Raw genomic sequence first — 230,686 nt, 5'->3', positions numbered from 1 at the left:
TTTACGTGAAAATCGATTAATCTTAATCTTTTTTCACGTAAAAAACGATGTTTTTTCAAATTTCCGCGATAAACCGATTACCTTCTGCGGATTCTCGGGATTTCCTTCTGGATGAGGAGTTTCTCGATCGGGGCAAATTCTTCGTGCGGCTTGATGGCTTCCTTGTAGAGCACGTCGGCGAGCGTCGGGTTGTGCGCGAGGAAAGCAATCAGAATCGCGTTGCGCAAGAAGAATTCATCCATCGCAGCGACTTCGTACTTCTCGTAGAAATTCGCAACATATTCCGCAGCGAGCCTGTAATCCTTGGCACGGGCAGCTTCCATGATATTGAACTCATCCACGAACGATTCCGGAAGCACGTTTGCATTCACGAGATTGCGAACCTTGACATAAACCTTGTTCGTGTCACGAGCTTCCATCGGGATGCCTCGCATCCATTCCACATATTCTTCGCGGAACTTTTTCCAATCCGGAGAGGTTTCGTCCACCTTGAATTTTGGACGCACGAGGCTATCCACTGCCGTCGCTGAATCGACAGAATTTTCCGAAACTGCCGCAACTTTTGCAGAAGAAACAGCCGCGGAATCCGAGCCCTTTTCAGAATCATCCGCATTGGGTTCGAGCATTGCCGAAATACCATCGAAAACTTTCTTGCGCTTTTTCACTTCTTTAATATACGCCAAGAGCGCACGTTCGCGGTACTTGTCCGTACCCGCCTTGAGCATGGACTGAACCTTTATCGGACGACGCAACGCATAATCTGCCGAGTCCAAATATTCCGGCCAGCAAATTTCGCAGCTGTCAAACACCTGCACAATGCGCGCGTTCGAATGCACGAAGCGAGCTTCTTCAGCCTTGTTGTCGACAATCGGGATAAACGTGCTGTTCGGTTCTACGCCATCCAAAAGCGATGTAATCATCTTCGACGTAAAGAGGAAATTCTGTTCGCCAAAGAAATCCGGTTCGCGGTGGATGCGCTTGAATTCCTTCACGAGCGTCGGATCTGTGCTGAAGCGGCCAATCGCGCGTTGCATCACCGGTTCGTCACTAGCGACAATGATAATGTCCGGCTCCTCAGGAGCCTTGTACAAACTCACGTACGGGAACGTCACGTCGAGCGCCTTCAAGATGTTGAGGAACAGCAAGTCGTTAAATTCGTATGTTTGAATCCACTGCACCCAAAGTCCGCCCGGTTTCATATAGCGGCGCATCTTGGTATAAAATTCATGGCTGAACAAGCTTGCGACACCGCTCACCCACGGGTTACTCGGCACACTAATCATCAAGTCGTACTTGCGACGGTTCGTGAGAAAGAACGTCTGCGCGTCATCAATGAAAATGTGGATGCGCGGGTCATCATAACCGCGAGCGTTCCACGGATAAAATCCGCGAGCGAGGTTCATCATTTCTTCTTCGATTTCCACGCAGTCAAAATCGCGCACCAGCGGATCCGCCAACAAGTAATGTGCGCCCATGCCACTGCCAAATCCAACCATGGCAGCATCGTACGGTTTGTCCTTCATCGCCATCGGCATAAACGCGGTCGCCGCTTGCGTGAGTTCGTCGCCTTCAATCGGGCGTTCACGATTCTTGCTCATGCTCGCATCAGCCTTGCCGTTCGTCTTCACGTAATAATGCACGTCGGATTCGTGAAAGCTGATCGTCGCCGTTTTGCCATCGCGCACCACAATCTTTTCATCCGGATGCAAATTCTTGTAAGCGCGGAAGGCGCCCGACGTAATCATGTGCGGATCAAAATTCACAAAGAACGAAGGCAAAATCATCACCGCAGTCATCACGTAAAAAAGCACGCTATAGCGGAACTTTTTGCGATAAATGACGAGCAAGATAAAGCCAATCATAAAGTCAAGCACAGCCGCGAGCACAAGCGAACCCTTGAGCTGCATCAACGGCAACAGCAAAAGCCCACCGCCTGCCGAACCAAGAATCGATCCTACCGTATTCCAGCCGTAGACCTTCCCTATCGGGGCTTCGCTCTTAAACGCACGAGTGAGAATCAACGTAATCAGCGGGAGCGTCATGCCCGCAAAGAAGCTCGTCGGCACCATCCACAAAATCGAAAGCGCATACTTGAAAATGCTCCAGCAAACGTAACCGTCGTTCGTCGTATTGAAGATCTGGTTCGCAATATTCATGCCTTCCCAGAACGGCTTGTAAAAATACAGAGTGCAAAGCGCAAAGAATCCCATGAAAATCTGCGCAAGCGAAAGCACCACGAGCGAGTCCTTCTTCAACAGCTTTCCGCTCACGGCACTGCCAATGGCAAGTCCTAAAATGAACGCCGAAAGCATTTGGTCAAAGCTATGGCTCGAAGAACCCATCAACAGCGAGAGCAAACGAATCCAAACAATTTCATAGACAAACGAAGTAAGTCCCGTAATCCCCGCAATCCAGAACCACATGTTTTTCGGAGGCATGGCGAGCTTGTGTTCCGCCACATAATCTTCGTTGAGCGGTTCCGCGCGCATTTCGCGAACACTCGCCGCATCCCCGTCAGCAGTCGCCAGCGCCCCAGCCCCTTCTTCTTCAAGTTCTTCCTCGTACGTCGAAGGCGTCGTATAGCCGATAAAGCAGAACACCGCAGCAAGCAAGAAGTTGATTGAAGCCGCGACACAAAGCGTGATGTGGTTTCCGAGTTCCGGAATCAAGATGTAGCTTGTGAACAAAATACCAATTGCACTACCGAGGCTATTCGTAAAGTAAAGCATCGGAAGCGAGACTTCGGCACCGCTCTTGCGCATAAGACCCGCCGCGATGAATGGGAACGTCATGCCCACCGCAATCGCAATCGGGAGCGTTGACCCCGTCGCCAAAACGACCTTCAGAATTTCCGCTCCGCGCGAACTCAACCCCGCCACAAAATTCGAATCGTAAAAGTAATCCGTAATCCAGATGTACATCGGGTGGTAAATCAGCCCGCCAATGCCAATCGCAAGCTCCACCGCCGCATACCCGAGCAGCGGTCGCTTCACGCGCTCCACAAGCTTACCCGCGACAAAACTACCGATCGCAAGCCCGCCCATGTAAATGCAGAGCGTAAGCACCTGACCATAGCTCGAATGTCCGAGGAAAAGTTTAAGGTACCTGGCCCACGACCCCTCGTAAATGAGACCCGCAAAACCAGAGAGAGCAAAAAGCGCGTAAATAACGATATTCATGAGTGCAAATCTATACTAATTAAGTAGTTATAACTTCGCTTGCACCTCATTTCCCTGTAATTTTTTGGAGATGTACGCTTTTCTACTTGAAATCATCAATCATACAGCGAACGGAAAGTTTATACGATTTAGCATATTCGCCATATTCCATATTATCCGACATATTTCTCAAGCCGACAAATTTGACAAGCGTCCCATCTTTTTCTGTAGCACTCCAAAAAAATGTCGCAAAACCAGGTTCTACATAATCACCCCCTTCTGCATCATAATAACCCGCAGGGAGAGCAGAGAATCCGGCATCGTTATTGGCGTTTTTCCAACTAGTATCTTCGGCCTTCAAGTAAAAGCCCGCATAGGCGGCATTTCCTAGATTCGCTTCAAGAGTTTCCCAATCACTTAATTCAGGCAACCGGCTACCTTCAGGGCATGCAATATTAGCATCACGCCATGGATAAAGGCGACCGAATTTTTCACAATTTTCAGAATCGTCTTGATTGCAAACAGAATTTTCTGTATTTATTTTCAGATTTTCAGCAAACCAACATTGAGTTTTGATACGAACCGTAGCATACGACGTTCCGCTTTTGGAATCTTCAAAATTCGTTCCGCATTTGAAAGCCGAAGTTTGCGAACTTGAGGATATCTCAGTCTTCATATCCGAAGATTCAGGATTCACGCTACTCGATGACACAACTTCCACCGACGAGCTATTCACGCTGACATCGGCATTTTGCACCTGATCAACATCAACGGAGCTACAACCAGATAAAGCTAGGAAGGAAATAGCAGAAAATAAGAAGATCTTTTTCATAAAGCATTCCTATTGGTAAATGGCAACATTTCCATATTCATCCATTTTCAATCGTACAACTTCAATACCAGCATCGTCTGCCTCTCTCTTAATCACTTCGAATCGATTATCTGGGCATTTCCAACCAACAATGATACGGCTGATATATTTACGATCAATGTGATACAAATAGCAATTTCCGTCAGTCTCACACTGAGTCAGAAGCTCCGATACACGATATTCATGTTCTTCTTCCCAATCTTTTAGTTTTGTACGGAATATTTCGGATAAATCTGATGGTTTTGTAGAAATTTGACCTCTTTGTTCTTTATACTCAACAGGATCAATCTGATGCAAAACACCCGTTTCATCACCATTAAAACACTGATGAAGATTTTTAAATTCAACCGCAAATCCCCTAGCTTCATCCGCATAATGAGCCCACATCGGAAAATGACTCAGCCTATCTGTCACGCAAAAAATTCCAACTTTATCTAAAATATCTTTATGGATCTGTTTAAATTTGTCTTCTAACCCTTTAAACAATTCTTTATTTTGGCCTAAAAGAATTCCGAGCATAGGATTACTTCCGCACTTATTTTTCGCAAATGACATAAATAAATCTTTCATTTGGCCAAAATTTTTTTCGGGGAAAAGCTTATTCATTAAATTAAACTGCTTTTCTAGGTTTTCAAAAACTTCTGGAGAACTCGTAGAACCAAAAAAATTCATCACAGATTTACTGAATTCATCAAAATTTGCATACGCATATTCTTCCGAAGAATCATTTAAGTCAGGAATTTTTGAGAATTTAATATATCCCTTACATACACCAGTAATTGTAAGATTTTTCTGGTCGTGCTTCAAAAATTTGTAATTCGTATGTTCCGTTTCTTGGTTCAAGCATTCAGGTAAAATCATCTTTTATTCCTTTGTTTAATTTTTACTTTTTTTGATTAGAGCGCCTCTAAGTTCGTCTAATCTTGAAGACAACGAATAGAATATCCATAGAGTTTAGAATCTTTGCCTAGGCCAATTTCCCGACCATTAGAGATTGAGGAGTATGCCGGTGCCAAACTATCATAGACGCTCAAAAATAATCTATACGCGCCATCCCACAATGCATTGTACTCACACTCTGTAGAGCTCCAGAAGAATGCGTTCCTCCCCGCATAATTGAAGTTATCGCCTGCAGGTAACGCCGAAAACGAGTAAACATCCCAACCATTAGAAACCCAACCAACACCAACATAAGGCCAACCATTTGCAGACTTGAGTGCATTGCTGACAATCGTGAGTGCATCGAGGACATTTGCAATTTTCCCTCCAACCGAACTAATTAAAGCATCCCATTCTGCTTTAGTCGGCAGATGCCAACCACTCGGACATACACCTTGAATATTTCCAGATGGTAATGAACATTTTTCCTTTGGGGAACAATCACTTTCTGACTTACCAACCGCAGCACCCCATGTGTAAAGACGACCATACTTGGTACAATTGCTATCCTGATTGTCGGAACAGACACTTGATTCCACTTTATAGTTCAGATTTTCAGCCATCCACGTTTGACTACCAATTTTCACAGTACGATAATGTTGTCCATCGCGATTGTCCACAAGTTCTCCCTGAATGCTCCAAACCCATTCACCATTCGAACATGTAATCACAACACCATCAAAATTCTGAGAAGACAACTTACCAATTTTGCCCTCATTATCTACAGTGCACAAGCCCAATTTTTCCGTCGTCCAGAAATTATGAATATATTTTTCAAAATCAGGCACAGTTGTTGAAAGTCCCCACCCTTCAACATTGCTACGATAATCAGCAAGTTTCCTTTGGAATTCATTTTCAAACGCCCAATCCGCAATTTCTGCCTTTTTCTCAGCATCATCCCACTTACCATCCTCAAAATCAGAACTTAATTCTGCCAAGAGTTCCGTAAGTTCAGCTTCGCTGCGGTTGCCCTGCAATAGAATCGAAATACCGAGCAAAGCCGCATCAGCCTCAGTCTTGCCAAATACATCTAAGTCTTCAGAGTAACCAAAATCAGAAACATCGAAATGGAACGCATTGAATATTTCCTTTTCAGCTTGTTTTTTAACTTTCTTAATATCAAGTGTTCCACCGCCTTCGCGCAACAATTGAGCAACTCGGTCATATTCCAAGTGTGTCAACAAGTTCACATTTACCGTATTACGAGCATAAAGGTCCGTCACCGCATTCAAGGTTATCGGAGAGGCAGAACGTTCACCGGTCACTTCGTTACGATAATAGCCATTTACTGACAGACGCACAAAACTTGACTGAAGCGAAACATTGCTCATGTTGAAACGACCATCATCCTGAGAAATCGTTCCACTAAAAGAACGCCCCGTCTGTAACAACGATTTGCTTCCATCAAGTTCATAAGCAGTCACCGTAGAGCCCTTTACAAAAGGACCTTTTTGTGACACACCGCTAATAGATTTGTCCTCGATTTTATGTTCTTCAGCATCAATCTTTGCAGAAGAACTATTGCCGCTATCACCGCCACAGGCAATGAAAAACAAAGCAAGGATAAGCGAAGTTAAAAGGGATATTTTATTCATAAGGTTATCCTCTGATTATCCCTTCGACAAGCTCAGGGATTTTAAATTGAAATAGTGTAAGAATCCTATTGCATTCAGCTTTAGAATGACACACAAGAAGGACTGCGCCCAGCAGTCTTGTTTGTAAAAATTTACATGGGGGGGGGGGGGGGTAAACGAATTAGAAACCCGTCCGCAAACAGCTACGGGGCACTCGGAAGATATGTGCATAAAGGTTTCCATACTTGTAATATATATATAATATTTTACACAAGTAGAAAAAAACAAGCCATCCAAAGTCCAAATTGGTATGTGCATTTTTGCACTCACCACAAAACACGGAAAAAAAGTGGTTGTCTCAAAATTTGCGACAACCGCGATTGGGTAATAGGTTAGATGATAGGATAAAACTTATTGGCACAATCAAAACAACTCGAATAAACTAACCAAATTGTAAAATTTCCTTAGGCCCCTTGCCAACTTTGGCACATATGCTACATTTCTGCTGCGGTTCCTAATAGTGTAGGCTCCGAAAGGCATTTGATGATTATCAAATGTTTTTCTTTTTTCAAAGGAGTCTCTATGTCTAAAAAGAAACCCGTTCCGTCAAAGAGTAATGCGAACCTAAACGCCGACTTTATAACGGATTTGAGAAACATCGTTTCTACGGCACGGAACATGAGCTTTCGCGCAGCAAATCTGATGCAGGTTGCCTGTAATTGAAGAGTAATGCGAACCTAAACGCCGACTTTATAACGGATTTGAGAAACATCGTTTCTACGGCACGGAACATGAGCTTTCGCGCAGCAAATCTGATGCAGGTTGCCTGTAATTGGTTGCTAGGCTGGCGAATTGTGGAACAGGAACAGCAGGGAAAGGCGAGAGCTGATTATGGGAAGCGTATCATTGAGGAGGCTTCCAAAGTTTTGACCGAAAATTTCGGTAACGGTTTTTCCGAGACTCAACTTAGAAATTTCAGAAAATTTTATCAAATGTTCGGTTTTCTGCAAATTCAGCAGGCATTGCCTGCTGAATTCAAAAATGAGATTCTCAAGATTCAGCAGACATTGTCTGCTAAATCAATACAATCGCCAAAGCGACAGTCTGATGCGCTTATTCAACAACAAGTAGAACAACCGTTGTTACCTCAATTATCATGGAGTCATTACGAATGCCTTATGCGTGTTGCCGACCTCGAAGCTCGAACGTGGTATATGCAAGAAGCCTCTTCGCAACAATGGGATTATCGCACCTTAAAGCGGAATATTGCATCTCAATATTACTATCGGTTAATGCAGACGCCCAAGGCCCAAAAGGCAGCCGTTGTCAAGGAAATGAAAAACCTGACAGCCAATTATCAGAAGGATCGCTCGGAATTTATCAAAAATCCTTTAATTGCAGAGTTTCTTGGAGTAAATCAGGAAGCCGCGGTGACTGAGTCGACATTGGAAAATGCAATTTTGAATCACTTACAAAAATTCCTGATGGAAATGGGGAAAGGCTATGCTTTTGTCGGTCGTCAGCAACATATCCATACAGAAGATGATGACTATTATATCGACTTGGTGTTTTATAATTATATGCTGAAATGTTTTGTCTTGATAGACTTGAAAACAAGAAAAATATCGTACGAAGATGTAGGGCAAATGGACATGTATCTCAAGCTCTACGACACCTACAAAAAGACCGAAGGAGACAACCCGACAATTGGCATAATTCTCTGCTCCGACACTAACGCCGATGTTGCTCGTTTTTCAACTCTTGCGACAAACAAACGTATGTATGCGGCCAAATACTTGACTTACATTCCATCTAAGGAAATTCTAGCTCGCGAAATTGAAATGCAAAAGGAGCTGTTTATTGAACAGCATGAAAAAACTAAAAAAGGAAGGATTTGATCTCTATGGAATCCACACCAGCCCCAATTATTCCTGCCATTTCACTAGGAATATGTAATTTAGGGTATTATGGGTTCATGGCTCGTGACAGCACGCCGAGCATTTTTCTATTTTTATGCATAAAAACAAATATACGCATAAATTTAAATTTTAAACACGGAAATCAAAATGACTCTTCGCGAAGCGTTTGAATCAAAGATGATGCTGCTCGATGGCGGCATGGGCTCCGTTATCCAGACTTACGGGATCAAGGGCGCCAACAACGACATGCTCTCCATCGAAAAGCCCGAGATAATTCTCGACATCCAGCGTCGTTACGTGGATGCAGGCGTGGATTGCCTCACCACGAACACGTTCTCGAGCCAGCGCGTGAGCCAACACGAATACCACCAGGAACATCGCATCGCCGAGATGAACCGCGCTTCCGTGAAAATCGCGAAGCAGGCCGCCGAAGAAGGCTTCAAGAAGTATGGCCGCAAGGTCTATATTCTGGGCGACGTCGGCCCGACGAGCAAGATGCTCTCCATGAGCGAAGACGTGAACGACCCGGCAAGCCGCGCCATCACATTTGACGAACTCGAAGATGCGTATTTGGAACAAATTTCCGTGCTCATGGAAGAAGGCGTTGACGCCATTCTCATCGAAACGATTTTCGACACGTTGAACGCAAAGGCAGCACTCAGCGCTTACAGCAAGGCAAACGATGCGCGCATTGAAGCCGCAAAAGCAGCAGGCACTCCCGAAGCAGATATCAAGTCGATCGAAGTCATGCTCTCGATGACCGTGAGCGACGCTTCCGGGCGTACACTTTCCGGCCAGACCGTTGAAGCTTTCGCCGTGAGCGTGATGCACATGCACCCGCTTTCCATTGGCCTTAACTGCGGTCTCGGCGCTGATGGCATGGTGCCGTATCTCCGCCGCATGGGCGCTATCGCTCCGTGCTACCTCAGCTGCCACCCGAACGCAGGTCTTCCGAACCAGTTCGGCGGTTATGACGACACGCCCGAAGATATGGTGCGCCTGATGCGCGTTTATCTGGACGACAAGCTCGTGAACATGATTGGCGGTTGCTGCGGTACGACTCCAGAACATATCGCCGCGATGCGCAAAATGCTGGACGAACTCCCGGCCGATTACAAGCGCCGTGAACCCGCGCCCAAATACGTCACTTGCCCGCGCCTCCGCCTTGCGGGGCTCGAACCGTTGTTCAGAGAACAGGTTCGCCCGAGCAACGGCGCCGACAGTTGCAATGCCGATGATTTCGTGAAGGTCGGCGAACGTTGCAACGTCGCGGGCTCCAAGAAGTTCCTGCGTCTCATCAACGAGAAGAATTACGAAGAAGCGCTCGACATCGCCCGCAAGCAGGTCGATGACGGCGCCGACGTCATTGACGTCAACATGGACGACGGTCTCCTCGATGCCACCGCCGAAATGCGCACATTCTTGAACTTGATTGCATCCGACCCTGCTGTAAGCCGCGTGCCTATCATGGTCGATAGCTCCCGCTTCGAAGTTATCGAAGAAGGCCTCAAGTGCATTCAGGGCAAGAGCATCGTGAACTCCATCTCGCTCAAGATGGGCGAAAAGGCGTTTATCGAACACGCACTCACCGTGAAGCGCCTCGGTGCCGCCGTGATTGTGATGCTCTTCGACGAAGAAGGCCAGGCCACAAACTACGAACGCCGCGTACAAATTGCGTCCCGTGCTTACGATATCATGGTGAAGCAGCTTCACTTTGATCCATCCGATATCATTTACGACCCGAACGTTTTGACAGTCGCAACCGGCATGGCAGAACACAATGCCTACGCCATTGACTTTATCCGCGCTGTCCGCTGGATTATGGACAACCTCCCCGGCGTCCGCATCTCGGGCGGTCTTTCGAACCTCTCGTTCGCATTCCGTGGCAACAACTACTTGCGCGAAGCGATGCACACCACGTTCTTGCATTACGCCATCCCGAACGGCATGGGCATGGCGATCATGAACCCGAGTGCAATTATCAAGTACAAGACAATTCCGCTTGAACTCCGCATGGCCATTACTGAAGTCATCTTCAACACGGAACCGGAAGCAAGCGAAGAACTCATCGAAATTGCAAGCCGCATGACGGCCGCCCAAGCCAAGGCAAAGGAAACTGGCGCCAAGTACGACCCGAAAGCAATTTTCGCCGTAAGCACAGGCGCAAGCACATCTTCTGACGAAGGCAACGCAGCTGCTGACGCCAAGCCCACCACGCCCGAAGAACGTTTGCAAGAAGCTCTCCTCAAGGGAACTTCTACAACATTGCAGCCCGACTTGATGGAACTCATCAACCGCGGCGATAGCCCGGTCGGCATCATTTCTGGCCCGCTGATGGACGGCATGAACGAAGTCGGCCGTCGTTTCGGTGAAGGCAAGATGTTCCTCCCGCAAGTCGTGAAAACCGCACGTACGATGAAAAAAGCTGTGGAAATTTTGCAGCCTTACATCGAAGCCGGCAAAGACGCAAACGCCTCGAGCCGCGGTAAAATCGTCATCGCGACCGTCAAGGGCGACGTGCATGATATCGGCAAGAACATTGTCTCCGTGATTATGGCCTGTAACGGCTACGACATGGTGGACCTCGGCGTGATGGTTCCCGAAGACGTGATTGTCAAGGCTGCGATTGAGAACAAAGCAGATATCTTGAGCCTTTCCGGTCTTATTACGCCGTCTCTTGAAGAAATGTGTACGGTCGCAAAGGCCATGCAGGCCGCAGGTCAGCGCATCCCGATTATCGTCGGTGGTGCCACCACCTCGCCTACGCATACCGCCGTGAAAATCGCTCCGTGCTATGACGGTCCTGTTTTCCACGTGCGCGACGCCGCCAGCAATCCGGGCCTCGCCCAGAAATTGCTCGACCCCGCCACCCGCGAACAAACGATTCAAGAAAACCGCGAAGAGCAGCAGCGCATCCGCGACAAGCAAAACGGCATCAAGACCGAAGCCGCAAACGCCATGGCCGCAGCCGCCTCCACGCCGGAAGAACGCCGCTTCCAGTACGACTGGAGCAAATACCAGCCGGTACAGCCGCCGTTCATGGGCGAAAGCAAGCTTCCGCCGATTCCTATCGAAAAGATTATCCCGCTCATCAGCTGGGAATACTTCTTCTTCACTTGGAAAATCAAGCCGGACGAAGAAGAAGCCAAGAAGCTCAAGGCCGATGCTGAAGCGCTCATCAAGTCGCTCACAAAGCCCGAATACGCCCTCCGCGCCGTTCAAGCATTCTACCCTGCTGCCGGTACTGAAAAGTCCGTCATCTTCAACACGGGCCGCACAGGCACAGACGAAGACTTCGTTGAAGTTTCGACCGCACGTCAGCAGAATCCCGAAGGTACTTGCCTTTCCCTCTGCGACTACGTCGCTCCGGCAAACGCCAATACCGCAAGCGTTTTCGCCTCTCCCGCAGGCAAGGACGTTTTCCGCGACATCGTCGGTGCATTCGCAGTGACCATGAGCGACACGTTCGTCAAGCGCTTGGAAAAGCTCAAAGCAGAACAGGGCGGCAGCGATTACGACGTTCTCCTCATGCAGACTGTCGCCGACCGCCTCGCCGAAGCAGGCGCTGAATACTTGAGCCAAGAACTCGAACGCACAAGCGGCTGGAAGGGCATCCGCCCGGCCGTCGGCTACCCCGTGCTCCCGAATATCAAGGAAATCTTCAACGTCGCGAAGCTCATCGACTTCAAGAGCGTAGGCATCAGCCTCACCGAAAACGGCGCCATGTACCCGCAAGCCTCCGTGAGCGGCCTCTATATCAGCCACCCCGAAATCGATTACTTCCAGGTAAAGTTATAATGCAAATCAGAACCGCAACCACTTTTGGCTGATGTTCGGAGAACTTATCCAAAAGCTCATTGACGATTCCAAGGCACAAGGCCGCAAAGGCGTTGTTTTAACTTGTAAAGACAAGCTCGAAATGCGCCTTACGTTTTAGCTTCAACCTTCCACGGCGTTAGCCCAACGACATTATCGACTGGGAGCGCAAATGCAATCCCCTGCCCCATTGTATTGAGGCCCGCTTTTTCATATAGCGAATGGAGCACCGCATCCTTCACGTTCAGCGGCACAAGAATCATCACGACTTCCTTTTCGGGCTGAATCGCGATATGGAAAAATGCTTCAGCTTCTTTATTTGCCGTACCACGGGCGTTCAAGACCGTGCCACCACGGGCACCCGCCTCTTTAGCGGCTTCCATCACAGTATCGGAGAATCCGTTATTCACAATGCAGATAATTAATTCATGTGTATTCGGTTTCATAATTACCCTCTCCCTACCTGAGATCGGTTGTCGCTCAAAAAGTTAAATACCGACTTGCCAATGACGCTTGACATCGGAATCGTGTAAGCAATGCCCTTGCCGTTCACAATCGTCCTGAATTTTTCTTCCAGACATTCCAAGACGGCAGGCACATGGTCTTCGCCAATGATGCTGATAATCACCGCGCGTTCAGAGTCCGCAAGCCCAAGCGCCGCCATGATTTCGCGCGGAGCAGTGCCGTGGCCGTAAAACACGAACTGCATATTCGCACCAAACGACTGGATGTAATCCATGTAGAAGTCCGCCTTTGAACGGTTCACCGTCGTCACCAGAATCTTGAGACGATTCATCGAGACTTTGGAATGAACCTTTTGAGGCACCGCCCGTTTCAAAACATTCTTTACTGTTTCAACCATCGTAGCCTCTACACAAAGTCAATAATCTGTTCGTCATCGGCATCCTGCAAGCGACGCATCATAATTCTGTTACGCCAAAGCCTTGCCACAATCGCCTTGAAACCAAGCACCTGGATTGTAATGAGCGGAGTCATCGCAACCATTGCCACAATGCCAAACGCATAATTCAAAATTGAATCGCCGCCATCGTGAATCACGGAGCAAGCGCCAATCGCCAAAGGCAGAATAAAGCTCGAAGTCAGAGGACCGCTCGCTACACCACCGGAGTCAAATGCAATCGCCGTATAAAGTTTCGGCACAAAGAACGAAAGCCCCAGCGAAATAAAGTAACCCGGCAAGAGGTAATAAATAATCGGGAACCCGATAATAATGCGAAGCATCGAAAGGCCAATCGAAATACCCACGCCCACCGAGAGCGCAATCAGCATCGAGCGCTTGGTCACAAGGCCACCGGTCACTTCCTCAACCTGCTTGTTGAGCACATGCACTGCCGGTTCTGCAAGCACCACCACCATGCCAATGATAAAGCCAGCCGCCACAAGCGCATGCGGGCGTTTCGCAAGTTCACACCCAATTTCAAAACCAATCGGCAAGAACCCGACAGTCACCGCCGTCAAGAAAATCACAAGCCCGAAAAACGTGTAAAGGATTCCGACGCCTACTTGCACAAGTTTCACCATCGGGAGCTTGAGCACCGTCCACTGCAACGCGCAGAAAAACACGACAATCAGCCCAAGCGCCACAAGCACTTCACGGGCAATCACCATCACCGCAGGCAAAAAGTTGTCGCCAAGGCTCGCATCCACCGAGTATGCCGCCGTCGAAAGTTCATACGTCAAGTCGCCCTTCGAAAATACGACCAAGCCCATCAAGGCCAAAATCGGGCCGACTGAGCAAAGCGCAATCAGGCCAAAGCTATTTTCCGAGGCATTCTTACCGCCAATCGCACCCGCAACGCCAACGCCAAGCGCCATGATGAACGGCACCGTAATCGGTCCCGTCGTCACGCCACCCGAGTCAAATGCGAGCGGCACAAACGCATTCCGCCCGACGGACACCATGAGCATCCCGAGCATAAACAGCACCATGTAAAAGAAAATGATAATCAACGAAAGGTCTTTCTTGAATACGATCTTCAGAATCGCAAGCAGCAAAAAAATCCCGACACCCACGCCAATCGTCGAAATCAAAAGAATCGGCCGCACGGCATTTTTCACCTGTTCCGCAAGCACGGACAAATCCGGTTCTGCAACCGTAATGAGAACCCCCATCACAAAGCACACCGAAACAAGCAACAAAAGTCTGCGTGACTTGGTTAAGCCCGACCCCACATACGCCCCCATCGGCGTCATCGCAAGGTCTGCCCCCAGATTAAAAAGCCCTATTCCAATAATCAAAAAAATGGCGCTAACCGTAAAAACAATTTGCTCTTTCAGCGAAAAAGTCACAAGCGGGGTATGCGACACCACCAGCACAATAAGCGTAATGGGCAAAACGGAGGCAAAAGCCTCTTTCAATTTTTCAAAAAGAATTTTTTGCATCGCTATAAAATATATTTTATTTCTTACTCTTCTTGTCATGCCCGCCTCCGAGCGGGCACCTCCTTTTAAAAAAATTTCAGCATCCATGCAACCGCCCGTAAACCCCACGCATCAAAATTAACGAAATGGACGAAAAAGTCATCATAAAGAAGATTCAACAAGGAAGTCGTGAAGCCCTTGGCGTGCTGTGGAAGTCCCATAGCACGAACGTTCTGAACCTTGCGTTCAGAATGCTCAAGAATCGCGACGAGGCTGAAGACGTCTTGATGGACATTTTCGTCTCAGTTCCAGGGAAAATCCAAAAGTTCCGCGGCGATAGCGCTCTCAACACCTGGCTGTACCGCCTCACCGTCAACGAGTGTTTGATGAGGCTCAGGTCCAAGAAGCGCCACGCCGAACTCGAAGAAGAACATATCGAGATCGTGACGGATTCCGCTCTCGGGAGCAAGCACGAGGAACAAAAGGATTACGACCCGGAACTGCTTGAAATTGGACTGTCAAAGCTCTCCGCCGAAACGCGAAGCATGCTCTGGCTCAAGGACGCCGAAGATCTTGGCATCAAGGACTTATCCGAGATCTACAACATGCCCGAAGGCACCATCAAGGCAAGGCTTAGCCGAGCAAGAACAGTCGTCAAGAACTTTTTACAGGAGAACCTGAACTATGCATGATAAAATCGATTTTTCAAGACTCGAAAGAATCGAACCCAGGAAAGGCTCTTGGGAAACCGTCTGCGCTAGACTCGATTCTTCTGAAAAAAGAAAGATTTTGAACTTCATCCAGACACGCACCAAGTACGTGCTTGCCGCAAGTTTTACCATCATTGCATTTTTCACGACATTCATGACGTTTACGATTAACTCCATGGATTCTGAAGATGTCCTCATCAAGAACGTCGCCTCTGACGAACTCGTTTCTTGGTACGGGAATCTCGGCGAAAAGAGCGATGACGAGCTCGAAAATTTGGATACCTACAACTCCATCAGCTATTTATTACAGGAGACTAAATAATGAACGCTTCCACCAAGACATTCTTCGCAAGCATCATCATCCTTGCTTGCTCTCTCGGATTTGCCATTGGCGCCTTCTGCTTTGCAGACCGCGGCTTCGGCGCATCTTGCTGCTCCAAGCAGTCCACATGCACGCCCTCGCATAATCAATGCGCCTGCGGTTGCGAAAATCATGACTGTGCCAAGAACGACTGTTCTTGCAACTGCTGCAAGCGCGGCGGAATGCATCATGGCAAGCACCACGGCGAATTCCATGGCGAACGCTTCCACGGCAAGGACTTTCGCGATGGCCGCCCTGAAGGTCCGCGCGAACACTTCAAGGAAGGCAAGCATTTCGACAAGAAGTTCGACTTCAAGAAAGGCCCGGGCCCGGAATTCATGGATTCCATTCTTCAAGTCACGCACGAACAAAGAGCCGCCCTCGACCAGCAGCGCATCGTAATGGACTCTACATTCAAAGCCCTCCGCAAGCAAAAGATGGACGCCGAAAAGGCTTTGCACGAAGCGCTCGACAGCAATGATGAAAAGCAAATCATCGCAGCCAAGGCAGGCATCATCAAGGCTCAGGAAGCATTGCTCGACCACAGAATCAACGGCGTAAGGAATTTCAACAAGATCCTCACCAAGGAACAGCTCGAAAAATTCAAGAGCTTCCATAAGGATCACCGCAACAATCACTAGAATTTAATTTTCATGATTCCTTAATAAACAAGCCTCCGGTCACCCGACCGGAGACTTTCTGTTTTTACAAACGATTCATAATCAATTGCATTTGTCTTTTCACGTCATTCTGAGGGGCCTGCCCCGAAGATACGAGAGCAAGGCGAATGAAGCAGGTTGCTTGCAAACCTATTTGACGCTTTGCGTCACATCTTGAACTCAGAAATAGTCAAATAAATTTGACTGCTTCATTCGTTTTTCGATGTTTTCTGAACCGAAGCCTCGGACGCAAAGCGTCAAACTAAAAAATGACTGGATCCTTCACTTCGTTCAGGATGACGAAAGAACACCATCTACATCTTCCCACATGTTTTCATCGCGGGTAGCATCCAGATGTTGTTCCGCAGTCTCGGCAATTTTTTCATTGTGGCCGCGAAGTGCTGCAAACGGGCTGAAAATCTTTGCACGATTCGCCACAGACATTCTCGGGTGTTTCATCAAGAAATTCCAGTCATTCCGCGGATACGGCAAGTCGATGATGTCTTTGTAATCGTCAATCATGCCTTATGCCCTCCAATTTGCTGGTTGCGCTCTCGCGTTGTTGCGCCCTCTTGCATATCCATTCCCTTGAAAATGGCGTTCTTGCCAAAGCGCTTTTTGATGGCGATTTGCGCCTGCATCATCTTCTTTTCACGTTCAATCTTTTTCACGTCCGTGAAGAGATCGTAACTCTCTTGCGTTGCTTCCAAAACATTATTCGCCGTGAGGTTCAAGCGCTTCACCGTAAGTGACGGATTCATGATGCGGTCCGCAAGTTTCATTACCGCTTCTGCAATTGTCGATGCCGACGAAGTGTAGTTCAAGAGCGGAGCCGTCCCATGTGCTGGTTTCGGGATTTCACGCCCATAATTATCGATAACCGTTTCGCCGTGATAAATTCCCTTGTCCACATTTTCGCGGTCATAACCCACATGGAGCGTAAGGCCGTTCGTAACCAGGCCTTTCTCGACAAGGTCGAGTGCGAGCGTATCTACCATTTCGCGGATGACGATTTTAGCCTTGGCACAGTCGTATGCACAACTTAAAACTTGCCCACCACCAATGCTATGCGTCTTGGATTTGTACTGCTTGATTTCGGCGATGCCACACGGTTCATAGCCCCACGCATGGTCAATCAGAATTTCAGCATTCACGCCAAACATCTTGTAAAGCGCATCGGGATGCTTGACGCTTGCACGCGCAAGGTCGCCCATCGTAAAAATGCCACGCCCGTTATTCAAGTAGCAATGTGCAAGGCGCTCCGCAATGCCGCGCCCCAATTGCCAAAAACTCGTAATCGGCCGATGGCCCCAAAGTTCCTTGCGATACGTCATCTCGTCGAGTTCAGCAATGCGAACGCCATCCGCATCAGGAGCCACGTGCTTTGCCATCACGTCCATTGCAATTTTGCAAAGGTAAAGGTTCGTCCCGATGCCCGCCGTTGCCGTGATGCCCGTCGTTTCAAGTACATCGCGGATCATGTCTTTTGCAAGTTCCCGCGCCGACTTCTTGTACATCGAGAGGTAATGCGTCAAGTCGATAAAGCATTCGTCAATAGAATAAACATGAATATCGTCTGCGCTCACGTATTTCAGATAAACGTTAAAAACACGGGTAGAATATTCCACGTACTTTGCCATTTGCGGAGGAGCTACAATATACTCAACATCCTTGCCCGTTTGGCGTTTGACTTCGCGCACCTTCTGGATAACTTCAAACAAACGTGCACGCCCAGGAATCCCATAAGCTTTGAGACTTGGGCTCACTGCAAGGCAAATCGTCTTTTCGGTACGGCTCGCATCCGCCACCACAAGATTCGTCGTGAGCGGATCAAGTCCGCGGAGCACGCACTCCACAGACGCAAAAAACGACTTTAAGTCGATAGCAACATAAGTACGTGTTTCGCGCGGCAATCTCATACGTCAAATATAGAAATTACTGCACAAAAAATCACTCTATCGATATTTCAATTCCGGATGAGCTTCGTAGTAGCCGTTCTTGAAGGCATACATGCGTTCATCGGCGAGGCGCATGGCCTTGCGAATATCCTTCTTGCCATAGCACACGCCAATCGAGAAGCGGACATTTTCCGTCTTGCCCGACAAGAAGTGCACACGGGCCACACGGTCCTGCACTTCATCTTCACTAATCTCGTTCACGAGAATCATGAATTCATCACCGCCAGCACGGTACACCACACCATCTTGGAATACGCTCTGCAAAATTGAAGCAGCGGCACACAACATCTTATCGCCCGCAGCATGACCTTGTTCGTCATTAACGCGCTTTAAGCCGTTCAAGTCCGCAAAAAGCACACCCTGCGGCACAGGTTCGTTTCCAGCAACAATTCGGTCCACGCGGTTGTTCATCTCGTTACGGTTTCTAACACTCGTAAGCGTATCAATCGTGCTAAGGACTTTTAATTTATCCAAGAGCAGATAGTTCGAAATTTCAGAAGCGAGGAAGAACGTTGTGAGTTCAAGCGTTTCCTTAATCTTCAAAACGTTTTCGACATTGAAGTTCAATGCCCACATGTAACCGAGAAGTTCACCGCCATGGCGAAGCGGATATAACACAACAGTCTTTATCCCAGCCTGGTCCAGAGACGCCTTCCAAACCGGATTTTGCTCCTGCAGCTTTTCCATGTCGTGTTCATCTTTTATAATAATGCAGGTGCTACCGGCAAGCGTATCTGGCCATGTTTGGGCAATCTCATAAAAACCCTGGATGTAACGAGACATCGGATACAGGCCCGAACCTTCGCGGAGAAATTCTGCAAAAGTCGTGCAGTCATGTTTTTCGTCATCCGTCAGCAAGACACAGCAATGGTCCGATCCACAAATAGCACCGATATCTTCAACGACTTCCTGAAACGCCTGTCTAATATTTTGCGACCCGCGCAACTTAATGCATGCCTTGAGAACATCGGCAGCGGTATCTGCAGAAAGGTCCGCCATCGCCGAAGAATCCGCCTTAGGCGCTACATCGTAGCAATAAATGCAATAACCGATATTTTCCTGGTCCGAATCCAACGGCATCAGGAACATGTTAAGCCAAAGACCCATCATGTAAAGGTCCACGTATGCATGGAGAGGCTTGCCATCGCGAATGCAACGGAAGCAATGATCTTCGAAATTCGGGTTCTTGGGGAAGCAGGCTTCGTAAGGGCAGCCGGGCTCAAACGGGTGGTTCAGCGCCGCCATGTCGTCACAGTGCGCCTTGTTGCCCGCAACGACACGGATATTCCCATACGTTCCGTCTGGGAAAAATTCGACGGAAACAACGCAGGCCTTCGCTCTATAGTGCGACAACAGAACATCAAAATTCATACTTCAACTCCCCACGATTTTTTAGGCAGGTCTTATTAATATATATCTTTTTAAATAGAATATACAGCCTCATCGGGGGGTAAAAGCCCCAAAAAAACGCAATTTTGGTCACAATTTCGGTATTTTTAAACTCTGACGATTCGATGTCCCAGATTTTTCCACAGGTTGCGAATGTACTCGTCGCCAAAGCGCAATCGCTGCGGCAAAGTCGGGGTGAGGTCATAGAGCATTTGCACATACGCATCTTTCTGGCCTGCGAAATCGAGGATTTCAACGGTATAGACGCTCGGCACATCCGGGTTGCACGAATGACGAATTGAAACAACAGTCCCCTTGACATTCAAGTCATAGCCATTCGTAGAAATTCCAAGTTCCACTTGCTCGCCTAAATAAAGCACATCCACTTCATCGGTAAAGACATCCACCGAATGCTCAGTAAGCCTGGTCGTCACGCCATCAACATCCATCCCATCGCATTTGTGAAGCGTAACAAGTTCAGCGGCAAAAACCTTCACATTTTCACCATCGGAATCGCGGCCAAAGCCAAGGAACAAGCACATCGTGAGGTAATACGAATTGCGCACAAGCCAGAACAGCACCGCCAAAATTCCGATGTATTTAAACGCCACCATCATGTAAGTCATGCGAACAATTCCCGCAAACGTAAGCACCAAAAGAACAACAAACGGCACAAGGCTTCGCTTGTCAACAACTCTACGGAAACTTGCCTTTTCTTTTTTCGTCACCTTAAACTTGGAAAGCGTTATGCCAAACACCTCCTTCACGACAGGCATCAAAAGGAACGGCATCACAGAAGTCTCGTAAATACCGCTCCACTGCGCCGAAATTTTGCCTTGGCTCGTGACACGGAGCGCCAGAATTTGCAAGATGTGCATCGGCAACCAGAATAGAGCAAGGTCCACAAGCGTACACTTGAAAATCGGAATGCAGAACACAGCAAACATCAACGGCGAAATCAGGTAAATCAAGTTCTTGAGTGGCGAGAACCAGTAAAGCACAGAGTTCAAGTAGCTCATCTTTTGCGACACATCCAATTTGCGGTTGCGCAAGAACTTGAGCTGCTTTGCAGTGGCAATCACGCCGCGCCCCCAGCGGGTGCGCTGCTGCACATGGTCCTGGAACGTCGATGGCGCAACGCCCGACGCAAGCGGTTCAGAAAGTCCAAGGCTCACATAACCCGCCGATTCAATCAGCATGCCCGTCGCAAAGTCTTCCGTAATAGACTTTGTATAGAATCCACCAATATCTTCGAGCGCCTTGCGAGATATAACCGTATTCGAGCCGCCGTAAATTACGCTGTTCGTCGAAGTTTTTGCAGCCTCAATCACATCATAGAAATAATCCTGTTCATTTGGCACAACGCGTTCGGCATAAAGATTGTGCTGAAACACGTCAGGCGTATAAAAGCTTTGCGGCGTCTGGATAAAACCTAACGAACGGCGGCGTTCTTCTGGCAATCTCGCATTGATGCGATCGGCATCGACAAAGTACGGGATCGTCTTGAGCAAGAACTTACGCTGCGGAACCATGTCGGCATCGAACGTCACTACATACGGCGAACGCGTCCGAGCAAGAGCTGCATTCAAGTTCCCTGCTTTCGCGCCCTCGTTATTCGGGCGATCAAAATAAATCACGCCGAGTTCTTCGGCAAGCGCGCGCATTTCTGGGCGACGGTTGTCATCACACAGGCAAATATGAACTTTGGACTTGTCCGGATATTCCATGTACTTGCAGCCGATAATCGTCTTGCGCAAAAGTTCCACAGGCTCGTTGTACGTCGAAATGAAAATATCGACATCCGGGAATTCTTCATCCGCAATTTTCGGGAGCGGATGATCGCGCAACTTGAGCAAACCACCGTAATGGACAAATGATTCAAAAAAGCCGAGAACCTCTACAACGAGCAGGAGAAAACTCCCCACCACAGCTATCCAGCCATAAGCATACGGAATCGAGCACGTTACACGCCAACAAAGATAAACGAGCGTGCAAAGCGAACTAAACAAGAGAAACATATCGCCAAGAATCACCTTGAGCGGACTCTTATTAAACTTTTTCGCAGCTTCGTCCGTACTGTACTTCAGCAAATCATCGTAAGAGCGTATTACTTTGTTTTTAGAACGTTTTCTATACTTTTCCACAGCAAGACACAGAATGAGGAAAATAAACAGAGGCCCCGCAAACATAAGCCATACTTTGTGAGGCTTAGAACGCGCAAGAATCTTGAAATTTTCAATCGTACTATATTCAAGCGTAATCTTATCAATCGGCGTCCCTTGGAACAGCGCCTTTGCAAAACGTCCCGAAATTGTCAAATCACCATCCGTCAAATATTCCACAGCACGGGAATCATCACGGATCATCGAGGATTCTTCTTCTTTATTCGAAAGATTCCAAATGGTATAGCTTATATGCAAGGAGTCAATCAAGCTATACCAAATCCTTACATTTTCAAAATCAATTTTTCCATCACCCGATTCTTCGCAAAGACCACTTTCCGTAATAAATATCGGCGTTCCTTGTTTCACGACATTACGAAGTTTTGCACGAAAGACATAAGTATGCGAAGTTGCATAAAAATGGAACGAATACATCACGTTTTCAAACGGAACCGGATCCTCTGCCGGGTACTGGATTTCACGAGCATAGTTTGGCGTACCAATGACAATCAAGGCATCGGGTTTGTGCCTGCGAATCACCGGGATAACGACATGCGCATATTCCTTGATATCCTCCCAAGTGCAGTCGCCATTGGGCTCATTGCAAATTTCAAAAATCACGTTCGGGACGTTTGCATATTCCCTAGCCATTTCGTTAAAGAAAGAAATCGCCTCGGCAAGATACACATTAGGATTCTGATCTTCTAGAACATGCCAGTCCACCAAGACGTACATATCGTTTGCAATGGCATATTCAATACCCTTGCGCAAAATTTCCAAATTCTTTTTGCGATTGCCCTCTACATAATCCTTGGAATACATGGCAAGGCGAATAAGGTTCGTATTCCACTCTGTGCTGAGCTGTTTGAACAATCCGTTGTTCACGAACTGCGGAAACCATGTGAGACCGTGGGTGCTTGCGCCCTTGAGAACGACGACATTCCCATGCTCGTCGTGAAGCTCCGTACCCACGACATGAAGTTTACCGTTCGTCGATGGACGCGCAACAGGAGTCGCCACCGCAAATGAGACAAACGACAGAACCAAAAGAGAAATAAAGATAACCTTCCGCATAATCATAATATTAAGATATCAAAATTATAAGCGTAATGCAATAAAATTTCAAAGGGAAGGCGATCGCCCAAAGCCGGGATGCACTGCACAAAAAAACACCCCGCATTTGCAGGGTGCACTGTACCTATTATGAATACCGTTAATTACTTGCCGTGGCGGAGGCGCTTGCCAATTGCGCGGAGAATATCCTTAACTTGCTTTTTGCTAACACCAGGAGCAGACTTTGCGAGACCCGTTGCATTGTGGAAATCTTCGAGAACTTCGTCGCAAGCATCTGTGTTAATATCCTGATCATAAAAATCGAAGTTGAAGAATTCAGTTGTTTCTCCACTTTCATAATCTTTCTGATAATCTTTAAACGCTCTTTCGCAATCCGTTTCAACATTAGCATAACGGAAATCATGCTTGACATTGCAAACCTTGCCTGCATAAGAAAGCGTATATTCAACGCCCATTGACCTATGGGATTTGTACTCCATCTCAAGACCTTGAATGCTGAGCACTTTGCAGCTCATATTGATTTCAGACTTTTCTACACCGGCAATCAGAGCAAGCGTTTCTTGCATTTCGCCAAAATTCTCAAAAAGGCAATCCGTATTAACGAACACGACATCATCGTAATACGAATCATCAAGAATGACGCCTCTAATGAGTTTCTGATTAAGTGTTGACGTCATGTAGTACGAGCCACTTGGGAACGGCTCTCCATAAGCGGCCACAAAAGCATAAGTATTCTTGCCAGCACCATCGCCCAAATCCATTTCAGCGGAATTATTACCAGCATCCTTCAATGAACCGGTTTTAGTCACCTTTTCCCAGACGTATTCATTAGCCCTGTCCGTGCAAGTACCTTTAGTGATTTCCAAGGTACCGTCAGCAGCATAGTTATACGTGCCCAATTCGGAGATTATATAGTCGGTCGGATAATTCTGGGGCAGCGGCTGTACATCTGGAGCAGTTACGCTATCACCTGATGACGACTGACAGCCAACCAAAGCAAGGGCGGCCAAAGGAAGAACGGTCAAAACCTTTTTCATAAGATCCTCTTTATTAAATTGTCTTCACTAATGTACAATTTTTTTAAGCATTACACAAGAAAAACATGTACAAAGTGAAGATTTATTTAATTGAGTTGTAAAATCGCTAATAAAGGTTGTTTAAAAAAGGAGATGCCCGCGCAAGGCGGGCATGACATGTTTGCGGCGGACATGACAAGATGATGCAAAGTTGGTTGGATTAATCTACCAGTCCTTAGCCGGACGGACTTGGCCGCGGACGGGTTTCCAGGGCTTGCGTTCGCCGTTCTGTTCGTCAAAGTCCTTGAGGAGCTGGGCAGCTTCTTCAGGAGTCATTTCACCAGGTTGAAGCGGCTGCTGTTCCGGTTCACCGCCGTTACTGTCGCTGGAATTGCCCTCGGACTGTTCTGGCTGTTGCGGTTGCTCTCCGGCACCACCATTGCTGTCGGAACTATCGCCACCCTGGCTGCTGCTAGACTGACCGTTCTGACCTTGATTCTGTTGATCCTGATTCTGGTCATTCTGGGCGCTAGAAGAACTCTGGTCGCCATTCTGGTTCTGATTTTGCTGATCCTGGTTCTGCTGATCTTTATTCTGGTCTTGGTTTTGCTTGTCCTGATTCTGATCCTGGTTTTGATCCTGATTATTCTGGTCTTGATTCTGGTCGTTTTTAGGATCGTTCTTCTTATTTTCGTTCTTTTGCTCGTCCTTCGCTTCGTGAATGCGGTCGAGGAGCATCTGTAATTTCTGATCGTTCGGGTAGTATTGCAAGCCTTCGTTGCAAGTAATTTCTGCAGTGGGCAAGCGGTTTTCAATGTACTGGAACGCCGCATCGCCATAGTAGGCAGACGCCGACTTCGGAGCCGCGAAAGCAACCACCGCAAAAAGCAATACAAAGCCCAACGCTACAACGTAACTGGATCCTTCGCTACGCTCAGGATGACGCATTGGAGCATCAGGATGACGAGAGAGAGAATCGCAATTCCTAATTCCGATTTCCGAATTCCGAATTAAAAACATTAGATCACCTCCAGGTCGTTGTCGGTGTTGCTGGCGTCAATCTTAGTCTTGGGCTTGCGACCGGCCTTGATTTCGATGACGTCGTCAATGCGCTGCACGTGGCCGCTCAACTGGCTTGCGGTCTCGTCTTCGGCAATCAGGTTCTCGAGCATCTGCTTGCCTTCGGCATACTTGCCATCCTTGCAAAGCTGGAGTGCACGAGCCAAGACCTGCTTTGCATTATCACTCAGCGGAGGTTGTTTCTGGTCGTTCTGATTCTGGTTTTGATCCTTGTTTTCTTTTTGCTTGTCGAGTTCTTCCTTGAGCTTACGCTGGACGATTTCGACGTTCTTCTTCGCGTTTTCAAAATCGTTATCGAGGTCAATTGCCTTTTTCAGATAAGCGACCGATTCACGCCAAGCCGCAATGCGGGCACTCGGTTCTTGAGCCTTTTCGCCCACGCGGAAATGCGTATTCGCCAAATTGTACGCCGCCTTTGCCGCCATATTCTTATCCGGCATGCGCACAGCACTTTCGAGTTCCTTCTTGGCTTCTTCAAAATTGCCGAGCTTGTACTGGCACGTTCCAATATTGTAGAACAAAAGCGGATTTGCAGGCTCCGCTTCGCGGGCCTTCATGTACTTTTCAAGCGCACCGGCATAATCGCCAGCGGCAAATAGCTTATTGCCATCGTTAATCGGCCGGGCAAACGTCGCCACAGCCATAAGCATCGTCAAAGAACAAATCTTAAATACAGTAGAAATTCGCATATTCACACTTCTTATTCTTTTTCGAACACCAATATATCAAATTTCGACTTCTCAGAGTAATTTTGCGGGGTATGCTACAATATATTTTCCAAAATTACGGACCGAAAAGCCACGCTGTTCAAACCAAGAAAGTCTAGAATCCTTGTTTTCCATAAGATAAACCGCTTGCGTATCGGCATTATCCAAATTAAATGTGAAAACATAGCGGTCAAATTCGTGCACATAGAGGAATGCGCTCGGGAAATTCGTGTAGCGAACCGTCGAAAGGTAAGAATTCAAGTCCACCTTGCCATAAAAAAGCACTCGCGGGTAGCTCACGTTCGGGTCCACATAAATTTTACCGCCCGATTTCGACTGCGACTGTGCAAATTCCATAGCATCGCCAATGCCTTCGCAGAACGGATTTGCAATCTGGTCCTTATATACCGTAAAATATTCACGTTCAAAATTGGCAAAGCTCAAGAGGTACGCCACCAGCGGAACGTAAATCAACTTCGGGTGGATATAGCTAAACGCGAGAATAATCCCTTGCGCCGCCATAATTATAATCGGGATAAAAATCAAGTTCACGCGATTGACATTGACGCTGATTAAAATTCCAATCGTAAAAGCGGCGAGCAGCCAGGCAAGCATAAAGAACGGGAGCCCAAGCTTGCGCGACTTTACATCACGCACCGTCTGCCAAATGTTTTCGACAAGGCCGACAAAGAAAAACGCAAGCGTCACCGGGTAGAAAAGCCCAAAATTGCGAATGCAATTCCACGGGAGCCCATCAGACTGACGCTTCAAAATATTCCAGAGGTTCATGAAATTTTCGGGAATCTCCTGGAACGAAATTTCACTCGCCCTGAAATAAACAAGCTTCGGAATGCTGATAAACGGCAAGCGGATTTCATTGATAACGCCCTTGTTCACGAGCATAAAGAGCATAAGCGGGAGCGCAAGTGCAGCAAGTACGCCAAGCGAAATCCAAGTGTAACGATTATTGTGGATAGACTTTGTCCAAAGAGCATAAAGTACGTTCAACAAGATGATGAACGGGACAGCCACCCAGATGGTCGCATATGCATAAAGCGAGAGTCCGTAAAATGCAGCCGAGGCAATCAAGAACTTCGGCTTTTCAAGACCTTTTACAAAGAAGAAAAGTCCGAACAGCACAAATCCCGGCGCCAAGTTCGATTCAAGAGCCCAGCGCGAAAGCATCACATGCCACGGAGAAATCGCAAGCAGAAGCGTTGCACCCAAGGCAATGCGTTCACTAGAGAATCGGCGCACCAAGAAATAAACCGCCGCAAGCGACAAAAGCCCCACCAGAAGCATCGGCAAGCGGATTACCCAGACATGCATCCCGAAGAGCGCTACAAACGGAATCATCAAATACGATTCGAGAGCGTTCATGCCGGAACCCCAGGCAGTCAAGTAAACCGGCAAGCGGTAGCCGTAAGAATCTGCAGCGTGGTGCAAAAGCGTGTAGGCGTTATATCCAGCAAAAGCTTCGTCCTGGTTGATATCGCCCGGCACAGAGCCGAACATGTAGACACGAGCAAACGTCCCCAACAGCATAATTACCGCAAAGACAAATTGCGCAGCCGTTCGCGATTTCAGCCAAGCAAAAACCTTGTCCATTACTTCCTCTTGGTCACGATGACGTTCAGCCAGTCGGCATGGTCGTAAGCGTTGTCGCCATCGGCATCTGCCTTGAGGATAATCGTCTGCTGACCACCGATATAGACTTTACCGACTTGCGGCTTTTTGTTGCCAAAAACGACATCGCTTTTCCAAAGTGTTTCTTCGGGAGTCGCCACGATAAAGCGCACAGAACCACCGCCACCCGTTTCATCATCAATGCCCACGACAAATTCAAGCGAATCAGCATCGGCAGGCATTTTGAAAAAGATTTCAGAAGCGGCATGCGTACCAATACCATTCTTATACTGCTGTCCACGAACCGTAAGCGTTGCTCCATCGACCGCACGGTTTACACGAGGTCTACCGTATTGTTGCGTGTAATGATCGATCGCCAAATCCGTGAGATAGAACTGGTTCGACTGGAGTTCTACATTCACCGGCATGAGCCCGATAATTTCGGTGATGAGCATCGGGAAAAGGAACAAGGCAAGCACCACATACGGCGTAAAGCGCGGGAACGGGATACGTGCAAGTTTTTCAATCAGCGCAGGGAACGCACGCGGGGCAAAGTTGTTCACAACGCCTGCAATGAAGATGAGGAGCGCAAGTCCAGAAACCGGAACCCATAAGTCGGCACCCTTGAAGCCATTCACCATTGAAATGTTCATGGCGCAAATGGCCGTCACCAGAAGCGACCAAATCCAGGCCTTCTTCGTTTCAAGCACCATCCACACGCAAGCAAACGGAACGGCGTAAATCAAATAACGTTCATGCATGCCCGGCAATACAAGGAAGAACGCAAAAGCTTCCCAAGTCGCAAGTTCAAACGTGCGGCGGAGTGTTTTGGCAAAGAGAGCGCACTTCAAAATGTAAGCAGAGATAATCACGAACAGAATCTTACCAAGCCAAGACGGAGAAAGCAAGAATCCAATGCCATCCGGCGAAAGCCCGAAAAGCGGATTCACGTCACGGCTCGTATTGCCCACAAAGAACATCCAGGTGTTCGCAGCATTGTAAGTCGAGAACGGGTACTGTTCCGTCGTGTTGAGGTAAGCATGAGTGAGGAGTCCCGAGAGGTTCCCTGCAACCATGAACGGCAAGAATACAAGCACAATTGCAACCGCCATGAGCGGGAGCCCGCGCCAGGACTGCTTATAGCGACGGAGGAAGATGCCACCGAAAATTGGCAAAAGCAAAATCATCTGGAACTTCGCCAAAAGCGCAAGCGCAAAGAACATCGAAGCGTACTTGATTTTTCCAGGGAAGTTAATGCAGTAAAGTGCAGCAATGCCAAAGATGCAGGGGAACAAATCGACCTGCCCCCAAATCGGACCATCGAGCAAAAGCGCCGGGTTCAAGGCCACAAACGCAAGCACAAAATGAGCAGAATACTTCGGCAACTTGAAGCGCGCCACCAGGCGGCTTGCAAAATCGACAAGCGCCACATGGCCAAAGTAAACCGGCCACAAGCAGAAGAACTTGAGGAGCGTCCCCTTTTCTATCGGGATATTCGCAAGATTATGGACTTGCGCCACAATCCAAAGCCAAAAAACATAAAGCGGAGGATAGTTGCCATTAAAACGTTCAAATCCATTATTCGCCAATTGCTTGACCCAATCCGCCCAATAATTTTGATCTCCACCAAATGCAGCAGCATTTGTACAGAACAAGTTTGCAAGCAGGCAGATGACGCCCCAAATCAAAAAATACTGGATAGACTTATCGTTTTTCACCAGAAGCTCCAAAATGTTTAAAATGAATATTCACGGAATTCGCTTTCCGATAAACAAAACCAAAACCCTTCCAGAAATATTCCAAAAGCACCGACGCAAAGTACGTCATTACAATAAGCACGAGCAGCGACGGGATTGCATATCGCGGATATGCGACAATCATCGCCGGGACACCAAAGTAATAACAGAAGAACGGGTGGATAAGCCACATAAATGTACTCTGGCGTCCGAGATACCAAAATCCTTTTTTCAAGAGCCTGACATGGCTCAAGAAGTCCATAGCAACAACGGTTAAAACCGGGATGAAGAACACATCAAAAATATCGCCAATTTCATTTTGACGCATGACGATAATCATGCACCAGATGGCAATATCGGCCAGAGGGTTCAAAAGTCCATGCTGCTTGGCAGAATTGTGCAAACGGTCAAAGAGCCCATTACGTGCGACGATTGCACCCATCCAGAAACAAGCCGCATACGGCGCAATCTGGCAGAAAAAGCGGAGGTACATGTGGCTATTTCCGAGAACGCCAAGCGAAGGCACCGATTTAAGTCCAGGAAAAACATGCGCAAACAAAAGCGACACAATAACGATAATGAACAAATTGATTCTTGCCGAATAGCGGTCAATAACGGCCCTGACAAGCGGGAATGTCACCAAGGCGAATGCGTAACTTATGAGGAACCACCATTCCCTGTTATATGTCGATGCAAACCCAAGGAAGTTCGAAACTAATTCCCTTAACGAGAAAATTTCAAAGCGCGAATAAATAAAAGGATCAGCGCAATACGGGACCTGTGCAGAAAAGAACAGGAAACCAATCGGAACGAAAACAAGAAAGACTTTCCAGTACGCAAAATAAAGTTTTTTAAGGCGCCCAACGATATCGTAGGGTTTTCCGTAGGAGCTCTTATAGACTCCATAACCGCCAAAGAAGAAAAACATCGGGACGCATATTTTGCCAAAGATTCCCAAATAAATAGTCAATGGCATATTGAACATCGTAAAAATGCCAACAACGCCCCCACCCGGAATACGGTTCGGGAAAAACCAAAGATGATGCAGGAGCATGCAGACAATTGCAATCCCCTTCATCACTTTTGTATCATCGGGCGTCAGAAAATTATCAATCTCGTTCGAGCCTTTTTGCATATTCCATCTTTATTGTGAATTGATTCGAAAATTATAGAAATCTTTTCACAGGTTCTGCGCAAGGCTCGCCGTTTCAGCATGAATTTAGCTGTAGCAATAAAGCGCTTTGACGAGCTTTATCATATCTTCATGGTCGCTTGCGGCCATCATCTCGCGAATGCTATGCATGCTGAGCATGGGCTCGCCGATATCGACCGTCGGGATTCCTAGATTTGCAGAGACCGTCGGGCCTACCGTTGAACCACATGGCATGTCGTTTCGCATGATGAAAACTTGAAGTGGAATTTCGGCCTTTTCGCAAAGCAATCGAAGTTGAGCGGAACTCATCAAGTCACTTGCATAGCGCTTTTGTGAGTTTGTCTTAAGTACAATACCTTTTCCCAACAGAGGAGCGTGATTCAGTTCGTGCTTTTCCGTGTGGTTCGGATGCTCGGCATGGGCCATGTCGATAGAGAGGGCGATACTAGACGAGAGACGAGAGGCGAGAGACGAGAGAGGCGCTTGGGCCCTATCGTGCTCGCGCACTCCAGGGTGACAGTCATTTTGGAGCGAAGCGATAGAATCCAAGACACTCTTTAAAAAGTTACCGGCAGCTCCTTCACGCGTGTTGGAACCGACTTCTTCGTTATTGAAGAAGCAAGCCACAAGGCAATCGCTTTCAGCCGACTTCGCAGACACCATCGCTTCGGCAATGGCGTGGCAGCTGCTCAAGTTATCGAGCCTGCCCGAATAAATCCATTCATCATTAAAGCCGCCGCGATTTGCAGACTGGGCATCAAAAAGCTGTACGTCAAAATCAATCAGGCGCGATCCTTCCGGGAGTTCCTTTTCAAGCGATGCTACAAACAAGTTCTTGCGTTTTTCAGAAGAGTTACTTTCCGGAGCGCCCGCCCACAGCGCATTGAAATCAATCTGCGGATTGACCTTGAGACCATCCTGATTCACGCCACGGTTCAGGTGGACCGCCAACTGCGGAATCCTGAAAAGTTTTTCGCCACGGAACAGTTTCGTCTTGAGAGTCGAGCTACCGGCATCCACGTAAGCAAGCATCCCTGCATACCCAAGGTCACGATCGAGCCAGCTCGTGTAAAGCGGAGAACCGTAGACCTCCGTATGGAGCGTGCATACGCCTGCATTTACGACATCCGGATTCGGGGAAATCTTGAGCGTCGGGAAGTCCGTATGCGCAAGAGCGATCTTGAACCTCGACTCGTCACTCCACTTTTGGGGTGTACGGAACGCAATGATCGAAGCTTCGCGGCACACGAAATAGGCTTTTGCAGGCTCAAGATTGGCACCTAGCTCAATTTCAGTAAAGGAATTTGCCTTGAAAAAAGACTTCAAAGCGTCTACAGTATGGTAAGGCGTCACTGCGGTATTCAAAAATTCAAAAAAATCCATATTTCCTCGAAAAAAATCAATTAAATTCAATTTGACAATATAATCTATTTATATTTCACGAAAGCAATGGCATTTCAAAAGATAAAACAGGTTAACTGGATGGAAATGTCCGGCCTTTTGGTCGGCGTTGTTAGCACTGTTGCCATCATGATTTTTTCGTTGGTACTTTACCACTTCCTTTTTGACAAGGACAATGGTAAAATCAAAGAGAACTACAACCTTTACAGTACATTTGAAAAGGCGCTCGGTCTCACATCGGGTACTCGCGTACAGATTAACGGTGTTAACGTCGGGCAGATATCCAAGACGGAAATCAACAAAGACGGTATCGGTGTAGTCATTGAATTTGCCATCCGCAAAGAATACAAGGACTTGATTACCGACAGCGCCGAAGTTTACGCCATCCGCGACCAGAACCTCATCTCGGCCCGCGTCATCAACATCGATATCAAAAACAGAGGACGCATTCTAGAAAATGGGGACACCTTAAAAGCAGGCTCAGCCAAAGATATCGAAACCGTTATTGAAACGGCTAATGAACTTTTGGGCCGTGTAAACCACCTTATCGACGCCGCCGATGAACTTGTGGCAATGGCTCTTGACACAGGCACGACCATGGGTGCATTATTTGGTTCCCGCGCCCTTTATGACAACTTAAACCGTCAGCTTTATCGACTTGACGAAATTACATTCCTCGGCAAGAACGTGTTAAAAAAGACCTCCTTCTTGCTAGACACGATGAAAACAGACGTGCCGAAACTTGTAAGCCGTGCAAACGAAGTCACCAACAACGTAGGCAATTTGCTCGAAGATTTCAAGCCGCTACCGGGTCAGGTCACGTCGCTTTTGAACTCCATGGATTCTACCGTTGGCCGCGTGGATAACCTCGTCACCGATTTCGGTACTGTAACGACCGGCCTACAAGATTTCATGAATACGACGGAAAACACCTTGCAGAGTGCCGACGACCTGATGAACGGCATGTCCAAGATGTGGCTCCTAAAAGGCAATGTCCCCACGCATGATTCCGTACCCTTTGTCGTGGAGACGCTATGGTAACGAAGGCTTTGAAGATTGCCCTTTGTGTAGCGCTTAGCGGAACCGCCGTATTCGCCTCGGAATCCGGAAAGCTTGCCGCACGTGCGCAAAAGTCCTTTAAGGCAGGGAACTTTTCTAAAGGCTACTCACAGCTCGATCGAGCCCTTGTCGCAAGCCGCAAAGAAGCCGACCTCAATGCAGAAAGCCGAATCCTTATTGCAATGGGCCAAGTCCGCACCATGAGTCTCGATTTCGACATGGCGGATTCCTTGTTCAGTCACGTATCTAACAATGTCGGCAAAACGACAAGAACAATGCTCATCAAGGCGAAAATCGGACTAAAGAATGCTACCGAAAAATTCTCCGAAGCCGTATCGCTTTGCGAAGGCATTAACAAAGACGACCTAGATGGTATTGCAGACGAACTGCAAGGCGCATTTTATTCGGAATGTGCCATAGCCTATGCAGGCAGCCATCGAGACGAGAAGGCAAAGGAAGCCCTCAAGATGGTCGACAAACGTCTTGATGACGATACGGGAATTTATTACTGGACTGAAGGCCGCCTAGCTGATTTGCTGAACCAGGGCGACGCCAACGAGATCTACCTCAAGGCAGAAAAAGAATCCGTCAAGGCAAACATGCCATATACGACGGCAAACATTCTCTACCACCGCGCTAAATATTTAAGCAAGTCCAACCCATCCAAATCCAGAGAACTCCTCGACCGCTGCAAAACAGCATTCGAGCTGATGGGACTCCCCAAGAATTCCGCACGCTGCGCGGAATAATTCACGTCATCCACAAAACTGGTAATTCATGAACTCGTCATCCAGAAACCCGTAAGGGTTGATGGATCCAGAGGCATTTTTACGAGACTTAACTGGGCCCTTCGCTTTGCTCAGGGTGACGTAGATGCTGTAGAATCCGCAACACTTACTTTAGCCGTATCGGCGGCAGTAGAATCTGCAACGGGTTCTTCGACCTTTTTCATGGCAAGGAGGCGGTTGTAAACGACAACCGGCGGGATGCGGCCTTCGGTCATGCCATCGACAAGGAACTTGACTTTCTGATAATTGTCGTCCTTATTGTAGTCGCTAATCAAGCCCTTGTAACCGAAGAGCTTGAGGATTTTCACATAAAAGCTTGCACGGAACTTCTTGAAACGCGGTTGCATCACGTCATTCAGGATGGTTTCAAGCGCAGTCTCGGTCTGCATGGAGTCGAGTTCAAAGCTGCGGTAAATCGTGCGGATGTGATCGGGAATCGTTGTATCCGGGCTATCGAAATACTTGCGCATCACGTTCGCGGCTTCGGTCCTGTTGGGGTACGGGCCACGAGCGAGGCGGAGTGCAAAGTAAAGCGAAAGGCGCCAGTTTTCAGGATAAACGCGAGTCGCACGGCGGAGTACCGAGAAGTCCGAAGTATCGGGAGCATCTACGGGTGTCACGCCACCGACAAAATAATACGGCGTGAAGAATAGTGAATCCAGGCTCGTCGAGAGTTCGGCGACATGACCGAGATACGCATATTCCTTGCCGGTGAGGTAGCTTTCACCGAGTTCGGTGAGGCCCTTGATCCAGAAGAGCCCCGCTACCGAGGCGTCATGCCCTGCAGCTACATAGCGAACAGACGAAGCCTTCGGCAAGAAAGATTCGTCAAAGTTCGTGCCAGGCAACGGCTTTGCGTAATGGAACGCAACCACGATCACCGCAACGGCAACTATGAAGCTAAGGATATAACGCATATTCATTTCATCACGTCATTCTGAGCGAAGTGCGAAGCACGTAGTCGAAGAATCCATCAAGTAAAGCCCTGGATCCTTCCCCTATCGCTACGCTCCAGGGTCAGGATGACGTCTTAGAAGAACTAAACCAAGCATGCCTCTGCGAGTTTTTCGAGTGCATCGACGCAATCGTTCGCATAGTTTGCCGGCGTATCGTTACGCTGCCATGCAAAGTTGAGTCCACTGCTCGAGTTGAGCACATGGAACTTGCGCTTGCCGCCACCGTTTGCGATAGCGTTGAGCACGGTCTTTGCATCGCCGCCCTGACCGCCCGGCACGCCCGGAATGGACACGCCCGGAATGAGGAACGGGATTTCGTGTTTGTGAGCAACGGTGTAAGCCGTAATCTTCTCAAGTTCTTCCGGGTGGGTTGCACCGACAACGGCACCAAGGTATCCCTTGTCAGCATCCCATTCCATAATCTTGTCCGCTACGGAATAGAACGCTTCGGCAACGTCGCGCGGATCGTCACTGCGAGTAACAGGCAAATCCTGGAAGTCGTGAGCGCCCTTGTTGCTTGTGCGGAGGAGCACGTAGGCACCGTTTTCGCTATCTTCGCGAATGAACGGACCGACGGAATCGGCACCCATCCACGGAGAGACGGTCACGGCGTCTGCACGGTAAACATCGTAAGCGGCGTTGGCGTAGGCGGCACTGGACTTGCCAATGTCACCGCGCTTTGCATCCAAGATAACCGGGATGCCAGCACTTCTGTAATCGGCAATGAGCTGCTGCAAAACGAGCATCGACTGCACGCTCACGCATTCGTAATAAGCGCTGTTCGGCTTTACGACAGCCGGCTGCACGTTACGCTTGAGGCAGCATTCCAAGATGTCGGAATAGAAGCGCTTGATGCGGTCTTCGGGAGTGCCTTCGAGCGGAATGAGCTTGAGCACAGGGTCCATGCCCATGCACACCGGGTTACCGCACTTCGCAATACGCTGTTCAAGGCGATCGTAAAAGCACGTCATTACTTCAATTCCTCCTGAATCTGGGCGGCTTCGTAAGAGAGAATGCCATGTGCGACAGCCACATTCAGAGATTCAAGTTCACTGCTCATCGGGATCTTCACCGTTTCGTCGGCGAGTTCGATGAAGTACGGGTTCGTGCCGGCACCTTCGTTACCCACGAGGAAAGCCATCTTGCGGAGCTTGTGAGCCGGGATTTCGCGGAGGGACTGCTTAGCATGCAAATCCGTTGCGATGATGGTATAGCCCTTGCTACGGAGGAAGTTGATCTGGTCCACGAGATCCACGTCGAATTCAAACGGAACGCGGAGGAACGTACCCGAGGAACCACGAACGACCTTCGGGTTGAACGGGCTCACTGTACCACGACCGAGAATCATGCCCGAAGAATTGAAACCAAGGCTCGTGCGGAAAAGCGTGCCGAGGTTACCCGGATCCTGCACGGCGTCCACAAGCGTAAGCACGCTGCGGCTTGTTTCGTAGACCGGCTTCTTGCTTGCGATGTTGCAGTAAGCAATGATGCCCTGCGTCGTCATCGTCGAAGAGAGGCGCTTCATCTGGTCTTCGGTAAGAGTGTGGAGCGTAATTTCGGCTTCGTTAATAGCTTCGATGAGTTCTTCGTTTTCAAAGCCTTCGACAACGTAAACAGAAATCACGAGTTCGCGGTGGTGCTTCACGAGTTCTTCAACAACGTGAACGCCTTCGCCAAGGAACTTGCCTTCGCGTTCGCGACCCTTTTCGGTCGTGCAGGCGATGAGGCGTTTGAACCAAGGCGGTGTAGCCACGGAATCTTCAACGGCTTCAATCTGGGCGGCACGTGCTTCGAGTGCGGCTTCGTCCAAGTTTTCGTCAACGGCTTCCTTCTGTTCCGGGCGCTGGCGGTAGACCGGGGCGTTCATAGCGCCGCGCGGTCCGCGGTTAAACGGCTTGTCGCCAAAGCGGCGCGGACGGCGGTCACGGTCAAAGCGGCCACCACCACGGCGTTCTTCACGGTTGAACGGACGGCCTTCGCGGTTTTCATCGCGGTTGTCGCGGTCGAAACGGCGTTCACCACGATCAAAGCGGCGTTCGCCGCGGTCACGGTCAAAACGACGATCGCCACGATCCCCACGGAACGAGGGCTTGTCGCCAAAGGAACCGCGGTCATCGTCACGACGAGGGCGGCGTTCAGGAGCTTCGCTGACTCCAAATTTACGGTCAAGCGTGATTCTTACGGTACGCTTCGGTTTGTTTTCTTCTTCACTCATAGTTTTTCCATCAACTGTTTGGCGACGGATTCCCCGTCAATTTCTAAGATCTTGTAGAGAGCCTTGATTTCTCCCTGTTCAACGAATCTGTCCGGAAGACCAAACCGGTACAGTTTCTTGTCCGTATAGCCGAGATCGGACAAAAGTTCCGCAATGGCTGAACCATAGCCACCCACCTTCGTATTGTCTTCGAGCGTCACAATGACATTGTGGCTGTCAAACAGCGAACGGTAGCATTCCTGGTCGAGCGGCTTAATAAAACGGGCATCCACAAGCGTCGGGTTGTATCCGTTTTCACGAAGCACGGCGGCTGTTTTCTTGAGTTCATTTGTCATGAAGCCGGCGCCCAGAAGGAGTATGCCGGAGCCCTTCTCAAGAATCTTGGGGCTTTTATAGTCGAACGGTCCTTCCGAGGGGACAAGCTCTGCAGCAAGTGCAGTGCCTCTTGGGTAGCGGATAGCCACGACACCTTCCATATCGATGGCGGCAGTCAACATGTCGCGCAGTTCATTTTCGTTGGAAGGTGCCAAAATGGTCATTCCGGGAACAGTCCGCAAGAACGACAAGTCAAAGGCGCCATGATGCGTCGGACCGTCTGCACCGACAAGGCCGGCACGGTCGAGCACAAGCACCACATGCAAGTTCTGGAGTGCAATATCGTGGATAATCTGGTCGTAAGCGCGCTGCATGAACGACGAGTAAATCGCGACCACAGGCACAACGCCATCGCAAGCCATGCCCGCCGCAAACGTCACGGCATGCTCTTCGGCAATGCCCACGTCAATCACGCGGTCCGGGAGTTCCTTTGCGACGATATCCATGCCGCAGCCCGTAGGCATTGCAGCCGTGATGCCCATGATGCGCTTGTCCTTGCGGGCAAGCTGCAAAAGCGTATTGCCAAACACGCTCGTGAGAGACGGGTTCGGATTGCCCGGAGCAAGTGGAAGCCCGCTTTCAGGGTCAAATGCACCGCAACCGTGATACTTCGTCGGATTCTTTTCGGCAGCGTCAAAACCGCGGCCCTTTTCGGTCAGCACATGCACAAGGCACGGGCCCTGCTGCTGCTTGACGCGTTCAAGAATCATCACGAGTTCATCGATGTCGTGACCATCAATCGGACCAAAGTAGCGGATGCCGAGGTCTTCAAAGAAGCGACCTGGCTTCACGGCGTTCTTCGCCGCATTCTCGACCTGCAAGAAAAGGTCACGGAAGCGGGAACCCAGAATGCCCGGCAAACGGTTCATCAGGCGATCCAGGTCGGTACGCATCTTGTTGTAAACCGGGTCCGAAATCACGCGGTTCAGGTACTTGCTAAAACCGCCGATGTTCGGTGCGATACTCATCTTGTTATCGTTCAAGATGATGGTCATGTTCTGCTTGGAGGCGCCAACGTTATTGATAGCCTCGTAAGCCATACCGCCCGTCATGGAGCCATCTCCAATGACAGCAACCACGTTGTTGTTGCGGTTGAAATGGTCGCGCGCAACGGCAAAGCCGAGAGCCGCAGAAATAGACGTCGTGGCGTGGCCCGCCCCGAAGCAGTCGTAAACGCTTTCGTTCCTCTTGAGGAAGCCGGAAATGCCTCCCTGCTGGCGCAAGGTATCGAATCGGTCATAGCGGCCGGTCAATAGCTTGTGCACGTACGCCTGGTGCCCCACGTCCCACACGATCTTATCGTCGGGTGCGTTGAACACGTAGTGCAGCGCAAGAGTCAGTTCAACAACGCCAAGGCTCGATGCCAAGTGACCACCATGCTTAGCCACTTGACCAATGATGGTCTCGCGGATCTGCGTAGCAAGGTGGTTCAGTTCCTCGACGGAACAGTGCTTCAAGTCCTGAGGCGACTTAACGTCTTTCAGTTCCATTTATTTCACTCGCGTGATGATGTATGCCGCTATAGAACGGAGGATGGAGGTATCGCATGTGAGGCCATCCAAAGCCTTGATGGATTCCTCGTAAAGTTCCCTAGCACGTTCCCTAGACTTTTCCAGTCCAACGATGGACGGGTAAGTAGCCTTGCCCTTTTCGATGTCAGAGCCGGCGTCCTTGCCAAGTTCTTCGGTCGTAGAGACAATGTCCAGAATGTCATCCACAATCTGGAAGGCAAGCCCGATGGAGCGGCCATAGTTGCGGATGATTTCCATATCCTTTTCGCTTGCGTCTGCAAGCATTGCACCCACGAGGAGAGCAGCTTCGATGAGGGCTGCCGTCTTGTGGTAGTGAATGTAATCGACAATTTCGAGATCGACAGTTTTGCCTTCGCATTCGATGTCGGTCATTTCGCCACCGATCATGCCGTACGTGCCAAGCAAGTGAGCAAGGAGCTCGATAGCCTTTGCGTTACCGGTCTTGCCCATCATCTCGAAGGCGTGGATGCAGAGGGCGTCACCTGCCATCACGGCAGTAGCTTCGCCAAACTTCTTGTGGCTTGTGAGCTTTCCACGGCGGTAGTCGTCGTTATCGACACACGGAAGGTCATCGTGGATAAGGCTGAACGTGTGGAGCATTTCGAGAGCGCTCGTTGCAAGCCAAATCTTTTCTCCCTTGCCACCAAACATGTCGAACGTGGCCTTAGCAAGTCCCGGACGCAAGCGCTTACCGCCTGCGAACATGGAATAGCGCATAGCCTCGTGCAAACGGCACGGACGGTCCTTTACTGGGGGGAGATGTTCATCAAACTTCGCCTCGGCATCTTTGGCGATGCGGGCGAGATATTCCTGAGCAATTTTTGCTTCTGATTCAATAGACTGCATGTGCACAAAGATACTTAATTCGAGGCGCACTTAAAAGGTCTAATTTTTAGAAAAGAGCGCCATAGAGCACTATATCGTCCAGATAGAATTCTGTTCCATTTCTTACGAAGAAATGCAGCTGGCGGACATCGTCCTTGAGCGTATTCCATGCGATATAGCAGTTGCTTACATCCTGGGCGGTATAGCACAGGTCATCGTATTTCACGACATAGCGCGTCCATTTCTGCGAATTCAGGTCCTTCCATTCCGAGGCGGCCTTGAGCGAGAGCCCAGCGACTTCGGATTCACGGGTCCAGTTTTCAAGAGACACGCGAATCTGGCCCGAGCCCTTGGCATAGAACGAAATAGAATCTAGCGTGGAGAGGTTCCAGCCTTCGTCGCGGAGGAACATGCCGGTCAAAACCCAAGCGTAAATATTATTCGTTCCCACCAGGTTGTACTTTCCGTGGAACACCTTGGACTTGCGCTCGTTATCCGTATCGAACGACTTGGACAGAATCTTGGAGCCAACAGAATCCGTGCTAAAATACCAGTTTCCGGTATCCTTCACGTTTTCGAAGTCCTGCATCACGACATACGGGTAGTCGAAATCAGCAGAGCCCTTGGAAGGCGCAATGCGCTTTGTTACATACAAGCTATCTTTAGTAGTGACAACATAGAGATCAAGCGAATCGTTCGTCGGGAGCGTCGGGAGTGTAAACGTTCCTTCTTCGTTCGTCTTCGTCAAGACATCGAGGCCATAGACACCCACCCACGCATACTTTTCGCCGGCATGGAGCGTCACACGGCTCATGTAGTTCGCCGTTTCCTGGAGCTTAATCGTATCAAGCGCTGCAATCTGCTTTGCCGAAAGCACCTTGGAATAAGCGGCGCCCGACTGCATCACCGTGAGGCGGTAATCGCCAGACTTCAAGGAGTCAATGACAAATAGACCATCCTTGTCGGCATAAGCATCTGCTTCGGCAATAACATTACTCACGTGCAAAGAATCGACACGCGCGTCAGCCTTGCGGATTGCAAGCGATGCATACGGAACAACCTTGCCGTCTGCCACTGCCACAAACTTAACCTTCCCGGCATACGGGTCCGGCTTTTCGGGCTGGAGGTCAACCATTTCCGTTTCGTTCGGCGAGAGCTTTACAGCCAAGTCATCATAGACCGTGTTGTCGTCACCGCGCAAGAAGTACACCTGCAACGAGTCGTTCGACGGCAACTGCGAGAGCATAAAGCGGCCGGTCGAATCCGAACGCACGAGCACGTCCATGCCACGCACGCCCACCCAGACAAAGTCGCAATCTTCAGGCATGTCGGCCAAGCCGCCAAGTGCGGCCGTCGGTTCAAGACTTACATCGCCCAAGGTCGTATCGCCCGAGTAAAGTCCAGTGTAGGCAGAACCGCCATACACAATCGTCAAGCGGTACTTGCCTTCCGGAGCCTCGAACGAGAAGTTACCGAGGGAATCCGCGTAGAAGTCCGCGTTCACAATTTCATTGGTCGCACTATCGGCCGTAGAAGTGTGATCGACACTCCTGACCGCCACACGTGCATAAGACGCCACAGCGCCATTGCCCAAGTAGGCAATGCCGTTCGTCGTTTCGCTGCCGGGGCCTCCTGCGACCTTATCCGAGCAGCTCCAGAGCATAAGAGCTGAAAGTATGCAGGCTAGTCTTTTCATTTTGACTTCTCCTGCAATTTCTTAGTAAATGCGAGCGGGAACAGCTGAACGTTCAGCTGGAACACCGTATCGTCACCCGTGCCATCCTGCGAAAGGCGCAGCAAGTCCGAGCGGAACTCCTTGATCTTTTCACGAATGAGCTGGATATCGTTCATGTTGAACGTCATCGTCACCGTGCTGATATCGCGCAGAGGAGGCGCATGCCGTTCCAGCGATTCACCCGCGAGGCGAATCGTCTCCTTCTGGAATGTCCGAACCGCTTCGGATCTCCAGTTACCACCTGTACTCACAAATGTATCATTCACTTTCCAGTACCCGTCCTTACCCTCAGAAATCATGTTCAGGTCGTGCAGGAGCTTGATGGCATCCTTCGCCTGCTCCACCGTGATAGCCGGCGTGCAGCATTCGGCAAGACCTTCATAATCATCTTTAAAATTACAAATACCGATTACAGAACGGATAGCGTTGTAGTACCAATGGCGGTAAAATTCAAGTTCTTTTTTGGCAAGGCGCTTTAAAGGAATGCCCTTCAGCGCCTGCATCTTCTCATAATGGTTCAGTGCTTCCTGGTCGCTTTTCGCACGGCCGAAGTACACAAGTTCCGACCAGTAGGCAGTTTCCTTTTCGTCAAGCTCGAAGAACTCTGCCATCGGCTTGATGAAGTTTACAGCGAGGTGGATCTTGCCCTGCGAAATACGGAGGAGGTTGCCGGGGTCTGCGCCGAGCTTCATTGCCATGTATCGCCAGGATATGACGGTCTTACGCTTCTTGAAATCTTCAAAAGCATCCCTAATCCATTCGCGATAATCGGTATATTCAAAAATCGGTTTCACAGAAATTCCTCACGGCGAGCTGCCGACACTAGACAATGCGGGCGGTTTGAACCACTATAAAGATATCTATATATGGTTCAATAGGTTAGGGTACGCCGTTATCGTTCGTTGTGGAATTTTACAACAGACGCCGAACCGCCAGAGCAAGTCGACTGCCAGGAGCACTCCAACAAATCGCTAAAACGAGTGTCGCCACAGCGGCCTTCAAACACGAGAGCGCCCTTTTCATCTAGCTGGTAAAAGACTTCGTAAGAGATTTCGACAAGCTTGGACTTAAGCACCACCGGATCGCCCATCACCTTCGATGTGATTTCAATCACACATTTGTCTTTGAACTCCACCGCTTCCGCAGCTTCGTCAATGGCATTCCAATGGAGCTGGATTTGCTTAAAGTCGTCCACTTCCGGATGCTTGGAGCACGAAACGAGCCACAAGACCGAAACTGCGAGAATAAGCCAAACGCGAGCCATCGGGAACCCTTAGTGGTTACGTCTGAACGTTGCGACCGTTACGCGGTTGCGGCCATTTTCCTTAGAAGAGTAGAGAGCCTTGTCCGCACGGGCAATGAGAGACTTCGGATCTTCGCCAGGCACCATCTCGGTCACGCCGAAGGAGCAAGTCACCTGCTGCTGCGTGATAAGCGTCGAAGCTTCAATTGCCTTGCGCAACTTCTCGGCGAGGAACGCGGCATTCTGGATGCTCGTGTCTTCACTCAAGATTACAAATTCTTCGCCGCCCCAGCGCACGAGCGAGTCCGTATTGCGGATCATGCTCTGCACGAGCTTTGCGAGATTCACGAGAACTTCGTCACCGACAAGATGTCCGTAAGTGTCGTTCACGTTCTTGAAATGGTCAATGTCGAAAATCATGAACGAGACCGGAGAACCCGTGCGGTTGAGCTTTTCCTGTTCGCGGAGGAGCACACCGCTGAAGCCAGCGCGGTTGAGACAGCCCGTGAGCGGGTCTTCCTTGCTGGACTTTTCGTATTCACTCTTTTCGATTTCGAGAGCTATGAGGTTCTTCTTGAGTTCTTCTTGCTTCTTCTTGTTCAGAGCGCGTTCACGACTGTAGTCAAAGAATCTGATGATTAAGATGATAAGGAAGGTGACAAACCAGAGAGCGACAAGCGTCGTCACGAGGTCCACCTGCGAAATCTTCTTGCCCTTGAAGCGAAGTCCCTTGATTTCCCAACCGCCATAACCGAGCGGAGCGTTCGTACCAGTCTGGATTTCAATAAGCGGGATGTTCGAAAGGTCTACGCGAGCCTTGTGGACGTTGATTTCGTTCTGGGAAACCCACCAGCCTGCCACGCGGAATTCCTGCGGGACAAACACGGCCGGGTACGGTTCCTTGGTCGGAGTAAATTCGATTTCGTTGAACTTGAGGGAAGTTTCGTCGTTCTTGCGGTAGAGGGCGCTATCGTAACCGCGCATGTAAAGACGGACGGACCCCTCGTTACGCGGCTTGAGCCACACGAAGATGCTGTCGTAGTTGGAAAGGTCGCGGCCCATGGTCTTGCCATCGCCGAGATAGACCTTGATGCCCACATACGGGTAAGCATAGCCTTCACGGAGTTCATACTCGATGAGGACCGAGCTGTCGGTGCGCGTCATGGAAATAGCAGAAGTACCGCCATCCACGGAGTCGGCACTTGCGACCACGTACGGATATTCACCGAGATTGATGTCCATGATGTCGTCTAAGAAATGCCTATACGCAAACATGGCAACGGCAGTAATCACCAGAAGCACAATAATCAGGAAATTCATCCTGAAAAGGGCATAAACTTTTCTCATAACTTTTGAAGACATAATCACATATCCATTTTTGGCATCAGTGCTTTCTAAATATATAAAAAAGGGTTTTTCCCGTGCCTAAATTATCTTGAAAGCCACCGTCCAAGCCGAGCTATTATGGGTCTCAAGGTATTCGCGAGCTCTTCCTGGGAATGGGTGTCAGGGTGACCATGCAAGCCGACATTCGACGTGAGGACGTGTTTATATTCCAAATCCTTGTGACCGGCAGCAATTTGAGCGTCGTAAATTGACTTTATGGTCGGGGCAAGGTCATCATTGGGCCATACTTTCGTGGAAACGAGCAGGAATTTTACGCCGGGGTGAGCCTTACGGAGCTTATCAAGCAATTTAGCGTACGCTTTCTTGAATTTTCCTTTATCTGCATACGGCGGATTGCCCTGAAAATCGTTAATTCCTTCAAAAATCACGATGACTTGCGGGTGGAACTTTTCCAAATCCCAGCGTTCCGGCTTCGGATACGAGGTCACGGAGCCCATGACCGTGTAATCATAGAGGCGTTCGTACGTCCATTCGGGGACCATGTTGTCGTAGTTGCGCACAAGACCGCGTCCGCTGTAGGCATTTACCTGGTAGTCGGCATTGAAACCGCTCGCAAGGAGGTAGGCGTAACTCTTGGAGGCGTTCGTCTTGTCAAACTCGGGAGCGTCCTCGGCGGAGGAGCCTTCGCAGCCATAGCCCGCAGTAAAGGAATCACCGATGAACTCGATGCGGCGACTGGACGGTTTGGGGGCTTCGCCAAATTCGCCATCGACGGAAATGCCGTAGAACTTGATTTCGGGAACGCCGCTTTCGCTAATCTTGATAAAGCGATACTTATGGAAGGAGCCGTCGTCCTCAACCTTGATGGAGCGTTCTTCCTTGGAATCGACTTCGAACTGTTCAATCTGCTTGCCGTCGCGGTCTAGGCGCCAGCGGGAATGGCCTTCGACCGTAAACGTAATTTTTGAGGCCTTGGCGTTGAACGTGATGGATGCGGCAGGCGCACTCGCGCGGCTTACGCCGTTATCATGGGCCCAGCGGCCATTGAACAGAAGGTTTTCCATAGAAGAGGATGCTCCAAAAGAGTACGCGGCAAGCGCACCCAGGAAAAGGAATATGCGGACGAAATTCATTGAAGGAATGATAGAATTTTTTAGTTACTAGCAACGTCATTCTGAGCGGTGTAAACCGCGAAGAATCCAGTCAAGTCAGACGGACTTAGAATTCAGTAAAAAGGCGATGCCGGCACAAGGCCGGCATGACAACTAAGAAAACGGAGATGGCAATACTAGCACTTACCCTTGGGGGGCGGAGGCCTTCTTGCTCAAGACCTTGATTTCTTGAATAAACGAAAGGTCAAGCGAGAACTTTTCTTCCTTGCCGCGTTCCTGGATTTCGACCATCGACGGGGATTTCGCGAGGTGGAGCGCATGCACGTAGAACATCTTTTCTTCAAGCTTTGCGTTTCGCTTGGTCTTGTCCATGATCTTCGCGGCAAGCGGAGTGCCCACGGTCTTTGCGTAACGGAGTACCTTCACGAGGTCGAACGTGCTCAGCTTCTGATAAACGCTACCGTACTTGGTAGAATCCATCGTCGCCTGGGCAGATGCTTCGTCAGCTTCGTCGCGCAATTCGTAGTCAATCTTCTTTGCTTCGGGCCATGCAATCGAGAATTCAGCCTTCCATTCTTCTTGAGCGGCAGGCGTGCGGTTTTCGGTTGATTCGCCAGCATACGGGAAGAAGCCATAGTTCTCGAGAATTTCGAAAGCACGTGATTCCAGTTCCGGATTCAAAATGAAGCCGTAACCCGGGATGTATTCCTCGGTGCATTCCATGAACTGCGGGAAGCGGGAAAGTTCGCTAAGGACTTCCTTGCTTTCGACCTTGAGGAGTCGGGCAGTACGCACCTTCGCGCCGTAGAACGAGGCGTTCCATTCGGCAAGTGTCGAGGAGACGTTCTCAGGCGGCTTGAGCCAGTTGCGGAGATTTTCGACTTCGGATTCCGGGAAACCGCTCTTGAGGCCAGCGACGTACGTTTCTTTTTCGAGCGTGAAGCAGAGGAACGTTTCGTCGTTCTTGACTTTCGCCAAGCATGCGAGGGAATAGAGCACACGCGGAGCCATGCCGGTCGAGACGACCAAGTCAAAGTTCGGGAGCGCGGTGAGATTTGCTTCAGGAATCGAAGCGATAGAAGTTTCGAGCCAGTCCTTGCCGGACTTGCTCACGACAACTGCGGTCACCTTGCCTTGAGCCATGCGGAAATCAACAAGGCCCAAAATCCAGAGTTCGCAAAGCGGACGCGGCAGGAATTCCCACGGCAAGACCTTGTTCTTTTCTTGCAAGCGGTAGGACGGATCCATCACCCAGAAGAGCTGTGCAGCATCAGCAGCGGAGAGACCTTCGCCAATGCTAGTAAGCAAGCGAGCACAAAGGTCGCGGTCGCCGTGGAAGCGTTCCTTGATCCACCAGGAAATCACATCTTGATGGAGACGGAAACCGTTCTTGTGGATAAAGTCAATAGCGGATGCGGACGGGAGCAAGAAGGTGTTTTCGCGTTCGAGCCAGCCGTTCTGCACGAGGAAACTGAAGATGAGCGAGATTTCCTGTTCGCAGGCCTTTTCAGAAGCGTGGCGGGAAGCGGTAAACACTTCGGCACAGATCTGGCGGCCACGGCGGTGGAGCGTTCCGTTCGTGTTGATGCGGAGCTGTTTCTTCTTTGCGTTCGCGAGCACGACGCAAACATGCCAGTCCAAAAGGTTCTGGTAAGAAATCAGCGGAGACGTTGTGTCGATTTCGCCTTCGGGCTTGATGTCAAAGCAACCGATAAAATCGCTAAAGCCCATGTAAATCGGAGTGCCACCCACAAAGGAGCGGTAAAGCACGTATTCACGGCACATCGTAAGGAGGAACGTCTGAAGTTCGCGGTTCTTGCTCACAGGAACCGTCAGTCGAAGTTCATTAAACGCAAGACCTCTGGAGCCGCTATTATAAATCAAGTTCAGGCAGCGACGCTGCCACAATTCCATCTTAGAAACGAGTCCCGCAACGCGTTCCTTGTCGGAATAGTAAGAGAGCGTTTCGGACTGGATGAGAGCATTGTTTAAAAGGCCCTTTTTGCCGAACGCCTTCGCGTGGGCGTTACGAAGCAAGGGCTTGGACATTCCATCAAAAAAAGCACTTAAATCAAACATTATGCACCTTAAAGCAGGGTGCCAAATATAATAAAAATCACGCGGTTAGTTAAGGGGCTACTCACGTGAACAGGTGTGAGAAATGCCCGCCGGTGGCGGGCATGACTAAGTCCGGGGTGACAACGCAAGATTTACTTCACGAAGCGTTCGATGTCGGAGACGGAGCCTGCGATGCGCTGCTTGAAGTTCCAAATGCGGGAGAAGGTCTTGCCGTAGCGTTCGAGGATAACACGGTTATCCAAGATAAGGACCTTGCCGGAATCGGAATCGGAACGCAAGAGGCGACCCATGCCCTGACGGAGTTCGATGTAGGCTTCCGGGATAAAGTAATCCTTAAAGAAGTTCTTGTTGGCAGCCTTCATCTCGTTCGTGAGGCCGGCAACAAGCGGATCGCTCGGGTTCGGGAACGGGAGCTTCGTAATGACGAGCAATTTGAGCGCATCACCCGGGAAGTCCACGCCTTCCCAGAGACTCTGGCAGCCGAGCAAGCAAGCGCCGCGTTCCTTGCGGAACATCGCGACAAGGCCATCGAGCGAGCCATCGACATGCTGGCAGAGCAAGAGCTTGTTGCGTTCGGCAAATGCCGGGGCAAGCACAGCCTGAGCCTTCATCATCGTTGCGACACTCGTGAAGAGCACCATCGTGTTTTCTTCGACATTCGGGAGCACCTTCAAAAGCGTTTCGTTCAAGGCATCACCAAATTCCGGAGCCGAAGGCTTCGGGAGGAACTTTGCGACCATCACGGAGCGGCGTTCGTTCACGTCGGACTGTTCCGTATAGACGCGCACAAACGGCTGTTTGCCCAAGCGCAAATTGTCCATGCCCATCTTCTGCAAGAAGTACGTGAGGTCGGCCTGCACAGAAAGCGTTGCCGATGTAAACGTTGCAGACTTGATCCACGGATAGAATTTTTCTCTCCAGACATTACCGGAATGGAGCGGGAGCGCATGCAGCTTGATGGTATGCGGGTTGAACGGTTCTTCCATGTAGAAGACCCAGTCATTGCGGCCCGCCTTTGTAACAAATTCAAAGTCCGAAATGAAGTGGCTGATTTCAGTCATGCGGCTATCGAGATCGCTCACGATCCCATTGAGACCGTCCATGTTCGCTGTGGCAGCAACGAGCTTTTCGGCAAAGCCACGTGCATTATTGTACTGTTCGAGGAACGTTGCCGGGTCCGCTTCGTATTCGGCGAGGATGCTATTCGTGTACGTAAAGCCGCTGCGGCCATTCTTCTGCTTGGCAAGCTTCTTGCCGATTTTCATGAAGAAGCGGTGCAGAGCCTTTTCGGCCTCGCCCAGAGCTTCGGAAAGCTTGTCGCAGAGTTCGTGAAGTTCCGGCTGTTCTGCCGGGATACGGCTTGCAATTTCTGCAATGAGGCCATCGCCACCCGCCTTAGAAGGCTCAAGCGTCTTCGCAATGTTTCTGAATCCGAAGAACGAGATGGAGCGGCCAAACACCTGATTGCTGATTTCGGGCAAGCGGTGTGCTTCGTCAAACACGATGTGTTCGTAAGATGGGAGCAAAGCAAAGTCAAGCTGCAAATCCGAAAGGAAGAGCGAATGATTCACAAGCACCATGTTTGCATTCATGGCCTTGCGCTTTGCAATGAGCGCCGGGCAGTTTTCGTGATGCGAGTGATTTTCGCCGCTGCAGCAAGAGGCGCTGCACGAGAGCTTGGACCAAAGCACACGATTGCGGCTCTGGCTAAAGGAATTGCATTCGTTGATGTCGCCCGTTTCGGTCGTGAGGACCCACGGAATGAGCGCCATAAAGGAATCGCGTTCTTCGGCGGAGAGGAGCGTCTGCGGGTGCATCAGCAGTTCTTCGAACTTGCGGAGGCAAAGGTAGTTGTCACGGCCCTTCAAAATCGCCGGGCGGAGTTCGCCATTGTAAATCTTTGCAATCTGCGGGATGGCTTCGGTCCAGAGCTGTTCCTGCAAGGTGCGCGTTGCCGTACTGATGAGCACGCGTTCGCCCGTGATAGCCTTGTTCGCTGCAGTAATGAGGTAAGACAGAGTCTTTCCGGAACCGGTCGGAGCTTCGAGCACGCAGAGGCCGCCCTTGTACATGTTGCGTTCCATGACCGAGGCAAAATCCTGCTGGTTGTGGCGCGGCTTGTAATCATCGACGACAAACGAGATGAATCCGCCTTCCTTGAAGAACTCGCTTACGCGCGGAGCCTTGGACTTGGGCAAAGCTTCCAAAGCAGGAGCGGCAGGCAACTTGTACTTCGGAGGAGAAAGCTTTTCGACTTTCGAAGTGAAAAGCGTTTCGTAGTCGGAACCCTTGGCCACCATAGAAAGGGCGTCGTAAATCCACGGGTCCATCGTAGAAATCTTTTCGAGAGCCTTCACGAACAAGCGTCCGCATGCGTCGGCATCGGGCAAGGCACGGTGAGCGCGGCTACGTTCAATGTTCAATTCCTGCACGAGCGTATCGAGGCGATGGTTCGGCACATCCTGATATGCAATGCGAGAAAGCGTGAGCGAATCCCAGAACACGTGGGAATCGTAAGAAATCCCAACCTTCGTAAACGTCTGCTTCAGGAACTTGGAATCGAAAACGGCATTGTGCGCCACAATCGGGAGGTCACCGACGAAAGAGCAAATCTGGCCTGCAATCGTCGCAAAATCCGAGGCGCCTTCCAAATCGGCCTTGCTGATTCCAGTAAGCGTTTCGATAAAGGGGCGAAGTTCTGCAGAATATGGCTTTACCAGAAAATCAAGATTTTCCTTCGGCTCGCCATTTTCAAAGCGAACAAGCGCGACCTCGATTATTTCGTCTTTTTCGAAATCGAGACCTGTCGTTTCCAAGTCAAGCGCTACAAATGCAGGAATCTTTACCATCTTAATCCATCCTTTATGGCAATGCCGGAAGGTTCGGCATCAGTTGTTCTAAATCGTTTGCACCACTCTGAATCTTTAACGTATCAAGCGGAGCACGCCATGCAGAACCGTATTTGAAAGGCTGCAAGGACCCGCCATTTGGCAAATCCGAACCCTTTTCTGCATAATAATAGTCAATAATATAACCGCCCTCAACGAGATCGTTAAAGGCAAACACCCCATGAGCGGAGCACTTTGCAAATTCATACTTTCCAGTTTCTACAGACTTGAGGCGGACTATAGCGCCATCTTTTGCGCCAGGAATTTTGCCTACCATCGAAGCGAGTTTCAACTTGGAAACAGTCTCGAATGTGAGTTTATTTTGATACTTTATCTCAATGACCGTATCGCGGACGCCATTGCTGTCGGCTTTTGCCAAAGTGGTATCTTGATAGCCACGCAACAGGTTAAACTTGGAATCAGTCGGCCAAGGTTCGCTGCGTTCGACAACATAGCGAATCGGATCAATCTGCTTCACGGTAACCTGAGCCGTATCCTTGTTTTCGACGATAAAGAACAAATCCTCCAAGGAATCAAGTACCGGTTTATTGTAAATCACGACAAGCGAATCATCCGGGAAAGCATTTTTCGCCTTGCCCATAACCTTGACCGTCTGGATGGACGGAGGGAGCGTATCGCCTTCCATTTCCTTCCATTCGATTTCGGCATAGTTACGAGCCGTATCCAAAGCGCGGTTCAAAGAATCTCGACCGTTACGGCAAAGGAACTTGTACAAAACCTCATCTTTCGGCTTCGGGTCAAAGTAGAAACGTGGAACACTCGACGTTCCAAGATACACAAGTCGCGGATAAAGCGTATCGCCATTAGAAGAAGACAAATAGCAATTGGAGGTATCTGCAAAAGCGGAGTCAAAATACACATGGCGCGTAAAGCTTGCTTCAAGAATATTGGCATTCGGCTGCGAAAGCGTTCCCATTTCCAAAAGCGATGTATCCTGGTCGGCAAGAGCAATCCAGAGCGTGTCATTGGTCGATTCCGTGAGTGTCAAGTCCGAAATCCAGACGCCCGCCATTTCCGATGACGGCTCAATTTTGTGGTTGCCGTTTCCGTCCACAAAAGCAATCACGCGGTAAAGCCCCGCCTTGAGGCCTGTAAATGTGAAACTGCCTATGCTATCTGCAGCCGTGAGATAAAGCGGCTCTTCTTTCGTAAGCATCGGCAAGGAATCCAGAACCTTCGTAACCGTATCGCGGTACTTTTCGAGATAGCGTTTGGATTCACGTTCAGGGCCCATCAAGTAAAGTCCAACACTCGGATAAGCCTTTTTGCGGACAAGAGAATCCGGGACCATCACACGTCCGCTAAGCGTAAGCGAATCAATCGTAGCACCAGTCGAGAACACGACCTGGAACGGTTTCGCCAAAGCGTTTCCGCGCAAGTCCTTGATGCCACCTGCAAATGTCACGGTATAAGTCGTACCCGTATCGAGTTCTGCACGCGAATAGACCTCAAGAGTCTTGCCATGGACTTCGTAACGCAACTTCTTTTCAATCGGAGGCGAAATCGTGATAGCGCCACGCGGAACAGAAGCGTTGATCCACTCGTCAAATTCCAGTTTCACATAAAGTTCATTCGGGTGGTTCGCCGTCTTTGGCGCAGGCAAAACCCCGGCCACACGCGGCGGGAGCTTGTCTTCGGGCCCGCCTGTCGGAGCCACTTGCGTTGCGCAAGCGGCAATCATCAGGCACGACGCCAAGAAATATGCCACACTCGAAATCTTCATTTGCTTCTTTATTTGATCAAGTCAATAATCTTGCCTATGCGTGTGAAACGGATACGGAACGGGATGCGCCACCAAGTCAGCGGATTGCCAAGCGCAAACTTTCCATCATCATTTTCAAAGGAGAAGTAGATGACAAAAGCCTTGGCGCGGATGTTGCGGAGCGAAACCACGCCCCAGTAGCGGCTATCGGCGGAATTATCGCGGTTATCGCCCATCATGAAGAACTGCGGGTACTTCACGACATAGCGGTCAATCTTTTCGGAACCGATATAAAGATTGCGCTGGATTTCGAAATGATTCTTTTCGACAACTTCAGCAGAATCGGTAGAATCCTGAGCAGGAGATGCCACATTCAGGCGATTCACGTTCCCTTCAAGGTCCTGGAGAATCGAGCCTTCAAAAGACACATAGCTGACCGGGCGCGTAAAGCCGCTATTCAGCTGAGGATCATGCGGGTCAAGCATCGGCAAGAAACCGATCTTTGCAAGTTCCCTAAAGTAGCTGAACGGCATTGCACCAGACAACGTATCGCCAAGAGTCAGGCGCTGCTGAATCACAGTCTGGTTTCTCGAAAGCATGGCGTTGAGCAAAAGGCCGCGATCGTTTTCGACCGGGAATCTAAAGTCGTTGAAAACGTAATTGTTGTTTTCGCGACCATCGCGCAAAAGCGACAGAGACAAGTACACAGAAGAATCCGGATTTTCCTGAGCCACGAGCGAACGCAACCACCAGAGCTTCACCATCGGGAGCGAATCGACATAGAGCGTATCGCCAACAGAAGGCACCACGAACTCTTCGACTTCATCGCGCGGCGACTGGGTGCGGACACTGGCCGTCCACTTTCCGAATGCCGGGAGAGAATCCTGACGCTTGCCGTTCAAGAAAAGCTTACCGCCATGAATAGCGACCGTATCGCCGCTCACCGCGACGCAGCGCTTGATGTAATCTTTGGGGCCATCGGCATAATGCACAATATGCGGCTGATCCTTTTCAGGAGAATGGTCCCAATAATAGTTGCCAAGCATAAGCGCATTGAACAAGTGCGTGTAGCGCTTGGGATTGTTATCAGGATATTCCGGTTCGCCCGGATAGCGGAAGATGACGACATCGCCATGCTTCGGTTCGGCGTATCCCGGGAACTTCTGGTTCGAGAACGGAATCGGGGAACCGTAAGTAAACTTAAGACCCAGCAAGAAGTCGCCCGTCTTGAGGGAATCTTCCATGGAGCCACTCGGAATCTGGAACGCCTGAATGACGTACTGGATAACGATCAGCGCAAGGAGAACCGGGACAACAATTTCACGCGTAAAAGATTTCAAGAATTTCTTTGCTGATTTTTTCTGAGGTGTCTGTTCCATCAAAACTCCAAATTACAGACTCTTAACGGTCTTAACAAAATTACGGCTCACGGCAATCTGCGTACGGTTCTTATCGCGAAGCACGATACAAAGGTGCCCGCTATCCGTCTTACGGATTTCGGAGATGTAGTCTATCGCCACCAGGTGTGCACGGTGGACTCGGACAAATTGACGCGGATCGAGTCGCTTTTCAAGTTCCACAAGCGTCTGGTCAATCACGTACTGCGATGTGGTCGTATAAGCGGTCGTGTACTTTTCTTCGCTCTGGAAGCGGATGACTTCGTCCATGTTTATGAGCAGAATGCGGTCTGACTGTTTCACCTGCAAACGCTGCATGTAAAGACCGGTTGCACTCATCAGTTCCTTGAACTTGTCCCAGGAGAAATCGGCAGGAACGCCCTGCCCACTTTCAAGAGGCATGCGCTTGCGGAGTTTCGCCATCGTTCCCTGCAAACGTTCAGGGTCAATCGGCTTCAAGAGGTAATCGACGACATTTTCTTCGTAAGCGCGCAAAGCAAAGTTATCGTAAGCCGTCGTGAAAACAATAAGCGGAATATCGTCTTCGTTGAGCGTTTTCAGAACTTCGAACGCATCCATGTCGGGCATCTGGATGTCGAGGAAAACGACCTCGGGATCAAGCTCGTGGATTTTATCAATCGTCTGCGCACCCGAAGAGGCTTCGCCCAGAATTTCAATTTCACCCGAATACGCTTCGAGCAAGGATCGCATACGCACACGGGCCAGCGGTTCATCATCGGCAATTAACGCAGTAAACATATTTCCTCGCTCTCACTTAATCTTTTTATAGAATCGAACAAGCACCGCTTTCATGCCATCGGCATCACGATAAACATCGCCCATTTTCATAAAGGCAAGGTTTCCGACCCTATCGCGCTTGAACGCCCACTGGATAGAATTATCCGAAAGGCTCACCTTTACAATGCTATCGGCAAAGACGAACGTTCCGCGAAGCGTATCGACCTGCACAGAATCTTTCAATGTCTTTTGAACGATCTGGGCCGTGCCATCCTTGAACAAATCCATATCGACACCGCGCTGGTTACAATCATCACACGGCATACGGCCAGAATAAAAGCCAAAAACATCCGCAGGGATCTCTACGGGCGGCAAATCAGGAAGCGGTTCCTTCTTTTCTTCGGAACAGCCCACAAAAAGACCACAAAGCATTGCGGCTAGCGCATAGGCATACTTCATGCGCAATAATCTAAAAAATTTCAAACAAGACGAAAGGAACGAAGCCTTAAAAACCGGTAGAATAGACCAGTCTAAAGCCAAGAGTAGCCTTGGAATCAGCCGGGTCCAGCTTTTCGCGTACCTTCGGAGCAAGTTCGGTTACCTTGTCTGACCAGCCGCCACCGCGAACAATGCGATATTCGCCCGTTTTGGGACCCGTATAGTTATCGCTTTGTTTTTTAGGATAAGCGTCGTACCAGTCATTGACCCATTCAGCGACATTCCCGGCAACATCATAAAGGCCATAGCTATTGGGAGTTTTTTTCGACACTTCGTCAGGTCCGGAAGTTTGTCCATAATAAGCGTATTTAGACGCCTTGTCTTCACCCCAATAGTAAGTCGATGTCGTGCCGCCGCGGGCTGCAATTTCCCATTCATTTTCAGTCGGGAGCCTGATAGATGAAGCAGAATAATCGATCGTCAAATCGACCAAGGCAGAATCCTTGGTAATCGACTTGTAAACATAGGCTGTATCAAGCCCGGCCTGCTTAGAAAACGCATTACAGAAAAGGGCCGCACGGAACCAGCTTACATTGGACACGGCACGTTTTTCGCCCTCTTCAGACTGCGCCGGCAGCCCGTTCATAACAAATTCATAGACTTCTTGAGTCACTTCGGTCGTTGCAATCGTAAATGCATTTACGCCAAAGGAATTTACGCCACGCGTAATCGAAGACTTGGGGATTTTCACCCAGTCGAACATGCCAAAAACGGTAGGATCGATACGCGAAGAATCCGCACTTGCAGACGATTTGGAATCCGTACTTGCGGGCTTTTTTTCATCTATCGGGAAAATCTGTTCGCCCTCGACGGGATCGCCGCTTGCCGTACATGCATTGAGCATCAAAACAGCAAACGGCAACAGCCACAAACAAAGTTTACGATTCATGGTTTCGCCTCCTATTCGCGGTCTACTCTACCGCTAGCGGACAACACCGACGCGGTAAAGTTTCTGTTTTGTCTTTCCACTCTGGAATTTGACCTTCAGACGAGCGGTATAGACATCACTGCCGAGATTGCGCAAGTCGAGATTCGCCTGGTTCATGCCGGCAACACCATCCGGAATGTCCGTCTTGAACACGCACAGTCCTGTGATATCGTAAATTTCAAGCTTTATCGACTGCGGCTTTGCGCCAAGATCCATCCGCGCCTTCGCATTGCCACCGCGGACCGGGTTCGGATAAATAAAGAAATCATTGATTTCGTCTTTTGACTTTTTCGCATCGACATCGCCAAGCTTGGAAGCGTCAAAGAATCCCGTGCGTTCATTGCCGCCTGCAGGAATCGACCATGCAGCGGCATCACGTTCAGCACCATTGGCAGCCTTGTCCAGACGGAATGCAGAAACGCTGTTCCTATGGAACGCATAAAGTTCCGGGCCCTTGGAATCCTTGACCGCATCCGTTACGAAGATGCTCATCGGAACAATCTGCGAGAGAGAATCGATCATTTCAAAACTGCCTGCCGCAATCGGGAAGCGTTCAGAAATACGTTTACCCTTTCCGGTATAGGCATAGACAAGACCGTCATTCGAAGGCACCAGAATGTCGGGAATCTTATCGCCAGTCACATCGACAACGAGCGGATCGCTATGGAAACCGTAAATCGGGGCCCCACGGTTAATCGTCACCGGGAAGCCATCGACCGGAATGCCAAAACGGTCAAGCGCATAGACCAGGTTATCGCCAAGGAACACAATTTCAGGATAGCCGTCGCCATTGATATCGCCAAGCGCCATGCCGGACTTTTCGTCCTTGAGGCCACTTGTTCCACGAGAACCGCGCTTGTAATCACGGACCCATTCTGCCGACAGCTTGCCTTCGCCAAGCTTGACACTTGCTACAGTACCGCGAGAACCCAACATGACAGCCTCGACAGTTCCGTCGCGATCCAAGTCTGTACAAGCCACACGGAACGATTCATTCCTAACAGCGGAAACTTGCGCATAGCCCTTCTGCTTGCTGAAGCTCGGCTTTGCACCGGCATTGTTTTCGAGAGCAAACTTGCGCATAAAGATCTTACCTTCTTCACCGACAACGACGCCAAAGAATTCATCCTTGCCAACTTTGCAAAGCGCCATATCTTGCGGGTGCAAAAGATCTCCAGACGAGGTAAACGAACGAGTCATTTTATCCGTCAAGTTCACGGTCCAGAATCCGGAATCCGAAGCAAAGAACAGGTGAGAATTTGCAACAATCGGCCCAGCCGTAGCAGACTCCAGTTCCATCACGTCTTGCATCGGGACGCCCGCATTCAGGGATGTGCGGACCAACTTGTCCTTGTGCAGCGAGTAGACGCGATCGCCGTCGCTAGCAAGCCCGACAAGTGCACCGAAGCTCTGGCCCAAACGATACAGCGGAACCTTCTCATACAACTTTTTCTGGGAAAGGTACTTTTGCGAGATTACCGTATCCGCCATGAAAAGCGTATCGCCAAGGGCGTTCATCGCCTGAAGCGTACCATCTTCAGAGGCAAACACAATCGCCTTGCCCGTCTCGTCATCTTCGTAATTGACAAATACCGCACCGCGCACAGCAGTTTCAAGGCCTGCGTTTTTCGGGAACTTCGAATTTTCGATGCTGCCGTCATCAATGCTAATCGTCACGCGAATGACCGGAGATGCAAAGTTGACAACGCTATCGCCCATGAATGCATTTGCAGTCTTTTCGATACGAGCGTTTTTCGGAACCTCTACAGAAATCTTGATTCCAGTGTAACCGCCCTGCGTTGTCGCCGTATTGGCATAGCCTGTCGGAGAAATGGTCGTCACGGTATCCGTAGGTTTCTTGGACTTTGTATAACGAGCATGCGGAAGCAGGTCCGCACCGCTACCGAAGTCCTGGGTATCTTCGCCAAGGGCGTTCTTGAATGTTTTACCAATGCTCAAGACTCCATCGGATTCCACAAGCGAAAGCCCAAACTGGTGATCGCGAACGAGCTCGCCTCCCCACTGGTTTGCAGAGCCGTATTTTACGGATTCGCGCAAGTACCAGTCATTGACCTTCCAGACCGCAATACCACTTGCCGGGAGAGCTGCATCAAAGCTGTTCACGCCAAGCACAAGGCCGCTAGCCTTGTCCGGATTACGCTTGCACTTGCCCTTGGTGCAAATGCTGTCTTCAAAGACCGTATAAAGGCTATCGGCAAGGACCTTGCGGATTTCAGTCGTATCTTCATTTTGCTTAGCTTCGCCGAGATAGACTTCCACCTTGCCGTCCTTGTTCCATGAACGCTGACGGTTTTCGATAAGGAGATATTCGCTTGCGCTGAGAGGCACTTTCACGATTTCTGTACCGAGACCGCTACCCGCCGCCGCAATATCGACCGTCACCGGATGGCCCGCCGTCGGACGGACTTCCTTGACCTTCGACCAGCCCATATAGGAACGTTCCCATGCCGCAGGCAGTACCGGGAAGAACCCATTGCCCGCATTGTAGCCTGCAAAATCCATCATGTCGAAATAGCCAAGACGAGAATATCCCTTGACATCATCGAACGTATTGGGCATTCCAAGTTCACGGCCAATCTGGTTTACGACAATGCCGTTAATGCCCCAGTTGAGTCCATCCTGCGATGCCGTTTCACTCACGACCATGACAGATGTCACCGTGTCAATCGCAGCGCCCTTCAAGATAAGGCCATTTTTCAAGGAGTCCTCGGCAATGTACACTTCCGGAAGGGAATCGTTCTGCAAATAAGTCCAATATTCACGAGAAACGTAAATATCCAAAAAGTCACCCGGAGTATTTGCGCCCTTTGTCCCCATGCTACCCCCATCCGTCAGGCGGCTTGCACCTGCGTGGGCAATCATGAACACGCGCTTTGTATTCGAATTTTTGGGAAGCGGGTCGGCAAATGGGGAACCATCCTTAGACTTGTGCGCGGCCATGATGGCATCATACACAAAACGGATATAGTCATGGCTACGGGCTTCATCGTACTCGGCAGTCTTTTCGCCTTTCATCTTCTGGGTACGATTGTAGTCGATCATCGGCTTGTCGATTTCAAAAACAGTAGGCCAGACGGTCGCCTTGATATAAACATTGCCGCCACTGGCAGCCTGGTAATAGGCGTTCGCATATGCCAGATGCTTTTCCCAATAATGCACGCTCTTTCGGTTTTCCGAAGGGTCCAGATTATACGTCGCCGTATCGGAATCAAATCGCCCCGTACCGGTCGTCAGCGAATTGTTCGGCGATTCCTTCTGGAACTGCACTCGCAGCACATAAACATCGAGCGTATCCACGGCATGTGCCAAAGAGAACACGCCTAAAAACAATGCAAAAATCTTAGCATTTAACTTCATGATTATAATTTACTAAAAAAAGAACTTAGAACTTAGAGCTTAGAGCTTAGAACCTTCATTCTGAACGACGGAAGCCGCAAAGATCCCTATGATGTCGGGAAAAACGACGATATTACTCGCCGATACGCTGGTAAGTTCTCGGGATGTTAAGGCGCCAGGTGCCAGAACCAAAGGACTTGCCACGAGATACTCGCTTTACGCGGAGTTCGAGGAAGCGTTCCGATTCACGGACAAAGGAAATTTTCGAGGGTGTTTTTATGCCCGTGAATTCCTTATATTCTTCGATGTTTAACGTTTCGGTTTTACCGTCACGGCCAAGCGTTTCGAGCCAAAGGATTTCCCCATCCTTTTCAGCGTAGGTATAGTGGCGCGTCAGAACATCGCGGGCTTCGTGAATTTTTACAACGGAGGAATCCGAAATCACGGAATCGCGCACGGAAATTTCTTCAAGACCTTCGGGAATCACGCGACCTTCAAAGAGCCCCGCCACCTGGTGGATATGCACTAGCGGAAGCGACGGATCATTCAAGAGACCAACCATATAGCCAGCACCCTTTACGTACATTTTTTCGGTCGGGAATACCATCTGCCAACCTTCAGGCAACCACAAGAGCGAGGCGACACCTATGCCAAGCGACCCTGTGAGTTCCATGCGGTAGCGCTTGCCGGGCACAGAAAAGAGTACGGCATCCAAATCTTGCGACTTTCCATCTGGAGAATAAATGGTCAACGAGAAAATGGCCTTGAGACTATCGGCAGGGGTTTCGACATTCTGAACAATCGGAGATGTTGCCGGTTTTCCACCGGTACAGCCCACCAGAAAAAAAGCAAGACACAGGAGTAAAAAGAGTCCCCGCAAAAAGGCGCCAAATCTTGCCAAGGTCATAAGAACCTACTTCTTTTTGCCAAAGAACTTCAAGGCGGCAGGGTGCTTCGGGTTCAGCTTCAAAAGCTTCTTGTAGGACTTGCGAGCATCCTTTTTCAATCCGAGAGCTTCCTGAATGGCGCCCATATGTTCCCAGAACACGTCATCACGGCTCATCTTGCTATGGTCAATCAGCTGCATAGCCTGATAAGCTTCGTCATAGCGGCCCATGCGGTACAGGCCCCAAGCCTTAGAATCAAGGTAAGCGTCCCTCGATTCGCCATCTTTTTCCATGGCAAGCGCATCGAGCACAAGCTTATAGCCCTTTTCAACTTCGGCTGGCGTACGGTTCAGTTCGATGAGCGAGTAGCCATAATAATTCAAAGTCGAAGCCATCTCATGCGGCGAGAATTCAGGCATTTTCAAAAGGACTTCAAAATGGCGGAAAGATTCATCGTAGCGCTTGAGGCGTTCCAGGTTCATGGCTATCGAAAGGCGCACACGGCTATACGAAGAATCCTTTGCAAAGAACTTGTCGAGCATAGCCTGAGCTCTGGTACGGTTATCAATAGCCTTGGCCTTCTTGACAGAATCAGCTCTCGGATTTTTTTCAAGGTCCAAGGCTTCGCCGATGAGCGCTCTCGAATAAATGTCGAGAACTTGCAAATACTTGATTTGCGCCTCGTTTTTCAGTTGCACCAGATTTGCAGAATCGACAACACCAGGGAGCGGTTTCCACGATTCCCAGAATTTCATGAGGGAATCAAGCAAGGGGAACGCCTTGTCGTACTTGTCGGCAAGTGCATACACAGAGGCAAGCAGCATTCTCGTATCGCCGTTCGAGACGGAATCGGACTTTTCGGCGTACTTGATAGCCTGTGCATAGTTTTGTTCGCTTGCAAAAATATTCACGAGCCCGAGGAAAGCGCGGTTAGCATATTTCGGCTGGCCCTGCAACTTGTCGACAGAAGCGAGCAAGTGGACCTTGGCGCTGTCACGCATATCGACGTCGTATTCGTACTGACCGATAAAGCAAAGTACTGCAGGTGTCTTGACGCCGTCTTCGAAATACTTCTTTCGGGCAAATGCATAGGCGCTGTCGCCCGTCATAGACGGGAGCACCATAATCGTCATTTCTTCGTCTTCGGGCTTGGCGCTCGTAAGCGTATCCACAATGGCGGCGGCTTCCTTAAAGCGCTTCATCGCCATAAGGCCGCGGACCTTTTGCAAAAGCATCTGCTTATCGCCGGTCGCCTCATGAGCCTTGCCAAAAAGTTCAACAACAGCGGAATCACGGCCAAGATCCAGGAGGAGCGAAAGCTGGCGCTGGAACAATGTAGAGATGTAATTGACCTTCGGCAAAAGAAGATCATAAATGCGGACAAGCTCATTTTCATCGCGGACGGCTTCAAGGAACAGGCTATAATCGTAAAGCAAGGCCATGTCCTGATAATGCGAAGAATCAAGCCCCATCACAAAGTACTTGCGGCAAGAATCGGCTTCGCCCGTTTTCACGTAGAGTCGAGCAAGTAAGGCATACTGAGCAGCAGTGCGTTTGCCCTTAAGCTGGGAGGCCTTTTTAGCTTCGACAAGAGCCAAAGAATCTTCACCGGCAGCGACCAAGCGTTCTGCCACGCCAAAGCCTAAATAGCGGCTTGTCGGGTCTGCCTTATAAGCCTGTTTCCAGAAGAAATCTGCCTCACGCTGGTTGCCACGCATTTCCATGCTTTTTGCAAGGAAGAAAAATTCATGAGCCGCTTCCAGGTCCACTTCGACCTTGGGCTTTTCGGCTTTAGCCTCGACGGCCTTCTTTATGAGGGCGGAATCCGCAGCAGTCAAAACCGGAGCTTTAACATCATCCTTTTTTGCAGGTGCAGAAGAGCAGGCGCACAGCGCTGCCATTCCTAAAGAAAGCACCCATGTAAAAAAGGCATGACGCATTAAAAACTCCCAAAACAACTCTAGTCAGCAATAATAAAGTTCACGCGCGAACCCGGCTTCAGATAGTCCCCATACTTCGGAGACGTTTCAAGAACAGAACCGGGACGTGCACCATCTTCACTCTTCTGACGCTTAACGGAACCCACCTTGAAGCCGAGCCTATCCATTTGCGGATAAACTTCATCCATGAGGATTCCTTCAAAATTGGGGAGCAAAATTCTACCGGTCGTAACGCCAGCCGAAATCACGACTTTCACCGTATCGCCAACGCGAACCGTATCGCCCGCAATCGGAATCGTGCGGATTACGACACCACGGGGAATGCTCTGGTGTGCGCCCTGAATCGTACCGCCATTAACAAGACCAGCACGGGCAAGCGAGATATCGGCTTGCTTCTGGCTCTTGCCACGCAAATCCGGGATGATCACCTTGCGAAGACCAAGGCTCTTCGTGAGTCTTACGGTACGGCCGATCTTTGCCGTGCGGCCAGCCTTGGGCATCTGCACAAGAACCATGCCTGCCGGCACCTGGGAACTGTAACGGCCTTCCTTGACCCATTCGAACTTAAAGCCAGCTTCCGTCAATGCCGTTTCTGCGGCCTTTTCCGTCATGCCTTCGAGATTCGGCACCTTGCCCGTACTTGCGAAAGCCCCTGCAAATGCAGGCATCAAAAGCTTATCGACCATAACGACAAGCACGATTACGACAACGATCCAAATGACGAAAGCCTTGAAAATGGCGGTCTGTCTAACCTTGTTCCAAAGCGACTTTATTTTATTCATAACAAATTCTTGGGTTTAGCCCTTAGTGGCTTTTTCTTGAAGCGCATCTTCGTCAAAAATGACGATATCCTTGCCGGTCATCGCAATGGCATTTGCCCTTACCAGCAAAGAACAAATTCGGCTTACCGTTTCACGAGTCGTACCCGACATGTCAGCAAGTTGCTGCTGCGTCGGACGATTATGGATAACAGTCACCATGTTTCCGTTATCTGTATGAATACGGACACCACGTTCCTGCATCAAGTTGAGGAGCGTTCCTGCCACACGGCCAGACACAGACATGGTCGACAAGGAGCCAATCTGCTTGTTAGCCTTGCGGAGTCTCTTGCAAAGTTCGCTCATGAGCGCCATGGCAATCTCAGGAGACTTGCGAAGCAGGCTCAAGAACGATTCACGATGAATGACGAGCAAAGTAGCATCAGTCACCGTACGGACGGAGGCGGATCGGGGTTCGCCGTCAATCAGCGACATTTCCCCGAAAAAGTCCCCGCGTTCTAGGAAAGACAAAATGGTTTCGCGGCCATCGATGCCGGTCATATAGACCTGCACAGAACCAGTGGCGATCAAGTACAGAGCCTGCACCGAATCGTCACCTTCCAGGACCACAGTTTCATCGCGATTGAAGTTCTTGACGATTACCAGATTGGCAATCATCCCTAACTGCTCTTCATTGAGCTCCGAGAAGAGCTCGACGCCCTTCAACAAATCAACAGCGGATGTATCCATTCTATTTTCCCCTTTTTATTTTAGTCGAGATCAACAACGATGCTCTGATCGCGCTTAGCACCGATAGAAATCATACCGATCTTCACGCCAACAAGTTCGGCCATGCGGTCGAGATACTTGCGAGCGTTAGCCGGCAATTCTTCGAGCTTGCGGCACTTGGTCGTATCGCACTTCCAGCCCGGCATTTCTTCGTAAACCGGCACGCAACGTCCGACCTTGGAAAGCTGGTTCGGGAAGTTTTCGATCTTTTCACCATCGCATTCGTAGTGAGTGCAAATCTTGATAGTGTCGAATGTATCGAGCACGTCGAGCTTGGTAATAGCGAGGTGCGTAAGGCCATTCACCATGGCAGCCTTGCGGACCACCGGAGCGTCGAACCAACCGCAGCGACGGTTACGACCGGTCGTTGCACCGTATTCGTTACCGATCTTGCGGAGCGTGTCGCCCGTTTCGTCCAAAAGTTCCGTCGGGAACGGACCGTTACCCACGCGAGTCGTGTAAGCCTTGACGACACCGACAACCTGGTTGATAGCCGTGGGGCCAATGCCTGCGCCGCAGCTTGCGTAACCGGCAACCGTGTTGCTGGAGGTCACGAACGGGTAGGTCCCCTGGTCAACGTCGAGGATAGTGCCCTGAGCACCTTCGAACACGAGGCGCTTGTTTTCCTTCAAAGCCTTGTAGAGCATTTCGCTCACGTCGGCAACGAACGGCTTGATCTTCTGGCCGAGTTCGAGGTAGTCCTTGATGACCACTTCCGGATCGATTTCCGGAACATCGTACATCACCTTGAATTCTTCGTTGTGGACCTTAGCCATAGCTTCGACACGCGGACGGAGTTCGCGTTCGTCCATGAGGTCACCCACGCGGACACCGATGCGGTTCACCTTGTCACTATAGCACGGACCGATACCGCGACCCGTAGTACCGATAGCAGCCTTGCCGGCCTTCTTTTCCTTGGCCTTGTCCAAGGTAGAGTGGTACGGGAGCACGACGTGTGCGTTGTTAGCGATGAACAAGCGACCTTCCGGATTGATGCCCTTCGTGTGGAGGTCTGCAATTTCGTTCAGAGTCTGGATCGGATCGAGCACGACGCCGTTACCGATGACGCAAATCTTGTCCGGGTGCATAATGCCCGAGGGAATAAGGTGGAAGACGAACTTCTTGTCGCCAACTTCCACAGTGTGACCGGCGTTAGCGCCGCCCTGGAAACGCACGATAATATCTGCATCGAGCGTTAAGAAATCTACAACCTTGGCTTTTCCTTCGTCGCCCCACTGGGAGCCGATAACAACACGATTTGCCATAAATCCTTCGTTTTATTTCTTTGACAACCGAAACGGTTTCCCCAAGGTACTTCCCTGGAGCCCTTTTTCGCCATAAAGATAGTAAGAGCTACCATAAAAAGCGAACTTTACACCCAAAATTAACTCACAATTTACCCCTAAAAACGAGGTCAAATCAAGGCGTTTCATTTTTGCGCGCTCCCGTAAAATACAAATTTCTTATCTTTAGGCCATGCCAGAAGAAATTACATCGCAAATCAAGAGGCTCGCGCCGCTTCTCGAAGAAGATTCCGAAGTTTTTCGCGAACTCACAACATTTTTCAGCCCTGATGCAAAAATCAACATGCATCGCGATGATCTTTCAAAATTTCTTCAGGACAACAGAACGTACCAGGTGGTTCGCGTGAGCGGCAAGAGCTACAAGGACTGCGTTTACGAGCTTGTGGACAACCACCCCGAGACGATGGACAGCATCGGCATGCTGCGCTATTACAAGGCGCCCGCCGGGAACATCAAGTGGGAAGAAGTCGAAGTAGCCGAAATCGCAATGGGCAACGAGCTTACGATGAACGCCTACGGGTGGGCACCCGACGCCTGGACAATTTTCGAAAACAACGCATTCGACGAAGCCACAGCACCAGAAGACAAAAAAGGCGACTACAGCCTCGTGGCGATAGTCGCGCTAGATTCTTTGCTTTAGTACCGTGTAAGGCGATGCCCGCTCGGCGGCGGGCATGACAAAATAGAATCAGCGATTGACCAATGGCTAACAGCTAATGCTGTATAAACTTGAAGAAGGTAACGCCGGGGACTTTGCGGGTCTGCAAGTATTCGGCGAGCGGGACTTCGACAACCTGTTTCTTTTGCGATGAAGCATGGCGCAGCACCGGCTTTTGACCCGGATAATAAATTACAAATCCCGTGTGCGTAAGGTCGATTTTATCGGAGGATCCGACGATACCGATACCGAGAACCTTCATTGCGCCCTTGTGAGTTTTCTTAGCCACTTCAATAGCCTTGTCCAACGGCACATAACGAACCTGAATAGGCTTTTCCTTGCCCGCAAATTTCACCTTGTGATTTTCAAAGAACTCTTTCTTGGGCATAGTGCGTTCAACAGAAACTTCGCCTTCCATCGGAATGACCTTTGCATACTTGCCCTCACCCACCCAGTCATCGAGCAGGTAATGCTTACGATTGAGGAAACTCACCTTGCCGCCCTTGTAACGAAGGCGCTGGAGTTGTCTGTACAAAGACTTTTCGCTTTTCGCCATCGCAAGCGCAACGACATGTTCCAGGTACGTCACGCAATCCACGGAGTCTAGATAAATTAATGGTTTATCTTCAACCGGGTCCAAGTGGCCTTCGCCCATCGGTCCAAGTTTATACGGAGTCCCAATCAGGATTTTAGAGAAGTAATCCAAGCGCTTGTTGAGTCCGCTAACACCTTGTGCATCGAGCCACAAGGTCTTCATTTGCAAAAGCGACTTGTAATTATTGTTGGTGTAGCTGATAAGGCGCATCCAAAGCGTATCAAGAACATCCTTGCTCTTGCAATCCGGATTGGTGTTGGTTCCGTTCAAATACATCGCCGCCGTAAGCGTATCGCCATCGACCGTATAGATGTAGCCCACCAAGCCATGGACTTCGGCAATGTAGCCCGTCTTAAAACGGGTAAGCCACGGGGCTTCCAGATTCACCATGCGCTTTGCGCCCGAGCCCACGCCTGGACTTGCAAAACTGTTGATATAGTACTGACCATTCGGATGGCGAGCCATCTTAGCAAGCAATCTCGTAACCGTCGAGGGTTTCACCTTGTTTTCCGGAGAAAGACCGCTGCCATCGAAAACTTCAAAATCGGCCGCTTTCAGTCCCATTTCCTTAAGGAACTTGCGTTCTGCCTCACGGCCACCTTCAACACTGCCCTCGCCTATAATCTGCGCACCGAGATTGCGCAACAGCGTTTCGGCATGGAAATTCTGGCTGCGCTGATTGATTTCATCGAGAATGCTCAGGAGCGGAGCTGCCGAGAACGAGAAGGTTTTAAGCTCGGTATCATCTTTAGGATTATCTTCTTTGAAGACGATACCACGGTTCTTGAGCGCATACATGAATGCCGCCCTAAAATACCCAATCGGGTTTCGGATCGGGAGCACCATACTTGCAGAATCGACATCCTCGCCAATCGTCCCACCAAGTGTAATGATGGACTTATCGGGGTCAATCGCATACACCCATTTTTTCTTGAGGCCTTTGACCGTCTTTAAGTTGTTCACGACCTTGACGTAATTTACATCCGGTTCAATCGAGACCACGGCCGTATCGCCGCGGAAGTACCCCGGCCAAAAGCGAATCGTCACGCAATTGTCGTTAAAGCCAAGTGGGCCAATTTCTGCACCATACCAGGAATCGTAATAATTGCGGCGCCAGTTTTCCGCTTTCCACGGACCCGTGTAATAGCTCGTGTCCAAATCAATCCGCCCAACAATGGTATCAATGCCCATCGCCTGGATGGAATCCGCCATTGCATTCAGAATGTAGAATGGATCGTCGTAGTACCTTGCAGAAATATTCGGGTCGCCTTCACCACGGATGCGGATAGAGCCCAAGAGCGTACTCTTCTGGATATCGCCAAGCACCGTAACATCCGTTTTCGGTTCATAATCAAGCGGCAAAAAATGAATAGCGGCTGCCGTTGTCAAAGTCTTGAGCGTACTTGCCGGAGTGAAGAACTCATTGCCTTTCACGTTCCCGATTTCTCGCCCCATCTTGACAGAGCGAAGAGACATCCCAAACGTCGTCCCTGGCAAAAGCGAATCCACGTAGCTTTTATACGAGGCTACATTGACATGGGCAAAAAGCGGTGCTACAAGAAACGGCAGCAGACGGGACGTAACTTTAAACAACTTATTCATGGATGAAAATCACTTCTTCTTTTTTCTTCTAAAGCAAGTCAAAACAATGCAAAGCGCCAAAAATCCAGCACCGACAGAAATCAGCAAATACCGGCAAGAGCCGATTTTATCCTTAATTTCATCCACTAGCGGCAATTCACTGCGGCCAATAATCTCCGCTGCACTTTTGGGATAAATTTCATTATAGTCCTGTAAAAAGATGTGCTGTGCCCAGTGCATTCTTTCGGAACCGTTCAAGGAATCCGAATGGTTCAGGATTTCATTAATCTTGGAATTGGCCTCGTAAACCATCTGGGCAAGGGCGGCACTACGTTTTTTCTGATGCTTCGTATTTACAAACAAAGCGCCCATGTTATTCGAAAGGTCGATCAGGACTTTTTCAACTTCGCCCCATTCCGGGATATTCGGGAAGCTACGGCTGTGTTCGAGTTCAGCAACAATCTTGGAATAACGGGAATCGCGGTTCCAGATGTGGAGAATGCTACGGTCTGCAGGCAAGAACCCAACCTGACGAGAGAACGCATCGATATTGTCGGCGCGGAGCATGTAGGCAAGCAACTGTTCGGCAAGCGCATACTTGGACGTATCCTTCTTATTGCCAAGAGCCAAATGGCTACCGCCCATGAACGAGAATTTTCCGTGCGAACCAGCCGGGAGATCCATCACCTTGATGCCGTCTTTTGCGATGGCCGAATTGGCAAGGCCACCTGCCTGTTCCGGGAATTCCAACTGCTTGATCAGTTCAGAAGTTCCATAGTGGATTACGCGTTCCGAACGAACAAAACCTTCGGCATTTTCAGATGAATTTTCAAACAAGCTATGAGGTGCCATCTGCGCATCGCCCATAATCTTTGCATAAAGCGCAAGGCCAACAAGCGTATTCGAATCCAAGAGCGCACTGCGATATCCCTTGCCAGACGGCACGACAAAATCGCCACCATGGCTCCAGACAAACGGCGCCATGCACTGCTGGCCGGTCCAGTCGTCTTTACCGGGGAGCGCAAAAGGAGTCACCTTGACACCAGCTTCCGTCTTCAAGTCAGAACTTGCAATCGTCTTCAAGACGCCAAGCACATGCGCATACGATTCAAAATCAGAATCGTCAAAACCAAGCTGCTGCCAAATGCGCTCGTTCACAAAAAAGCCGCGGACATCGATAAACCAAGGCACCGCATACGTCTCGGGCTTTCCCGAAATATGCGTACTGCGGAGGCCTTCACCCAAGAATCGCGATGTATCGATTTTCGAAATCAAACTATCAATGGGGCGAATCGCGCCTGCCGCTGCAAAATGCGGAACCCACGTGGAACCAAGCTGAATCACGTCAGGAGCGACATCGTTCGAATCCGCAAACGTGAACGTAATTTTTCTGAAAGCTTCTCCCCAGCTCAATGAGGTCAACTTTACAGGAATTCCCGTCTCGCGATAGAACTTCTTCACAAGACGCTTCATGGCATTCTTTGACCCAAGGCCGTTGTCCATAACCCAAATAGAAAGCGTGTCCGAAGCCATGGCTTCTGTAGCAAAGGCGCCAAACACAAGGCAAGCGCAGAACGCAAGCCGTGCAAAACTTGAGGCAACTATCTTTTGGGCTAGATTCATCATTGGGCGAGTCTTCCGAAGTCTTCAAAGAAATGGGGATAAGTCTTGTTCACACACGCAGGGTCGAGAATCTTGATGGGCACGCCACCGAGCGAGACAAGGCTAAAGCACATCGCCATGCGGTGGTCATTGTAAGTTTCAATCGTCGCCGGCAGCAATTCCTTCGGCGGTTCAATTGTAATCGAATCCATGTCAGAGGAAACGGTCGCACCAACCTTGCGAAGTTCAGCAACCATGGCTGCAATGCGGTCAGTTTCTTTAACGCGCCAGCTGCCAATGCCGCGAATCGTCGTCGGAGCATCCGCAAACAGAGCAAGCACGGCAAGCGTCATGGCGGCATCCGGAATTTCGACAGCGCTAAAATCGCCAAGGCTACGCAAACGGCGGTCTTTAGGTCCCTTGCAGATAATGCACTTTTCGCCACCAGGTTCCACGCTCGGAGTAACATCAACACCCATGCGCTTCAGGACATCGATAAAGGCAATATCGCCCTGGATGCTATCTTCACTGATTCCCAAGACCTTCACTTCACCGCCAGAAATAGCGGCAGCGGCAAGGGGATAAGTGGCAGAGCTAGCATCGCTCTCTACATAGTAGTCACCGGGGCTCTGGTAAACACCCTGCGGCACGTAGAAGTCCGTCAGGTCATCGTGGCGCACATTCACGCCAAAGCACTTCATCACGTCGAGCGTGAGTTCGATGTACGGTGCAGAAATCAGCTTGCCTTCCACATGAATGTGGAGCGGGGTCTTGCAGTACGGAGCGCAAATCAAAAGGGCCGTGAGGTACTGGCTCGAAATGTTACCTCGAACACTCACATCGCCACCCTTGAGACCATCGGCCTTGATGCGGACCGGCGGGTAGCCTTCGGATTCCAGATACTTGATGTCGGCACCAAGCGTACTGAGCGCATCGACCAAGTCGCGAATCGGACGTTCGCCCATGCGTTCTTCACCGCGCAAGATGAACTTGCCCCAGCCAAGCGAAAGAGCGGCCGTCAAGGAGCGCATCGCCGTACCGGCGTTCCCGAGATAAAGCTCAACCGGGAAATTGCCTGCATCAAACGGCTTGCCATGACCTTCAACAACAGCATCCGTATAATCGTCCGAAAAATCAACCTTCACGCCAAGACGTTTTAAAGCCTCGCCCATATAGCGGGTATCGTCGCTACGCAGCAGGTTGTGCAAGCGAGTTGTCCCGTTAGCAATGGCCGAAATCAAAAGCACACGATTGGTAATGCTTTTGGACCCCGGAACACGGATAGAACCATTAAATGAATGATAAGCGTCAAGCTGTTTAAAACTAGGGCGAAATTGAGAGTCGTTCATACAAGAAAAATTATACATTATTATCATACCGTGTTTTTTCGGGTACAGCGAAAGCGAGTCGAAAATCACACAACCACGTGAGGAATATCATGGAACCGGAAGTCACTACCAAAAATTTTGAAGTGCGTTTCTCGGACTGCGACCACCACAGCCGACTCAAACTTTCAAATCTCTTCTTGTTCATGGAAGAAACCGCCATCGCCGATGCCGAACAGAACGGCTTTGGGATATGGAAGATGATGAAGGCAGGCTACACCACGGTCATCACGCGACTGAAGATTCGCCTGTTGCACCACCCAGTCTGGGGCGAAAAGCTTTCCATCTCGACGTGGGCAAAGGACATCATCAAGGACAAAGTTTGTCTTAAAGATTATTCCATTCTCGATGCGCAGGGGCATTCCATCGCACAGGCGACTTCTTCGTGGCTCCTGGTGAACATGAAGACCGGCAAGGCAGAAAACCCGGCCAACGCACCGTACCCGATTCCGCTCATTCAGGGCAAGAACGCGCTCCCCGAAATGATGGATATTTTGGACCCGCAAGTCGACCCGCAAATTGTAGCGACAGAAATTGCAAAGTACAGTGACTTGGACATGAACAAGCACGTGAACCACTGCCGCTATGTGGACTGGGTGACAAACTCGCTCGACGCGCAGGAACTCAAGAGCCGCAGAATCCGTTCAATACAGATAAATTATATATCACAGATTCCGCTCGGAGGCAAGGTGAATATCGTGCGTTTCAAGAACACGAACCATCACGCCTACATTTTCGGGATGAACGCCGACGACAAGACGCAATGCCACTTCCAAGCACGCATCGGTTTTGCGGATTAGAACATAGTCGGAAGTAGACAGTAGGAAGGAAACGCAATAGGAAACGTCCCGTGTCATCCTGAGCGAAGTGTAACGGAGTCGAAGGATCCAGGGCTTTTACAATTAAGTCACCGATTTCAAAATTTTTTCTTCGACCTCGAAGGCGCTTGGTTTGTCTTTGGGCGTGAGGCGTTTTCCTGTGCCATAAAGGTGCTGCATCATTTCTAGAAGCGAGTATTCGCGATCGAAATAGCCAATGTCCGGATTCGGGCAAATGGTAACCGGTTCGCGAGTGCGAGCAGGCTGCGAGCCACGAGCGACGGCAACACATTCCGGCTGGTAATGGAGCGATGGGCTTTTCTCGCGGATTTCTTCGCGGCCGGCATTCCCAAGGAATCGGCAGATGCATTCACGCGAAAGCGTGACAAGGCGAAGCTTGTCGTATTTTTTGCGAATTACCGCCATTGAATTTTCACAAGCATTAGCGGCACTAGATTCTCGCGACCTTTCATGATTTTCATCTGCATGGTGCGACTGCATTTTGCATGATTCAATATCTTCTTGTTCAAGCTTGTCGATTTCCGCCAAGCGGTGCATCACGTACTCGCGAGAGGCCATGCAAACGGGATGGTCAAAGCCGGGGATGTTTTGGCAAAGGTAATGCTGGCGACACGGGAATCCGGGCTTCAATTCTGGACTCCCGGACTTTTCAGATTCTGGCGCGAAATATTCCTGAATTTTCTGCTCACAAATTCTTGCCGCCGTCGATGTTTGCAGATTCACGAACGGGATGCCAAGCGGTGACGCATGACTGATGCAAACATCTTCGGACTTTGCGCTCGCAAGCAATTTTCGTGTTTCCTTATCGACGCTGGTCGCCTGCGGTACAAGCAAAAACGGAGTCCCCACACCCACGCCATCAATCCCGAGCGACAAGACTTGAGCAATATCTTCAGGAGCGCAAAGCCCGCCCTGCGCGGTAATCCGTGCAGGCGACGGCGGCGGGAGAATTCCCTGCACTGGGAAGGTCGCTGCATTGTCCCCTGCGACACAAGAAGCCGCGAACTTCGCAATCATCGAGCACGTAGTTTCAAAAAGTTCTTTGCGCTTTTCGACAAATTCCCGGACCACATCGAGCAACAACTTCTTGGATTCAAAAAACGCATGACCGCCGCAGTTCACGCCCGATTCAATGCGGTATTCGTAAACTTCCAAGCCCTTCTTTGCCAAATAACGGCCCTGAATGAGCGCCGAGCGGTAATCCGAGACTTTCAGGATAATCTTCTTTTTCGGAGGTTTTTTGCCCGTCCTGTAAAAGTCCTTGCACTTCGCAATCTCTTCGAAGACGGACAAGTTCACGCCCGCGCTGAGCACAAGCGCGCCCGACACCTTCGAAGCGGCAAAGCCGCGAACGGCATCAAACGCAGCCTCGTCATGATTCAAGCCGACCATGATGTTTGCCTGGATTTCGCCCGGTTCCATTTTTTCGGTGAGTGCAGCCTCGGCTGCAATGCGGGCAAGTCCCGTCTTTGCAAAAATGCCATCGTATTCCACGCGGAGCCTGGAATCTAGCGGGAGCATCAGAAAATAAAGGTCCTTGTCGCTACCGCCATCAAAACGGCACGCACAAAGACGCGTAAACTTGCGTTCTACTTCGTCTGCAACAAAATCCAAATACGAACGGATGCGGCCAATGCGGGTTGTCTGCGGAGAGCCCAAATCAAGACCCAAGCGTTCTGCATAAGCCATGCGGTATTCTTCGAGGAGGCCATCATCCACAAGCGAAATCACCGACGTGATTCCCAAATGCGCTACACGAATCGGCGTGTCCGCCGTATAGCAAATGCCCATCACCGGGATGTGAATTTTGTGAACCATAACCCTCGAAAACCTCGCGAATACCCAAAATGCGATGAAAACAATATAAAAAATAACTGGATCCTTCAGTCACTTCGTTCCTTCAGGATGACGAGTGCGGAATGACACGCTCATTCAGGATGACGAGATGGCGATCCCGCCCCGTCCCCATTCGCGGATCATGACCACATAAGAGCTGAAGCTCTAAGTGGTCAAAGAGAACAAGTCCGGGGTGACATGGAGTCCGGGAGGACAAAGCGCAACACACGAGATGGAGATTCCTGCTCGGTGGCAGGAATGACAGTGCTCGGTGGCGGGAATGACAACGTACGGTGAAGCCGTCATGACTCTCGTCATTCTGACACTAGAGCGAAGCGATAGTGGAAGAATCCAGTCATTTCTAGTGCAAAACGCCCATGCTCGGCGAGAGTTCAAAGCGAATGGAACCTTGCAAATCGGTGCGGTAAAGTTTCGTAGAATCCCCAAGCACCAAGTTCAGTTTACGAACAACAGATAGTGCGGGATGCCCATAACCGTTACCAGCCCCGACACTCACAAACGCATACTTTGGCGACACCTGCGACAAGAAGCTTAGCGTATTGCTCCCCGCCGAACCGTGATGCGCCACCTGCAAAAGTTCCGCCGAAAGCGTCGGATTCATCTCGAGCAAATGGCGCTCGCCCACCGAATCCAGGTCGCCCGTCAAAAGCATCTTGCTTGCGCCAAACTTCCCGAGCAACACCACACTCGCGCGATTCTCGCCCACGCGCAAATAGCTCGCCGGCCACAGCACTTCAAAGCCATTACCCCCACCCCCAAAACTTACGTTCTCGCCTCGCAATAGCGTATCCACTGGCGTTCCAAGCGCTCTCGCCACCCGCAACACACTATCACGAAAGAACGCGCCCGCCGTATCCGGCCCCATGTACAGACGCCGCACAAAAACGCCCCGCCCCGCAAGCTCCAAAAAACCGCCAATATGATCCCGATGGTTATGGCTCAGCACCACCCAATCGAGCGTATCGACCCCGCGGGCCAAAAGTGAATCCACCACGCCGACCGAATCGGGCCCAAAATCGTACATCGCATAGCGCCCGCCATATTCGAATAGCACCGCAAGCCCCTGCCCCACGTCAATCGCCGTCGCATGCATCGACGATTCACCCTCCGCCGACCCGCTCACGTACATGCAGCCGTTAATCACCGCCGTGACAACCAAAATCCAAAAAAGCTTCATAAGCGTCCTTTTTTAACTGTCCCTACTTATATAACACGCTTTTTTCGCGAATTTGGTCCGATTTTTCTCTCGCAAAATTCAACTTTTTTACAAAAAGACCAATTTTTATTATCTTTACTACTAATTGAGGTCTCTATGCAATTACCTAAGTACAAAAAGAAGAAACGCATCAAGCTCAAAGTCTGCCAGGAACCCGGTTGCGGCCGTGAATTCTGGGGTCACCCGATCGCGAAGTACTGCGAACTGCACCGCGACATCAAGCAGCGTCAAAAGCAAAAGAAGGATATCGAGAACATCGAATCCAAGAACATCATTTTCCGCCACAACTACACGGAAGCCATGGACTTGGAATTCAAGTGCTGCCTCGAAGGCTGCAACAACACGTTCACGATCCGCATTTTCCCGAAGCAGTATGTGTATCCGCGCTTCTGCATGGAACACAGAAACGACTTCAAGCGTGCAAATTTCCTCCGAATCATGCAGAAAAAGTAGTCGTAGCGCTCTAAAAACAAATTTTTTGGAAAAAAGTTGTTGCCATCCCTTGAAATTTGGGATGGCTTTTTTATATTTGGTCTCGCTACATGGTGGATGTAGCTCAATTGGTTAGAGTCCCAGATTGTGATTCTGGATGTTGCCGGTTCGAGTCCGGTCATCCACCCGAAAAAGACCTTGCTTTCGCAAGGTCTTTTTTCATTTACCGACATGTGCGCATTCCGTGCCAAAGATGTCATGCCCGCCTACCTGTCCTCGCTTGACGGGGACGAGCGGGCACCTCCTTTTCTGCACAAATTCTCGAATTAAGTCTTACCCACGAACTTGAGCGCGAGCATGGTAATGTCATCGAACTGCGGAGCGTCGCCCACAAATTCATCAATCCTGGACTTCACGAACGGGCAAATTTCGGCAGGTTCGCGATTGCCTGCATCGCGGAGCGTCTTGAGCAGTCGCTCATCGCCAAACAGATTCTCGTTCGCATCCGTCGCCTCGGTCACGCCATCCGTGTACAAGAAGATTGTATCGCCCGGATTCAGCTTAAGCGTCTGGCGCTTGTAGCGCGTCCCTTCCATCGCGGCAATCACAAGACCGGGCTTGCTCTTTGCAAACTCGACCGTACCGTCCGCACGGCGGATCGCCGGCGGATTATGCCCCGCACATGCAAATTCCACTTCGCCCGTACGCAAATCGAGAACTCCCATCCAAACCGTGACGAACATATTGAGGTAGTTGCGGAACGCCAGGCGGTCATTCACGACATTGAATGTATCCACCACCGATGCGCCCGCAAGCAAAACACTCTTGAGCATCGAGCGTGCCGACATCATAAGCAGCGCCGCCGGGACACCCTTGCCCGATACATCAGCAATCAAGAAGGCAAGTCTGTCCTTATCGACCTTGCAAAAATCATAGAAGTCACCACCCACCGCTTTTGCAGGTAAAATAAACGGAGAGAGCAAATGGCGGGCATCCTTCACGCCCTCGTCATCATCGCTACGCGCAAGCAATCCGAGCTGAATCTTGCGAGCCATCTCCAGTTCGCTCGCCACGCGTTCGGCGCCCTTCTGCTTTTCAATATTTTCCTTGAGCGAATCACGCATGCGGACAAACGCATCTGCAAATTCCGCAATTTCGTCCTTGCCATCGACCGGCGGAATCTCCACGTCAAAGTCGCCCTGGCCCAAACGCTTCGCCACCCCTGCAAGCGCCTTGAGCGGTCTCGTCACGCGGCTCGAAATCACGAGCACCAGCACAATCATCATGATGTAGCTCGCCAGGCCAAGTATGCCGAGCACCGATGCCATCTTACGTTGCTTTGCAAAGAATTCATCCGCAGGCCACACGACGCCGAAAATCCAGCCGTCCACCTTCATGTGCGAAAAATAGATGCAAGCCTTTTCGCCGCTAAACGTCTTGCCAAGCAAAAGCCCGCTATGCAAATTGCGCACCGCCGTCTCGAAATTAGACAAACCCGCTTCATGGCCTTTTGCAAGCGAATGGAGCGACTCCTTGAAAATCCAGTCATCACGCGGATGCGCGACAAACCTGTTTTCGGCAGAGAGGATAAACGCATATCCCGAGTTTTCAATATTTATCGAGGAGACCGCATCGCGCAAGAACGAGACAAAAATATCAAGCCCGACAACGCCCTTGAATTTCTTGGAACCGTCAGGGAGCGTCTGGTAAAAAGGCATCGCAAAAAGCGCCACCGGCTGGTCCGCATAAACGCCAATAAACGGTTCGTACCACTGGCCCTTGCCCGTTTCGATGGACTGTTTGTACCACGGCATTTCGCTGTAGTCCTTCACTTCCATGACCGTGTCCTCGAGACCATGGCCCGTGATGCGCATGAACTCGCGACCATTCCGTTCGGGCTCGTAAGCAACAAACAGCGCAGACGCAATTGGATTTTTCTCGTGGGTGCGAACGTATTCCGTCGGCAAAAACTCTTCGACATCCTTCTTGTTCAAGTCGCCACGTTCAAGCATCGCCACGATGTTTTTCACAACCGTAGCACTTTCGTCAAAGATATTGTCGATGGAAGACACGTGCTTTGCACTGATTTCCTGGCCACGCGCCATAATGAGTTCCGACATCCTGGAGCTGACCTGCCGCTGAAGCATAAAAATCATCGCGACAAAGATCACCGTGATGCCGAGCAATATCAAGACAGTCTGTTTAAACGCAAGACTGTGAAAATTAAATTTCATCAAAACCCCTCGAATACCCCAATGAGAACCTTTAAGCAAACATATATTTTTTGAGGGGAATATCAACCCATAATCTTAGACCATGGGAGCTATATCACATAAAAAAGACCCGCAGGCTATTTAACCCACGGATCTATCGAATCGTCAATCAAAAAAACTAGGGAACTATTTTTTCAGGAGCATCACTTTTTCGGTAGCCTTGCCGCCCACTTGCAGCACGCCAACATAGCGGCCCCGGGCAATTTCTCCAGCATTAAGTGTTTCGAAATGCACACCCGTTGCTCGGCGACCAAGATCAAACACCCGCACCACTCGGCCCTGCATATCCACAAGCGAGAACTTCACAGAAGCGGCATTTAGAATTTCAAAACGGAGCGCAACAGAACCGCCTTGGAACACAGCACCCAAAGAACTCGTTTTAGCAAACGTTTGATTTTGAATATGAACGGGAGGCTGTTCTAGAGATCTTAAGTAAACAAGCCATAAACGTTGATGCCAATAAAAATCATTCATATCCAAACCATCATTCAAGTATGGATAAGACTTGCCTTCATCTATCGTCCAGAACCTGTGAAAATCCTTTTTGCAAAAGCACCCGTAACCCTCATCGTCAATTTCGCATTTGGGAGCCTCGCAACGTTCAAACGTCCAATAACCAAGAGTGTCCCACCCCGCAAAAGAAGACATCGTCATCATTTCTTTTGTCTTAAGCCCCGTGCCGCCAGAGCTACTATCAATTTTAGACAGTTCCGCATCCCAGTAAGAATTCACGACATTGCTTTCATTTAAATCTACAAACCCTCCTACTTGGATACCTTCAACAGTATTTGCGGCATAGCTAGAGTAAATTTCGCCATAATTAAAACCAACGAAACCTCCAACACTTTCATCAATAACCGATTTGCAAGTTACATTCCCCCGAGCATAAGAGTAATAGATTTCTCCAGAATTTTGACCAACAAGGCCTCCAACTCTTTCATCGCCAATGACAGAACCAAGAGCATAAGAGACGAAAATCTTTCCATAATTAGAACCAACAAGGCCTCCTGCATAATCTGGAGCCATGAAGCCATTGGATTCATCCCCATATTCTTTCACAGAACCTGTTGCGTACGATGCAAAAATGGAGCCTTCGTTATAGCCCACCAATCCGCCTACAGAATAACGGCCTTCAACATCCATTGAAGAATAGCAGTGGTCTATCACGCCCTTGGAACTTTCACCAACAAGCCCTCCAACGGCGCCCACTTTAGGAGCCGTAACAATGACTTTTCCGCTAGAATGACTCTTTTGGATATGCCCATAGTTATACCCGGCGACTCCTCCAATTTCCTTAGCATCTCCATATGTTATAGATATATCAACATCAGCAACAAGGCTATCAACATCAACACCTATTATACCTGCAACCCCGCCAACTTGCTGGTATCCTCCAACTTCTCCCTGGAACGAAACATTCCTTAAAACGGGCGTCATATCGTCATAGCCTTTGACCGGAGCATACCCAGTTTTATCTATTGCCTTGCCTACAATTCCACCAACACGTTCATAGCCAAACACTTTGCCATGGGTCACATGCACATTCTGGATAGTCCCCACAAGAGCCGAAGCGACACCGCCAGCATTACGACTTTCGCCTTTTACATCCAAGCTGTCAAAATTCAAATTGACTACAGAGCCAATCAATGTTTGAATAAAGCCCGATTCACCCGAGTATCCATTATTGATTTTCAAGTTTTTGATGGTGTGATTTTTTCCATCGATTGTTCCCCAGAAAACAGTGCTGTCAACTGCATCTTTATTTTTCCCAATCGGAATAAAACCTCTACAGTCATCATCGCCATCGCATCGTTCACTCTTCGAAGCAGATGCATCAATATCTTTTGACACAACGTAATTCGAAGAAAACAGATAAGAGCTCGAGCCTATCGCCTTGAGGTCTTCGTAATCCTCAATCTGGAAAGGATTTTCTGCAGAGCCGTCACCTTTCATGGTTCCATTCGCGGCAAACGCAGGCACGGCGAGAGCAGCTAACAAAACTCGAGTCACATTTTTGAAATTCATTTTATTATCCTTTCTTCCTTGATTTAATCCTTTAAGCAACGAACAGACAATCCTCCATCACTTTCATATTCCAGTGTTATAGCAGGCTGATCTTCATCATAACCAAAGCGGATGGCATAAATAACACCGTCTCTTGCCAAATCCGAGCTCCAGAAATGTCCATAAACACGCAAGCCAATAAAATTCCCAGTATGTCCAGCACCTGCAGGCAAAACATTAAAGCCCAACGCATCTATGCCTTCAGGTCCACTCCTACCCAACTGCCAGTCACTCTTTGACTTTAAAATTCTACCTACAAAATATGGATTGTCGACAGATTCAAACAAAGTATTCCATTCCGTGGTATCAGGCAGATGCCAACCTTCAGGACATACATTCAACGCAGCAGACCATGCGTAAAGTCGACCATACTTATCGCAATATTCTGAAGAATCGTTGTAGCACCAGCTCTTGTCCATCAAACTTGGCGTTTCTACGCTATCGGCATAGTTGAGGTTTTCAGCCATCCATACCTGATTACCAATTTTTACAGTCTTGTAAACTTGCCCATCACGTGTATCGACAAGGGAGTCTCGCTCTATAACAAACTTTTCAAACTCGGGAACTTCATCGGCATAACCCCAGCTTTCAATATTTTTACGAATTGTATCAATCTTGCCGTTTGCCATAGCGGAAGCAGCCCAATTTGCAATTTCCGTCTTTGTGCTATCATCTAAAGAACCATTGTTTGAAATTGCGGTGGAGAATTCGTTCAAACGTTCCTCGACATTCACATTTTTGCCAGAATCACCCGAAGCGAGCGCAAACACGCTTACCGCAAGGAGAGCCGCATTTCCATCGCCTTTTTTAAAGATATCCAAGTCTTCAAAGTTGTCCGAAATTTTTGCGATACCAAACGAGCCAAGCACTTCGTTTTCAGCTTGTTTTTTAGCATCCGCAAAAGACGCATTCTGTTCGGACACGAGTTTCACGACACGGTCGTATTCCAATCGCGTAAGCACGTTGACGTTCACGCTCTTTCGATCTTTGAGATTCACTAGCGAACGAAGCGTTACTGGTTCCGTCGTTTGTGCGCCCGTAAATTCATCAAGATAAAGCCCGGTCACTTCAAAGACCGCACACGAAGACGAAAGCGTAATTCCGCCAACATCATAGTCGCCCTTGTCGCTCTTGACCGTACCTTCGAAAATTTCGTGAGTCAGTTCCATCGTTTTGCAATCAATGCCCTGCACCGTCACCGCAGAGCCCTTGACAAACGGGCCCTTCTGCGAGACACCCGCCACGTCCAAATCCTTGACGGCGTAAACGCCGGCATCGTCCGAAGAACCGCCAGCAAAGCCGCCATCATCATTAGACGATGTACATGCCCAAAGCATAGCCCCGACAATCAGAGTTTCTACAATGCGGAGACTTTTCTTAAGCAACAGCGTATTCATCTAATATCTACTCCTTTTCCAAACACGAATTAATTTTTTCACTCTCTAATTTTTGACGCAACGGATGGAAAAACTGTAGAGTTTATTGCCAGAAGACAAATATTCTTTTTCGTAATACAATTCCTCATAGTTTGCGTACCAGCGATTATTCCCCGTAGAAGTCCAAAAAACTGCGTAGCAACCATTATTTTTGAAACTACCATAGGATCCCTCGTAACCGTAACCAGCAGGCAATCCCGAAAAACCGAAAGCATCTGTTCCATTCGAATTGTTACACCAGCCATTCTGCGACTTGAGAGCCTCGAGCGCAAGACTCTTGCTTCCCACCGTAGAATACAGAGTTAGCCATTCGGCCTGATTTGGCAAATGCCAGCCGCTCGGGCAAACTCCCTGAACCGGGAATTTCGGAGAACAGTCCACGTCATAGCCACAGCCCTTAGCATCATCGTTCAACAAGCCTGCACTATCCATTGCAGCAGCCCAAATGTAAAGGCGACCATACTTATCGCAATTCGCAGGATCATTATCATAACAGAAACTGGTGGAATCCATGTTTTCTGTTGACTGCAAATAAGCATAGTTCAAATTTTCCGCCATCCAAATCTGATTGCCGATTTTCACCGTCTTGTAAGTTCGACCATCACGGTCATCAGTCAAAGTATCGTATTCACAATTGTCCTCAGTCTCCGTCTTGCAAGGCGGTAACACCTCAACAGAACTCGACGATGCAGCGGAACTGCTAGAACTACTTGCTACAGAATCATAATCCTTTATGCAACGAACACTAATTCCCGAAGATTTGGAAGTGCCGTTACTCCCCATAGAAACAAAGTTATTGACGTTTTCGAAATCAGCCGATATGGCTCTAAAACCACTCCAGCCAGAAGCTTCATTAATTGTCCAAAAAAGGGCAATTATTCCGTCGTAGCTGAATCCACCATGATCTCCATCATTGCTAAGGCCTACAGGTAAGGCCGCAAAACCATAGGCATCCGTTCCATTGCCGTTACTGCTGCTAGCCTTGATCATATCCCACCCTTTTTGAGACTTGAGGACGGTTCCTGCTTTGGAATTGCCACCAACAGCTTTAATTAGAGTTCTCCATTCTGTCGTATCCGGCAAATGCCAACCATTAGGACAAATTCCCTGCACCTTTGCAGAAACACGGCATTCTTTTTCATCGCCGCAAATTAAGCCTCTTTCATCGTATAAAGCGATGGAATCAACCGCTGCAGCCCATGTGTAAAAAGCTCCACCGACATCACAATTTTTAGGCTGATCGTCATAACACCACATGCCTCCTTTAAGACTAGGTGTTTGTGCGCTATCGGTGTAGTTCAAGTTTTCCGCCATCCATGTCTGATCACCAATTTTCACAGTCTTATAAATTTTGCCATCGCGGGAGTCCGTGATCTCACCATAATTGATATCAGGATTCAAGTAAGATTCTTTAGCAAGGCTCCAGTCGAAACCATCCGCGTCACTTGATGAAGATTTCGCAGAACTACTGCTGGACACATCCACCGCTTTACCATCACCCATAATGCAACGGACGGAGACTGCCATTTTCTTGGGTAAAGGACCATTTTGTATCGAATCAGAAAGCATGTAAAATTCTTGCATATATGCATTATCGGCATTCCATTCTGTAGAAGTCCAAAACATCGAATAACTACCCTCGGTAAAGAATTGCGAACCATCCCAAAAAACAACAGGTAATGCAGAAAAACCATATGCATCAACACCGTTTCCATTTTCAGTCCAACCACTGGTTGACTTGAGATTTCGTGCAGTCTCTTTCCGAGAACCCACCGCAGAGTATAAAACATCCCATTCTAACAGATCAGGCAAATGCCATCCACTCGGACAAACATCTTTTGCATCATCCCAAATGTAGAGACGACCGGACTTACTGCATTCAGTAGTGTCGTCACTGTAGCACAAACTATTTCCATTTTCATAATTCAAGTTTTCCGCCATCCACACCTGATCACCAATTTTCACGGTCTTGTAAACTTGTCCGTCACGAGTATCCGTCAATTCACCGTACTCAATTTCTGGATTCAAGTAGGATTCTTTTGTATTGTTACTGGATTCTTCGCTGGAGCTCAGAATGACGGAGGAACTACTGCTAGATTGCTTCACTTCGCTCGAAGAACTGCTAGACGAAGTTCCGGCACCAAGCGCGACACTAGAAGAACTTTCACTCGAAGCAACACCAGTCGCAAAATCTTCTACGACATTTTCAAAAGAAGCGATTTCTTCGGCGTAGCCCAAGTTTTCAAGATTCCTACGAATCTTTGCAATTTGACCATTCGATTCCGCTGTAGTCGCCCAGTCCGCCATTTCTGTTTTTGCAGAATCTCCAAGAGCGCCGTTTTCTGCAATGGCCGTACCAAAGTTATCCACGCGTTCGGCAACATCCACATTCTTGCTCGAATCACCCGACACTTGCACAAGCACGCTCACCGCAAGGAGCGCCGCATTTCCATCGCCATTTTCAAAGATGTTCAAGTCTTCGGACAAAGCATAATCGCCATTTACATTAAACGAAGCAAGCACTTCCTTTTCAGCCTGCTTTTTCGCATCAGCAAACGACATTTTTTCTTCCGAAACGAGATTCATCACGCGCTTGTATTCAAGTTCCGTGAGCATGTTGATGTTCACGTGTTTGCGGTCGCTCAAATCCGAGAGCGCATGGAGCGTCACCTCGTTCGCCGACTTTTTGCCAGTCACTTCATTGAAGTAATAACCGGTCACTTCGAACAAAGCGCATGTCGCCGAGAGGTTCACATCGTCAACGCCAAAGTCGCCCTTGTCGCTCTTGACCGTACCTTCAAAAATTTCGCCAGTCAGCTCCATCGTTTGGCAATCAATGCCCTGCACCGTCACCGCAGAACCCTTGACAAACGGGCCCTTCTGCGAGACACCCGCCACATCCAAATCCTTGACGGCGTAAATGCCCGCATCATCCGAAGAACCACCCGCGACTTTGTCGTCGGAGCATGCCGAAAACATCGACAAAAAAGCAAACGCCAACGCGAAAGCAAAAATATCCCCAAAAATTCTAAGCTCGTTTCTTTTCATTTCTCTCTTCCTTATTTTTTAAAGCCTTGTTTGCAACTTCCAGATCTTCGCTTATCGGGAACAGCTGCAAATTCAAACGGTACACGCGCTGCGTTTCGCCACTTTCCGTAGCAATCGCAATAATGCGGCGGCGGCATTCCAAAAGTTCCTTCTTAATCCGTTCATAAGAATCCTGCGTCAGCCCCACAACAACTCCCGACATGGAGCGTTCCGCAAGCGGCAAGTCCAAAGCCTTTACGGCAAGCTCACCCATCTGGCGCTGTAAATCTTTCGCGGCAATCGGCACCGCATCCACGGAGCCCATCGATATGGACTTATCCGTCTGTACGTAATTTCCATTACGGTCTTTTTTCAGAAGATTCGCATCTTCCAAAAACTCAAGCGTTTCAACAGCTTCCGCTGTTGAAATTTTCGGTTTGCACACACGGGCCATTTCGGCAGGCCTTGCACCAGGCATATTCGGGGCAAGTTCACGGAGCAACGGATTTTTCCAGGACTTGTAGTAATCAAATTCTTCGCCACCGAGAACACGGATCTTATGCGCTCTAGCCAACGCACAGCGTTTTTCGAACGCCACCATTTTGGCCTCGTCCCCTTTGGCATGGGCGTACGTCACCATCAAAACAAAATACGTCTTTTCAAACCCGGCAAGGCCCATGGCGTTCGCAACAGAACTTGCGGCACTGATGCTCAGATTCTTTTTTCCTTCAGCAACATACTTCAAAAAAATTGCCGATGCGAAACCGGCATTCTGGGCAAACTCACGCCAAGTAAAAGCGGAGTCGCGCTTGTGTTCATCGTAGTAATCCTGGATGAACTTGCGATAATCTGTATATTCAACAATCGCCTTCATGATTACAAATATAGTTTTTCAATAATACTGGAATACAAAAATTGCCGTTTTTAGCCTAATTTTTACGTTTTTAGTCATTTTTAAACGATTTTGCAAAATTTTAGAACACAAGTTGTATCCCTGGGATACAAAAAAAAGACCTCGCCGTGAATAGCGAGGCCTCGGGATGATGAGAACGAAAAATCAATCCTTCACGCAGCGGACACTTTGTCCATAAGTTTTTGAGCCTTGGTACAAATAGAATTTGGTATAAATGTTGTTTATATTCGAATACTGAGCCTCATACGCATCCTCTTCTTCGGAGGTCCAATAATAGACATTAGAACCAATGTTGCTCCAGTTAGTTTCAGAGATTCTTCGTCCAGTCGGGAGTGCCGTAAATCCATAGGCATCCACACCGTTATTGTCTTCTGTTCCGGCATAATCCCATCCGGTCAAAGCCTTGAGGGTATCGCCGGCCACGCCCGCATTCCCTAAGTACACGCTCAACCAGCCCCATTCATCACGAACCGGCAAGTGCCAACCGTCAGGACAAATTCCCTGTATCTGGCGATTAAGTCCACAAGTCTTGCCATAACCGCAATTCAACGGATCCTTAGGATCATTTGCCAGCGCAACTGAATCAATCGACGCAGCCCAAGTGTAATAGCGACCGCTCACCTCGCAATATTTCGTGGTATCGTGGTAGCACCAGCTATTGCCCTTCAAACTCGGCGTCTTCACGCTATCGGCGTAGTTCAAGTTCTCCGCCATCCACACCTTTGAATAATCCCTTTCTTTCACTTCGATTTTTACAACTTTATACACACGCTTGTCACGCGGGTCAACCATTGAGTCGTATTTGATATTCGGATTAAAGCGCAATTCCTTAGGCACGTCCCAGCTCCAGCCGGAAGGAACTACAGAACTGCTACTCATTTTTACTTGACTACTGCTGGACACAACCACACTGCTACTCGATTTTGCAGAACTGCTGCTAGACTTCGTTTCGCCAACACTAGAACTTGAAGAAGATTTAATCGCTGCAGTCGAAGGATCTCCCTTGATGCAACGTACGCTCTGTCCATATTTTTTTGAACCTTGGAACAAATAGAATTTAGTATAAATGTTGTTTATATTCGAATATCGCGCTTCATACGTACCATCCTCTTCGGAACTCCAATAATAAACATTAGAACCAACATTGCTCCAGCTAGATGTAGAAACCATCCTTCCGGTCGGAAGCGCCGCAAATCCATAGGCATCTACGCCGTTATTGTCAGCCGTTCCGGCGTAATCCCAGCCAGTCAGCGCCTTGAGGCTATCTCCGGCCACGCCAGCGTTCCCCAGAGCTACGCTCAACAATCCCCATTCATGGAGCGTCGGCAAATGCCAGCCGTCAGGGCAAATTCCCTGCACTCCGCGATTAATTCCACATGTCTTGCCATAACCGCAATCCAGCGGATCCTTTGGATCATTTGCCAAAGCAACAGAGTCAATTGCGGCAGACCAGCTGTAATAACGGCCAGCCACCTTGCAATTTTTCTCTTCACCATTATAGCACCAGTTGCGGCCCTTCAAGCTCGGGGTCTTGACGCTATCGGCATAGTTCAGGTTTTCTGCCATCCACACCTGCGAATAATCATGCTTCTTCACTTCAATTTTCACGACCTTATAGACTTGTTTATCGCGCGGGTCGATCATCGTGTCGTATTTGATATTCGGATTTAGGCGAGCTGACTGCGGTACATCCCAGCTCCACTCTTCAGGGATTTTCTGAGTAGTTTCCTTGGCATCCTTACTTATTTCATCGACGACCTTTTCAAAGTCGGGGATTTCATCGGAGTCGCTCCATTTTTCAAGATTGTCGCGAATCGTTTCGTATTTGCCATCGGACTTTGCAGAATCCGCCCAATCCGTCATTTTCTTTCTCGTCTTTTCATCGTCCCATTCGCCACTTTCCGTGATGGACGAAGCAAAGCCATCCAAACGGTCCGTGAGCTTTTCAGCATCCAAATCCGATTGCAGCATTACACTCGTCGCAAGGAGGGCAGCATTCCCGTCGCCCTTTTCATAAATGCTCAAGCCTTCGAACGACTCAAAGCGATCCACCAAACCTAACGCCGTGAGGATTTCCTTTTCTGCCTGCATCTTAGCATCGTCAAAGGACATTTTCTCTTTGGAGACAAGCTTCATCACGCGCTCGTATTCCAATTCCGTAAGCACATTGATGTTCACATGCTTGCGGTCTTTCAAATCCGTAATCGCATGGAGCGTCAACTTATCCGAAGACTTTTCACCGGTAAATTCATTCATGTAATAGCCGGATACCGCAAACAACGCGCAAGTCGCAGAGAGATTCACATCGTCAACGCCAAAGTCGCCCTTGTTGCTCTTGACCTTGCCTGTAAATTCCTCTTCCGTGAACTTCATCGTCTTGCAATTGACACCCTGCACAGTCACCACAGAGCCCTTGACAAACGGGCCCTTTTGCGCCAAGCCCGCCACATCCAAGTCCTTGATGGCAAGCCCTGCATCTTCCGTGACGCCGCCTGCAACTTTATCATCCAGGCAAGCCGAGAGCATCCCCACCGAAGCAATTGCCATCAACAAAGTAATTGATTTACTTATGAATTTCTTCACTTTCCTTCTCCTTTTTTTTCAAACACTAATCTTTTACGCAGCGAACAGAAAGACCAAAATTCTTACCCTCCGAAGTCACGCGAGGCCCCTCATTATAAACGCTCAATTGCACATAATAGGCATCGTCTTCACCGGTTTGAGTCGCAGTCCAAAAGAAACCATTACTAGTATCGCCACCAAATGAGCAACCGTCACCTCCATAGCCCGCAGGAAGCGCGGTAAATCCATAAGCATTTGTTCCATTCTTGTTATAATACCAACCATCGCTAGACCTAAGAACATCGCTCGCTGTAGAACGTCCACCCACAGCAGCAAACAAATTTTCCCATTCCGTCGTATCAGGCAAATGCCAACCGTTCGGACAAACGCCCTGCACTCTAGTCGGCATTTCACACAACTTGCCCCTGCCACAAATCAGCGGATTAGAAGGATCATTCGCCAAAGCAACAGAATCAATCGCCGCCGACCATGAATAAAGATGACCAACAGCTTCGCATTTGGCACTGTCATTCCCATAGCACCAAATCAAGCCCTTCAAACTCGGAGTTTGTACGCTATCGGCATAATTCAAGTTTTGGGCCATCCAAACTTGGCTTCCGATTCCAACAGTTTTATAAACTTGTCCGTCACGATCATCAACAAGAGAATCATAATGGATATTCGGATTCAAATAATTTTCTTTGGGAATGCTCCAATCAAAATTAAGACTGTCTTTGCCAGAGGATGACGAATCCGCAATCACTTCTCCCTGGATGCAGCGGACAGACGCCCCATATTTTTCAGAAAGAACACCCAAACGAGCATTTCCACTTGCAAAAATAAACATATAGAACGCATAACCTTTACTTTCCGCCGTAGAGCTCCAAAACGCAGCCGATTCCCCCGTATACCAGCCACTATCATCCCTGCGGCCAGCCGGAATTGCAGAAAAGCCATAAGCATCCGTACCGGAATCCCAAAGTTTTGTCTGAAGAGATTTTCCCACCGAAGCCGAACGGGCTACAGAATCAATCAAATCATCTAATTCATCTTCCGACGGTAAATGCCATCCAGTAGGGCAAACATCCTTTGCAGCAGCCCAACTGTAAAGCCGACCGTACTTTTCGCAGTATTCCGAGGAATCGTTGTAGCACCAAGAATTTTCTTTCAAGCTCGGCGTTTTTACGCTATCGTCGTAGTTCAAATTCTGCGCCATCCAAACTTGGTCGCCGATTTTTACGGTCTTGTACACTTGTCCATCACGGGGATCGGTCATTTCACCATAATTAATATTTGGATTTAAGTAGGATGCTCTTGGATCCTCGATCGTGGTCGAGGATGACGAGGTCACTGAGCCTGCCGAAGTGACCGAGCTGCTACTTGTCATTCCGGCCTTAGTGCCGGAATCACCTTTACTGCTGCTAGACTTTTCATGATCGTCGCTGCTCAGAGCAACGGAGTCCGGGATGACTGCCTTGGAACTGCTGCTCGGGATGACACCCTCGGCAAATTCTTTCACGTACGTTTCAAATGCAGGCACAGAATCAGCGTAGCCCCAGCTTTCGATGTTTTCGCGAATTGTATCGAGCGAGCCGCTTGCCGCAGCAGCCGACGCCCAATTCGTCATTCCCGTCTTCGTGTCTTCATCAAGCGAACCGTTATCCGCAATCGCGGTGGAGTATTCTTCCAAGCGTTCCGAAACTTCGGCCTCGCCAGCAGTCGCCAGAGTCAGCACGCTCACCGCCAGGAGGGCCGCATTACCATCACCTTTCTCAAAAGCATTCAAGTCTTCCGCTTCATCAAAGTCGCCCTTGATGTTAAACGACGCCAACACTTCCTTTTCAGCCTGTTTCTTTGCCTCGGCAAAAGACTTCTTCAGTCCGGCCACCAAGTTCATCACTCGTTCGTATTCCAATTCCGTGAGCACATTGATGTTTACATTCTTGCGGTCCTTGAGGTTCGTCAGCGCACGGAGAGTCAACTTCTTGGCAGACTTCTTTCCGGTAAGTTCGTTCATGTAATAGCCCGAAACTTCGAACACGGCACACGCCGAGGACAAATTAACATTATCAACAACAAATTCACCTTTATCGTTTTCAACTTTACCTTCGAACACTTCGTTCGTCAATGCCATCGTCTTGCAATCAATACCCTGCACCGTCACAGAGGAACCCTTTGCAAACGGGCCTTTCTGCGTTACGCCAGCCACATTCAAGTCCGCGATGATTCCCGCATCTTCCGTGGTGCCGCCCGCAAAGCCATCGCCATTGGACGACGTACAGGCCACGACAAAAGCACACGACGCGACAAACGCAAGCGGCTGCACAAATGCATCCTTAATCATTCCTAACACACTCTTTTTCATTTCACCTTCTCCTCATTCCAGGCACTTTATTTGGATTCAAAACCTTTTCCGTATGTTCACCACGCTCATCGCAATCGTCGAGGCGTTCGCTCAGCGGGAACAACTGCAAATTCAGGCGGTACACCTGTTCTGTCTCATCGTCCTCACTCGCAATCGCCACAATACGACGGCGAAAATCCGCGATTTCCTTCCTGATTTTTTCGTATGCACGGCGCGTGAGCCCCATGGTAAGCCCCGACATGTCACGTTCCGAAAGCGGCAAGTCCAAAGCCTTCACCGCAAATTCCCCCATCTGACGTTGCATATCGCGGGCCGCCACAGGCACTGCATCGACCGACCCCATCGATAACGACTTGTCCGTCTGTTCGTAGTTTCCGCTCTTGTCCTTCTTCAAGAGCTTCGCGCGCACCAAGAAATCAAGCGTCTCGGAGACCTCCGCCGCAGAAATCTGCGGCTTGCACTTACGAGCCATTTCAAGAGGCTTTGCACCAGGCATGTGCGGAGCAATTTCGCGCAGCACCGGATTTTTCCACGACTTGAAATAATCGAATTCCTCGTTTCCGAGCACACGCACCTTGTGGGCATGCGCGAGCGCACAGCGTTCTTCGAACGCGGCACGTCTCGCCTTGTCATCTTTCGCATGCGCATACGAAACCATCAGAACAAAGTACGTCTGTTCGAACCCGGCAAGTCCCATCGCCGCAGCAACGGACCCCGCCGACCCTACACTCAGATTCTTTTTGCCCTCGCAAACGTACTTCAAATACACAGCCGACGAAAATCCCGCATCACGGGCAAACTCACGCCACGTAAAAGCCGAGCTGCGCTTGCGTTCATCGTAGTAATCCTGGATGAACTTGCGGTAATCTGTGTATTCTACGATCTCCTTCATGTGTAAAAATATAGACATTTCCGCAAATTTCGGAATACAAAAATGGCATTTTTAGTCAAATTTTACCATTTTTAGCTAAATTTTAAAAATTTACGCAATTTAGAACACAAACCATGTATTCCAAGAATACAAGAAAACCCCGCGGTACTTTGTCCGCGGGGGCTTCCCTCCTTATTTAAAAGTTTTTTTTCAACGTCTTTCACGCAACGGACACTTTGTCCATAGTACTTGTAATTCTAGTACGCATAAGCATTGGTGTAGACGTTATTTAGTTAGAAGGTCTTACCGGTGCAGTCGAAGGATCCCCTTTAACGCAACGGACACTTTGTCCATAATACTTGTAATTTTGATACGTATAAGTTTGAGTATAAATGTTGTTTATATTGAAATATCGACCATCATCGGCACTGTATTCGGTGGCGCTCCAGTAATAAACATCCGAACCCACCTTTTCCCAACTAGTTGCAGAAAGCCTTCTTCCGGTCGGAAGTGATGCAAAGCCATATTTATCAGTACCGTTATTGTTAGGCGTTCCGGCATAGTCCCACCCGCTCAAAGCCTTGAGAGGCTTTCCACACGTACTGTAATCCCCTATAGCCTCACACAACAAACTCCATTCACGGAGTGTCGGCAAATGCCAACCATCCGGGCAAATTCCCTGAACACTATGATTGAGTCCGCACGTCTTGCCATAACCGCAATCCAACGGTTCCTTCGGATCGTTCGCCAAAGCGACAGAATCGATTGCTGCCGCCCAGGTGTAATAGCGGCCACCCACATTGCAATTCTTTTCATCATTGTTGTAGCACCAGTTGCGGCCCTTCAAGCTCGGAGTCTTGACGCTATCGGCATAGTTCAAGTTTTCTGCCATCCACACCTGCGAATAATTCGTGTCTGGCACGTCAATTTTCACAACCTTATACACTTGCTTGTCACGCGGGTCGACCATCGAGTCATATTTGATTTTCGGATTCAGGCGAGCTTCCTTGGGCACATCCCAGCTCCATCCTTCGGTATCACTAGAACTTGAAGAAGGTCTTACCGGAGCTGTCGAAGGATCCCCTTTGACGCAACGGACACTTTGTCCATAAGACTTGCTATTCTGATACGTATAAGAATTGGTATAAATGTTGTTTATATTCAAATACCGGCCTTGATCGGCACTGTATTCGGTGGCACTCCAGTAATAAACATCCGAGCCCACCTTTTGCCAACTAGTTGCAGAAATTTTTCTTCCGGTCGGGAGTGCGGCAAAGCCGTAAAGATCCGTACCGTTATTGTCAGGCGTTCCGGCGTAGTCCCACCCGGTCAAGGCCTTGAGAGGCTCGCCAGCTACGCCGCCAGTTCCTAACGCCACGCTCAACAACCCCCATTCATAGATTGACGGCAAATGCCAGCCATCAGGACAAATTCCCTGCACAGCGCGATCAAGTCCGCACTTTTTACCATAGCCGCAAACCAACGGTTCCTTCGAATCATTCGCCAAGGCAACAGAGTCAATTGCCGCTGCCCAGCTGTAATAACGACCGCCCACCTTGCAATTTTTTTCATCATTATTGTAGCACCAGTTGCGGCCCTTCAAGCTCGGTGTCTTGACGCTATCGGCATAGTTCAGGTTTTCCGCCATCCACACCTGCGAATAATTCGAGTCTGGCACTTCAATTTTCACGACCTTGTAAACTTTCTTGTCGCGCGGGTCAACCATCGAGTCGTACTTGATATTCGGATTCAGGCGGGCTTCCTTGGGCACATTCCAGCTCCACCCTTCGGGGATTTTCTGAGCGGTCCCAAACTCTTCAACAACCTCTTCAAACGCAGGAATTTCATCGGACCCGCTCCACTTCTCTAGATTGTCGCGGACTGTTTCAAATTTACCATCGTCCTTAGCAGCGCTTGCCCAATCCGCCATTTTCGTTTTTGTTTTTTCGTCGTTCCATTCACCAGTCTTCGTGATAGACGAAGCAATAGCATCTATACGATCTGTCAATTCTTCGGCATTCAAATCCGATTGCAACAACACACTCGTTGCAAGGAGAGTCGAGTTTCCATCGCCCTTTTCATAAATGCTCATGCCTTCAAACGACTCAAAAAGGTCCATTATGCCCAACGAAGCAAGGACTTCTTTTTCGGCCTGCATTTTCGCATCGGCAAAGGACATTTTCTCTTTAGAGACCAGGTTCATCACACGCTCGTATTCCAATTCCGTGAGCACGTTGATGTTCACAGACTTTCTGTCGCTCAAATCCGAGATTGCATGAAGCGTCAACTTATTCGAAGACTTCTCACCAGTAAATTCATTGAGGTAATAGCCGGAGACCTCGAATAAAGCGCAAGACGCCGAGAGGTTCACATCGTCAACGCCAAAGTCACCCTTGTTGCTCTTGACTTTTCCCGTGAATTTTTCCTCCGTGAATTCCATGGTCTTGCAGTCAAGGCCTTGCACCGTCACCTCAGACCCCTTCACGAACGGCCCCTTTTGCGCCAAGCCGGCCACATCCAGATCCTTGATGGCTACAACGCCCGCATCACCCGAAGCACCGCCCGCGACCTTTTCAGAAGAACACGCCGCAAGAATCAAGGATACCACAGCAATGGCCGGAAAGACATTGCCAAATAATTTATACAAGTTATTTCTCATTTTTCTCTTCCTTATTCAAAACTGTTTCATTTTTATTCAAGCGTTCGCTCAGCGGGAACAACTGCACGTTCAAGCGGTAAACCTGTTCCGTTTCGTCTTCCTCTGTCGCAATCGCCACCACGCGGCGGTAATAATCTTCCGTCTCTTTTTTAATGCGTTCGTACGCACGACGCGTAAGACCAAGCGTATAGCCCGACATCATGCGTTCAGAAAGAGGCAAATCAAGCGACTGTATCGCAAACTCTCCCATCTGGCGCTGCAAATCACGAGCCGCCAAGGGAACCGCCTCCACAGGCGCCATCCTGATGGCCTTATCCGTTTGCTGGTAGTTTCCGTTTTTGTCCTTCTTTAAAAGCTTTGCCTTCACCAAAAAATCAAGCGTCTCGGAAACTTCCGTTGCAGAAATCTTTTGTTTGCAAGCTCGCGCCATTTCGAGAGGCTTTGCGCCGGGCATGTGCGGAGCCAATTCTCGAATCACGGAATTTTTCCACGATTTGAAATAATTGAACTCTTCATCCCCAAGAACACGCATCTTGTGCGCATTCGCAAGCGCACATCGTTCTTCAAATGCAGCGCGCTTCGTCTTGTCATCTTTCGCATGCGCATACGAGACCATCAAGACAAAGTAAGTCTGTTCAAATCCGACAAGGCCCATGGCACTTGCAACAGAACCCGCAGAACCGACACTCAGATTTTTCTTTCCCTCGCAAACATACTTCAGATAGACATCCGACGCAAAACCCGCCTTCTGCGCAAACATATGCCAAGAGAATGCCGAAGTGCGTTTGCGCTCGTCATAGTAGTCCTGGATGTACTTGCGATAATCCGTATATTCAACGATTTCCTTCATGAGTACAAATATAACTTTTCCAGTACATTCAGAACATAAAATTGGCATTTTTCGTCAAATTTTACCGTTTTTCACTAAATTTTCAAAAATTCTAATATTTTAGAACATGACTGTATGTTCTGAGAACATGAAAAGATCTCGCTAGTTTCATAGCGAGGTTTCAACACAGAGAATGAAATTTATACTAATTCCTTACGCAACGGACAAAGAAAGCCTCATTCCCCCATCTCGTAAGCATAGATGTTGTTTGTGGCCAACCACCTATAGAACCGTCACTATACACATCCAACGAAAAACGCCATTGATAAGCAGCGGAAATTTCTGCGCTCCAATAACAAGTCTTTTCTGCACCAGCCGCCAAAGAAATATCCCTCTCTGGTTCCGAAAAAAGTTGTTTTTTTTCTTCTTCGGAAGCGGAATTAACCAAATGACGTAAATCGTCTAATATCGGAACACGCCAACCACTAGGGCATATACCGGCAGCCGGTTCGTCGGGATTATAGTCTTCGTCATATTGGTTAACAAAATACCATGCTCCAGGAGATTTATAAAGATATCCATAATCATCACAATTCCCTTGGAAGCATTCAAAATCACCGTTGTCATACTTGAGATTTGAAGTCATCCAATCCGTTCCATCTATATTCACATATTTATAAACATGACCATCACGAGGATCCCTCATAACAGAACAGGTATCACAACCACCGTAAAATTCATTCTTATTTGCAACCCATCCACTATCCTTATCACAGATAAAATTCATGCCGTAAAAAGCGCTAGCTTTATTTGCATTCTTCTTGCGTTCACCCACATTCGAAGCATCGCATTTCCCAAGGTCATACTGGTCCATCCAAAAGCGGGCCATATATGTTTCAAACGCCGGAACCTCTGCAATTTTCCACGCTTCTATTTTCTCGCGAATTTTCGGAAGATCACCCCACATGCTCAACCCACAAGCATAATCAGCAATTTCCGTTTTGAGAAGAGAATCATCCCAAACGCCATCGCGGGAAAAATCATCACCCAACGCAACCAAACGCTCCATGAATGCCGCTTCACTTAAATCGCCCAGCAACAGGACATTTATCGCCAACAAGGCCTTGTCCCCCTCACTATCCCCAAAAATATTCAGGTTTTCAGCTTTTTCAGAAGCTGACACATCAAAGAAGTTTGAGAATATTTCTTGTTCCGCCTTACTTTTGGCATCTGCGAAAGACATCTTCTTTTGCTCTAACAGTACACGAATTCTCTCATACTCTAAATGGGTCAACAAATTGATGTTCACATGAGAACGGTTCGATAAATCAGCAATCGCCATTAAGATTATCGTTCCGCTCGATTTTTCACCTGATACTTCATTGCGGAAATACCCATTGGCCACAAGTAGTGCATACGGAGAGTTCAAATCAACATTATCGATGGCAAACTCTCCTTTATCATTCATAATTTTTCCCTTAAAACTTTTCCCAGTCTGTTCCAAGGAGTTCGCATCAAGTTCCTGAAGGGTCACCGTAGAGCCCGTCAAAAAAGGTCCTTTTTGCGAAACACCATCAACAACCCCATCAAAATGTACCCCAGAACCAGAAACATCCATTGGCTTTTCCGCAGAACAACCGCAAAGCAAGCAGGAAACAGCAAACGATATAAACAAACTCTTTTTTTTCATTTTATCATCCTCTTTTTTTAAAAATCCTTTACGCAACGAACCGATATGCCCCCAGGCGAACGATCTCTAAAATTAGAACTACCAAAGGAAACTCCATTCGAATCCACCATAAAGAAATAACGCTCCATTATGTACACATCAAATATTGAATCCAGCCCTGTTTTTGTAGTCGATGTCCAAAACAAGGCCATCTCGTGAGCACCTGTAAATGATGGTTGCAAATATCTTGGATCCACATAACCACCCATCACTACAGCAAAACCATCTACCGACCGCAAGCCAACGGCTGCATTTTCAGATCCTCCATAATAATCTATCAGCGCTTGGACTTCTTCCAGTGTCGGCAACCGATACCCCTCTGGGCACGCCTCCGACTCCAAAGCACCATAAGCAGAAAAACGATTTCCGTAAACAACACATTGTTTTTTTTCATCAAAACATCTTCTGGATCGGAAAAACGCCTAAAAGTTTCGAAATTCAAATTTTCACAACCAACATTTTTAGCAGCCCAAGAAACTCCAGCAACATTGATATCGTCTGTATTTTCCCGGTACGCAATCAAACTCCAACGATGATTCGAATTACATACGAACTCATCCAGATAAAACAAGCTATTTTCATTTAAATTAGGACGAACTTCATGGAAGTTTTCATCACTACATACGCCCAAGCCATATTCGTTAGACCAGAAAAGATTTATGTACGTCTCAAACGGAGGAACTTCCTTATTCCAAGATTCCAAATTTTTCCTAACGTTCTGCAGCAAGCTTAAATCAGAGCCATCTGCAATTTCGGAAAGCATGGCCCAATCTGCAAGTTTTGCCCCATCCGATTTGGGCAAAAAACCGTTCTCCGCAAAAGCGAAAGCGGCCTTAGACATCCGTTCCGAAAAATCCGCTTCCGATGAACTATCTTGCAGCATCAGCACACTTACAGCAAGCAACATCGCGCCATCATCTTTATTCGAAAAAAGATCCATGTCTTCCGGAGCAGCAATTCCACTCATGAAGCCAAAAGACGAGAAGAGTTCCTGTTCAGCTTGTTTTTTCGCTACATCAACAGAAAGTCCATACTTTTGAACAAGATTAAGAATTCGGCCTGATTCAAGATGCGTAAGCAAGTTCACATTCACATGATCTCGTTTTCTTAAATCCGTCAAGGCATTCAATTGAATCATTCCATCAGAATTTTTCCCTGTAATTTCGTTTCGGAAATAACCTTCAACTTCGAGCAACGCATATTGAGAAACAAGACTTACACCTTTGATGGTGAAATCACCTTGGTTGCTTTTCACAAAAGCCTTAAAGCTTTTTCCAGTTTGAACTAAAGTTTGTCCATCAAGTTCCTGGATTGTCACCGACGAGCCCATCAAAAAGGGGCCCTTCTGCGTCACGCCCGCAATTTCACGATCCTTAATTGCAACGGGGCCCTCGCTTTCTTCGCTCGTGCCGGCAGTATTACTTTGGGAACACGCCAACAGCACCAATCCTAGAGCAAGCCAAAAGAACAACACCATTTTTTTCATATTCGGCCCCTCATTCATCCTTTACGCAGCGAATAGAATAACGATCCTGTTTATCTTCAAACCATAATCCAGCTTCTTTCTCAAACATCAAAATCAGCCAAGCTCCTTCGACATATTCACCACTGTCTCGTTCCACAAAAGCGGTATCAGAACTTGTCCAAAACCCAGTATTCTCAATATGTTTTACGCTAAAATCATACGGGTCATTAGTTTCCCGAAGGACATAGTCTTTTTCTACCCATTCTCTATAATCGCACAATCTATATCCGACATTATATCCTTTCAAACCGCCCCCTAATCTATTCAAAGAATAATTCTCAACATCTCCATTCGCAACAAATGTCAGCATTTCATCCCAATCCATCCTGCTAGGGAGACGCCAACCTTCGGGGCATACATTGTAAGCGGAGTCAGAGCCGACAGCCTCAAACCATGAATAAATGCAACCATTACGATCGCACATTGCACCATTCGGAAGGCCTTTATAGCGTAGATTTTCCGCCAACCAATATTTGCCATTTATTTCAGTAAAACGATACACTTCATTATCGCGAACATCTTTTATGTAACTGTCCGCACTATACTGCTTCTGTTCATGAATATCTTGTACTTCATCCGATTCAGACCCAACAACGCAGCGTACAAAAGCCTCACTAAGATAACTAGAATGCTGTATTATTTCCGCTCCCGTAGAATCAATCCACAAGGCAAATTGATCACTAGAATTAATATCCTGCGTCGAAATCCATATTGCGACACCCTTGCGTTCATACTGATACCGGGAATCATCATCAGCCATCCAGTATTCATCCAAAAAAGATGTACTCGAGAACCCATCCTGTAGCGCATTGAAACCATCCACTGCCATCAACGAATCAGCTGCATTTTTCCCAGCACCGCCATATTGCAATAACAATTTTTCAACTTCGTTATATCGCGGCAAACGAGTTCCTACAGGGCACGCCTCCAACGCAGCATCATAATCATACAAGTATACTCCTCTAGAAGGCTTTGGACCATATCTTAAATGATCTGTCATCCAAACAACATTTCCAAAGCGCTTCGCCTTATATTTCTTTCCATCTCGGACATCAGCAACTTCAAGAGCTTTGGAATCCTGCAAATCAGCAACGCCCATCCAAATCCAGCGCGCACGTTCACTATCACATTTAAATTGCACATTATAGAACTTGCTATGTTCATCTGAATTATTGCGTATTTCACCGAAGTTCCATTCGCTACATGTACCAAGCCCATATTCGTTTATCCAAAAATCATATATATGCTTTTCCAAAGTAGAATCTTCGGAATCAACACCCTTCCAAGACTCCACATTATTCTTAATTTTCCTTATCAAACTTTTATTGTAATATTCATCATTTTCCCAATATTCCTTTTCTGTCAGGAACGCCCAATCCGCAACTTCGGCCTTTTCAGGTCCTTTCCAAACACCACTATCTGCAAACGCAATGGCCGCTTTCGAAAGCAGTTCAGAGAATGCAGCTTCAGTCCTCTCACCTTGCATCAGAACAGATACCGCAAGCAACGCAGAACCATTTTTATCTTCAAACAAATCCAAATCTTCACTATTTCCAATATCATCCGTAATGGCAAAAGATTTTAGGACTTCCTTTTCCGCCTGCTTTTTGGCTTCTGCAAATGATTTTCCATCGCGTCGAACCAAAGTCAAAATACGATCTACCGTCAAATGAGTGAGAATATTCACATTCACATGGTTACGGTCCGACAAGTCGGTAAGAGCATACAACTCAACCATTCCCTTGGATTTTTCCCAAGAGACCTCGTTCAGATAATAACCGTTCACTTCCAACAAGGCATACGGCGAAACTAGACTTACGCCACCAAGCACAAAATCGCCCTGATCACTTCTCACTCTCGTTCTAAAACTTTTTCCTGTCTGGAACAGCGTTTCACCATGGAGTTCTTGAACTGTCAGCGAAGACCCCGTCAAGAACGGCCCCTTCTGCGTCACGCCCGCAATTTCACGATCCTTGATTGCAACGGCGCCCTCGCTTTCCTCGCTCGTGCCGGCAGTATTACTTTCGGTACACGCCCAAAACACAAGTCCAAAAGCAAGCATTGCAAAATTTGATATAAACTTCATCACTCTCATAATCATTCTCACTCGTTTATGTCAAATCTTCTGTCAGCGGGAAAAACTGAACATTCAATCGACAAATTTTTTTAGGGTTTATATCGTTCGCGACCATCGAGACGATGTGCTTGCGGAACGCCGCAATTTCATGAACGACTTTGGCATAACTTTCTTCCGTCACGCCCATTGTAATTCCGCTAAAGTGACGTTCCGAAATGGGAAGCTTATCCAAAGCGTCCAATGCAAATTCGCCCATCTGCCGCAATAGCGAATGTACCGCCACGGCAACCACGTTCAGATTTCCAGTCGACAGCGAAACATTCGCCTGGTGATAATTTCCTTTGATATCGCGCGTCAAAAAGCCAGTCTTGACCAAAAAACGCAAGCTTTCACTGACATCCGACGCAGAAATCGCATGCTTGCACACCTTGGCAATTTCGTTCGGCTTTGCGCCAGGCATGGCAACCGCCAGCTCGCGAACCACGGAATGTTTCCAGGTTTCATAGAAGGTGTACATTTCGCTTCCGAGAATTTTCACGCGGTTCGCATCGCCAAGAGCCTGTATCTCTTCAAAGCACTTCTTCTTTTCTTGATCGGTCTTGGCGTTTTCATAACGCACCATCAAGACAAAATAATCTAATTCGAAACCTGCCAAACCCATGGCAAGCGCCGTCTTTTTCGCACCTTCTTCACGGAGACGAGTCTTACCGTCACACACAAGCTTCAAATAAGAACCTGATGCAAACCCAGCCAGCCTTGCAAATTCACGCCATGTAAAAGCAGAACACCGCTTGCGTTCGCGATAGTAATCCAGCACATATTCGCGGTATTCCTTATATTCAGTTACAGACTTCATGAATTTAAAATTAAAAATTCACACTCTTGTCTGCAATATTTTTGCGAAAACAAAAATGGCGTTTTTAAACAAATTTCGACAATTATAAATTAAAACACAAAAAAGTATTCATCCATAAAACAAAAATTGAATTCTATAGAACAAAAAAAATCCCCCGGCGTAATGCCGAGGGAATTTAAAGTTTTCATTTCGTCATCCTGAACAACGTGAAGGATCCAGTAAAATCTTGGGATTGCTTCGCGCTGCTCGCAATGACGAATCAGTAAACTAGCTCAAGCGGCTGATCATATAACCAGCGCAAACTGCCGTACCAATCACGCCGGACACGTTCGGGCCCATAGCGTGCATGAGGAGGAAGTTCTGCGGGTCATACTTGGCACCTTCAACCTGAGAAACACGGGCTGCCATCGGCACAGCGGAAACGCCTGCGGAACCGATAAGCGGGTTCACCGGGTTCTTCGGAGAGCACTTGTTCATGATCTTTGCGAGGAGCAAACCGCCGAAAGTGGAGAAGCCAAAGGCAACCACACCCATAGCGATGATCATGAGAGTCTGCGGCTTGAGGAAGATGTCAGCAGACATCGTGAGACCCACGGACGTGCCGAGGAAGATCGTCACAATGTTCATGAGTTCGTTCGAAGAAGTCTTCACGAGGCGTTCAACGACACCAGCTTCCTTGAAGATGTTGCCCATCATAAGCATGATGATAAGGGCAGAGGCATCCGGCACGACGAGCACGCAAACGATCATCACCATCACGGCAAACACGATGCGTTCGGCCTTGGAAACCTGGCGGAGAGCCTTCATGCGAATCTTGCGTTCAGCGTCGTTCGTCATAGCGCGCATGATAGGCGGCTGGATGAGCGGCACGAGAGCCATGTAGGTGTAAGCAGCAACGGCGATGGGGCCGATGAGGTGCTTAGCAAGCTTGTTCGCAGTGAAGATGGACGTCGGACCGTCAGCACCACCGATGATACCGATGGAAGCTGCTTCACCGAGCGTAAAGCCACCGAGAGCGACAGCTGCAAACATGGTCATGAACACGCCAAACTGTGCGCCACCACCGAGGATGAGCGTACGCGGATTAGCGATAAGCGGTCCAAAGTCCGTCATGGCACCCACGCCCAAGAAGATGATGGGCGGGAAGAGTTCCAGATGGATACCCTGGCTGATGTAGTAGTAGAGACCGCCAGTCGGGCTGAACATACCTTCGATGCTCCAGCCACCGTCGTAGAACGCGACGGACGGGATGTTCACCGCAAGTGCACCGATAGCAATCGGCAAGAGCAAAAGCGGTTCGTATTTTTTGACAATCGCAAGGAACATCAACACGAAGCTCACGATCCACATGATTACCATCGGAACGGTAATCTGCGCGAATCCTGTGCTCGAGGCGAAGTCCGCGACTGAGTTAATAATTCCACTCATTGACTTTTACCTCATTAGGCAATGGTCATCAAGACCTGGCCATCAGTAACAGTGTCGGTTTCCTTGACGGAGATAGAGGTAACCTTGCCTGCGCACGGAGCGACGACCGGGTTTTCCATCTTGAGGGCTTCGATAACAGCCACTTCCTGGTTGGCAGCAACAGTGTCACCAACGTTAACCTTGAGCTTGAACACAGAGCCAGCGAGCGGGCTCTTGACTTCGGTGCCACCAGCGACGGCCGGAGCGGCTGCCGGAGCAGCAGGAGCCGGTGCCGGAGCGGCAACCGGAGCAGCCGGAGCTGCTGCAACTGCGGAATCAAGAACTTCTACTTCGACGTCGTAGGTCTTGCCTTCGAAACTGATACGGACTGTTTTCTTCATTTTTATTTTTTCCTGGCTTAAAAGCCTGTTAAGTTTTAAAAGTTGAACCTTACTTGACGATCGTCCAAGCAGGGGAGTTAATGTTTCTGTAAGCGGTCACGCGGCAGGGCTGACCAAGAGCCTGCGTTGCAGCAGCAGTAGCGATCACGAGGAACTGTTCGTTTGTAAGTCCCGGATGTTCTTCGAGGGCGGCAACGGCGGCAATGCCGAGGAACGCCTGGAGCTGCTTGTTGGTGAATCCCGGATGGATGCTCTTTGCATTCGGATCCCAGTCGCAGTGAGCCGGAGCACGAACCGCAGGAGCCGGAGCGGCAGCAGCGGCAGCGGCCGGAGCAGCCTTCTTAGCAGGAGCCGGAGCCTTGACCTTGTCCAAACCGAGCTTCTTCATGATTGCGCTCATGATAGTGCAGAGGACGAGGAGGCCAATGATCACAGACATCACGACGATGAGGCCTGTTGCCTGGAATTCGACGAGCTTGCCAAGGGTGAACTTCTGGACTTCACCATGGCACTTGCCACCTTCCATCTTGCCCTGGCAGTATTCGCTGCCGAGCTTAGCCTTAGCAATCGGAAGCACAGCCGTACCGTTGGCATTTTCAACGGAATCGCGAATATCGCGGGCGCGAACGGACTGTTCGTATGTCTTATAAAGAATGGAATAGCCACCACCGTGAGTTTCCACAATCTGGAAAACAGTAGATTCATCCATCCACTTGAGCTGTTCCTTGAGCGGAGCGGCAATGGAGTCCGGCATCAGAGCGATCTGCTCGTCAAAACGGCCAACCTTTGCAGCCTTGGAAACAGCAGGTTGAGCTACGATCTCAGACGCGAAGGCACCGGAAACCGTTGTCACCGCGGCAAAAAGCATAGCTTTCTTTAGTGTATCATTCATATCGGAATGCGTCCATGTTTAATTAAGTGAACTGTTTGATAAAAATCAACGCGCGTGAATATAGCAATTTTAAAGACTAGTCATTAGTCATTGGTCATTAGTTACTGGCTATAAGCTACATCGTCATCGTACCGGAAGAAAGACCCTTCACAGGCTCATAACGGAGGGTACCGTCGGTCCCCAGGATGATTGCCACACCAGCGAGGTAATTGATCCACTGTTTCGTGTCGAAATAGCGGAGATTTGCCTTGCCGTTCGTGCAGAACGCCGTCAGCGGCACAACCATCATGTCGTGGGAAATCCACACGCCCACGCGGTTAACATTTGCAAAGCGGGGCTTCACAATCTCGGTCATGAACTCTTCGCCACGGGACTGTAACGGATAGTAGGCATCGCTATAGCTTCCTTTGTATGCATATTCCGAAGCCACGACCCAGCCACCGCCATTGTTGTTCTTGTACGTTTCGAATTTGTTCTCGTCCTTCACAAACCAGTCGCCATCGAGTTCCGGCAAAGTGTCGTTACCCATGTTCGTAATGCCTGCGCCCGTCGCCACATTAGAGCACGTTTCATAGCTACGCGTGTACGTCGAATTCACAAAGTAAATGTTTTCGCCTTTAAGCTTAGCGCCCACCGACTGCGACTGAGTCTTGCCATTAGCCGTCAAGTGACCGTTTTTACCCGTATCGTCCGTACGTTCGGCATGGCGCAAGATAAAGATGACCTTTTCGCCAGGAGCAAGTTTCTTCATGACATCTTCGACATCGACAAATTCCTGAATATCCTCCGAGGTTGCTTCACGCCAAGACTTCTTGCTCTGTTCGTAAACGTAGAACTTATCGGCATTGATTTTACCGTTCTTGATCTGGCCATCGTAATCGCCAGCGCCAAAGCCAACCGTATCCTTTTCAAGGTCCGTCGCCACGCGCCAGGCCTTGATGGAACCATCGCAAATAAAGCGGATACGCGGACCTTCGGGCTGTTCATAGTAAGAGACAAAATACTCGCTCTGGCTGTTGCCTACATGCTTCACCATTCCATTGGTCATCGCATTGCAAGATTCAAAGCCATGCGTACTCGTCCAGAAATTGCGCACATGCTTTTCGAAGTTCGGCACATCGCCAAGCTTCCAGCCTTCCATGTTCTTGCGGATTTTTGCAAGGCCACCTTCAGCATCGAGAATCAACAGCTTATCTGCAAGTTTTGCCTTCGAAGCGTTATCGCCCCAGTTGCCATCGCCGCGAATATCTTCTGCAATATAGTCTGCCTGCGAAAGGAAATCGCCATCCGGCGCATAGCTCTGCATCATCACAGAAACCGCAAGGAGCGCGGCACTGTAGTCGCCAGAACCAAACAAGCTAATATCTTCTGCAGAGGTGTCCGAGGATGCTGTCGTCTGACCACGCCCCCAAGGGTATCCCTGACCAAAGCCTGTTCCGCTAGACGATCCGCCAAGGCTTATGCCGAACGAAGAAAGCACATCGCTCAATGCACGCCCGCTCTGGCTTCCAATCGGCTGGTTATTGCCCGAATCTTCGACAAGCTTCATCACACGCGGGGCAGCCATGTGTGTCAGAATATTCACGTTAAAAGAATCGCGCTTGGACAAGTCCACAACTGCATTGAGCTTTACAAGCGATGTCGAAAGACTCGCCGTAAATTCGTTCATATAATAACCATTTGCTTCGACTCTCACATAAGGCGAAACAAGGTTGACACTGTCAAAATTAAAGGATCCATTCGAAGTGACGATGCAGGTTTCGTGAGTCCGCTTGGAATCGGCAAGCCGCTTCAGGCTATCAAGTTCCACAATCTTCACAGACGTACCGTAACGGAACGGTCCCTTCTCAGCAAAGCCCTTAATGGCAACGCCAGCCCTGCGAAAATCAGTAGCATCGTCATCAACAGCCGTTTCGTCATCAACCGGAATCAGTTCGCCATCGCTGCAAGTGTAATTCCCGGTAATAGTCGTATCGGTAATGGGCTTGGCAACAACAGAATCTTTAACAGAACTCGAGGAACGGAGAACATCCCTTTGCGAAGAGCTGCTCACCGACGAACTGCTCTTACCGTCTTTGGGTGCTTTTTCTGAAGACAACGAATCCTGAGGATTTTTAGAATCTACCACCGCCTCGCATTCGTCGCCTTCGCATAAATCAGAGCCATAACGGACGGAATCACACCCCGCCCATAGCAAAACCAATAAAGCTAATATCCAAACCCGCATGGATTGAATGTTAGTAATTTTTAGTTCGCGTATCCAGATTCCAAACCGCGAATAGCCACATATCGGCGATTTCCGTCCTTGTCAATGATAATAGCAACACCAGCCAAGTAGTTAATCCACTTGCCACCATCATATTTCTTGAGTTCTACCTGCAAATTCGAGCAGTAGGCAACGAGCGGCACCATTAACTTGTCATGCGAACTGAGGAGCACAAACTTTTCTGTCGGGTACTTTTTCAAAAGCACATCCTCGATGAGTTCCACCGAGCGTTCAGCAAGATCATAGTATGCTGCATCGGCACCTGTCGAATAAGCACCCGTGTAAGCGTACTTGGAAGTCACTTCCCAACCGCCGCCGCATTCGTTCTTCGCCTTTTCGACGGCCTCGGCATTTTTGGAATACCAATCGTCATTCAGCTGCGGGATCGTATCGCGGATATCGGATTGCTGACCGCGGCCCTTCGCAATACTTTCTACAGTCTGATGAGCGCGCAAAAATTCAGAGGCACCAAGAACAAAGTCTTCCTTGAACTTCGTGAGTCGAGCACCGACTTCTTCGGACTGTTTCTTACCATTGCTCGTCAGCGTTCCGCCCTTGCTCGTATCGTCACCACGTTCTGCATGGCGGAGCACAAAGATCACGCGTTCATCGTCCTTGATGCTTTCGTAGACATCCTGAATATCGACAAATTCCTTAGCATTGGAGGCAAGGACAAAATAGCGGTCCTTTTCAACAGCGGTTGCTTCGCGCCATTCTTTCTTTTTGCCATCGTACACAAAGAACTTGCCCGAGAATGCGCCACGACGCACTTCGCCATCTTCAGCAGGAGTTGCATCGTCTATGAAATCTTTCTTTTCGTCTGGAATCGCAATCCAGCCTTTTTCTTCATCACAGACAAAGCGTTCCGTCGACTTCGATACATCGCTGTAATTTGCCGCATAGAACTCGCTAGACTTGTTACCGACAAAGAAAACATCATCGACAGACTCGTCATCGCAATCCGGGAATTTCAGTTCATTCAAATAAAAGTTCTTAAGGTACCATTCAAATTCAGCAGCCTTGCCCAGTCGCTTTTCAAGAGTCTTGCGGAGCGCGGCATAGCCATCCTTGAGGTCGTTTGCCAAAGCCCAGTCAGCAATGGCAATCCTTGCATCGGCGTCATCCCACTTGCCATCCTTGCGGATATCGGCAACAACGGCCTTAAAGAACTTCGCAAAATCGCCATCGGAGCCAGCCTGCAACAAGACCGTAGCAGCAAGCAATGCAGCCCCAGACTCACCGGCATCCGATACGTGAATATTTTCGGTAATATCGAAATCAATCGATTCCAGGTGGAACATGTTCCACACGTCTTCGGCGGCCTCGTACTTTGTCGCTTCGACCGAAGCTTTATTCTTTCCGCCCAAAAGTTCCTTTGTACGTTCCGCTTCAAGCGTCGTGAGCAAGTTCAAGTTGAAAACTTCCCCAGAGGTCATATCGCCTAGCGTCGAAAGCGTAACGGTAGAAGACTTTCCATCGACAACATTTTCAACCGTACCTTCTGCAGAGAACATCACATAAGGCTGAGGCAAGTTGATCTTCTTGATTTCATAATCGCCATTCTTGCCGATATCACCCGAAAATTCAATTTTCGTTTCCTTGTAGCCATCGGCAGAATCAAGCTGCACCATGTTGATCTTGGCCGACTTTGCAAATCCGTCTAACGCAATCGTTCCAGAAACCGTTCCATCCACAAGAACATAGGCGACATCAAGCAGGCTGTCGTTTACCAAATCTTCATCCGACTGCGATGAAAGGGAATCCGTGACAGAAGTCTTAGAACTGCTCGAAGAGCGCTTGCTACCAGAAGCTACGCTAGAAGAGGACACTTCGCTATCATCGGCGCTAGACAACTCAGGATCATCTTTTGAAAACTGGTCTGAATTATTTACGGTGTCTTCGCCACACGCTACAAAGAGCGTCGCCAACAAAACAGGAAATGTTACGCGAGACCAAAAAGAACGGTCTCTAAAATTCTTTTGCAAAAAGAATCCCATAGAAAAACCCCTTTACCATCAAGTTTTACCACACGAAAACACCCCGTAACAAAAATATAATTTTTGCACAAATTACGCAATAGGACATTACAAAATAAAGCACCTTAAAAAGGTGCTTTATTATACAATCTGTAGTGACCGTTCAATCAGCTATCAAGAACTTTTAGAGCATCTTGCCTGTTTCCAAGAAGCGGGTGTGCATTTCGAAAGCGCGGGAAAGCGCAAGCGGCAAATGGACGCCCTTTGCATGCTTGAGACCGTACTCCAGAACATCCGTGAGAGCATCGCGGTAATCCGGGTGGGCACAGTTCTTGATAATCAGGCGGGCACGTTCTTCGACCGGCAAACCGCGAAGGTCTGCAAGGCCCTGTTCCGTCACAAAAATCTGCGTGTCATGATCGGTATGGTCCACATGGCTCACGTAAGGCACAATACTCGAAATCGCACCGCCCTTCGCTACAGACGGCGTGAGGAAAAATCCGAGTGCGCAATTTCGTGCAAAGTCAGCCGAGCCGCCAATGCCGTTCATCATTGCCGAACCGCAAACAAGCGAGCTATTCACATTGCCAAAGATATCCGCTTCCAAAGCCGTGTTCATGGAAATCACGCCCAAGCGGCGAATCACGTCAGGGCTGTTGCTCACTTCCTGCTGACGGATAATGAAATGCTTTTTCCATTCAGCGCTGTTTTCAACAAATTCCTTCTGCGCCGCCTGTGAAAGCGTCAAGGCCGTTCCAGAGGCGATGCCGAGCTTGCCCTTTTTCAAAAGCGGAAGCACCGCTTCCTGAATCACTTCAGTGTAAAGGTCAATTTGTCCCAGGCGGTCATCGTCAGCCATCGCGCAAAGTACCGCATTTGCAACCTTGCCTACGCCACTCTGGTACGCAAGCCCCTTCGGGAGCCTGCCATGCGATTCTTCGAATCGGATAAAGTCCAAGATGCGTTCGCCGATGTTCTTCGAAACCTCATCTGGCTCCACAAACGGAGTCACTTCGTCATATGCTTCGTTTTCGACAATCGCAATGACCTTGTTCGGGTCAATCTGAACAAATTCACCACCCACGCGATCTCCGGCACTGTAAATCGCAAGCGGTTTTGCATGCGGTGGGAGTTCCGGAAGAGCGTTATCGTGCATGCCGATGCAGCTATCGCCCAAGCGTGTATTCAATTCCAAAATAATCTTCGGTGCCATTTCCAGATAGCAAACGGAGTTACCGCCCGAAGTCGAGAGGCAGACACGGCCATCCGGCAAAATTGCAGAAACTTCTATAATTGCAACCGTCGGCGCAGGGACAGCCCCAGTACGCACAAGGTAACCCATCTTACCGAGATGAGCGTCAATGTAACGAATACTGCCATCGTTAATCGCCTTGCGCAAGCTCGGATTGGACTGGTAAGGCATGCGAAGAGACATTGCCTTTGCGCGGGCAAGAGCCCCATCGCAACTGTCGCCCGTCGAGGCACCTGCAAACAACGTTACCTTAAATTCCTGACCTGCTTCGTGCAATTTTTCAGCGCGCGCAGCAATTGCCAAGGGAACCGCTTTGGGGTATCCAGCCAAAGTAAATCCAGAAACCCCGAGAACATCGCCATTACGAATCATATCTGCAGCGCTGGCAGCACTGCATTTCTTAGTTGTAATCCAGGTCATATCGTAGCAAAAAATAGTATTTTTACCGCCGTGAAACATTTTATCAAATACAACGCTATCGGTGTAATGAACACCGCCATTACATTCTTTACAGTCTGGCTTTTGCACGAAGTCTTAGACTGGGACGTAGTTCTTTCAAACTTCTTGGGATTTGTCGCCGGCGGGCTCAACAGCTACATCATGAACCGCATCTGGAATTTCAAGAGCACAAACAAGAAGCGCGCCGAAGTCATAAGATTCATCGTCGTATTCCTCTGCTCGTATCTCGTGAACCTGGCGGTCCTCAAAGGAAGCATTTACGTGCTCGAAAACGCCGCTTGGTGCGCAAGCTTCACAGAATTCGTTTCGAAGTTCATGAAGCCGACGACATTCGCAAGCTTCGTTGCAAATGTCGTTTACGTGCTCGTAAGCTTCACACTCTATAAGAAGTGGGTGTTTAAGAAGTAATTCAGAACTAGGAACGGTCATCCTGAGCGACCCCAATAGGGAGAGTCGAAGGATCCAGTTATTTTGGGCTACCAAAATTTAAAGTTTAGTTACTAGTTATTAGAAAAGGCGCACGGGTTATCCGTGCGCCTTTTGTATTGCGCAGTACACGCAGCGGCTTATATCATTCTTCATATACAAAAAGGGCGTCCTTGCGGACGCCCCTTTTTAGTTCTCAGTTAAGATCGAAGATTACTTTTCGAACGGAACGAGTTCAACACGGCGGTTGAGCTTGCGGCCCTTCTTCGTCTTGTTATCAGCGATCGGCTTGTCAGAACCGTAACCGACTGCGCGGAGACGTTCGCTGTCAATGCCCTTCTTGACGAGGTACTTGACAACAGCCTGTGCACGCTGTTCGGAGATCTTCTTGTTCTTTTCTTCCTTACCGCTGTCGTCCGTATGACCCTGGACTTCGAGGTTAACGGCCGGGAGCTTCTTGAGCAACTTAGCGATGTTGTTCAAGGTCTTGTTGCTGCTTGCAGTGAGCTTAGCAGAACCGGACTTGAACTGGATACCCTTCTTGAGCTTGTCGAGATCCTGGTTCTTGTTCGGGCAGCCGTTCTTATCAACAGCAACGCCAACGAGGGTGTTCGGGCACTTGTCGAGGTGATCGGCAACGCCATCCTTGTCGGAGTCAACCGGGCAACCAACTTCGTCAACAGAGACGCCTTCCGGAGTATTCGGGCACTTGTCGAGAGCGTCAACGATGCCGTCCTTATCGGTATCCGGGCTGCAGCCATCAGCATTGACCGGGAGACCAGCAGCAGTGTTCGGGCACTTGTCGAGGTAGTCAGCAACGCCGTCATTGTCAGCGTCAACCGGGCAACCCTTAGCGTCAACAGCAACACCAGCCGGAGTATTAGCGCACTGGTCGAGGTAATCAGCAACACCGTCGTTGTCGCCATCGAGCGGGCAACCAGCAGCGTCGATCGGAGCACCAGTAGCAGTGTTCGGGCACTTGTCGAGGTAGTCGGCAACGCCATCCTTATCAGAGTCAACCGGGCAGCCAGCAGCGTCAACAACAACGCCAGCCGGAGTTTCAGCGCACTGGTCGATGCCATCAGCAACACCGTCATTGTCGGAGTCAACCGGGCAGCCAGCAGCGTCAATCACAGCACCAGCCGGAGTTTCAGCGCACTGGTCGAGACCGTCGAAGACACCGTCGTTGTCGGCGTCAACCGGGCAGCCGTTAGCGTCAACAACAGCACCAGCCGGAGTGCCTGCGCACTGGTCGATATTGTTTGCTACGCCATCGTTATCTTCGTCAGCACCACGGACGTTACCGAAGCGCCAAGAGAGGGCGGCGGTACCGGCATAGCGCGGAGTCGGGGTGTAACCGTAAACGATCTTGTTACCATGCTTGTCACCGTAGTGGAGCTGGTAGAGTTCAGCACTGTGCATTTCGTCCTTGTACTTCCAAGTGAAGTTGGAGAGTGCACGGATGCCCACATCGAGACCGAGGGCGATGTCGATGTTTGCCGGGAGGTGGAAACGGAAACCCGGAGTGAGGGTGAACGGATCGTAACCCGGGTCACGCGGATAAGCACCCTTTTCTACACGGAATTCACCGTTAGCTTCAATGAAGAAGTCCATCCAATCGGTCGGGAGGACGTTGATGCCACCACCGTAGACCAAGGTGTTAGAACCCTTCGTCACGGTGCCGACGAAACCGACGTTACCGTTGAAACGAAGCGGAGCGCCAACCTTCTGGAGGTCGAGAGTGAGGATCAATTCACCGCCGAAAGCCATGTTGCGGAGGGTGTACGGATGGGTTTCACCACCATCAGCGTGCAAGTACCAAGCATGACGCGGACGAACACCGACGGACTTGTCACCAGTCGGGAAGTAGAACTGAGCGGCAACAGCTGCGTTGAAAACGCCGTCCGTCATTTCGTCAAACGGAAGCTTAGCCTTTGCCCAAAGTTCGAGGTCACCACGGCTAGCCTTCCACAAGTCACCTTCCGGAATCTTGTGAGCATTGGCATGGTCGTAGTAGAGAGGGAGGGTAAGACCGATGTCCAAGAATTCGGTTGCACCACCAGCAAAGCTGACGAAACCCGTAAGGCTTCCATCATTGCCATGGAACGTGTCCTTCTGACCAGCCTTGGAAATCTGGCCGCCACGAGAGAGTGACCATGAGTCATAAGAGACATTGCCACCGACAGTAGCGACAAAACCACCCTGACCAAGAGTCTGAGCAGTCTTTTGATTGAGACCATCGGCTCCGCCCGTCAGGCCGGACTGCGCGAAAGCGAAGCTACCGGCCAAGAGAGACATTGCGACTATTTTTTTCATCTATTCTCCTTGTTATTGGTTAATATTTCTTGTGATAGCCATAGTAGCCGTAACTACCATAGCCGTACCCCGCATGACGTTCGCACTTATTGAAGACGAAAGCCTTCTGTAACGGTGTTTCCGTACTGCGGTCAAAAGTATTCAAGGCATCTTGGATGCTTTCAATGGTATGAGCTGCATGCTTCAAAACACACAACAGATAGTCCGCATGCTTTTCGACAAGCAATGCGTCACTGCACTGGAATACCGGGGGAGTATCCAGAACAATCAAGTCATACTTATCCCTGAATGCATCAAGGAAAGCGCTAAATCTAGAGCTGTTCAGGAGTCCACCCGGGTTAACGACACGAGCACCTGAACCCAAAACGTAGAAATTGTCCATCACATGAACGACATATTCATCGCTATAGTCTTCTTTTTCGAGCATTTCGCACAAGCCCTTCTGGCTGTGCTTAAATAGATGACCGCGACGAAGGTCCATATCGACCAGCAACACCTTCTTGCCGGACATGGCAAAAGATGCAGCAAGGTTTGTAGAGACAAAAGACTTACCGACACCCTGCACAAGGCCAGAAACCATGAGAATCTTCTTGCCGTCAGAGAAGACAGAAAATTCGAGAGCCGTACGGAGAGCGCGAATACCTTCCGCAAACGGATCATCCGGATTCGTGGAAACGCAAGGTTTATACACATCGTTCTGCGTCTTTCCATCGAGCATCGGGAGCTTGCCATAGACGCCAATGCCTGTCGCCTGTTCAACTTCGCTGCTGCTGCAGACGCCATTCGAAAGCATGCGACGGACATAGACAATGAAGCAACCCAAAAGCAGGAATGCAAAAACGACGCCAAGGAACACCAGCTTGCGATTCGGCTTGGCCGGCTTAAGCGGAACGTAGGCCTGGTCCACAATGCGGACGTTGCCAACTTCACCCGCCTGCACCACGCGCAGCTGCTGGATATTGTTCAACAGGTTTGTATAAAGCTTGTTGTTGACTTCAACTTCTTCTTGCAACGAAAGCACTTCCTGCTGCACAACCGGCAAGCTTGCGGCAGAACGCTGCTGCTTTGCGATTTCACGGCGAAGTCTGGACTGCTGTTCTTCAATCGTACGCACCGTCGGATGTTCAGCGCGGAACAAGCGCAATGCTTCCTGCTTTTTCTGTTCAAGTTCAAGCAGGCGCTGTTGCAAGGAAACATCCTTTTCCAAGTGAACGCGGGTTTCACCAGAAAGGTCAATCGTACCATTGGCATGGCGGAACGATGTCAACTTCTGTTCGGCAGAATCGAGCTTGGCCTTGACACCCGGCAGCTGTTCTTCGAGGAACGCCAAGGTTTTCTTAGCTTCGGCGCTGCGCATTTCGATATTCTGCTTCAAGTACGTATTTGCTATAGTGTTCAAAATAGCAGCAACGCGATCTGCATAGCGGTGTTCAAACGACACTCTGATGATGCCGGAATTCTTACCTTCTTCCGAAATGCTGATTCCTTTGAGAAGGCTTGCAGAAGCAGTCTGCGGATGCACAGCATTGAGCAAGAACGTCTGACCAACAGTCGCAGTCAAGGACTTCACGCAAATAACCAAGGTATCACCGGCAAACGGTTTGCGGTATGTCTCGCCCACAGAACCACTTAACACGACCTCACCCTCTAGTCCGAGCACTTCGTATGCACTAGAGTCCGCCGTTACGCGAGCAATAAGTTCACCCTTAGCTTCGACAAAGGCGCGTGGAATCGAGAGAAGCTCAAGGTCCATACGACCTTCACGATGCTTGAGACGGTCCATCTTATTCAGCGGGACAGCAGAAAAACAGAGGCGTTCATCTTCAACGACCTGGTCGAGAACAACGCGGCTCTTGAGGAGTTCCATTTCTGCAGCAGACGGAGTAGAAACATCAAGCAGAGCGCCCATTTCACCAAGGGCAAGACCCTGTTTGTTTCCCTTAACATTCACCTGGAGAAGGATGTCGCTTCTGAAAGAAGGACGAAGCCACATCGAAAAAAGGCCACCGAAACCAATACCTAAAATCAAGAAAATGAGCAAGAATTTCCACTTGCTTTTTAAATACACCAATATCTCAAGAATATCGATTTCGTCATCATCTGACTTACTCGAAACATTCTGAGTCATTTTCTCATTCATCAAATAATCTCCAAGGACACATGAACCAACCACCTAGTGTGGTCCAATTCGGAATATAAAATAAAAAAAAAATTAACGTTTATGTTCAGAAACATAACAATCATATGATTTTTTGATGTTTTTAGAGTGTTTCAACACTGAAACCGATAAATTTCATATACTTGCGACGTAAAAGCAACCCAATCAACGGGTTAGAGCATCTAAAGAAGCGAGAAAAAAGGTCTTTATGCAAGCTGTTTCACCAATACTTTCAGTCCAAAACCTGCGTCGCGATTTCAAGATGGGCGACGAAATTGTACACGCCCTCCGCGGCGTGAGTTTTGATATTTATCCAGGCGAATTCGTGACCATCATGGGTACATCCGGTTCCGGCAAGTCTACCATGTTGAACATACTAGGGTGCATGGACCGCCCGACTTCAGGACACTATATATTAGATGGCCAACATACCGAAACATTAAAACGCGATGCGCTCGCCCGCATCCGGAGCCAGAAGCTCGGGTTCGTTTTCCAGAGCTACAACCTGCTCAGCCGCACGACCGCCATCGAAAACGTGGAACTACCACTATTATATAATTCCAAGATTTCTGCCGAGGAACGTCACCACCGCGCCATCGAAGCATTAAAGATGGTCGGGCTCGAAAGCCGCATGAACCACTTGCCGAACCAGCTCTCGGGCGGCCAGCAGCAACGCGTGGCCATTGCACGAGCCCTCGTGAACGATCCCGTAATTATTCTCGCCGACGAAGCGACCGGCAACCTCGATACCCGCACGAGTTACGAAATCATGATGATATTCCAGGAACTGCACAGTCAGGGGAAGACCATTGCCTTCGTGACGCACGAACCCGACATCGCCACATTTAGCGGAAGGACCATCACCCTCCGCGACGGTTTACTGAAAAAAGATGTCATCAACGAGAAAGTGCAAAATGCCAAAGTTGCATTTGAAATGCTCCCGCCACCAGAAACTTTTGAAGACGACGACGAAGGAGAAGTGGAATGAATCCGTTTACATTAGCTAAGATTGCTCTCCGCGCATTGTTCCGCAACCGCATGCGCACATTCCTCTCGGTGCTCGGCATCGTCATCGGCGTTGCGGCCGTCATCACCATGGTCGCCATGGGCGAAGGCTCCAAGAAGTCCATCAAGGAACAGATGACTGCGATGGGCACAAACGCCATCACCATCATGCCAAACCAAAGCCGTCGCGGTGGCGTCCAGACAGAATCGACCGAGATGCTTGAAGAAGAAGACGTCATCGCCATCCGCGAAAACGCAACTTACATCAACGGCGTCTCCCCCATGGTAACCATCGGGGGCCAGGCTATAGTTGGAAACAATAACTCTCCCACGACACTTTCCGGCGTCTCTGCAGACTACCTCAAAATCCGCAACTACGAAATAGAAGATGGCGTAATGTTTGACGACGAAGCCGACCGCATGTCAAAAGTTTGCGTCATCGGACAGACCGTAGTGAAGAACCTCTTTGCAGATGAAAACCCCATCGGAAAAACAATCCGTTACAAGAGCATTCCGCTGAAAGTCATCGGCACGCTCAAGGCTAAAGGTTCCGGTGATTTTGGGCAAGACCAGGACGATGTGATTTTCACTCCGTACCAGACCGTGATGAGGCGATTCTCCGCCACGACGAATATCCGACAGATTTACGCGAACTCCATCGGTGAAGGCTACGCTGCAAAAGCCACCGAAGAAATCATGACCATTTTGAAGGAACGCCGCAACTGGACAAAACCGACTGATCCGTTCCGCGTGTTCACGCAAGAAGAAATGATCCAGATGGTCACAAGCACTTCTGACATGCTCTCGCTTGTGCTGACCGCCATCGCAGGGATTAGTTTGTTTGTTGGCGGTATCGGCATCATGAACATCATGTACGTGTCCGTCACAGAACGCACCAAGGAAATCGGGCTACGCATGGCTATTGGCGCCCGCGGCCGCGACATCCTTTTGCAGTTCCTCTTTGAATCCGTGATCATCAGTTTGCTCGGTGGAGCCATCGGAATTGCACTTGGCATTGCCGCCTCTGAAACTGTAAAGTTTGCGATGAACTGGCCTATGAGCGTCTCGGTCACAAGCGTCATCGTGAGCTTTGGCGTGTGCTTTGCCACCGGCGTATTCTTCGGATGGTACCCCGCCCGCAAGGCAAGCAGGCTCGACCCGATAGAAGCACTAAGATTCGAATAAAGCCTAAATTTTTATATTGTCCTTTGTATTTAAGGAGAAAACTCATGAATATAAAGGCAAACAGAATCACATTTGCTTCGGCAATTGTGGCTATTAGCGCATTGCCCTCCATCGCGGCAACCACGCCTTACGACTTGATCAGACCCACATGGCCGTTAAGCTGGGATGAGAAGGCTTTCGAAGAATTTGATACAAGCGTTACCAAGAAAACCGGCATGCTCCCGGAGGCAAAAACTCCTGAGAGATTCAAAGCCGGCGAGCTCATGCCCGACACATTGGACCAAGCCTATTTCGACGCCATCAACACCAAGATTTCACCGATCCGCGTGAACCAGGCAGGCTACCTTGAAAGCGACAAGGAACGCCAATTTTACTATGTCGGCTCCGCCACGGAATTCGAAGTCGTCGACGCATACGGCAAATCGCTCAAGACCAAATTGACCGGAAAATTCACCAAAGGCACAGTCGAAACTCAAAGCGACTGGACCATTATCGCCGGCACAGACACTAGAACAAACGACTCAAAGCGTTATAAGGTTGAATTTACAGGGCCATCCGGCATTATTCAAATCGGAAAAATTCCCGAATCTGTACCGACGAACGAACGATTGCGCATCAAGGTCGGTAACGATATTTCAAGCACCTTTATTGTTAGCAACGACGTTTACACCATGGCAAAAGACGCCACGCTCAAGTTCTTTGGCATCCAGCGTAGCGGCAATTCAGAGTCCTGGTTCCACGGCCCAAGCCATACCAAGGATGGCGGCGGTCCCATCGTCACAGATGCAGAAGACGTCCGCGGGGCATTCGATGAATCATTGGCCGGCTCTCTTGCCGGCGGCTGGTATGACTGCGGAGATCACCTGAAGGAATCACAGACGCAGGCTTTCGCATTTATGGCCTTGGCCGTGATGTCCGCCACCAACCCCTCAAAGGATGTGGACCACTACGCCTACAACCAAGCTGATTTCGTAAACACCGATAAGGTGCCTGACGTATTACGCGAAGCAAAGCACGGCGCTGACTTTTTCTTGAGAGCATTCAAATTCGCCAAGGGCGTTATCGATGACATGCCTGTTTCCGTGGGCAACTTTGGCTCTGACCACAGTTGGTGGGGTCGCCCAGAAGCCCAAGACAAACTACCCACAGACAAATCTTTCGCTGCAACAGACCGCGGAGGCCCCGCCACTAGAAACGTCCGTCTCGGAGAACTCGGTTCTAACATTGCAGGCGAAATCATTGCTGGGCTTGCCATCTTGAGCAAAGACTACGCCAAGTACGACAAGGACTTTGCAGACAGCTGCCTGATGGTCGCCGAAAAGATGTACGACTTTGCCAAGTCACTCGCCCAAGGCAAAAGCACCTACGACGGAGGCAAAAAGTTCAAGAACAACACATGGGCCGCTGGCTGGAGTACACCCGCCTACAACGGCAATAACGAATTCAACGATGACTTGGCTCTTGCCTCAGTAGCGCTCCTGTACGCCACTGGCAAAAAAGATTACGCCGATGATATGATCCGCACCAAGAACCTTGTGAGCGGTCAAGAGTATGGCGAGGGAGCAGGATTCTTTGAAGGAGGCTGGTTTGTAACAATAGACAAATCTTTCATAAAGAATGTAAAAAATACAAGCTGGGCAAACTCATATACCTACGCCCTGTACGCCTTGTATAAATTAATCCTCGCCGACAAGACCAAGGCCACAACCGAATACGGCCTTACCGAAGAAGAACGACTCGCCGCAATCGAAGACTGCCTTGCCAACATGATTGCAAACTTAGGTGACTTGAGTGAAATTGGTTCCACATCTGTTACATTGCCAAAGCATGGTATCGGCTGGAAACAAAATACCGTATCTTACGATCCGACTTGGTACACTATGCACACAGATCAGGATTGGATTTTCAATCAATATCAGATGGGCAACATCTTCGATGTACTGGCTTATGCCGATGTGGCTGCCGACATCGAAAAGCAAAGCTTAAAATTCCCCACGATGGCATCTAGCGATTTAAAAGCGGACGAAATGAAACAGCTCGGCATCAACCAGTTGAACTATATGTTCGGCGTAAACCCCTGGGATATTTCGTTCGTATATGGCGTGGGCGACAAGAACGATGCACACCCCCACCACAGGGCATCAAACCCCGAAGGACGAAATTCTCCTAGCATCGCCTACAACTATGTATGCCCAGTGGGCGCCCTCTTTGGAGGAGCCAACCCCGGTCTAACAAACTCCATGGTTCCCTACAACAAGAGCTGGGAAGATTATCATTTGTCCGAAACCTGCCTTAATGCATCCACCGTCCTCCTCTCGGCCCTTACAATCGTGAGCAATGGCGGTAACGACTACTACGAAAAGAAGTGCGATGATTGCAGGACCTTAGCAACACCGTTTAACGGCGCATATGCCAGCGCCTACCATTACACATTCGAAGACCTCGACTTCATCAACATCAAGATTACCAATGAAACATTGGTCCCGTTAGACAGCGTTGTCGCCTACATCTATTTCGAAGCCACAGAAAAGCAAGTCAGCTCTTGCGGTGTTGTTTTTGATTCAGATATTTGCCAGGTTTATAACATGGCTGGATATAGCAAGCCATGCGACAGTAATCTTGACAAGCAAATGAGGACAATTCTTCGAAAAGACAATGCCGTACGAATTGAAGAAACTTATAACAAAGAAACAAAGACCTACATCTGGGAAAAGCCCATTACACTTTCATCCATCGATGTGGGAGAATCTATCAGATTTGACCTTGGCATCACTTCTGGTTTTGGTGCCGAAGGCGTAAGCTGCGAAACCCTCAGAGAGCCCACCAAGATCAAAATAGCGGACGCCTGGAGTTTCACCGCTCACAAAGACGAAAAAGACATGCCTGACTACGCTGGCACCCCAACTTGGGATAAAGACGAAGGCGATATTCAAGATGCTCCGAAGGATCCCTACATAGTCATTCGAGACAAGGGAACGCTCCTGTGGGGATATGGCCCGGGCAAGACAACGGACGATCGCATGGGCATCAAAAATGTTCCTAGCTTCAACAAGACGCGCATGATGCTAAGCGGCAAGAATCTCCTCATGCAGGCTACGGCTCAAGGCACCAAGACGCTTAAAATTTTCGATGTTCTCGGTAACCAGCTGAAGACCCAGACCTTCAACGGAATACAGACCCAGGTGAACCTCACCGATCTATCGCACCGCGGTACACTGGTCGCAAAGCTTGTATCGGGCAACAAGCTTCTGGCAACAAAAGCATTTAAAGTTCGATAAGCCTTTTACATATTTCGTACAAAAGCCGACTCACCATAGTCGGCTTTTTTTCATTTTTTCTTGTCACATTCCCTATTCAGAAGCTATTTTAAAGTCATGAATTTCCTTGAATTTTTACAACCGATGCCGGTCGTGGGCATTCTCCGCGACATTCCTCAGGGCGCCGAAGAAGCGTGCGTGAATGCGTCTGCAAAGTGCGGGCTCAAGGCGATTGAGGTCACGATGAACACCGCAGCAGCAACCGAAATTATCGCAAAGCTCAAGTCCATTGCAAAGCCACTTGGAATCAAGGTCGGCGCAGGTACCGTCCGTCACGGGAGCGATGTGGAAAAGGCGATTTCTGCAGGTGCCGAATTCATCGTTACGCCAAATACGCGTCACGAAGTCATTCGACTTTCGAATACCGCAGGCATCCCGATTATCCCGGGAGCCCTCACTCCGACCGAAGTGCAGAAGGCTTACGACCTTGGCGCAACTGCCATCAAGATTTTCCCGGTGAACTGCGTGGGCGGTCCGGAATACATCAAGGCTCTGCGCGGTCCGTTCCGCGACATTCCGTTGATGGCATGCGGTGGCGTGAATGCAGAGAATGCAGCAAGCTACCTCAAGGCTAGCGCGAACTTGCTTTCTTTTGGCGGGAGCATCTTCAATGCAGAACTGATGAAGGCTGGCGACTGGGCTACCATCGAAGCAAGGATGCAGAAACTGCTGGCTGCAGTCAAGGCTACGATTGCGTAAAAGAATGGCGACCCCGGAACTAGTCCGGGGTGACAATTGCGAAAAAAGCGAAAACGCCGCGGAAATTTCCGCGGCTTCTCTTTTTTGCGGCTTTGCCGCCATACTTTAAACTAGTAACTATTAACTAATAACCAGTTACTAACTGCGTTCGGCGCGCATTTTGCGTTTGCAGTCGTACATGGAAGCATCGACACTGCGGAGCATCTCGTCCATGTCCTTGTAGTCTTCGGTAGAGCTCGCCGTGCCATACGCAAAGGCGACCGTCTGGTCTACAATCGTAAGAGACTTTACCGCAGCCTGCATTCTCTCGGCACAGACAAACGCACCCTTCAAATCGGTATCCGGGCAAATGACCATGAATTCATCACCACCCATGCGGAACAGCATATCCGATTCGCGAAGCAACTTATTGCAAACGTTCACGACAGAACGGAGCAACAAGTCTCCAGCCAAATGCCCATGCTGGTCATTGATTTTCTTGAGTCCGTTCAGGTCAAAATAGATAATCGAAAAATTCGTGCCATAGCGTTTGCTACGGGCAAACAATTCTCGCAGCGAGCAGATGGCATGCCTGCGGTTGTAGGCGCCCGTCAAGTCGTCCGTCAAAGAGATTTCGCGCAAGTTGCGCAGCGAACGAGCCAAGCGCAGATGCACACCGATTCTAGCAAGCAGAATATCAGGCGCAGCAGACTTGCAGACAAAATCAGAAGCTCCCGACTGAAATCCTTGCGTAACGCTAGCTTCATTTTCCTGATTCGTGAGGAATATAATCGGCAAGTCATCTAGCGGGAACTGCTTGCGGATATTCAGGCAGACGTCGAAACCATTCATGTTTGGCATATTGACGTCAAGCACCACAAGCTCCACGGGATTGTTGTTCAGGTACTCCAATGCTTCGGCACCGGATTTGCAGCCGATAACTTCGTACCCAACCGCTTTCAGAATATCCGAGTCTCTTTTTAATTCAACATCATCATCGTCGACGATAAGAATTTTTTCCTCTACCATTTTGTTCTCCTTACCATCCCAACACTCATTCCAACCGCTATAAAATAAAATTACTCGAGGAACTCTATCGGCGGAGCGGAATCAACTAACCCCATTTGAGCGGCCAATTTGAAAAACAACGTAAGCGATTGTTTACGTTCATTAGTAAAATGGTAATCGAGCACACTAAAGTAATCTTCGATAAGAGGGCGCGGCAAATTCACCGGGTACTTCGCAAGCCACACGTCCAGCGCTTGCGACGGATTTTTACGGAACTCGCGAATGCTTGTTTCCAAGCGCAACATGTAATCATCGAGAACAGGGCGCAAGCGAGTCGACAGAGCATCCTTCGAAATCAGCCATGCACCAAACACAAAAGGTAATCCTTGCCATTCCTGCCAGAGAGTTCCCAGATCATAACTATATGCAAAGCGGTGGCGTTCATTTTCTTCAAGCGCCAAGTCGCCAATCAAAAGGCAAGCATCGTCAGTCGACTCAGCCGCAAGCCCCGGCACATATTCCGGACGAAGAGCATATCGATTTTCAAGGAGAATCCGCAATAACGTAACAGAAGTCTTGCTCTGCGATGTCATGCGAATTTTTTTGCCCGAAAGTTCCTCAATCGGGTAACGTGAAAACAGCTTGACCGACCGCACCTCAAAGGAGCACGACGTGCAAAGCACAGGCGAGAGCACAAAGGCGCCCGGCTTTTGCGCAAACGTAATCGAAGACGCCGGAGACAGGTGGATAGAGCCATCCTTGAGGCCTGCACTATGGGCACTCGGCGGGCCATCGACAAAGGCTACATCGGGAAATTCATTCTCGCGCCCGACAGAATTGAAGAAAAACGGCGCACAGACCAAAAAAGGGATTCGACCAACACGGAGAGTCATGTAAAAAAGTTAAATTTTTATGTGTGGCGAAATTGTATGCCACGTCAAAACAAACCGATTAATTCAAAAAGTTAATGGCTTAATAATGGCTGTATTTCACGTGAAGAAGACCTCGCTCGGCGAAGACCAGACCAGTCTGGTTTTCAAGGGCAAGATTGTAGAAGGCCCGATCAGCAAGGGCATGACCATCGAAATTCCTGTGACGCAGGAAGCTGTCGTCAAAATGAAAATTTACGACGTCGTCCAGTTCGACAAGCAAAAAGACGAAGACAAGAAGGTGGGCCTGGTTGTAGATTTTTATAACCTTCCCGACGATATGGAAGTCATCATGGACCTAAACATCGCCGACGAAGATTTGAACATCGTAAACGAATAACCTATTCATTCAACCGGCTGCCCCGGCAGCCAAAGTATGGGATGGCACGCATGAAGAAAGAAAGATTGCGCGGAGTGAATTTGGGCGGATGGTTCAGTCAGGTAGACTGCATCGAAGAAAAGGATCCTGTCGGTTTTCCGGGGGTCGTAGGTCACATCAAGACGTTCCTTGGAACAAGCGATTTCAAGCGCATCCACGATGCGGGGTTCAACCACGTTCGCTTGCCAGTTGACTACTTTAATTTATTTAAAGGCGACGACCTCAAGCCGGACGAAGAAATCTTTGCGCTCCTGGACAAGGCGCTCAAGGACATCCAGGATGCAGATCTGGACGTGATTCTCGACCTTCACAAGTGCCCGGGTCACGATTTCCACCTCGCCAGCAACCACGAACAAGCTTTCTTTGCCGATGCGAACGCCCGCAAGGACACGCGCAAGATCTGGGCATTCATGGCTGAACGCTACAGTTCCATGCCGCGCGTGATGATGGAACTTTTGAATGAACCGGCCGCAAGTGATTCCAAGGTTTGGGACAAAGTCAAGGACGAAATTTTCTGGGAAATCCGCAAGCACGCCCCGAAGAACACGATTGTCGTTGGCGCGAACAAGTGGAACAGTGCTAGGGAATTCGAATTCCTCACACCGCTCGATGACGACAATGCCATCTACAGTTTCCACACCTACACGCCGGTGACATTTACGCACCAGGGCGCCGCATGGATCGACGATCCGTTCTTCAAGATTGAACGCCCGTGGCCGGGCGACTACGCCGCCCCCGAAGCAGGCGGCACGACACGTTTGAATGTGGAATATGGCAAGTGGGACAAGGCCCAGTTGCAGGCCAGCATCCAGAACGCTCTTGATTTCCGCGCCAAGTACGACTTGCCCGTAAGCTGCAACGAGTTCGGCGTTTACGTACAAGTACCCCGCAAGTATCAGCTCGCCTGGATGCGCGACTTCCTCGACATCCTCCGCGACGCCGACGTGGGTTACAGCTACTGGAACTACAAGAATCTGGACTTCGGTCTCGTTTCAAAAGGCGAATCGCTGCACAACGATTTACCGCAGTACAACAATCCCGAACGCCTCGACTCTGAACTCATGGAAATGATCGCGAAGGGGTAATGACTACTTCGTCATCCTGACGCAAAAGGCGGAAGGATCCAGTTAAATCTCGTGATTAATAAACTGCAAGATACAACTACAACAAAGGCGGACGAAAGTCCGCTTTTTTGCTTTATATACCCTTATCAGCTTGATACGCACCATGAACTAACACAATATTATATTTTTCGACCGTTTCCATAGGCTTGGGAACAGCCCAACATGTGATGGAAAAGATAACCACTAAAAGAAAAAATCTTTTCATACAATCAGCCACCATCAATACTCCGCAACACATTTATCATTTTGATAAAACCTCAACTCATTACCATACCATATTACATCGGAACAGATAATTTCATCACTATTCATGCTACAAATGTTTCCGCTCATTTTAATCATATCACCCCAAAAACCTCCAATTGCAAATTTTCGAGGTGTTGGAATCGTATCTTTTTCGTTTTTTAAAACGAAACTATTTCCCTCTTCATCATCCAAGATTATGCAATACACATCATCACCCCACGCCCTCACATCGTCACAATCTTTAATCCATTTCAAACGTTCATCCAAACGTTTAAACATTAACGTTCTTGTCATCGTATCCAACACAGCATACTGGCAACCATCACCTTCTACATTCAACGATTTATCACCTCTTGCAATAAAAGTTCCATTAAGCCACTGTTTTATGGAGGTTATTTTAAATTTACCGGAACACCCATCCTCTACCCTTCTCGCTAAAGCTATTTCATGTGGCCGTTCTCCAATTTTCCACATTCTCATTTTAGCAGTAAAATCGCCACCCCAAATAATCGAATCTGTCAATTGTCCACCAAACCATCCCGAATTATTTCGTTCCGCAACAGAATCGCACCATCTCGGCCCTTCTTCCTGTACTCGGTAATTGTAAACACACAAACGCGGGTTTCCAGCTCCAGATTCCTCTAGGTGTTCCCCGTTCCAAGACTCCGTGACTTCCAACCAAAAACGATAATCGCCCACCATCACCAACGAGTCATCGACAAATCCGATAACCTTAGCATTCCGCCGAGTCCTTTCCCACTCAAACGATACATCGTCCGAACATCCCCACATGCATACGCATGCGAAGGCAACCGCCAAAACAGCGAGCAGTCTTTTCAATCCGAACTTGTTCATTTTATTTTCCATAAGAGATTTTCCTACGTTTAAAATTTTCCAATGTAAATTTATATATAAAAGTGTTATATGCGATAACTAGATTTGACTGGATGGGGCAGGCCCCAACCTCTTAGGCTCGGTTATATCCATGCAAGCATGGCTGCAACACTCGCCTTTTGAGGTTGTCTTCACCCTACGGGTTCAGGATGACGAAGAAAAAAGAGATGCCGCAAATGCGGCATAATTATTGAAAAAAAACAAGTATTATTTAAAACAAATTTACATCTCGATGAGAATGCCGGCTTGCAAGTACCAGTAGCCTTCGCCGGAGTGGTTCAAGAACTGGTAACCCGTCGAAACGATGATTGATGTGCGGTCACCATTCTTGATGTCGAGTCCGCCGCCAGCGCGCCAGAACATCTGATTGTCCTTGCCGAACATGTAGCCGAAATCACCTGTAGCAATCGGCAACACAGTACGACCAATCGGGAGACGCACCCAGAGGCTTCCAGAAACGGGAACATACCCAACGTTGTCGAGTTCCTCATAACCGACGCCGAGGCCTGCAAAAACCATCTGGTCAATGGGATACCACAGATGGCCATAGAAACTCATGTTGAAATCGCCCATGCTGCTCACGCGATTGCAAAAGCCGCCCTGAGCATCCATTGTGAAAGCGCTCGCCGGAGTAGCGACAAACGCAAGCGCGAAAAGTAATGTTATCAAAATTTTCTTCATATCTCGACACTCTAATATATAATTTCTATTCACTTACGAGATGGTGATTCCGCAACAAGTGCGGGATGACAACGCGATACGAGACGTTACTGGATCCTTCACGCTTCGCGTTCAGGATGACGCGAGCGAAAGGCCCCAGGATGACACTACGAAACAAGACATCACTGGATCCTTCGACTCCGTTACACTTCGCTCAGGATGACACAATACTTTCGTCTCTCGTCTACCAGCGTAGCGGTCTTTCGTCTGATACTACTCGTCGCTGCGGGCTTCGCGGGCCCAGCCGCCACTGCGTTCACGCTTAAACGCAAGGAAGAATCCCTTGAGCATGGCGAGGTTCATGAGCAAGAAGTAATAGGCACTTGGCAAAAGCTTTGTCACTGCAACAAGGAACGCAAGCGTCATGCATCCAAAAGTCACCTGATAGAACAAGCCCTTCGTCAAAAGCAATGCGTTTGTCACGTACAAAAGAATGATGATATGCGGCGAGAACCAGCGCACAATCTTATGCGAGAAGAACAAGTAAGCCAGCAGCGGGCGGAACGGATTCAACAGCGGCAAGTAAGAGAACAAATAGTTGAAGTTTGCACGGCCAATGCGCACCTTGCGCCTGTATTCACCGCTTGATTCCTTGGAGGTCTGCTCCGTACCAATGGCACTATCCACAAACGTGCAGAAATAGCCCTTCTGCAAAATCTTCGTTGTCACAAAGAAGTCGTCCATGACGCTCTTCTTGACCGGAAGTTCCGTATAAAGTTCACGGCGAATGGCATAAAGCGCACCGTTGCCACCTATCAAGCGATCGAGCACGCCTTCGAACTTTTTGATTTCACTTTCCAGATCCCAGTAAGAGCTTTCGCCCTTGCCAAGTACGCTTCCGCTCTTGTCCGAAAGAATCAAGTGACCGCAAGCGCAACCGATCTTCTTGTCCTTGAACGGGTCCACAAGCTTACGCACCACATTCGGGAAGAACATCGTATTCGCATCGCAGAACAGCAGAATGTCGTTCTTTGCGATTTTCTGCAAGCGGTTCAGCATTGCCGCCTTGCCCGCATTCTTCGGAGCCTTGACCAAAGTAATCCCCTGATCGGCATAGCGTGCAATAATTTCTGCCGTCTTGTCTGCAGAGCCATCATCGCCAATCAAGACTTCAAGCTTTTCCTTGGGATAATCGATTTCAAGAATGTTATGGATCTTGCGTTCAATCACGGCTTCTTCATTGTATGCCGAAATCAAGATAGACACGGTCGGGAGCTCCGGGATGCCTTCCGCCTTTTTCTTTTTACGCTTGAAGATTTCACTCACGAACGGGAGCGTCATCGGGAAAAGCAAATAGCAATGAACAATCAAGAACAAAAGAACCCAGAATGCAATCTGAGCATAAAAGAGAACATTTTCACTCATTTAGAAATCCATTCCTTTTCTTTCTCGAGAATTTGATAAAGCAAATACTTCATTTCTTCAGCAGTAAATGAATCCTTTATCGTCAAAATCGAAAGTCCGTTCGGAGCAATCAGAACCATAGCAGGTAAAACGTTCAATTCCCACACATCGAAATAGCAGCGCTGTACCGTCTTGCGTTTACCATCGCAAACAATCGTATCTTGGGAATCCGCATCCAGCTTCACCGGGAAAAACCGCGTATTCAAAAGCGATGCAACAGTCGGATCCGTATAAGTATTTGCATCCATGATGCGGCAAGGAACGCACCAGTCCGCATAAAGGTCCACAAAAATAAGTTTGCTCGAACCTTTAGCCTTTTCCAACGCCTCGGTGTAGTTCATCCAGTGTACAAGCTTGGGCTTCGGCGGAGGAGCCGCAAATGCAGAAAGCGCAAGGCTTAGTACCAAAACAACCCATAAACACGCTCTCATCATTTTTTCCCCTTCTTTTGCACTGGAACCACTTTTGGAATTCCAAGCAACGAATCTACTCTATCAGAGACAGCCATCTGGAAGGGCACCCAGCTATTCCCGTCGTCAAGGACTTTGTCGCAAGCCTTGATAAATTCATCACGGGTATAGCCATACTTGTTCAGGATTTCTCGACGAGCAAGACGCCCTGTAGGAGTTTCACCCCCATAGAGCTGTTCGGCAGCACGCATTTCTACAAACGCAGCAACTAAGCGTTCATCGGTCTTCGGGGGCGTTTTCGAAAAGAAGAAAAACACCACAGCGATTACGACAACAAACACGGCAACCCATGTCAGTGTCGAATCAAGAAAGCCCCAAAGGCTCGATAGAAATGAGCGTACCTTCGAGAGCAATAGACTACTCCCTGTTTTCTAGAGCGTTTTCAAAAAGACCGTCAACGTAGTCGCGCTTGTTGAATTCTACGAGCTGATCGATGCGTTCGCCCATGCCAACCCAGCGGATCGGGATTTGCAACGAACTTGCAATCGAGAGCACGGAGCCACCTCGCGCGGTTCCATCGAGCTTTGTCACCACAAGACCGGTCAAGGGGAAGCTCTGATTGAAAATCTTCGTCTGGTTGATGGTGTTCTGTCCGGTGTTGCCGTCAATCACAAGCCACATGTCGTGCGGCATGTCCGGGCTCACCTTCTTGATGACACGGACAATCTTCTTGAGTTCTTCCATCAAGTAGTCTTTGTTGTGCAAACGGCCAGCGGTATCGATCAAGACAACATCGCAACCGCGAGCAACAGCGGCACTGCAAGCGTCGTATGCCACAGCAGCCGGGTCAGAACCTTCCTGATGCTTCACGAATTCAGCACCCGAACGTTCGGCCCATGTTTCAAGCTGATCAATAGCAGCAGCACGGAACGTATCGCAAGCGGCAATCATCACCTTCTTGCCTTCGTTCTTGAGGCGGGCTGCAAGCTTACCGATTGTCGTCGTCTTGCCTGCACCGTTCACACCAATCACGAGCACCACATGCGGCTTGCCCTTGAGTTCAAACGGAGGCGGATCCTTGAGCAAGCGTTCCGCTTCATTACGCATGATGTCGAGCACCTGCTCTGTCGTAAGCGACTTGCCCAAAGCATTTTCGCGGAGTGCATCCGTCAAAAGGAATGCAGCTTCGACACCGACATCAGCCTTGATGAGATGCTCTTCAAGTTCTTCGAGCGTCTCGTCCGTAATCTTACCGGCACCGACAATACCCTTCAACTCCCCAAGGAGAGCGTCGCGGGTCTTGGCAAGGCCACTCTTAATTGCAGAAAATAAACCCATTAGATAATACTCTCGACTTTATCCACGAGACCGTAAGACTTAGCCTCTTCGGCAGACATAAAGTTGTCGCGTTCGGTATCGCGGTCAATCTGTTCAATCGTGTGTCCAGAAGTTTCAGCAAGAATCTTGCCCGTGATGCCACGGATGCGTAGCATTTCTTCGGCCTGGATCTGGATATCGCTTGCAGGAGCCACAATCTCGCCGTGAATGAGCGGCTGGTGGATCATGATGCGAGCGTTCGGCCATGCACAACGCTTGCCCTTTGCACCGGCGGTGAGGAGCACGGCACCCATCGAGGCAGCCTGTCCACAGCAAACAGTCACAACATCGCTCTGGATTGCGTTCATGCAGTCGTAAATGGCAAGGCCACTAGAAATCACGCCACCCGGGCTGTTGATGAAGAAAATAATGTCTTCGTGATTCAGGGAATCCAGGTACAGGAGCTGCTTCACAATGCGTTCGGCACTTTCGTCATCGACACCACCCCACAAGAAAATTCTGCGCTTGGAGGCGAGGTATTCTTCCGCCTTCTTGAGCATGTCCGGGGTCTGCTTTTCTTTGTTTTCGTTACAATCTGCCATAAATAATCCTTTTGTTCCACTATAATGTAGAAAATTCGCAATTAGCAGTAAGCAGTAGGAAGTAGGAAGTAGACAGTGTTTTAGAGGCAGAAGTTAGTTACAAGATTTCAACATCGTCATTCTAAAGTTGTCATCCTGAGGAGCTTGCGACGAAGGATCCAGTCATATTCCGTTCAATACGAGACTTTACTGGATGTTTCGTGGCTTCGCCACTCAACATGACGCGATGAGAATTCCTAACTCCTACTTCCTATTTCCTAATTGCTAAATTTTAGGCCATGCCAATCGATTCTCAGAAATACCTAGTCGGGCTCGTGAGTCCCGAAACGCTTACCGCCGCCGAGAGCGAAGAACTCCACCCGGCACGCATTGACTTTGAAAGCTGCGATATCCTCGAAATCCGTTACGACTTTTTTGACGAATCCGAATGGCAAGGACTTTCAGCAAGAATCCGCAAACTCGTCCCGAAGGCAATACAGCTCGGCACCATACGACTCAAGCGTGACGGCGGCACATTCCCCGACGCACGCGCTATCGAGCGCCCCGAACTTTTCGAACAAATTCTTAACGCATCGGACGTCCCGGAATGGCTGGACCTCGAACGCGACTGCTTGCACGACTACGACAAGCTCCGCGAAATTGCAACTCCGAAAGGCGTGAAGATCCTCATTTCCGAGCACAACTTCACCCGCATCCCGAGCGACCTCGAACTCAAGAACTACCTCACCGACGTCAAACGGGTCAAGGCAGACGGCATCAAAATCGCCGCCATGAGCAACTCCGAAGACGACTGCACGCGCCTCTACAAGTTCGCCAAAAGGGCCAAAGGGTTCAAGTTCATCGCCGCATTCGGCATGGGCGAAACCGGAAAAATCAGCCGAATTTGGTCTTTGAAGGAGGGTGCAAACCTCACTTACGGTTCCATCGGAAAAGCGGCCGCCCCCGGCCAAATTGACGTCGCGCTCATGAGAAAAGCCATCGACAGGCTCGAAAATACCACTTCACAGCTAGAATTATCTTCTTTTTTAAACATATTTTAGATATAAATCTTACCAAATCGCAATAATTATTCTAAAATGATTGTTTGACAGATACACAAAAAGGAACATAATAAACATGCGACTTTCTGAAAGATTTGTAGATAATTGCATCTTGATTAACTCTTCCAGTGAAACTAAGGAAGCCATTCTTAACGAATTGGTAGATACTCTTTGCAGCGCCTACAAACTTGACCACCGCGATGAAATCTTCGAAGCCATCTGGACGCGCGAACAGAGCCGTTCCACGGGTATCGGTTGCGGTCTTGCTGTCCCCCACGCCAAGATTGACTACGTTGACCGTATGTGCATGGTCGCCGCCACCATCGAAAAGGGCCTCGACTTCCAGTCCTTTGACGGTGAACCGGTTTATTTGCTCATCCTCATCGTGAGCCCGGGCAATACCGTTGGCCCGCACCTCAAGGCACTCTCTTCCGTGAGCCGCCTCCTCGCTGACGGCAACGTTCGCAAGGACCTCATCGCCTCCAAAACCCCGGCAGAGTTCCTCAGCATCCTCCGCGCTGCCGAAGACAAGTTCTTATAACCCTTGACAGCAAATAAATCCTTTTCTATATTTGCACTCACCTCGGACGGTTAGCTCAGTTGGTTTAGAGCGCTGCTTTCACACGGCAGAGGTCACTGGTTCAAATCCAGTACCGTCCATTCGAAAAGGCTTCCGCAAGGAAGCCTTTTTGTGTTTGTACAAATTTGCTATCTTAAAAATCACGCAACCAAAATATATAGCTGGGGCATCTAAAAGGTATGAATTACAGAAAAGCAATCGTTCTCGGTATTTTTGCGTCAGCATCACTCGTTTTCGCTGATGGTTCCTGGACCTTAAGCGCATGCCTCAAGCAGGCCAAAGAAAAGAGCCTCAAGCTCGAATCCGCAAAGCTCCGCGAACAGAAAGCAGATGTGAGCCTCGAACAGGCTAAAGTCGGGAACTACCCCACGCTTTCCGCCAGCATCGGCAACACCCTTTACGATTCCCCGTTCAGAGACGGTCCGCAAGACCATTACCGCTTGAATGCAGGCCTTAGCGCTTCTTACACACTCTGGGACGGCGGCTCTACGAGACTTTCCATCCAGGCAAATGAAATCAACAAGGAAGCGACGCGCCTTTCAACAAAGGAAACCGAACGCTCCGTGCAAGAAAGCGTCTTGAACGCCTACATGAACTTGCTCGCCGCAATCGAAAAGTTGCACACAGCAGATGCGACCGTTGAACTTGCCAAGGCCGAATTCGAGCACTACAACACGCTGTTCGAAGCAGGCTCCATCACCAAGAAGGACTTAACGCAGTCGCAGGCAAACGTGCTCCAGAAAGAAGCAGCCCAGCTCGCCGCTCAGCTTAGCGTGAATACCGCAAAGACAACACTCCGCCAGCTTTTGGAACTCCCGGAAAGCGAAGCGTTCGAAGTCTCTGCGCCTGAATCCGAAATCCAGACGCCGGACGCCCTCACGCCGATTCCGACACTCGATGCACTCCAGGCTACAGCCACGGAAACAAATCCAGGTTTAAAGTCTGACAGCCTCGCGATCCAAGTGGCAAAGAAGAATACCGAAATTGCAGGCAAGGGCAAGTCCATCAAGGTATCGCTCGGCGCAAGCGCAAGCACCGGCCTCCAAGCCTGGGAATCCAGAAAGTACGGTAGCCAGCTCAAGAACGGCTATTCGCACAGCGTTTCGTTGAACATCAACATCCCGATTATCGATGGCGGCGCAACCGAAAACAAGGTCTTGCAGGCACAGATTAGTGAAACCGAAAGCCAGGTCGCTTTGAAGGAACAGGCAAAGACGCTCGAAAACAACATCGAAAAGCTTTACCTGAACGCGCTCAGCGCCGACATGCAGTGGAAGGCAGCAATCCTCCAAGTCGAAGCAGAAAACGAAGCCTTGCAGGTCGCCGAAGAACAACGTAACGTAGGCGCCCTCACGTACACCGATTACCTCACGCAGAAGAACCGCCTCGAAAGCGCACAGTCCACGCTCACGAACGCCAAGTACACAAGCCTCTTGGCCCGCAACCTGCTGGATTTGTATCAAGGAAAGCTGGATTAGACTATCGCAACCGTCATTCTGACGCCGAAGGCGGAAGAATCCAGTCATTTCTGGTATGTAGAACAAGATATAACTGGGTTCTTCGTTGCACTCAGAACGACGAAGCGTAGCCGAGCGATGCAGAAACGTGTCATGCCCCACTTGATGGGGCATCTCCTTTTTATACGAGCTTTTCGGCTTCGCCGTCAGCGTACTTTCCGTACAAAATAGCGACGATATCTTTCTTGGGGACTTTTTGACCGGTTTCCTTGAGGCTCACGCGGAGCCTGTCGAGCATGGCCTTGTCAATTTCTTTCCAGTACTGGTTCGTCTCGGTGACAGTCCAGAGCTTGTCATCACCACCGCTGATGGTCACAAGCTTCGCCTTGAAGAACGTGCTCAGCGCGCGGTTGATAATGCTGCTCGTCGTACCGGCAATATTCTTTGCAACAATTTCCTGAACCAGGTCCTGCTTGTTCATCGGAACAAATGAAGTAAGGTCGCAAGCTTCGGCATAAATCTTCTTGAGCATGTTGCGCGGGAACATGTCCCAGCCCTTACGCTTGAGCGCCTTTGCCAAAACCATCTGCGCATCTTCTTCGACAGCGACTTTCTGCTCGGCGAGTGCCACCATGTAAGAACCGCCACCCACATCCGTCATTTGCACAAAGTCCGCAGACTTCACGAAATCCTTAAACGTCTTGAAGCCAAGACGCTTTTCGTTAAACGCGTTATCGATACCTAGCATCTTGGGCTTGATCGCCGCAAGTGCAATCGGGCCATCTTCTTTTTGCAAAACGCTACGGAGCATTTCCATGGAATCGATTTTCTCGGAAACGATCAAGTTTGCGCGTTCCTTCGCATCGGCGACTTCATCGCCGGAATCGTCATCTGCACCAGTCGCATCGTCTGTGTAAATGTAGCGGGAGCAGGAATTCTTGACGCATTCGCTCAGCGGGGACTTGGGCCCCACGCCAATCACTTCCTTGCCCTGTTCACGCAGCTTGCGGAAAAGCGGCGAAAAGTCAGAATCGCCCGTGGCAAGCACAATCCACTGCACCTGGGAATCGAGCGCCACTTCCATCGTATCGACCGTCATCTTGATGTCCGTCGAGTTCTTGCCACTCACCGGATGGAACGTATGCACAAGTTCAAAGCCATTTTCATTGAGCGCGGACTGCAACGGGATCAGCTGCGGCGTAGACCATTTGCCATAAGCCTTGCGCACGACAATCTGCCCAAGCGGCAAAAGTTCGTCCATAAGCGACTGTACACCGTTATTTTTGACCCAGTTGGTCAAGTTTTCTGCGTCGATAAAAATTGCAATGTGGTTCATAGGTGTATATATAGAATTTAGTTATTCGTCAATAGTCATTAGTTACTAGAATTCAAGGCTATGTCGAATAATCAAAATTACAAATTTCTTACAAAATTATGTAATAACCTTAAGTCCTTGACAAAATGTCCATAACAATATATTTACATAAGAGATTATTTTCTTTTTGGAAAATAAATTAAGATTGGGTTAAGAGGTCCAGAGAGAAATTTTTGGATTTCAAAAAGGAGTGTTCGATGAAAGCGAAACGTCTTTCGTTCGTTACCGCAGCATGCGTTGCGGCTTTATGTACCACATCATTTGCCTACACGATTAGCGGAACCGTTTCCGACGATCAGGGTAAGGTCCTTAACGGCGTCGATGTCAGCTTGCTCAAGGAAGGCAAGACTACAAAGACAGACGACCAGGGTAAATTCACCATTCACGAAGACGAAATAACGGGGCTCAACCAGAGCTACAAAAATTCCGTCGGCTACATCGGCATCAACAACGGCATTCTTTCTTATTCCCAGAGCAGTACTTCTCCTGTGCAGGTGAAGATTTACAACTCGCTCGGTAACCAGGTTTTCAAAAAGACTCTGCAGGGCTCCGGCACCTATGACCTGACCAAGGGAATCAAGGCTCGCGGTACCTATTTTGCACAGGTATCCGTCGGTTCTGCAACGCAGAAATTCAAGTTCACGACAGACGGCAGCTTTGAGAGCTCGATCGGTTCCAAAGACGCAAGCGCCCTCATGAAGGATGCTCAAGCCGGCGAAGCCATCCGCTTTGTCCTCGATGGCTACGACACGCTCACCATCGCACTCAACACGCTTGACACAAACCTCAACGTGAAGCTCACGAAGGTTTCTAACGAACAGACCTACGCATTCGGCTACGCCTTGAAGAACGCACCGACCCCGAGTAAGGGCTGCGGCGTAAATTCGACACTCCAGTCGACCGGTCAGAACAGCAACGCCAAGAAGTACAACATGACAAGCGCTGGCCTGAATCGTGAATTCTGGATTACGCTCCCGAAGAACTACGACAACACCAAGCCGTACAAGATTCTCTTCGCTATGCACTGCATGGGCTCTAACGCCGAAGACTTCACCAACCATTCTCCGGACGCCGACCATCCGTCTCCGTACTATGGCCAGCAGAATCTCGACAAGAACAATGAATTCATCTTTGTCGCTCCGCGTGGCGATACGGACGGAAGCCCCTGGCGCACTGGCGATAACAAGGACCACATCTTCTTTGACGAACTCCTCACCAAACTCGAAGAAAACTACTGCATCGATACCTCTCGCGTGTTCGTAACGGGCTTCAGCTTCGGTTCCATGGTCACCAACTCTTTGGCCCAGGTATTCCAGCACCGCATCCGCGCTGTCGCCGTTTACGCTGTGGCAGACTGGAACATTTACATCCCGAAGAATGCCGGCAAGCCGATTGCCTGGATGGACGTGCACGGTTCTCAGGACAACCTCTGCTCTTATAGCCGTGTCGACAGCTCTGTGGACCGCATCCTCGCCAATAACGGCCCGGACGGCACCGATGCTCGCGGCAAGGAAAAGGCAACGAAGTATAGCGGTGGCAACACCCACGTCTGTTACGACTTTAAGAGCGTAGACCCGCGATTCCCGGTCAAGCTCTGCACTTGGGGCGGTGGCCACCAGTGGACCGCTTCGGACAACGGTCAATGGCAAAACACTTGGGTTCCTGAAGAAGTCAACAAGTTCTTCGGCCAGTTCTAATCACAAACGATATTCATAAATCAACTCTCTACCCAAAAGCGGCTCCTCCCCAGGAGCCGCTTTTTTCTGTCATGCCCGCGCATTCCGGCCCTTCGGCATCGCCAACTTTAGCGGGACTTGTAAAAATCATTTTATAGACAATTCATCCATAAACATGGAGCGCAAACGCGTAACATTCATCACATCTGGAATTAGATTAGTTTATAGTGAGGTGTGTCTTAGGAGTTTGGTAAAAGGAGTACACATGATTAAAGCGCCCAATCTATTTACGGCCGCGTGTTTTGCCTTGTGCGGGATGGCATCGGCATACACAATCACAGGAACCGTTTCTGACAATGACGGCAAGGCACTCAAAGGTGTCACGGTAGACCTGCTCAAAGAAGGCAAGACAGCCTCGACGGATGATAAGGGTAAATTCACCATCCAGGAAGAGGAAGTGGGCATCAACCCAAGCTTCAGAAACGCCGTTGGCTATATCAGCGTAAACAAAGGCATTCTCTCTTACTCCCAGAGCAGCACCTCGCCTGTTCAGGTAAAGATTTACAACTCGCTCGGCAACCAGGTTTTCAAAAAGACATTGCAAGGTTCCGGCACGTATGACTTGAGCAAAGGACTCAGCGCACGCGGTACTTACTTTGCACAGGTCTCTGTCGGTAACGCCAAGCAGAATTTCAAGTTCACGACGGACGAAAGTTTTACCAGCTCCTTCGGCTCACAGGCTAACGCCCTCATGAAGGATGCCGCCAAGGACGAAGCACTCCGCTTTACATTCGAAGGCTATGACACGCTCACCGTGCCGCTCGGAACGCTCGACACGACCGTTGACGTGAAACTTTCGAAGACCATCCCTCCCGAACCGACGTTCAAATTCGGTTACGCCTTGAAGAACGCACCGACCCCGAGTAAGGGCTGCGGCACCAATTCCACATTGAAAAAAGTCAAGAGCGTCGAAAACGGCGACCAGTTCCAAATCAAGGTCGGTAACGACACCCGCGATTACTTTATCACCTTGCCGAAGAACTACGACAACAAGAAACCGCACAAGGTTCTCTTTGCCTTGCACTGCTACGGTAGCCGAGGTGAAGACTTCGTGCATCACAAAGCAGACTACGACCATCCGACTCCGTACTACGGCCAGCAGGTGCTCGACAAGAACGGCGACTACATCTTCGTTTCACTCGACGCTATTGGCGGTGTATGGACCAAGGGCCAAGGCGATCATGACTTCTTTGCACAGACACTCACGACTTTGAACGACAACTACTGCATTGATACAAGCCGCGTGTTCATTACAGGCTTTAGCTTTGGCGCCATGTTCAGCTACTCACTCATGCAAGACATGCAGAGCCGCGTCCGCGCTGCAGCCACCTACGCAGTCGCTGACTACAACATTTGGCTCCCCGAAGGCAACAACATGAAGAACTTGCCGATCGCCTGGATGAACGTTCACGGCAAAAACGACGGCAGATGCGATTACAACCGCGCCAAAAATAGTGCCCTCCCGAGAATCCTCAAGCGTAACGGCAAGGCCGACGCCAATGGCGACTTCACCGACGCAAGCTCCGAAAAGCCTGAAGAAGTGAACGGCAACACCGGACACGTCTGCTATGACTTTAAGAACGTCGACGAACGCTTCCCGGTCAAGTGGTGCAGCTGGCCGGGTGACCATCAGTGGACCGCTCATGACACCGGTAACATGGGTGTCGGCTGGAACTGGGAACAGACATGGGTTCCTGAAGAAGTCCACAAGTTCTTCGAACAGTTCTAAAGATTTCCTATACACTCTCTAATGTTCAAGGGCCCGCCGGAAACGGCGAGCCCTTTTGGTTTAATTTGACTGGATCCTTCGCGCTTTCGCACTCAGGATGACGTTACTGTCTACTTACTACTAAATGAGCTTTTCGACCTTACTACAAAGAGTCTCAGCTTCTTCAGCTGTCGGGGCTTCGGCAATCACGCGGATTACAGGTTCTGTGTTGCTGGCGCGCACATGTACCCAGGACTTCTCGGAACCGAGCCAGAGGCCGTCGCGTTCATCCATCTTCCAGCCAGCAAATTCAGCCTTGACTTTCGGGAGAATGTCTGCAACCTTCTTGTCGCCGAGTTCGAACTTTTTCTTCGGCATCACGTAGGCCGGATTTTCAGCTACGAACTTTTCCGGGCCGCCATTGTGGTGGGCCATCCAGCTAAGCACAAGTGCGGCAGCCACGAGGCTATCGCGACCGTAATGGAGCGCCGGGAGAATCACACCGCCGTTACCTTCACCGCCAATCACGCAACCGTTTTCGATCATCTGGAGGCTAACGTTGATTTCACCGACCTTCGCGCGGCTGAATTCACAACCGTACTTGGCGGCAACATCTTCGTTCATGCGGCTCGTGGAGAGGTTCACGCAAACGCTACCCTTCTTCTGGGCAAGTACTTCGTCCGTTGCAATTGCAAGCGTGTATTCTTCGCCGATACTTTGTCCCAAACCATCGACGAGAGCGCAGCGGTCTGCATCCGGGTCCACGGCAAAGCCAACAGCACAGCCGTTATCCTTGACAGCCTTGCGCAAGTCGCCGAGATTTTCAGGAATCGGTTCTGCACCACGCGGGAACGTGCCATCCGGGCTGCAATGAACACGGACAACTTCGCAACCGAGCTGTTCCAAGAGGCGCGGCACAATAAAGCTACCGGCACCGTTCACGGCATCGACAGCAACCTTGAAATGCTTGGCCTTGATGGCTTCGACATCCACGAACGGAATCTTGAGCGTACCATCAATGTGAATGCCATCGGCATCCGGGGCAACTTCGTACTTGCCCATCGTGCGGTAATCCGGATAGCTGAACTGGTTTGCATCAGCGAGAGCAAAGAGCTGCTTCACATCATCCGGACCGAGGAAAAGGCCCTTGTTGTTGAGGAACTTGAGAGCGTTCCATTCGAGCGGGTTATGGCTTGCGGTAATGATGATGCCCGCATCAGCCTTGAAGTGCGTCGTCAAAAGTTCCACGGACGGGGTCGTCGAAAGGCCCACATCCACAACATCCACGCCAGAAAGGCGGCAAATGCCAGCGACGAACTGCACGATGGCATCACCTGTCGGGCGGCTATCGCGGCCAATCACCACGCGCTTTGCCTTCGTGATTTCGAGGAAAGCACGCACATGGCTCTGCAAAACCTGCGGAGTAAGGGTATCGCCAACGATTCCGCGGATACCAGAAATAGAACGCATTAATTTAGACATATTTTCTCCATTAAATTAAACTTATCCGAGTTCCGGGACCGTCGCATAAAAGACGAGATTGTCCGGACCTTCATTAATCAAGCTGTGGGAATGGCCCTTCGGGCAGAAATGGCACTGGCCAGCTTCGACATATTCCACACCATCATCAAAAAGTACCTTGCCCTTCCCCGAGACAAAGAACATAATTTCGCTGTTGGTTTCGTGCTTGTGGTAACCGATAGAAGCGCCAGCTTCGAGCGTGCCGTGCATAATGCGCGTCGTACCGTCGAAATACATCTTGGCCTTGTATTCTTTTTCGCCACCCTTAAAATTCGGGAGAACAGTCGTCTCCATACCTTTTAAATCAATAATCATTATGACCTCTTTGAACGAGGTAATAATAGAATTTTAGGGGAAAAGAGCCAAGCATGCGGATCTAAACGTTACGGCGATATCCGCTCAAAGCAAGGAAAATAATGGCCGGGACGTAGAAGAGCCAAATAAAGTTGTTCGACACAACAGCCAAGATTTCACGGGTCGAATGATCCGCTCCCGTAAGGAGCGAAATTCCAGTGAGCGCATCGCAGCATGTAAAGCAAACCATCCCGATCATGATGAAGAAGGCATTTTTCTCCGGGAAAAAGCCTAGCGTTGTCGCCCTGCACGCCATGTAAAGCGAACAAAGCAACGTCGGCGCGTACGCAATAACAGCCATGAGCATCACGGATTCAAGGACCTTGAAATATGCAAGGAAAATCATCGCAATCACAGCCGCAAGCGGAATGCAATAAATCCACGGAAACGACCAGTCCGTATTCTTTGTACGCGAATGTCGATAAATTAAAATCATCTGCGCCATGAAGAAAAATCCAATGCCGAGCGAAATAAAATTTTCTCGAGTTTCAGGCGTGCCAAAATAATTGTACAGAATTTTAAAACAAAAGTCGGCACAAAGAATCATCAAAAAACTCATCTGCAAAAAGAAGCGATCGCGCCTAGTGACTGAACGTCTGCCAATCATAAACGCAAGTAGCGTTGCAATAAAGGTTACGATAAACTTTGTGATGTTCTGAAAATCGCTGGTAGAATCTAGACACGACTGAACAGCACCGCACTGATGCAGCACATACCAGTCACGCACAAAGAATGACACAAAAAGGATTGCCACAAGGGCAATCAAAGATGAAACCAGCTTCGAATACACCATGTGTATAAATATAAAGCAGTCGTAAGCAAAAATTAAAGAAAAGTTTAAAAATTTTCTTGTATGTGACGATGAACAAATTTCATTTTGTCATGCCCGCGAATGCGGGCATCACCATCTCGACATAAAAAAGGAGATGCCCTGTCGGAGCAGGGCATGACATTTTGATTTCAGAAATATTCTAAGTTCCAAGATCTAAATTCTAAGTTCTAGCTATCTTTTTTCGGCTTGATTTTTGCGGTCATATAGCTGAGCACAAGGTTCTGCCATACAACGTAGCAAGTCGGGGCAAGAGCCACCACCGGGCCCGCGTAAAGGCTAGAAACCCAGATAACAAGCGTCGTGTTCTTTTGCCCCATGCTCTGCGAGCCTTCAATCGGACGGCGACCGCGTTCGCAAACCCATCCAAGCCAAAACTGCAAAAGGCAAAGCACAAGCGAAACCGCAGCCATCAGCGGGAGCTTTCCGCTATTCCACAAGTCGGCAAAGCCCATTTCGCGAATGTCGAAGCTCGCCTTGGACAAAATAATGAACACCGAGAACGTCCACACGAACATCGTGTACTTCTGGTATTTCGCGGCACGGTCGGCAAGTTCCGGGTAAAAGTTACGGAGCCCAAACGCAAACGCAAGCGGGATGCTGATAATCGGCTGGATCGTATTGAAAATCTTCATCGCGATTTCGGAAAGGTCCGCCTCGGCTCCAGTCAAATATCCAAAGATAATCGGGATGCTAAAGCATGCAATCAGGTTACCGCTGAGGAAAATCTTGAGCGCAAGGGACGCGCTGCCACCAAGCATTTTCGCCATTGCAGGTGCCGCATTCGCAGGCGGGCAAAGCGCAATAATCGCACCGCCCAAAAGCACTTCACGCGGCAAGTGGAAAAGTTCCACAATACCCCAGAGGGCGGCAATAATCACGAGGCTTGCAATAAACGCGCGGACTTCAATCTTGAACGTGTAACCATGCGTCTGCGGCGGAATTTTCGTCACGAACGTAAGGAACATCATGATGCCGATAGTGAACGGCAAGAGCGGCGACAGAAAGTGCGCCTGAGGAATGAGGATGCCAGCAAGAATAGCGACCGGCATGAGAATAGCGCGTAAGTTACCCATAGTCTTATTTCCGGCGGCAAAGATAGAAATTTGAGTATGGACTTGGCTAGGAAAAAAGACAACCCCGGAACAAGTCCGGGGTGACAAAAGCACATGAATATTCAGTATTGAATTAGAAACGAGCAGAGCAAGGCGCGAGCCTCCGTAGCGTACTAAGATGTACGTAAGGAGGCGAGCAACGAAGCTATGCGAAGTTTATAATTCAATAATGCGATCGTTCTGCAAGAGTTGTTCGAAAGTCTGGCGTTCACGAACGAGCTTGATTTCGCCCTTCGTGTACATCGTTTCGGCAGCGTAGCGACGGCTGTTGTAGTTGCTGCTCATGGCGGCACCGTAAGCACCGGCATCATGGAGAATCAAGAGATCACCCACCTGAGCCTTCGGGAGCTTGCGCGTCACGACAAAGCCACCTTCTTCCTGCGTGAACACGTCACCGGATTCGCAAAGCGGGCCAGCGACAACAGCGTCAACAGTTTCGTTCAGTTCACGACCGTCACGGGCAATCACGGAAATGGCGTGGTAGCTACCGTAGAAGCTCGGACGAACGAGATCGGTAAAGCCAGCGTCGAGCAAGTAGAACAAATTATTTCCCTGCTTCTTGACAGCGCGGATTTCCGCAACGAGGTAGCCGCTTTCTGCAACAAGGTAACGGCCCGGTTCCACTTCGAGATGGACATCGTGACCAATGCTCTGCTGGATACGCTTGCGGGCGTTGTCCCACAAATCATAGTAAGCCTTCACGTCAATGCGGTTGCCCTTTTCTTCTTCATGATACGGAATCGGGAGGCCACCACCAGCGCTAATCGTGCGGAGGTGAGAACCGAGGTGACGGCTAGCGTCCACCATGGCATCGCAAACCTGGGCCAAGTGTTCAAAATCCGTGCCGGAACCGATGTGCATGTGCAAACCGGTAATCCACATGCCGTTGCTCTGGGCGAGCTTGATGCAGTCCTTAATCTGTTCGTGCCAAATACCGTGCTTAGAAAGGTCGCCACCGGTATTCGTCTTGCGGGAGTGGCCATGGCCAAAACCCGGATTCACGCGGATGGTGAGTTCAGACTTCACGCCAAAATCAGCGAGTTGCTGAATCATGTCCGGAGAGCCCACGTTCACGGCGATGTCGTACTTCTTCACGAGTTCGAGTGCATCGCGGTCAAAGATATCGGCTGTGTAGACAATTTCAGGAACCTTGCCCTTCTGCTGTCCACCCTTGAAGCCGGCCTTGAGGGCGCGCACAATTTCGCCAGCGGAGACGGCGTCGACAACGCAGCCAAGCTTGCGGATGAGCGAAACCACAGAAAGGTTCGGGCATGCCTTCTGAGCAAAGCGCACAGTGTCAAAAACCTGCACGTCCTTTACAGCACGTTCAATCGTCGCACGGTCATAAATCCAAAGCGGGGTGCCGTATTCACTGGCCGCTTTCAAAAGCACTGAATCAGGGATGGAATATTTCATACGGGGGCAAAGATAGTAATTTGGTAGGATATGAAAAACGCCGAGCGTTATGCCCGGCGCATTTTCAATAGTTTTTCAATCAGAGCAATTATACGTGCTTGATCTTATTGTCGCCTGCATCCCAGTTCTTGCCATCACAGACAAACTTGTATTCGTAGTCGCCCGGAACGAGGGAAATCTTTGCAACCCAAAGACCCGTCTTCTTGTCCTTCTTGAGCATGTCGGCATCGACAGTCCAGTTGTTGAACGTACCAGCAACAGAGACGGTTGTTGCAAGCGGGCAATCGGCAACGAATTCGACGGCAACCTTTTTCGGTGCGGCGGCCTTCGGAGCCTTTGCAGCGGCTTTCTTTGCCGGGGCCTTGGCGACCTTCACTTCAGCTTTCGGGGCTTCAACTTTTGTAGCCTTTGCAACCTTAGCAGGAGCCTTAGCCGGCTTTTCAGCCTTCGGGAGAGCCTTCTTAGCTGGAGCCTTCACGGTTTTTGCGGCGGACTTTTCTGCAGCGGGTTTTGCCGCAGCCTTCGTCGCAACTTTCTTTACGGGTTTTGCAACCACAGTTTTAGAATTCTTGGACATAATAATCTCCTCTTATTTCTTAGTGTCCTAAATTTAGTAAAAAAAATTTTATTTTGCTATATTTGAAATATGCTTAAACAAATCATCGCTCCCAGCGTCTTGAACGCAAACTTCCTCGAACTCGGCAACGGCCTCAAGGCCATCGAAAACGGAGGCGCAGGCCTCGTTCACTTGGACATCATGGATGGGCACTTTGTCCCAAACATCAGCTTTGGCCCGGGTATTTCTGCCTGCGTCAAGAAGGGCACCAAGCTCCCGCTCGATTGCCATTTGATGATCGAAAATCCGGAAAACTACGTGGGCGAATTTGCTAAAGCCGGTGCAAGCATCATCAGCGTACACGCTGAAACCACGAACCATCTCGACCGTTTGCTGCACCAGATTGCAGAACTCGGCGTCAAGCCCGCAGTCGCCATCAACCCGGCAACTCCGCTCGAAAGCATCAAGTACGTGCTCGACATCGTGGACATGGTACTCATCATGTCTGTGAACCCGGGATTCGGTGGCCAGAGCCTCATTCCTTACTGCCTCGACAAGATTCGTGAACTCCGCGCCCTCAAGCCGGAACTCAACATTCAGATCGATGGCGGCGTTAAGCTCGACAACATCCTCGCCTGCAAAGAAGCGGGTGCAAACATCTTCGTCGTCGGAAGCGCCATTTTCGGCAAGCCCGATCCCGAAGCCGTCTGCAAGGAATTTGTGAATTTAGTAGAAAGCAAATAGCAGACGCAAGAAAGGACAGAAGGAGATTCCCGCTCAGTGGCGGAAATGACAATCCCAGCACTATCCGCATTATTACGCTCCCCAAATCAAAGGGAGCGTTTTTATTTTATACTAAAAAATCAGGCAGCAATAACGCCACCTGATTATAACCCCAAAACTTATCCGAAACTAAAGTAGTTTATTATTCCTCTTCGGAATCGCCTTCGTCTCCATCTCCGGAACCGCCTTCGTCTCCATCTCCGAGATTTGCGAGTTTTTCGTAAAGGACGTCAAGTCCGTCAAGAACGCTAAGCAAATTGCCCCAGCCCGTCTTTTTATGGAATGTTGTATTTTCGTAGGCTTCTTTACGTGTATAACCCCATACGGTTTCATCGTTATAGAAAGATTGAGGAGTCAACAAAACGGACAACGAGAACGAAAGAATGTCATTTCCATCACTGTAATGGGCATCAATATAGTCGACAACCAACCTTTCATACGCCTTTTTAAGTTCTTTCGTGGATGCAATAAGAGAACTATCTTCTGTAAAAGAAGCCAAAACATTAGCGAAGAAAATAACATCGTTAAAGAATATTTCAGAATCCCATTCGCCTGTATAATACGAACCCAAGACCGCGTTATCTATGATATCCTTTTGCTTTGGATCTTCGTAAAGAGTATTCAAACGCTTAGCGATATCCTTGAAAATCGGGAAGAAAGAACTAATTTCAGAAGATTTCAACAAGCTGAGGTCGCCATTCTGTTTCATCTTCTTGTTTTCTTTTCTCCAGTGATCCTTCGAATCTTTAAACGAGGCTTTAACAGCTTCTTGGAAACTGTCTTTCTTATACAGTTCCTTGACCAGGTTCAAAATCAAGGTTCCATCAGACTCCAGCACATGTTCCGAAGCAACCATATAATCGGCAACGGTATAAACTTCACTCAAAGTTTCGAAATTGCCCATAAAGCAGTTGTGGAAATAAAGTCCTGCGAGATGTTTGATTTTCGAATTTTCAATTTCTTCCTTAATTTCGTATATATTCATGCCATCTTTCACACCCGTTTCCAAATCAAGAGTCCACTCATCGTACATAACGGCAGCCAAATCCTGCGATTTAGCCAAAGCAGTCCGATTCGCGTGCAATTCAGGAAAATCAACATCAAAGTCAAAGCCTTGGCCATGTCCCCAAAAAACAAGCACGTAGTCTTTAGCAGGGAGACTATCCGCAACATAATCCAACACGCTCGTAAGTCTGCCCGGATCATGCATCATTATAGACTCACCAGCCATGCGGGCATGATCCTTAATCGTATCCAAATCCAAATCCTTAGTCATTTCAAAAGCGACCAATTGCCCAGGCTCAGCATATTTTCCATTAAAGGGCGTTTTTATGAGGTTATCATCTTCATCATAACCTACAACAGAAGAATCGGCTCCGTATTTATAGGTAAAAAATACACGAACATCCTTGCTCTTCATCAGTGACGGCATTTGTTCATAAACACCTTCAATGATGGAATCCATATCACCGCCAGCATTGCCATAAATAATAACGGTATAGCGGGCAGTGTCAATCACAGCTTCCTTTTCGTTTGGGCCGACAGAATGATTATCCGAAGAATCGTCGTAATCAGCACAACCGACAAAATAAGCGCAAACCAAAGCAAGCGCAAAGAGTAGTTTTTTTCTCATATTCAATCCTTTATTCTCCGACCACACATAATTTGCCGAAGACGGTTAAAAAAATGTGATAAAATTATAACAATTTCATCACATTTTATCAAGAATTTCATAGAAAAAATTGCATATAATTTTGACTTTTTGACCACTAACCCCAATAGTCCTATTTCGCCTTCTTAAAAAAAAGAAAATCCCCGATTCAATCGGGGACCAGCAATTATAATCGAGCGCGTCTTTGCATTACATTGGCGTCGATGCTGCAGATGCAAAGAGAGCCGACACAAAGATTATAGAGACAACAATAAGAAAGTACCAATTTTGCATGCCAGTAATATATACTGAAAACTTGCAAGAAATCGCTTATTTTCAAAAATGTTACAAACTTGCTACAAAGTAACCGTAATTGTAACAGACTATTAACATTAGAACGACTTTCTTGTATAGCAATATTTATATTTGCGCCGTCAAAAACGAGTCCTGTGATTATGCAAATATACGCCAATAAAGTATTTAATAATCCGATCGAAACGATTGAAATTTTCGACCCGCAAAAAGTCCAATCCGCACTCAACAGAATTGAATCTTTGCAACGCCAAGGCTATCACCTTCTCGGCTACATGCGCTACGACCTCAAAAACGTATCTGCCGACGCACCCCTTATCTACTTTGAAGCTTTCGATTCGTTCCAGCCGTTCGAAGAAAAAATCCCCAACTACAAAATCGGCACCATCGTAAAACCGCGCCTATCCAAAGAAGAATACACACAAAAGATTGAATACATCAAAGAGCAAATCAAGAACGGGATCACATACGAAGTCAATTACACATATCCTTCAACGTTAAGAACAAACGCAATTGGATTAGACTTGTACCAGTTCCTTTTGCAAAACCAGAAGACCCCTTACAACGCCTTTTTGCAAAATAAGTACGAGACCATCTTATCGTTTTCGCCGGAACTGTTTTTTGTGAAGTGCGGTAACAAGATTTTGACAAAGCCCATGAAGGGAACGCTCAAGCGCGGCAAGACTTCCGAAGAAGACAATGCGTTGCAAGAATTCTTGCACAACGACTTAAAGAATCGCACCGAAAACGTCATGATTGTCGACTTGCTGCGAAACGATCTCGGGAGAATTTCAAAGCCGGGAACCGTCCGCGCCGACAAGCTATTTGAAGTCGAAAAGCACAAAACCGTTTTCCAGATGACTTCCGAGATTTCATCGGAACTGAAAGACGGCACAACGCTTTACGACATCATTAATGCAATTTACCCATGCGGTTCCATCACAGGCGCGCCCAAAATTTCTACAATGGAAGTCATTGCAAATGCAGAACCGTTCCCACGAGAAGTGTACTGCGGCGCCATCGGCTACATCCACGGCGACGAAATGATTTTCTCCGTCCCCATCAGAATCTTGCAGAAAAAGCAAGGCGAATCGGAATACAGATACGATGCCGGCGGCGCCATCACGTGGGCATCTACCGCAGATGACGAATGGAATGAAACAATGACCAAAGCAAGTTTTTTAAATACCGATTTTTCGCTGATTGAAACAGGCATCACCGATTTCGAGATGCATCTTGAACGTTTGAAAAATTCAGCGAACACCCTCGGCTTCACCTGGAATAGCGACCTTGAAAAAATCAAGTTCGACAAGTCCGTTGTGAACAGGATTGAGCTTTTCAAAGATGGTCACTTTGAACTCACGACAAGACCGATTCCTGCACCCAAGCAAAATCCAAGAATCAAAATCGTACACAAAGTAAACTCATCCAATCCGTTCCTGTACCACAAAACGAGCATCCGCTTGCCATTCCCGAAAGACGCCTTTGATGAAATCTGCGTAAACGAGAAAGGCGAAATCACCGAAGGCACATTCACGAACATCGGCATTCTAAAAGATGGCATCATCTACACGCCGCCTATCGAGTGCGGGCTTTTAAACGGCATCACAAGACAAAAACTTTTAAACGAAGGCAAAGCCAAAGAAAAAATCCTGTACCCGAGTGACCTCAAGACCGCCGAGAAAATCTACTGCTTCAATTCCGTCCGCGGCATTGTGGAAGTGACGCTCGACGAATAAATCCGGCATGACAAGTAAAAAGGCGGGCCAAAGCCCGCCTAACCCTAAACACACAACCTAGCGCAAACTTACTTCACAACCGCATTGGCGTGGCCTACGTAAATGGCCTGCAAGGCGCCAGCGAGATATGCAAGCGGAGCGTTCCAGTTGATGGCCACTTCGTTTGTTGCATAGCTGCAACGGTTATCGATGTAGGCAAGTGCCGGCTTGTCTGCAACAGCGTAGTTCGGGCACTTCCAAAGTTCCTTGCCATCGAGGTTGATATCCTGCTTGCCCAAATGCGGGCCGCCCACGAGCATGCCCGGGACCGGATCATCAACAAAGTCAGATTCGCTCACACGATGATGCGGGTTGCGCGGGCTTCTGTAGCCAAAGCCAGTCACATACGTCATTTCAATCGGGTTCTTGCCCAAGAGGTAATCGAGGCACTGCTGGGCGCCATCCAAGTAGCTCTTGTCGCCCGTGACGTAATAAGCGTGGAGCAACACGATTCCGTTATTTGCCATGGCACTGTTACTGCCCCAGTTCCAGCTCGACGGAGTTGCAGGGAGTCTGTAAGCGCTCGTATCGCCAATTGCACGAAGTTCGTTTGCAGCGGCAAGCAAAGCCTTGCGAGCGGCACCACCGAGCTTTGCGCCAAAGTCCGCAGAATCAAGAGCCACATGGTAAACGGCGAGCATGTTCACATCGCCCCACCACGGTCCATCGCTTCTGAGCTTGTAAGCGCTCAAGTCATTGAGGTAATTCTTCTTCTTTGTGGCGCGGAAAAGTTCCGTTGCAGCAAAGGCAAATTCATCCTTGCCGTCTTCGCCGCCATACGTATAGTCGCCGGTCTGCACATCGGAGGGCTGTTTGTACAAGGCCTTCGGATTGTGCTTTGCCCAGTAATAGGCGGCACCAGAAGCCTTGAGCATGCGGTCAGCAAAAGCCTTGTCGAACGGAGCATACACGCGAGAAGCCTGAGCCATCACTGCTGCAAAGTCAAGCGTTGCAGTCAAGCTCTTTTCAATGGCGTAACGCTTGGCGCCATCAATTTCAGGCATCGTGCTGGAGCCGAACTTGAGCGACGTGAGCTTGTGGTAAACAGCGCCGTCCTTGTCCTGCATCGAAAGCATCCAGTCCAGATTCCAGCGGATTTCTTCGAGGAGCGCCGGCATCTTCGGGAATTCACGCGGGATGTTCCACTGGAGCGTATCCATGAATGCCGGGAAGTGTTCATAAAGTTCCAAAAGCGTAAACACGGTAATGCCCGAGTTCACAATATACTTGCCGTAGTCACCGGCATCGTACCAGCCGCGCTGCGACTTGATAATCTTCGGGTCAGCCTTCTTGGGAGCAGGCTTGCCCTTGGACTGCGCCACAACCGTCGCCGTCGGCAAATCCGTACCGTAAACCGTCACGCTATCGTCAATGTGGCCAGCGGCACGAGCCCACTTGCCTGCATAGCGCGTATCGAGAGCCATGCCTGCACGCTGGTAGTAGAACCACTTGAGGGCAGCCTTCGTCAAATCTTCATAGACGTTCTCGCCAATCACGACCGGGTTGCCGATATAGCCGTCTCTATACAAACGGTACGTGCCCGGCTTCTTAATCGAAGAAATATCGTACGTCTGGACTTCTTCGCCGCTATAATCCCAGTCATAGACCATCGGAGCTTCGAGCGTAAGCACCGTGTTGCCCGCCATGTCACGGACTTCGAGTGGGTTCGCATCGTTACCGGGGATGACGACCGTCTTTTCGGATTCGGGGGCAAAGCCAAGCTGGTTCATCAGGGGGATAGCCATTGTCGGCACAGCAAACGCTAACGCAGCTACTAGATGTTTACGCATACAAAACCTCATTTTTGTTTAAAAAATACCTTTTCTTTTATAAAAGTGTACCTGCACCACCCACTTTAATGTTTACTATAGGCAACGCCAAGTGTATCGAGTGTAGCGGGTGGCTTCGCCTGTTTTCATAGCGATAATGGCGACCCCGGAACGGAGTCCGGGGTGACACGTGCAGATGTAAAAAAATCCTCGGCGCTTTATTGCGTCGAGGATTTTTAAAAGCGTTTGTAAGTCTCGCGGATTTTGTCAATCTCGCGATTCCCGCGAACTCCGAGAATTACTTCTTGGAAGCCTTGTAGTTCACGCCCGGACGGAGTTCGAGACCAACCGTCACGAGGAGCGAGACGATCGGTTCGTAGTGGTCCTGGGAGAGGTCGTACACGGCAACGCCTGCCATGCCTTCGCTCTTCACGTGCTGAGCCACAGCCTTCACAGACGGGATACCCATGAACACGATAGATTCGGTTTCGCTCACAGCCACTTCGGACTTGGTTGCTTCATCGAAAGTCACCGTGTAATCCGGAGTATCGAAGCGGTTCATGAGTTCTGCGTACGGGAGGTAGCCTTCATTGCCACTTCCAACGCCTGTGTGGCTAGAGCCGAGGCCCTTGGCACCAGCAAAGGACTTACCGTAAAGGAACACCACCGGAGCAAGGAGATCCTTGTTCACGCCGGCGGCTACAACAGCGTCAAGCGTTTCCTGCACAGAGTTTGCGCTCTGGTTCGGAACGAGGCTGCTTTCGCTTTCGTTCATAAGGTCAGCCATGAACACATCCACGTAAGCGGCGCGGTTCAAGGCTTCGGCCTTGTAGGCGTCCAAGCCCAAAGCCGGGTAAATCACAGCCGTCACAGTAGAGCCCGAAAGACCATCGACCAAGGCGTTCAGCATCTTGGCGTAATCTTCGGAATCGTCCGTCGTGAGGTTCTGCCAGTCGAGTTCAACGCCATCGCCACCATTCGTGGAGAGCCATTCCTTCACATTCGAAACAAACGTGGAAAGAGTCTCGTCAGAAGAAGCGATAGCCTTGAGGCTAGATTCAGCTTCCATGCCGCCCACGGAAACAATCAGCTTCACGCCATTTTCCTTGGACATGCTTACAAGGTTCTTGAAGTTGTCGGCATCGTATTCGTCAGCAAAAGCAACCGTACCTTCTGCAGTCGGAGTGATAGACATGTAGTGGATGTCGGTCACGAGATTGTAGCGGATATCCTTGGCATAGAACTGAGAATACTGACTCCAATACGGATAGAAGCCAATCACTTTGTCAGCGGCAGCCTGGGCCATTGCAGCGCCCATGGCAAGAGCCAATGTAATAACTTTAAAGTTCATTTGATTACCTCTTATCCTATTGAATCACACGATTGACCAAGCTGACATTGTCATAGCAGACAAGGTATGTTATAGGACTAAAATCCGTCGGATTCGTTCCTGCAGGCTTACCGTCATCCAGATCTTTTTCCGGGACGAGCGGATTTGCGACCTTTTCATTATCGTTGCAGTAGCGATAAGCCCAACCATGAGACTGACCATACAGAGTATACTGCATTGAATATGCGGTCAGGTCTTTCGGAACGTTATTCCAAGTATTCTGGTCTTCCGTAACGTTGATGAAATTGAATTCCTTCAATTCCTTTTCAACCTTCGAAACAGCCTGCTTAGCATCCTTGTCCGAAGGATCCGCTGCCAACACGGCTTTTTGCGTCAGATAGGCAGTCCAACTTTCAGCAGAATGTCCAATCAAACCCGTATAGACATACTGGGTTAAAACAGAATTGGCAAGGAACGCCGTTTCGTCATTGGTGGTAAATGCAGCCAAAGTAGCATCATCCACACCAGCTTTCTTCATGGAATCAGAAACCACTTCATTGCGGTAAGCCACATAGTCTCTAATTTCTGCGATGCGGAGTTCAGGATGCAATTCCACATAGACGTTAGCATCGAAACCCTCAGGAAAGTTTTCTTCATAAGGGTCGTCAACACTCATCGAGGAGCAGGCGCCCAAAACACCTGCCAAGAGAATCATCATGTACTGGTGAAATTTTTTCATTTTAGCACCTCTTAGAAATTCACCGTTACATCGGCAAGGATAACATTCTTGCTGATGGAAATTTGTTTAGCAACCAGGCCAGTCAGACCAGCAACGTTGAAGTCGAGGTCGTTCTTGAGCATGCCATACTGGACGGTCAAGTAAGAGATCGGCGCAAGCTTCACACGGACACCGCCCATGATCAACTGTTCGCTAGCCTTGGTCACAGCAGCCGCTGCAATAATAGCTCCGTTCTCGTCTGTAGAAGCAACGGTATAGCCATTGTCACCAAACTTCTTTTCGTACATCTGGAAACCGGCGAGCACAGAGATCGGGCCCCAGACATCGGCGGTCACACCGGCAACGATACGAGTAACCTTACGGTTCAGGTAGGAGTCTTCAGAGCCATTGGAGAAAGAGCCCTGAACAAGGATCTTACGGTCAAGACCAGCAAGAGCGCCAGCATCGACACCGAGACCCACAGCAAATTCGGTGAACTTGTTTTCGATCGTAATCGGATTGCCTTCAGCGTCGAAGCTCGGCAGATTGCCCTGAGTAACCAAGTTGACACGGGCGTTGAAGAACACCTTGTCAGCCCAGTTCACATCGGCCTTGGCAGTAATGCCCTTGCGATCAGGCGTAGCCATGCCGAGCGGCAATGCAAGACCCACAGACGGATCAAGAACCGTCAAAGGATCAAGTTCGCGCTTCTTAGCAATGTTCGAAGTATAACCGTTACGGTAGAAGTGGCCATTCTTGTAGTTGTTGTCCAAACGGTAGAAGAGGTTCGGGCTTTCTAAGCTGCCAAATTCACTGAGGATGTTCTTCTTACCCGAAGACATCAAGTTGCCAGCCTGCAACGTCGTAGAGTTGTAGACACTGAAGTAGAGGTTTTCGAGGCTAGAAGCACCGAAGGTCCCCAAGATCAAGTCTGCATAAGAAGAATCGGTATAAAGGGCGCCAGTGTTAAGAATCGTGGAACGACCCTGATAGACCGGAGAAGATGCCATTTCAGACCAGAAGTTGGAATCCGTCTGGAAGTAACCGGCGCTGACCTTGAAGTCAACATCACTGACGTTACCCTTAGCAAAGACATCGGCATAGAAGCTCTTGCCATCCAGATCGAGGTATTCTTCGTTCACATAGTGCGGATCTTTTTCCAGAGAAGACTTCACGTAAGCAAACTGCTTGTCGTTAGCATCTGTAGCCTGGTTAACCCTATAAGAGACCTTCTTTCCCGTATAGTTGTAATCACGGTCAACCTTCCAGTTGGACATGGCAAATTCGCCATTCAAGCCGAACGTGATAGGCAACTGCGGAAGCACCTTCTTGGAATCGAATGCAATATCTGCAGAAAAGACCTGATTCTTTTCATAGTAGATAGTATCAAGATCATCGAGGTCCTTAGAACGGCGAGTCTGCTTACGGTCAAAGGCATTGACATAGTTCAAGCCAACATGAGCACCGTAGGCTTCGACACCGGCGCGAGCACCAAGGAGGTAGCGGTCAGAGAAGTCGAAGTCGAAGAACAACTGGTCTGCCTTCTTGGCCGTATTGCGAAGACGAGCACCCGTGAGCTGGGCGGTAATGTTATCGACCGCGCCAACGCTGCCACTTTGGTAAGCGACATTGAGACCATGCAACAGGCGACGGCTCGTAGTATCGAGGTTGCGCTGGGCAAGGGCTTCACGACGCTTTTCTGCAAAGATTTCCGGTTCCTGGAGAACTTCTGTCTGCGGAGTGTTGATGGTGAGCGGGGTGTAACCGACACGCATGTAACCCAAGTTGAAGTCCACATGCTTGTTCAGGATCGTACCATCGTAGCTGAACCAGTGACCAATAACCGGGTTGTTGTTTTCGTCATAGGCACTCTGCCAATCCTTGTGCAAACGCAACTGGACATCGATCATCGTCTCGGAGCTCGGACGAGCGGTCAAGCGCAGGTTCACATCCGTGAAAGCCTGGTTTTCCTGAGTCGGAGAGTTGTCAGCAAACTGGTCAGAAGAAGCAAAGGAAGCAAGGACACCGGCCTTTGCCGTACCGTTAATCTTAAGTCCAAGCACCGCTGCATTGAGAGAATCCAGCTTTTCCAAAAGGGACTTCTGTTGCGTAACGACTTCCGTCTGATTTTCAGCAGCAAATGCTGTCGCAGCCGAGAGCAGAATCGCAGAAGAAAGACCAAAAGCAGAAATTTTCTTATTGAACATCATATTCGCTTCCTCCCATTAAAATTCCACATTAATGGAAGCTTCAAAAATCATCTGGGAGAACTTATGCGTATATGTTTTCGGCGCTCCCAAATCTTCAATGTTATAGTAATCAGGCATATTTGCTACCCTGTACTGCTGTTTAATCTTTTCCCTATAGAGCTTCTTCTTGACATTCTTAGTCACCGTAGCAACTTCGTTTGCATCGAGCTCGACATCACCAGTTTTACTCTTCTGGTTCTTGGCGGATTTCAAAGATTTTTCAAGTTCAGCAGGATAAGCAGCATCATAAGCATCAGCCAGCGAGGAGGTATTGTAATCATTCTGAACGGTAATGAGGCCAATATTCAAGGAAAGCCATGCATTCTGAGCAACAGAGTAATCGAAGCCGCCCATCACATGCATCTGCTTGCTCTTCATAAGAGGAACATCCACACCAACAAATTCACCATACGGATTTGCAAACACGCCGTAATCGGTATTGATCATCTGGAAGCCAGCCGTAACACCGAGACGCGGCAAGAACTGGAAGGAGGCGCCAACGTTGATGAAGTCGCTAGAAACCTTGCCTTCGGAAACGCCAAGTTCCGTTGCCATAGCAGAGCCAGCAACAAGAGTCGTCTTGCTTTCAGAATGCTTGAAGGAACCTGCAAGTTCAGCAGACTTGCTGAGGCCAGCAATCTTTGCGATATCAACCTTTGCACCACCGCCAAATTCCATGTAGGAAACCTTGTCAACAGCTTCGAATTCGCTCTTCACCTGGTTCATGATGGTCACGAGAGCCTGGGCTTCGACCTTTTCTTGCCAGTCGCCCTTGATAAGAGCGCGAACACCCATGCGGTTTGCAGTTGCAAGACCGTTCGGCAAAGCAAGCTGGAGAGCCGGGTCAGCCATCATGTTGATGAGAGCAAGCTGTTCGGCAGAGTAGACATTGTTACCCCAAGAGTTCTTGTTATACGGAGCAATGTTGTAGCTATCGGTCTGACCTTCAATGAAAGCGTTGTCATCCGTACCGAGAGAACGAGCAACCGGAGTGAACTTCGGAGAGTAGTTATAGAGAGCATCGAAAGTGGAGTAGAGCGGAGAGTTCACGCCATACTTGACCGTGTTGCCATCCTTATCGGAATTCAAGATGCGCTGAGCAAAGAAGCTCGGAGACTGAGCGAGGTTGTTAAACCACTTTTCGTCGTTGCGGATGAAGTCCAAGGAAAGGCCTGCGCTCCAGGAGTTTTCAACCTTGTAGCCAGCATTCAAGTTGACGAGCAAGGCAGAACCGCTCACGCTTTCTTCCGGGCCTTCAATAGCATCACCTGTAGCCGGGTCTTCTGCATAGCTCGGAACCTTGTTCGAAGACAAAGCGTATTCAGCCACAAGGTCGAGGCTCAAGCCCGGAACCTTGATGAGAGCACCGGCATCGACGCCAGCGCGGATGCTCAAGACGAAAGTCTTCTGCGGGAAGGAAACGAACGGGTTGATATCCTGAAGCTCATAGGCACCCGTTCCTTCAGGGTCATCCGGGTTGAAAGATCTCGGATCCGGGTGACGGTAGGTGTAAGACTTCGAATTTTCGTTGTCAAAGACGTACATCGGGGTCACACCGACGAACACATTCTTCTGCATCGGAAGGAGTTCGAAGTTACCACCGATAACCCACTTGTCCGTTGCGGAAGAAAGTGAAGTACCTGCAATGGAGTCATTCGGAAGGATATTGCCTTCGGCACCGCTAAAGTCGAGGACCGAGACGCGGTTCAGGCGTGCAAAGATAGCTTCGGCACGGACTTCGCCAATCATCGGATCGATTTCCTGACGGAACTGGAGATTCACACCCTGGAGGTTGCGCTGGTTACCTTCGAGGAGCTGTTCCTTTTCGGCCATGTGGCGCTTACGGGCGAAAATCGTCGGTTCGTACATGATGTCGATACCGGGTCTGTAAATGGAGAGCGGAGAAATCGCAGAACGGAAATCACCGACAACCCAGTAGAAGTTCTTGCCGACATTGCCTTCGACATTGAGCCACTTGGCTTCGATAGTCTTGGAAGCAGCAGCGAAGTATTCCTGCATACCGCCGCCAAGGCGCATCAAGACGTTGGCACGGACACTTTCGTACGGACGGAAGCCAAAGTTCAAGTCAGCAGTGACAAATTCATTGCGTTCCACATCCGGCATCGAGTTGATACCAGTCTTGTCTTGATCAGTCGAGAAGCTAGAACGCTGGGCAACAGCACGAATGCTACCGCCAATTTCAACACCGCGCTTTGCATTGGCGCTATCAGCCTTGGCCTGCAGGGCCTTTTGATTATCAGCAACAGCAGAAGCCGATGCGGCAACCGATGCAGTAAGAAGGGCGATTAAAATATTTTTCATTTTCATATTCATCTTTAGCATCCTCCCTTAGAACCATGCCTTGGTTTCGGCAGCAATGTAATGGGAATGCCAATCATTGTCAGGAACGGTTTCATCAGAGTGCGTCATGAACTTGTAGCGGAAATGGAGACCTACGCGATCAGAGAAGTCCCAGTCAAAGCCAAGGCCAATTGCGAAGTCCTTGTAGTTGATCGGAGCCTTTTCATACATATTCGGGTCCACTTCGTAATAGTAGTTTGCAGCACCGGTCGGCTTAGCGACATTCTTGAGTGCAGTAATCATGTAAGCCTTGTCAGACCTGAAGGTTTCAAGGCCGAGGATACCCACCATGTGGAAGGTTGGAGTCACAGCGACGGTCGGTTCAAACTGGCCGAAGAAGCTCGTCATGAGCATGCCGGACTGCTTTTCGGAGACGGCAATCGGAGCAAAGGAAGTAGAAACACCAGAAAGGGCAACAAAGCCAGTCATCATGATGTTGCGGTCGGTACCGAACCAGTGACCGATATCGTAACCACCCATGAAGGAGAGGTAAGTAGACCACTTGGCATGCATCGGAACCTTCTGTTCAATAACCTGCTTGCCATTTTCGAATGCAGCAAAGGATTCCCACATTTCCCAGGTACCACCATAGAGACCACCGCGCTGGCGAGTCATCTTGACACCTTCGCCAGCATCTCTCTGGACACCGACACGGGAAATATAAGAAGCACCTCTGGTGTTACCGGAGTCAGCCACGAAGAGCGGCTTGTGCTTGGTCCAGGAATTGGTGCTTTCCCACATGTTGCGGCCGTTCAAGCGGTAGTTGAATGCGACCACATCCTGACCAGCGTCGATCTGACGATGCTGAGCATACTGGAAGTCAAAGTAACCGCGGTTGAAGCTCGGTTCCAACTTGAAGTTGATACCGGCCATGTTCGGGGAATAGCGGAGAGCACCGGCGTTGAGGTAGAATTCATCCTTGCGCCAGCCCGGGAAACGGGACGGGTTGGAAAGAGAATACGGAGAGTAGAAGCCCGGCTGGAAGAACACGATTTCGGCAGTCATCGGCCAGCCTTCAACATACTTGCTCTGGGCCTTGATATAAAGACCAAGCTTCGGGGATGCCATACTGGACCTGTGAGCATCGCTGATGTAGCCCTTGGAAGCATCACCTGCGACGAAGTTATCAGCCGTTTCGGACTGGTAGAAAATCGTGGAATCGGTAAAGCTCAAGCCAAGATCAGCCATCAAGAAGAGCTTCGGAGTGATGTTACCCTTGACATCGATAGATGCTATATGGGTATTGAGGAGTGTCGGATTCAGTCCGAGATCAGTCCACTGACCACGGAATTCGCCTTCATAAATGGCACCTTCGTCATAAGTGATGCCCATGTAGTTCACACCGAGAGTAAGGTTGTCAGCGATCTTTTCCTTGGCGATACGACCATGGAGGACTGTACCGCGGAAGTCGTAGCCACCCATCATTTCGAGTTCGCCCGGCTGACCACCGTACATGCGGAGACCGTCACGGGTAGCCATGTCAGCATCGACCGGCTGAGAAACGAGGAACTGAGCCTTCAAATCATACGGGAGCTGATAGATGTTAGCAAAAACACCACCAAAGGAGCGATTCGTCCAGAATGCACGACCACCTTCCTTGACCGGCTTGAAAGCCTTTTCCTTATAATAGGTAGAAACGGTCTTTTCGTCTTCGAAAAGTTCATACTGCCAAACGAAACGCGGGTTCGTTTCACGTTCCCACATGGTAAGCGGGGAAGCGTTTGCCCAGATAACACCACCTGCGGTGATGTAGGCACCGAACACACCGGCACGGATATCGACACCGGCATTCATTTCTTCGTTGATAGTCGAAGAATAATAGTCGGTAGAGTGGTCGAACAAGACGCGTTCATCGTGATTGTTCGGAATCTGAGTCGGGTTCTTTGCATAGCTGTTCGTAAAGAGACCGCTCATGTCAAACGGGAACATGAGGTTCGTGAACAACGTAATGTAGGAGTTCGGCATGGCGACAACGTTCACGTTCAAGAGAGCGTCAACGCTTGTGCGGGCCTGGTCATCGCGAACCCAGGGGCTCTGTTCAGAATAGTGGAAATTCTTCAAACGGAAAGCCATGTAACCGGAGACTGCCAGTGGCAGATCGTCCTTGCCGAGGAGCGTGGATTCCATGTTGCCGGAAAGAGTATCCAACGAAGCGTGAAGGGAATCAAGCTGCAACTGCGGAGGAAGAGCCCACGCAGCACCGAGGCTAGACGCTAGTAAAAGGGAAGAAACTGTTTTGCGCATAAAATCCTCTTAAATCTCGTTACGGAACGGATAATGAGCCGGGCCTTCGTACGGCTTGCCATGCTTCTTAATCACAATATCGTCAATCCAAACCTTGAAGGATTCGTTTTCATCCTTGCGGACTTCGAGACGGAAACCCTTGAAGTTGGACCATGCGAACGGGAGCATCACTTCGCGCGTGTTCTTGGCATCCCAGTAAACACCGGTATTGCCGAAGAGCTTCAGAGGAATGCTGAAGTGCTTCCATTCTGTCGTAATTTCACCAAGGCTCTTGGAGCGGAGCTTCACCTGGAGGGATTCGCCGTTGCTCTTCACGCCGTCATCGACGAGTACGAACAATGCGTTTTCGCCACCCTGGGCACCTTTAAGCCAAAATTCGAGAACACCTTCTTCGAGGTAAGGCGTCAAATCCACAGAACCCGCAATACAAATAGCGACACCGGAATAGTCGCTCGCGATAAGTTCGATTTCCATGGAGAGTGCACCTTCCATAGCGTACTTATCCGTGAGTACCGGTTCGGGGTTTTCACGCGGATACTGGTAGGTATAGCCACCACCACGCGGAATTGCTTCGCGCATGACAACGGTGACAACTTCCTTATCAGGACGGAACGGCTTAGGATCCTTCATGACAAAGTGGGACTGGTCGCGGTCGCGATAATCGCTAAAACCGTAGCCAGCGAAAGAAGATGAAGCAAGAAGCATCGCCGCTAGAGCGGACTTCCAAATGGCTTTTTTAAAGTTTCCATTCATAATAGGTACAATTCTCCAAATTCGGATCATCTACAATATAGCTTGTTTTTGGGAATTTTCGATCCGGTATTTTGCAAAAAAGGCTTTGCAAAGCTAGATGTATCAACGGAATACCGCTTGTTAAGCCACATAAACGCTGGACTCAAGCGTAAACGGAAATTTTTACGCACGTAACGTTTCAGAATGTTTACAAACTAAAATTTTTGACACCCGTCACAATGGACTCAAGCGTAAACATAAGATAAGCTTGTTTTTATTTTTTAGATTTTTTATTTATATAGATTTTGAGAACAGTACTTTGAGGATGACACCAATTTTTGGGGGTAACCATGTTTAAAAAACTTCTTTCTGCAATGGCTATCGGCTGCACATTCTGGGCTTGCGGTACCACGGATGCACCACCAGAATACGACCCAAGCAAAGACGCAAGCCAAAACGCAGCAGTCCCTGTGGACTACACCCTGGGTAGAACGATGAACGCTATTCTCGGACGAGGCATCAATCTGGGCAACTCCTGGGAATCTGACGGTTACGATGATGGCGCCTGGAGTAACCCCATCCGCGATACAGATTTCGCCATTATCAAGGCAGCAGGCTTTAATTCCGTGCGAATTCCGGTCCGCTGGCAGAACGGCTCTGACTACACAAGCCACACGGTCGACCCGCAACGCCTTGCAGGTGTTTTGGAAGATATCCGACTCGCCATCGCGAACGGCCTTGCCGTAGTCGTGAACTTCCATCACTATACCCAATTGAATTGCGCCGGTGGTGGCGGAAACGAAAGCGACGGCACCAAATGCCAATATGACGCCGCAAAGTTCCAAGCCGAAAAGACACACTTCCTCGGCATGTGGGCACAAGTGGCGGCAGCCATGGGCGAATTTCAGGACAACCAGGTGGTACTCGAAATCCTGAACGAACCCACGATTCCTTATGAGGACGTCGTGGACAAGCTGATGAATGACGCCTACAGTGTCATCCGCACATACGCTCCGGGCAAGACGATTATGTTCGAATCTTACCATGCGGCAAAATTTGCAGACCTTTCCATACTGCATTTGCCGCTAGACGGAAACATCATATATAGTGGTCACTACTACGAACCTTACCAGTATAGCCATCAGGGACACGGCTACAACTGCGTTGGCGATAACGCAAAGAACATTACCGCATCACGCGACCTCGCTAGCTACGCCAAGACGGCTCTAACGCTCTATCCGGACATTGACGGAGTCCACCACGTTCCTATGAACATGGGCGAATTTGGCATTGCAGGTGGTGACGTAAGCCCCTGCGACTGGCAAGGCGGAACAGGCCCGAGCGAAGCCGGCAAGGCCGAATGGGCAAATGCAGCAGCAAAGGCCGCCATCCTGAACGATATGTCGTTCCACTACTGGGGATTTGGCTACACAGGCGGATTTGACGCTTACGACCCAGGTTCCGAAAAGTGGCACACGGGATTCCCGCAGGCACTCATTTTCTAGAATCTTAAAAACATGCGCAAAAGCGCGAATGATTACGGGCGAACGAGAGAACCGCCCCAGTGATCATCAAAGAAGGCTTGGAACAGAGGTTCCGGGCCTTTTTTCAGTTCCTCGATGACTTCGGCAGCCGGGCGTTTGCCGCGGTAAAGTTCGCGGAAAGCACGTTCAAAAAATGCGATACGTTCAGGCGGGAATTCATCAGCATGCAAGCGGAGCGCATGGAGGTTGAGGGAAGCAAAGCGGAGCGGGTTCCCGAATGCACGGCTGCAAGGTGGAACGTCGTAATCGACCTTGAGCGTACCGCCCACAAAAGCGTAGGCGCCCACCTGGTTCCTCTGCTGTACTGCCGTGGTGCCGCCGAGGGTCGCAAACTTGCCAATGCGTACGTGGCCGCCGAGCTGGCATCCGTTCGCGATGACCGCCCCTTCGCCGATTTGACAGTCGTGCCCCACATGGGCGTAAGCCATGATGAGTACGTGTGGCGCAATGCAAGTGCAACCACCGCCCTGAACTGTGCCGCGATTGAGCGTCGTGTATTCACGAATGATGCAGTTTTCGCCAATTTCAAGGCGAGTCGGCTCCCCTGCGTACTTGAGGTCTTGCGGAGGCGCACCGAGGATAGCCCCATCGTAAACGTGCGTATTTGATTTGATGGTCACACCGCCGTAAACGCGCACGCGCGATTCAAGCACCACATTTTCGCCAATTTCCGCATTTTCATCGACAACGCACCAGGGGCCGATAACGGCAGACTCGTGGACGTTGGCATTCGGATGAACAAAAGCGGATGGATGGAGCATATCCGCAATTTAGTAATTTCCTATATTTCCCCACATGGGTGGCATTATTCTCGCATGCCTGACTGCGCTCTATGCGCTACTGTTCCTATTCTTCATAGTAGGACTGTTAAAGACGCATCGCTATAAAGGCCCGAAAGCCACCCCAAGCGTCTCGGTCGTGATCCCGATGCGAAATGAAGAGGAATTTGCCGAACGCACACTCGAAGCGGTCGCCGCCCAGGACTACGTTGGCGAATGGGAAGTGATTTGCGTCGATGACCGTTCTACCGACCGCACGCGCGAGATTCTCGAAAAGTTCGCTGCCACGCACCCGCGTTTCCGCGTTTTAAGCCTCCCGCAAAACTTACCGCAAATTGCAAGTCCCAAGAAGCGCGCGCTCGAAAGTGCCTTCAAGATTGCGAAAAACGAAGTGCTATTGACGATGGATGCCGACTGCATCCCGCGCAAGAGCTGGATTACCGCCATGGCCGGGCGATTTGTCGATGGCATCTGCATTGTACAAGGGCCAAAACAGAACAACGGCACACGTTCGATGCCGCACCTCTACCAGAAACTCGAAACGCTCGGTTACACCGCGATGGAAGCGGCAGGTTTTAGCCTTGGACGCCCGATTGTCGCCAGTGCGGCATGCCTTGCATACAAGAAGGACCTGTTCTTTAAAGTCGGCGGGTTCGGAGACCTCATCAACCTCTCGAGTGGCGATGACGACATGCTCATCCACAAGATGATGAAAATCCCGGGAACGAAGGTCTGCTACAATCTCGACAAGGATGCAGTGATCGAGACAGCCCCGGTGCATACGTGGAAGCAGCTCTTCAACCAGCGCGCCCGCTGGAGCAGCAACGGCACAAACTACGAAAGCAAATCGTACATCCTTTTGCTCACGCTCATTTACACGTACTACATCTGGATGTTCGTGAGTCCATGGTGCGCTATATTCCTCGACTTTCCGTGGCAATGGTGCGTGTTCAGCATTCTGCCCAAGATTGTCGTGGACTTTGTATTCTTGAGCATCGCCTCTTGGAAACTCAAGTCCAAGCGCCGCATGCTCGCGTTCTTGCCTGTAGAGCTTATCCAAATCCCGATGATTGTGTTCTGCGTCCCCGCAGGAATCTCGGGAATGTTTAGATGGAAATAATTTAGACGAGAGACTAGAGACGAAAGACGAGAGATTTTTAAAGTCCTCTCGTCTGTAGGCTCGTTAGAGCCGTTCTTTCGTCTGACTCCGAACCCACTCGATTGCTTCTTCGGCGTTCTTGATTTTACCGTCGAGCTGGAGCTCAAAGCTTTGCTTGATAGTTTCGCCCATCTGCTTGCCCGGCTTGAATCCCAAATCCATAAGCATTTTGCCCATGAGGAATGGCTGCGGAGCTGCATTGAGCAAATCGAGATCTGCAGCAGCTTGCCAAAGCTGTTCCGGGAATTCCGGGGCGCCGGCGGCGGCGTAATACTTACGCGGGGTGGCTTTCACAAGCAGGCTCAACAGCTTTAAGCCACCCAGCTTCACCGCCATGCGGCGAAGCGCCGGCGCATCACTTACAATTGCAAAATCGAGCGTCTTAAATGCCGCAAGCAGCGCCGGGACGTTCTTGACCAAGTGCGATTCGTTCGTAATGCGTTCGAGGAACTTGAGAGACGTTTCAGGACTCCCGCTGAGGAACGCGGCAAACGCAAATTCCATCACCTGATCGTCCGAAAGCGGTGCGCACTTGGCGTCACCAACAGCTCCACCAGCCGCTTCAGCACTCACATTCACAAAGCTCCTGCGCAAGCCCTCCATGTTGTCGAGCATCTCGCCCAGGTCTTCCCAGGAGCCACGCAGCGGTAAAACTTCCGGGAAAAACTCGTTCAGCTTGATGTCCAGGAAAGCGCGCAAGCCAAGCGACGGCTTGCCCGGCTTCAAGAGCCACTTCTTGAATTCTTCGAACAAACGTTCGATAGAAAGGTCTTCGAGCGAAAGCGTCTGGCAAAGTTCAATCGTCTCGGGCGCAAGTCTAAGCGCAAAACGACTTGCAAACTGCACGCCACGCAAAATGCGCAGCGAATCTTCGACAAAGGCAGGGCCCACATGGCGCAACAAACCTTTCTTCAAGTCGTCAATGCCGCCGTACGGGTCGCACAGCGTAAGTTCCGGAAGCTCCATGCCCATCGCATTGATGGTAAAGTCACGGCGGAGAGCCGCTTCCTTGAACGAGAGCTTTTCATCCGTATGCACTACGAAACCGCGATGACCATAGCCAACCTTGCTTTCGGTACGCGGGAACGAGAAATCGAGCGAAAGGCCTTTCATCGCCAAATGGATCACGCCAAACGCCTTACCCACAAGATTTGTGCGGCCGTACTTCTTTAAAATCGGGACAAGTTCATCTTGCGTGAGGTCGTAAACTTCAACATCGTAATCACGGCAATCCTTGCCCAAAAGCGCATCGCGCACCCAGCCGCCCACTAAAAAGGCGCGGCCACCCGCTTCACGGATTTCACCTGCGATAGAAAGCAAGCGTCTAGGCAAGTCCGGTTCAAACGTCTTGCCTGCAAGAGTCACGATACTCGGCATTACTTATCCGCCTCGACTGACTTGTAACGGTCGTAAATGCTAGTCGTCTTTTCTTCGGAGGAATCCTGCAACAACGTAGAAACCGGGATTTCAACCTTGGACGAATCCCCAGTCGTTACACTTTCCGTATTGGCGTAACGTTCGTAAATGCTTCCGTTAGAGGCAGACTCGTTTTTCTTTTTGGCTTCTTCGGCACGGCACGTATTCAGCTCGTTTTCCATATAAGCTCGCTGATCCGGCGAATAAGTCAACGTGTTCAAGCGATATTCGATTTCTTCGCACACAAGCCCTTGGCGTTCACCAGCGCAACCGCCAATCCAAAGGGCAGCAAACAGAACCACAAATCCAACAACTTTATTCATAACACACACCTCACTGCAAATCAGTGGACAATCAAGAGCTTTCCTTTTCGGACCTTGGATGCACCGCGGATGACATACTGGTAAACCCCAGGTGCCACCAGGTTTCCGTTTTTCATGCGGCCTCTCCATTCGGCACGGCCACCGGCAACTTCTTCGCCAGTCAACGAAGCCACGAGCTTGCCACCCCTGTTGTAGATATTGATGACAGCATCATCAGAAACATTGTCAAACACAATATATTCATGGCGATCCGGGCGGAACGGATTGGGATACACCCTGACATCCTTGCCGGCATCATCCGTCATATTGCCGTCTGTACCACGCAAATCGTTTCTCATGTAATACGATACGCCATTTTCGTGAGCAAACCAGACCGCACCAAGCCCAGAATCAACAGCCACATCCTGAACACGGTCGCTAAGGAGACCCTGACGGGTCGTAAAATGCTGTACAGACAATGTGTCCGGGCTTGTCGAACGGGGAGTCAAACGGTACACGCCCTGGTTCGAAGTTCCAACCCAGAGATTGCCACGGCTATCGACATCGATACTTGTAAAAATAGCCCCGGTAAGCCCGTTTGTCGAAAGCGGCGTCTTGAGGTTTTCTTCGTCCTTGTTCCAATAGACAAGAGAAGAGCCCGTGACCATCCAGTAATAGCCCGTCTTCGGTTCATACACCATATCCAATGGAGTTGACGGAGCGTCCGTATAAACTTTTCTGTAAGTCGTATCAAGCCAGGAAATTTCACCGCCCCTCTTGTTAGGCGGCGTAAACGTGAACACGTCCAAATCGCCGTTAGCATCGAGCGATGGAGACTTGCGTGTACCCACATAAACTTTCCACTTGCCATCTTCGTCTACACTGGTAAGCATGGGGCCTGCAAAAGTAGCGCTACCGACATTGTCTGCACAAGAGACATTGCCCTTGAGGTCAAAATAAGCAAGGCTATACCCCTTAGTCGTAGCTGCCGATGCAAAGAAGCCCTTGCCATCCGGAGCCGGAGTTGTCGATATGCTGATCGAATACGGGAAATCTTCCATGTAGCTACTCATGCAATGCCCGTCCGTCGACAAGAAAACAGAATCCAGCTTCTGTCCCAAATCCGAATACAGCACGTAACCCAGCCCCCAGACGTGGTAGAAAGCCCTTCCGCCAGGGAGGACAGACAAAACCTTCATATCGTGACCGCGGGCGTTCGTCATGTTGCCGTTACCATACAGCGCCTTTGTGGGCGTACTCCATTGCCGTCCGTTAAAGTGCGAAAAATAGCCGTCATCCGAAGCCGCCAAAATGCCGCCATCCGGAAGAGCACGGAGTTCATAGACGCTTTTCAGCGGGAACCTGGAATACTCCGTCAAGTCTGTCAATTTCTTTCCATTGTAATGGAATATGTTTTGCGGGCCCACCAAGAGAGCTCCACCCGAAGAAGGGATAAGCGACACCCAGTAAATCTTGGGCTTAAAGTAATAGCGATCGACAACCGTTTTCTTGTCAACCGTCTTCATAATAGAATCGCGCTCGTAAAGGATCGAGTTCTTCAAGACCTTGCCACGAATGGCAACCATTTTATCCGTCTGCTTGAACGTCGTGAAAGTATCTATGACAGCTCGAGTCTCGCCATCGTCATCCCAGATTCTCGTGCCTTCCGTCGGATACGTTACAAGTTCTCCGTCACTCCAGGTTATAAACTTGATCGGTTCCTTATTGAGAGAGGCCTTCTTGACGACCTTCCAGGAATCCGGATTGAACAGCTGCATATCGGATTCCAAATTTTTCCAGTCCATCTTGCGGACATAAAGCGAGCCATCGACCGCAACAAACAGGGAGTCCCCCTGAATTTCCATGGCGCTTACAGGATTGATGGACAAGTTCGCATCGGCAATCCTTTCGACCGTAAGGATAGACGTATTGGATTTTAAACTAAAGAACGACAGGCGGTCATCAAACGCAATCACCATGACATCTTCGGCCACACGGACCATGCCCGGAATGACACGGACACCGCTACCGGCATAAGACCTGCTAAGCACCTGCCAGGATTCCGCCGATATGATCTTTGCGATAATGCCGTTGTCGCTCACAGAAAAGACATTCGGACCTGCTGCCACTACAGCGCTTATAGACTGGTCGCCCAAACCGTGCGCCGTCGTGTACAAGGCCTCAACAGTACTCGACCTAAAGCGAATGCCCCCATTAGTCGCCAAGAGCACGCCATCGCCATAAGGGACCATCGCCTTGATCGGGAATGGGCTTGAGAAATTGTTCCAGTCATCGGCAGCAAAAGCTGATGTGACAAGGGAGAGGATACAAATAAGATTAGCTAATACTTTCACATTCTAAAATTACAAATTTTAAAAACATTTCAACCTGCATATTCAATAATTTCCCGCAATGTGGCGTCCCGGCCCGTTATCATCTTGAGCCGATCTTTCTGCGACATCATTTTTTCACGCATTTTTTGATACGCCGCCATCCGGCGCTTGGTTATGCTCCCCTTAGATAGCCCGAACAACTGGCTCAAATCACAGACACGAAGCCCACCGACAACCGAAAGTTCGACAATCATTTTCTCCATCGGATTTAGTGCCTGAAGCAAAACGGAATACTCCGTCATGACATCATCTACGCTTACGTTTCCATCGGGTAGCGCAAAAGCATCATCGTCGTCATCCCCGTCGTAACTGGCCTTGGGCTCGCAAAGGCAAGATAGCGGAACTTCGCGGTTAGTGACTTTTTTGCGGTATTCGCTGTAATGGCAATGCAAAAGCACGGTATTGAACCATGGCAACAGATGGGATCCGTACTTCAGCTCCCCGGCCTTTTTGCAAAAGCGAAGCGCAACCTCCTGAAACAAGTCGTCTGCATCTTCTTTAGTCCCACACTTTTGCAGGCACAATTTGTATATTCTGTAGGAATATTTTTCCCAGACAGACCCTACCCAATTCGGGGGACGGTTACAAAGGAATCCCGTATATGACATAAATGTTTTATTTCCGATATTTTCTACTTCTTTTTGCGAGATTAATTTATGAAAATTTTTAACAAATTTATCGAATTTGGAAATTTTGCAAACAACCGTTTGCAAAAGGCTTCATTTTGCATTCTATTGTTTGCAGCGTCGGTCCTTGCGCAAGAATTCAACATGAACAACATGCCCCCTCCGGAAGCAAGCATGCACTATTCCCTCGGGGCACTCACAAAAGGTTCAAGCGTTACCGTTGACATCACCATTCCCGACAACTGGCACGTGAATGCAAATGTCGCAGCCGATGAATTTTTGAAGCCGTCGTCTATCGAAATTGCAGCCCAGGGGATTCACTTCGGAGAACCCAAGTGGCCAGAACCCATCAAGGAATATAGCGAGGCTTTGGACCTTGAGAACCTTGTATTCAAGGGACATTTCCAGATTACGCTCCCTATAGAAAATGTTGACGCCGATTACGACAGCCTCACGACACAGGCGATATTCCATTACCAGGCCTGCGACAATTCCATTTGCCTTGCACCATCGCAAGTGACATTTGGAGTGGGACCAGTGGGGTTTAACAAGAAACGAGCTTCGCGAGATGACGCTGGGAATATGCACGGGAGCGCCACTAGCACAGACGCCAACGGAAACGCAACCGGGAATGTCATCAATGCGCCGAGCGCCGCAGGGAATGCGACAGAAGGCGCTGCCGGGACATTCATATTGCTTTTGTCGGCTCTGTTCGGAGGCTTAATTCTGAACTTGATGCCGTGCGTGCTGCCGGTGCTTTCGCTAAAGCTTTTCAGCTTGATCAAGCAGGCTGGCGAAAGCCGCAAGCGACTGCTCGTACTCGGGACTTCGACAACGCTCGGGATTCTCGCGAGCTTCTGGGCGCTCGCCGGGATTGTTGCCGCCGTCAAAGCCGGCGGCGGGAATGCAGGCTGGGGCATGCAATTCCAGAGCGCTGGATTCATCGCGTTCATGGTCGTGATTCTGAGCGCTTTTGCCATGAGCTTTTTTGGAGTCTTTGAAATCTGGCTTCCTGGAAGTGCCACGACCAAGATGGACAAAGCCGGGCGCAAGCAGGGCTTTTGGGGTGCGTTTTTCACAGGCTCACTCCTCGTGCTTTTGAGCACACCGTGCTCCGCACCGTTTCTCGGCACGGCGATGGGTTTTGCTTTTACCGCATCGACCCCTGTGCTGTTCTTGTTTTTCACAGCAGCAGGCGTCGGGCTTGCGCTCCCCTACATGCTCGTGAGTACATTCCCGAAAATCCTGAAAGTTTTCCCAAAGCCGGGCGCTTGGATGGTCACGCTCCAGAAAATCATGGGCGTTCTTTTGCTCGGTACCGTCGTATGGCTCCTGTGGGTCGTGCATGAACAGGCCGGAAACGTCGGCGTCGGCATCTTCGCCGCCATTTCGCTCTTGAGCATCGCCATGAGCTTTGCAATCGGGAACATCGCCCCGCCGGGCGTCGCGTTTTTTCGCGAAGTGCTCTCCGTTGGAGGCGCCGTTGTAATCCTTGCCATCATCTGGTTTGCATTTGCATCACCAAAGTTCGAAGCCGAAGTCGATGCGATTTTCAAGGCAAGGTCAGTACAGCTCGTCACCGAAGATGGCTGGTACCGCTACACGCCGGAACTCATCGAAGAATTTGCAAAGTCTGGCCGTACCGTATTCATTGACGCGACCGCCGACTGGTGCCTCACCTGCAAGGCAAACGAAGCAGCCGTCCTCAACCGCGATGATTTCAAGCGCGCGATGGACAGCTTGAACGTTGCCCGCGTCAAGGCCGACTGGACCCGCGAAACGCCCGAAGTCACCGCACTCCTGCGCAGCATGGGCAAGTCCGGAGTGCCCGCCTACGCGATCTACCCCGCCGGCGATGCAAGCAAGCAAATCGTACTCCCGGAACTCCTCACCACAAGCGCAATCGTGGAGAAGATTGTAACTAGTTACTAGAAGCGGAGCCTGCACACTCGTCATCCTGAGCGGTATTAACCGCGAAGGATCCAGTTAAATTCTCGAAAATCTCAACAGCAAAAAAAGGTGGCTTGCAGGCCACCTTTTTTCATAAACATTATTCAAATTACTTTTTCTTCTTGTAAACAATCTCGCGGCAATCGCCTTCAAAATCGACATATTTCGTGCCAATAAATTCTGCCGGGATATGCAACTCGAGGTCAACTAGGCAAGAACAATGAGACATAAACTCATCAGTCCCCACTACAATAGAATCGTTCGTAATTGGATCATATTCTTTGATTAAACGAACATAATTTTGCTCAGCAAACAAGGTATCATTCCTTGTTTCATAGAGCATCGAAACAAAGCCTCCATCACACGAGACACCCTTCCTGATATTCACAGTAGCGGTTCCATCGTCATTTATATAAAAATCAATAAATTCTTCGCCTGAACCATCAGACCATTTTGCGAGATTCAGTTTAGCAGGATTCTCTCCGCAAGATGAAGTATACTTGAAATCAAATGACTCCCCCTTTATCGACGATGTATTCGGGGGAACAGTCACCAAAGAATCATCAGAACCGGTAACATTGTTACCATCACTATCGGAACAGCCCACAAACAAGCCAAAGCTAGTTGCCACGGCGATTAAAGCGCACAAAATCTTTGTTTTCATTCCCATATACCTTATTTCAAATAACACACCACGAATATAATGAATAGCTCCTCAAAAAACAAGACGGCGTAATAGAAATAATTAGAATAACGCAAAAAAAAGGTGGCTTGTGGGTCACCTTTTTTCGCTTTACTGGCGATGCCGGAATAAATCCGGAATGACAACATTAAACGCGTTTGCCTTCACGCTTGTAGCGTTCGATGCATTCCTGATAGAAGTCGAATGTCTGCTTGGCAATCGTCTTCCAGCTGAACACGTCAATGGCGCGCTTGCGGCTGACTTCGCCCATCTTCTTTGCAAGTTCCGGATTCTCAAGAATCTTGTTGAGCTTGTTCGCAAAGTCCGTCTGGAAAGCCTTCGGGTCTGCCGGTTCAAAAATCTTTTCGGAAACCGGCTTGAGCGGCACGAGGTAACCCGTTTCGCCATCGACGATGATTTCCGGAATACCACCAACAGCGCTGCCCACAACAGGCGTTCCGCAGCTCATGGCTTCGAGATTGATGATGCCGAACGGTTCATAAAGAGACGGCGTTGCAAACACGGTTGCATGGCTGTAGAGCACGCGAAGTTCCGTATGCGGCACAGCATCCTGAATCCACACGACTCCATCACGTGTCTTCTGGACTTCTTCAATCAAGCGCTTGCATTCGTCGGCAAGTTCCTGCGTATCCGGCGCACCGGCGCAAAGCACTACCTGGGCGTTCTTATCGATTTGCGGGATAGCCTGAATGAGCTGGCTGATGCCCTTCTGGCGCGTAATGCGGCCCACAAAAAGCACGAACGGTCGCTTCGGATCCACGCCCCACTTCTTCAAGATTTCTTCGTCAAACGTCGGCTTGTAAAAGTCCGGATCAATACCATTGTAGATAACCTTCACACGATCTTCCGGCACGCCGTAAAGCTTCATCACATCGCGCTTCATGCCCTCGCTCACTGCAATCACGCCGTCTGCGGCTTCGTAAGCGGTGCGTTCAATCCAGCAGCTCATGTTATAGCCGCCGTCACCGAGCTGTTCCGCTTTCCACGGACGGTGCGGTTCGAGCGAGTGCGTCGTCAAAATCAGCGGGCACTGCAAAAGGCGACTTGCGACCACGCCACCGAAATGGCTGTACCACGTATGGCAATGAATCACATCGATATCCTTAAGCGAGGACATCCACTGCAAATTAATATCAAGCGGCTTCAAGATTTTCTTGAAACGTTCATCAGCCGGATTATGTTCTAGCTTCTGGCTAAAACCAATGGCTCGGATATTGTCTGCATCGTCATTCTGCGCACCAAAGCAACGTGCTTCGATGTGGCAGAGCTTGGAAAGTTCTTGGCTCAAGAACTTGACGTGGATACCTGCACCGCCATAGATTTCTGGCGGAAACTCATTAGTAAGGATAGCAGCGTTCATAATACAGCAAACAGTGTTTAGTGGACAGGGGTTAAGTGAATGCCCGCAAACTGTTCTCGTGAATAATTATAAAAAATTGTATATGGAGATGCCCGCTCGGAGGCGGGCATGACAATAATATTTGCGAGCATGACAATAATATCCGCGGGCATGACAAGCATAAAACAAACACCTCGACCATAAAGATCGAGGCGCTTGGTGTTTGGAGTGTTTAAGAGATTAGAAGTTCTTGCACTGGGTCTTCCATTTTCCCTGCTTACCGATGATGTTGCCATCAATATACTTGCCACTATTGCCTACGAAATCCGCCTTGCGGAAGTCTTCACCACCGAGGTGCCAACGCATCCAAGCAACGGTTGCCGCCATGCCGTCCCAAGAGCCGGAACCATGACCATAACCACCTTCGCCGTTACGCGGGCCACCCGTCATTTCAATCAGGCAGGCGGGAGCCTTGACATCGCGATTGTTGTAGTCATTCTTGGCATTATCCTTTTCCATGCCGACTTCACCGAACAGGATCGCAATCGATCGATCCGTTGCAACATTCTTTGCACCGGCACCACCCCAGTCACCGCTGTTGTTGAGGAACGCCGTGAGCACGCGCTTATCCTTGATAACGGCCTGTTCGGATTCGAGACCGCCCATGGAGTGCCCGGAGCAACCGACAACATTCATGTCAAGCTTGTCGTAAAGCGGGCTATTGCGGTCCTTGTTCTGCCGATCCATCCAGTCAAGAGCATTGATCGCCTGGGATGCATTACCCGGAGATTCCTTAAGCGCAATCACCACAAAGCCATGCGACGCAAGCCTGCGAATCATGCCCTCGTATGCACTCGGTGCAGTACCGCCACCTGGTCCCCATACGACAATACCATGCTTCTGGTCCTTGGAAAGCTGTTCCGGATAGGCAAGAATGCCAGCGCCATCCCAACCAGTATTCGTCTTGTAGACAACCCTCATCAGGTCCTTTTCTTCTTCCTTGCCTTCGGCAAGGAAAATACCCTTTGGCTTTGCAGCTTCGCTCGAGCTAGATTCGACCTTCTTTTCGGAGCTAGAGGAGCTTACAGCAGGAGCACTCACCGAGCTGGAACTTACAGCCGGTGCGGTAGCAGAGCTCGATGCCGGAGCGTCACCGCAGGCGTTCGGCAAGCTAGAAGCCAAGCACTTGTCATCGGAGCTAGAGCTTGCAGCAACATCAGCAGAGGATTCTGCGCCCGAAGCCACTGCACTGCTGGATCCTGCCTGCGGCCCAACATCCGCACTGGAACCCGGAACAGTTGCACTGGAGCCAGCTTCAACAGAAGCGCTGGAACCTGGCAGAATTGCATCGTTATTCTGCTGAACAGCACTAGAGCTAGAAATTTCTGTGCCAGCAGTACCCTGAGAATCAGAGCTCGTGCCCGGCTGAACTTCTTCAGCAGAGCTAGACGAGATCGTGTTAGAGTAGTCACCCATTGCAGATGTGACAGCATCGTCACCGCAATTCAGGAAGACCAATGAACTGGCCAACACCACAGTTTTTAAGAGTTTAGATTTCATATTGTTCTCCTATTTTTCCCATAACCCGTATAGAAAGTACCTTATAATTTCATCGAAATTTCACGTTTCGAACAAAGTCCCGTGGATAAAAAATCCAAAGTGCATAATCTCAGTCTATAAGAAAACGCAGTCGTAATTCAAGACGTGTAAGGAGACGCCCGTCTGCGCGGGCATGACAGCAAAGTTCGCGCTTGCCGATACAATAGATAACCGAGAAACCCGCGGGCATGACACTGTAAAGAAAACGTCTCGATCGAAATGACCGAGACGCTTGGTTGTTGGAGTGTGGAAATGATTAGAAATTCTTACATTGGGTTTTCCATTTGCCCTGCTTACCGATGATGCTCCCATCGATATACTTGCCGGTCGTACCCACAAAATCGGCCTGACGTTCGTTTTCGCCACCGAGCTGCCAGCGCATCCAGGCAATCGTTGCCGCCATGCCGTCCCAAGATCCGGAACCGTGACCGTAACCGCCTTCGGAATTGTTCTTCGGACCGCCCGTCATTTCGATCAGGCAAGACTTGATATCCGTTGCCGTTTCGTAATCCTTGATGGCGTTCGGCTTTTCCATGCCGACTTCGCCATAGAGCACTGCGGCCGTCTTTTCTTTCGGGAAATTCTTGATGACACCGCCATTCTTGTCACCGCTATTGTTGAGGAATGCGGTAAACACGCGCTTGTCCTTGATAGCAGCCTGTTCCGATTCCAAGCCACCCATCGAATGCCCGGAGCAACCGACCTTCGTCAATTCAAGCTTCTGGTAGAACGGGTCGTTGGAATCCTTGTTCTTGTTTTCGAGCCAGTCAATCGCCTTGGTCGCCTGCGTTGCATCGCCCGGAGAAACGCTCAAGGCAATCACGACAAAACCATGCGAAGCGAGTCTGCGAATCATACCTTCGTATGCGCCCGGTTCTGTACCACCGCCCGGCCCCCACACGACAACGCCGTGCTTCTGGTCGCTGGAAAGCTGTTCCGGATAAGCTAAAATACCCTTATTATCCCAACCCGTATTTGTCTTGTAAACGACCTTCAGCTGGTCCTTTTCTTCTTCCTTGCCGCTCGCGAGGAAGATGCCCTTCGGGGCTTCGGCACTGGAGCTGGATTCCACCTTTGCAGAGCTAGATTCCGGAGATTTCTCAGAACTGGAACTCGACTGCGCCACGGAAGAACTTGAGGCCACGTCGCTTGAGCTAGACAGCACATCAGAGGAGCTGCTCGGAGCATCCGCGGAACTAGCCGGAGCTACATCGGAACTCGATGCAGGCGCAATTTCGGAGCTAGACGTCGGCGCAATCTCGCTAGAAGAGCTTTCGACAGGCGCCACTTCAGAGCTAGAACTTTCAGCCGTGGCTTCTATGCTTGATGAAGAAATATCGCCAGTAGACGATAACGGAGAAGTTGCAGAATCGTCCCCGCAGTTGATAAAGGCAATGGCACTTGCCAAAATCACACCCTTAAAAATCTTTGATTTCATTTTAGGCACTCCTTTTTTACCAAGACCTTAATCCCATCCTTCAATAAAATACCCCCAAAAAAGCCCCGTGATCAAAATCACAGGGCACGTTTCGTTGACAAAAAGTCCAAAGCTAAAAAAGGAGATTCCCGCTCGGAGGCGGGAATGACAACTAACGCGGGGCGTAGATGCGGGACATGAATTCGGCGCGAGTCTTTTCGTCCGTCTTGAAGCGTCCGAGGAGCTGCGTCGTGACCATCATGGCTCCCGGCTTTTTCACACCGCGCATTGTCATGCACATGTGCGAGGCTTCGAGAACCACGGCAACGCCCTTCGGCTGGAGCACTTTCTGGATGAGTTCCGCAATCTGGCGCGTCATGCGTTCCTGAATCTGCGGGAAGCGGGCATAAAATTCCACAACGCGCGGGATTTTCGAAAGACCGACTACGCAATCACCCGGGATGTAGGCCACGTGAGCCTTGCCCGTAAACGGCAGAAAATGGTGTTCGCACATGCTCGCGAACTCGATATCCGGCACGATGATCATTTCGTCGTACTTTTCGTGGAAACGCGTCTTGAGGATGTCTTCGGCCTTCATTTCGCCCGTAAGGCTTGTCATGAGCTCAGCGTACATCTTAGCAACACGCTTCGGCGTATCGATAAGGCCTTCACGGTTCGGGTCTTCGCCCATGCCTTCCAGAATCATCCGGAAGCCGTCTTCCATTTTCTTAAAATCCATCATGGGTTAAAAGATAGCAAAAATCAGCGAATCGTAACAGCCCTGGTCTCGTTCCCGTAGCGGATGAAGAAGCGGCCCAGTTTCGGCAATTCTACAGCCATCGAAGGCTCAGTCGTCAAACGTTGCAAAACACGGCCCTGCACATCCATCACAAGGAGCGGGCGACCTGCAACAAGCCCAGAGAACGCCAAGCGTTTCCCGTGAACATCCATTTGCCAGCCACTCTTTACAGCGACACTCGGAAGAGCCATGCGATCCCCTGTAATCCGGAGGCTGTCTATATAGCCATAACGCATAGTATACGTGTTCTTAACCGTAACACCCGTTACTGTATTTTCGCCCCACACTTCATCAAATAATCCTCCATAATATTCTTCATTGCCACAATAATCATCCACCAATAAACCCGAAATAGAATGACCGTTCCCAGCAAACGTTCCTTCAAAAATCCCAAATGGTTTCCAGTTAAAGTAAACCATACTGTCAAGTTCATCTACAAATTTCTTCGGCACATTTTCATTAACGACAATATCGTTCTGGAGGGAGGCGCATGTTTCATAACCACTCATCCCCTCTATTCCTCCATTGACGAGTTCAGCAAGCCAATACAGTTCTTCCTTAGTCGTAATAAGATAGCACCCCTTCGAATTCTTTTTCGGTTTTTGCGGGACCGGAATCCATTCTGCGTACAAAGTATAATTTTTTGCTTTATCTATTTTTCGATTCACAGAATACCCGAGTGGACTGTTACCCCAATACAAGAATTTTGCACCCTCTCGTGTCGGTTCCTTAAAGACAAAGCCAGTATCAAGAACCGTAAACCGAGTTGGATTTTCTGGATCATTGACACCTCCGTTCAAATGGTACGTTATCGTGTAATCCAGCATTTTCCACTTGGCATGCACCGTAACATCTTCTGTATTCCCGGCAGGAACTTCCGTAATCTTATTCGTAAAGAGGGTATCCGTATACCAGCCCTCAAATTCATACCCGTCGCGCGAAGCTCTCTCAAATACAAATGTCGAAGAATCCGCAGACCACGGGAACATCAGATTTTCGTATTCGAGATTCCCTTTATAGCGATTGCCGCCATTCAAGTCGATATTGATGGTAAAGTAACTTTTCCACTTGGCGTAAAGCGTCCAGTCGCCATAAAGGCTAGTATTTATGGAATCGACCTTTCGCGTAAAGCGTTCATCTGTAAACCAGCCTTCGAATTCGTCGCCATCCCGCACAGCATTTTGTAATGCGAACGCCTTGTCATTTTTCGTATAGCTATGCGGATTCAACTCACTATTCTCGCCGCCATTCAGCACATAGTGTATTCCGTATTGAACGTTATAAAGGCGAGGGAACTCATCGGAGCCCACTTCTTGGACCCAGCTAGAACCGTTTTCGCCTGCCGAAAGTTTTTCCAAAGCCGTTCCATCTGCAAACTGCGCCTTGCTAAGCGATACCGCCTTCGAGACCGTCGTATCCTTGGAATCTAGGCATAAAGCGTTCTCCACTTCAAAAACGCGTTTGCTTCCGTTGCAGGCAAAGCCCTCTTTCTGCACAATGCAATCCGGAGACTTGCTTTTCAGCTCACCTGCGAAATAAACATTTTTCAAGATGGCGGCATCCATTTCCGAAATGATTCCACTAGCACGCGCACCTTCAACAAGCCCCGTGCTGTACGCGTTTTCAACAAAGACAACATTTGATGAATCAATATTTTTTGCCGTCAATGCAGAAGCACGGGAAATCATCGCCGTCGGGCACTCATCGCCCAAAATATTGACTTCACCAATCAAACCACCGGCCATATCTGCAGAACGGACTGTCGCATTCGAATAAACATTCTTCAGCTGCATCGGACCTACAATACGGCCCGCAATGCCGCCCACTAAATCGCCCGTAAAGTAAGAATCCTCTATGCCCAAATTCCTTACATAGCTAATATCGTGAATCCAAGAATAACGATTGCCAACAAATTCAAACAAACCGTTTTCACCAACTAGCCCAGATATCTTGAACCCGTTACCTTCAAATACACCATAGAATCCAATCGGAATCCACGATACATAACCCTCTAACGATAGATTTCCATTTTCGTCCAGAACCTTTTTATTTACGACAATATCATTCTGGAGCGAAATACAACCATCAAAATAATAACGGTGTTCTCTAGAATAATCACCAATCTGCTTGGAAACAGAAGCAATGCCGTAAAGTTCTTCGGCGGTATGGATAAGGTAGCAGCCGCGTTCATCTTGTTTCGGGGTTACAGGAACAAGCCCCCATCTCGCCTCTACAGTGAAACTACCGAGACCATAAGCAACCGTAGACGTCCAATTCCCTTGGATCCTCGCAAAATCTATGAAAGTAGAGAGCGTATCCGATTTAGGAACAACATACCACCCTAAAAATTCATAGCCCTCGCGGGAAGGGTCCTTCAATTCCAGCTTGGATTCCCAACCCGATGCATAACTCGTCGGGTTGTCCGGATGATTTGTACCCCCATTCAAGTTGTACTTGATGGTATAGGCATTTGCCGAAATGGCCGTCACAAGCAATACAACTGCAAAAGCGGGCACTCTACAAATTGCAATCATCAGACACCTCCCTTATTAAGAGTTATGCATCAAAACATTTTATTTTACACAAACACGACTTCGTTGCCTGTGCGGGGTGTTTCCGCGCGGTTCGGGAGTCCCGATTCCGTATCGGCATAGCCAATCGCAACAGAAGCGTAAACGCGTTCATCTTCCTTAAGGCCAAGGCCGCGCAAGTACGCGAGAAGCGTCGGATCTTCGTTCAGCCACTTGAGCTGATTGATATAGCAACTGCCAAGATCGAGCTCATTGGCGGCAAGCATCATGTTTTCGACAGCGCAGGCGACATCGGCCATGTTATTGCCGTATTCCTTCTTGTTCGCAACCACGATAAGCACAGGCGCCGTATAGCAGAAAGAATAATTGCCCTTGCGCGAAAGCGTGATGGAGTTCTTGAGGCTCTTGTAAAGGTCTTCGCGGAGTTCCATCGCTGCAAATGCAGACTGCACAAGTTCCTTGAGCTTTGCGATGACCGACGCATCCGAAATCACAAAGAAGTGATTACCTTGTGCGTTACCGCCCGTGGGGCCAAACTGCCCCGCTTCTGCGATGGCCTTCAACTTTTCGATTTCAACAGGCTGAGCCTTGAACTTGCGCGTGCTGCGACGCGTCTTGATAGCTTCAAAAGTATTCATATTTATTCCTCTGTAACTTCAGTCCATTTTTCATTACTGCAATAGTAATTACGGCCTTCATATTCCTTGTAAGTATTTCGATTGTCGCTATTGCACGGAACACCATTTGCCTCAAGAGGTGTACAGCGTTCCCATTCTTTTCCACCAAAAGTCCTGCACTTGTAATAATCGCCGTTGGGCATTTTAGCATAATCCGTTATATTGGAATTGTTGTCGCAAATTCCCATGTAATACGAGAGCGAATCCACCATACGCCACTTGTTTCCATCGCATCTCAGCATAATGCTATCCAGCATCTGCTTTTCATTGTAATGATCACGGCATACCCCAAAGCGAATCGACGCCATTACATTTACCGACAGCGAATCTATTTCAGTCGTTTCATAGTCTTCCTTTACCTTAGACCAGCCACAAGCCTCATCGCTTTTACAAGAACAGACATAAAGCGAATCGTTAAAAGAACCCACAAAGCCATAACTATCCCTATCCCTTCGACATGTGAGGTAATATTTAAGATTCATGATGGTATCAATATCATCCAACTTTTCCCAGCCAAGCTTTGCAACACCGCAATAGTAGGCGCTTGCATTCCACTCCATCAGCTCGAATCTAGAATACGAACAAGTTCCAATCGTATCTTCAAGCAGTGTACGCAATCGCCAGCCTTCACGAGTACCAGTAATGTTTGCTTTTTCATAAATAAGCATTCTTCCATTATACTCGCTCGATTTATTTTTTATTTGCACAGAGTCGCGATTTGCCCACGATGCATCAAGCCCGTACGCCCACTCAAAAAATGTGGTATCGATAAAGCGCAAACAACTTGACGTATCACGAGTTTTACTTTCAAAAGGATAAAGCTGCGTAGAATCAGACTGCAATTTAAACGTCGAGAGCCAAGCATCAGCGGCACGCGCTTTTATAGATTCACTGATTGTACCTTTTTTAGCAAAGGATTCCCGGAATTCCTTATAATCACTGTAGAAAGCACTATCCGAAATTTCATGACGACAGACTACATACGGCAACATGTCATAAAGTCCCGGATCTCCCCAATAATTCCGATCCCTGAAAGGATTGTATTTCGGGCCGTCTAAGCTCACACCCAATTCTTTTTCCAGTTCCTCATAAGCCTTCGTTTCGGCTTCGTCAAAGCTGAATTTTTCCTTTTGCACCAGCGTTTCAATACGTCCAGAAATCAACGCGCCATAGAATTGCAAATTCACATTATAATCCTGGGAACGCAAACGGGCATACTGAGAAAATTCCATTTTAGATTTTTTCTCAGACGGGAAAACAAGTACAAACTTCAAATACGGGTATTCATAATCCTGTTCAGGAATAGAAAAAGCAAACGAGCCACGTTCCCTTGATTCCGGCGAGACTTCAAAAGAATCCTTCGGGTTCAGCGATGCATCGGCAACGACAATTCGAACGGATTCGGGCTTCATGGTAGGCATGTATTCCACCACCCCGGACAAGAGCGCAGGAGAATACCGATTCCCAAATTCATCGGTTCGATAAAGGAATTCTTCTTCACTATCCGTACTAGAACAAGCCATCAAGCCAAACATGGCTAAAAGCAACGCCGCAATACTTTTTTGACAATTCATTTTACTTTTCCTTCGATTCCTTGTTCAACAGCCAGACGTAGTAATCACCAGCAACCTTGCGACATACAAAAGATTCGTCGCCATACGTTTTCACGTCTGATTCATGGCTTTCATCACACGGATCGTCATTTAAAACCGGAGCATAAACCGATTCCTCAGGAGATTCTTTCCAGGCCTGCCCATCGCAATAGTAATACTTGCCGTCATACTTTTTATAGACCGAAGCATTCCAGTTCCAGCAATCGTCGCCATGGCCCGACGGAACAGAAATCGGCGCCCACCCGTCGCTGGTACACTTATAGTATTCGCCACTAGGTAATTTTTCAATCGCGTTACGGTTATTGTACGTGCAACTACCGATGTAGTACGAAAGAGAATCTATTACCATCCATCTCTTCGCGTAGCACTGAACATATAGGCTATCCAGTTTCTTCTTTTCGCCGATGTTAACATCACAAATTCCGAAACGCTCCGCCCCTTCGATGCTGACCGCCTCAAAATCTTCAAGACTATCTTTCTTAACCTTTTCGACTTTTTCCCAGAAATAATTGTAATCCTTGTGGTGGCAAACAAGCAACGTGTCCTTATAACTTAAAACATAAGCAAACGAATATGAACTACATTCGCCTAGCTTATACTTCAGAATGGAATCTCGTTCAGTCAGCTTTTCCCACTTGCGTGTATTCTCCCTGCACAAATAGCTTGCTTTACCATGTTCAGTATATTTTTGAGAATGGTAGCGACATAGTCCAAGAGAATCTTCTTCCTTCGACTGTACGCGCCATCCCGTATAAACAGAAGCTCCACGAACATATTCATAAGCAAAGCTTCTTCCGTAATATTCGCTGGATCGGTCATTAATCACCACAGAATAATCTGTCGTGCTGTCCTTTTTCATGACTTCGTAATCTAATCCATAAGTATCAAGATCATAGACCTCTTTAAAGAAGTTCAAATTCATCGCATACAGCCCGGCAGCGGTATCGCGAGAAATACTCTTGAACAAATAAACGTATTCGCTATCCGATGGCACCTCAAATGTAGAGAAGAAAGCGTCAGCAGCACGCACTTCTATAGAAGCATCGACTTTTCCATTTCGGGCAAAGACATCCCTGTATTCCTTAAAGTCCCTATAGAAAACGCTATCCGAAATTTCGTGCCTCAAAATCAAATACGGCCATACGTCGTTATAACTTTCTATCCCGTACTTAATGGTATTTGCGTTAAAGCGATTAGTCATGTCAAAAGACTGGCGCAAAGATTTTTTCAATTCTTCGTACGCCGTCGTTTCGGCATCGTTAAAACTATAGTTCTTTTCACGCATCAAGGTTTCGATGCGTCCCGCCGCCAAAGCGCCATACAAATTCAATCTTATATTGGAATTGCGGTTCGATATGCGTACATACTGCGAAAATTCCATCTTCGATTTTTTATTTAGCGGGAAGACTAGAACCAGCTTGACGTATGGAACTTCGTAATCGTTAGAGCCTACATAAAAATCATTATAATACGATATGTAATCTCTCGAAGTATAGCTATACGAATAAACCGAATCCGCCGCAATTTCAAAGGAATCTTTCGGGTTCAGTTTACTATCGACCTTTACAACCCGAAGTTTTTCAGATTTCATTGTCGGCAAATATTCTATGGAACCACCCAATGTCGCTGGAGAATACCGCGAGCCATCGTCATCGTAGCGGTAAAGGACTTCGTCATCATCTCCATCATTCACACTTGAACATGCTGCAAAGCAAAGCAGCACAGGCAGCGTTAAAGCAAACTTCTTGAAATTCATATGCCCTCCTAATCTCCTCTTGTTATAGAACAGACGCCCACTTCTACAGACTCGTCAATTTCTTCTTTACTTATTTTACGCCATTTATAATAGCCGTTGTCGACATCACAAATGAAATAATCACCTTTACATTCCAAGGTCATTTTATCTTCGGCCTGCTTTATAAAGCACTTGTCACCATAATACGCCGGCGCGGGGATTTCGGCCCATTTATTGTTATACGCATCGTATTCGCCAAAATTTTTGCAGGCGTAATACTTCCCTGAATGTTCACCCGTATAGTTAGAGTCACTGCAATTGCCCAGATAATAATCCAAAGAATCCATCAAGCGCCAGCGATCCCAAGAACAGTACACAAACAGGTCATCCATTTTTCTCTCGCTTACTGTGGTTTTTGTACACTGGCCAAACTGTTGCGTCGCCTTGGCGTTAATGTAATTGGCATATAAAGAATCCCCCTCGTCAAAAGACTGGCCAAAATACTTATCCGACCAAGCGCAACTCTCTGAATTCATGCATTCGCAAACAAACAGGGAATCCCACAGATAAGCCATAAATCCGTGCTTGATATAATAGCCGCCACATTTTCCATAAACCGCATCCAAGAGCGTATCACGAACCGTCAACTTTTCCCATGTGGCTGAGTTCTTCAAGCAGCGATAATAAGCATCACCATTTTGGGCAACCGAATCCTTGTTACTCATGCATACGCCAATGGAATCTTCCAAAAGCGATTGTAGGCGCCAGCCACCCATTGCAGCATCATAAATAAGCGTACGGCCATCATACATGCTGTTTTTATTTTCAATGGTAACAAACTTATCGGTTCTTCGATTCCAGTCATCCAAAGTGATTGAGAGATTCACTCCATAAGCATGTTCCAGAAATTCAGGACTTAGGTACTTCACACCCACATCACTATCTCTTGTGTTACTCTTAAAAAACGTTCTCCCATCCATATCAGAAGAAACAAAAGTCGAAAGCCACACATCAGCGGCATCTACAATCAACGATTCATTGACATAGCCATTCTTGGCAAACGATTTATAAAAGTCCTGGTACGTACTATAGAACTCTTTGTCCGAAATTTCATGATGGCAATAAATATACAGCGACATACCACCCAGCTGGGACCTATTGTATCCCATGTCACGAGCTTCCGCCGATGTTGAAAAAACATCATCCAGCGAATAATTAAGCGACTTTTTCAGCTCACTCACCGCCTGAGACCACGCCTGCTCAAAATCGAGTCCCTTTTCACGCACCAAGGTTTCAACACGGCCCGTTATCATAGAATTCGCAAAAGAAAGTTCCTTGTGGTCATTGTACTCCTGCAAGCGAACATATTGCGGGAACTCCATTTTCGACTTTGAGTCCAACGGAAATACCGTTACGATTTTTGCATACGGTTGCTGGTAATCGTGCCGTGGCACCCAAAAAGAATAACTCCCCGAGTACGTACTTAGAGTTAATTCTGCATCTACAGAATCCAAAGGATTCAATTTTTCATCGACGTTTATCACCCTCATGCTTTCAGGAATCATGGTTTTCAGGAAATACACTTGCCCGTTCATTTCTGTAGGAGAATACTGGACGCCATTTTCATCGACGCGAGATAGCACGTCTTCGCTAACGCTATCGGAACAAGCCACAAAGCCCATTAAAGCCGACAGCAACAAGATAGCTGCTTTTACCAGTCTCATTTCTTTTCTCCCTATTTTTTATAAATATACAAACTATATTTAGAACAGAGTATATAAAAAAGAAAATCCGGCCTAAAGGCCGGATGAAATGCATGAAGCGAGATGCACACGGATTATTTATCCAGCGGGAGCATCAAGATTCTGGACTTGCGCTTTTTGTTGTAGTGGTCACGCTTGGAAGGCGGCAGCTCGTCAACCGTACCATCTTCAAATCCGAGCTGGTAGAACCAATCGAGAGCCTGGGTCGTAAGCAAGAACAACTTCTTGTAGCCCTTCATGCGGCCAAGCGAAATCAGGTGGCGCACAATCGCATCGCCAATGCCCGACTTACGGTAGTTCGCACCGACAGCAATGCCTGCAACTTCGGCCATTCCATTTTCAAACGCATGGAGCGCACCGCAACCGTGAACGCTATTGTCAATGCTATAGACAACGTAGTCGTCCAATTTTTCGGAAATAGATTCCTGCGTACGCGGCACAAGGTAACCCTTCGCGATATAGTCCTGCATGATGCGCAAGATATCCGGGATGTCTTCGATGGTCGCCGGACGGATACTGGAGTACTGGTTTGCGTACACCATGGTACCATCACCACGGGCCGAGAACACTTCCTGCAGCACGCTGCCCTGGAATTCACCGCTCAACAGGTGAACACGGTTCGCACCCGCTTCGCATGCATGGATGGCATTCATCAGGTAATCCATCTGCGCAAAGTCAAGCACATCGGAGTTGAGTTCCAAAAGTTCCTTCGCCTGGTCCACGTCCATTGCCGAAATGAGCCCGTTGTCCGTCGGTTCCAGGTGCTTCGTATTCTTGCCCGTTACAAGACCTTCGAGCTTGATGCCGCTTTCACTTCCGATAAAGAACAGCTTCCCGACTTTAAGGTACTTGCAAAGTTCGGTAGCAAGTTCCGTACTCGAAATATTGTAGGCGTGTCCAATCTTGTTCCAGCCAATCGGCGGGATGATCGGCACGAACTTCTCGTTCATGAGCTGTTCGAGCAAGTCGCGCTGGATACGCTCGATGCGGCCGGTACGCATGTAGTCGACACCGTTAATCACACCCATGCTGCGGGCCAAAATCCAGTTGCCCTGAATGCCACTGAGGCCGCTTGCCGTGAGGTGGCTCATGATGCGCTGTGCCACACCCAAGGAAGCCTGTTCCACAAGCGGGAGCGCTTCTTCGTTCGTGAGTCTTACGCCGTTATGAAATTCTGTCTCAAGGTCCCAGGCCTTGAGCTGAGCGTCGATGCTATTTCGCGTGCCCGGCACGATAATGATTCGGATACCCGCCTTATGCAAAAGGGCGATATCGCGCATCAGCACGGGGAACATCGGATGGTCCATCAGGCTATCGTCAATTTTCAGGACGAAAAGTTGGTCCTTGAACCTATCCATGTAGCCAAACACTTCCCGGATGAATCCGGCAACTTCGAAGTGCTGAGAATAAAAATCGGACGCTGCGTTATTCATGTGCTAAAAAGTAGCAACAGAAAAAGCGAAGGACAGAAAGCCCTTCGCCATTTGAACAAAAATTCGGCATTTTCGCGGATGCATCCCGCGCATCGCCTAACTTACTTCGATGGGAAAACCTGCAGCAGTTCCACCTCGAACACCAGGAGGGAGTTCGGCGGAATGGACGGCGGAGCTCCGGCCTCGCCGTAAGCAAGCGCACTCGGAATCCAGGCCCGTACCTTCTCGCCGACCTTCATTTCCAGAAGCAGGTCCTGCCAGCCTTCAATGACCGACGAAATCGCAAACTCCATCGGCGCACCGCGCTTGACGCTATTGTCAAATTCGGCACCGCTCAGCAATGAACCGACATAATGAACCTGGACCTTGTCCGTCGCCTTGGGTCTAATGCCAGTCCCTTCATTGAGGATCAAATACTGCACACCCTTTTTCGTGACCCAGATTCTCGGATCCTGAGCGTTTTTCGCTAGGAACGCGGCCTGGTCCGTCAAAGCCTTGCGCGCAGCCGCAGCCTCGTCGATATCCTTTTGGATCTGCATCTGGTTGAGCAAGTCCTGAAGGGCAGCCTCGGACTGCGAATCCGTCATGAGGATTTCGCGACTCGAATCAATCACATCACGCATGGCATCTATAAGCACATCGAGCTTTACGGGCACGTTGATATTCGAAACGGCCCTGCCGAAATCAACGCCAAGCGCATAACTGTAGCGGTCTACGGCATTGTCCAAAAACACCTTCTGTTCTTCGACCTGAGCAGGTTCCGGTACGGGAGTCAAGTCGGGCACCGCAGGAGCGACCTTCGCTTCTGTAGCCGGAGCCGGATCAACAGCGGGTGCGGGTTTGCTACCACCGCATGCGGCAATGACGCCCCCCACAAAAATCAACGGTAAATTTCGAAAAATTTTCATAAAATCAGTTCCAATCCTGAATTTAGCCTTTTTAAAATAGTTTTTTATGCAAAAAAAGCACGAGTAAATGTGAGCAAAATCGCTAATTTGCCATAAATGTAAAGAAAAACACACACTACCCCTTTAAATCTTCTTACATTTTTCCTATCTTTGTGCGCAAAGGTAACTTACAATGAAAAACAGCTTTAAGTGTTATATCGATTCTGCAACAGCCCAGAAGAGGCTGTTCGATGAATCTATTGATAACGTTAAAGATTCCTTAATCAAAGCCGTAGCGGAATCTACTGTACGTAATGATAGTGATGAGCAGCTTTTTAAGAAGCCGGAACCGGTTTATTCGACTGGCTGGCTTAGAGGAGCTCTCTCTTACCCCTGGGCAATCGTTAGCGTCATCATCCCGTCGATTATCGAAAACCTGTAATTTAAAGTTCATACTTTAACTCCGAAACGCCCGCCGCAAGCGGGCTTTGCTTTTTTTTAAAGAATATTCCTTTGCTGTTTTCAAATCAAATCGCGCGATAGCAAATCAACTAAAAAAATAACAGGCTATCGTTGTGAAAATAAAAGCGTCGGCCAAGGATGGGGAGGGTGCAGGGAGGGGCCCGTGCGGCCTTCGCAACTCCGAGCTGGGGCCCCGCCCGCATGACGTACTTTTTTACTATTTAAAAAAATCCCTTTAGCGATAAGCCCAAATTTTTTAAATTTGCAAAAAACGGAGATTTTATGGCAGCACTCATTCTCGATGGCAAGGCTCTTGCCAAGACTACTGAAGAAGAACTCAGCGCCCGCGTGGCGAGCCTCAAGGAAAAGACCGGCAAGACCCCGATTCTTGCAACGATTCTCGTGGGCGACGATCCGGCTAGCGCCACTTACGTCAAGATGAAGGGCAACGCCTGCGCTCGCGTGGGCATGGAAAGCATCCGCGTGGTGATGGACAAGAACACCACGACCGAAGAGCTCCTCAACAAGATTCAGGAACTCAACGAAAACCCGAACGTGCATGGCATCCTCTTGCAGCACCCGGTTCCGCGCCACATCGACGAACGCGCCGCTTTCGAAGCCATCGACGCCCGCAAGGACGTAGACGGCGTGACATGCCTCGGCTTTGGCCGCATGTCCATGGGCGAGCGTGCTTACGGTTGCGCAACGCCGGCCGGCATCATGCGTCTCCTCAAGGCCTATAACATTCCTCTCGCAGGTAAGCACGCCGTGGTCGTTGGCCGCAGCGCCATCCTCGGAAAGCCGATGGCCATGATGCTTCTCAACGCGAACTGCACCGTGACCATTTGCCACAGCAAGACCGAAAACCTTCCGGAATTCGTGAAGCAGGCAGACATCCTCGTGGGTGCCGTCGGCAAGCCGGAATTCATCAAGAAGTCCTGGATCAAGCCGGGTGCAGTTGTCGTGGACGCTGGTTACCACCCGGGTGGCGTCGGCGATATCGAAAAGGGTCTCGAAGAAGTTGCCTCCGCATACACTCCGGTTCCGGGCGGTGTCGGTCCGATGACCATCAACACCCTCATCTACCAGAGCGTGGAATCCGGCGAATCCCTCATTAAGTAACAGCAAAGTTATTCTGAGCGAAGTGCCAAAGAATCAAATGTTCATACAGTGTCATCCTGAGCCCCGGAACAAGTCCGGGGTAAACTCCGAAAACGAAGCCGATATACGATACTTGGCAACTTGTTGCCTTAGTAGAGTTAGGTTCGAAGGAGCATCCAGTTATTTTTGGATGATCAGCGGTTTAATGAAAGGCGCCCTCGTGGCGCTTTTCGCTTTATGCACTTTGTGGCCAACACAAGCAATCGCCGCCTCCGAGCTCCAGAAGCAGATGGTGCACGACATGAAGAAATGCGGCAGCACCACCGAAGAAGTCACTTGCGTTGTCGAAGGCAAGGACGGCTGGCTCTTTTTGCAAGAAAGCCTGCTGAATGCCACCAAGCGCTGGAACGACAACACACCGCAAATCATTGCCTTCAAGGACTCTCTCGAAGCGCGCGGCATCAAGCTCATTGTCGTACCCGTTCCAGACAAGCTCCTAGTCGTACCCGAGCAGTATTCCGACAAGGCGAAAAAAGGAATCAAGCTTCCGCAGTACAAGAAGTGGGTAGACACGCTCCGCAAGCACAACGTGACTGTCATCGACGCGCTTGAAAACCTCAAGGATCTCCACAAAAAACTCGGCACCGAAACACCCATGTTCGAGCCGTACGAAAGCCACTGCACAGGCCCCGCAAGACTCGTACTCGCAAAAATGGCCGCCGATTCCATCGCACCACTCCTCTACGGCATGAACCGCAAACGCTACCCGCTACGCGACACCATTGTCGATGGCACCGGGAACCTCTACGATTTGCTCCATGGCAAAGAAATTGAGTACAAAATAAAAGAGCAAAAAGTTTTGGGCACCGACGGCTACAAATATCGCGGTTCCAAAAAAGCACCGATCATCGTCATTGGCGACAGCAATGTAGGCCAAGGCAAATCCTACGGTGCACAAATCGGCGCATACATCGCAGCAGCGACAAGCGTCGAGACGTTTTCCATCAGCAAAGTCGGCGGCGGCAATATCGGCCCGCAAATGTTCAAAGGCAAAGAGAGCTTTTTAGAAGGCAAAAAAGCAGTCGTCTGGGTATTCGACGGCCGCGAGCTCTACGGGCATTTCAAAGCACCGGAATTTTAAAAATTCGTTAAAGCGACAATTACTAGCTACTTCAGTTTTTCCAAAAACTCTTTTGCATCGCAAGATTCGACGAGATTTTCGCCAAGCAGCTTCTGTAAGCGCTCTAAGTCATGGCGACCATCGTGTTCAAAGATGACCACCTTCTTAAAGCGGTCGCGATGGCGCAACAGGAATTCCAGATTGTTGATGTCCGTCTTCGGGAAACCGTAACCGATAAAGTAAATCTCTTCGGCATTTTTCAGATAGTAATCGGCCTTGGACCATAGCAAGTTGAAAAGACTCCCACGCAAGAAAGATTCCTTGGCATGCGCCATCGGAATGAAAATGGGCGTGTCTTCACAGTAGATGGGGAAACTGCGGTCTTGCGGTTCGACTTCGCAGACATTTTTCAAATCGAGTTCATCGCTTGCGCCCTTGACAGGGAACCAGTTGAGCGAACCATGCAATTTGATAAGGTCAATCGTCCGGGTTTTCTTGCCGCGTTTTGCCGAGCGGTCGGCAGGGTCAATTTTCACGCCGTAATCCACAGAAACCTGTTCGCAAAGTTCCTTGTCGTTCGCAATTGCGGTTTCAATAAGCGTGTCGTAATTGAACGAGAGCAAGAGTGTTTCACGGGAACCCGATGCCGAATCGTTTTCGCAAGACACCAAAAATTTCTTGAGAATCGCAGCAGCTGATTCGTTAAGCACATCGTTATCGCGACGGATAACGCTTGCAATAAAGCGCAACAGTTCAAAACGGAGCGACGCATGGTAAAGACGTTCACGCTCGCCCGGAAAAATCTGCGCCGAGAGAATAGACGTTGCCAAAGGCTCGATGCCAAGGTAATCGCTATCGCCGTTGCAGAGCGTCAAAAAGCGCTTGCAGTAATCGCGAAAATGCGGGAACTCGTCCGGGATTCCAAAAGGGATAAGTTCGTTCAAGTCGCGGAGCGTGGGCATCTGCGGCGAGAAGGACTTGCTGAAACCAGAACCAAGTACAAAAATACGGCGATAACAATTCGACTGCATCATACCGTTAATGTATAATTTTTAAGCGGAAAAGAACTTAAAAATGCAGCCAGCCCGTTTCCATGGCAGTGATGGGTGTGACTTTCACGTTGCCTTTTTCAGAGCGTTCAAAAGCAAGACCCGTCAAAAAGTTCATCCAGCATTTTGGCTGAAACTTCAAATTGCAGAAATGCGAAAGGCATGGAACCGTCCAGGCATCGTGCGTCACGAAGATATTGAAACGCGAATCCCCTTTTGCAAACATCATCTCGCGCATCTGTTCAGCACGCTCGTGAAGCGGCCAAAACGCATCGTGCTCGCCGGAGTCTAGCCACTCACAGATACCTTCGTAAAAACCTTCTCGCAAAGTCTGCTCGTATGCAGTCACATCTCGGACAAAGAAATCGCCAAGTTCATTCAGCGGCGTGACATTCACCGAGGCGCCCGCACAAGCCCCAAAACCCGCGAGCTTACGGCCCTCACCAATGCACTTTGCGGTTTCCATGCAACGCCCGACCGGGCTCGAAAAATAAACAGCGTCGCCAATGGCAGGAATCATTTTGCCAAGCGCTACCGCCTGGCGACGCCCACAATCCGTAAGCCCCACATGTGCACCAAAATCCTTGTCACCGGGCGTGATGTGGTTGCGTTCGGCATGGCGCAACAACAGATAAATTTTAGAGTTCCAGTCAGCCTGGGCAAAAAAGTCTGAAATTTGTACGAAGTCGTTAGTCATTAGGTATTAGTCAGTAGCCATTAGTCAATGGTCAATAGTTTATAAAGGTGATTGGGCTTTCGCCCCATCCTCAGCGGCTCGGTCATGACAGTCTGCAAGCAGCCTGTCGCGACACTCACCTTGAAGGATGTCCCGCTCGGAGGCGGGAATGACAAATCAAGCGCCAATAGCTGCAGAAATCGGGATCCACAAAACGTGTCCGAGCACAAAGCTCAAGATACCAAGCAAGAATCCGCAGATAATATCCGAGAACCAGTGCACGCCAAAGTACACGCGCAAAAGTCCCCACGTGAGCGGCAACAGCATCATAATCCATCCGTACTGCGGCACGCAATAAAACACCGTGCTTGCCACCGCCAAATTGTTCATCGTATGGCCCGACGGAAAGCTGTACTTGTCGAGCGGCGGAACCTCCGCCTTGATTTGCGGATTTGCGGCAAACGGACGCGGACGCTTGGTGCTGAGCTTAACGCCTTCATAAATCAAAAGGCTCATCGCAAGCGAAACAAGTGCCTGCCAGAGAATCGGCAAAAAACTTTCCCAACCAATTTTCCAAATCAAAAATGCAATGAACAAAGCCCAGATATAGCCATCGCCAAGGCGCACGTAAAAGCGCAACCAGCCGTTCACCTTGCGTGAAAAATGACGATTGGTCCAGTAAACCGAAACACGATTGTCAAAATCAAAAATTTTCTTCAACATCAGGTTAAATGTAGATTTTTACGCTCGCCACACTGCGCCAAAATTCCTATTTTATCAGACTAAAGAACGCCGCTTCGCGGCTACAGACTAAAGGAAAAAACCATGCGCGTACTCGTTCTCAACTGCGGCAGCTCCTCTGTAAAATTTGCTGTCATCGATACAAAGACCCAGGAATCCATCGCTAGCGGCCTCGTCGAAAACATCGGCGTGAACGGCCACACCAAGGCTAAGGGTCCTGAAGGCAAGATTGACTTCAACTTCGACTGCCCCACGCATGCCGAAGCTGTGGACCAGGTCAAGAAATTCCTCGACGCCCAGAAACTCACCGACACGATCGAAGCCATCGGCCACCGCGTCGTGCATGGCGGTAAGTACATCAAGAGCGAAAAGGTCTCTCAAGAAGTCATCGACTACATCCGCAGCATCACGCTCTTTGCCCCGCTCCACGAACCCGCACTCGCAACCGGCATGGAATGCGCTACCAAGTTCTTCCCGGGTCTCCCGCAGGTCGCCGTGTTCGATACGGCTTTCCACCAGACCATGCCGCAGAAGGCTTACCTCTACGGTATCCCGTACAAGTTCTATGAAAACGACGGCATCCGCCGTTACGGTGCACACGGCACAAGCCACCGCTTCGTGACTGCCGAAGCTTGCAAGGTTCTCGGCACCAAGCCCGAAGAAACCTGCCTTATCACAGCTCACCTCGGCAACGGCTCCAGCTGCTCCGCCATCTTGAACGGCCAGTGCGTCGATACCACGATGGGCTTCACACCGCTCGAAGGCCTTATCATGGGCACCCGCTCCGGTAGCCTCGACCCGGCAATCCTCTTCTACATCGCTAAGAAGTACGGCGAAGAATACGGCACCATCGACAAGCTCGACCACCTCGTGAACAAGGAATCTGGCTTGTTGGGCCTCTCTGGACTTTCTAACGACATGCGTACTCTCACGCAGGCGGCAAGCGAAGGCAACAAGCGCGCCCAAATCGCTCTCGACGTCTTCTGCTACCGTCTCACCCGCGAAATCGGCGGCCTCGCCATGGCACTCCCGCGCATCGATGCTATCGTCTTCACGGGCGGCATCGGTGAAAACAGCTTCTACGTCCGCAAGCAGGCTCTCGACAACCTGAAGCTCCTCGGCTACCAGGTCGACGAAGAACGCAACCTCAAGAGCGGCAAGGAATCCAACCACCTCATCACGAAGGATGGCACGCCGAAGGCAATCGTCGTTGCAACAAACGAAGAACTGCTCATCGCTCTCGATACCGAAGCACTGGTGAAGTAACGCAAAGCAGAATAGTGAGCAACAAGTCCCATGCGTTAAGCTGGGACGGTTGCGAGAGTGAGCGCCAGCCCTGCACATGTTTTGCAGATTCTAGCGCGAACGGTCAGAAAAAGGCTCCGCATTGCGGAGTCTTTGTTTTTATATAAAAAAAGTCAACCCCGGAACAAGTCCGGGGAGACATCATAAACATTAACTGGATCCTTCGCGGTCCATGACCGCTCAGGATGACCGCGCACAGCGCCTTACTTAATCGTCCAGGTCTGAGTGTTGACGCGGAGGATCTTGCGGCCCTGAACCTTAGCAGAAGCATTGAGCACTTCAGCCGGGTTCACCGGGAGCTTAGCCTTCCAGATGACGCGACCCTGCATGTCCATCATCGAAACAGCACCGCGCTTAGCCATAACAGCATTCTGCCAGTTGTTCTTCGGCTGGGCAAGCTGCGGCATCAAACCTGCAGGCTTTTCACCGACGATGATGCAAAGCGGAATCGTCACATTGGCCTTGTCCGGATCGCTAACCTTCACACCAACGTTGACCTTCTGGTCGTCCTTGAACTTAACACCGCTATTGGCCTTCACCGTAATAACGGAGCCCTTCATAGAAATTGTCACCAACTTCGACAAAGCAGACGTTTCATTCGGACTGTAAGTCAATTCATCGCCATCGACATCGACGACAAGCGTATCAAGATCCCACTTGACCGTCCAGCCGCTGTTCGACACATAAGCCGTATCGGCATGCAAAAGTTCAGGCTTGTCGTTCACCGGCTTGATCGTCACGCAGAATTCAAAGCTCTTGGAGCCAGACTTCTTGTCCGTTGCCGTCACGACCACATAGGCCTTGCCAGTAGAATCCGGAACAGAGTTGATTTCAAGAACGCCCTTGTCCGTAATTTCGACCTTGAGCTTGCCATCCTTGCTCTTTGCAGAATAGGTCAGCGGGTCTCCTTCCGGATCCTTGAACCAAGAAGTCACAGTAGCCTTCGTGTACTTGATCGGTCTCGAAGACGGGAAGTCTTCAGTCACAGTCGTATCGAGAGTAGAGGACTTTACGACAACCGTCGGGAGCATGTTGCGTTCTTCAACAGAAATCGTCACAATAACCGCCTTGGACTTCGTTTCGTTGACAACGCAGTAGTAACCAAAGTAATCCTTACCTTCGAAATCTTCGGCCGGCGTGTACTTGAAGCTACCGTCCTTATTGAGGGTAAGCGTTCCATGAGCAGGCTTCTGGGCAAGTTCAGCCGTCATACCCTTCGTTACACCTTCGGGGTACTTGTCATTAGCAAGGACGCCTTCCTTGGCACTCACAGAAAGCGTGCTATCCTTGAATGCCGTGTATTCATCAGCAGCAGCCTGAGCCAAATCCTTCGGAGAAACGAGCTTGACATAGATGTGCACACCCGTAGTATCGACACCATCCGTTGCAAAGACGAGGATGGAGTCTAAACCACTTGCGCCGGTAACCGATTTCACAGAGATGAAGTAAGACGTCTTGTTCAAGCTATCCAGTTCGGCCTTGATCTTCTTTCCACCGAGAGCGCCGTAAGTAAGCTTCTGCGAGCCATCGGTAACTTCGATGTCCGTAAAGGAGAGAGACTTGACCGGGATCTTAATCTGGGACACGGTATCTTCATCGAAGTCCATGTCAAGCACAAGCGTATCCTTGATGAACGTGCTGTCAGAAACCTTTGCAACCGGAGCATCATTGACAGCCTTCACGTGAATAGCAATAGTACCTTTAGCACTAGTGAGTCTTTCTTCACCTTCACGCTTTTCACGTTCAATAAACACATAGGTGAGCGTATCATCGCCGTAGAAATCCTTGTTCGGTATATAGGTAAATGCACCCATAGTATCAATTATAATACCATCAGCCTTAACAAGTTCTCCGTGCTTGGTCGAATCAACCGGTCCAAAAACGACGAATCCGTCCGGCTGACCGCATTCTACCCAAATACCTCTATTCCACGGGACACTCAAGCTACCATCTTCATTGACCGTATATTCGAGATCGCAAACAGCAGGCGGAACAATCACATTCGGAACATCGATAATGGTCACACGATGATGAGCCTTGACAACACCTTCAATCTTGCCGTCCGTCGCATTGACGGTAACAAGGAACGTCGTATCCTTCTTAACACTCTTAGTTATAATGTGAAGCGTATCCTTCAAAGTGAGCTTTTTCACATCATCCAAAACCGTCATCAGAGGAGCACCCAATTCGACAGTAAAGGTAAGCGGGTCGTTGTCTTCATCAGCAAAAAGCTTTGCAAGAACAATCTTCAAAGTATCGACGCCTTCGGTCAATTCCACCTCAGGAGCAGTCTTGTCATATGGAGAAAGCACGACAGGCGGGTTATTTGCAGGAGGATCATCCGGGCATTCCGGGTCACCCGGGCATGTCGGGCCAACGGCAGATTCATCCTTAACCGTGACATTGAACGTAGCCTTCACAAACTTTTCACTAGTTTCACTCATCGCCGTAACGGTAATTGTACCAGAGGCATCTTCATCAACAGCCTTAGGAGTGAAAACGAGTTCATCCGTCAAAGTCGGGTCGCCTTCAGGCTTCGTCAGCGTGAGCAAAGTCGCCGGCGAAACCTTAGTTACAATAGAAACCACTTCGTCTTCACCTGCGGAAAAGACTTTCTTGAGGTCAATCTTTAAAGTTTCAGATTCCTTGACCGAAACAGTCTGTTCCTTGTCATAGGGTTCAAGGAGTTTGAGGCCCGATACGACAGGAGTAGAGCATTCACCGAGGGAAACGGCAGCCACTGTAATGACATTCTTGGTCCTGTTGGCGTCGCTTTCACTGACTTCGGATGCAATGCCTTCCTTATAGTTGATCTGGATGGCAAGTTGCTTTGTCAAGTCCAAAGCGACTGTCTCGCCCCAACCCGGTTCCTGTGCAACTTCCGAAAAATCAATAAACACAGGCGCAAAATCCGCCTGAGCCGGGAGAACCGCGCCATGGTAGTTATAGTCTTCAATTGTAGACTGTTTCAAGTCCACACGGAACGGACGATCAGCCTTATAGGTCAAGCAAATTCCAGAATAGGACGAAAGGTCTATAGTTCCAGAAGTCTTCCATACTAACGAAAAACCGGCAGCAGCGTAGTCTTCCGTATCGACATTCAAATTCGTCGAAAATTCCATGTAATTGGAAGAAGAATCCAATGCAGCCGTAGAACCACTTGGCTGACTATAGACATCGCCCCATCTTGCAGGCTGAACTTCGTTACCCTTATGTTTATCGTAACTCCAAACACTTGTGCCGGCGATACCCGAGACCGCCCCGGCCAAAATCATCGCAAAAGACAATGATAGCGATTTCATTTTTAAACTCCTCTAAGATTTCAACACCAAGACCCATTCAGTGTAAATCTATATTATGCAATGAGTTTTGTCACTAGGGGAGCAAAAATTTTTCATCCCAAATTGTCAAGGGCTTCGAAGCGTTCGTAGGCCTGTTCGAGCAGGGTCTCGTCATCGGCAATCTTTTTCTGGAGTTCCACGATGAGGGTGGCGTTCGTGTAGACCTCGGGCTTGGAAAGTTCCAGCTGGTAGTCGGCAATTTCCTTTTCGAGTTTTTCGATTTTTTCGGGGAGGGCGGCGTATTCGCGCTCCTCGTTGTAGCTGCGCTTTTTCTTTTTCGCGGGGGCGGGGGCCGCAGAGGCGGCGCCGGCGCCAGCGCTTAAGCGAGCCAGCTTTTCGGCTTCGCGTTCGGCGGCCAGGCGGGCGGCCTGGGCGGCTTCCTTATCGCGGAGCTTCTTGTTTGCCTCGTAATCGGAGTAGCCGCCGACGGCTTCAAAAACGTGGCCGCCATCTTCGATGGCGAGGATGCCGGTCGCCACGGAGTCGAGGAAGGCTCGGTCATGACTGACTGTCAGGACGGTGCCGTTATAGTCGGCCAAAAGTTCCGCCAAAAGGTCGAGGGTTTCCATGTCCAAGTCATTCGTCGGTTCGTCAAGCACCAAGACGTTGCTCGGGTGGCTAAAGAGGCACGCGAGCAAAAGGCGGTTGCGTTCACCGCCGCTAAGCGCACTAATCGGGCCGCGGGCGCGATCTGCCGAGAACAGGAAGTCTTGCAAATAACTTAATACATGGCGTTTGACGCCGTTGAGCGTGATATAAGCCTGGCCATCGCCGATATTCTCAATGAGCGACTTGTCTTCGCGCAAGCGGGTGCGCATCTGGTCGAAATAGGCAATATGGAGGTTACTGCCCAAGCGCACTTCACCCGATTCCGGCTGGAGTTCGCCGAGAATCAAGCGTAAAAGCGTCGTCTTGCCGGAGCCATTCGGCCCCACAATGCCAATGCGGTCGCCACGGCTGATTTCGGTCGAGAGGTCGCTAATGAGCGGGCTCCCATCATAGGAATAGCTCACGTTCTTGAGACGCGCAACGAGGCGCCCGGAACGGTCGGCTTCCGTAATCTGCATGTTCACATTGCCCGTACGGGAGCGGCGGGCCGCGCGTTCTTCGCGCATTTTAATCAAGGCGCGGACTCGCCCCTCGTTGCGCGTACGGCGGGCCTGGATGCCTTTGCGGATCCAGACTTCTTCTTCAGCCAACTTCTTATCGAAAAGTGCATTCGCCTTTTCTTCTTCGGCAAGCGCCTGGTCCCTGAACTGCACAAACTTGTCGTACGGGAAGTCCCAGCTGCGCACACGGCCACGGTCAAGCTCAAAAATGCGGGTTGCCGTACGGCGGACAAAAGCACGGTCATGGCTCACGAACATCACCGCGCAATTCAAGCGCGTCACAATCCCTTCCAGCCACTGAATGGCAGGAATGTCCAAATGGTTCGTCGGTTCGTCGAGCAAAAGCAAGTCCGGGTCTTCGGCCACGGCACGCGCAAAAAGCACACGGCGCTTCTGGCCACCGCTCAAGCTGTCGTAAGGCGCATCCGCATCGATACCCGTTTTACCAAGAATCGCCTCGGCAGTCGCATTGTGCGCTCCATCGTCCAGAATCTTCTTGGAAATCACGGAACCTCCGCTCACCACGGACACGCGGCCCATCACAATGTCGCGAACAGTCCCATCAAGATGTGCGGGGATTTCCTGGATCATGCGGGAGACTTTAAGCCCCGTCTTCTTTACGATTTCGCCGGAATTTGCTTCCATCTCGCCGGTCAGCACCTTCAAAAGCGTGCTCTTGCCCTCGCCATTACGGCCCACAAGGCAAATGCGGTCACCCGCCTCGATATCGAACGAGACATTATCCAAAAGCGGCGGACCGCCAAAACGCAGCAAAATATTCTGAACCGACAAAATGGGCATAAACAAACCTGCTTCTTTTCCACAAAAATAAAAATTTAAAGCTTCGGGCTCGGTGCCCGTGCGTACTTCTCATTTATTTATCTAAATTTGAGCGAAATGCGTTTTTTGACTAAAAAGCTACTAGCATTAGCAGCCTTTGCCGCACCTACATTTGCAGGGGTAGAAGCCGATTCGACGGATGACTTTCAACGTTTTTCCGCCGTTCCCATCATTGGCTATACCGAAGAGACAAAGTACCAGTTCGGGGCCATGGCAATTATCTTTTTCAGGCCCGAATTTGAAGGCGGCAACGCAACCGAGCTAGACCTTTCGTTCTACGGCACAACGCGCAAACAGGTCACGGGATCGATTTCACCCAAGTTCTATTTTCTGAAAGACCAGATTTCTGGCGAGCTAGACCTCCATTACGACAACTGGGTCGGCAACTACTTTGGCAGAGGCAACAACCCAGACATTGACGATTTCCGCAAGTTCGACCGCAGGACGTTCTACCTCACATCGCTGACCGAATCAAACTTTGGTACAAAGCAGTGGCTAAAAGACTTCCGTTACGGTCTTTTCTTTGAGATAAACTACACCGACATCGACCTCAACCGTTATCATTACCATGGAAACCTCAACCGCCCCGAAAACACGGACGGCTGGAGGAACGGCATCGGCTACCACCTCTCCATGGACACGCGCGACAACACGAACTGGGCACGACATGGCTACCTAGTCCAATGGGGTCATTACTTTTATAACAAGGGAATGGGCGACTACAGCTACACCCATCAGGAACTCGACGTCCGCGGTTACACAGAATTCATCTGGAATACATCCATGGCTGTCGGTCTCCTTTGGCAGCGCGTAGACGGGAACGCCCCTTTCGATAAACTTGCTGGTTCAGACGGCCTCAAGCGGTTCCGCGGCGTCGAAAAGAACTACTTCTACGGGAACCAGGCCATGTTCCTGCAAATGGAATTCCGCAAAAAGCTATTCTGGCGCCTTGCCGGGGATATCTTCTTCGAAGGCGGAAAGACCGGCGATTACTTTAGCGACCTTATGCGTAACAAGTGGCACAGGAGCTTGGGCTTCGGGGGGCGGTTGGCGCTCAACCAGAAAGAAAACTTGTACGCCCGCTGTGAATTTTCGTGGGTCGACTTCAAGAACATCGGCATGACGATGTACGTCCGCGACGCATTCTAGTGACTAGGAACGTCATCCTGAGGCAAAGCCGAAGGATCCAGTCATATCTAGTAAGCGATGGTTTGGTGACAAGAAAAAAAGCGGACGCAAACCCAAGGTCTGCATCCGCCATTTTGAGATAGAATAATCAACAGTTAAAAAGATTAGTCCTTAACGCTGTTCCAGTCCAGGACACCCTTCTTGAGGAGGTAGATGTAACCGGCTTCGAGGATCAGGAGGAATCCGAGGAGGATGAACAAGAGTTCCCAGCCACCAGCGAGGAACTGGATCGTCCAGGGGTAGATAAAGGCGACTTCAAGGTCGAACACCAAGAAGAGCATGGCCACCATGTAGTACTTCACCGGATAGCGTTCGTTGGCCGTACCGGAAACGTGAGCCAGACCGCATTCGTAAGCAGAACCCTTAATAATAGTCTGCTTGAGCTTACCCGGATGCAAGACCCAGTTGGCCACAAGAAGGATTGTAGGGATGCAGAGAGCCATGATCACGAGGATCGTCATGGCGAAGGTGGTGTCGAAAATTTCAACATTGCTCATAGTGATCCCAAAGATAGTAAAAAAGTTTTTGCTACAACAATGTCTTTTTGTAAACTATATTTGTAAATCATGAAGAAAACACTCCTTTCTTTCGGCCTTATCGGCTTTACAGCCCTGTTTTTTGGTTGTTCCGAAGATGCGCCAGCTCCAATGGCGCCCGATACCTCGTACAACTACTCCTCGTCTTCCGTTTATGTAGGCCAGTCTTCCAGCGCCCAACAGATACGTTACTCTTCCAACACAGTAATTATCGACAAGAAAGACACGACTATCAAGAAGGAAATCATCACCGTCTCCGGTTCAAGCATCAAGTATCCGGATATCGTAAGCGATCCGGTGTTCTGCTGGACTAAGGGTTGCGAAAGCACGGTCAAGCCGCCTTCTTCCTCTTCCAAGTCGGCTCCGGTCGCAAAGTCGTCCTCTAGCGCTGGCGGTATCACCATCGACAATCCTGAAGAGAAGACGCCTGTTGTCCAAGGTCTTTCCATGACCGACACGCGCGACAACCAGACCTACACCCTTATTCAAGTTGGCTCAAAGCTCTGGATGGCCCAGGATATGAATTACTCCGTCGCCAACAGCGAATGCTACAACGAATCTGACGCCAACTGCACGACAAACGGTCGACTCTATACATACAACGCCGCCCAGAAGGCATGTCCCAGCGGCTGGCGCCTTCCGAATCGCGAAGAAGCCCAAGCGGCCATCAACAGCGAAGCCATGCCTTGGAGCTATAGCGGACGCTGCAAGGATGGCGACTGCAACTTCCTGGGCGACATGGGCTTCCACTGGACCTCTGGCACCCCGGAATCCGGCGACAAGAAATTCGACGAAAACGGCGGTACAAGCGCAGCTCTCATTATCGTGGAAAAATCTCCCGAATACATCAAGGACAAGGAAGGCGAAGAAAGATTGTTCTTCCAGGTGGACTCCAAGACTAAGCGCTTCAGCGTCCGCTGCGTTCAGGAGTAATCCTCAAAATAATTTCCTCCTCAAAGGACCTTGCGAAAGCGAGGTCTTTTATTGTTTTGCAGGTAACCACCCCTCAACTTTACTAAATTCGCTTTTATGCTACGTTCAAAGTACCAGATGCTCACGGATTCACTCTCCGAGAACATATTCAAGACAAGGACCCAGGCAAACCCGATCATGCTGGTGGTTCTCGCCTACCTTTTGCTTATCGCCATTGGCACCGGGCTTTTAAGTCTATCCGTATCGACAACCCGTCCCATAGATTTTATCGAAGCGTTCTTCACGTCCATGTCTGCCGTCTGTGTCACCGGGCTTTCCATCGTCGATATCTCATCGACGTTTACCGACACCGGGCACTGGTTCATCATCATCCTCATGCAGCTTGGTGGTCTCGGCATCATGACCGCATCTACGACGCTTATCTTGCTTGCCGGCATGCACCCCGGATTTAGCCACCAGTCCGTCTTCTTCTCCGAATTCACGCAAGAAGGAAACATCGACGCTGGCCGCATCCTCCGAGCCGTGATTCCCTTTACGTTTTTCCTTGAATTCATTGGCGGCATCGTCTACTTCACGCAATTCGATTCCATGGAAATGTACGACCGCATCTTGTGCTCGATATTCCAGGCCGTCAGCTCCTTCTGCGGTGTTGGATTTACGTTGTTCCCCAACTCGCTCGAAGGTTTCCAGTACAATCCCGTCATGAACATCACCACCTGCATCCTCGTGCTGGCAGGCGGTTTCGGATTTTTGGCCATTGCGGAGCTCCGCTACATTTTCGACTTCAGCCACAAGGAAATCCGCCGCGTCTCCTTGCACACGCGAATCGCAACTTACGGCACCATCATAGTCATCCTCGCAAGCATTCTCGTCTTCTCGCTCACCGAATGGCACAACCTCTTTAGCGGCCACACCTTTGGCGAAAACGCACAATCCGTACTGTTCATGGCATTCACGAGCCGCACCGCGGGGCTCAACTCCGTGAACATTCCCGACCTCACGCAAGCATCGCTATTCTTCTTTATCATCATCATGTTCATCGGCGCAAACCCCGGTAGCTGTGGCGGCGGCATCAAGATTACGACCGCAGCGGTCATCGGGCTTTTGGGCATAAACAGGCTTCTCGGTAGGGAAAAGACCCAGGTCATGGGTCGCACCATCCCGAACAACACCGTCGATAAGGCCATTCGAATTTTCGTTGTCGCTATAGTCGTGATTGCAACGGCGACACTCATCCTCCTCTGCACCGAAATACCTACCGGCACAGCCTACCCCGCCAATAGCTCCCCGTTCCTCAAGATCCTATTCGAAGTCGTGAGCGCGTATGCCACATGCGGACTCTCGATGGGACTCACCGAAGAACTCTCCACGGTCGGAAAAATCGTCATCTGCTGCGTGATGTTCATTGGCCGTATGGGCCCGCTGTTCCTCATTTCGGCAGTCGCAGGCAAGCTCCAGGACACCGCCTGGTACGCCGAAGAAGACATAATGGTGGGTTAACTTAATACTATATTTAAACCATGGCTTCTAGACAATTCGTTATTATCGGTCTTGGAAATTCGGCAAACTACCTTGCACGTCACCTGACGTCGCTGGGTCATGACATCATGGTCATCGACTCTCATCCCGAAAAGGTCCAGGACTTCGCGAGCATGGTCTCGCAAGCTGTTGTCGCCGACAGTACCCGCAAAAAGCAGCTCGCCTCCATCCCGGCACTGACCAAAGCGGATAGCGTCATCGTCTGCATCGGCAGCAACCTGGAAGCTTCCCTCCTCACCATCCTGAACTTGAAAGAACTCGGGGTCAAGCACATCATAGCCAAGTCGAGCAGTGCCGAACACACGAGCATCTTGGAAAAGCTTGGCGTCACAGACATTTTCCACCCGGAACGCGACGCCGCCATAAGCCTAGCCGAACGCCTCAACCGTCCGAACATGGTCGACTTCCTCCCGTTCATGGAAGGCTACTCCATCGTAGAAATCGTCTGCCCCAAGAACTTTGTCGGTAAAACACTGAAGACTTTGTCGCTCACGCACAAATACGGCGTGCAGGTTATCGCCATCCGCGACCCGCAAGAGCCGACGCCTAAAATCGGTAACATTGCAGACGTCATCTTGCAAGAAGACGACGTGCTGTTCATCATCGGGCCGAACGAAGCCCTCGACAAACTGAAAGATTAATTTTCGACTGTCATGCCCGCCTCTGAGCGGGCATCTCCATCTCCGACCGCGCACTTGTCGCACAGTCCGAACATATAGAGCGAAGTCCCCTGCAACGTAAATCCCGGGGGAATCATTTGTGTACAATCCGGCGGCGCCACAAAGATATCATAGACCTTGCCGCATTTTCTGCACTTGAAATGGCTATGCGGAGAGCAGTCCGCATCGTAGCGCAAGAAGCCGTCGCCAAAATCCAGCGAAATCGCCAAGTCATTTTCGAGCAACAGTTCCAATGTATTGTAGACCGTCGTGCGCGAAAGCGACGGGTGTTCTGGCAAAAGCGCCATATAAATTTCATCGACCGTCGGGTGCGTCTTGACACTCCGCAGGTAGCGATAGACAAAGACCCTCTGTAGCGACGGCCTAATGCCATGATCTTTGAGTATGTTTGCCGTTTCTTGCATATCACACCCCCTTTCCTCAAACATTCCATAAAAAAGCGGCCCCGCACGCCCTGAGACGTCCGGAACCGCACCACACTCCAATCTTACTTGAAGTAGCGACCGAGCAAGCCCTGGAAAGCAGAGCCGTGACGGGCCTCGTCCTTACACATTTCATGAACAGTGTCATGGATAGCATCGTAACCGAGTTCCTTGGCGCGCTTTGCAAGAGCAAGCTTACCCTCAGTTGCTCCCGCTTCGGCAGCAACGCGAAGTTCCAGGTTCTTCTTGGTGTCGGCATAGACGACTTCGCCCAAGAGTTCTGCAAACTTGGCAGCATGTTCAGCTTCTTCGAAAGCGATGCGCTTGTAAGCTTCAGCCACTTCCGGGAATCCTTCGCGGTCCGCCTGACGGCTCATCGCAAGGTACATGCCCACTTCGGTACATTCACCCGCGAAATTTTCACGGAGGCCCTGCACCACTTCGGCATCCAAGCCCTGAGCGACACCGACCTTGTGTTCGTCAGCCCAGACAATCTTCCCTGCAGCAGGCGTTTCCACCTTTTCGAAGAACTTGCTCTTCGGAGCATGGCACTGCGGGCATTCATCCGGAGCTTCCGGACCCATGTGAACATAACCGCAAACTTTGCAAACCCAGACCTTCATATCTTCTCCTTTTCCGCGATGCGGAATTAAATGAAAAATTCGTTTTAAATTTGTTCTTGTTTTTTGTAACAATTAAAAATATACAATTATTTCAAATATTGTCAAGCCAAAACAAGCACTTTTTATAAATATCCATTAAAATTTTAAAAAAAGCATGATAAAAGCATAAAAAAACGACCCGTTCGGGTCGATTTAGCATTCTTGCTTTTTTATGGGAAATTTAGAACGCCGGAGCTTCGGAAGCCTTTTCGCGGGCACGCTTAGCGCTTTCGCTTTCCGTAGCCAGCTGACGGTGCGTTACAGAACCCACAGCATAATAGCGGTTACCTTTTTGGATCACCGCGGTATAAGCGTCGAGAGCTTTCACCGAGAACCATTCCTGGTAAAGGTTATGCACATTTTCTTTGAGGTTCGAGGTTTCGTTGATTGCCGGAGCGCCAGAAGCCTTGCCATACTTAAGCGTAAACTGGTCTGACATATAGCCCACAGCTTCAAAAGTTTTGCTCAAACGAGCACGTTCGACACGACCTGTACGGATTTCAAAAGCGTAGAACTTGTCGTTCTTGTTGAAAATGAAATCGACCTGAACAGGCAGTTCACCGAACATATAAACAGGAATCACCACGCGTTCGCCAATACCCGTCTGACCGTAGGGTTCATAGCCCTTTTTCATCATTTCTTCAATAACGGTTTCGCGAGTGGAGCCAAAAGGAATGCCCGCAAAATTATTCTGAGACTGTGCTTGCACATGAAGCGAAAGCACAAGAATCAAAAAAGTGATGACAATTCCAAACTTGGACACGATAGACTCCTCTAGATATTGTAAAAGATAGTAAACTTTTTCTAAGTAAGCAAAAATTTTTCATAAAAAAAAGTTTTTTTGGTCCAGAATTTATATTTGGTCACATGTCAAGCACGTTTGGAAAGATTTTTTCTGTCACTACATGGGGTGAATCCCATGGTCCTGCTGTCGGAGCCGTCCTCGACGGATGCCCCGCCGGTCTCCCTATCACCGAAGAAATGATTCAGGCAGAACTGAATCGCAGGCGCCCGGGTCAGGGTAAACTGACGACGCCCCGTAACGAAAAAGATACGGTGAAAATCCTTTCCGGCGTTTTCGAAGGAAAAACGACGGGAACGCCCATCTCGTTCGTCGTATTTAACGAAGACCAGCATAGCAAGGACTACGCCGACATCGCCAAGTGGTACAGACCGGGACACGCAGACCTCTGCTACGACCTCAAGTACGGGTTCCGTGATTACCGTGGTGGTGGCAGAAGCTCCGCCCGCGAGACCATCGGTCGCGTCGCCGCAGGCGCCGTCGCAAAGGCCTTCCTCAAGACCGTCGCCGGTACAGAATTTCTTTCTTGGGTTTCTTCTGTTGGTGAAGTTGATTGCCCGCCCCTCAACGTGAGCGAGCTCACACTTGAACAGGTCGAAGCATCCCCCGTCCGCTGCCCAGAAGCTGCCGCTAGTGCCAAGATGGAACAGGCCATCCTGGAGGCGAAGTCCAAAGGCGATAGCGTTGGCGGAACAGTTGCACTCCTCGTGAAAAACGTCCCGGCCGCACTCGGCGAGCCCGTGTTTGACAGACTTGACGCGCTCCTCGCCCAGGCGATGCTTTCCATCCCGGCATGCAAGGGTTTTGAAATTGGCAGTGGCTTTGCCGCAGCACGCATGCACGGCAGCGAGCACAACGATGAAATTTATGTTGAAGGCAATACCTACCACACGCGTACAAACAACGCGGGTGGTAGCCTTGGCGGCATCTCCAACGGGGAACCGATCTACTGCCGCATGGCCTTCAAGCCGACCGCTACAATTTCGCAGTTGCAGAAGACCGCCGGCCGCGGTTACGAGAATGGTGAACTTGCCGCCAAGGGAAGGCACGATCCTTGTGTTGCCGTCCGCGCTCCCGTGATTGTCGAAAGCATGGCAGCCCTTGTACTCGCAGACCTTTATCTGCAACAGAAACGCAATTGCCTTTAATTAAGTTCTAGCTTATGAAAAGGCGATGCAGGAACGGAGTCCGGCACGACATGCATCGAGGCACTGCTAATGATATACACAACGAAGCCTTTCCGTCTTGCAGCAGCCGCATTCTACCGGATTGCGTACAAGCTGCACCATAAAATATTTTTACGGCCACAACCGCCCATTCAGACTCCCGTCATTATCGTCGGGAGTTACCTAGCAGGCGGCGCCGGAAAGACTCCGTTCACCATCTGGCTTGCAAAGCGTCTTCAAGAACAAGGTAAAAAAGTTGCGGTTCTTTGCCACAGCGCCGCATGGGACGAATTTATCTTGTTGCAAAACAGCCTCTCGCACAGCGCAAAGGTCATCGCGACCAGCAACCGCTATTCGACCGCCAAAGAAATTCAGGACAAATTCGACATCATCCTCTGCGACGACGGATTCGAAGATTCGCGCTTTACAGGCGCCCACCGCATTTGCCTTGACTGGGAAGAACCGCCCACGTCTTGGACAAAGCTTTGGCCCGCAGGGCCGTTCCGCAGTTTAAAGCAGGACCACGACGAAAGCGAAATCATCCATATCCGTTGCTTCGATGCAGATTCCCAAACGCCCGATATTCGCTTTTACATTAAATCCATAACAAATTACATTCCCGGCAAGCCATTATCCGCCACCCTCATTTGCGGTCTCGGTTCCCCCAAAAGATTCATTGACGATATCGGTACATTCGCGGCAAGCACCGGCATACAAATAAATAAAGTCATTACGCGCCCGGACCACGATAAACATTTCGCACAAGTTGTTCAAAAAGAAATTTCTTGTGGCAACGACATTATTATTTCACAAAAAGACGCCTGCCGTCTACCGCAAACAAACCTCGAACACCCCAAGCTCCATATTGCCATCCAAGAAATTGAAGTTTCGGCCCACCTAACATTACATTCTTCGTAAAAATTTCGGTAACTTTTCCCTTTTTTATTGTATTTTTAAGCACAAGAACTAGGGAGAGAAAATATGAATTTGCGTGAACGTTTTGCCGAACTTCTTCAGATCATCACCAAAGACATTCCAGAAAGAGAATACTATGTGCAGTTGGGTTTCCTCACCGCACTGATTCAGGAACCGTTCTACCTCTATGGCCGCCCCGGCTGTGGAAGCTCCCTCTTTATCCGCAGAATTTCAAGCGCATTTAAAGACGCCCGTGTTTTAAAGCTCGGAAAAAAGCAAAGACAGCTCCCCGACAACATCAATGATTTTAACCTGATCATCTTTGACAACTTCACGCCAAACGATGAACTGAGCAAGAGCAATCTCCAGATTGTCATCCACGATCACGAAAAGAATTCCATCATCATCTCTGGCGACCAGAAACCGGAATCGGCTCTGAGCAGGTCCGAAGTAAGCGATCAAGTGACGCTGACCATCATGCTTCCTGACAGCATCTCCTCGGACGCCCTTTGCAAGCTCTTACAAATTCACGGCACCGACAGTAATGTCATCGTGCCTCCGTCAATTGCTATCAGCGCCGAAGAACAGGCAGAATGGATTCAGGCACTCAGCAAGGTAACGCTCTCCCCGAACACGCTTGCCGTCATTGGCAAAGTTGCAGAGACCTGCGAAAAGAACTGCGTTTACGTACCCATCCGCAGATGGCTTGCGCTTTCAAACATGATCAAGGCTATCGCCTTCCTCAACGGCCGCACCGAGACAAAGCTCATCGACACGTTCTTCCTCGGAACATCCATCTGGGGCCGTAGCGCATCGAACACCGCCATTTCTGAAAGCTACAAGCAAATTCTCAAAGAGCAATTATACAAGAACACGCCGAGCCTCCTTGAAACGCCTTATGACGCCAACAACCTGCTCATGCGCGTCAACCATCTCGTCCACAGTTCTAACAACCTTTACGAAACCAAGCCGTTCAACGGTGAAAAGTGCCTCGCCTACCGCATCACGATCGCAGGCGAATCCGTACCGCTTTACGCGCCACTCAAGTACATCGAAACAGACATCAACTTCAATCCGTACAACGAGCTCCGTCAAATCGAAAAACGTGTTGTCTGTAATTACCACGGCACTTCAAACTGCACCATTTCTATCGATCCGCAAGTTCGCACCAGCGGGCTGCGCAGCTCCGTCAACCAGTCCAATTCCACTAACATCAAGTTCGAAGAATTCGGAACGCTCCCGACATACATCTTGAGAGAAAACGCTCCCGAAATCATCGACGAAAAGAAAGTCCTCCGCGACACGCTTAATGCCGAAATCAAGGAATCCATGGAACGCGAAACGGCAAACCTCGTCGCATTGCGAAATACATATAAATTATTCAACGAGTCCAAGGAAGACCTTTTCTGCTTTACGCAGATGTTCAACGCCGTTCAAAACGATATCAAGGAACAGTTCGACAACACTGCAAATATCATCAAGACCATCAAGAAGGCAAGCGAAGTCATCGCCACGTTACCGAGCAACATGCTCAAGACCCCGAATCTAGTCGGCAAGCCGCAAGTGAAACCGCAGGCACCCCAAGCTGCACAGCCTTCTAACGCCGAAAAATAACGTATATTGAGGGCGTGAACTTAATTCTCCTCTGGGCGGGCATCGCCGTCATTTGGCTACTATGCATCTGCATGACTAAAAAAGGTCGTGCAGTTATCCGCATTCTCTGGAGGAGCATCAAGGTCAAACTCACCATCATCGCTTGTGCCTTGGGGATCGCGGCCATCACAACCGCATATGCGACGCACCCCGAAGAATCCCCGCGCCCAACAATTGATGAAAAGCTCGAATACCAGAAGTACACCACGTCCGCGATTCAAAAGCTCTGCGACCAAGGTGAGCTCATCATCGACATGAACTGCAATCTCGACAGCGCGGCCGCAGAACTCGCCTATATCCTCCCCACCGTCATCAACAATTACAATATCGTTGTCACGCGCCCTACAACGCCGATTCTCGAATCCATCAAGGACACGTTACAGATAAAGATGATTGGCTACAAAAAATTCAGGAACAGGGGAATCCGCCTCACAAAAGCGCTACAACGCGATCTCGGCATCCGCTACGATATCGAAATCAATTCCGAAGACACGGACCACACGCTGAAAATCACATACAACGGAAAGCGCTGGGACAGCGAACACCTTTGCAACTTGCCTGTGCTTGAAGCATGCCTCCGCGAACGCACGGATCCTGCCGTTCTCATGTCCATCATCCATCACACTTCCGGATTCCAGATGAACTATCAGGGCAAAAACAACACGTCAGGACTCTTAGCGCTCGATACAGGAAAGGGTTTAGAACAAATTGATATAGGCGCCCGCCGCCTCAAAAAAGTTCTCGCGACATCACCCACGCTCGCCGACGCGGTCGCACAATTCTACCCCGACACAGAGCATCGCAACAAATTCGAGAACTGGCGCAAGGACCCGCAAAAGCATTATTGGGTGGGCCAAGTCCTTACGGACATTCAATACTACCGTAGCAACGGGATGACGCTCGTGCCGCGTAAAAGAGCGGAATAGATTATTTTTTTAATACGGTCGTCATCGCTAGAGAATCCCTGCGACCATATTGATCAACGTAAATCAACGTCCAATTGACCGTTGTATCAGAAACAAACGGTTCCGTTCGAGTATTCACAAGAGTATAGTACCCACCCATCAAAACATCTTTGGTCATTTTCAAGTAACCATCGACGGTTCCAACATCTTCTTCGATTCCTGTTTTTTTATCAATCTTTGTATAACATACCTTAGGTGGATTCTCTTTCACAGATGCAGTATATACAACCGGCATTTTACATGAACTTCTCGCTTCACATTTTGCAAACAACTTTATAGAATCAGGCGGGAACCGTTCCTCCGCGCATCTATCCGCACGAATTAAAGCCACGCTATTCTCCGACGAAGCGTTTATCGAATCCATTGTATGTTTTGAAATCCAATCAAAGCCTTCAATTTTTTCACTCATCAAAGATATGTTTTCAGGCAAGCCTTTCGCCTCGAACGAGTAATTCGAAAAGACGGAATCCTTCAACACAGCACATGGAGGCAAACGAAGCTCTGCAAAAAATTTTCGCAATGCGACCATATCAATTTTAGGAACTTCAACTTCGAACGAAAAATTCGATACCCGATTTTCACCATAATTCAAACGAACCGTATCCGCATCGATAGGAAATTTTTCATTGCGCTTTTCATGACAAAAATCAATGTACCGGCATTCAAAATTCGAGTCTTGAATATCGCAATTGAAATATCTCGACGCAATCGTAAACGTATCAACAGCATAAGGCCCGCTATTATAATTTTTCACCTTCACGTAGGAATACACTATATTGGATTTATCCGCATCGTTCACCACACTGCTTGACGGATTTGACTTTCCGCTGTCCGAACAAGCAACACAAAGAAGACATCCTAACGTCGCCGCAATCCTCAAAAAATTCATTTCTCTCCTCCTTTTTAATCGTTCATTTATGAATATAATTTAAAATTTTTCCTATAGTTCTCCCTTTACGCAGCGAACGGAATAGCCATCATACTTTTCGGCATCATTAGGGAAAATCACTTTGCTATAAGAATAGTAAAAGTCCGCATAATATGCGTCATATTCGTCAGTCTCGCTAGAAGTCCAAATACATGCACTCCGTCCTTCTTGAACAAATTCACCAGCAAAATTTATTCGCCCCGCATAAAGCAATGCAAAACCGCCTTCTTTCGATTCTCTCAACACTTCGCCTGCAATCTCATCGCCACCAGCAGCAACAATCAAATCGTTCCAATCGTAATTTGACGGAACACGCCATCCCGGCGGGCAAGCCCCCTGCACCGGTAACGTAAGATTACATTCATGTCTATATCCGCACTCATCTTCCGACTTGCCAACAGCAGCCGCCCATTTATAAAGCCGTCCATATTTCGCACAATACTCAGCAGAATCGTTATAGCAGTGACTATCCACTGTTTCGTAATTGAGATTTTGTGCAAACCACCACAAGTGTCCAATTTTCACAATCTTGTAAGTCTGCCCGTCACGTTCATCCGTCATGGTTCCTGTCACCGCATCATTCTTTTCTGATGAAGATGATTTCTCATTCTGGACGCTCGAAGAACTGATAGAAGCTTTGCGATTACTGCCAGAAGATAAACTTGCAGAACTCATCCGAAGTGAACTACTGCTTTTAACAACAGAAGAAGACAATTTATCTTTTGATGAACTCGAAGAAACAGCGGAATCCATAAGGCTGCTACTTGTCCCTCCGACCATTGAGCCGGGATTTCCATTGCTACTGCTAGAAAGAGCCCCAATTGGGATCAAGGATGACGAATTTTCATTCGCAACAAATGGATTGCTAGATTCATCATCGCAAGCCACAAAAAGTAAAGTAAAAAGCAAACTAAAATAGAATAAGAGCTTCATTTATACTCATTAAAAACATTTGTACTAAATATAAAAAAAATTAAGAAAATTACAGATATATCAAATAAAAAGTTTTTCAAGCGAAAACGGAATCAATGCGGAATAAGCGTCAGGTTTTTTTTGAAAATTTCGCGCTGCATCGGGGAAGATTCTAAATAATCATATTCACCGCCTTCATAAGGATACATAATGTTGAAATAATCAGGACAACCAGTCCAAAGAACTACTAACGAATCTGTTTTATAAGTACTATCCAACAAAGCCCAATCCAAAGGATCTTCAATATCAAAACAACGCTTTCCTAAGCCTTTTAATTTCAAACTATCTTTATATTTATCTACATATTTCTGACAATAGGGCGTATCTTCTAAACCATCTTCATAAACTGAATAATCGCCCCACGCCAACAGCTCTTTCATAGTCAGCGTCGTATGAGACAGCCCCAAAACATGGCCAATTTCATGCACCGACACATTTTGAATAGTTTTTGAACCACGAGCAAGGCCATCTGAACCACGAAAAGCAACAACCGACACATCCAAATTCAAAGAGCTTTGGTAAAAAAATCTATAAGCATATCCCGCTCTAACACTATCTATATAATCGACTAAAACTATATCAAACGCACCATCTTTTCCAGACTCACCCCATGGTTCACTTAATGAATCTATAATACGCGATGAGCCTACATACATAACTGAATCCTTCGTAAACATATACCCCACAGAAGGATGTTCATACGCATAAGAAATATAAACCGTATCTACTTGAATATCAAAATAATTATGAATAGATTGTCCAATAGCCCTTGCAAGACTATCAACTGATTTACCATCTGCGGTGCTATCAAAAGCTCCTGCAACAATCAAATTCAATGATAAATGATCTGAATAATCACCCACACCAACCAAACTCACATTATAAAAAGAATAATCCAAAAAATTTCCACCCACATCTTTTAAATGCAAAATAGCATGAGCAGGTTCATTTAATTCACACGAAAATTCAAATAAGAAACGATTCCCCTCTCGATGACCAGAGCATCCCGTTTCGCAGCATTCAATGCTATCAACGAAAAGCACTGGTTCAACATCAACAGAATCACTATAAGCAACAAGGGAGTATCTACCGCCAGATGTAATTCGCGTTCTCACCCCCTCTTTCGTAATCCGTTCATCAAGAGAATCACTTAATTGATGGACATTAGGAGTGATAAAAAAATAACCTTTAACAGAAGGATTTCGTTCTTCAGCATCAATACCAGATTCAGTACAAGCCCAATACAAAAGAGACACTAAAAATATGCATGTATTTTTCCTAAATTTCATTCAACTCCATCTCCTAATAATAGGACTTTCCAAATATACTATTACTTACGAAATAACATAATCCCTCAGCAATAACTGAGGGAAAAACTTTTCTAATCAAGCGTCTATTTTAATAGGCGGACAAGCCTTAAACCTTGATACTTACCATAGCCACCAACATAATTATTAGCATGGGCACCAAAATTCAAAGCCTGCAAGGAATCATATAAAAAACCACCCTTACAAGAAGTTATTTCGTTTCCAAAAATACTCTTTCCCGGCAACATTACATTTTCACACACAAGGCCCATCATATCATAAAGTCCATAATCATTTGGCTTCTTCATTCCAACTGGGCGAGACTCTTGATCATAGACACCGTACTTTTCAGAAATCATAACACCTTCGCCAAACCACGCATATTCAGAGGCCAAAGTAGAATTTTCACTATTTCCCCAAATATACTTTGACTTTTTATTTCCAGCTTTAGCCAAAGTCATCCATTCATTATAGTAAGGAAGACGATAACCATCAGCATTATCATCTATTTCAACACGAATCCACCCTTCATCTGAGTTTTCGTATGTTTCGAAAAAACTTGTTGTAGCAACATCAAAACTACCATCTTTATACAACTTAGGTAAATATTTTTTTTGTTTTATTTTTTTTAATTTATATACAGGCTTTAATCCATCACGAATACTACGAGCATTAGCATAAACCAAAGCATCATACAAATATACTCTAACTGCCGCTGAATCATGCGTATCGCAAATTCCATTTTTTTGCATGTTCTTCTTTTTCCCAATCCAATAATTATGATACTCTAAAGGAATTTTATCTTTAGCACGGGAATAACTTGGTATTGAATCCCATAACCCGTAAATTATTTCACAATTCGTTACCAAATATTTATCAACAGCAAGAATTTCTTTTATAGACGTATCCCTTACTGGATCTGGATACTCTCTATTATTCATATTTTTTCGTTCATCAGTATATATAACATTCTTCTTCAAAGAATATTCCTTGCCATAAAAACCGATTTCATGCATAGATTTGGACAAATCGATTCGTCTCATCCCAACAAGAATATTCACAATCTGTTTTTTTCCTGTTTTTGAAACATAACGAATCTGCGAAGACTTAACAAACTTGCCAGAATCAAATAACACACAAGAATCATTCGGAGAACTATACGATAAATCGTAAATAAACCAACGACCACCATTTGCATCATCTACACATAACGAAACCATCGTATTTTTCTCTACTTCGACCCACGAAATAGAATCCCGTAGGGATATTTTAAAGGAGTCATCGTTTTGTATTGATCGAGACAAAGTTTTTGATGAAAAACTTTTTTGCGAATCACCAACAATAACGATTGCTTTTGAATATTTCGATCGAGCAGAAGAAACACATTCTGTTTTTTCTAAACAATCCTCATTTCCAATTTTTTTCCCATCGAGACCAAAAATGGAATAATCTGCAGCCAAAAGAACTATTGGCAAAAGGAAAATACTAATAACAATATTCTTTTTCATCTTTTACTCCTTATTCACTATACCTACCGCAATTTGCATTTTGCAGACATTCCCACTGAGAATCAAACGTTCCAATACGATCATTTGTGCTCGTTTCAACAATTGGCATCGGTCTATATCTTAATTTTGGACCAGTCGGAACCTCATGATTCATAAGATTTGCCTCTGATGTTATAAAACTACATTTTTCTTTTGTAAACAAATATCTCATCCAATATTGTCCCCCAATAAGCTGACGTTCTTCCTTATATATAAATTTACCATCTTCACTCATTTCCATACAATAAGGCACAGACGGATCCCCCCCATCTATATACAAATCAGACAAATCAAACTGATGACCAACTTCATGAATAAGCGTATTTAAAGATGACTCTCCCACCCTACGAGGAGCTATAGATACCGCACCGACAAGTTCGTCATCATCATTTCTATAAGGATAAGTTACTTGCGCTTTATTTTGCATACCAGGAAGGAATGCATAAGTATCAACATACAAATAATCACAATCTGAACTAAACGAAATTGGTTCACCAGATTGTCCGAGCAACGAAACCACAATAGGATCAGGTCCATTTAAAAATTTTAGAACAACAGGCACAGGTTTTTCACCAGCACCTCCTGAGCATTTATTCGAATAACTTTTTAAAAACACAGGCAATTCAGCACCTTTACCAAAACCATTCCCATAAAGATTTTTATACGCTGTATAAAAAGCTTCTTGACTTTTCGGAAAACTCAGCTCATTTGAATTTTTTTGATTTTTTAATTTCCAAATAAGTCTAAAACTATTTATACCAACAACCGCTCTTACCGGATTCTTTACAGCTGCTTCACTTTTTTTCTTATAAATCAATTTATCTTCTTCATATTGCTTACACCAAGCATCCTGATAGGCAGCATTTCCTTCTTCTTTATATTTTTCGCAATTATTTTTTGATTCATCATACCTAAATCTAGCTTCATTAAATTCCTTAAACATAGGATTTCGAAGCAATATTTTATCTCGCAATGTTTTATAAATCGCATCATCTCCACCATCAGTCATATCAAACTCTAATAAACTTTCAAGACCTATTTCAGATGGTTTTATTTCTTTGAGATTCACGCTCATAACAGCTTGTGAAAAAACTTCATTCATTTTAGTCTGCAGTGTATTTCTTTCATAACATCCAGCCTCTCCCAAACACGAAGATCCATCTTCGCCATCAAACTGAACATACGTTATTTCATAAGGTCCTTTTTTTTCATACGCTATCACATGTAAATTTCTGTCAAGATCATTATTACCATCCATAAGTTTATAATCACCCGCATCCAAAGACACATCTCCATCACATGTACTTCCTGAACACATTTTAACACCATCTTTATTCACTAAAGATATTTTTGAATATTCAGAAGGGACCTTTAATTTAACTTTAGCAACTTCCCCTTTAGCAACCGAAACATAAACATCCTTTCCTGCTTCAATGTAATCAGGCCAATTAGACATTGGGTCTTTATCAAACCCATACTTATGTTCTTTGGATCTATAATACCATGGAAGCGTATTTTGCCAAGTAAAGCCAATTACAGAGCCTTCTGCATGAGACTCCGCCAAAATATTAGGATATTCTTTAAATAATTCTTCTTTAGACATGGTTCCACCAGGAACATAATCAGACTCAAAATCATCGAAATCACAATATTCTGGATCAACTGCAGAAAGCTCATGACAATTTACAAATACAATATCTTCACATTTTGCCGGATCATAGTTTTCCCTACATTTTGCAGTCTCCTCAGTTGAATCAACATCACTCGTAACTTTTTTATCAGAACAAGCAATACACAACAAAGCTGTTATAACAGACAATATAATTTTAACAAACATAAGATCTCCTTATTTTGAAGCTTCTATATGAAAAAAATCCGATAATTCTTTCATACAAATTACAATTACATTTTCATAATTTTTAGCATCTTCTGGACGTCTCGAAAAAACAATTGGCTTTCCTTTTGTTTGCGTCATAGTTTGGAATACGTATTTCCCATTTTCATCACCAACACGATATACTTTAAAGCGAATAGGCTTAACATCTGTTCGTTTCGAGCCATTAACATCTTTCACCCACAACGTCACATTTGCCTCAGAAAGATTTGTTTTACTGTGCTTTCTTACAGAAAATTTCATTACACGCGCATAAGGCGACTTTGCCAAATAATTCCTATACCAATCACCAGTTATTTCATCAATCAACGGAATAGCCGGTTTTATAGTTTGGACTTTACCATCAACCCCAAGAGTCCCTATAAAAGATTCCCCTCCTTCTTTTAACGTCCATCCATACGGCCCCAACGGAATACTACTAAGTTCACGATCAGAACCAATAATATCAGCTAGAGGAACATTCACATTTTTCGTACCAGCACTCACTAAATGCGATTCATTTGAAAGGTTAATTCCAGCATCATACCCCATAAACATATTTTCGCCCGCAAAATTTGCTTCGTCAACAAATTTCGGATCTCCTGAATAAATAAACTCACCCCAACCAGAATACGTCTTAGACAATGATGAATTCAAGACATGATAACCGTTAACAACTTCACCAGCACATTCGCCAGGAGCGCAACTCGGCGTAGCATTCTTCCAAAAAATACTATTCCCAATAGTTCCATTTGCATTACCACCAATGGCGGGATTCGAAACCATAGCAACATTGGCAAAGAATGTCGAATTCCAAAGATTTAATGTCGCAGATTCGTTGTTTATCGCGCCGCCATCCAAAGCAGCGTGGTTGTTATGGAATATCGCATTACCGATATAGGTATTACCAGCAACAAGTTCAACGGCACCAGCATTTTTACCAGAAAGATTTCCCGTAAAAATCACATTGAGCATATTTGTTTCGCCATTAACTACAACCGCACCACCATCGCCTAAAGCGGCATTACCAGAGAATCTGGCATTTTCAAGGTTCAAAACACCAGCAGCATACAACGCGCCGCCATCGCCATGTGATTTCGCATCAGAGATTATAACATTATTAACCGTAAGCTTTTCGTTATCCGCACTAACAGCACCACCATTGCCCACATTAAATCCGTTTGTAATCCGCACGCCTACCAAACTACGCGGCGAACGTCCTTCAATTTCAATACGGGATGTTTCACCAAGATTAATAAGAGGCAAATCACTCTCAGAATTCAAATCCCAAATATTTCCCTTATAACCAACCAATTCAAAGCCAACCTTCCAAGGAACAACGCCATCACTATACTTTGCAGCAGCATTCCATGTACCACCAGCCATATTGATTTCACGGCCAGTAGTCTTTGCAATTTCAAGAACTGTTTCAAAATCGCCGATTGCTGTTGCAACAGTAGAACCATCGCACCCATCCTTACACGGAGTCTGCGGATTCCAATAAACACGATAATTTGAGTTCTTCACAAATTCAAATTTGTAATTGCTGCTAAACGCCTCAACCGGGAAGCCCGAAATCATATCACGAGAAACCGATATATTCACTGTTGTATTAGACGAGGAAAGATCAATAACTTTAGAATCGCCTCCATTAATTTTCACATTTGAATTCTTTGAGTACACATACATCTCCACAGATTCAGCGTTCGTAGGCAATACAGAACGATAACGATAAATCCCAGATTCAAAGAATGGACCAAAATGTTCTTCGCTATGGGAAATTTCATCTATACGTGGCTGCCGCGAAACAGTTGATTGAGGTTCAATCCTGAATTTATTCGCATACACCCCCCCCACCAAATGAGAACGAGACGGAACATTAACATACGCAGCCGGAGCTATTATCGAACCAAAATACAGGCCATCCGTTCCAAAATTCACAGAAGTTCCAGCAATTTTCCAAGATATTTCATTCGGACCGCCACCGATAATTGCAAAGCGATTTCTATCGCCAAAACGAACATTTCCCGCTACAGCAATGGACACAGGACCAGAAGTCATATCAAACGTGAATTGAGCATCGGGTTCCGTAAAAAAGCTCTGGAAGGTATAGGATCCAGACGAAAATGACACCTTTGATCTCGCATTGGCATAAAACGTTCCATAATTTCCTGGAGGAAGAATCACAGATTCATCCAAATTAACGGAAATCGGCTCTACACCAGCGGAAAATTCGGGAAGAGCAACAACCGGTTTCACCAAAGAAGTCTTTTTCTTCGACGAAACAACAACATAATTCTGTTCCATACAGGGATTGCCATATTGCAAATCTCCCTCCATATAAGCTCTTTCGTACAATGCGCATTCATTCGACGCATCTACATTTCCATAAATTTTCGAATCTGCGCCCAACAGAAGTTTCGCTCCAAAGATATCCCCTAAAGCCATGGAATAAGGGCGAAAATCAACTTCATCGGCTATAACAGTATAATCCAAAATATCATTGAAACCTACAGCAAGATCACTTCCTATAGTATTTTGAGGATTGGAGCCGCAATCAAGGCAAGTTAAACTGACGTCAGAAAAATAAACCGTGCCGGATCCCTTTCCTAGATTAAACTCAAGCCGCGCATCATCAACGTTACCAGACTCCATTTTAAATGTTTTGGTTATAACACGACCATTAACTGTTGCTGCAATTTCACCAAATTCAGCGAAAGCATCATATGGAGCGCCATCTCTACCAATTCGAATTTCGGTATTTTTCCTTTCTCCAACGCCCTGCAAAAAGAATTTCAGCTCATAAGTCTTACCGTCTTGCAATTCAATATTTCTACGAGTCAATTGAACATGCCAATAATCATAGCCACCATAGGAAACAGAGACTGTCCCACCGCTAATAGTAGCATAAGCCCCTTCATACATAGCAAGGGACCATTCGGAATACGGGAAATCAACGGCAAAAGATTTCGTCATCGCCGTCAAGACCATCAGCATTATCAAATTCCTAAGAATTGATTTACAACATTTAGAAAATTGCAACACACACAATTTCATTTCATAAACCTCATTTTAACATTACAAATTAATAACATCATAAAATAATAACATTATTTTATCTTGTCAACAAGAAATCATTTATTACAAACTTATTTTTACAAAATATAACAATTAAATTTCTAGCAAATTTCCATTCAAACTATCAAAAACAAATTCATTTTAGCAAACGTTATTAAAATTCAAAACAAAAAAACTCAAAAGCATTATTGGGTGGGCCAAGTCCTTACGGACATTCAATACTACCGTAGCAACGGGATGACGCTTACCCCGCGCAAACGCGTGGAGTAGACTTAACTAGATTGCCGCGTCACTTCGTTCCTCGCAATGACGAAACTGTCATAGCATTGTCATGCCCGACTTGATCGGGCATCTCCCTTCTACCAAACTAATGACTAAAGACTATTGACTAGTCTAATTTATACTTGTCTTTCGCGGCTTCGAGTTCAGCACTTGCCTTTTCCCAAGCGGCGTAAAGTTCTTCGGTCAGCTTCTTGTTTTCGTCCATGTCCTTTGCAATGGACGTAATCGCATTGCCGTCGCCAGATTCCGAAGCGGCCACAAGCTTTGCTTCAAGTTCACCGCCGAGAGCTTCTGCCTTCGCGATTTCTGCTTCGAGGCGCGCGGTCTCTTTTTCGAGCGGCTTAATGACCTTGCTGCGTTCGGCAATGTAGTCTGCTCGCGCCCTGCGGTCTTCCTTGGTGCGCGGCGTCGAACTCACGGGTTTGTCGTCCGTGACGTCGATATTCGAGACCTTGATGTTTGCGGAGTTCGCGCCGCCCGGCTTCTTTTCAGAAGCCCAGCCAACCTTTTCAAGGAAGTCCGCGTAAGTGCCTTCGAAGATACGGCACTTACCACCGTCGAAGACGATGAGGCGCGTCGCAAAAGCGTGCAGCAGTTCTTCGTCATGCGTCACGACAAGTGCGGTGCCATCGTAATCTTCGAGCGCATCGATCAAGCTCTCGATGCTTTCCATATCCAAGTGGTTCGTCGGTTCGTCGAGCAAAAGCATATTGCTTTCGTTCGCCAAAATCTTGCCCAAAAGCACACGGCTACGTTCACCACCCGAAAGCACCTTGACCTTCTTCATAGCGGTGTCGCCGCTGAACATCATCACGCCAGCAAGGCTACGCGCACGGCTCTTCTGCGACACATCCGCAATCGCACTTGCAATTTCTTCTTCGACCGTATTTTCAAGATTCAGGCGGTTGATGTTCGTCTGTCCAAAGTAATTTATCTTGAGGTTCGGGTTGTAATTGATTGTACCCTGGGTCGGTTCAAATTCTTTCGCAATCAAGTTCAAGAGCGTCGTTTTACCACGACCGTTCGGGCCGATAATCGCAATGCGATCACCCTTGAACACTTCCATCTCGAGGTCCGAAATCAGCTCCGGACCGTAACCGTTTTCGTTCTTGTACGCAAAGTGCAGCCCATGAATCTGGAGCATGCGCTTGCCCGGGAATTCTGCATTCTTGAAATTGAAATCTAGGTTGCGTTCGTGCGAGAGGCGCTCACCCGTTGCAAGCTTTGCCGCAGCCTTAATCTTTGACTGCACCATCGCAGCTTTCGCCGCCTTGTAGCGGAAACGTTCGATGACACGCTCGAGCTGTTCCTTTTTGCGCTGCTCGTTTTCTTGCGTGCGCATCGCCACTTCTTCTTCTTCGGCAATCGTCTCGCGCAACTTTTCGACCGTCCCCTTGACCTTGCGCATCTTGTGGCGGTGAATCCCCACCGTATGCGTGCAGACCTCGTCCATAAAATGGTGGTCATGCGTAATCAAGAGCACTTCGCCCTTCCACGCGCGCAAAAAGCGGCTGAGCCAACGCATAGAAACAATGTCCAAGTAGTTCGTCGGTTCGTCCAGCAAAAGCATGTCCGGTTCCGACGCCAAAACCTTCGCCAAATTCAGACGGATCTGGAAACCGCCCGACAAAAGCATCGGGTCTTTCTGCATGCTCTCTTCGTCAAAGCCAAGACCAAAGAGAATCGCCTCGACCTTGTGTTCTTCGAGCCAGCCGTCCTCATTCACCTTGAGCACGCTGCACGCTTCTTCGTGAACCGTCGGGTGCGTGAACTTGATGTGCTGCTGCAAATAGCCAATCGTATAACCCTTCGGGATGTCGATGTTACCGCCATCGAGACATTCCTGCCCGAGAATCATCTTGAAAAGGGTCGATTTGCCGCAACCATTGCGACCAACAAGACCGACGCGTTCATGGTCGGCAACAAGCATGCTAGCGTTATCCAAAAGGACCTGCATGCCAAAAGACTTAGAGACGTTCTGAATTTGAATCACGAAATCAAAGATAAAAAAAAGCGCCCCCCACGCTAATGGGAGCCGCACCTAAACTCAGCAGAGCGAGATTACTTCCAGTCGAGAACTTCGCGGTTCCAAGAAACCGGAGAACCCGTCATGATCAATTTCTTATCAAAGCCGCTGCCATTGCTCATCTGCTTTGCAATAAAGCCAGACTTGTACATGGTAGCCTTCTTGCCGTCCTTGTTCTTGCCGTCATAGACAATGTCAAATCCGACCCATCTGTAAAGGACAAAGCCGAAGAAGTTTCTGCGGTATTCCCAAGAGTCGCTCGTGATGATGAGCTTCTTGATCTTGTAGCCCTTCACGAGAGCCTTGAGTTCCTTTTCAATCTTCGGACCCTTCCAGGTCTGCTTCGGGAGGTCAGCCATCTTGACCGGAGTCGGGCCACGCTTGATAGCATCCTGGACTTCTTCGATCGGAGACTTGCCCACGATTTCCTTGAAGTCAGTCACTTCAACTTCGTAGAACTTTTCCGGGAAAGCAACGCCCTTGTAAACACCCTGGTCGATATAGCCGTATCCTTCCGGCACATAGAAGAACTTGCCGCCCTTCTTGTAAACGAAAGCCATCGCAAAAGCGTTCTTGTCGTTATACTTCATGATGGAGCCAAAGCGGTAAGCGCGCACGAATTCGCTTTCACCCTGTTCCTTGTCAGACGGGCCAATCCAGCGGGACTTGAGATTTCTGATATCGTTGTCCTTCGTGATCATGTAGACTTCAGCCGGCAATTCGCCTTCGAGCATCGTCTTGGTGGTATCGTCGATCTTCTTCGGATCCCAGTCATACACGAGAGCCTTCGGGGTATTCGGGGTCGGGCCATCGACAACCGGCTTACCAAAGCACTTGACGCACTTTGCAACATGGTCCTTCCAGAAGACGACATTGCTGTCGGCATCCCTATAAAGCACGTCGTAGTTCAAGACATCCGGTTCGCGTTCTTCGGCAAGTTCATCCGTGTGGATGAACACCTTGATGATGCCCTTTTCCTTATTGTCCTTCCAGTGGTAGAAAACGCGTTCGAGGTAACGGTTAGAAATATCGGCGCCCACCGGGAGTTCGCTTCTAGCCATCGTCGGCTTGTCAGAAGCAGGGGCCAAAGCGGCATCGGCAGGGACATCATCCTGAGCATTCGCCATCGAGAAGGCGAAAAGTCCTGCAGCAAGAGTCTTGAGAATCAGTTTCATTCCATTCAACCTTGCGGGTTCCAAATGACAAACGACATTTCTGGCGAACCCACATTTGCCAGAAATGCGCAATTTTTTGGACAATGTAAATAAAAAAGATACGTTTGGCAACAAATTATCACGAAATTACTACAAAAAACTTCAAATTTCCAATAGACTTTCAACATCTATCAACACCCTTTGTAAATAAAATTCAGGCATAAAGAAAACCCCGCGTGTAACCCGTTAAGTTTCAAAGAGTTACTTTCCGCGAGGCCTATTCTTAAGCTGTTGATAAGTTGTGGTTATTTCTTGCCGTGACGGCGAACACCCAAAGTAAAGGTCTCATCGGACTTTCCGACAACCTTGTCGCCCTGGAAAATCTTGAACTTGAGTTTCGCGATATAGACACCCGTACCAACCCAGCGTCCCTTAGCGGTATGGGCATCCCACATCAAGAACACGTTACCCGGATTATCGACACAGTCCGTGCCGAACACAGCCTTGTCATTGCAGGCAACAGAGCCATTCTGCACATTGACAAACTGCCCAAGCGTCGAGAAGTATTCCACTTCCCACTTAATCTTCGCCTTTGCAAGTACCGTTTCTCTAGGTTCATCCGAATTCAAAAGGAGCGTCTTCGCGACTTCGCTCAAGTCAAACGTAATCAGTTCGCCCGGAAGCCCTCTTTCGGCAATGACATCGTCCAGCTTCTTAGACACATCGACACGGACCGGAGCGACATCCGCCTGGTAAGGCCATTTTTCCGGAGTCCAGTTCATCGGATCCACAGAGACAACGCCCGGAGTTTCCACGCCTACGCGCTGTTCACCTTCAATTCGACGCCACGGATTGTTCACATGCGGCACATTGCCGTTCAAGTCCTGCAAGACACCAGGAACAAGGCGCACCATGAAGCCCACATCCGGGAGAACAACGTTATCCGATGTCTTCTGGTACAGCACATCATAGTAATTGCTTGTCCTCGTCGGCGAAACAGAAAGCACCGCAAAAAGCGACGGGTCTATCAATTCACCGGCCTTGTCCTTGAATTCAAGGAACGCCATTCCATTGAGCAAGTTCGCCTGCGTGGCCTCGCTGATATAGACCGTCAGCTTGTTCACCGTAGCAGAAATCGGCTTCACAATGGGCTTTTCCAAAAGAATGGCGCCAATGCGGTCTTCAATGGCAAGCCCATCCAAGCTGAGCTGCGTCATCTGTCCGGTTTCCTTATCCATGTACGTATAATGGTACCTGAAGGACCCCTGATAAAGTTCCTTGGAGCCACCAGTAAATGCCACATTCAGCAAACTGTCGGCATAAATAGAGAGGCTCTGTTCGCCCTGCATCAACGCCGTAACGCTCGGCACAGAGGCAACCGTATGCCAGTCGTCGCTACCAAACGTCCAGGCAATCGTATCCGGGATAGTTTCGCCAAACGGCTTGTTGAACACAACAGAAATACTATCCAGCACACCATCACCATTGCGGTCAAACGCTTCGCCAAGACTTGCAAACGGCACAGGCGGTTCCTTGAAGTGGATGTTGCCCCACGAAATCACATTCGCGACTCCGCTTCCAGAAACTTCAAAGCTAGCGTTCGTCACCGAGGAATCGCCAACCACATAGAACTTGATGACACCCGTAGAATCGGTAATCAGCTTATTCACGCGCTGCTTCTTTTCATCCAAGAAAGAAATCGGGAATGAAGTCTTCAAGTCCAAAACGGCATAGCAGTCCGTACAAAGTTTCGTCATGTAGTACACGCCCACCTGCAAAGGTACCGTATCCGGGTAAGCCACATGCGTCAAGAGAGTATCATAAGCTGATCCATCAAACGGAAGACCACGCAAGCTAATACCCGTCGGATCAAATGCCTTGTAGGCTTCCGGACCGTTAAACACGTCGATAAAAGCAATATCCGGTAGCGGGTACGCAGGCACCGTAAAGTAGACAGAGCTAGACTGGCTCATATCGCTAGCCAAGAAGAACTGCAACATGTAAGATCCCGGAGCCAAGGAACGCTTGCGTACGATTTCCACCGTATCGATCACAAAGCCAGCCATGTTGGCATCGATGTTGATACCTTCAATCGTTCCCGGCAAAAGCTCCATACCCGTCGACGGGATTCTCTCGTCATCGCCAAACAAGACAAACGAGGACTGCGCAGGCATCGTATCAATCTTTGTCGTGCTAGAGACATCGCAACTGATCGACTCATCCATCAACAGCTGCAAAATGTTGTACTTGATTGTTCCATCCGTCGTCTTTTCTTCTACCGGGTAATACGTCTTTTGCGTCTGCAAGTTGATCGACGTACGCATCTTGAAGTTCGAACCATTGGCATTGCGTTCCGAGAAGAAAATATGGAACGGGTATTCACGGCCTTCAATAAGTCCAAGCGTATCCAAATCCACAGCACGTTCTACCGGGTTATGGCAACCACCGATATCCACGACGAGGCGGTTATTGATAAAGACCCACACGTCATCGTCACCGCGGAATTCAAAATACTGGCCCTTGATGTACTTGAACTGGGCAGAAATCTTCATGGCAAAGCTATAGTTGTGCTTTTTACCGTTCTTGGTCAGCTGTTCATCCCAGTCAAATTTCGGGTTGCGCACCGTCTTTGCCGAATCCAAGAATTCCAGATTGTCAATCGGAAAGAACCCGCCATCTTCATTATTCTCCGAAATATCTGCAAGCCAGAACCCTTCTTCGTCCAGCACAAGGTCAATGTCACGGCAAACAGCATTTGTGTATTCCTTTCCAGCCGCATCCGTCGCCACCACCTGCGGCACAAACCACTTCTCGATTTCATGAGCCGCAGAGCATTCGCTCCAAGGGTAACTCAAGGAATCGATACGTGCAGGCAGGCCATTCACGAGCGTATCCTGGACCATGCCAAGAGCGACGCCATCGTACGTTGCCGAATGTTCCGCCTTGCAGTTCGAATATTCCTCTCCATTAAAGAGGACCGTCGTATAGGGGTTACCAGACCAGATGTTACCAAAGTCCACGTCAATACTGTCATGGAAGCCTTCACCGGCCCAGTCCACAACAAGAGCCGAAATCTTGAGCGACGGGCAAATGCCAAGAATGCCCGGATATACCGTCGTATCGTTCGGCTCATAGCGCTGTTTCGGGTTCGGATACACCCAAACCGTGTCATGCGACGCCAAGGAAGAATCCAGCGAAATCAGGGAATCGAGCTCGTCCTTTTCCGCGACAACGCCCTTGCCACCGTAACGCTCCATACCAAAAGTCTGTCTAAAGTAAACACGCCAATCATCGACATGCTTGTAGTACGTACCGCTATACCAGCCGCACGTATCTGCAAGCGGAGCCATCTTGACAACCTCGCCCATAGATTCCACAACCAGCGACGGCGAAGTATTGTCCCACGGGCTCTTCAGGCGAATGACCTTGGGCTCCGGCGGATAATAAGCAAAGTCCATCGTTCCAAGCGAAACCGACGTATAGAACCAGACTTCATAAATTCCAGTCGGGAAAAACTCACTTGCAAGCGGGCGTGACGCTTCCGGGAAATAAGGATGTTGCGGCCATTCGTTGCTGCCACGCAGAATCTGCACATGCGACATTTGAGAATTCCACTGCGAAGACTCCACAACCGTATCCGCAAAATCAATATGACGCCAATACTTATATTCGCCTTCATCGCTCAACGGCGTCGGCGTATTCAAGATGTTATTATCAATTTTGATATAGAAAGCGCTATCACGGAATGTCGTGTTCGTACGCCACGGGTGGTAAACATGCAAACGGCGAGTCGGGTCAAAGCATTCACCTGGAGTCCCGATTTCAGCAGATGCAGTAGGGCTTGATGCAGTTCCATCCACATAAACCGTATCATTCAGCGACAAAAGCGAACCAAGATCAATAAGCGAATCCTTAGACGCCGGCACTGCATACCACGGAGCCTTATAGCGGATAAAATGGGCAACCTTGATTGCGTTTGCCGCCATCTTGTCTGGCGTCAAAGCACCATAGAACCAGCCACACTTCGTCTTGTCATCTTCACTAAAGCGCATCAGCACGGAATCCGCACCAAAAATCATCTGGGGGAGAGCCTTGTTGCCCCACGGGCTCTTGAACCAAACAATCTTGGAACCCGGAGCCATGAACGACTTTTTGTAGGACATGTCCGTCACGTCCGTATAAAGCCAGATTTCCGTTTCAGAACCAAAGAACGATGTAATCCTGGGCTTTCCGCCTTCCTTCCACGAAACGCAAGCGTTATTATTGTAGTTATAGTCGTCCGTATTGGGGCATGCCTTGAATTCAAAGTCTTGCCATTCCTGGAAATCGGCAATCGTCTTGCCCGTCCATGTATACGAATACCAGTTGTCGCCTTCGCTCTTCATCATGGTCTTGGACAAATCACCAAAACCCGGATTGTACTCCGTTACGCTACCGACAACATGCGGAATATATTCTGAAGCAGTTGCATCATTGCGGAAAGGCGACTGTAAATGCACCGTCAAGTCTGCCCATGCAGTGGCAACTAAAGACAATGAAGCAAAAATACCCAAACAACAGTGTTTCATTCAACACCCTCTTAATTTTGCCCACACTTTAGCTAAAAGATATATTCAATTATTCAAAAATCAAAATGCAATAAGGAAAAAAAAGTAAAAAAAAGAAAAACCCCGCTCGAGGCGGGGTCAACATTACAACAAGAAGCTGTCATGCCCGTCCCGGAACGAGTCCGGGATGACAGTCGGGCTTCGCCTTCTCTTACAAAACTATTTGATCTTTTTTGTTCCGTGCTTGTATTTCTCGTTGCGGCGGATACCGAACGTGAACGTTTCTTCTCCCTTGCCAACGATTTCCGTATCCGAGAAAATCTTGAACTTGAACTTCGCGATATACACGCCCGTTCCAACCATGCGGCCCTTGTCACTCATGGCATCCCATTCGAAGAACATGTTGCCGGCATTCTGGATACAGTCCGTACCATAGACGCTCTTGTCGTTACATGCGAATTCACCCTTGACCCAGTTCACGTACTGACCCAGGCTAGAGAAGAATTCGATATCCCAGCGGACCTTGACCTTGCTCAGGATTTCATCCCTAGTTGCACTGTCAGCCTTGCTCAGCAACAGAGTCGTAGCGTAGTCGTTCAGCTGGAACTTCACCAACACGCCCGGCAAGCCCGTTTCCTGGATAACTTCCTTCAAAGTGAGTTCCGGATCCACACGGACCGCAATCACGTCATTGGTATCGCCCGGCCACGGATTATCTTCAAACATGCCCGGATTGACCGTCACGACCTTCGGACGTTCAGTTTCGAGCGGCTGTTCACCTTCGATTCTGCGCCACGGGTTGTTCTTGTGCGGCGTATTCCCGAGCTTATCCGGCAATACACCCGGCAACAAGCGGATCTTGAAGCCAACTTCAGGAATGATATATTCAGTAGACTTCTGGAACACAAGGTCATAGTAGTCGCTTTCGCCCGAAGGATCATACGAAAGAATCTTGTATGTTGCCGGATCGACAATCTCGTCGTTCTTGTCTTTCAGTTCAATAAACCTGGTATTTCCAAGTCCACTGGAATTGCAAGCTTCAGAAAGCTTGATCGTCACCTTGACCACATTATCCGACATAATCTTGAGCATCGGCTTTTCGAGCATAATCGCACCGATTCTTTCCTGAATCTTCGTCACCATCACATCGGACATCTGCGTCGAAATCGTCGCATCGTCTTCATAAATGTATTGGTAGAGGAAGTTTCCTTCGATAATGCCCTTTGATGCACCCGTCAACACGGAATCAATCAAGCTGTCAGCCGTAATGATAACAGTCGAATCGTTCTTGACGAAATCCGAAATTTTATCCATGGAGAATTCATGCCAGTCCTTGCTGCCAAAATTCCAGGCAATGGAATCCAGCTCATGCTTCTTAAAGGCATTGAATTCAAACGGAACGTAGATACTGTCCGGAACACCGTCGCCATTGCGGTCGTAAATTTCGCCGGTCTTGGCCAAAGGAATTTCAGGATCCTTGAAGTTGATATTTTCCCACTTGAGCTGGTTCTGGACACCGCTAACACCGACAACGCTAAACGAAGCGCCAGTCATCGGGGCATCGCCAATCACATAGAAGCGGGCAAGGCCCTTGTCATCCGTTATCACAGTGTTCATCTGCTGTTCAGTCTCATCGTAGAAGAGCATGTTCCTGTCGCTCGGAACCAAGTCCAGCACAACATTGCAGTCTTCGCAAATATTGCCCATATAGGTCACCATGACCTCGATGTACTTGATTTCCGGATAGCGGACATGAGTCATCAACGTGTCATTTTCGCCAACCACAATCGTTTCGCCCTTCAGATTCTTGTTCTTCGGGTCAAATGCGGTCAACTTGTCTCCAGACTTTTCACTGAACACGTCAACAAACGCAATCTCCGGCATCGGGTATTCAGGCACTGTGAATTCGTAAGAATCGTTCAAAGACATGTCTTCTTCGAGGAAGTAGTACAAGGTGTATGTTCCCGGGCTCAGCGAACGCTGCTTCACAATTTCATCGATATTGATTTCAAAGCCAGCCTTATCCGCATTGATAACAATACCACCGGCAAAATTAATACCGACACTCAATTCCTTAGTTTCAGAGAGGTTGCCACCTGCAAGGTAGAAGATAGACGGAGCATCGCTCGTATCTGCCACAGATGTTGCACGCGGATCGCAGCTGATGGCCTTGGAATCCATCTTCAGCTTAAGGACACCCGTGATACTGCTCTTGGAATTTTCCTTGACAATCGGAAGGTACGTGTTCTGCTTCTGCAAGTTGATGGAGGTACGCATCTTGAAGTTCGAACCCGTCGCATTACGTTCTGCATAGAAGATATGGAACGGGTATTCACGTCCTTCAACGAGCTTGTACTTTGCATTGCCCTGGCCAATCGTATCGAGGTTGACAGCACCTTCCACCTTTTCATGGACACCACCGATATCCACGACAAGGCGATTATTGATAAAGACCCACACATCATCGTCACCACGGAATTCAAAGTACTGACCCTTCACGTACTTGAAGCTGGCAGAAACAGCCATCGCATAGCCATAGTTGTGACGGCACGTATCAGTCTTACCATCCTTTTCACTAGCCCACTTTACCCATCCCGGAACATCCCAGTCGAATTTCGGGTTCGGGACCTTGCCTACAGTATCCTTGGTGTCGAGGTACTTAAAGTTGTCCAACGGGAAGAATCCCGGGCTTACTGGGTCATTGCAGTCACCCGATTCATTCGTGTAGTCGGCATACCAGAAACCATCATTATCCAGTTCAAGTTCGATATCCTTGCAGACCAGGTTCGTTAAAGAATCACCCGTCGTCGGATCCAGCTGGATAAATTCAGGCTTAAACCACTTTTCAATTTCATGGGCTGCAGCGCACTTATTCCACGGGAAATCCGCAGAATCCACGCGAGCAGGGTATCCTCCAACAAGCGTATCTCGCACCATTCCTGTTACAGTACCGGCCTGGCAAGAACTGTCGGATCCAACCTTTGTGTACTTGTTTCCACCATAGGTATTACCAAAGTCCACATCTATACTATTGATTTCGTCCTTGTTTTCATCAGTAATTTCAGGGAAAAGATTAATCGGGTGTTCGCCAGCCCAGTCATAGAATCTGGCAGAAATCTTCATGCTCGGGCATTCACCAAGCTTGTTGGGGAACGTTGCAGAAGCTTCTGGGCTACTATAGCTCTTGTCATGCGGATAGACCCACGCCGTATCGTGTTCACTCATCAAGGAGTCCAGGTTAATCAAGCCTTCAACATCGTCACTAGCCTTGACAACGCCTTCAAGCGCATACTTTTCCAAACCAAAGCTCTGCTTGAAATAGACCTTCCAATCTGCGGCATGCTTGTAATACGTACCTTCGAACCAGCCGCAAGTATCCTTCGAGAACGTAGACATTCTCACGACATCGTTGTTCGCATCGACAATGAAAGAAGTCGGCGTATTTTTCCACGGGCTCAGTAAACGGACAACCTTGGGTTCAAGCGGTGCATACGAAAGATCAAGATATTCCATAGTGGAGCTGGTAAAGAACCAGGTCTCATAAACACCAGACGGGAACAAGTCGCTTGCAACCGGACGGTTCTTTTCACTAAAGTAATGAGCTGTAATATTTCGTTCAGTATAGCTACGGATGATCTGCACCTTGGCATCTTCAGACTTCCATGCTGCAGAAGAGACAATCGAATCTGAGAAACTTAAAGAAAGCCAATACTTATAATCCTTGTCATAAGCAAGCCCGGTCTGAGCAGGGCCCACAACATTTGCATTCTCTTCGAGAACAGAATCAGGGCGGACACCATCAATGCTCACAAAAATCGTGCTATCGCGATAGACGCTGTTATTACGCCACGGATTATAGATATGCAATGTACGGCTCTTGTCGAAGCATTCGCCGACCTTCCCCATCTTGATGCCAGCAGAAGGAACAGCTTCTGTCCCATCAACATATATAGTATCCTTCTTCGAAAGCGCAGTGCTCAAGTCGATCATTGCATTCTTACTTTCAGGAACCGTTAACCAGGGAGCCTTGAAACGCGTAAAATAAGCCATCTGGAGCACGCGGCCTTCTAACATTTCAGGCGAGATTGCGCCATAGAACCAGCCGCACTTCGTCTCGTCCTCAGAAAAATGCATCACGATGGTATCTTCAGCAAACACCATCTGAGGGAGGGCCTTGTTACCCCACGGGCTCTTGAACCAAACAATCTTGGAACCCGGAGCCGCAAAGGACTTCGTATAATCTCCAGTCTCCTCATCTGTATAAATCCAGACTTCGGAACTGCCCTCAAAAAGATCATAAATATTAATATCAGTGCCCTGAGGCCAAGCAACACAAGTTGCCTTAGCATCATCGGTACATCCCTTAAAGCTAAGCGTCTCAGTACCCTTAAAATCAGAAAGGGATTTTTTGAACGTATAAGAATACCAATTGTCGCTCTCACTCTTCATTAAAGTAGAAGAAGTGGCTCCAACAACCGGTTCCGAAGCATTCTCAACAACGTGAGGAGAATAAGTAGTAGCGGCAACGCCAAAAGGAGACTGCAAGTGAACAGTCAAACTAGCAAAAGCCGAAGACGCAGCAGCGCCCAAAATACAAAAAGCCAAATACAGGTGTCTCATACAACACTCACCTTTTAGTTATTCCACACCCGTAAGTTTAAATTTACACTATTTTTTTGTAAAAAAACAAAAATATTAAAAAAAAAAGAATTCTTTTGAACCAAAATTATGTATAGAAATCGACATTCCCAAAAAACGTGAAGAAAACCCCCGAAAAAAGAACGATTCGCACCCAAATAGTGCAGACAAAGTATTTAAATTAGAGTTAATACAAATTAATCCATCAACTTTAAAAAGGCCATTTTAGACAAGGTATAAAACGTTTTAAACGAGACTTCCCTGCACAAGTCCGGCACGGACAGGGGATTCCCGCTCGGGGGCGGGAATGACACGGAGCCGAGTGATGCAGAAACATGCTTGCATGTTTCTATATCCGAGGCGAACAAGTCAGGCCACGTTAGGGGAATGACAGAGCAAGTCCGGCATGACAGCGCACCACGGGATTCGCGGGAGCGCCTGCGCGATTCGTGGAAGCGGCGGGCGGCACAAAAAAGAAAAAGCCCCGCCCGACGTGTTGCGTCAGGCGGGGCGTGAATCCAGCGGCGACCTACTCTCCCGGGCCCGGGGGCCAGGTACCATCGG

Annotated in this window: 170 protein-coding genes and 2 tRNA genes; 42 read left to right on the top strand and 130 right to left on the bottom strand. The window is 48.8% G+C overall.

What is annotated here, in order from left to right:
* Positions 1 to 77: 77 nt before the first annotated feature.
* The 4 genes from CRN95_RS10780 to CRN95_RS10765 all read right to left on the bottom strand — a co-directional run bounded on the left by CRN95_RS10780 (position 78) and on the right by CRN95_RS10765 (position 6,563).
* The gene (locus CRN95_RS10780) at positions 78 to 3,179 is read right to left on the bottom strand and encodes a spermine synthase (protein ID WP_097020875.1); all 3,102 of its coding nucleotides are present in this window, start codon (positions 3,177 to 3,179) and stop codon (positions 78 to 80) included.
* Between the two features lie 82 nt (positions 3,180 to 3,261).
* A complete protein-coding gene (locus CRN95_RS10775; protein WP_097020874.1) occupies positions 3,262 to 3,990 on the bottom strand; it encodes an FISUMP domain-containing protein in 729 nt (242 codons plus the stop codon).
* A gap of 9 nt (positions 3,991 to 3,999) precedes the next feature.
* The gene (locus CRN95_RS10770; protein WP_097020873.1) at positions 4,000 to 4,890 is read right to left on the bottom strand and encodes a DUF2971 domain-containing protein; all 891 of its coding nucleotides are present in this window, start codon (positions 4,888 to 4,890) and stop codon (positions 4,000 to 4,002) included.
* A gap of 56 nt (positions 4,891 to 4,946) precedes the next feature.
* The gene (locus tag CRN95_RS10765) at positions 4,947 to 6,563 is read right to left on the bottom strand and encodes a fibrobacter succinogenes major paralogous domain-containing protein (RefSeq protein WP_097020872.1); all 1,617 of its coding nucleotides are present in this window, start codon (positions 6,561 to 6,563) and stop codon (positions 4,947 to 4,949) included.
* 561 nt (positions 6,564 to 7,124) lie between these two features.
* Between CRN95_RS10765 and CRN95_RS14835 the strand changes: the two genes are divergently transcribed.
* The 3 genes from CRN95_RS14835 to metH all read left to right on the top strand — a co-directional run bounded on the left by CRN95_RS14835 (position 7,125) and on the right by metH (position 12,259).
* Positions 7,125 to 7,265 carry a hypothetical protein gene (locus CRN95_RS14835; protein ID WP_159462304.1) on the top strand — a complete coding sequence of 47 codons (141 nt, stop codon included), beginning with the start codon at positions 7,125 to 7,127 and terminating at the stop codon, positions 7,263 to 7,265.
* Between the two features lie 38 nt (positions 7,266 to 7,303).
* Entirely contained in the window at positions 7,304 to 8,440 is a 1,137-nt protein-coding gene (locus tag CRN95_RS10755) for a YhcG family protein (RefSeq protein ID WP_159462303.1), read from the top strand.
* A gap of 168 nt (positions 8,441 to 8,608) precedes the next feature.
* Positions 8,609 to 12,259, top strand: coding sequence for a methionine synthase (gene metH, locus CRN95_RS10750; RefSeq protein WP_097020870.1), 3,651 nt, complete (start codon positions 8,609 to 8,611; stop codon positions 12,257 to 12,259).
* Between the two features lie 128 nt (positions 12,260 to 12,387).
* Here metH and CRN95_RS10745 read toward each other — a convergent pair whose 3' ends face one another.
* The 3 genes from CRN95_RS10745 to CRN95_RS10735 are packed head-to-tail and all read right to left on the bottom strand — an operon-like array spanning position 12,388 to position 14,680.
* Positions 12,388 to 12,723: a P-II family nitrogen regulator gene (locus CRN95_RS10745; protein ID WP_097020869.1), complete on the bottom strand. Its 336-nt coding sequence runs from the start codon at positions 12,721 to 12,723 to the stop codon at positions 12,388 to 12,390.
* 2 nt (positions 12,724 to 12,725) lie between these two features.
* Positions 12,726 to 13,139: a hypothetical protein gene (locus CRN95_RS10740; protein ID WP_088641313.1), complete on the bottom strand. Its 414-nt coding sequence runs from the start codon at positions 13,137 to 13,139 to the stop codon at positions 12,726 to 12,728.
* 8 nt (positions 13,140 to 13,147) lie between these two features.
* A complete protein-coding gene (locus CRN95_RS10735) occupies positions 13,148 to 14,680 on the bottom strand; it encodes a DUF1538 domain-containing protein (protein WP_097020868.1) in 1,533 nt (510 codons plus the stop codon).
* Positions 14,681 to 14,805: 125 nt separating this feature from the next.
* On the opposite strand from CRN95_RS10735, the gene CRN95_RS10730 reads away from it, so the two are divergent.
* From CRN95_RS10730 to CRN95_RS10720, 3 genes are read left to right on the top strand one after another with little or no spacing between them, the layout of a single operon-like run.
* Positions 14,806 to 15,351, top strand: coding sequence for an RNA polymerase sigma factor (locus CRN95_RS10730; RefSeq protein ID WP_097020867.1), 546 nt, complete (start codon positions 14,806 to 14,808; stop codon positions 15,349 to 15,351).
* Positions 15,344 to 15,691 carry a hypothetical protein gene (locus CRN95_RS10725; protein ID WP_088631379.1) on the top strand — a complete coding sequence of 116 codons (348 nt, stop codon included), beginning with the start codon at positions 15,344 to 15,346 and terminating at the stop codon, positions 15,689 to 15,691. Before CRN95_RS10730 ends, CRN95_RS10725 begins: the two co-directional genes overlap by 8 nt.
* On the top strand, positions 15,691 to 16,371 hold the full coding sequence (locus tag CRN95_RS10720; protein WP_097020866.1) for a Spy/CpxP family protein refolding chaperone: 681 nt from the start codon (positions 15,691 to 15,693) through the stop codon (positions 16,369 to 16,371). The genes CRN95_RS10725 and CRN95_RS10720 overlap by 1 nt, the downstream gene beginning before the upstream one ends.
* Positions 16,372 to 16,680: 309 nt before the next feature.
* Here CRN95_RS10720 and CRN95_RS10715 read toward each other — a convergent pair whose 3' ends face one another.
* From CRN95_RS10715 to CRN95_RS10665, 11 genes are all read right to left on the bottom strand, one after another.
* On the bottom strand, positions 16,681 to 16,911 hold the full coding sequence (locus CRN95_RS10715) for a hypothetical protein (RefSeq protein WP_088631381.1): 231 nt from the start codon (positions 16,909 to 16,911) through the stop codon (positions 16,681 to 16,683).
* Positions 16,908 to 18,308, bottom strand: coding sequence for a DNA methylase (locus CRN95_RS10710; protein ID WP_097020865.1), 1,401 nt, complete (start codon positions 18,306 to 18,308; stop codon positions 16,908 to 16,910). Before CRN95_RS10710 ends, CRN95_RS10715 begins: the two co-directional genes overlap by 4 nt.
* Positions 18,309 to 18,344: 36 nt before the next feature.
* Positions 18,345 to 19,718 (bottom strand): diguanylate cyclase domain-containing protein, encoded by a 1,374-nt coding sequence (locus CRN95_RS10705; protein WP_097020864.1) that lies wholly within the window; start codon positions 19,716 to 19,718, stop codon positions 18,345 to 18,347.
* A 125-nt stretch (positions 19,719 to 19,843) separates the two neighbouring features.
* Entirely contained in the window at positions 19,844 to 22,972 is a 3,129-nt protein-coding gene (locus tag CRN95_RS10700; protein WP_235002994.1) for a cellulase family glycosylhydrolase, read from the bottom strand.
* A 143-nt stretch (positions 22,973 to 23,115) separates the two neighbouring features.
* Entirely contained in the window at positions 23,116 to 24,009 is an 894-nt protein-coding gene (locus CRN95_RS10695) for a hypothetical protein (RefSeq protein ID WP_088631385.1), read from the bottom strand.
* A 204-nt stretch (positions 24,010 to 24,213) separates the two neighbouring features.
* Positions 24,214 to 25,008, bottom strand: a complete 795-nt coding sequence (locus tag CRN95_RS14940) for a hypothetical protein (protein ID WP_200816200.1) — start codon at positions 25,006 to 25,008, stop codon at positions 24,214 to 24,216.
* Entirely contained in the window at positions 25,008 to 25,757 is a 750-nt protein-coding gene (locus tag CRN95_RS10685) for a tetratricopeptide repeat protein (RefSeq protein WP_097020862.1), read from the bottom strand. Before CRN95_RS10685 ends, CRN95_RS14940 begins: the two co-directional genes overlap by 1 nt.
* Before the next feature lie 51 nt (positions 25,758 to 25,808).
* Complete coding sequence (locus tag CRN95_RS10680; RefSeq protein WP_097020861.1) at positions 25,809 to 27,383, bottom strand: glycosyltransferase family 39 protein; 1,575 nt, start codon at positions 27,381 to 27,383, stop codon at positions 25,809 to 25,811.
* Complete coding sequence (locus tag CRN95_RS10675; protein ID WP_235002993.1) at positions 27,383 to 29,119, bottom strand: NPCBM/NEW2 domain-containing protein; 1,737 nt, start codon at positions 29,117 to 29,119, stop codon at positions 27,383 to 27,385. Before CRN95_RS10675 ends, CRN95_RS10680 begins: the two co-directional genes overlap by 1 nt.
* Entirely contained in the window at positions 29,106 to 30,272 is a 1,167-nt protein-coding gene (locus CRN95_RS10670) for an acyltransferase (RefSeq protein WP_097020859.1), read from the bottom strand. The genes CRN95_RS10675 and CRN95_RS10670 overlap by 14 nt, the downstream gene beginning before the upstream one ends.
* A gap of 84 nt (positions 30,273 to 30,356) precedes the next feature.
* The gene (locus tag CRN95_RS10665) at positions 30,357 to 31,673 is read right to left on the bottom strand and encodes a M18 family aminopeptidase (RefSeq protein ID WP_097020858.1); all 1,317 of its coding nucleotides are present in this window, start codon (positions 31,671 to 31,673) and stop codon (positions 30,357 to 30,359) included.
* 66 nt (positions 31,674 to 31,739) lie between these two features.
* Between CRN95_RS10665 and CRN95_RS10660 the strand changes: the two genes are divergently transcribed.
* Together CRN95_RS10660 and CRN95_RS10655 are read left to right on the top strand one after the other, a co-directional pair.
* Positions 31,740 to 32,732, top strand: coding sequence for an MlaD family protein (locus CRN95_RS10660; RefSeq protein ID WP_088631391.1), 993 nt, complete (start codon positions 31,740 to 31,742; stop codon positions 32,730 to 32,732).
* Positions 32,726 to 33,499, top strand: coding sequence for a hypothetical protein (locus CRN95_RS10655; protein ID WP_097020857.1), 774 nt, complete (start codon positions 32,726 to 32,728; stop codon positions 33,497 to 33,499). The genes CRN95_RS10660 and CRN95_RS10655 overlap by 7 nt, the downstream gene beginning before the upstream one ends.
* Before the next feature lie 110 nt (positions 33,500 to 33,609).
* Here the strand turns inward: CRN95_RS10655 and CRN95_RS10650 are convergent, their stop codons facing one another.
* The 23 genes from CRN95_RS10650 to CRN95_RS10540 all read right to left on the bottom strand — a co-directional run bounded on the left by CRN95_RS10650 (position 33,610) and on the right by CRN95_RS10540 (position 64,125).
* Positions 33,610 to 34,455: a hypothetical protein gene (locus CRN95_RS10650; protein ID WP_097020856.1), complete on the bottom strand. Its 846-nt coding sequence runs from the start codon at positions 34,453 to 34,455 to the stop codon at positions 33,610 to 33,612.
* 122 nt (positions 34,456 to 34,577) lie between these two features.
* Positions 34,578 to 35,465 carry an orotidine-5'-phosphate decarboxylase gene (pyrF, locus tag CRN95_RS10645; protein WP_088631394.1) on the bottom strand — a complete coding sequence of 296 codons (888 nt, stop codon included), beginning with the start codon at positions 35,463 to 35,465 and terminating at the stop codon, positions 34,578 to 34,580.
* Positions 35,465 to 36,709 (bottom strand): RNA methyltransferase, encoded by a 1,245-nt coding sequence (locus CRN95_RS10640; RefSeq protein WP_088631395.1) that lies wholly within the window; start codon positions 36,707 to 36,709, stop codon positions 35,465 to 35,467. The genes pyrF and CRN95_RS10640 overlap by 1 nt, the downstream gene beginning before the upstream one ends.
* The gene (dxs, locus tag CRN95_RS10635; RefSeq protein WP_014546322.1) at positions 36,706 to 38,574 is read right to left on the bottom strand and encodes a 1-deoxy-D-xylulose-5-phosphate synthase; all 1,869 of its coding nucleotides are present in this window, start codon (positions 38,572 to 38,574) and stop codon (positions 36,706 to 36,708) included. The genes CRN95_RS10640 and dxs overlap by 4 nt, the downstream gene beginning before the upstream one ends.
* Complete coding sequence (locus tag CRN95_RS10630; RefSeq protein ID WP_088631427.1) at positions 38,575 to 39,462, bottom strand: polyprenyl synthetase family protein; 888 nt, start codon at positions 39,460 to 39,462, stop codon at positions 38,575 to 38,577. It lies immediately after the preceding gene.
* A gap of 46 nt (positions 39,463 to 39,508) precedes the next feature.
* Positions 39,509 to 41,137: a carboxypeptidase-like regulatory domain-containing protein gene (locus CRN95_RS10625; protein WP_097020855.1), complete on the bottom strand. Its 1,629-nt coding sequence runs from the start codon at positions 41,135 to 41,137 to the stop codon at positions 39,509 to 39,511.
* Positions 41,134 to 41,970: a TIGR02147 family protein gene (locus tag CRN95_RS10620; protein WP_073425402.1), complete on the bottom strand. Its 837-nt coding sequence runs from the start codon at positions 41,968 to 41,970 to the stop codon at positions 41,134 to 41,136. The genes CRN95_RS10625 and CRN95_RS10620 overlap by 4 nt, the downstream gene beginning before the upstream one ends.
* 98 nt (positions 41,971 to 42,068) lie before the next feature.
* Positions 42,069 to 42,440, bottom strand: a complete 372-nt coding sequence (locus CRN95_RS10615; RefSeq protein ID WP_088631397.1) for a hypothetical protein — start codon at positions 42,438 to 42,440, stop codon at positions 42,069 to 42,071.
* Between the two features lie 9 nt (positions 42,441 to 42,449).
* Complete coding sequence (locus tag CRN95_RS10610; protein ID WP_235002992.1) at positions 42,450 to 43,739, bottom strand: GGDEF domain-containing protein; 1,290 nt, start codon at positions 43,737 to 43,739, stop codon at positions 42,450 to 42,452.
* Between the two features lie 110 nt (positions 43,740 to 43,849).
* A complete protein-coding gene (locus CRN95_RS10605; protein ID WP_097020853.1) occupies positions 43,850 to 44,899 on the bottom strand; it encodes an SGNH/GDSL hydrolase family protein in 1,050 nt (349 codons plus the stop codon).
* 162 nt (positions 44,900 to 45,061) lie between these two features.
* Positions 45,062 to 46,957, bottom strand: coding sequence for a hypothetical protein (locus CRN95_RS10600; RefSeq protein WP_097020852.1), 1,896 nt, complete (start codon positions 46,955 to 46,957; stop codon positions 45,062 to 45,064).
* Positions 46,958 to 47,088: 131 nt separating this feature from the next.
* Complete coding sequence (locus CRN95_RS10595; protein WP_097020851.1) at positions 47,089 to 49,806, bottom strand: helicase C-terminal domain-containing protein; 2,718 nt, start codon at positions 49,804 to 49,806, stop codon at positions 47,089 to 47,091.
* A 13-nt stretch (positions 49,807 to 49,819) separates the two neighbouring features.
* Positions 49,820 to 51,589, bottom strand: a complete 1,770-nt coding sequence (locus CRN95_RS10590; protein WP_097020850.1) for an Ig-like domain-containing domain — start codon at positions 51,587 to 51,589, stop codon at positions 49,820 to 49,822.
* Positions 51,590 to 51,597: 8 nt separating this feature from the next.
* Positions 51,598 to 52,947, bottom strand: coding sequence for a signal peptidase I (gene lepB, locus CRN95_RS10585; RefSeq protein ID WP_088631403.1), 1,350 nt, complete (start codon positions 52,945 to 52,947; stop codon positions 51,598 to 51,600).
* A 12-nt stretch (positions 52,948 to 52,959) separates the two neighbouring features.
* The gene (locus CRN95_RS10580; RefSeq protein WP_097020849.1) at positions 52,960 to 53,724 is read right to left on the bottom strand and encodes a LytTR family DNA-binding domain-containing protein; all 765 of its coding nucleotides are present in this window, start codon (positions 53,722 to 53,724) and stop codon (positions 52,960 to 52,962) included.
* Between the two features lie 12 nt (positions 53,725 to 53,736).
* Complete coding sequence (locus CRN95_RS10575; RefSeq protein WP_088631405.1) at positions 53,737 to 54,162, bottom strand: copper resistance protein NlpE N-terminal domain-containing protein; 426 nt, start codon at positions 54,160 to 54,162, stop codon at positions 53,737 to 53,739.
* Between the two features lie 46 nt (positions 54,163 to 54,208).
* Positions 54,209 to 55,090: a formylglycine-generating enzyme family protein gene (locus CRN95_RS10570; RefSeq protein WP_097020848.1), complete on the bottom strand. Its 882-nt coding sequence runs from the start codon at positions 55,088 to 55,090 to the stop codon at positions 54,209 to 54,211.
* A gap of 33 nt (positions 55,091 to 55,123) precedes the next feature.
* Positions 55,124 to 58,507, bottom strand: coding sequence for a hypothetical protein (locus CRN95_RS10565; protein WP_097020847.1), 3,384 nt, complete (start codon positions 58,505 to 58,507; stop codon positions 55,124 to 55,126).
* Positions 58,508 to 58,619: 112 nt separating this feature from the next.
* Positions 58,620 to 59,324 (bottom strand): hypothetical protein, encoded by a 705-nt coding sequence (locus CRN95_RS10560; RefSeq protein WP_235002991.1) that lies wholly within the window; start codon positions 59,322 to 59,324, stop codon positions 58,620 to 58,622.
* Between the two features lie 75 nt (positions 59,325 to 59,399).
* A complete protein-coding gene (locus CRN95_RS10555; protein ID WP_097020845.1) occupies positions 59,400 to 61,313 on the bottom strand; it encodes a hypothetical protein in 1,914 nt (637 codons plus the stop codon).
* Positions 61,314 to 61,333: 20 nt separating this feature from the next.
* Positions 61,334 to 62,095, bottom strand: a complete 762-nt coding sequence (locus tag CRN95_RS10550; RefSeq protein ID WP_097020844.1) for a PASTA domain-containing protein — start codon at positions 62,093 to 62,095, stop codon at positions 61,334 to 61,336.
* A gap of 15 nt (positions 62,096 to 62,110) precedes the next feature.
* A complete protein-coding gene (locus tag CRN95_RS10545) occupies positions 62,111 to 62,821 on the bottom strand; it encodes a Crp/Fnr family transcriptional regulator (protein ID WP_088631411.1) in 711 nt (236 codons plus the stop codon).
* A gap of 20 nt (positions 62,822 to 62,841) precedes the next feature.
* The gene (locus CRN95_RS10540) at positions 62,842 to 64,125 is read right to left on the bottom strand and encodes an adenylosuccinate synthase (RefSeq protein ID WP_072829615.1); all 1,284 of its coding nucleotides are present in this window, start codon (positions 64,123 to 64,125) and stop codon (positions 62,842 to 62,844) included.
* Between the two features lie 211 nt (positions 64,126 to 64,336).
* Here CRN95_RS10540 and CRN95_RS10535 point away from each other — a divergent pair, with 211 nt between their 5' ends.
* Complete coding sequence (locus CRN95_RS10535; protein WP_097020843.1) at positions 64,337 to 64,804, top strand: hypothetical protein; 468 nt, start codon at positions 64,337 to 64,339, stop codon at positions 64,802 to 64,804.
* A gap of 73 nt (positions 64,805 to 64,877) precedes the next feature.
* On the opposite strand, the gene dacB is transcribed toward CRN95_RS10535, so the two are convergent.
* Genes dacB through aroA form a run of 3 tightly spaced genes read right to left on the bottom strand, consistent with a single transcriptional unit; the run spans position 64,878 to position 69,949 of the window.
* Positions 64,878 to 67,019, bottom strand: a complete 2,142-nt coding sequence (gene dacB, locus CRN95_RS10530; RefSeq protein ID WP_097020842.1) for a D-alanyl-D-alanine carboxypeptidase/D-alanyl-D-alanine-endopeptidase — start codon at positions 67,017 to 67,019, stop codon at positions 64,878 to 64,880.
* A 9-nt stretch (positions 67,020 to 67,028) separates the two neighbouring features.
* Positions 67,029 to 68,624 carry an extracellular solute-binding protein gene (locus CRN95_RS10525; protein ID WP_097020841.1) on the bottom strand — a complete coding sequence of 532 codons (1,596 nt, stop codon included), beginning with the start codon at positions 68,622 to 68,624 and terminating at the stop codon, positions 67,029 to 67,031.
* Positions 68,621 to 69,949, bottom strand: a complete 1,329-nt coding sequence (gene aroA / locus CRN95_RS10520; protein ID WP_097020840.1) for a 3-phosphoshikimate 1-carboxyvinyltransferase — start codon at positions 69,947 to 69,949, stop codon at positions 68,621 to 68,623. The genes CRN95_RS10525 and aroA overlap by 4 nt, the downstream gene beginning before the upstream one ends.
* Positions 69,950 to 70,038: 89 nt before the next feature.
* Here aroA and CRN95_RS10515 point away from each other — a divergent pair, with 89 nt between their 5' ends.
* On the top strand, positions 70,039 to 70,785 hold the full coding sequence (locus CRN95_RS10515) for an acyl-[acyl-carrier-protein] thioesterase (RefSeq protein ID WP_088631417.1): 747 nt from the start codon (positions 70,039 to 70,041) through the stop codon (positions 70,783 to 70,785).
* Positions 70,786 to 70,887: 102 nt separating this feature from the next.
* Here CRN95_RS10515 and CRN95_RS10510 read toward each other — a convergent pair whose 3' ends face one another.
* Positions 70,888 to 72,642: a hypothetical protein gene (locus tag CRN95_RS10510; RefSeq protein ID WP_097020839.1), complete on the bottom strand. Its 1,755-nt coding sequence runs from the start codon at positions 72,640 to 72,642 to the stop codon at positions 70,888 to 70,890.
* Positions 72,643 to 73,021: 379 nt separating this feature from the next.
* The gene (locus tag CRN95_RS10505; protein ID WP_097020838.1) at positions 73,022 to 73,858 is read right to left on the bottom strand and encodes a ComEC/Rec2 family competence protein; all 837 of its coding nucleotides are present in this window, start codon (positions 73,856 to 73,858) and stop codon (positions 73,022 to 73,024) included.
* Positions 73,859 to 73,993: 135 nt separating this feature from the next.
* Here CRN95_RS10505 and CRN95_RS10500 point away from each other — a divergent pair, with 135 nt between their 5' ends.
* Both CRN95_RS10500 and CRN95_RS10495 read left to right on the top strand, forming a co-directional pair.
* Positions 73,994 to 74,350 (top strand): hypothetical protein, encoded by a 357-nt coding sequence (locus CRN95_RS10500; RefSeq protein ID WP_088631420.1) that lies wholly within the window; start codon positions 73,994 to 73,996, stop codon positions 74,348 to 74,350.
* 92 nt (positions 74,351 to 74,442) lie between these two features.
* Positions 74,443 to 74,516, top strand: a tRNA-His gene (locus tag CRN95_RS10495).
* A 139-nt stretch (positions 74,517 to 74,655) separates the two neighbouring features.
* Here CRN95_RS10495 and CRN95_RS10490 read toward each other — a convergent pair.
* From CRN95_RS10490 to CRN95_RS10390, 21 genes are all read right to left on the bottom strand, one after another.
* Entirely contained in the window at positions 74,656 to 76,563 is a 1,908-nt protein-coding gene (locus tag CRN95_RS10490; protein ID WP_097020837.1) for a SpoIIE family protein phosphatase, read from the bottom strand.
* Positions 76,564 to 76,728: 165 nt separating this feature from the next.
* Positions 76,729 to 78,627 carry a GLUG motif-containing protein gene (locus CRN95_RS10485; RefSeq protein WP_097020836.1) on the bottom strand — a complete coding sequence of 633 codons (1,899 nt, stop codon included), beginning with the start codon at positions 78,625 to 78,627 and terminating at the stop codon, positions 76,729 to 76,731.
* Between the two features lie 23 nt (positions 78,628 to 78,650).
* Positions 78,651 to 80,063: a fibrobacter succinogenes major paralogous domain-containing protein gene (locus CRN95_RS10480; protein WP_097020835.1), complete on the bottom strand. Its 1,413-nt coding sequence runs from the start codon at positions 80,061 to 80,063 to the stop codon at positions 78,651 to 78,653.
* A 45-nt stretch (positions 80,064 to 80,108) separates the two neighbouring features.
* Positions 80,109 to 83,150, bottom strand: coding sequence for a fibrobacter succinogenes major paralogous domain-containing protein (locus CRN95_RS10475; protein ID WP_097020834.1), 3,042 nt, complete (start codon positions 83,148 to 83,150; stop codon positions 80,109 to 80,111).
* Positions 83,131 to 84,003, bottom strand: a complete 873-nt coding sequence (locus CRN95_RS10470) for a TIGR02147 family protein (RefSeq protein WP_097020833.1) — start codon at positions 84,001 to 84,003, stop codon at positions 83,131 to 83,133. Before CRN95_RS10470 ends, CRN95_RS10475 begins: the two co-directional genes overlap by 20 nt.
* Positions 84,004 to 84,186: 183 nt before the next feature.
* Positions 84,187 to 86,625, bottom strand: coding sequence for a fibrobacter succinogenes major paralogous domain-containing protein (locus CRN95_RS10465; protein WP_097020832.1), 2,439 nt, complete (start codon positions 86,623 to 86,625; stop codon positions 84,187 to 84,189).
* Positions 86,626 to 86,650: 25 nt separating this feature from the next.
* Positions 86,651 to 88,969 carry a fibrobacter succinogenes major paralogous domain-containing protein gene (locus CRN95_RS10460; protein ID WP_097020831.1) on the bottom strand — a complete coding sequence of 773 codons (2,319 nt, stop codon included), beginning with the start codon at positions 88,967 to 88,969 and terminating at the stop codon, positions 86,651 to 86,653.
* 1 nt (position 88,970) lies between these two features.
* Positions 88,971 to 89,861 (bottom strand): TIGR02147 family protein, encoded by an 891-nt coding sequence (locus CRN95_RS10455; protein ID WP_235002990.1) that lies wholly within the window; start codon positions 89,859 to 89,861, stop codon positions 88,971 to 88,973.
* A 268-nt stretch (positions 89,862 to 90,129) separates the two neighbouring features.
* On the bottom strand, positions 90,130 to 92,499 hold the full coding sequence (locus CRN95_RS10450) for a fibrobacter succinogenes major paralogous domain-containing protein (RefSeq protein ID WP_097020829.1): 2,370 nt from the start codon (positions 92,497 to 92,499) through the stop codon (positions 90,130 to 90,132).
* Positions 92,489 to 93,349, bottom strand: a complete 861-nt coding sequence (locus CRN95_RS10445; protein ID WP_097020828.1) for a TIGR02147 family protein — start codon at positions 93,347 to 93,349, stop codon at positions 92,489 to 92,491. Before CRN95_RS10445 ends, CRN95_RS10450 begins: the two co-directional genes overlap by 11 nt.
* 184 nt (positions 93,350 to 93,533) lie before the next feature.
* Positions 93,534 to 95,018, bottom strand: a complete 1,485-nt coding sequence (locus tag CRN95_RS10440; RefSeq protein ID WP_145993986.1) for an FISUMP domain-containing protein — start codon at positions 95,016 to 95,018, stop codon at positions 93,534 to 93,536.
* Between the two features lie 17 nt (positions 95,019 to 95,035).
* The gene (locus tag CRN95_RS10435; RefSeq protein ID WP_097020826.1) at positions 95,036 to 95,398 is read right to left on the bottom strand and encodes an FISUMP domain-containing protein; all 363 of its coding nucleotides are present in this window, start codon (positions 95,396 to 95,398) and stop codon (positions 95,036 to 95,038) included.
* Complete coding sequence (locus CRN95_RS15030) at positions 95,335 to 96,543, bottom strand: hypothetical protein (RefSeq protein WP_097020825.1); 1,209 nt, start codon at positions 96,541 to 96,543, stop codon at positions 95,335 to 95,337. The genes CRN95_RS10435 and CRN95_RS15030 overlap by 64 nt, the downstream gene beginning before the upstream one ends.
* Positions 96,544 to 96,553: 10 nt before the next feature.
* Positions 96,554 to 98,683 (bottom strand): FISUMP domain-containing protein, encoded by a 2,130-nt coding sequence (locus CRN95_RS10425; protein WP_097020824.1) that lies wholly within the window; start codon positions 98,681 to 98,683, stop codon positions 96,554 to 96,556.
* A 10-nt stretch (positions 98,684 to 98,693) separates the two neighbouring features.
* A complete protein-coding gene (locus CRN95_RS10420) occupies positions 98,694 to 99,515 on the bottom strand; it encodes a TIGR02147 family protein (RefSeq protein WP_097020823.1) in 822 nt (273 codons plus the stop codon).
* A 267-nt stretch (positions 99,516 to 99,782) separates the two neighbouring features.
* Positions 99,783 to 100,943: a sodium ion-translocating decarboxylase subunit beta gene (locus CRN95_RS10415; protein ID WP_014546278.1), complete on the bottom strand. Its 1,161-nt coding sequence runs from the start codon at positions 100,941 to 100,943 to the stop codon at positions 99,783 to 99,785.
* Positions 100,944 to 100,957: 14 nt separating this feature from the next.
* The gene (locus tag CRN95_RS10410) at positions 100,958 to 101,323 is read right to left on the bottom strand and encodes an acetyl-CoA carboxylase biotin carboxyl carrier protein subunit (protein WP_085492087.1); all 366 of its coding nucleotides are present in this window, start codon (positions 101,321 to 101,323) and stop codon (positions 100,958 to 100,960) included.
* A 49-nt stretch (positions 101,324 to 101,372) separates the two neighbouring features.
* Entirely contained in the window at positions 101,373 to 102,215 is an 843-nt protein-coding gene (locus tag CRN95_RS10405) for a hypothetical protein (protein ID WP_097020822.1), read from the bottom strand.
* A 115-nt stretch (positions 102,216 to 102,330) separates the two neighbouring features.
* On the bottom strand, positions 102,331 to 104,418 hold the full coding sequence (locus tag CRN95_RS10400; RefSeq protein WP_235002989.1) for a histidine phosphatase family protein: 2,088 nt from the start codon (positions 104,416 to 104,418) through the stop codon (positions 102,331 to 102,333).
* A 44-nt stretch (positions 104,419 to 104,462) separates the two neighbouring features.
* Positions 104,463 to 106,478, bottom strand: a complete 2,016-nt coding sequence (locus tag CRN95_RS10395) for a histidine phosphatase family protein (protein WP_097020820.1) — start codon at positions 106,476 to 106,478, stop codon at positions 104,463 to 104,465.
* Between the two features lie 163 nt (positions 106,479 to 106,641).
* Positions 106,642 to 108,129, bottom strand: a complete 1,488-nt coding sequence (locus CRN95_RS10390; protein WP_235002988.1) for an acetyl-CoA hydrolase/transferase C-terminal domain-containing protein — start codon at positions 108,127 to 108,129, stop codon at positions 106,642 to 106,644.
* A 30-nt stretch (positions 108,130 to 108,159) separates the two neighbouring features.
* Here CRN95_RS10390 and CRN95_RS10385 point away from each other — a divergent pair, with 30 nt between their 5' ends.
* Positions 108,160 to 108,576 carry a GtrA family protein gene (locus tag CRN95_RS10385; RefSeq protein ID WP_088630935.1) on the top strand — a complete coding sequence of 139 codons (417 nt, stop codon included), beginning with the start codon at positions 108,160 to 108,162 and terminating at the stop codon, positions 108,574 to 108,576.
* Positions 108,577 to 108,807: 231 nt separating this feature from the next.
* Here the strand turns inward: CRN95_RS10385 and CRN95_RS10380 are convergent, their stop codons facing one another.
* Together CRN95_RS10380 and CRN95_RS10375 are read right to left on the bottom strand one after the other, a co-directional pair.
* Complete coding sequence (locus CRN95_RS10380; RefSeq protein ID WP_088630936.1) at positions 108,808 to 110,910, bottom strand: OmpA family protein; 2,103 nt, start codon at positions 110,908 to 110,910, stop codon at positions 108,808 to 108,810.
* Between the two features lie 19 nt (positions 110,911 to 110,929).
* The gene (locus tag CRN95_RS10375; protein WP_088630937.1) at positions 110,930 to 113,050 is read right to left on the bottom strand and encodes a polysaccharide biosynthesis tyrosine autokinase; all 2,121 of its coding nucleotides are present in this window, start codon (positions 113,048 to 113,050) and stop codon (positions 110,930 to 110,932) included.
* Between the two features lie 226 nt (positions 113,051 to 113,276).
* Here CRN95_RS10375 and CRN95_RS10370 point away from each other — a divergent pair, with 226 nt between their 5' ends.
* From CRN95_RS10370 to CRN95_RS10355, 4 genes are all read left to right on the top strand, one after another.
* Positions 113,277 to 114,056: an ABC transporter ATP-binding protein gene (locus tag CRN95_RS10370; protein ID WP_088630938.1), complete on the top strand. Its 780-nt coding sequence runs from the start codon at positions 113,277 to 113,279 to the stop codon at positions 114,054 to 114,056.
* The gene (locus tag CRN95_RS10365; RefSeq protein ID WP_088630939.1) at positions 114,053 to 115,258 is read left to right on the top strand and encodes an ABC transporter permease; all 1,206 of its coding nucleotides are present in this window, start codon (positions 114,053 to 114,055) and stop codon (positions 115,256 to 115,258) included. The genes CRN95_RS10370 and CRN95_RS10365 overlap by 4 nt, the downstream gene beginning before the upstream one ends.
* 44 nt (positions 115,259 to 115,302) lie before the next feature.
* A complete protein-coding gene (locus CRN95_RS10360) occupies positions 115,303 to 118,536 on the top strand; it encodes a glycoside hydrolase family 9 protein (RefSeq protein ID WP_159462302.1) in 3,234 nt (1,077 codons plus the stop codon).
* Between the two features lie 96 nt (positions 118,537 to 118,632).
* Complete coding sequence (locus CRN95_RS10355) at positions 118,633 to 119,274, top strand: bifunctional 4-hydroxy-2-oxoglutarate aldolase/2-dehydro-3-deoxy-phosphogluconate aldolase (protein WP_088630941.1); 642 nt, start codon at positions 118,633 to 118,635, stop codon at positions 119,272 to 119,274.
* 138 nt (positions 119,275 to 119,412) lie between these two features.
* On the opposite strand, the gene CRN95_RS10350 is transcribed toward CRN95_RS10355, so the two are convergent.
* Positions 119,413 to 120,282, bottom strand: coding sequence for a diguanylate cyclase (locus CRN95_RS10350; protein WP_088630942.1), 870 nt, complete (start codon positions 120,280 to 120,282; stop codon positions 119,413 to 119,415).
* Positions 120,283 to 120,332: 50 nt separating this feature from the next.
* Positions 120,333 to 121,154 (bottom strand): menaquinone biosynthetic enzyme MqnA/MqnD family protein, encoded by an 822-nt coding sequence (locus tag CRN95_RS10345; RefSeq protein ID WP_088630943.1) that lies wholly within the window; start codon positions 121,152 to 121,154, stop codon positions 120,333 to 120,335.
* A gap of 85 nt (positions 121,155 to 121,239) precedes the next feature.
* Between CRN95_RS10345 and CRN95_RS10340 the strand changes: the two genes are divergently transcribed.
* Together CRN95_RS10340 and CRN95_RS10335 are read left to right on the top strand one after the other, a co-directional pair.
* The gene (locus CRN95_RS10340; RefSeq protein ID WP_015732053.1) at positions 121,240 to 121,530 is read left to right on the top strand and encodes a hypothetical protein; all 291 of its coding nucleotides are present in this window, start codon (positions 121,240 to 121,242) and stop codon (positions 121,528 to 121,530) included.
* A 50-nt stretch (positions 121,531 to 121,580) separates the two neighbouring features.
* Positions 121,581 to 122,654, top strand: a complete 1,074-nt coding sequence (locus CRN95_RS10335; protein WP_088630944.1) for a glycoside hydrolase family 5 protein — start codon at positions 121,581 to 121,583, stop codon at positions 122,652 to 122,654.
* 258 nt (positions 122,655 to 122,912) lie between these two features.
* Here the strand turns inward: CRN95_RS10335 and CRN95_RS10330 are convergent, their stop codons facing one another.
* The 8 genes from CRN95_RS10330 to CRN95_RS10300 all read right to left on the bottom strand — a co-directional run bounded on the left by CRN95_RS10330 (position 122,913) and on the right by CRN95_RS10300 (position 128,286).
* Entirely contained in the window at positions 122,913 to 123,806 is an 894-nt protein-coding gene (locus CRN95_RS10330) for a hypothetical protein (protein WP_088630945.1), read from the bottom strand.
* Between the two features lie 249 nt (positions 123,807 to 124,055).
* On the bottom strand, positions 124,056 to 124,514 hold the full coding sequence (locus CRN95_RS10325) for a hypothetical protein (RefSeq protein ID WP_088630946.1): 459 nt from the start codon (positions 124,512 to 124,514) through the stop codon (positions 124,056 to 124,058).
* Positions 124,515 to 124,539: 25 nt separating this feature from the next.
* Positions 124,540 to 124,671 (bottom strand): hypothetical protein, encoded by a 132-nt coding sequence (locus CRN95_RS15090; RefSeq protein WP_255405856.1) that lies wholly within the window; start codon positions 124,669 to 124,671, stop codon positions 124,540 to 124,542.
* Positions 124,672 to 124,766: 95 nt separating this feature from the next.
* A complete protein-coding gene (locus tag CRN95_RS10320) occupies positions 124,767 to 125,918 on the bottom strand; it encodes a glycosyltransferase family 2 protein (RefSeq protein WP_097020819.1) in 1,152 nt (383 codons plus the stop codon).
* A complete protein-coding gene (locus CRN95_RS10315; protein WP_088630949.1) occupies positions 125,915 to 126,391 on the bottom strand; it encodes a DUF255 domain-containing protein in 477 nt (158 codons plus the stop codon). The genes CRN95_RS10320 and CRN95_RS10315 overlap by 4 nt, the downstream gene beginning before the upstream one ends.
* Positions 126,388 to 126,708 carry a hypothetical protein gene (locus CRN95_RS10310; RefSeq protein WP_235002987.1) on the bottom strand — a complete coding sequence of 107 codons (321 nt, stop codon included), beginning with the start codon at positions 126,706 to 126,708 and terminating at the stop codon, positions 126,388 to 126,390. The genes CRN95_RS10315 and CRN95_RS10310 overlap by 4 nt, the downstream gene beginning before the upstream one ends.
* Positions 126,709 to 126,784: 76 nt before the next feature.
* Entirely contained in the window at positions 126,785 to 127,705 is a 921-nt protein-coding gene (ftsY, locus tag CRN95_RS10305) for a signal recognition particle-docking protein FtsY (RefSeq protein WP_085492103.1), read from the bottom strand.
* Positions 127,705 to 128,286 (bottom strand): ATP-dependent Clp protease proteolytic subunit, encoded by a 582-nt coding sequence (locus CRN95_RS10300; RefSeq protein ID WP_085492104.1) that lies wholly within the window; start codon positions 128,284 to 128,286, stop codon positions 127,705 to 127,707. Before CRN95_RS10300 ends, ftsY begins: the two co-directional genes overlap by 1 nt.
* A 278-nt stretch (positions 128,287 to 128,564) precedes the next feature.
* Here CRN95_RS10300 and CRN95_RS10295 point away from each other — a divergent pair, with 278 nt between their 5' ends.
* From CRN95_RS10295 to CRN95_RS10280, 4 genes are all read left to right on the top strand, one after another.
* Positions 128,565 to 129,326 (top strand): type I 3-dehydroquinate dehydratase, encoded by a 762-nt coding sequence (locus CRN95_RS10295; protein ID WP_097020818.1) that lies wholly within the window; start codon positions 128,565 to 128,567, stop codon positions 129,324 to 129,326.
* A gap of 76 nt (positions 129,327 to 129,402) precedes the next feature.
* Positions 129,403 to 129,867, top strand: a complete 465-nt coding sequence (locus tag CRN95_RS10290) for a PTS sugar transporter subunit IIA (RefSeq protein ID WP_088630952.1) — start codon at positions 129,403 to 129,405, stop codon at positions 129,865 to 129,867.
* Between the two features lie 44 nt (positions 129,868 to 129,911).
* Positions 129,912 to 129,986 (top strand) — tRNA-Val (locus CRN95_RS10285).
* Between the two features lie 99 nt (positions 129,987 to 130,085).
* Positions 130,086 to 131,384 carry a TolC family protein gene (locus CRN95_RS10280; protein ID WP_097020817.1) on the top strand — a complete coding sequence of 433 codons (1,299 nt, stop codon included), beginning with the start codon at positions 130,086 to 130,088 and terminating at the stop codon, positions 131,382 to 131,384.
* Between the two features lie 160 nt (positions 131,385 to 131,544).
* Here CRN95_RS10280 and CRN95_RS10275 read toward each other — a convergent pair whose 3' ends face one another.
* Entirely contained in the window at positions 131,545 to 132,699 is a 1,155-nt protein-coding gene (locus CRN95_RS10275; RefSeq protein ID WP_088630954.1) for an NYN domain-containing protein, read from the bottom strand.
* 236 nt (positions 132,700 to 132,935) lie between these two features.
* Here CRN95_RS10275 and CRN95_RS10270 point away from each other — a divergent pair, with 236 nt between their 5' ends.
* Positions 132,936 to 134,435 (top strand): T9SS type A sorting domain-containing protein, encoded by a 1,500-nt coding sequence (locus CRN95_RS10270; protein ID WP_097020816.1) that lies wholly within the window; start codon positions 132,936 to 132,938, stop codon positions 134,433 to 134,435.
* A 244-nt stretch (positions 134,436 to 134,679) separates the two neighbouring features.
* Complete coding sequence (locus tag CRN95_RS10265) at positions 134,680 to 136,203, top strand: T9SS type A sorting domain-containing protein (RefSeq protein ID WP_097020815.1); 1,524 nt, start codon at positions 134,680 to 134,682, stop codon at positions 136,201 to 136,203.
* A 120-nt stretch (positions 136,204 to 136,323) separates the two neighbouring features.
* Here the strand turns inward: CRN95_RS10265 and glmM are convergent, their stop codons facing one another.
* The 6 genes from glmM to CRN95_RS10235 form a co-directional block, all read right to left on the bottom strand.
* Positions 136,324 to 137,664, bottom strand: a complete 1,341-nt coding sequence (gene glmM, locus CRN95_RS10260; protein WP_097020814.1) for a phosphoglucosamine mutase — start codon at positions 137,662 to 137,664, stop codon at positions 136,324 to 136,326.
* 21 nt (positions 137,665 to 137,685) lie between these two features.
* A complete protein-coding gene (locus CRN95_RS10255) occupies positions 137,686 to 138,018 on the bottom strand; it encodes a cupin domain-containing protein (protein WP_097020813.1) in 333 nt (110 codons plus the stop codon).
* Positions 138,019 to 138,079: 61 nt separating this feature from the next.
* The gene (locus tag CRN95_RS10250; RefSeq protein ID WP_097020812.1) at positions 138,080 to 138,850 is read right to left on the bottom strand and encodes a hypothetical protein; all 771 of its coding nucleotides are present in this window, start codon (positions 138,848 to 138,850) and stop codon (positions 138,080 to 138,082) included.
* 206 nt (positions 138,851 to 139,056) lie between these two features.
* Entirely contained in the window at positions 139,057 to 139,962 is a 906-nt protein-coding gene (locus CRN95_RS10245) for a bile acid:sodium symporter (RefSeq protein ID WP_097020811.1), read from the bottom strand.
* Positions 139,963 to 140,157: 195 nt separating this feature from the next.
* Complete coding sequence (gene lysA / locus CRN95_RS10240) at positions 140,158 to 141,417, bottom strand: diaminopimelate decarboxylase (RefSeq protein ID WP_097020810.1); 1,260 nt, start codon at positions 141,415 to 141,417, stop codon at positions 140,158 to 140,160.
* Between the two features lie 88 nt (positions 141,418 to 141,505).
* Entirely contained in the window at positions 141,506 to 141,994 is a 489-nt protein-coding gene (locus tag CRN95_RS10235; RefSeq protein WP_097020809.1) for a glycogen-binding domain-containing protein, read from the bottom strand.
* Positions 141,995 to 142,063: 69 nt separating this feature from the next.
* Between CRN95_RS10235 and rpe the strand changes: the two genes are divergently transcribed.
* Entirely contained in the window at positions 142,064 to 142,717 is a 654-nt protein-coding gene (rpe, locus tag CRN95_RS10230; RefSeq protein WP_097020808.1) for a ribulose-phosphate 3-epimerase, read from the top strand.
* A gap of 181 nt (positions 142,718 to 142,898) precedes the next feature.
* On the opposite strand, the gene CRN95_RS10225 is transcribed toward rpe, so the two are convergent.
* Complete coding sequence (locus tag CRN95_RS10225) at positions 142,899 to 144,389, bottom strand: clostripain-related cysteine peptidase (RefSeq protein ID WP_097020807.1); 1,491 nt, start codon at positions 144,387 to 144,389, stop codon at positions 142,899 to 142,901.
* 473 nt (positions 144,390 to 144,862) lie between these two features.
* Here CRN95_RS10225 and CRN95_RS10220 point away from each other — a divergent pair, with 473 nt between their 5' ends.
* Positions 144,863 to 146,458, top strand: a complete 1,596-nt coding sequence (locus CRN95_RS10220; protein WP_097020806.1) for a chorismate-binding protein — start codon at positions 144,863 to 144,865, stop codon at positions 146,456 to 146,458.
* Between the two features lie 68 nt (positions 146,459 to 146,526).
* Here CRN95_RS10220 and CRN95_RS10215 read toward each other — a convergent pair whose 3' ends face one another.
* The 7 genes from CRN95_RS10215 to CRN95_RS10185 form a co-directional block, all read right to left on the bottom strand.
* Positions 146,527 to 148,287, bottom strand: coding sequence for a glycoside hydrolase family 9 protein (locus tag CRN95_RS10215; RefSeq protein ID WP_097020805.1), 1,761 nt, complete (start codon positions 148,285 to 148,287; stop codon positions 146,527 to 146,529).
* A 277-nt stretch (positions 148,288 to 148,564) separates the two neighbouring features.
* Positions 148,565 to 149,617, bottom strand: coding sequence for a glycoside hydrolase family 18 protein (locus tag CRN95_RS10210; RefSeq protein ID WP_097020804.1), 1,053 nt, complete (start codon positions 149,615 to 149,617; stop codon positions 148,565 to 148,567).
* Positions 149,618 to 149,633: 16 nt separating this feature from the next.
* The gene (locus tag CRN95_RS10205) at positions 149,634 to 150,335 is read right to left on the bottom strand and encodes a hypothetical protein (protein WP_088630966.1); all 702 of its coding nucleotides are present in this window, start codon (positions 150,333 to 150,335) and stop codon (positions 149,634 to 149,636) included.
* Positions 150,336 to 150,346: 11 nt separating this feature from the next.
* Positions 150,347 to 152,524 (bottom strand): hypothetical protein, encoded by a 2,178-nt coding sequence (locus tag CRN95_RS10200; RefSeq protein WP_088630967.1) that lies wholly within the window; start codon positions 152,522 to 152,524, stop codon positions 150,347 to 150,349.
* A 15-nt stretch (positions 152,525 to 152,539) separates the two neighbouring features.
* A complete protein-coding gene (locus tag CRN95_RS10195) occupies positions 152,540 to 154,885 on the bottom strand; it encodes a hypothetical protein (RefSeq protein ID WP_235002986.1) in 2,346 nt (781 codons plus the stop codon).
* Between the two features lie 27 nt (positions 154,886 to 154,912).
* Positions 154,913 to 157,168: a hypothetical protein gene (locus CRN95_RS10190; protein ID WP_088630968.1), complete on the bottom strand. Its 2,256-nt coding sequence runs from the start codon at positions 157,166 to 157,168 to the stop codon at positions 154,913 to 154,915.
* Positions 157,169 to 157,177: 9 nt separating this feature from the next.
* Complete coding sequence (locus CRN95_RS10185; RefSeq protein WP_235002985.1) at positions 157,178 to 157,921, bottom strand: carbohydrate binding domain-containing protein; 744 nt, start codon at positions 157,919 to 157,921, stop codon at positions 157,178 to 157,180.
* 329 nt (positions 157,922 to 158,250) lie between these two features.
* Here CRN95_RS10185 and CRN95_RS10180 point away from each other — a divergent pair, with 329 nt between their 5' ends.
* Positions 158,251 to 159,405, top strand: a complete 1,155-nt coding sequence (locus tag CRN95_RS10180; protein ID WP_097020803.1) for a glycoside hydrolase family 5 protein — start codon at positions 158,251 to 158,253, stop codon at positions 159,403 to 159,405.
* Between the two features lie 32 nt (positions 159,406 to 159,437).
* On the opposite strand, the gene lpxA is transcribed toward CRN95_RS10180, so the two are convergent.
* Positions 159,438 to 160,205 carry an acyl-ACP--UDP-N-acetylglucosamine O-acyltransferase gene (lpxA, locus tag CRN95_RS10175; protein ID WP_088630971.1) on the bottom strand — a complete coding sequence of 256 codons (768 nt, stop codon included), beginning with the start codon at positions 160,203 to 160,205 and terminating at the stop codon, positions 159,438 to 159,440.
* Positions 160,206 to 160,239: 34 nt separating this feature from the next.
* On the opposite strand from lpxA, the gene CRN95_RS10170 reads away from it, so the two are divergent.
* The gene (locus CRN95_RS10170; protein WP_097020802.1) at positions 160,240 to 161,343 is read left to right on the top strand and encodes a glycosyltransferase; all 1,104 of its coding nucleotides are present in this window, start codon (positions 160,240 to 160,242) and stop codon (positions 161,341 to 161,343) included.
* A 63-nt stretch (positions 161,344 to 161,406) separates the two neighbouring features.
* Here CRN95_RS10170 and CRN95_RS10165 read toward each other — a convergent pair whose 3' ends face one another.
* The 4 genes from CRN95_RS10165 to CRN95_RS10150 are packed head-to-tail and all read right to left on the bottom strand — an operon-like array spanning position 161,407 to position 166,206.
* Complete coding sequence (locus CRN95_RS10165) at positions 161,407 to 162,759, bottom strand: CCA tRNA nucleotidyltransferase (protein ID WP_097020801.1); 1,353 nt, start codon at positions 162,757 to 162,759, stop codon at positions 161,407 to 161,409.
* Positions 162,759 to 163,121 (bottom strand): hypothetical protein, encoded by a 363-nt coding sequence (locus CRN95_RS10160; protein WP_088630974.1) that lies wholly within the window; start codon positions 163,119 to 163,121, stop codon positions 162,759 to 162,761. Before CRN95_RS10160 ends, CRN95_RS10165 begins: the two co-directional genes overlap by 1 nt.
* 20 nt (positions 163,122 to 163,141) lie before the next feature.
* Positions 163,142 to 165,454, bottom strand: coding sequence for a hypothetical protein (locus tag CRN95_RS10155; RefSeq protein WP_097020800.1), 2,313 nt, complete (start codon positions 165,452 to 165,454; stop codon positions 163,142 to 163,144).
* Between the two features lie 29 nt (positions 165,455 to 165,483).
* Positions 165,484 to 166,206, bottom strand: a complete 723-nt coding sequence (locus tag CRN95_RS10150; protein ID WP_235002984.1) for an RNA polymerase sigma factor — start codon at positions 166,204 to 166,206, stop codon at positions 165,484 to 165,486.
* A gap of 21 nt (positions 166,207 to 166,227) precedes the next feature.
* Between CRN95_RS10150 and CRN95_RS10145 the strand changes: the two genes are divergently transcribed.
* On the top strand, positions 166,228 to 168,051 hold the full coding sequence (locus CRN95_RS10145) for a thioredoxin family protein (protein WP_235002983.1): 1,824 nt from the start codon (positions 166,228 to 166,230) through the stop codon (positions 168,049 to 168,051).
* 127 nt (positions 168,052 to 168,178) lie between these two features.
* Here CRN95_RS10145 and CRN95_RS10140 read toward each other — a convergent pair whose 3' ends face one another.
* The 12 genes from CRN95_RS10140 to CRN95_RS10085 form a co-directional block, all read right to left on the bottom strand.
* Positions 168,179 to 168,760, bottom strand: a complete 582-nt coding sequence (locus tag CRN95_RS10140; protein ID WP_145993984.1) for a hypothetical protein — start codon at positions 168,758 to 168,760, stop codon at positions 168,179 to 168,181.
* A 139-nt stretch (positions 168,761 to 168,899) separates the two neighbouring features.
* A complete protein-coding gene (gene glgA, locus CRN95_RS10135) occupies positions 168,900 to 170,132 on the bottom strand; it encodes a glycogen synthase (RefSeq protein ID WP_097020798.1) in 1,233 nt (410 codons plus the stop codon).
* A 219-nt stretch (positions 170,133 to 170,351) separates the two neighbouring features.
* Positions 170,352 to 171,671, bottom strand: coding sequence for an esterase (locus tag CRN95_RS10130; RefSeq protein WP_097020797.1), 1,320 nt, complete (start codon positions 171,669 to 171,671; stop codon positions 170,352 to 170,354).
* A 295-nt stretch (positions 171,672 to 171,966) separates the two neighbouring features.
* On the bottom strand, positions 171,967 to 173,148 hold the full coding sequence (locus CRN95_RS10125) for an esterase (RefSeq protein WP_097020796.1): 1,182 nt from the start codon (positions 173,146 to 173,148) through the stop codon (positions 171,967 to 171,969).
* A 151-nt stretch (positions 173,149 to 173,299) separates the two neighbouring features.
* On the bottom strand, positions 173,300 to 173,869 hold the full coding sequence (gene folE, locus CRN95_RS10120; protein WP_088630981.1) for a GTP cyclohydrolase I FolE: 570 nt from the start codon (positions 173,867 to 173,869) through the stop codon (positions 173,300 to 173,302).
* Positions 173,870 to 173,889: 20 nt separating this feature from the next.
* Entirely contained in the window at positions 173,890 to 176,460 is a 2,571-nt protein-coding gene (locus tag CRN95_RS10115) for an InlB B-repeat-containing protein (RefSeq protein ID WP_097020795.1), read from the bottom strand.
* Positions 176,461 to 176,504: 44 nt separating this feature from the next.
* Positions 176,505 to 177,095: a nitroreductase gene (locus tag CRN95_RS10110; protein WP_097020794.1), complete on the bottom strand. Its 591-nt coding sequence runs from the start codon at positions 177,093 to 177,095 to the stop codon at positions 176,505 to 176,507.
* Positions 177,096 to 177,097: 2 nt separating this feature from the next.
* Complete coding sequence (locus CRN95_RS10105) at positions 177,098 to 178,708, bottom strand: hypothetical protein (protein ID WP_097020793.1); 1,611 nt, start codon at positions 178,706 to 178,708, stop codon at positions 177,098 to 177,100.
* A gap of 1 nt (position 178,709) precedes the next feature.
* Positions 178,710 to 180,503 carry a hypothetical protein gene (locus CRN95_RS10100; protein ID WP_097020792.1) on the bottom strand — a complete coding sequence of 598 codons (1,794 nt, stop codon included), beginning with the start codon at positions 180,501 to 180,503 and terminating at the stop codon, positions 178,710 to 178,712.
* A gap of 8 nt (positions 180,504 to 180,511) precedes the next feature.
* Positions 180,512 to 182,206: a hypothetical protein gene (locus CRN95_RS10095; protein WP_145993983.1), complete on the bottom strand. Its 1,695-nt coding sequence runs from the start codon at positions 182,204 to 182,206 to the stop codon at positions 180,512 to 180,514.
* A gap of 113 nt (positions 182,207 to 182,319) precedes the next feature.
* Positions 182,320 to 183,678 carry an amino-acid N-acetyltransferase gene (argA, locus tag CRN95_RS10090; protein ID WP_088630987.1) on the bottom strand — a complete coding sequence of 453 codons (1,359 nt, stop codon included), beginning with the start codon at positions 183,676 to 183,678 and terminating at the stop codon, positions 182,320 to 182,322.
* 101 nt (positions 183,679 to 183,779) lie between these two features.
* Positions 183,780 to 184,586: an FKBP-type peptidyl-prolyl cis-trans isomerase gene (locus tag CRN95_RS10085; protein WP_088630988.1), complete on the bottom strand. Its 807-nt coding sequence runs from the start codon at positions 184,584 to 184,586 to the stop codon at positions 183,780 to 183,782.
* Positions 184,587 to 184,758: 172 nt separating this feature from the next.
* Here CRN95_RS10085 and CRN95_RS10080 point away from each other — a divergent pair, with 172 nt between their 5' ends.
* The 3 genes from CRN95_RS10080 (at position 184,759) to CRN95_RS10070 (ending at position 187,269) form a co-directional block, all read left to right on the top strand.
* Entirely contained in the window at positions 184,759 to 185,007 is a 249-nt protein-coding gene (locus CRN95_RS10080; protein WP_088630989.1) for a hypothetical protein, read from the top strand.
* Positions 185,008 to 185,309: 302 nt separating this feature from the next.
* Positions 185,310 to 186,149, top strand: coding sequence for a bifunctional methylenetetrahydrofolate dehydrogenase/methenyltetrahydrofolate cyclohydrolase FolD (folD, locus tag CRN95_RS10075; RefSeq protein WP_097020790.1), 840 nt, complete (start codon positions 185,310 to 185,312; stop codon positions 186,147 to 186,149).
* A gap of 169 nt (positions 186,150 to 186,318) precedes the next feature.
* Positions 186,319 to 187,269, top strand: a complete 951-nt coding sequence (locus CRN95_RS10070; protein ID WP_097020789.1) for a hypothetical protein — start codon at positions 186,319 to 186,321, stop codon at positions 187,267 to 187,269.
* A 26-nt stretch (positions 187,270 to 187,295) separates the two neighbouring features.
* On the opposite strand, the gene CRN95_RS10065 is transcribed toward CRN95_RS10070, so the two are convergent.
* The 3 genes from CRN95_RS10065 to CRN95_RS10055 all read right to left on the bottom strand — a co-directional run bounded on the left by CRN95_RS10065 (position 187,296) and on the right by CRN95_RS10055 (position 189,696).
* Positions 187,296 to 188,282, bottom strand: a complete 987-nt coding sequence (locus CRN95_RS10065) for an SIR2 family protein (protein WP_097020788.1) — start codon at positions 188,280 to 188,282, stop codon at positions 187,296 to 187,298.
* A gap of 34 nt (positions 188,283 to 188,316) precedes the next feature.
* Positions 188,317 to 188,994: a histidine phosphatase family protein gene (locus CRN95_RS10060; RefSeq protein WP_097020787.1), complete on the bottom strand. Its 678-nt coding sequence runs from the start codon at positions 188,992 to 188,994 to the stop codon at positions 188,317 to 188,319.
* Between the two features lie 156 nt (positions 188,995 to 189,150).
* Positions 189,151 to 189,696: a phosphatase PAP2 family protein gene (locus CRN95_RS10055; RefSeq protein WP_097020786.1), complete on the bottom strand. Its 546-nt coding sequence runs from the start codon at positions 189,694 to 189,696 to the stop codon at positions 189,151 to 189,153.
* A gap of 102 nt (positions 189,697 to 189,798) precedes the next feature.
* Between CRN95_RS10055 and CRN95_RS10050 the strand changes: the two genes are divergently transcribed.
* Positions 189,799 to 190,980 (top strand): acetate/propionate family kinase, encoded by a 1,182-nt coding sequence (locus CRN95_RS10050; protein ID WP_097020785.1) that lies wholly within the window; start codon positions 189,799 to 189,801, stop codon positions 190,978 to 190,980.
* Positions 190,981 to 191,222: 242 nt separating this feature from the next.
* Here CRN95_RS10050 and CRN95_RS10045 read toward each other — a convergent pair whose 3' ends face one another.
* Entirely contained in the window at positions 191,223 to 194,321 is a 3,099-nt protein-coding gene (locus CRN95_RS10045; protein WP_097020784.1) for an Ig-like domain-containing protein, read from the bottom strand.
* A 92-nt stretch (positions 194,322 to 194,413) separates the two neighbouring features.
* Positions 194,414 to 196,270, bottom strand: coding sequence for an ATP-binding cassette domain-containing protein (locus CRN95_RS10040; RefSeq protein WP_097020783.1), 1,857 nt, complete (start codon positions 196,268 to 196,270; stop codon positions 194,414 to 194,416).
* A 96-nt stretch (positions 196,271 to 196,366) separates the two neighbouring features.
* Here CRN95_RS10040 and CRN95_RS10035 point away from each other — a divergent pair, with 96 nt between their 5' ends.
* Positions 196,367 to 197,458, top strand: coding sequence for a hypothetical protein (locus CRN95_RS10035; RefSeq protein ID WP_097020782.1), 1,092 nt, complete (start codon positions 196,367 to 196,369; stop codon positions 197,456 to 197,458).
* Positions 197,459 to 197,601: 143 nt separating this feature from the next.
* On the opposite strand, the gene CRN95_RS10030 is transcribed toward CRN95_RS10035, so the two are convergent.
* Entirely contained in the window at positions 197,602 to 197,994 is a 393-nt protein-coding gene (locus CRN95_RS10030) for an NADH-quinone oxidoreductase subunit A (protein WP_088630999.1), read from the bottom strand.
* A 69-nt stretch (positions 197,995 to 198,063) separates the two neighbouring features.
* Between CRN95_RS10030 and CRN95_RS10025 the strand changes: the two genes are divergently transcribed.
* The 3 genes from CRN95_RS10025 to CRN95_RS10015 all read left to right on the top strand — a co-directional run bounded on the left by CRN95_RS10025 (position 198,064) and on the right by CRN95_RS10015 (position 201,146).
* Complete coding sequence (locus tag CRN95_RS10025) at positions 198,064 to 198,966, top strand: FISUMP domain-containing protein (protein WP_097020781.1); 903 nt, start codon at positions 198,064 to 198,066, stop codon at positions 198,964 to 198,966.
* A 96-nt stretch (positions 198,967 to 199,062) separates the two neighbouring features.
* Positions 199,063 to 200,466 (top strand): TrkH family potassium uptake protein, encoded by a 1,404-nt coding sequence (locus CRN95_RS10020; RefSeq protein ID WP_088631001.1) that lies wholly within the window; start codon positions 199,063 to 199,065, stop codon positions 200,464 to 200,466.
* 20 nt (positions 200,467 to 200,486) lie between these two features.
* Complete coding sequence (locus CRN95_RS10015; RefSeq protein ID WP_088631002.1) at positions 200,487 to 201,146, top strand: TrkA family potassium uptake protein; 660 nt, start codon at positions 200,487 to 200,489, stop codon at positions 201,144 to 201,146.
* On the opposite strand, the gene CRN95_RS10010 is transcribed toward CRN95_RS10015, so the two are convergent.
* The 3 genes from CRN95_RS10010 to CRN95_RS10000 all read right to left on the bottom strand — a co-directional run bounded on the left by CRN95_RS10010 (position 201,143) and on the right by CRN95_RS10000 (position 203,032).
* Complete coding sequence (locus CRN95_RS10010; protein ID WP_097020780.1) at positions 201,143 to 201,589, bottom strand: Fur family transcriptional regulator; 447 nt, start codon at positions 201,587 to 201,589, stop codon at positions 201,143 to 201,145. The genes CRN95_RS10015 and CRN95_RS10010 overlap by 4 nt on opposite strands.
* An 83-nt stretch (positions 201,590 to 201,672) precedes the next feature.
* Positions 201,673 to 202,230: an NADH peroxidase gene (locus tag CRN95_RS10005; RefSeq protein ID WP_014546175.1), complete on the bottom strand. Its 558-nt coding sequence runs from the start codon at positions 202,228 to 202,230 to the stop codon at positions 201,673 to 201,675.
* A gap of 220 nt (positions 202,231 to 202,450) precedes the next feature.
* Complete coding sequence (locus tag CRN95_RS10000) at positions 202,451 to 203,032, bottom strand: hypothetical protein (RefSeq protein WP_088631004.1); 582 nt, start codon at positions 203,030 to 203,032, stop codon at positions 202,451 to 202,453.
* Between the two features lie 104 nt (positions 203,033 to 203,136).
* Here CRN95_RS10000 and aroC point away from each other — a divergent pair, with 104 nt between their 5' ends.
* The 4 genes from aroC to CRN95_RS09980 all read left to right on the top strand — a co-directional run bounded on the left by aroC (position 203,137) and on the right by CRN95_RS09980 (position 207,731).
* Entirely contained in the window at positions 203,137 to 204,219 is a 1,083-nt protein-coding gene (gene aroC / locus CRN95_RS09995; protein WP_088631005.1) for a chorismate synthase, read from the top strand.
* A 69-nt stretch (positions 204,220 to 204,288) separates the two neighbouring features.
* Complete coding sequence (locus CRN95_RS09990; protein WP_097020779.1) at positions 204,289 to 205,155, top strand: tetraacyldisaccharide 4'-kinase; 867 nt, start codon at positions 204,289 to 204,291, stop codon at positions 205,153 to 205,155.
* Between the two features lie 63 nt (positions 205,156 to 205,218).
* On the top strand, positions 205,219 to 206,766 hold the full coding sequence (locus CRN95_RS09985; RefSeq protein WP_097020778.1) for a hypothetical protein: 1,548 nt from the start codon (positions 205,219 to 205,221) through the stop codon (positions 206,764 to 206,766).
* Positions 206,767 to 206,780: 14 nt separating this feature from the next.
* The gene (locus tag CRN95_RS09980; protein ID WP_097020777.1) at positions 206,781 to 207,731 is read left to right on the top strand and encodes a hypothetical protein; all 951 of its coding nucleotides are present in this window, start codon (positions 206,781 to 206,783) and stop codon (positions 207,729 to 207,731) included.
* A gap of 1 nt (position 207,732) precedes the next feature.
* On the opposite strand, the gene CRN95_RS09975 is transcribed toward CRN95_RS09980, so the two are convergent.
* The 10 genes from CRN95_RS09975 to CRN95_RS09930 form a co-directional block, all read right to left on the bottom strand.
* Positions 207,733 to 208,659, bottom strand: coding sequence for a hypothetical protein (locus tag CRN95_RS09975; RefSeq protein ID WP_088631009.1), 927 nt, complete (start codon positions 208,657 to 208,659; stop codon positions 207,733 to 207,735).
* A 51-nt stretch (positions 208,660 to 208,710) separates the two neighbouring features.
* A complete protein-coding gene (locus tag CRN95_RS09970) occupies positions 208,711 to 209,631 on the bottom strand; it encodes a fibrobacter succinogenes major paralogous domain-containing protein (RefSeq protein WP_141099875.1) in 921 nt (306 codons plus the stop codon).
* 92 nt (positions 209,632 to 209,723) lie between these two features.
* Positions 209,724 to 210,959 carry a hypothetical protein gene (locus CRN95_RS09965; protein WP_088631011.1) on the bottom strand — a complete coding sequence of 412 codons (1,236 nt, stop codon included), beginning with the start codon at positions 210,957 to 210,959 and terminating at the stop codon, positions 209,724 to 209,726.
* A 104-nt stretch (positions 210,960 to 211,063) separates the two neighbouring features.
* Complete coding sequence (locus CRN95_RS09960; RefSeq protein ID WP_097020776.1) at positions 211,064 to 212,485, bottom strand: SUMF1/EgtB/PvdO family nonheme iron enzyme; 1,422 nt, start codon at positions 212,483 to 212,485, stop codon at positions 211,064 to 211,066.
* A 10-nt stretch (positions 212,486 to 212,495) separates the two neighbouring features.
* The gene (locus CRN95_RS09955; protein WP_088631013.1) at positions 212,496 to 214,361 is read right to left on the bottom strand and encodes a hypothetical protein; all 1,866 of its coding nucleotides are present in this window, start codon (positions 214,359 to 214,361) and stop codon (positions 212,496 to 212,498) included.
* A gap of 9 nt (positions 214,362 to 214,370) precedes the next feature.
* Positions 214,371 to 217,394 carry a carbohydrate binding domain-containing protein gene (locus CRN95_RS09950; protein ID WP_159462301.1) on the bottom strand — a complete coding sequence of 1,008 codons (3,024 nt, stop codon included), beginning with the start codon at positions 217,392 to 217,394 and terminating at the stop codon, positions 214,371 to 214,373.
* Positions 217,395 to 217,863: 469 nt separating this feature from the next.
* A complete protein-coding gene (locus CRN95_RS09945) occupies positions 217,864 to 219,750 on the bottom strand; it encodes an ABC-F family ATP-binding cassette domain-containing protein (RefSeq protein WP_235002982.1) in 1,887 nt (628 codons plus the stop codon).
* Between the two features lie 68 nt (positions 219,751 to 219,818).
* Positions 219,819 to 220,958, bottom strand: coding sequence for a hypothetical protein (locus CRN95_RS09940; RefSeq protein ID WP_097020775.1), 1,140 nt, complete (start codon positions 220,956 to 220,958; stop codon positions 219,819 to 219,821).
* 284 nt (positions 220,959 to 221,242) lie between these two features.
* On the bottom strand, positions 221,243 to 225,505 hold the full coding sequence (locus CRN95_RS09935) for a fibro-slime domain-containing protein (protein WP_097020774.1): 4,263 nt from the start codon (positions 225,503 to 225,505) through the stop codon (positions 221,243 to 221,245).
* Positions 225,506 to 225,703: 198 nt separating this feature from the next.
* Positions 225,704 to 230,104 carry a fibro-slime domain-containing protein gene (locus CRN95_RS09930; protein WP_097020773.1) on the bottom strand — a complete coding sequence of 1,467 codons (4,401 nt, stop codon included), beginning with the start codon at positions 230,102 to 230,104 and terminating at the stop codon, positions 225,704 to 225,706.
* Positions 230,105 to 230,686 lie beyond the last annotated feature (582 nt).

Origin of the sequence: Fibrobacter sp. UWB16, assembly GCF_900215325.1 — a bacterium.
GTDB lineage: Bacteria > Fibrobacterota > Fibrobacteria > Fibrobacterales > Fibrobacteraceae > Fibrobacter.
Note: the sequence above shows the minus strand (reverse complement) of the source record. Positions and strands in the feature narration are given on the sequence as shown.

Coding starts and splice junctions, on each gene's coding strand:
- CRN95_RS10160 (WP_088630974.1), bottom strand. CDS start 163,121: ATGAATAAAGTTGTTGGATTTGTGGTTCTGTTTGCTGCCCTTTGGATT.
- CRN95_RS10545 (WP_088631411.1), bottom strand. CDS start 62,821: ATGGATACATCCGCTGTTGATTTGTTGAAGGGCGTCGAGCTCTTCTCG.
- CRN95_RS10030 (WP_088630999.1), bottom strand. CDS start 197,994: ATGAGCAATGTTGAAATTTTCGACACCACCTTCGCCATGACGATCCTC.
- CRN95_RS10625 (WP_097020855.1), bottom strand. CDS start 41,137: ATGAAAAGACTAGCCTGCATACTTTCAGCTCTTATGCTCTGGAGCTGC.
- CRN95_RS10605 (WP_097020853.1), bottom strand. CDS start 44,899: ATGAATTTCGTCCGCATATTCCTTTTCCTGGGTGCGCTTGCCGCGTAC.
- CRN95_RS10710 (WP_097020865.1), bottom strand. CDS start 18,308: ATGAGATTGCCGCGCGAAACACGTACTTATGTTGCTATCGACTTAAAG.
- CRN95_RS10780 (WP_097020875.1), bottom strand. CDS start 3,179: ATGAATATCGTTATTTACGCGCTTTTTGCTCTCTCTGGTTTTGCGGGT.
- CRN95_RS09975 (WP_088631009.1), bottom strand. CDS start 208,659: ATGAATTTTTTGAGGATTGCGGCGACGTTAGGATGTCTTCTTTGTGTT.
- CRN95_RS10100 (WP_097020792.1), bottom strand. CDS start 180,503: ATGAATTTCAAGAAGTTTGCTTTAACGCTGCCTGTGCTGCTTTGCTTT.
- CRN95_RS10110 (WP_097020794.1), bottom strand. CDS start 177,095: ATGAATACTTTTGAAGCTATCAAGACGCGTCGCAGCACGCGCAAGTTC.
- CRN95_RS10115 (WP_097020795.1), bottom strand. CDS start 176,460: ATGATTGCAATTTGTAGAGTGCCCGCTTTTGCAGTTGTATTGCTTGTG.
- CRN95_RS10490 (WP_097020837.1), bottom strand. CDS start 76,563: ATGAAATTTAATTTTCACAGTCTTGCGTTTAAACAGACTGTCTTGATA.
- CRN95_RS10575 (WP_088631405.1), bottom strand. CDS start 54,162: ATGAAGTATGCCTATGCGCTAGCCGCAATGCTTTGTGGTCTTTTTGTG.
- CRN95_RS10740 (WP_088641313.1), bottom strand. CDS start 13,139: ATGGTTGAAACAGTAAAGAATGTTTTGAAACGGGCGGTGCCTCAAAAG.
- CRN95_RS10705 (WP_097020864.1), bottom strand. CDS start 19,718: ATGAATTTTGATGTTCTGTTGTCGCACTATAGAGCGAAGGCCTGCGTT.
- CRN95_RS10660 (WP_088631391.1), top strand. CDS start 31,740: ATGGCATTTCAAAAGATAAAACAGGTTAACTGGATGGAAATGTCCGGC.
- CRN95_RS10215 (WP_097020805.1), bottom strand. CDS start 148,287: ATGCGTAAACATCTAGTAGCTGCGTTAGCGTTTGCTGTGCCGACAATG.
- CRN95_RS09930 (WP_097020773.1), bottom strand. CDS start 230,104: ATGAGACACCTGTATTTGGCTTTTTGTATTTTGGGCGCTGCTGCGTCT.
- CRN95_RS10425 (WP_097020824.1), bottom strand. CDS start 98,683: ATGATTATGAGAGTGATGAAGTTTATATCAAATTTTGCAATGCTTGCT.
- CRN95_RS10420 (WP_097020823.1), bottom strand. CDS start 99,515: ATGAAGTCTGTAACTGAATATAAGGAATACCGCGAATATGTGCTGGAT.
- CRN95_RS10450 (WP_097020829.1), bottom strand. CDS start 92,499: ATGAGAAATAACTTGTATAAATTATTTGGCAATGTCTTTCCGGCCATT.
- CRN95_RS10725 (WP_088631379.1), top strand. CDS start 15,344: ATGCATGATAAAATCGATTTTTCAAGACTCGAAAGAATCGAACCCAGG.
- CRN95_RS10475 (WP_097020834.1), bottom strand. CDS start 83,150: ATGAAAAGAAACGAGCTTAGAATTTTTGGGGATATTTTTGCTTTCGCG.
- CRN95_RS10225 (WP_097020807.1), bottom strand. CDS start 144,389: ATGAGAAAAAAACTACTCTTTGCGCTTGCTTTGGTTTGCGCTTATTTT.
- CRN95_RS10570 (WP_097020848.1), bottom strand. CDS start 55,090: ATGAATCGTAAACTTTGTTTGTGGCTGTTGCCGTTTGCTGTTTTGATG.
- CRN95_RS10415 (WP_014546278.1), bottom strand. CDS start 100,943: ATGAGTGGAATTATTAACTCAGTCGCGGACTTCGCCTCGAGCACAGGA.
- CRN95_RS10015 (WP_088631002.1), top strand. CDS start 200,487: ATGGCTTCTAGACAATTCGTTATTATCGGTCTTGGAAATTCGGCAAAC.
- CRN95_RS10200 (WP_088630967.1), bottom strand. CDS start 152,524: ATGATGTTCAATAAGAAAATTTCTGCTTTTGGTCTTTCTTCTGCGATT.
- CRN95_RS10470 (WP_097020833.1), bottom strand. CDS start 84,003: ATGAAGGCGATTGTTGAATATACAGATTATCGCAAGTTCATCCAGGAT.
- CRN95_RS10085 (WP_088630988.1), bottom strand. CDS start 184,586: ATGAAAATTTTTCGAAATTTACCGTTGATTTTTGTGGGGGGCGTCATT.
- CRN95_RS10250 (WP_097020812.1), bottom strand. CDS start 138,850: ATGGTGTATTCGAAGCTGGTTTCATCTTTGATTGCCCTTGTGGCAATC.
- CRN95_RS10730 (WP_097020867.1), top strand. CDS start 14,806: ATGGACGAAAAAGTCATCATAAAGAAGATTCAACAAGGAAGTCGTGAA.
- CRN95_RS10335 (WP_088630944.1), top strand. CDS start 121,581: ATGAAGAAAGAAAGATTGCGCGGAGTGAATTTGGGCGGATGGTTCAGT.
- CRN95_RS14835 (WP_159462304.1), top strand. CDS start 7,125: ATGTCTAAAAAGAAACCCGTTCCGTCAAAGAGTAATGCGAACCTAAAC.
- glgA (WP_097020798.1), bottom strand. CDS start 170,132: ATGAACGCTGCTATCCTTACTAATGAGTTTCCGCCAGAAATCTATGGC.
- CRN95_RS10720 (WP_097020866.1), top strand. CDS start 15,691: ATGAACGCTTCCACCAAGACATTCTTCGCAAGCATCATCATCCTTGCT.
- rpe (WP_097020808.1), top strand. CDS start 142,064: ATGCTTAAACAAATCATCGCTCCCAGCGTCTTGAACGCAAACTTCCTC.
- CRN95_RS10205 (WP_088630966.1), bottom strand. CDS start 150,335: ATGAAAAAATTTCACCAGTACATGATGATTCTCTTGGCAGGTGTTTTG.
- metH (WP_097020870.1), top strand. CDS start 8,609: ATGACTCTTCGCGAAGCGTTTGAATCAAAGATGATGCTGCTCGATGGC.
- CRN95_RS10170 (WP_097020802.1), top strand. CDS start 160,240: ATGGGTGGCATTATTCTCGCATGCCTGACTGCGCTCTATGCGCTACTG.
- CRN95_RS10350 (WP_088630942.1), bottom strand. CDS start 120,282: ATGGTAGAGGAAAAAATTCTTATCGTCGACGATGATGATGTTGAATTA.
- CRN95_RS10510 (WP_097020839.1), bottom strand. CDS start 72,642: ATGGTTCACAAAATTCACATCCCGGTGATGGGCATTTGCTATACGGCG.
- CRN95_RS10405 (WP_097020822.1), bottom strand. CDS start 102,215: ATGAATGATACACTAAAGAAAGCTATGCTTTTTGCCGCGGTGACAACG.
- CRN95_RS09960 (WP_097020776.1), bottom strand. CDS start 212,485: ATGAAAAAGAATATTGTTATTAGTATTTTCCTTTTGCCAATAGTTCTT.
- CRN95_RS10695 (WP_088631385.1), bottom strand. CDS start 24,009: ATGAAAAAGGTTTTGACCGTTCTTCCTTTGGCCGCCCTTGCTTTGGTT.
- CRN95_RS10325 (WP_088630946.1), bottom strand. CDS start 124,514: ATGAAGAAAATTTTGATAACATTACTTTTCGCGCTTGCGTTTGTCGCT.
- CRN95_RS10550 (WP_097020844.1), bottom strand. CDS start 62,095: ATGAATAAAATAAAGTCGCTTTGGAACAAGGTTAGACAGACCGCCATT.
- CRN95_RS10340 (WP_015732053.1), top strand. CDS start 121,240: ATGGCTGTATTTCACGTGAAGAAGACCTCGCTCGGCGAAGACCAGACC.
- CRN95_RS10650 (WP_097020856.1), bottom strand. CDS start 34,455: ATGCGTTATATCCTTAGCTTCATAGTTGCCGTTGCGGTGATCGTGGTT.
- dacB (WP_097020842.1), bottom strand. CDS start 67,019: ATGAATAAGTTGTTTAAAGTTACGTCCCGTCTGCTGCCGTTTCTTGTA.
- CRN95_RS10315 (WP_088630949.1), bottom strand. CDS start 126,391: ATGATGAGAGCGTGTTTATGGGTTGTTTTGGTACTAAGCCTTGCGCTT.
- CRN95_RS10280 (WP_097020817.1), top strand. CDS start 130,086: ATGAATTACAGAAAAGCAATCGTTCTCGGTATTTTTGCGTCAGCATCA.
- CRN95_RS10380 (WP_088630936.1), bottom strand. CDS start 110,910: ATGAAAAAAATAGTCGCAATGTCTCTCTTGGCCGGTAGCTTCGCTTTC.
- CRN95_RS10360 (WP_159462302.1), top strand. CDS start 115,303: ATGAATATAAAGGCAAACAGAATCACATTTGCTTCGGCAATTGTGGCT.
- CRN95_RS10355 (WP_088630941.1), top strand. CDS start 118,633: ATGAATTTCCTTGAATTTTTACAACCGATGCCGGTCGTGGGCATTCTC.
- CRN95_RS10515 (WP_088631417.1), top strand. CDS start 70,039: ATGGAACCGGAAGTCACTACCAAAAATTTTGAAGTGCGTTTCTCGGAC.
- CRN95_RS10190 (WP_088630968.1), bottom strand. CDS start 157,168: ATGCGCAAAACAGTTTCTTCCCTTTTACTAGCGTCTAGCCTCGGTGCT.
- CRN95_RS10300 (WP_085492104.1), bottom strand. CDS start 128,286: ATGGCAGATTGTAACGAAAACAAAGAAAAGCAGACCCCGGACATGCTC.
- CRN95_RS09970 (WP_141099875.1), bottom strand. CDS start 209,631: ATGAAGCTCTTATTCTATTTTAGTTTGCTTTTTACTTTACTTTTTGTG.
- CRN95_RS10055 (WP_097020786.1), bottom strand. CDS start 189,696: ATGTTGAAGAAAATTTTTGATTTTGACAATCGTGTTTCGGTTTACTGG.
- CRN95_RS10445 (WP_097020828.1), bottom strand. CDS start 93,349: ATGAAGGAAATCGTTGAATATACGGATTATCGCAAGTACATCCAGGAC.
- folE (WP_088630981.1), bottom strand. CDS start 173,869: ATGATGGATTTTAAGAAAATGGAAGACGGCTTCCGGATGATTCTGGAA.
- CRN95_RS10345 (WP_088630943.1), bottom strand. CDS start 121,154: ATGACTCTCCGTGTTGGTCGAATCCCTTTTTTGGTCTGTGCGCCGTTT.
- CRN95_RS10770 (WP_097020873.1), bottom strand. CDS start 4,890: ATGATTTTACCTGAATGCTTGAACCAAGAAACGGAACATACGAATTAC.
- CRN95_RS10025 (WP_097020781.1), top strand. CDS start 198,064: ATGAAGAAAACACTCCTTTCTTTCGGCCTTATCGGCTTTACAGCCCTG.
- CRN95_RS10590 (WP_097020850.1), bottom strand. CDS start 51,589: ATGAAGATTTCGAGTGTGGCATATTTCTTGGCGTCGTGCCTGATGATT.
- CRN95_RS10485 (WP_097020836.1), bottom strand. CDS start 78,627: ATGAATTTCAAAAATGTGACTCGAGTTTTGTTAGCTGCTCTCGCCGTG.
- CRN95_RS10615 (WP_088631397.1), bottom strand. CDS start 42,440: ATGGCTCGCGTTTGGCTTATTCTCGCAGTTTCGGTCTTGTGGCTCGTT.
- CRN95_RS10130 (WP_097020797.1), bottom strand. CDS start 171,671: ATGAAATCTAAACTCTTAAAAACTGTGGTGTTGGCCAGTTCATTGGTC.
- ftsY (WP_085492103.1), bottom strand. CDS start 127,705: ATGGGTTTATTTTCTGCAATTAAGAGTGGCCTTGCCAAGACCCGCGAC.
- CRN95_RS10065 (WP_097020788.1), bottom strand. CDS start 188,282: ATGATGCAGTCGAATTGTTATCGCCGTATTTTTGTACTTGGTTCTGGT.
- CRN95_RS10105 (WP_097020793.1), bottom strand. CDS start 178,708: ATGAATTGTCAAAAAAGTATTGCGGCGTTGCTTTTAGCCATGTTTGGC.
- CRN95_RS10295 (WP_097020818.1), top strand. CDS start 128,565: ATGCCAATCGATTCTCAGAAATACCTAGTCGGGCTCGTGAGTCCCGAA.
- CRN95_RS10195 (WP_235002986.1), bottom strand. CDS start 154,885: ATGAAAAATATTTTAATCGCCCTTCTTACTGCATCGGTTGCCGCATCG.
- CRN95_RS09955 (WP_088631013.1), bottom strand. CDS start 214,361: ATGTTTGTTAAAATTATATTGTCTGTTATAACAGCTTTGTTGTGTATT.
- CRN95_RS10685 (WP_097020862.1), bottom strand. CDS start 25,757: ATGCGAATTTCTACTGTATTTAAGATTTGTTCTTTGACGATGCTTATG.
- CRN95_RS10185 (WP_235002985.1), bottom strand. CDS start 157,921: ATGAATGGAAACTTTAAAAAAGCCATTTGGAAGTCCGCTCTAGCGGCG.
- CRN95_RS10265 (WP_097020815.1), top strand. CDS start 134,680: ATGATTAAAGCGCCCAATCTATTTACGGCCGCGTGTTTTGCCTTGTGC.
- CRN95_RS10235 (WP_097020809.1), bottom strand. CDS start 141,994: ATGTCCAAGAATTCTAAAACTGTGGTTGCAAAACCCGTAAAGAAAGTT.
- CRN95_RS10680 (WP_097020861.1), bottom strand. CDS start 27,383: ATGGACAAGGTTTTTGCTTGGCTGAAATCGCGAACGGCTGCGCAATTT.
- CRN95_RS10365 (WP_088630939.1), top strand. CDS start 114,053: ATGAATCCGTTTACATTAGCTAAGATTGCTCTCCGCGCATTGTTCCGC.
- CRN95_RS10180 (WP_097020803.1), top strand. CDS start 158,251: ATGTTTAAAAAACTTCTTTCTGCAATGGCTATCGGCTGCACATTCTGG.
- CRN95_RS10735 (WP_097020868.1), bottom strand. CDS start 14,680: ATGCAAAAAATTCTTTTTGAAAAATTGAAAGAGGCTTTTGCCTCCGTT.
- CRN95_RS10655 (WP_097020857.1), top strand. CDS start 32,726: ATGGTAACGAAGGCTTTGAAGATTGCCCTTTGTGTAGCGCTTAGCGGA.
- CRN95_RS10540 (WP_072829615.1), bottom strand. CDS start 64,125: ATGGCAAATCGTGTTGTTATCGGCTCCCAGTGGGGCGACGAAGGAAAA.
- CRN95_RS10580 (WP_097020849.1), bottom strand. CDS start 53,724: ATGTTTACTGCGTTAATTGCCGATGATGAACCGCTGGCCCGTGTGCGT.
- CRN95_RS10095 (WP_145993983.1), bottom strand. CDS start 182,206: ATGAGACTGGTAAAAGCAGCTATCTTGTTGCTGTCGGCTTTAATGGGC.
- aroC (WP_088631005.1), top strand. CDS start 203,137: ATGTCAAGCACGTTTGGAAAGATTTTTTCTGTCACTACATGGGGTGAA.
- CRN95_RS14940 (WP_200816200.1), bottom strand. CDS start 25,008: ATGTTTTTAATTCGGAATTCGGAAATCGGAATTAGGAATTGCGATTCT.
- CRN95_RS10505 (WP_097020838.1), bottom strand. CDS start 73,858: ATGAAGCTTTTTTGGATTTTGGTTGTCACGGCGGTGATTAACGGCTGC.
- CRN95_RS10290 (WP_088630952.1), top strand. CDS start 129,403: ATGCGACTTTCTGAAAGATTTGTAGATAATTGCATCTTGATTAACTCT.
- lysA (WP_097020810.1), bottom strand. CDS start 141,417: ATGAAATATTCCATCCCTGATTCAGTGCTTTTGAAAGCGGCCAGTGAA.
- CRN95_RS10525 (WP_097020841.1), bottom strand. CDS start 68,624: ATGATGAATCTAGCCCAAAAGATAGTTGCCTCAAGTTTTGCACGGCTT.
- CRN95_RS10595 (WP_097020851.1), bottom strand. CDS start 49,806: ATGGTAAAGATTCCTGCATTTGTAGCGCTTGACTTGGAAACGACAGGT.
- CRN95_RS09965 (WP_088631011.1), bottom strand. CDS start 210,959: ATGAAATTTAGGAAAAATACATGCATATTTTTAGTGTCTCTTTTGTAT.
- CRN95_RS10035 (WP_097020782.1), top strand. CDS start 196,367: ATGCGTTTTTTGACTAAAAAGCTACTAGCATTAGCAGCCTTTGCCGCA.
- CRN95_RS10670 (WP_097020859.1), bottom strand. CDS start 30,272: ATGCAAAAAGGCTCGAACGAGATTGATAATTTTCTGACGCCCGATGAT.
- CRN95_RS10765 (WP_097020872.1), bottom strand. CDS start 6,563: ATGAATAAAATATCCCTTTTAACTTCGCTTATCCTTGCTTTGTTTTTC.
- CRN95_RS10460 (WP_097020831.1), bottom strand. CDS start 88,969: ATGAAAAAGAGTGTGTTAGGAATGATTAAGGATGCATTTGTGCAGCCG.
- CRN95_RS10610 (WP_235002992.1), bottom strand. CDS start 43,739: ATGAATTTCCTGATTATTGTGCTTCTGGTGATTACTGCCGTTGCCATG.
- CRN95_RS10555 (WP_097020845.1), bottom strand. CDS start 61,313: ATGCGTCATGCCTTTTTTACATGGGTGCTTTCTTTAGGAATGGCAGCG.
- CRN95_RS09950 (WP_159462301.1), bottom strand. CDS start 217,394: ATGCTGATGGTCTTGACGGCGATGACGAAATCTTTTGCCGTTGATTTC.
- CRN95_RS10210 (WP_097020804.1), bottom strand. CDS start 149,617: ATGAACTTTAAAGTTATTACATTGGCTCTTGCCATGGGCGCTGCAATG.
- CRN95_RS10455 (WP_235002990.1), bottom strand. CDS start 89,861: ATGAAGGAGATCGTAGAATACACAGATTACCGCAAGTTCATCCAGGAT.
- CRN95_RS10395 (WP_097020820.1), bottom strand. CDS start 106,478: ATGGGATTCTTTTTGCAAAAGAATTTTAGAGACCGTTCTTTTTGGTCT.
- glmM (WP_097020814.1), bottom strand. CDS start 137,664: ATGTCTAAATTAATGCGTTCTATTTCTGGTATCCGCGGAATCGTTGGC.
- CRN95_RS10700 (WP_235002994.1), bottom strand. CDS start 22,972: ATGCGGAAGGTTATCTTTATTTCTCTTTTGGTTCTGTCGTTTGTCTCA.
- CRN95_RS10715 (WP_088631381.1), bottom strand. CDS start 16,911: ATGATTGACGATTACAAAGACATCATCGACTTGCCGTATCCGCGGAAT.
- CRN95_RS09935 (WP_097020774.1), bottom strand. CDS start 225,505: ATGAAACACTGTTGTTTGGGTATTTTTGCTTCATTGTCTTTAGTTGCC.
- CRN95_RS10665 (WP_097020858.1), bottom strand. CDS start 31,673: ATGGATTTTTTTGAATTTTTGAATACCGCAGTGACGCCTTACCATACT.
- CRN95_RS10440 (WP_145993986.1), bottom strand. CDS start 95,018: ATGAAAAAAAAGAGTTTGTTTATATCGTTTGCTGTTTCCTGCTTGCTT.
- CRN95_RS10005 (WP_014546175.1), bottom strand. CDS start 202,230: ATGAAGGTCTGGGTTTGCAAAGTTTGCGGTTATGTTCACATGGGTCCG.
- CRN95_RS10320 (WP_097020819.1), bottom strand. CDS start 125,918: ATGAGTGAAAATGTTCTCTTTTATGCTCAGATTGCATTCTGGGTTCTT.
- CRN95_RS10565 (WP_097020847.1), bottom strand. CDS start 58,507: ATGAAGTTAAATGCTAAGATTTTTGCATTGTTTTTAGGCGTGTTCTCT.
- lpxA (WP_088630971.1), bottom strand. CDS start 160,205: ATGCTCCATCCATCCGCTTTTGTTCATCCGAATGCCAACGTCCACGAG.
- CRN95_RS10080 (WP_088630989.1), top strand. CDS start 184,759: ATGAAAAACAGCTTTAAGTGTTATATCGATTCTGCAACAGCCCAGAAG.
- CRN95_RS10050 (WP_097020785.1), top strand. CDS start 189,799: ATGCGCGTACTCGTTCTCAACTGCGGCAGCTCCTCTGTAAAATTTGCT.
- CRN95_RS10630 (WP_088631427.1), bottom strand. CDS start 39,462: ATGCAGTCTATTGAATCAGAAGCAAAAATTGCTCAGGAATATCTCGCC.
- CRN95_RS10640 (WP_088631395.1), bottom strand. CDS start 36,709: ATGAGTGAAGAAGAAAACAAACCGAAGCGTACCGTAAGAATCACGCTT.
- CRN95_RS10020 (WP_088631001.1), top strand. CDS start 199,063: ATGCTACGTTCAAAGTACCAGATGCTCACGGATTCACTCTCCGAGAAC.
- argA (WP_088630987.1), bottom strand. CDS start 183,678: ATGAATAACGCAGCGTCCGATTTTTATTCTCAGCACTTCGAAGTTGCC.
- CRN95_RS10125 (WP_097020796.1), bottom strand. CDS start 173,148: ATGAAATCAAAGATTTTTAAGGGTGTGATTTTGGCAAGTGCCATTGCC.
- aroA (WP_097020840.1), bottom strand. CDS start 69,949: ATGAACGACTCTCAATTTCGCCCTAGTTTTAAACAGCTTGACGCTTAT.
- CRN95_RS15030 (WP_097020825.1), bottom strand. CDS start 96,543: ATGAAAAAAATGGTGTTGTTCTTTTGGCTTGCTCTAGGATTGGTGCTG.
- CRN95_RS10745 (WP_097020869.1), bottom strand. CDS start 12,723: ATGAAACCGAATACACATGAATTAATTATCTGCATTGTGAATAACGGA.
- folD (WP_097020790.1), top strand. CDS start 185,310: ATGGCAGCACTCATTCTCGATGGCAAGGCTCTTGCCAAGACTACTGAA.
- CRN95_RS10330 (WP_088630945.1), bottom strand. CDS start 123,806: ATGGAAAATAAAATGAACAAGTTCGGATTGAAAAGACTGCTCGCTGTT.
- CRN95_RS09940 (WP_097020775.1), bottom strand. CDS start 220,958: ATGAAACTGATTCTCAAGACTCTTGCTGCAGGACTTTTCGCCTTCTCG.
- CRN95_RS10270 (WP_097020816.1), top strand. CDS start 132,936: ATGAAAGCGAAACGTCTTTCGTTCGTTACCGCAGCATGCGTTGCGGCT.
- CRN95_RS09985 (WP_097020778.1), top strand. CDS start 205,219: ATGAATTTGCGTGAACGTTTTGCCGAACTTCTTCAGATCATCACCAAA.
- CRN95_RS10040 (WP_097020783.1), bottom strand. CDS start 196,270: ATGCCCATTTTGTCGGTTCAGAATATTTTGCTGCGTTTTGGCGGTCCG.
- CRN95_RS10070 (WP_097020789.1), top strand. CDS start 186,319: ATGATCAGCGGTTTAATGAAAGGCGCCCTCGTGGCGCTTTTCGCTTTA.
- CRN95_RS10535 (WP_097020843.1), top strand. CDS start 64,337: ATGCCAGAAGAAATTACATCGCAAATCAAGAGGCTCGCGCCGCTTCTC.
- pyrF (WP_088631394.1), bottom strand. CDS start 35,465: ATGACGTGCTTTTACGATCGCCTTGAACAGCGTATTGCGAAGTGCGGT.
- CRN95_RS10255 (WP_097020813.1), bottom strand. CDS start 138,018: ATGATTATTGATTTAAAAGGTATGGAGACGACTGTTCTCCCGAATTTT.
- CRN95_RS10010 (WP_097020780.1), bottom strand. CDS start 201,589: ATGCAAGAAACGGCAAACATACTCAAAGATCATGGCATTAGGCCGTCG.
- CRN95_RS10500 (WP_088631420.1), top strand. CDS start 73,994: ATGCAATTACCTAAGTACAAAAAGAAGAAACGCATCAAGCTCAAAGTC.
- CRN95_RS10245 (WP_097020811.1), bottom strand. CDS start 139,962: ATGGGTAACTTACGCGCTATTCTCATGCCGGTCGCTATTCTTGCTGGC.
- CRN95_RS10370 (WP_088630938.1), top strand. CDS start 113,277: ATGCAAGCTGTTTCACCAATACTTTCAGTCCAAAACCTGCGTCGCGAT.
- CRN95_RS10275 (WP_088630954.1), bottom strand. CDS start 132,699: ATGAACCACATTGCAATTTTTATCGACGCAGAAAACTTGACCAACTGG.
- dxs (WP_014546322.1), bottom strand. CDS start 38,574: ATGGAACTGAAAGACGTTAAGTCGCCTCAGGACTTGAAGCACTGTTCC.
- CRN95_RS10600 (WP_097020852.1), bottom strand. CDS start 46,957: ATGTTTGATTTAAGTGCTTTTTTTGATGGAATGTCCAAGCCCTTGCTT.
- CRN95_RS10220 (WP_097020806.1), top strand. CDS start 144,863: ATGCAAATATACGCCAATAAAGTATTTAATAATCCGATCGAAACGATT.
- CRN95_RS10165 (WP_097020801.1), bottom strand. CDS start 162,759: ATGCCGAGTATCGTGACTCTTGCAGGCAAGACGTTTGAACCGGACTTG.
- CRN95_RS10410 (WP_085492087.1), bottom strand. CDS start 101,323: ATGAAGAAAACAGTCCGTATCAGTTTCGAAGGCAAGACCTACGACGTC.
- CRN95_RS10480 (WP_097020835.1), bottom strand. CDS start 80,063: ATGAATACGCTGTTGCTTAAGAAAAGTCTCCGCATTGTAGAAACTCTG.
- lepB (WP_088631403.1), bottom strand. CDS start 52,947: ATGGAACAGACACCTCAGAAAAAATCAGCAAAGAAATTCTTGAAATCT.
- CRN95_RS10775 (WP_097020874.1), bottom strand. CDS start 3,990: ATGAAAAAGATCTTCTTATTTTCTGCTATTTCCTTCCTAGCTTTATCT.
- CRN95_RS10045 (WP_097020784.1), bottom strand. CDS start 194,321: ATGAAATCGCTATCATTGTCTTTTGCGATGATTTTGGCCGGGGCGGTC.
- CRN95_RS10060 (WP_097020787.1), bottom strand. CDS start 188,994: ATGACTAACGACTTCGTACAAATTTCAGACTTTTTTGCCCAGGCTGAC.
- CRN95_RS09990 (WP_097020779.1), top strand. CDS start 204,289: ATGATATACACAACGAAGCCTTTCCGTCTTGCAGCAGCCGCATTCTAC.
- CRN95_RS10375 (WP_088630937.1), bottom strand. CDS start 113,050: ATGAATGAGAAAATGACTCAGAATGTTTCGAGTAAGTCAGATGATGAC.
- CRN95_RS10390 (WP_235002988.1), bottom strand. CDS start 108,129: ATGACCTGGATTACAACTAAGAAATGCAGTGCTGCCAGCGCTGCAGAT.